Source organism: Streptomyces sp. NPDC048277, assembly GCF_040652235.1.
In the GTDB taxonomy this organism is placed as follows: domain Bacteria; phylum Actinomycetota; class Actinomycetes; order Streptomycetales; family Streptomycetaceae; genus Streptomyces.
Genome location: NZ_JBEZLQ010000006.1, coordinates 1 through 226113 on the forward strand (window position 1 = coordinate 1; position 226113 = coordinate 226113).

The following is a 226113-nucleotide window of genomic DNA, read 5'->3' on the forward strand; positions in this document are numbered from 1 at the left end:
GGCTCCCCACCTCCAGTCCTCCAGATATCCGGCTGTCAGCATGTTCTGTACCAGCCGCAGAAACCGCTGGTCACGGATCTTCTCGCCGAGAATCGCCAGAAGGACCTGGTGGTCCAGACTGCCGAAGCAATCGGCGATGTCACCCTCGATGAACCAGGCTGTCCCGGTCCAGGTGTGGGCCACCTCCCGCAAAGCGGTATGGCAGCCACGCCGGGGACGGAATCCGTGCGAGCGGTCGGAGAACGTCGGCTCGTAATACGCTTCCAGCAGGAGGCGCACGACTTCGCCAACGAGCTTGTCCGACCAGGTCGGCAGCCCCAGCGGACGCGTCTTCCCATTGCTTTTCGGGATATGGACGCGCCGGACCGGACGGAAGCGGTAACGCTCGTGACGCATCGCCTCAATTATCCGGGCTATCTTCCGCTGCGACATGCCGTCCACGGTTTCCGGTGTGACCCCGGGCGTCATCGCGCCATGGTTGGCGTAGATGCGTCCGTAGGCCAGCAGATACAACTGCGGATTGAACAGCTGTCGATACAGTTCCGTGCACGGCAGACGGCACCTGCCGCGTTCACGCAGGACACCCAGCACCGTTGCGGCGCTCTGCATTTCGCATACCTCCCGAGTCTCGGGTGCCCGAACCACCTGGCCCCCTTCGCCCTGCGGACGGCTTTCCCGTCCTCCCTGGCCGGGCGTTGCTCCGGCGACTACTACGAGGCCTCCGTCGCCATAGGACTCGCGTCCCGTAGGCGATCCCACGTTCGTCTCTGCTGTACGTCATAGCGCGACGTAGGCGTCCCACTCATCTCCTTGAATGCCCTCGCTGGGCATCGCCCCGCGTCCCGGAGGTGCACCGGCCAACTATAGAAACCTGGTGCAGAACGCGGCGCCGGTTACAGCTGTCTTTCCGGCGGATGGGAACTTGCATCTGCTGGAGATTGGGCTTCAAACAATTCAGTCTTCGCCATATCGCGCGGGCCACCCAGCACACCGCCCCCGACAACTGGGCCCGGTCACTGGTTTCCTGACATGCTTTTGTCCCCTCTGCCTTTCGGCATCAGGTAAGTCATTGGCCCAGGAACCTCCTTCCGAGTTCCTCCCGGCTCAGCCGGGGATACAAACAGAGCGCCTCGTGGCGCACCAGGACCGTTCCACCACCCAGCGGCGCGGCAGAACGACGAAACCCTTGGCGTCCTTGGACCTGTTCACGGTCTTGATCGTGAGTTTCAGCTCGGCCTTGGCCCATTCCGCGAAAGGGCCGCGGTAGGCGGAGTCGGCCCAGACGATGGCGAGTTCGGGGTGGAGCCGGCGGGCGCGGGTCAGCAGGTCCCTGGCCGGCTTGCTGTCGTGCAGACCGGCCGAGGTCACCATGACGTCCAGCGGGAGGCCGTGCGTCTCGGTCAGGAGGTGCCGTTTGCGTCCGTTGATCAGCTTCCCGCCGTCCCAGCCGCGCGTGTCCTTGCCGACGGTCTCGGACGCCTTGACCGACTGGGCGTCGAGCACGGTGGCCACCGCGTGCGGGGAGGTGCCCATCTGGCAGCGGACTTCGCGCCGGAGGTGGTCACGGACCGTGTTCCAGACCCCGGACCTGGTCCAGCGCCTGAAGAAGCCGTAGACCGTCTGGTGCGGAGGGAAGTCCGCGGGCAGAGCACGCCAGCGGCAGCCCTCGGAACACACATACCGGATGCCGTCCACGATCTCGCGGCGCGGGTGTTTCTCGGGCCTGCCGCCGCGCCGCGTTGTCCATGCGGGCGGCGGCAGGAGAGGCTCGATCAGCGACCATTCCGCGTCGGTGACGTCCGAGGGGTAGCGGCGCTGCCGCATGAGCAGCCCCTCCTCACGCGATCAGGTCGAGTGTGGACTCGACCGAGTTCAGCTGAGTGATCATGTGCCGGACCCGCTTGTCGTCCGGGGCCAGCCTGGCGTGCGGGCCGACCGTCGCGGTGATCAGCCGCCGCACCTCGGTCAGCTTCTCGTGGATCTTCGCGATCTCGTACTGTTCGAGTTCGTCGGGGTCGGCTGTGAACATGTAGCCGTCCTCCCTGCTGTGCACCAGGGGCGGCCATCCCATCTCGGTGACGATGTCCCGCAGCATCGCCAGCCCGGAACGGACCTGGGCGGGACTGAGCTCGCACGCGATCCGCAGCTGCGGGAAGTGCAGCCCGGCAGGGCGGGCCTCCATCAGGATGCGGCTGATGCAGCGGGCGTGCTCCCGTGCCGCATCGCCCTTACGGCGTGAGCGGGCCACCGCTACTCACCCCGCAGCAGCTTCGCCAGCTCCTCGTCCATGTCGGTCTCGCCGGTCGACACCGCGTGCTCCACCCAGTCACACGCGGCCCGCACCCGTGCGAGGTTGTGCCCGATGACCTCCCGGGCGTCCGGAGCCAGCGTCCGGTCCCGCATCAGCGGCACCAGCCTGCTGGTGGAGGCCACGAACTTGTGACAGGCCCCCACCAGGTCCAGGAACTCCAGCGTCCGGTCGATCGCCCTGACCGCCGGGGCCACCGGGCTCTCCTCCTGCCCGGTGAGCGGTTCCGCGGCGGCCACCTCCGCCTGCTGCCACCGGTCGGACTGCGCCTTGTTGAACAGGTGCCTGGCCGTCTTGTCGCCGGCAGCGCGGAAGGCGACCCCGGGACGGCGCAGGAAGTCGGTCGCCACCCGGGCGGCCACCTGCTCGTCCGCCGCCAGGTCGTGGATCGCCTCCACCTTCTCCTGGACCGACACCGGCGTGTCCACCTGCCAGCCCACCTGCCGCTTCGCAGCGTCCCCCGACCACTGCAGCTTCCCGTTGCGCGGGTGCTTCGGCGGGCTGGCGATCCGCTCGAAGCGGTCGTCCAGCTTCTCCAGGATGCGATGGATCTCGAACGGGACGCCCTCCGCCCGGTGTTCACGCGGCCACCGGCCGGCGGTGTACCGGTAGGTCCGCACCTGGTTGTAGGAGACGCCGATATCGTCAGCGAACATCTCCAGCGTCTCCCGCACCCCGAACAGATCCTCGTTCGCCGCGGGCTGCGAACCGCCCCAGTCGCGCAACGGGCAGATCTCCAAGGCGTCGTCCCCGATTTTGAACTGGATCTTCGTCTCGTCCAGTACGAGCTGCCGGTCCTCACACCCACGAGTTCGTCGTACCTCGCGCGCGAGACGCTCCCGACCTTCGTGCTCACGGGCATCAGGCTCACCCCCTGTGGCCCGGGACGTCGGCTTTCCCATCGCCGGCGACAGGTCCCGGCCCCACTGCACGAACTTCAACCCACAGTCAGATCCATAGCAACCAATGGCCAAGGCTTACCTGCGGAGGGCTTCCAAATCAGGTTCTCAGACGGTGAGGACGAGCTTGCCCTGGAGGTGACCGCCGTCGAGCAGCCGGTGCGCGTCGGCGACGCGCTCGAACGGGAACGTCTCCTGTACATGGACCCGGAGCCTGCCCCGTTCGACGAGGTCGACGAGACCTCGCAGCGCGACCGGATCGGGATCGACCCCGATACCGCTGAAGCGCATACCGGCCGCCTCGTACCGGGCGATGAGCGCCGTATCCTCCTCGGCCACCGCCGTCACCAGATGACCGCCCGGACGGAGCACGTCGAGCGACCGCTCGACGGTGTCACCGCCGATCGTGTCGAGCACCACGTCGATGTCCCGGACCGCCTCGGCGAAGTCGGCCGCCGTGTAGTCGATCACCTCGTCGGCCCCGAGCCCCTCGACGAACTTCCGCTTGCTCCCGCTCGCGGTCGCGATCACATACGCGCCGAGCGCCTTCGCGATCTGGATCGCGACATGGCCGACCCCGCCGCCACCGCCGTGGACCAGGACACGGTCGCCCTCCCGCACGCCGCCGAGGTCGACCAGGCCCTGCCACGCCGTCAGCCCGACGACCGGCAGCGCCGCCGCCTCGACGTGCGAGAGCGACGCCGGCTTGCGCACCAGGTGCAACGCCGGTGCCGACACGACCTCGGCGTACGCGCTCGCCGCCCGCGGGAACAGCGGCATCCCGAACACCTCGTCGCCCGGCCTGAACCGCCACGACCCCGACGCCTCCTCGACCACGCCGCTGATGTCCCAGCCGAGGACGAACGGCGGCCGGCCGAGCAGCGGGAACTCGCCGGCGCGCAGCCGCGCCTCCAGCGGGTTCAGCCCGATCGCCCTGACGCGGACGAGAACCTCGGTCGGAAGGGGCCGGGGCTCGGGCGCGTCCACGACGGTGAGCACCTCGGGACCGCCGAGCGTCTGCTGGGTGATGACTCGCATGACTCTCCTGGTTTCGGAAGGGAGGGAGATCACCGAGGCTAGGTTTCCGACAGGAACCGGCAGGTACCTCTGGCGCGGGTACCGTTGGCGCCATGAGCGGTTTCTGTCCCGGCGATCCCTTTCTCGCCGACTGTCCGGCGCGGCTGGCGGTCGAGCTCATCGCCGACAAGTGGACGGTGGTCGTGCTCTACGGCCTCAGCAGGGGCCCGGTGCGCCACGGCGAGCTGATCGAGCTGATCGGCGGCATCTCCCGCAAGATGCTCACCCAGACGCTCCGACGTCTCCAGGCGCACGGACTCGTCCGCCGCCACGCCTACGGCGAGGTGCCGCCCCGCGTCGAGTACGAGCTCACCCCGCTCGGGGCGACGCTGATCGATCCGATCCACATGCTGACCGAGTGGGCGAGGGCGAACGCCGACGCGGTGCTCGACGCGCTCGACGCCGATCCCGAGCCGGCCGCCCACGGCGACTGAGGCCCCCACCAGGGCACCGAGTACGGCACAGAGCAGCAGGACGCCGGCCAGAAGCCGTTGGCGAAGCATGCGGTACCTCGCTTCGTACTCCAGTCGCAACGCCTCCCCGCGCTCCGCCGTACGGCGCCACGACGTGCGCGCCAGTTCGAGGTACTCCGACTCCAACTGGCGCTCCAGTTCCTCCCGTTGGGTGTCGGTGAGCCAACCGAGCCGGTCCGCCGCCCGAGTCGCCGCGGCACGGCACTCCGCACGTGCCGCCGCCAGCAGCAGATGCCCCTCGATCTGGCTGACCAGCACCCGCTCCTCCTCCCTCGCCGTCATCGCGCGCTCAGCTCCCGCTCCGGCCCGGGCTCCCCGTGGTGCAGGTCGAACGCCGGCGACTCGCTCCGGATCCGGGGAAGAGAGACGAAGTTGTGGCGCGGCGGCGGACAGGACGTCGCCCACTCCAGTGAACGGCCGTACCCCCACGGGTCGTCCGCCTCGACCTTCTCGCCGTACTTCGCCGTCTTCCACACGTTGTAGAGGAACGGGAGCAGTGACGCCCCGAGCAGGAACGAGAAGATCGTGGAGACCGTGTTGAGTGTGGTGAGCCCCTCCACCGCCAGATAGTCGGGGATCCGGCGCTGCATGCCCTCCGCGCCGAGCCAGTGCTGGACCAGGAACGTGCCGTGGAAGCCGATGAAGAGCGTCCAGAAGGTGATCTTGCCGAGGCGCTCGTCCAGCATCTTCCCGGTGAACTTGGGCCACCAGAAGTGGAAGCCGGCGAACATCGCGAAGACGACCGTGCCGAAGACCACGTAGTGGAAGTGGGCGACGACGAAGTACGAGTCGGAGACATGGAAGTCGATCGGCGGGGACGCGAGCATCACACCGGTCAGGCCGCCGAAGACGAACGTCACCAGGAAGCCCGTCGACCAGAGCATGGGTGTCTCGAAGGACAGCGAGCCCTGCCACATCGTGCCGATCCAGTTGAAGAACTTCACTCCCGTCGGGACCGCGATCAGGAAGGTCATGAAGGAGAAGAACGGGAGCAGGACGCCTCCCGTGACGTACATGTGGTGGGCCCAGACGGTGACCGAGAGGCCGGCGATCGAGATGGTCGCGGCCACCAGGCCCAGGTATCCGAACATCGGCTTGCGCGAGAAGACCGGGATCACCTCGCTGATGATGCCGAAGAACGGCAGCGCGATGATGTAGACCTCGGGATGGCCGAAGAACCAGAAGAGGTGCTGCCAGAGCAGCGCTCCGCCGTTGGCCGCGTCGAACACGTGGGCGCCGAACTTCCGGTCCGCCTCCAGCGCGAACAGGGCCGCCGCCAGGACCGGGAAGGCGAGCAGTACCAGCAGCGCCGTCAGGAGCACGTTCCAGACGAAGACCGGCATCCGGAACATGGTCATCCCGGGGGCGCGCATACAGATGATCGTGGTGATGAAGTTGACCGCGCCCAGGATCGTGCCGAAGCCGGAGAGCGCCAGGCCCATGATCCACATGTCGGCTCCGACACCGGGCGTGCGGACCACGTCCGACAGGGGCGCATAGGCGAACCAGCCGAAGTCGGCCGCACCCTGCGGGGTGAGGAAGCCGCCGACGGCGATGGTCGAACCGAGCAGATAGAGCCAGTAGGCGAGCATGTTCAGACGGGGGAAGGCGACGTCCGGCGCGCCGATCTGCAACGGCATGATCCAGTTCGCGAAACCCGCGAAGAGCGGGGTCGCGAACATCAGCAGCATGATCGTGCCGTGCATCGTGAACGCCTGGTTGAACTGCTCGTTCGACATGATCTGCAGGCCGGGCCGGGCCAGTTCGGCACGCATGAACAGGGCCATCACGCCACCGACGCAGAAGAACGAGAACGCCGTGACCAGATAGAGCGTTCCGATCGTCTTGTGGTCCGTGGTCGTCAGCCACTTGAGGTTCCTCATGCCCCGCCTGTGTCCGGACGGCAGGGGCCGGTCACACTCGGACGGTGCGACGAGCGTCACGGAAACGGGTGTGACGATCGGGAAGGTGCCGGACACGAACGGGACATGAGCAACGACGAGATCTTCGCCGCTGCCTATCGCGAGCACTACTGGGCGGTCAGCCGTTATGTCGCGCGGCGACTGGACGGGCGGGCCGGCGAGGTGGAGGAAGTGGTGGCGGAGGTGTTCACGGTGGCCTGGCGCCGCCGAGCCGACCTGCCGGCCGTCCCGCTGCCCTGGCTGTACGGCGTGGCACGCAACTGCCTCGCCAACGCGGTACGCGGGTACGGGCGCAGGCGCCGGCTGATGGACCGGCTGGGCAACGACGAGACCGCGCACGGACGGCACATCGCGGCCGGCCCCGGCGGCGAGCGGCCCGGCGCCTGGGTGCACGAGGCGCTGGCCCGGCTGTCCCCGGCCGACCAGGAGGTGCTGCGGCTGACCGCCTGGGAGGAACTCGGTGTCGACGAGGTCGCGGTCGTCCTCGGCTGCGGCAGCCGGGCGGCGGCGATGCGGCTGCACCGCGCCCGCCGCCGGCTCAGAGCCGAGATCGACCGACTGCGCCCCCCTGCCGCCGAGGCCCATTCTGAGGCCCATTCTGAGGCCCTTTCCGAGGCCCTTTCCGAGGAACACCGCCATGGCTGACGAACTCGACCTGCTGCGCGCCGCCGACCCGGTGCCCGCCGACGGCCCCCACTACGGCGACGGCCCCCTGGACCACACCGCCGAACGGCACCTGAACCGGCTGCTGCACGCCCCGCGCCCCGGGCGCCGGACCTGGTCGCGGCCGCGCCCGGTGTGGGGGTTCACCGCGGCCGCCGTCGTGGCCGCCACCACGCTGGCCCTGCTGCTCGGCGGCTCCGGCGGCGCTCCCGCGGTCGCCGCACCCCGGCCGCTGACCGTCCGCGCCCACTCCACCCCCGTACCGCTCGACCAGGTCGCGAAACTGGCCGCCGTGGCGGCGGGCGACGGGTCCCCGGCGCTGCGCCAGGGCACCCATGTGCAGTCCTGGAGCCTGGGCATGAGCGACGACGAGCCGCCCCTCACCCTGCCCGAGGAACGCGTGGTGCGCTGGCGGGCGGACGGCAGCCACACCGAGGTGGTGGTGGCGACCGACCCGAGCCACGCGGGCCGGCCCGTCCTCACCGACGAGGGGCTGGTCGAGGACGGCCATGTGCTCAGCCGGCGGACCTTCCCGCCGATGTGGGGCGACGCCCCGCCGCTGTCGACACCCCCGCACGACCCGGCGAAGCTGCGCGCCTACCTGGCCGAGCTGATCCACGGCGACACCCGCAGCACCTCCGAACTCCTCGACGCCACCCAGGAGTTGCTGAACAACTGGACCCTCGGGGCACGGGAGTCCGCGGCCCTGGTTCAGCTCCTCGCCGACGCGAAGGGGTTGCGGCCGGTCGGTCAGGTCACCGACCGGCTGGGCCGCGGCGGGCAGGCGTACGTCTACGACCAGGGCACCGGCGCACGGCGGATGCTGATCCTGGACCCCGCCACCGGTGCCGTACTCGGCCTGGAGACCACGTTCACCCGGGACGAGCCCGAGTACGGGGTGCATGCCGGGGACGTCATGGACTACAGCGCCTGGATGCGCTGACCGTCACACCCCGAGCTGCCGGGCGGCCGCGTCGACGGTCTGCTCCAGCAGTACGGCGATGGTCATCGGGCCGACGCCGCCCGGCACCGGCGTGATCAGCGAGGCGCGCTCGACGGCGCTGTCGAAGTCGACGTCACCGACGTTCCCGTCGTTGTAGCCCGCGTCGAGCACGACCGCGCCCGGCTTGATGTCCTGCCCCCGGATCAGCCGGGGGCGGCCGACGGCGGCGACCACGATGTCCGCCTCGCGGACGGCCGCCGACAGGTCCCCGGTGCGGGAGTGGCAGTAGGTGACCGTGGCGTCGCGGGCGAGAAGGAGCATGCCGGCCGGCTTGCCCAGGATCGCGCTGCGGCCGACGACCACCGCCCGCTTCCCGGCCGGGTCGACGCCGTACGCGTCGAGCAGGCGCAGGATGCCCCCGGGAGTGCAGGAGACGAAGCCCGGCAGGCCGAAGCTCATCGTCGCGAACGACGCGAAGGTCACGCCGTCCACGTCCTTCTCCGGGGCGATCGCCTCGAACGCCGCCCGCTCGTCGACGTGTTCGCCCACCGGGTGCTGCAGCAGGATGCCGTGCACGGCGGGATCGGCCGACAACTCCCGCAGCGCGGCGACGAGTTCCTCGGTGGTCGTGGTGGCGGGCAGGGCCACGTGCCGCGAGGCGATGCCGGCCTTGCGGCTGCGGTTCTGCTTCATCCGGACGTAGGTGACGGAGGCGGGGTCCTCGCCGACCAGCACCGTCGCCAGACACGGCGTGACGCCCGTGCGTGCGGTGAGGCCGGCGGCCTTCTGCGCGGTCTCCTCGACGATCCGGCGGGCGACGGCGGTTCCGTCCATGAGGCGGGCCTGGGTCATGCGCACACTCCTGAGCTGATTGACCTTGATCGCCCAGGCGCACGGCATCGACAGTGCGGGCCGCTCCCCGGTGGTGCTCCACCTCAGCGCCAGTCACGGCCCGCCCCCAGGGTAGCCGAGGCCGTCAGCGCTTCCTGCGGCAGTGCGCGGCACGCAGGACCGTCTCCAGCAGCGCCACGGACGCGCGAGGCCGCGGCCGGCGGCGGTGCCCCAGGGCCGCCCGCGCCGAGAAGGTCCAGGTCAACCGGGAGCTGACCTGGACCCTCGCGGTCCTGCCGACTACTCGTCCCATGCCTGGATCATGAGCTGCTCGGCGATCTTGCCGTCGCGCAGCGTGATCATCGACTCGGCGAGTACCCGGACGCCGTCCCCGTACTCGCAGGACTCGCTGAAGGCGGCGCTGTCGCCCTGCACGACGCACCGGTCCAGCTTGTGCGTCATGTCCCGGCCGTAGACGTCGTCCAGCATCGCGGCGATGTCCTTGCGGCCGTGCAGGACCTTGGGGTGGCTGGGCTGGGTGTTGCGGTCGACGATGCGGATCTCCGCGTCGTCCGCGTAGAGCGCCAGAAGGCTGTTCCCGGTGTTTCCCTCTATGGCCCGGCGCAGTGTCTCGGTGTCGAAGGCGGAACCTGTCGCGGTGCCCATGGTGACCTCCTGCGGGTGCCCGCGACCCGATGCGGAGGGGTCGCGAGAACCCTCCCTTCGAGCGTGCTCCGCCGCGCCGGGCTCGGCAAGCGCAGGCCGGGCACTCCTCCTGACGGGTGAGGGGGAGCGGCTGCCCGTGTCCGGCCCGGTGCCGGGGACGTTGCTGAGGACATGATCTCAACACGACGTATCGTCGCCGCCGTCGGCCTCGCCGTCGGGGTCACCGGCCTCGCCGCGCCGCTGGCGAACGCGGCCGGCGCGAGCCCCCAGCACACCGGGAAGCTCACCGCGCTCGGCGTGCTCGACTCGGTCGCCCGCAGTGACGTCCCGGCGCAGTACAAGGACGAGATCCCGAAGATCTCGGAGCAGGTGCAGGGGCTGAACGGAGTCCAGAGGCTCGGCGAACTGCACCAGCTCACCGACCTGGCCGCGCCCGTCATGGGGCTGGTGCCGGCCGTCGAATCCTGACCCCGGCCGCACACCGAGGGCCGTCCCGCACAAGGGGGCGGCCCTCCGCCGTACCCGGGGCCCGAAGGCGACCTCAGTGCTCCGAGGCCAGGAACTGCGTCGCCGCCAGCTCCGCGTAGAGCGGATCCGCCGCCACCAGCTCGCGGTGCGTGCCCACCGCGCGGACCTGTCCCGCGTCCATCACGACGATCCGGTCCGCCATCGTCACCGTCGACAGCCGGTGCGCGACCACCAGCACCGTGGTCGACCGCGCCACATCGGCGACCGTGTCCCTGAGCGCCGCCTCGTTCACCGCGTCCAGCTGCGAGGTCGCCTCGTCCAGGAGCAGCAGCCGGGGCCGGCGCAGCAACGCCCTCGCGATCGCGACCCGTTGCCGCTCCCCGCCGGACAGCTTGGTGCCACGGTGGCCGACCAGGGTGTCCAGCCCCTGGGGCAGCCGCGCGACCAGGCCGTCCAGGCGGGTCGTCTTCACCACCCGGGTCACCGCGTCCTCGTCCGCGTCCGGGTTGCCGAGCAGCAGGTTGTCCCGCAGCGAGCCCGACAGCACGGGCGCGTCCTGCTCGACGTACCCGATCGCGGAACGCAGCAGGGGCAGGTCCCAGTCGGCCAGCGGGCGGCCGTCGAGGGTGATCGCGCCGGACTCGGGGTCGTAGAACCGCTCGATGAGCGAGAAGACGGTGGTCTTGCCGGCGCCGGACGGGCCGACGAACGCCGTCATGCCCCGCGCGGGTATCGCGAAGCTGACCCCGTGGTGGACGTACGGCAGGTCGTCGGCGTAGCGGAAGCGTACGTCGGTGAAGGCGAGAGAGGCCGGTTCGGCGCCGGCGGACGGCAACTCGGCGGGCTCGGCCGCGGGTTCGGCGGGCAGCAGCAGTGCCTCCTGGATCCGGGCCAGTGCGCCCGCGCCGGTCTGGTACTGGGTGATCGCGCCGACGACCTGCTGGATCGGCGACATCAGGTAGAAGACGTAGAGCAGGAACGCCACCAGCGTGCCCACGCCGATCGCGCCGGTCGCCACCCGCGCCCCGCCCACCGCCAGCACCGTGATGAACGCCAGCTGCATCGCGAGCCCCGCCGTGTTGCCCGCCGCGGCCGACCACTTGGCGGCGCGCACGCTCTGCCGCCAGGACTCCTCGGCGGCCGCGTGCAGGGCCTGCTCCTCCCGGTGCTCGGCGCCGGATGCCTTCACCGTCCGCAGCGCGCCCAGGACCCGCTCCAGCGAGGCACCCATCACACCCACCGCGTCCTGCGCCCGGCGGCTGGCCCGGTTGATGCGCGGCACGATCGTGCCCAGCACCGTGCCGGCCCCGGCGATCACCGCGAGCGTGACGCCGAGCAGCACCGGATCGACCACCCCCATCATCACCACCGTGGCGACCAGGGTGAGTCCGCCGGTGCCGAGCGCGACCAGCGAGTCCGTGGTCACCTCGCGCAGCAGGGTGGTGTCCGAGGTGATCCGCGCCATCAGGTCGCCGGGCTCGGTACGGTCCACGGCGGCGATCCGCAGCCGCAGCAGATACGACGACAGGGTGCGCCGCGCCCCGAGCACCACCGACTCGGCGGTGCGCCGCAGCACGTACGAACCCAGCGCGCCCAACGCGGCGTTGGTGACCACCAGACCCGCCATGGCGAGCAACTTCCCGGTGATGGAACGGTCGTGGGACAGGTCCTCGATCAACCCCCGTGCCACCAGCGGCAGCAGCAGCCCGGTCGCGCCCGTCACCAGCGAGAGCACCGCACCCGCCAGCAGGGCCCAGCGGTGCGGCCGTACATAGGAGAGGAGCAGCCGGAACACGGACGGACCGGTCCGCTCTCGCGTCTCTCTCGTGGGCACTGCGTCTGCGGTGGTCACGGTGCTCCTCGTCCGGGAGGTGGGGCGCCCCCCAGGCTACGACGGCCGCTCCCGGCTCCGGGCCCGCTCATCCACGGGCGGAACCGATCCTCGCCAGGGTCGCGTCGAGGTCGGCCGGGCGCGGCCGGTTGTGGGGCAGCTTCGACAGGACCGCGGCCATCCCGCAGGTGTCGGTGAGCGCCGAGAACACCAGGCCGCCCGCGATCCCCGCCGACAGCAGCAGCCAGGCCGGGTGCAGCAGCCCGAGGCCCAGGCCCGCGAGGACGACCGAGCCGGCGGTGAACCGCACCTGGCGCTCCATGGCCCAGGTCGCGCGCGACCCGCCCCGCGGCCGGTGCAGTTCGTGGCCGCGCTCGGCCCAGCCGCGGGTGCCGCCGGTGAGGGTGGCCGCCGGGATGCCGTGCTCGGCGAGGACCGCCCGGGCGTTCTCGGCCCGGGCGCCGGAGGCACACACCAGGAGGAGCTGGCCGTCCGCCGCGCGGAGCGTGGGCAGGGCCCGGCGCAGGGCGTCCAGGGGGATGTTGTGGGCGCCGGGCACATGGCCGGAGGCGTACTCGCCCGGTGTGCGGACGTCGACGACGGTCAGTTCCGGGAGGCGGGCGAGGGCCTGGTCGGGGGCGAGATCGGGGTTCGGGGGAGTGGTGGTCATGGCGGGTGCGATCCTTCCTTGCAGTGAGGGGTGACGGGTTTGCCCGAGGGGCGGGTAAAATACCCCTACGGGTATGTGAGGAGTGGTCGTGGAGCTTCAGTTCGAGGGCGATGAGCTCAAGTCGGTCCTGAACCGGCTGCGCCGGGCGCAGGGGCAGATCTCCGGAGTGATCAAGATGATCGAGGAGGGCCGTGACTGCGAGGACGTGGTCACCCAGCTCGCCGCCGCCTCGCGCGCCCTGGACCGGGCGGGCTTCGCGATCATCGCGACCGGGCTCCAGCAGTGCATCATCGACCCCGCCCGCAACGGGGCGGACGGTGAGACGACCGCGCAGATGAAGGCCCGGCTGGAGAAGCTGTTCCTTTCACTGGCCTGAGGCGCACGGGTCGGAACCCGTCGGCCTGGGACGCCCGGGTCAGAACACCGCGTCGGCCAGCATGAACCCGGCCACCGCGAGCAGCGCGTACGCGAAGAGCCGCTGGAGGGTGCCGGGGGACAGCCGGGCGGCGAGCCGCTTGCCGTCCCAGGCGCCGAGGATCGCCGTCGCGGCGAACGGGCCCACGGTCGTCCAGTCGACGTCCGCCGCCGATCCGGAGCGCGCCGCGAGGGCGGTGAGCGAGTTGATCGTGATGACCAGCAGGCTGGTGCCGATCGCCGCCCGCATCCGCAGGCCCACGACGTTCACCAGGGACGGTACGGCGAGGAAGCCGCCGCCCACGCCGAGCACCCCGGTCACCGCGCCGAGTCCGGCGCCGGCCCCGGCCACCCGGGAGGCCCGGACCGGTGCCGGCCCCGTGGCCCCGGTGGCCGGCGGCCTCAGCATCCGCAGCGCCGCCACGGCGGCGAGCACCGCGAACGCCCCGGTCAGCAGCGCGGCCGGCAGGTGCCGGGACACCAGCCCGCCGACCGCGGCCGGCACGATTCCCGCCGCCGCGAACACGGCACCGGCCCGCCAGCGCACGGTGCCCTCGCGGGCGTGCGCGACGAGCGCGGTGGCCGAGGTGACGGTGACGACGACCAGGCTCGCGGTGGTGGCCGCGGCCGGGGTGAAACCGAGCAGATAGATCAACGCGGGCACCGCCAGCACGCTGCCGCCACCGCCCAGGGCCCCGAGCGCCAGGCCGGTGAACGCCCCGGCGCCCAGGGCGAGCAGAAGAGCGCTCATGCGGGGGTGCCCTCGGCGCTCACCGCGAGTCCCGCCGCGCTCCAGGCGCCCATGCCCCCCACGACGTCCACCGCGTCCAGGCCACGGGCCGTGAGCAGCGCCGCCGCCTCGCGGGACCGCCTGCCGGAGCGGCAGATCACGACGATCGGCCGGTCCTCGGCGGCGGGCGGGAGCGGAGCGCCGGCCGCCAGCGCCGACAGCGGAGCGTGCAGGGCCTGGGGCGCGTGCCCGGACGCCCAGTCGGCGGCCTCGCGGACGTCCAGCAGGACGGCACCGGCGTCCGTGCGCTCCTGTGCCTCGGCCGGGGTGAGCCGGGCCATCGGCAGACCGGCCTCGCGGGCCGCGGCGAACCCGTCGTCGACGGCGACCACGTCCCGCCCGGCCGCGTCGAGGAGCGACGCGGCGACGGCGGCCCGCATCCCGCCCGCGCAGTGCACCCACACCGTGCCGCCGGGTATCTCGCCCAGCCGCTCCCGCACCTGGTGCAGGGGTATGTGGAGCGAGCCCCGGAGGTGACCGCCGGCCCGCTCGGAGTCCCGGCGTACGTCCAGGACGACGAGTCCGTCCGTCCCGTGTGCGGCCAGCTCCGCGAACGTGGCCCGCGGGAAGGAGCGCGGGGTGTCTCCCGGACGCAGCCAGGACTGCGGTGCGCCGGTGCCGGCCGCGGCCGGGCGGTCGATGCCGACGCGGGTCAGTTCCCGCTGGGCGGCGGCGAGTTGTGCCGCCGACTCGGCGAGGAGCGTCACCGGCCTGCCCCAGGGCAGCAGCCAGGCCAGATAGACGGCGAGCTGCCCGTCGGCCTCGAAGTTGAGCGTCCCGGAGACATGCCCCTCGGCGAACGCCACCCGGTTGCGCAGGTCCACGACCCACTCCCCGGCGGCCAGCCGGGCCGCGATCTCCTCGGCGTCCGCCGGGCGCGGCGGAGTCAGGTCGACGGGGGCCGGGCCCCCCGAGTTCACCGGGCCCATGTGCGCGTAGTACGCCGGCACGTCGTCCAGCCCGGCCAGCAGCTCGGCCACGAACGTGTCGACGTCCTTGACCAGCGCCGCGTTGACCGCGCGCTCCCGGCCGATGGTGGTCGCGGAACCGGACGCGTCCCCGGCCGAGCAGAAGCTGCCGAAACCGTGCGTCGGCAGCACCGCCGTCCCGTCCGGCAGCTCGGCGGCCAGCCGGTGCGCCGAGGCGTGCTGCGCCCGGGCCAGCCCGTCGGTCAGCCGGGGCTCCACCAGGTCGGGCCTGCCGACCGTACCGATCAGCAGTGAGCCGCCCGTGAACACGGCCGCCGCCCCGCCGTCCTCCTCCAGGACGTACGAGGTGTGGTGCGGGGTGTGCCCCGGCGTGGCCAGCGCCCGCAGCGCCAGCCCCTCCTCGATCTCCAGCACGTCCCCGTCGGCCACCGCCGTGTGCTCGTACGCCACCCGTGCCCCGGCCGGTACCGCATAGGCGGCCCCGGTGAGCCGGGCCAGCTCCAGTCCGCCCGAGACGTAGTCGTTGTGCAGATGCGTCTCGACGACATGCGTGAGCCGCACCCCGCGCCGGGCGACGGCCTCGATCACGCGGTCTATGTCCCTGGGCGGATCGACCACGACGGCACGGTGCGCACCGCCCGCCAGATAGCCGCGGTTGCCCAGCCCGGGCACCTCGATGGTGTCGACGAAGGACACGGCAGCACTCCTTTCCCGATCCCCGGCCCTGATTACCCCCGGGGGTATGTTCACCACCGTAGCAGAGGTACCCCCGGGGGTATCTGACCGGCATCGTCGAAGGGTGAGCGGTGGCCGACCGGAAAGATCCGGAACGATCGACGTGCTCCGTGCCGTTACCGATCAGTCACGCGTAGGGTCGTGAGCAGCACGTCAATAGATCGACGGAAGGGTCAGGAGCATGGCGCAGGAAGTACGCGGCGTGATCGCACCGGGGAAGAACGAGCCGGTGCGGGTCGAGACGATCGTGGTGCCGGACCCCGGGCCGGGCGAAGCCGTCGTACAGGTGCAGGCCTGCGGGGTCTGTCACACCGATCTGCACTACAAGCAGGGCGGTATCAATGACGAGTTCCCGTTCCTGCTCGGCCACGAGGCCGCCGGTGTCGTGGAGTCGGTCGGCGAGGGCGTCACGGACGTCGCGCCCGGCGACTTCGTGATCCTCAACTGGCGTGCCGTGTGCGGCAACTGCCGGGCCTGTCTGCGCGGCCGCCCCTGGTACTGCTTCAACACGCACAACGCGAAGCAGAGGATGACCCTCGCCTCGACCGGGCAGGAGCTCTCCCCGGCCCTCGGCATCGGCGCCTTCGCCGAGAAGACGCTGGTCGCCGCCGGGCAGTGCACCAAGGTCGACCCGGCGGTGTCGCCCGCCGTCGCGGGCCTGCTCGGCTGCGGGGTGATGGCCGGCATCGGCGCCGCGATCAACACGGGCAACGTCGGCCGGGGCGACTCGGTCGCCGTCATCGGCTGCGGCGGTGTCGGCGACGCGGCGATCGCCGGGTCGAACCTGGCCGGGGCCGCGAAGATCATCGCCGTCGACATCGACGACCGGAAGCTGGAGAAGGCCCGCACCCTGGGCGCCACGCACACGGTCAACTCCCGCGAGAACGACGCGGTCGAGGCGATCCGCGAGCTGACCGGCGGTTTCGGCGCCGACGTCGTCATCGAGGCGGTCGGCCGCCCGGAGACGTACCAGCAGGCGTTCTACGCCCGCGACCTCGCCGGCACGGTCGTCCTGGTCGGCGTGCCGACCCCCGAGATGAAGCTCGAACTCCCGCTCCTCGACGTCTTCGGCCGCGGCGGCGCGCTCAAGTCCAGCTGGTACGGCGACTGTCTGCCCTCCCGGGACTTCCCCATGCTGATCGACCTGCACCTGCAGGGCCGGCTGCCGCTGGACGCCTTCGTGACCGAGACCATCCAGCTCGACGAGGTGGAGAAGGCGTTCGAGCGGATGCACGGCGGCGACATCCTGCGCTCGGTGGTGGTGCTCTGATGACCACGCGCATCGAACGACTCGTCACCGCGGGGCAGTTCACGCTCGACGGCGGCACCTGGGACGTCGAGAACAACGTGTGGATCGTGGGCGACGAACGCGAGGTGATCGTCATCGACGCCGCCCACGACGCCCAGGCCATCGCCGAAGCGGTCGACGACCGCACCCTGAAGGCGATCGTGTGCACCCACGCCCACAACGACCACATCGACGCCGCGCCCGCCCTCGCGGACCTCACCGGCGCCAAGATCTGGCTGCACCCCGACGACCTGGCGCTGTGGAAGCAGACCCACCCCGACCGCGACCCCGACAACCACCTGGCCGACGGGATGGTCATCGAGACCGCGGGCACCGACCTGACCGTGCTGCACACCCCCGGCCACGCGCCCGGTGCCGTCTGCCTCTACGACCCCGGACTGGGCACCGTCTTCACCGGCGACACCCTCTTCCAGGGCGGCCCCGGCGCGACCGGCCGGTCGTACTCCCACTTCCCGACGATCATCCACTCCATCCGGGAGAAGCTGCTCACCCTCCCGCCGGAGACGAAGGTCCTGACCGGACACGGCGACCCGACCACGATCGGCGCCGAGGCGCCCCACCTGGAGGAGTGGATCGCCCGGGGCCACTGACCGGGACCCGTCGGCCGTCACATCATCAGCCGGGTCGGCCAGCGCGCCGGATGCCCCGGCGGCAGGGCGAGGTCCTTCCGCACCGCGGTGTAGTACCCCTCACGGCCGGCCCGCTGACGCTCCAGCAACTGCTGCCAGGCGTCCGGGTCGACCGTCCCCGACCGCATGAACCTCTCCATCTCCATCACAATGGTCACTCACTCCCGGGCCCGCTCCACCACCTCCGGACTGCCCAGCATGATCAGCGCCTCCCCGGCCGGGTCGCGCCCGTCCGTGGCCTCCGCCAGCAGCGGCTCGGCCTCGGCCGGGGACAACGGGTGCGGATGCGGGTCGTTGCCGAGGTGGGAGGCCACGCGGTACGACAGGTTCACCGACCTCTTCAACGCCCGCGCGTACTCGCTGTACACCCCCAGCCGCCGCTCGTCCCAGCGCGCCTCCTGCTCCCGCCGGAACCGTGCCCGGTCACCCCGCACCACCGCGAGATACGAACCGAGCGCGCCGATCACGACGCCTATGAGAGCCGGGAGTTGCTGCAAGAACGCGGACATGGGTGCACGGTATCCGTCCTGTTGATCGTCCGGCCCGTACGTCGTCGCCATGGCCTTGCGCCTGTCACAGAGTCGCTGACGCCGTCGTGAGCACGTCCAGTACCCGGCGGGTGTCGTCCTCGGTGGTCCGCCAGTTGCTGAATGCCGCTCGCAGCGCCGGCAGCCCGGCGTGGACGGTCGGGGTCAGGAACGCCTCCCCGGACGCGGCGACCGCCCGGGCCAGGGCGTCCACCCGCTCCTGCGTCGGCTTCTCGGCGAGTGTGAAACAGACCACGTTGAGCCGGACCGGGGCCAGCAGACGCAGACCGGGCAGCGCGTCGATGCCCGAGCCCAGGCGGCGGGCCAGCTCGACGTTGCGCTCGACGATCTCGCGGTGCCCGGCACGGCCGTACGCCATCAGGGAGAACCAGGCCGGCAGCGCCCGCATCCGGCGGGAGTTCTCCGGGGTGAGGTGCAGGAAGTCGGGATCGCCGGTCGGCAGGCCCAGGTAGGGGGACGCGTTGTGGAACACGGCCACCTGGAGGTCGCGGCGGCGGGTGAACTGGACGGCCGCGTCGTAGGGGACGTTGAGCCACTTGTGCAGGTCCACGCAGACCGAGTCCGCCGCGTCCAGGCCGGCCACGAGCGGGGCGTGGGCGGGGGAGAGGGCGGCGAACGCGCCGAACGCGGCGTCCACGTGCAGCCAGAAGTCGTGACGCTCCTTCAGGGCGGCGATAGCCCGCAGGTCGTCGAAGTCGACCGTGTTCACCGTGCCCGCGTTGGCGACGACGATCACCGGCCGCCCGTCCAGCGCGTCCAGCGCCGCGTCCAGCGCGGTCACGTCCACCGCCTCCCGCCCGCCGGGCAGCAGCGGCACCTGCCGCAGCCGGTCGCGCCCGATGCCGAGGACCGACAGCGCCTTGCCGACGCTGGAGTGCGGACTGCCGGAGAGCACGTCGACCGGGCCCAGCGCGGCGGCCCCCGCCCGGGAGACATCCACCCCGAGCCGCTCGCCCAGCCACTCGCGGGCGATCGCCAGACCGACCGTGTTCGACATCGTCGCCCCGGTCACGAACGCCCCGCTGTGCGCCTCGCCGAGCCCGAACAGCCCGGCCAGCCAGCCCACGGTCTCGTGCTCCAGGGCGGCGCCCCAGGAGCCGGTGGCCCCGGACAGGTTCTGGTCGTAGGCCGAGGTCAGCCAGTCGCCGGTGAGGGAGGCGGGCGTCACTCCACCGGTGACGAAACCGAGGTACCGTGGCCCGGCCGAGGCGGACAGACCCGGCGCCCACCGCTCGGTGAACCGGGCCAGCGCGCCGGCCCCGCCCTCCCCCCGCTCGGGCAGCGTCGCCCGGGTGGGCGCGGGCCCGAGCGCGACCACCGGCCGCTCGGCCGACCCGGCCACCTCATGGGCGGCCATGTCACGGGCGGACTGGAGCAGTTCGGGAAGCCGGGCGAGATCGTCGGCGAGTACGGGATCCATGATCCGCAGACTAGGACGGCCGTGACACGGTGGGCGCGGGCCACTTCAGGGAAAGTGGACCGATGCCGGCCGGGGAGACCGCGGCGCCGAAGTCAACCGTTTCGTCACAGACCGACCCGGACCACAACCAATGCCCGTAGCGGCCGGTCTAGGACGACGACATCGCAGGACACAGGAAAAGGAGACAGACATCACATGGGGGACATAAGCAGACGAAGTGCCGTCGTGTTCGGTGTCACCGGGCTCGTGGCGCCGCTCGCGCTCGCCTTCACCGCCGCTCCGGCGCAGGCCGCGAGCTGCACCACCCAGGCCGGGCCGTACCAGAAGCAGGTGGAGAAGTTCCTCGGGCGGCCGGTCGACGGCAAGCAGTCCGCCGCCGACTGCAAGGCGATCCAGGCCTTCCAGAACAAGCACGGCATCACGCCGGCCGTCGGGTACGCGGGTTCCGTCACCTGGGGCGTGATGGACCTCATGAACAAGCAGAAGGCCGTCGGGAACAACCCCAACAAGGACGGCAAGTGCCCCACGAACAAGGGGCGCATCGCCTGCGTCAACCTCACGCTCCAGCTGTCCTGGATCCAGGACGGGAACAAGCTCGTCTACGGCCCGGTTCCGGTCCGCACCGGCCGCAAGGGGTTCGCCACCCGTACCGGCCTGAAGAAGATCTACTGGCGGGACATCGACCATGTCTCGTCCGTCTACAACGTGCCGATGCCCTACAGCCAGTTCTTCGACGGCGGCCAGGCCTTCCACTCGGTGAACCTCAGCATGTGGAACCCGCCGGGCTCGCACGGCTGCGTCAACATGACCACCACCACCGCCAAGAAGTACTGGTCGCTGCTGAAGACCGGTGACGACGTCTTCGTGTACGGCCGCAAGCCGGGCACCTGACGGCACCCGGCCCCGGCCGGTCCCTTCGGCTCAGCTCTCCGGGGCGTCCCCGAAGTCCGGGATCTCCAGCCTGGCCCCACCCTGCCGCGCGGACTCGTGCGCGATGATGCCCGGCAGGGTGTAGCGGGCGGCCACCCACGCGTTGACCGACGGCAGGGTGCGCGAGTTCACAGCCGTCACGAAGTCGTCGACCAGGAAGTGGTGGCTGCCCTCGTGCCCGTTGTGCAGCGCGTCGAACTCCCGCGGCAGCCGCGCCCGGTCGTGCACCGGCGCCGAACCGGACGTGAAGGCCGCCCGCAGCTCCGGCGCGATGTGCTGGAGCGACGGGTCGTCGGGTGACATGGTGGGCTTGGGCTCGAGCAGCTCGCTGATGTCCTGGACGCCCTTCTTGTCCTGCCACAGCGCCACCGTCGCCAGCTGCTCCATGCTCGCCTCCGTGCCGAAGAACCGGAAGCGCGACTCACGGATGTGGGACGGGTAGCCCACCCGCCGGAACTCGTTCGTACGGAACGATCCGCCGCCCGCCACCTCGAACAGCGCGGTGGCGTTGGAGATGTCGTTGCCGAACTGGCTGACCTCCTTGTCGAAGACGCCGTCGCCCCGGTCGTCGGTCACACCGATCGCCGAGACGCTCACCGCGTGCGTCTGCCAGGCGCCGAGCACCCCGCCCACCGAGTGCGTCGGGTAGAGCAGCGGGGGGTAGCTCGCGGTGGCCTTCCAGTTCTCGCCGCCGCTGTAGCGGTACGCGTCGTAGAAGCCGAGGTCCATGTCGTGGACGTAGTCGCCCTCGGCGTAGAAGAGCCGTCCGAAGGCGCCCTCGGCGATCTGGTTGCGGGCGTGCACGGTCGCCGGGTTGTACTGGCTCGTCTCGCCCATCATGTACGTCAGACCGGTCGCCTTGACCGTGTCGATGATCGCCGCGATCTCCTCGGTGGCGATCGCCATGGGGACCGCCGAGTACACGTGCTTGCCGGCGTTCAGACCCTGCAGGACCAGCGGGCCGTGCGTCCAGCGCTGGGTGAAGATCGCGACCGCGTCGACGGCCGACGACTCGAGCATGGCGTCGTACGACGGGAAGGTGCCCGCCAGTCCCTGGGCGGCGGCGAGTTTCTCCGCACGCTCCGGCAGCAGGTCGGTGACGTACACGTCGCCGACGCCGGGATGGGCCTGGAACAGCGTGGCGAACTGGCCGGAGAACTGGCCGGCGCCGACGATGCCGAGCGAGAACGTCATTGGTGCGTGCCCTTCACTGGTCGGGTGCTCATTTTGGGCTCCCTTACTTTCGTCACGAAAGAATTCCCGCGTCAAGGGGCGCACGCAATCTCTTCCGGGGCGCACGGAGTAGTCGTAGGGTGAGCTGATTGTTTCCGGTGCAGAAGGAAACAGTCTGGAAGACCACCGCGAAGGCCACCGCGCACACCACCGAGAAGAGCGTCGAGAGACTGACCATGACCACCGCTGCCGCCGCCAACTGGCTGCCACTGAGCCCCGGCGAGCGCTCCGTGGCGATCGAGGTGCTCGTCCACGGCCCGCTGTCGCGCACCGAGCTGGCCCACCGGCTGAACCTCTCCCAGGGCAGCCTCACCCGCCTCACCAAGCCGCTGATCGAGTCCGGGCTGCTGGTCGAGACCCCCTGCTCGGGCGCCTCGGCGGAGGCGCGCCAGGGGCGCCCCTCGCAGCCGCTGGACGTGGTGGCCGAGTCCCGCTCCTTCCTCGGCTTCAAGATCACCGACGAGATGGTGTACGGCGTCGTCACCACCCTCAGGAGCGACATCGTGGCCCGCCTCGACCGGCCGCTCACCAGTCACGATCCCGGGCAGGTCGCCGACCTGCTGGCCGCCATGACCGCGGAGCTGGCCGAACGGCACCCCGCCCTCGCGGGCATAGGCATCGGCGTCGGCGGGTTCGTGCGCGAGCACGCGGTGGTCGGCGAGTCGCTGTTCCTGCGCTGGCGTGACGTCCCGCTGGCCGAACTGGTCCGGGAGCGCACCGGGCTGCCGGTCGTCGTCGAGAACGACGTGGCCGCCCTGGTCGAGGCCGAGACCTGGTTCGGCGCCGGCCGGGGCCTGGACCGCTTCGTCGTCCTCACCATCGGCGCCGGCATCGGCTACGGGCTGGTGCTCGGCGGTAAACGGGTCCCGTACGCCGAGGAGGACCGCGGCTTCGGCCGGCACTGGATCGTCGACCCGCAGGGCCCGCTCACCCCGCAGGGCGAGCGCGGCAGCGCGGTGTCGCTGCTCACCATCCCGAGCATCCGCTACCAGATCCGGGCCGCCACCGGCCGTGACACGTCGTACGAGGAGATCCTCGCCGACGCGGCCGCCGGCGAGCCGATGGCGGCGCGGGTGATCGGCGAGGCCGGCCGGGCGCTGGGCACGCTGGTCGCGCAGATCGCCAACTTCGCGATGCCGCAGAAGATCCTGCTCGCCGGGGAAGGGGTCGGCCTGATGGACGTGGCCGGGGACACGGTGCGGGACACCGTCGGCACCCACCGGCATCCGCTCGCCGCGCCGATCCACTTGGAGACCAAGGTGTCCGACTTCCACGACTGGGCGCGCGGCGCTGCCGTACTGGCGATCCAGGTGCTGGTGCTCGGCGGGGCGGGCGGCTGAACTCCCGCCTCTCTTTCTTACCTTGACATATTGACGTGACGAGTAACACGGTCCGGAATGTCCATATCGGTCGTACTTACTCACGGCGTCTTCACGCCGACCGGCATATGCTTCACACCATGTCCACCACTGTTGAAGCCGTCACCGAGCGATCGGCCGACGAGGTCAACGAGGAGATCCGGGCCCTGTGGCTCCGGTCGGGCGGGACACTGAGCACCGAGCAGCGCGAGGAGTACCAGCGGCTCGTCCTCGAATGGGCGTCCGCGGCCCCGCAGCAGCCGGACCAGGCGGCCTGACCGTCCGTCCCGGGCACCCGCTCCGCGCGGGTGCCCTTCTCGTCGGCCCTCGTCAGCCCCAAGTCGCCGAGTAGTAGCGCTGGTAGGCCTTGCGGTCCTGTTCCGCGCGGATGAAGCGGGTCGCGACCAGGGCGATCAGGCTGCCCCCGATCACCAGCAGGCCAGGACCGACGTTGCGGGGGTCCGTGATGCGGGCGGCCAGGCTGGTGTCGTCCGAGGAGCCGACCGGAGCCGTCGACCCCGGCGAGGCGGCGCTCGGCGCGATGGTGCTGTGGGTGGCCGACGCGGACGGCGCCGGCGAGGCGCCCTGCGCCCCGGAGGCGTCCTGCTTCGTCACGATCAACTGGACGTTCAGGGCCGCGAGGGCGCGCGTCACCGGCTGGAAGAACGTCACCCCGCCCGAGGTGCAGTCACCGCTGCCGCCCGAGGTCATGCCCAGCGCGATGCCCTCGGAGAACAACGGGCCGCCGCTGTCGCCCGGTTCGGCGCACACGTTCGTCTGGATGAGCCCGGTGACCGTGCCCTCCGGGTAGTTGACGGTCGCGTTGAGCGCGGTCACCGTGCCGTCGTGCAGACCGCTGGTGCTGCCGCTGCGGAACACCTTCTGCCCGACCGTCGGATCGGCGGCCCCGGTGATCCGCACCCCCTGGCCGTTGCCGATGGCGACCACGTCGGCGTTGTCACCGGCCTTCCCGCTCGCGTACTGGATCAGCGAGAAGTCGTTGCCCGGGAACTGCGTGTTGATCGTGGTGCCGAGCTGCTGGTTGTTGCCCTGGCCCTCGTCGAACCAGATGGTGTTGGCCGGACCGCAGTGCCCGGCGGTCAGGATGAAGTCGGTCGTCCCGTTGGTGACGTTGAACCCCGCCGAACAGCGGCCGCCCGTCGACAGGATGGGCTGCGCGCCGTTGAGCCGGGGGGTGAACGTGCCCTGGGTGCGCTGCATCTGCACGAAACCGCCGATGCCGGCGGCGACCTGCTTCAGGTCCGACCAGTCGGAGGCGGAGACCGTGCTGTCGGCCTCCACCATCACCTGGTTGGTCCGGTAGTCGACCGCCCACGCCGTGCCGGCCACGCGCGGCGCCGCACGCAGCGTGGCGGTGGCGGCCTTCAGCTCGTTCATGCTGTGCGAGACCATCTTGGGCTCGGCGCCCGCCCGCTTCACCATCGCGGCGGCCTGTTCGTCGGTCACCGCGACGACCGGCTTCCCGTCGGCGCCGATCCAGCTGCCCGCCGTGCGGGCGGTGCCGAGCTGGGCGACCAGAGCGGCTCCGGTGCCACCGGCCTCCGTGGCGGAGCTGAACGGGACGGCGGACGCGCCGGGAGTGTCGCTCGCCATGGCCGTGGTGACCATCGCGCCTCCCAGAAGGAGTCCGCCGACCGCCGCCAGCTGTGTCCCTCGCCGGACGACCCGTCGTCGTGCGTGCCTCATCCATGGCTCCCGAAACCCCGAACGCGCGGTGTCGACACCGCGGGGCCCTCCGGTCGTCGAGCGCCCTGCTCTTCATACGTGGATGGGGCGAAGGGCGTTCACAGCGTTGGTGATCTTTGCGATCCCATGGCAGTCCCGGTACGGGTGGCGGCGGCGCTCGCGTGCGGCGCGGCGGCTGCTGACATCATGGCCGGATGCGTGTGCTGATCCCGGTTCCCGACCACGACTTCGACGTGACCGAGGTGGCCGTGCCCTGGCGGTTGCTGACCCGGGCAGGCCACGAGGTCGTGTTCGCCACCGAGCGCGCCGGCACCCGGCCCGCCGCCGACCCCCGGCTGCTCACCGGCGTCCTGTTCGGACAGCTCGGCGCAGCGGACGAAGCCAAGCGGTTCCGATTCGAACCTTTGCTCAATGCATCAACTTAAGGGTGGGTTGCGGGATTTTCTCGCGGTATTGGCCTGGGCGGCCGCAGCGCCACTGCTAACGTCGTTTTGTCCGGCAACAGGGTTGGCGGACCTACCGCCGGGCGGGCGGGAAGTGACGCCTGTGGAGGCCCATGTAAGACCGATCTCCTCGGAGACCGCAAGGGCCCTTGAAGCAGGAACCCGTGGTGGTACCACGAATGGGTACGGACCGAAATCTCCCGCGCTCGCACGGGAGAGGACGCCAATACCGGACCTACCCCGCTTAAGTCGGGAAGGAAGTGGCGCCTTACTGGTCGGCCCAGTCGGCCAGTTCGAGCGCGGTCCCCGGGAGCTCACCCGGCGCGGTACCGGTACCGACGACACTCACGCCTTCGTCGTCGAGGACGGCACCTACCTCTCGGCCCGCTGGCCCGGCGACGCGTATCTCTTCGCCCGCCGCTACCTCGACCTGCTCGCACGGCCGGGCGCCGCCCAGGCTCCCCCCGCCTAGACTTCCGGCATGGACGACACCACCGGCACGGACCTCGACCGGCTCGGCGCCGGCAAGTATCTGTTGGTCACCAGCTACCGCAAGGACGGCACCCCCGTCCCCACCCCGGTGTGGGTGGTGCGGGACGGGGACGCGCTCGGCGTCTGGACGACCACGGACAGCTGGAAGGTCAAGCGGATCCGCCGCCGCGCCGATGTCCGGGTCGGCCCCTGCGACCTGCGCGGACGCCCGACCGGCGACCCGGTCCCGGCCACCGCGGAGATCACCGACGCGGCCACCACCGCCCGCTACCGCGGGCTCGTCGCCCGCAAGTACGGCATCACCGGCCGTCTCACCCTCCTCGGCAGCAGGCTGCGGCGCGGCCTGGACGGCACCGTCGGCATCCGGGTGACCCTGACGCCCTGAGGAGGCCGCGGCCTCCTCAGGGCGCGCGGAGTGCTACGAGCCGTCCAGCACCGTTCCGGTGAGCACCAGACCGCCCGGCACCGGCTTGCCGGCGTCGTCGGCCTGCTGGAAGCTCACCGACTCGGCGGGCTCCCCGACCCGGTCCCGCACGGTGGGCACCGTCACGTCGAGGCTCGTCTTCCCGGCGGGGACGTCCAGCCACAGGTACAGGCCGTCCACCTCGGACAGCGGCCGCTCCGGGTCGGGTTGCGCGCCGGAGACCCCGGCCAGCCAGCGCGGGTCGACGTCCTTCGTGGACAGCTCCGGGCCGCCGACCGGGACGGGGACGAACATCGCGGCGATGTCCGTGTCCGCGGCCTCGGACAGCGAGATCCGCCACTTCAGGGCCGAGCCCTCGGTCACCCGGTCCGCGAGCGGGGTCACGGTGACCGTGGGGGCGGGATCGTCGTTGCGCACGGTCAGCCCGCCCCGGTACGAGCCGACGACCGCCCCGTGGACGGCCTTGACCAGCACGTCGTACGGCACGTCGGTACCGAAGCGCGTGTTGCCCTGCACCTCGATCGGGACGTCGACGTCGTGGCCGCCGGGCCGCACGGTGACCAGGCGGTCCCTGGCCAGGCCGGTGGCCGGGTCGACGACGTACACCCGGACCTGCCCGCTGCCCTGCCCGGACACCTGGACCGGCACCCGGTAGGTGCGTACGCCCGAGTCGCCCTCGTCGACCGTGAGCCGGCCGACGTCGACGCGCGGCAGCGCGGCCGCCCGTACCGCCGGGGTGCCCGGCCGCCAGCCCCAGGCGTCCATCAGCCAGGCCTGTCCGGACGTCGAACGCGAGGTCAGGTCAAGGGACTTCACGGACCGCAGGTCCAGCCGGGCACCCCGGGCGGCGGTCAGCGGGACCCGTAGCTCGCGTGCCCAGTAGGAGGCGGTGCGGTCGCTGCCGGGCAGCCCGTCGACGCGGACCCGGCCCAGTGTCGCCCTCCGGCCGCGGGTGTCGGTGACGGACACATCGAGCTTCGTGCCCCGGGAGTTCGGCGGCACGAAGATCCGCAGGTCGAGCGCCCTGGCGTCGAGGAGCGACACCGGCCGTGCCACCCGGACACGGGTCGTCGACCCCGCGGACGTCCAGCGCAGCGCGATCGCGTGCCGGCCGGCCTCCCGTCCCGTCTCCCACTGCGCGAAGTGCGGTGAGACGCCCTCGGCGCCCCGGCCCAGGCAGGCCGCCGCCGGGTCCGGGTCGACCGCGGCGCACAGCCGGCCGCCGGTCACGGTCACCTTGCCGTCCGGGAGGAACCCCGCGCCACGGTTCGCGCCGACCGCGTGGCCGAGCACCCGCGCGGGGTCCGCCGACGGCGCCCGCCGCCCCGAACCGTCCAGCAGCGGACGCACCTTGTCGTCACCGGCGACGAACAGCCGGGCGGCCGCCGCGATGTACGTCGAGCCCGCCCGGTGCTGCTGGTCCGCGGTCAGCCGGGTCGCGGTCCCCCGGGAGCACACCGGGTCCCGGTGGTCCGGGTCGTCGTAGAAGTCGTCCTCCGCCGGGGCCTGCGCCTGCCCCGGCGTCCACTCGGTGTTGAAGAAGTTGTGGTCGGCGCCGACGACGTACACCGCGCTGTGCAGGGCCTTGCCGTCGCTGACCGCCCGGGTGCCGTCGACGTAGACCTCGCCCTGGAGGTCGGAGACATCGCCGTCGCAGCCCGGGAGGATGGTGAGCGACGGCACGTCCGGCACCGGGTTCTGGCCGAAGACGGTCGGACCGATCAGCACGGTCCCGCTGATGTGCCAGCGCACCGGGCCGTGGTAGCCGTCCTGGTCGGCGGGCGGCGGGTAGAGGCTGTCCAGGGCGGCCCGGTTCACGCCCTCGCCGCCCCGCGAGTGACCGATCAGCAGCACCCGGGACAGGTCGGCGCGGGGTGCCTCGCGCACGATCCCCGGCGCGCGCCGCGGATGTCGCGCCCAGTCGGCCCAGTGCGCCAGGTGCAGCCGGATCAGCGACGAACGGGCCTGCGCGCCGCCGTCCTCGGCCTGCCAGTCCTGGGCGTTGATCCCGTTCGCCGAGATCGACACGGTCACATAGCCCTGGGAGGCGAGCAGCCGTTGGTCGCGCAGATAACCCCGATGGCTCGGTATCGGACGCGTCCCGGCCGGACACGGCCAGGCACCGGCCGCCTCACCGGTGTCGCCGTGCGGGGCGTAGCAGGTGGCGTGGCGGCCGTGCAGGAACAGCGCGAGCGGGCGCGGCCCGGCGATCCCGGTGGGCGCGACCACGACGGCACGCATCTCCACCGGGACGGAGAACCCGGGCAGGCGGACGGACTTGAGCCGGTACGAGCCGGTGGTCGTGCGGTAGGGGCCGGGCCTGCCCGGGTCCACCGGGTTGGCGGGCAGCGGAGCCGGGGGCCGGGCGGCCGACGTCGGTGAACTGGTGGCGGGGGAGCGGATGTCCAGCCGTCGTCCGCCGGACCAGACCTGGAGGTCCTTCAGTTCGCCTGCGCGCGTCCCTTCGAGGCCGAGCCGGAAGGTGTGCCCGTCGCGCTCCGGCTTCGGCACCCCCAACAGCCGTCCGCCCGATCGGAATTCGACGCGTGCGTCCCCCATCGGCAGCTGTCTGCCGGACCGCCACACCAGCTGGGGTGCCGACCGCCCGTCGTCGATGCGCCAGCCCGGTGGCAGTGTTCCGCCTGACTCGGCGGCCGCCGGGGCCTGTTGAGCGTGTGCGGTGGTGCCGGACACCCCTCCCGCGAGCGCGAGCACCGCGGCCGCGGTGACCCATATGCGCCGGGTACGGACCAATGTTCCCCTCCTCGGAAGGCGAGCAGGGGCACCCCGGCCGTTCCGGGATGCCTCTCGCCCTCCGGAGGACGGAGGGGTGAGTCTGTGGGTTGCCTGTGAGGTTGGAGTGGCTGGTTATGCGGGGTCGACGCCGGGCGGTACGACCGTGCCCTGGTGGTAGTACATCCGCCAGCCGCTCTTCTCGTCGCGCCTGCGCCACAGGGAGCTGTGCCGGGAGCGGCGGTCGCCGAGCCTGGCCTCGAAGGTCACCTGCACCAGGCCCGGGGCGAGGAGGACCCCGGTCATTCCGGAGGGCTCGTAGTGCGGGCCGTCCTTGGACGCGCCCGGCCTGTCCGGCAGTTCGGCGAGCAACTGCTCGTAGCCGAACCGGCGGCCGGACGCGCCGACCTCCACGAACTCCGGGTCCAGCAGCTCGCGCGCCGGCTCCCGGGAGGCGCGCACCTCGGGGTCCATGAGCCGCAGCTCGCCCGCGATCGCCGCCTCCACCTGGGCCGATTCATCGTCCATGGACGTATCCTCGCCCGGGTGACCGGCTGCCGCGCAACCGGGTTTCCGGGTGTCAGCTCCAGGCCCGGTACGGCTCGTCGAGCAGTTGGAAGACCGGCTCGCCGCGCACCGGGTCCTTGGCCGTGGAGAGCTTGACCCGGTCGCCGCTGTGGATGCCGATCGGCGGGCCCATGACCCGGGCCCGCACGACGAACCCCTCGGCCATCTCGATCAGGGACACATTGCGCGCGGCGGGCGTGTTGCGGTGCACCACCGTCGAGTGGCGGACCGTGCCCGTGCCCTCGCTGCGCTCCGTGCGCAGTTCGCTGCCCTGGCACACCGGACACAGCAGGCGGTGGTACATGGCGGTGCCGCACCAGGTGCAGCGCTGGAAGACGATGGCGTCCTTGTGACGGTCCGCGGGCGTGGGGTCGAGAACGCTCGTCGCGAATCCGACCGCCGACGGTACGGCGCTCCCCGAGTAGTGGTACACGCTGGTCAACTCCCTGCGCTCGCCCGGAATCCCGAATCCGGCGTGCCCGGACCCGCCGGGCACGCGAGTGCGCGGTTCACCGTGCCACCGTGCACGCCGTCAGCGTATGGCACTGAGTGCCACTCGTAAAGGTACTGCGTACCCCAAATTTTCGCCGACCTTGCGGCGTGACGACGGTCAGGCGCGACCGAACGCGGTCTCGATCTCCTGCACCACCCGCCACAGCGGGGCGTCGCGCCGGGAGACGAGGACGACCACGTCGTCCGGGTGCTCCGTCGGGCCGCCGAACAGCGCGGCCGACGTTCCGTCGGTGTCGGTGCCGACACCGGTGTCGGGGGCCGGGGTGCTGAACGCCTCCTGCACATAGCGCAGGGCGTGGTCGACGGTGGCGCCCGCGTCGCCCTCGCCGTCCGAACGCAGCCAGGAGCGGAGCGCGTTGTTGTGCGCCGCCACCACGGCCGCCGCGATGACGTCCGCCCGCAGCGTCCCGTCCCGGCGGCCGGCGAAACGGCCGCGGAGGTAGTCGGCCAGTGCGCGCTCGTAGCGCCACACCACCGACAGCTCGTAGGCGCGCAGCCCCGGCACCTGCTTGGTGAGCCGGTAGCGCTGCACGGAGAACGTGGGGTTCTCCGCGTACATCCGCAGCACCAGCCGGGCCGCGTCGCACACCCGCCGCACCGGCTCGTGCCGCGGGTCGCTCACCGCCAGGAACGCGGTCATGTCGGCCAGACAGCCCTCGTGGTCGGGGAAGACCACGTCCTCCTTGGACGGGAAGTAGCGGAAGAAGGAGCGCCGCCCGACCCCCGCGAGGGAAACGATGTCGTCGACGGTCGTCTGCTCGTAGCCGCGCTCCAGGAAGAGCTGGAAGGCCGCCGCGACCAGGGCGTCCCGCATGGCCGGTTTCGCGGCTGGTGCCGTGCTGCTGGAGCTCATGGACGCGAACGTAGCATTCCGTCCGCCCTTCTGGCACTCAGTGCACACGCCTGGGGGAACTGAGTGCTTTCGGAGCGGTCATCGGCTCACCCGCCCGGCTGTGGCTGAACCGCCGCGCCGGTCCTCCCGTATCTGTTCTCGGGGATCGCGGACACCTGTGCGCACGGGACGTAGAAGGAGAGCAGTGTGTCGACACCGCCCGACCCTGAGCAGCCGCACCGCGGACCGGTCCTGGAACCGGTCCGGGTGCTGCGCCCCCGTCGACTCGACGCCCTCGCGGAGCTGATGCGCGAGATCCGCGAGGAGGCGGAGGCCGACGAGAAGGCACGGGAACAGCAGAACCGGCAGAAGGAGCAGCAGAAGGACCGGTCGGGTCCGGCGGACTTCGAGGCCTTCGAGCCGGCCGGGTGGTCCGGCTCCGGCACGGAGGACGAGACCCAGGAACTGCCGCCCGTCACCGACGGCCCGCATCTCGCGCCGGGCGGTCATGGCCGCGGTCACGGGCATGGCTCCGGCTCGTCCCGCTTCGGCTTCGGCCCGGGGCTTCGCAGAGCGGCGGCCGGTGTGGCCGTCGGAGCGGCCGCCCTGGTCGGCTTCGGCTGCGCCCTCCTGCTCCCCGGCCGCGAGGGCACCGCCGCGGCCGCCCAGCCGTCCCCGTCCGCCACCACGGCACCGGCCACCACCGCACCGACCGCGTCCGGCTCCACCGACCCCGACGGCGCGGGCACCCTGCGCCAGGGCGACAGCGGCCCCGAGGTCGTCGAACTGGAGCAACGCCTCCTGCGTATCCCGGACGTCTACCGGGACGGCTCCACCGGCGGAACGTACGACGCCGCCCTCACCGCGGCCGTGGAACGCTTCCAGATCTGGTACGGCATCAGCGGCGACGAACGCGGCGTCTACGGCGACGACACCCGCAAGTCCCTGGAGTCCCGCACCAGCCTCACCGGCGGCTGACCGGGGGCGCCTGCCCGGCGGCCCGGCCGAGCGCGCTCGAACGCGGGGCAACGGGCGGGAAAAGTACGGGGAAAGCGTGCTGAGGGGGCGTCACCATGGGGGCCACCCGGCGGTCCGTGCCGCCGCGTTCCCGCCGTACGACCCCGAAGGCCATCGATGACCGGCTCCCGCATCCCGGGCCTGCTGCTGCCCGCCGTGTTCCTGCTGGCCCTGGCGACGGGTCTGATCTGGTACTGGCGGCACCGCGACGACGACTGATGACGACTGGCGACGGCTGACGGCGACTGACAGGACTGACGGCTATGGGCCTATCAGCGGCCCGTGCTGTGCCCTACGAGCGCCTCGGTGACCGCGCGCACGCTGCGCGCGATGTGCTGGAGCTGCAGGACTTCCGCCGCGTACAGCTTGATCGTGTGTTCGATGACCGACTCCGGCAGGCCCAGCAGGGGCAGTTCGGCCCGCGCGGTCTGCAGCGCCGTGCGCGCCACCCGGATCTCGTGCTGGACCTGGATCTGCGCGTGCCGGGCGAGCAGCACGGGGTGGCGGAGCATCGCCGGGTAGCTGGCGTAGCGGGCCGGCACCAGTTCGCGCAGCCACTTGGTGGCGGAGCGTTCCCAGTCGTAGCTGCCCGGGGCCTTGACCTGGCAGGGCCAGTCGGGGCTGATGCGCGCGGTCGTCGTCAGAGTCATGATCATCGCTTCCGGGTGTGCGGCGTCGTGAGGGTGGTCGACGGGGGTGTCTGGGCGGCTCCGGCCTAGGGGATGACCGGAGCCGCCGCGGGCGAATCGCGCAGGCGATGCCCGTCCGAACACCCCGGGCGCCGACGCGGGTAGGAGACGGCGGCAAGGGGTGTCCGTGCAGGGGCCCCGGGCGTCGGTCGCCGGCACTGCGGGTGGTGCTGCGTGCGCATGGGCGGTCCGTCGGCTTTCTCGGGGCGGGTGCGGTGATGCGTCCTGGGGTGCGGAACGTGCCCGGAGTACGCCGGGGTGATCCGTGAGCAGTATTTATATATGCCGTCTGCTTTGCAAGGCGTATGAAAACATTCATGCGTGGAATGGGGTGAATGATCCCCTTACGCGCCCATGCGGGGGGAAGAAGAAGGGACGGCCGATACGGCGGACCCCGGGGTCAGTCCTTGAGGAAGAACTGGTGCTGCTCGGCGACCTGCTCGTACTCCTCCAGACGCGCCTGGGTGCGTCCGGGGTCGGCGTCGGTCATGGCCTGGAGCAGCGCGGCGGCCATCAGGCCGGGCGCCGCGTAGGTGTCGAAGACCAGGCGGGACCCGATGCCGGTGCTGAAGGTGACATCGGCCTCGTCGGCCAGCGCGCCGAGCGCGAGATCGGTCACCAGGGCGACCCGCAGCCCCGCGGTGCGCGCCACTCTGATCGCCGTGAGCGTCTCCTGCGCATGCCGTGGCATACCGAACGCCAGCACCCAGGTGCCGCCCGCCTCACGCGACTGCAGCAGCGCGTCGTAGGCCACGCTGCCGCCCCGGGTCACCAGCCGTACGTCGGGGTGGATACGGCGGGCGGCGTAGGCGAAGTACTCCGCCAGCGAGACGGAGATACGCAGGCCGAGGACCGTCAGCGGGGACGACTTCGACAGCTCGCGGCCGATCCAGATCACCCGGTCCGGGTCGGCGAAGTCCCGGCGCAGGTTCTCCAGGTTCTCGATCTCGGCGTCCACGGCCGCCTGGAGCTCGTTGCTGCGCTGCTCGGTGGCCGCCCCCGTACCGCCCGCCAGGGTGCGCAGCGCGATCGACTGGAGCCGTTCCCGCAGCGCGGGGTAGCCGCTGAAGCCGACCGCCGCCGCGAACCGGGTCACCGACGGCTGGCTGACCCCGACCCGGTCGGCGAGGTCGGTGATGGACAGGAAGGCAGCCTCGGTGATGTGGTCGATCAGGTACTGGGCGATGCGCCGCTGCCCGGGGGAGAGCCGGGGGCCGTCGAAGAGCTCGCGGAGCTGGGAGGTGGGCGCGGCCTCCGCCTCCGGCACGATTTTGCCCGAGGTGATCGCGGATGCCTGAGCGCGAGCCTGCTGCTCCGATGGCACCGAAGCGCCTCCTTTGTCTCCCACGAGGACTCAACATAGCTCACGGACCGTGGTGACCAGGGGCTGCGCGGTACGCCGGACCGCCCCGGCGGCCGGACACACGGAGCGCGCGACCAGCGCCGGAGTCCGGGTGGTCGTCACCGCCGGTAGATGGTGATCGAATGACCGACATCATCGACCGGACGACTGCTGTGGATCAATTCGGCCAGCCTGCCCCGCGCCTTGGCGACCCAGGAGTCCGAGACGACCAGCAGCCCGTGCACCTTGCCGGGCGGCACCTTGCGGGGGTCGGCGGCGTGGATGCCGTAGTACGCCGGAACGCCACTGCCCTTGTAGACCAGCCAGATCCGCTCGCCCGGATAGCGCTCCTTCAGCCGGTCGGCGAGGCGGCCCAGGTCCTGGCCCCAGTCCACGTTGGAGTCGTGCAGCCGCAGATGTGTCTTCGCCGGACCGCCGAACGCCTCGTTGGAGTACGGCAGATAGAGCGGGAACGTGCGCAGCGAACTCACCGCGACGAACAGCACCAGCGCCCCGGCCACCGGCCGCGACCACCGCCACCGCACCGCCAGCACCGAGGCCGCGCCCACCGCCAGGAACATCGGCATGAACAGCGCGTACCGCGTCCCGAAGTCCCGCGACCCGGTCATCGCCGAGGCCAGCAGCACGGCCGGCAGCAGCAGCACGTACGGCGCGGCCGGCCGCAGCCGCCGTACCGTCACCATCGCGGCCGTGCCGGCCGCCCACAGCGCGAGCATGCCGAGCGGGGTCTTCACCAGCAGGGCGGCCGGCAGGTAGTACCAGCGGGAGCCGGTGTAGAGATGCCCGAACAGATAGCCCTGCCAGGGCAGGTCCTCCAGCGCGAACTGCACCCGCATGCCGTCCCGGTAGGCCCTCGGGAAGGGCATCAGATCGACCAGGGCTCCCCGCAGCCCGTGCACGGCCGGCACGGGTTCGGCGGGCACGAAGCGCAGGCGCGGATCGACCGCCAGATAGGAGAGCCAGACCACGGCGACCGCCGTCACCAGCACCACCGCGGCGGCCGCGAGGGCACGCAGGGCCCGGCCCGGGCGGGCGCCCCACAGCGACAGCACCGCCAGCGCCATCAGCACCGGGATCGCCGGCAGCGCGCTCATCTTCGTCGCCACCGAGGCCCCCAACGCGGCGCCCGCCAGCGGCAGATACAGCCGGGGCCGGCGCCGGGCCCGCCACACCAGCCAGGCCGCGGTCAGCACGAACCCGGCCGACGGCGCGTCGAGCGTGGCCAGCGAGCCCTGTGCGATCAGGTCGGGGGAGAAGGCGTACAGCGCGAGCGCGAGCAGTCCGGCGGCCGTACCGAGGACCTCGCGGGCGAAGGCGAACACGACCAGACCGAACAGCAGCGTCAGGACGATCACCGGCAGCCGGGCCCAGAACATCACCCGCCAGGGGTCGTTGCCGGACGAGTACAGCAGATGCCGGCCCACCTGCCCCTGGTCGCCGTGGTACGACGGGTCGTAGTGCGGGTCGGCGACCGCGAGGCCGGCCATGATGACGAGCTTGCCCAGCGGCGGGTGTTCGGGGTTGTAGCGGACCCGGTGCTCGTGGAGGTAGTCGGTGGCCGTGGCGACGTAGACCGGCTCGTCGATGGTGGGTGTCTGCTGGACGGCGGTGGTCACCATCGCCGCCGCCATCTGGGCGAGCAGCAGCACCACGAGGACCGGCACCAGCCACCGGCGGCGGGCCCGCAGGGCGGCGTTCAGCCGGGCCGCGGGAGTGGGCCGGGGAACCGGCCCGGGGCCGACGGGGACACCTGGGACGTCGGGTTCGAGAACCGACTGCTGTTCGCTTGCCATCATCCGCCCCGCGGGGACATCGGACCCGCGGTGACGGGAGCGATCACTGGCCGTCATGGCCCTACTGTCGCACCGCTCCCGCCACCGGGCGCGTCACCGCTTCACGAGTCGTACCGACAGACCGTCTGCCGTGTAGACGGGTACGGCCCGCAGCGTGGTGGAGTTCAGCTCCACCTTGTCGAACTGACCACGCAGGCGCGGTACGTCGAGCACCGGGAGGATGCTGCCCGCGGCCGGCGGGCGCTCGGTGCCGAGATTCAGGCTCAGGGTGGTGCCCTTGCCCAGGACCGCGAGGTGCTTCACCGTGAGCGGCGCCTTGCAGCCCTTGCTCAGCGTGACCTCCAGGGTGCCCGCGTCCTGCGTGTACGCACCGCGCACGAACACCCGGTCCGTCACCCGCAGCGTGCCGGCCGTGACCCGGACGTCGCCGTGGCCCAGCGCGTCGTCCGCGGCGGCGACCAGGGTGCCCGCCGCCAGGACGGTGCCGCCCGTGTAGCGGTTGCGGCCGGCCAGGGTCAGCGTGCCGGTGCCGAGCTTGGTCAGACCGCCCCGGCCGTCGATGTCGTTGCGCCAGCTGTCGGCCGCCGCGAAGCCGCCCGCCGTCGCGTCCAGGGTGACCGTGACGTCCGCGTCGAAGGAGCCGTAACCGTCCGCCGCGGCGAACAGGTTGAGGCGGCCCCACTGCTCCGGTCCGTCGAGGAGCACGTACCCGGAGGGCAGGCCGGTGGTGCGCAGCACCTCGCGGCGCTGGTCGGCGGAGAGGTACGGCTGGCGGGTCTCCAGGAGCACCTCGGCGCCCTTGGGCACGGTGAGCGGCAGGTCGCGGCCCTGACGCTGCAGGACGTACGTCAGCCGGGGCGTGATCGCGCGCTCGTTGGCCTCGCGGTCGGTGTACGGGTCGGTGTCCGCACCGGCCGAGTGGGCGTAGGCGTACAGCGTGTCCGCGGTGGTGCCGGTCTGCGCCTCGAAGTAGGCCAGGGCCTGGGCGCGGGCGGCCGCCTTGAGGTCGGCGTTGGCGGGGTCGGCGAGGGTCGCGGCGGCCAGGGCGGTGGCCATGATGCGGCCGCCGATCACGTCGACCGTGTTGTGCATGCCCGCGACGATGCGGGTGTCGGCGAGCTCCAGGGCGCGGGTCACCAGCTCCTGGAAGCGCTCCGGCACCGCGTACGCGTAGGCCAGGCCCGCCAGGTGGAAGGCGTTGGTGTGGCCGGACGGGAAGCCGCCGTCGTCGGTCGGGGAGGTGCCGCGCTGGCGCAGCAGCTGCGGGGCGACGACCACGTCGGACTCGTAGACCGGGAAGCCGAAGGCGTCGGTCGTGCCGGTGTCGACGACCTCGCTGTCCTCGTTCATCCGCCACGGACGCGGGTACTGGTAGGCGTACTTGGACGGGTTGCCGGACGCGTAGTTGCCGCGCACGGTGTCGACCAGGGTGGCCACCTTGCCCAGCGCCGAGTCGTGCGAGCCCGCGCCGAGCGCGGAGCCCGCCGGGGCGCCGGCCGGGACGGCGTCGCTGATCGTGGTCGCGGGCGTGCCGTCGGGCGCGCTGGTGATCGAGGTGACCGCGAGCGAACCGGCCTTGTAGAGGTCGGCGAGCGGGCCGAGGCCGGCGATCATCGCGTAGCTCTGGTGCTGCCGGTCGTAGAGGAACGCCTTCTTCGCCTCGGCGTCGGTGCGCCTGGCGGTGATGCGGGCGCAGTACCGCATGTTGGCACGGAGGATGTCGGCCCGCAGGACGGTGCCGGTGTTCCAGGCGGTACCGGTCTTCCATATCTGCGCGAAGCCGCCGAGGATCCGGACCACCGCGTTGGTGTCGGCGGTCAGGTTGGTGCTGATGTTCGTCTTGTAGTCGTCGACGAACGCGAGGGCCGTCGCGGCCTTGGCGTCGGCGGCCGCGAGCCAGCTGACGAGGGTCGGGGCGGCCACCATGCCCGCCGACGCGCCGAGCGAGGTCTTCAGGAATCCCCGTCGGCCGACGGCGAGTCCACGGGCCGGAGAAGAGGTGTGGTGCCCGGCAGGTGACGGCATGGGTATGCCTCTCTTGAGTTCTACGGCGCTGCGGCCGGAAGGGAGTTCACACGAAACGCCGTTGCGCCCGATGTGCACGAGCGGGTGGGTTCGCGTGGGAAAAGTGTTGAACGAGCGAAGTTCTAAGGCGGGTCCGTGTCCCGTCGGTCATGGTCCGACGACCGTCACATGGCCCGGAGTTGAACGACAGGCAGGTGGTTCACAGGAAGAACGGGCCGGGACCTGCGCGTTCGTGTCGTCGAACGACCCGTGGTCCCTGGTCGAGGACGTGAACGGACACGGACAGCCTGCTCACAGGACCGAACGCGCGAGGGCCACCGCGCCCTCGACGGGCGGACGGCGCAACGGCTGCGGCCGGGCTCCCGGTACGGCCCCGGCGAGCGCGCCGGCGAAAGCGTCGTACAACCGCTGCTGGGAGAGGATCGTGCCGCCCGCGACCACCACGTCGTCCACGGGGAGGCCGCGGGCGGCGAGCCGGGCCACGAGGGCGGCGAGCGCGCGGCCGCCGTCGGTGATCACGTCCTCGGCGAGACGGGAGCCGGCCGCTGCCGCCGCGAAGAGCACCGGGGCGTGCCGGCCCCACTCCGCGGAGACGGCGGAGGCGCTCTCCAACGCGGCGCCGAGTGCGGGTACTTCGGCCACGTCGAAGGCGGCGATCAGTCCCGTCGCGAGCGCGTCGGGCGCCTCGCCGCGGTCGTGCGCGGCCCAGACGGCGCGGGCGGCCTCGCGGACGAGCCCGGCGGCGCCGCCCTCGTCGCCGAGGACCGCGCCCCAGCCGCCGACCTGCACGGGGCTGCCGTCGGCCTGCCGGCCCACGGCCACCGAACCGGTGCCGGCGACCAGACCGACGCCCTTGTCCAGGCCCGCGGCGGGGACGAGGAGTTCGGCGTCGCCCACGACCAGGACGGGCACGGCGAGGGAGTCCCGGAGTGCGGCGGCGATGCCGGCGCACTGGCGGGGGGTCTCACAGGCGTGCCCGCCGACGGCCAGCGCGGCTGGGCGGGTGTCGGCGGGCAGGGCCTCGTGGAGCAGTGCCGTCAGCCAGCGGGCCGCGGCGGCCGGATCGTGCGGCCGCCAGCCGCTGCTCGGACGGATGTGATCGGCGACCGTGTCCGTGCCGGCGAGGGCGCGGAGATGGGTCTTGGTGCCGCCCACGTCGATACCGACCACGAGCGGGCACGCAGAAGGGGAGTCCTGCACGGATCCTCTTTCGTCGTCTGGGCGAAGAGCGCCGAAGAGCATGGCACCCAGGGCCTGTCCGGCGGGTCCAGCCGCAGACGCGGGGAGGCGTCGCTGATTTCCTGCGACTTGATCCGCCGGACAGGCCCTAACAGCGACGGCGGGCGAACCGCGCCTGGCCGAACAGGAGTTGAGCGAGTCGGGAAGCCCCGGGACGGGCTTCTTGCGGAGCACGGTAGGCGAGTACCGTGTACTTCGTTAGGAAGTTAACTAACGAAGTACAGTGCGTCAAGTCCTCGCGCAGTCGATCGACGGGACACGGCGCCGCCGGGCGGGACCGCGCGGCACGAGGGCACCGCATCGCCGCACCCCGCAGCCGGGGAGCGCGGCCCTGACCCATGGGGGAACCGTGGAACACGCTGTGACTGAAACCCCCCGCCTCACCGAGAGCGCCGGGGCGGTGTTCGCCGTCCTGGCGCAGGCGGGCAGCGCCACCCGGCCGCAGCTGGCAAGCCTTGCGGGGCTGTCCAAACCGACGGTCTCCGCCGCCGTCGCGGAGCTGGAGAACGCCCGGCTGGCCACCTGCTCCGGCACCGCGTCCAGCGGCACCGGCCGCTCCGCCGCCGTCTACGGGCTCGGGCCCGCCTCCGGCTCGGTCCTCGCCGTGGACCTGGGCCCCGCCCGCACCCGGGTGCGGGCCTGCGCCCTGGACGGCACCCTGCTCGCGGAGGCGACCACGCCACGGGGCAGGGCCGCCGACGCGGTGCGCGAGGCGCTGGCCGCCCTGCCCGCCGACGCCCCGATGCGGGCCATCGTGGTGGCCGTCGGTGACGTCACCGAGCCCGACCGCGCGGGCACCGGCATGCGCCCGGCGACCGCCAAGGCCGGGCCCGTCTTCGACGCGGTGTCCGTCGCGCTGCCGCCGGGCGTCCCCGTCCACCTGGAGAACAACGTCAACTGCGCCGCCCTCGCCGAACTCCAGGAGGGTGCCGCGCGGGGCCGCGGCAGCTTCGGCTATCTGCGCATCGGCGTCGGTATCGGTCTCGGTATCGTCATCGGCGGCCAGGTGCTGCGCGGGGCGAACGGCGCCGCCGGTGAGCTGGCCCGGCTGCCCTATCCCTGGGACGACGACCGGGAGCCGCGCCAGGAGGCCCTGGAGGCGTATGTCGGCTCGCACGCGCTGCTGCGCCGGGCCGCCCAGGCCTGGCGGGAGAGCGACGGCCCCCGCCCGCGAACCGCCGAGCGGCTCTTCGCGCTGGCCGCCGCGGGCCGGGAGCCCGCCCGTGCCCTCGTCGCCCGGCACGCCGCCGACGTGGGCCGGCTGGCCGCCGCCGTGACCGCCGTACTGGATCCGGGGCTGATCGTGCTCGGCGGCAGCACCGGCGCGGACCCCCAGATCCTTCCGGGGGTGCGCGCCGAGCTGGCCCGGCTGAGCTGGCCGACCGAGGTGGTCAGCAGCCAGATCGGCGATCTCGGCACCGTCGTGGGGGCCGCCCGGCTCGCCGTGGCGAAGGGAGTCCAAACCGTGACCGGCGGCGCGCATACGGAGGATTGACGGCTTCCTCACCGGTCTGACATTCATGACGAATGCTTTCTTGGTCGGCCAGGACGCCGAGTTGGGGTGAGCGTCCCGGCCGTACGGCAAGGTACGGAAGCCCGGCGTGGGCGTGTCGCGGGCGACGGTCGTCGAGACCGCTGAGCCCACCCGGCAGGGCGGTACGGCCGGGCGAGGCCGTCAGCCGGAAAGCGGACTTCGAGCACATCGCACCCCGGCCGTTCTCCTCTTCGGCCGGGGTATTCGTTATGCACCTTCAGGGAGGACCCGGTGGGTCACCAGATCTCGCGCAGAACCCTCTTCCGCACCGCGGGAGGGATAGCCGTCGCCGGCGCTCTCGGCACCTCGCTCTCCGCCTGCGGCGGCGACACCGGTGCCGGCAGCAGCAGTGACCAGCTGACGATGACCTGGTGGGGCAGCGACGACCGCCACGCCGCGTACAAGAAGGCCCTGGCCTACTTCCAGAAGCAGAACCCCGGTATCAAGGTCCAGGAGACCCACTCCAGCTACGACGGGTACTTCGACACCTTCAACACCCAGGTCGCCAGCGGCAGCGCCCCCGACCTGCTGCAGATGGACACCGCGCTGGTCGCCCAGTACGCCCGCAAGGGAGTCCTCGCCCCGATCGACTCCTACGTCGGCAAGGACCTCGACCTCACCGGCTTCTCCAAGACACTGCTCGCCGCCGGCACCGTCGACGGCAAGCTCTACGGTGTCCCGTCCGGGATCGGCGTCAACCAGCTCACCGTCAACCGCAGCGCTCTGGAGAAGCTCGGCCTGACCTACCCGGACCCCGAGTGGACCTGGGCCGACCTGAAGAACATCTCCGCCGATGTCCACAGGAAGAGCGGTGGCAGGATCTACGGCACCGACGACGGCGGCGGCAGCACCCTCCAGGCCTTCGAGATATTCGCCCGCGAGAAGGGCAGCCAGCTCTTCTCCGCCAACGGCAAGAAGCTCGGCTTCACCTCGGACGTCCTCCAGGAGTGGTGGCAGTACTGGGATGACATGCGCAAGTCCAACGCGTGCCCGCCGCCCGCCGTCACCTCCGCCGCCCACAACAACCTCACCAAGAACGCGGTCGTCATCGGCAAGGCGCTGTTCACCTTCGACTCCGGTGTCTACGGCGCGGGCGGCGCCGTCACCGACGCCACCCTGGACTTCCTGCCCACCCCGCAGGGCGACTGGTCCGGCGCCCGCGAGGGCAACTTCGTCAACGGCGGCGTCCTGCTGAGCGCCACCAAGGCCAGCGAGCGGGTCGCCGACTCGGTGAAGATCATGTCGTTCTTCGCCCAGGACGCCACCGCGATCAAGGACATGCAGCTGCTGCGCGGCATCCCGCCGACCGACAAGGCCCGCAACCTGATCAAGGCGGGTCTCGCCGACGCCGACAAGCGCAACCTGGCGATGGGCGACTACATCTCCAAGCGCGTCGCGAAGTCGGGCGACGTGCTCGACGCCCCGCAGCCGCCGCCGGCGGGTGCCGACCAGATCTGGGACCTGCTGTTCCAGTCCAACCTCGCCATCGCCTTCGGCAAGGAGACGATCAAGTCGCAGCTGAGCGAGTTCTTCGACCAGGCGTCGAACATCCTGGCGCAGTAGGCGCCGGCGAAAGGAACCGTCGGGAGAGGCCCAGGGAGACATGAGCACGACCACCCCGAACACCGGCGAGGTCGTGCGCGCCGCAGACGCCGGCGCCCCCGTCCGGCCGGCGGGAGCGCGACCGCACGCGACACCGCCCCGCGAGAGGGCGCGGCGGCGGGCGGCGGCCCCACGTCTTCCTGGCCCCCCGGTTCATCGCCCTGCCCCGGCCGACGGTCTGCCCGATGCCCTGCCCGCCGTACCTGTCCTTCACCGGCGACCCGCTCGTCCGGGCCGCGGTCCGCGCTGACGGCCTCGTCGACGACTTCCTCGGCCGGTTCGGCGTCACCGTTCGGCACGCCGATGGCCATCTCTCCTGGCCGACCTCAGACAGCTTCCCGAGGACGTCTGCGAAGCGGCCGAGACCGACGGCGCCCGCCCCCTTCGTACGCCTCCGCGCGCCCGGTCGGCCGCCTCGCGGACGTCCGGCAGGACGGCACCCGTGTCCGTGCGCTCCTGTGCCTCGGCCGGGGTGAGCCGGGCCATCGGCAGATGGGCCTCGCGGGCCGCGCCGAACCCGTCGTCGACGGCGACCACGTCCCGCCCGGCCGCGTCGAGCAGCGACAGAGCGGTCCGCATCCCGCCCGCGCAGTGCACCGGCCCGGTCCACGCGCCGCTCATCGGTATCGCGATCGTCACGCTCTCCCCGCTGCTGTGGATGCTCAGCGGTTCCGTGCAGCCCGGCACCGAGATCCTCACCCACCCCGGTCTCGTCCCGATCAAGCCGCACCCCTGCACCCCGCGGAACTGTTCTCCGATCGTCACCTTCGGCGCGGTGACCGGGAACGTCATCCCGCGCTCGCCGGCCGCCTGCGCCTTCGCCCGCCTCGATGCGGCCCTGGCGGCCCCTGGCGGCTCGCACGCGCTGCTGAGCCCGGCCCGAGCCGTCCAGGCCTGGGGGAGAGCGACGGCCCCCGCCCGCCTCCGGTGGGGCGAGCCGGGCCCGTCCACCGAGGCGGTCAGCAGCCGGATCTGCGATCTCGGTACCGTTGTGGGGGCCGCCCGGCTCGCCGTGGCCAAGGGAGTCCAAAACGTGACCGAAGGAGCGCAGGTGAAGGATTGACGGCTTCCGACTCGGTCTGCCAATGTCCGGACAAGCGCTTTCTAAGTCGGCCGGGACGCCGACTTGGGGTGAGCCTCCCAGCCCGTACACGACGTACGGCAACCGCACGAGGGCGTGCCCGTGCGGTGACGGCCAGGACGGCCGGGGATCTCGCCCCGTGTGGACGATGCGGCCGGGCGAGGCCGCGCCCCCGGAAAGCGACCTTTCCTTCAAAATGCACCAGTGCCGCCTCAGCCGGCGCCGTGCTCCGTCCCTCCGACGAAATGGGATCGAAGATGACCACTGTGGGTGTGCGGCGCTCTCGCCGACTCGGCCGCGGCGGTATGCGCCGCCTGGTTCCCCTCGCTGCCGTCGCCTCGGCAGGTGCCCTGCTGCTCTCCGCCTGCGGCGGGGGTTCCGACTCGGGCGGCTCCTCCAAGTCGCTGACGTTCTGGATCTCCACGGTTCCGGGCCAGGACGCGGGCTGGAAGAAGCTGGTGGCGCAGTACAAGAAGGAAACCGGCGTCGCCGTCAAGCTGGTCAACATCCCCTACGACGGCTACCCGACGAAGCTGCACAACGCCGCGCAGGCGAACTCCCTGCCCGACGTCGCGGACGTGCCGGCTCTTGACCCGATCTGGTCGAGCAAGCTGATCGACCTCAGCTCGATCGCCAACAACAAGAGCTACAACATCAACGGCAACTTCCTCGCCAAGGACACGTCCGGGAAGGTGCTGTCCATCCCCTCGGACGTCACCGCGTCGGGTCTGTTCATCAACAAGACGCTGTTCAAGAAGGCCGGCGTCGCCGTCCCGGCCTCGCCCTCGAACACCTGGACCTGGACCGAGTTCATCGCGGCGGCCAACAAGGTCAGAGAGAAGACCGGCGCCAAGTACTCGCTGACCTTCGACCAGTCGCCGTCCCGGCTGCGCGCCATGGTGTACGAGATGGGCGGGAAGTACGTCCACGCGGATTCCTCCGGCAAGTTCTCGGTGGACGCCGCGACCAAGAAGGCCGTGAACACCTTCGTCGGATGGAACGACGACAAGACCATGCCGAAGTCGGTGTGGACCAGCGGCGCCGACCCGTCGGCCATGTTCCAGAGCGGTGACGTCGTCGCCTACTGGTCCGGCGTGTGGCAGGTCGCCTCCTTCGCGGACAGCATCAAGAAGTTCGACTGGGCGAGCGTCCCGACCCCCGCCCAGCCGGTGCAGGCCAGTGACGTCAACAGCGGCGGCATGATGGTCGGCTTCAACAACAACAGCGCCGCGGCCACCGCCGCCAAGAAGTTCATGTCCTGGGTGTACGACCCCAAGCAGTACACCGAGCTGGTCGAGACCTCCGGGTTCCTTCCGGTCGAGAGCGGTCTGAGCCCGAAGTACCCCTTCACCTCCGACGCGGCGCAGGCGGCCTTCAAGCTGTACAACGAGTCGATCCCGCTCTACGCCCCGATCTCGGGCTACTTCAACAACGCGCAGACGGCCTGGGTGCTGAAGGGCAAGAGCCTCACCACCGACCCGACCAAGACGGAGCTCGGCAAGGCCATCAACGGCCAGCAGTCGGCCGACAAGGCCCTCCAGAACATCGTGGACGGCTACAACCAGCAGGTCGGCGGCTGATCGTAGGTCACAGGGCCGGGCGGCGGGGTCGAGACACCGCCGCCCCGCCCTGGGCGACCACGTGACGTCGGGCTCACGGCGTGAGCCCACCGCAATCCATCCCCACAGCACGGAGTCAGGAAGATGACAAAACGCGCCTCGGACGTGTCCGGGAGCCCGCCCAGGCGACGCAGCACCTACACCTTCGCGCCGCTCGTCCTCATCGCGGCCAATGTCGTGCTCTTCGCACTGTTCTTCGTGTGGCCGGCAGTGATCGGGCTCGTCTACTCCTTCACGAACTACACCGGTGTGGGGGCGTTCCAGTTCATCGGACTGGACAATTACCACAACCTGTTCGGGGACTCCACGTTCTACGACGCGCTGACCCGGACGCTGCTGTACACCGTCCTCTTCGTCCCGCTGAACTTCGTGCTCTCGCTGCTCATCGCCAACGTGCTGGTGAGCAAGCACGCCAAGGGCGTGTCGGTCGCCCGCGTCATCTTCTTCATACCGTGGCTGCTGTCGCCCATCGTCGTGGGTGTCCTGTGGCGCTGGCTGTTCGGCGAGAACTTCGGACTGGTCAACTACATCATCGAGAAGCTCGGCGGATCCGCCGTTCCGTGGCAGTCGAACGCGGACCTGTCTCTGCTCGTGGTGGTGATGGCGGCGTCCTGGGCCTGGACGGGCTTCTCGATGCTGCTGTTCATCGCGGCGATCAAGAACGTACCGGTGTCGTACTACGAGGCGGCCTCGCTCGACGGCGCGGGTCCCTGGCGCCAGTTCATCAGCATCACGCTGCCGAGCATCGCGCCCACCTCGTTCATCGTCATCCTGCTCAACACGATCAACGCGATGAAGGAATACCCGCTGTTCGCCTCCCTCAACAACGGCGGACCCGGAACCTCGAACAACCTGCTTGTCCAGTACATCTACCAGACCGGATTCCAACGGGGCCAGATCGGCTACGCGAGCGCCGCGTCGTTCGTGCTCATGCTCATCCTGATGGCCGTCGCGATCATCCAGCTGATCGCCAACCGGCGGGTGGAGAACCGATGACAACCACAGACATGCCACGCCGGGTCGACCCCGAGCGCGGACCGGCCGTCGCCAAGAAGCCGCGCCGTGGCTCGGCCGGCGGGGGGATCCGCCAGGCGGTGTCCGCGACGACACTGCTGTGGGTCCTGGCGTGCCTCTACGGGCTGCCGGTGCTGTGGTTCATCCTCAGCTCCCTCAAGCCGGCCAGCGACCTGTTCTCCTATCCGCTGACGCTGGTTCCGCACAACCCCACCCTGTCGGGTTACCTGACGGCGTGGCGCAGTGCCAACTTCTCCCAGTACTTCATCAACACCGCCCTCGTGTGTGTGATCACGACGGTCCTCACGGTGGGCGTCAGCTGCTGCACCGGGTACGCGCTGGCCAAGTACGACAACAAATGGCTCAAGGCGTTCTTCATCTGCATCCTGGCCACCACGATGCTGCCGTCCGAGGTCATGCTCGCCCCGGAGTTCCTGGTGGTCCGCAACCTCGGCCTCTACAACTCGTTCGCGGGCATCATCCTCCCCGCCGTGCTCACCGCGACCGGGTGCTTCATGTTCCGCCAGTTCTTCCTGACGGTTCCCGACGAGCTCGTGGAAGCCGCACGCATCGACGGCGCCCGCGAACTGTCGATCTTCCTGCGGATCATGGTGCCGCTCTCCCGGCCCATCATGCTGACCCTCGCCATCCTGTCCTTCCAGTGGCGGTGGAACGACTACATCTGGCCGCTGCTGATGCTCAACGACCCGAACAAGTTCACCGTGCAGATCGGCATCCAGAGCATCGTCGGCGCGCAGAACATCAACTGGTCGGTCCTGCTCGGCGCATCGGTCATCTCCATGATCCCGCTGATCGCCATCTTCCTGGTCTTCCAGCGCTACGTCATGGGCGCCGACATCAACGCCGGACTGAAGGACTGACCGTGCCCGCCCCGCTCGACCACGAGTTCGTCCGCGCGGTGGCCGGCGCCGCCGACCGGTCGGCGGCCCCGCTGGCGGCCGGACCGGACGAGTACCCCGCCGGAGTCACCCACCGTGCTCTGGCCCGCCGGGTCAGGACTCTGGTCGCCGCGTACCGTTCCCCGGACTCGGCACTGCACGGCAGCGGCCGGGCCGTCGCCGCCGCGGTGACCCACCTCCGCGCCCTGCGGGCCGCGCAGACCGCCACCGGCCTCTTCGCCGGCGGCGACAACGTGCAGTCACCGCCGGACTCGGCCTTCACCGTCAACGACGTCTGCGACGCGCACCTCCTCGCTGCCGGCGCGGGACCGGAACTGGGCGACGTCACGGCCGCGCTCGCCGAGATCGCCGGCGCCGCCACCGACAGCCTCCTGACCGGAGGGGCGCACACCCCGAACCACCGCTGGGAGCTGTGCGCGGCGCTGGCCCGGCTGCACCGGTCGTTCCCGGACGGCCGGCTGCTCGACCGCGTCGACGCGTGGCTCGCCGAGGGCGTCGACATCGACGCGGAGGGCCTGTACTCGGAGCGGAGCGCCAACTACGCGGCCCATGTGTCCAACCCGTCGCTGCTGCTCCTGGCCGACGTCCTCGGCCGCGCCGACCTGAGGGACGCCGTCGAGCGCAACCTCACCGCGACCCTGGACCTCATCAGACCGGACGGCACGGTGGAGACCGTCCACTCGCGACGACAGGACCAGCACCACTCGTTCCCGCTGGCGCCCTACCTGCCGCACTACCGGCTGCTCGCGATCCGCACCGGCCGCGGCGACCTCGGCCGGGCGGCACGGTGGGCGGCGGCCGGCGGCATCGACGACCCCGACCTGCTCGCCGAGACCATCCTCACCCCCGACCTGTGCCACAAGCTGCCGGCACCGGCGCCGGAACCCCTTCCCCGCCACCGGTACATCAGCACGGCGCGCCTCGCCTCCCGTGCCTCCGCCACCGCGCACAGCGTCCTGTACGGCGGCTCGGACGTGCCCGAACACCGGCGCATCCGCTCGGGCCTCGCCTGCAATCCCACCTTCCTGCGCCTGTTCGCCGGCGAAGCCGTCCTTGACGCGGTCCGCCTCTCCCGGGGATTCTTCGACCTCGGCCCGTTCCGCGCCGCGGACATGCGACAGCTCGCCGAGCACCGGTACCGGCTCACCGAAACCCTCACGGCCGCCTACTACCAGCCGCTCCCGCCGGAGCTGCGACGGGACGACGGCGCCTACCGCGTGGCGGACGAGGGACGCTTCTCGGCCGCGATGGCCTTCCCGGACCGGCCCCGGGACGAGGTATCCCAGACCACCCGCGTCGAAGCGGACCTGCGCGAGGACGGCGCCGACCTGCGCATCGACATCAGCGGACCACGGGTGCCCTGGGCCCTCGAACTGACCTTCCGGCCGGGCGGCGTGCCGACGGGCGCCGTACCGATCGGCGACGGACGCTGGTGCCTGACGACCGGGCCGATGACCTACCGGGTCGGCGACGACGAGATCCGGGTCGAGGCCGACGTCGAGGCGGGCGAACCGCTCGCCGGGCCGGACCGGAGCGACGTACTGCGGTACGACCCGGGCCAGGACCACACCGTGGTGGGCGGCACCGACGCGACCACCGGCAACCGCGTCTACCTCGGCGGACAAGGCCCGCAGACACTGAACGTCACCCTGCGCGCCCGCCGCCCCGCGGCTGCGCCCTGACCCCGACGACCCACGCCACGGCCACCTCCGGAACGAAGGGCTGCCCCCCTCCCATGCACCTGCCGCGCCAGCTCGGCCCGCTGCACGACCTGCCCGACACCCCCGAGGCGTACGACGCGGTCCTCGCCGACGTCACCGAGCAGGCCCTGGCCCGCCTCACCCCCGAGGGCAACCTCGAACACCCCGACGCCGACGACGACATCGGCGACACCTCCCTCGGCGTCACCTCCCTGCTGGCTCTCGCCTGGCAGCGCGGCAAGGACCCGCGGCTGCCGGAGGCGGTGCGCCGCAGCCTCGCCTTCCATCTGCGCGAGCGGGTCTACACCGAGGACAATCCCGGCTACCCGAACCTGAAGGTCCGCGACTCCGGTCTGCCGTACGCCCGTTACGTCCTGGCGGCGGGCGCGCACCCGATCGGGGACTGGCCCAGCACGGTGTGGGCGCTGCTCCAGGCGGTGAACGTCCTCGACCTGGCGGAGGGCCTGGTGGACGACGAACAGCGCCTGGCGTTGGTCGAGTTGGGCCGAGGCTACTGGCGCTGGCTGACCGAGGCCACCTTCTTCAACCCGCAGGAGGCCGGCAACCAGGCGATCGGGTGCGTGGTCGGCGGTCTGATGCTGGCGCGCCATCTCCCGGCGGAGGAAGGGGAATCGGTCCGCGAGCGGGCCCTGGCCCGGTACGCCGACGAGATCCGCGCCCACCGCGTCCTCGACCGGGGCGCCCTGCTGCCGCCCGAGCACGGCGGCGCCTACGACAACAACTACGGCCCGATCTCACTGTCCTTCCTCGCCCAGGCCCACCGGATCAGCGGCGCGCAGATGTTCGCCGAGGACGGGGACGCGCTCGCCCGGTACATCGACGCCCGCCTGCCGGGCGGCGGCTTCGACAACGGCGGCCCCCGCTACAGCGAACAGCACTCCGGTTTCGAATCCGTCCTCGGACTGCGGTACTTCGGCGCCCGCGTCGGCTCCGACCTCGGCCGCTACCGGGGTGACACCCGCTGGGGCCGGCACGCGGTCAAGCCGGACGGCGGTGTCGACGGGCACTTCGCCTGGATGCTGGTCTGGCAGATCCAGGACACCACCCCCTGGCACCGCACCCCGTCGACGGCTCCGGCCCGCCACCAGCTCCGCGCGGGCACGGTCTCGGTGGCCTTCGACAGCCGTATGACCCCGGCGCTGATCGAGGCCGCCGGTACCTACTACCTCCCGGCGGCGGTGAACCGGCAGCACGGCTTCGGCCCGGTCCTGGACGGCTTCCTGTACTGCCGGCCGATGGGCGAGGTCCGGGTCCGGGACGTGAGCGCCGACGGTCTGACCGCCAAGCTGGTCAGCAAGCCGGTGGTGGGGCGCGACCATGTCCTGCGGCATGTGCGCTCCCTGTACGTCACGGACGGCACCAGCCTGTGGGTGACGGTGGCCGTGGAGCGCTTCGACGGGACGCCGTACCTGCTGGCCGGGCTGCCGTACGCGGCGGACGACGGGGACCGGGTGCGCCGGGTCGCCGAGGGCGAGATCGCGGCGGCGGGTGCGCTGCGTCTCACGCACCCCGCGGAACAGGGCGCCGACCACTTCGACGCGCGCGCCGAACTCACCCAGGAACAGGCCGCGTTCGCCCTCGCCGCCGACCCGCGCGGCTACGGCGACCCGGACGAGGGCTGGCGGCACCTGGTCACCTCCAGCGCCTACGAGGCCGAACCGGTGCCGGGCGCGCCCGAGGGGCTGCACGTGTTCGCCGTACGGTACGGACCCGGCGGGGACCTCACGGTGTCCTTCGAGGACGAACTGACGGTGCGCACCGAGGCGTTCACGGCCGCCATCGGTGCCGAGGACGCCCACGGGGTACCCGAACTCGCCCTCACCGCCGTCTAGGTCAACGGCTGCCCGCGTCGTACGGCGCGGGCAGCGCCGTCTCCGGTACCACCAGGTCCGCCCGGTCCCGGGTGCTCGCGACCAGGTCGGCGTTCAGCTGGTCGGTACCCGCCACCCAGGTCACGGCCTGTTCGTGCCCCTTGCCGAACTCCTCGTGCCGGGCGACCAGCCGCCGTATCCGCTCCGCCTCCTCGATCTCGCAGAACCACACCTCGTCCAGCGCCGGCCGCACCCGCGCCCACAAGCCGTCCGCCAGCAGCAGGTAGTTGCCCTCCGTCACCACCAGCCGGGCCGTCGGCGGCACCGGGAGCGCGCCCGCGATGGGCTGCTCCAGCACCCGCTCGAAGCCCGGCGCGTACACCACGTCGTCCCTGTCCTCGTGCAGCCGCCGCAGCAGCGCCGCGTAGCCGGCCGCGTCGAAGGTCGCGGGCGCGCCCTTGCGGTCTCTGAGGCCGAGACGTTCCAGTTCGGCGTCGGCCAGGTGGAAGCCGTCCATGGGCACGTGCGCCACCCACGGCTCGCCGCCGCCGTTCAGCTCCCGCACCAGATGTTCGGCGAGCGTCGTCTTGCCGGCACCGGGGCTGCCCGCGATGCCGAGGATCACCCGAGATCCTCGGCCGGCGAGGGCGCGGGCGCGGCCGAGAAGGTCGTCGAAAGTCAGGGACACCGGGCAAGTGTGCCACCGGACAGAAGGGTGGCCCGCCGGGTCCGCGAGGCGTTGGCGTTTCGTGCGGGCGCGGTCAGGCGTGCATGTGTTCCCCGGGCCAGGGTCGATCCGGTGTCCGTCAGTGACTCGCCGGCCCTCAGGTCAGCGCGTTCCACAGCAGCCTGATCAGGTCGCCCGTGGCGTCCGCCGCGAACAGGGCCGGGATCGCGCCCAGCACGAGGACGGCCGCCGCGGCGGACCACAGGTGCGGGGGAGGGGTGGTCTGGAGGGCCGCGATCCGGCGGGTGACCGCGCGGTCCGTGAAGCTCAGGGCGCAGGCCGGGCGGGCGCGGCCCGCGCAGAGCGCCGCCCGGGCCAGTGCGCGGGCGGTGGTCACCCGGTCCCCGACGGCGGCCGCGGCCTGCTCGTCCGCCCAGCGCTCCACCAGGAAGGACACGGCCGAACGGACCGGGCCGAGCAGCGGATTGGCGGCCGCCGCGAGCGTCGCCGCCGTCACCACACGGCCGTGCCGGTGTGTCAGGTGCGCTCGTTCATGGGCCAGCAGCACCCGCCGCTCCGCGGGCGCCAGCGCGCTCAGCATCGCCGAGGTGACCAGGATCCGGCCCGGCCGGCCGGGGATGGCGAACGCCTGCGGCACCTCGGAGGCGGCCACCACCAGCTCGGTGTCCCGGGGCTGCCCCTCGCACAGCCGCCGCAGCGCCCGCCGGGTGCGCCGCTCGGCGCGCACCGCCCGCTGCACCCGCCAGACCACCACGGCCAGCGCCACGCACGCGGCGACCCCGATCACCTCGGGCACCGGGTCGGCCAGCCGCCGGCCGTCCTCCCGGGCCTCCCGGACCACCGGCGGGGCATCGCCCACCAGGGCGGTCACCAGCAGGATCAGGGACCAGGTGGTCGCCGCGGCGGTGAGCACGGCGGCGGACGTCAGCACACGGGCGGCCAGCGCCGGGGCGACGCGCCGGCCGATCACCGGGCTGACCAGGGGCAGCAGCAGCGAGAGCAGCAGCGGTGTGTAGACGTCGAAGCTCATGCGCCGCCCCCTGCGAACAGGTTCCGCAGCGCCCGCTCCTCCTCCGGGCTCAGCCCGGAGACGAACTGCTGGAGCGCCGCGATCGGATCCGGTCCCCGGTCCAGGGCCTCGTGCATCGCCTCGGCGGTCAGCTGGGCCGCGTTCTTCGCCGGCCGGTACGCGCCGCGCCGCCCGTCCGCGTCCCGCAGCACCAGCCCCTTGTCGTACAGCCGCTTGAGGATCGTATGGACCGTGTTGTACGCGAGGCCGCCGTCGATGTCGGACTGGATCTCGGCCGGGGTCAACGGGCGTTCGGTCGCCCACAGGGCCGCCAGCACTTCGCTTTCCAGCTCTCCGGCGCTGCGCCGCTCCGCCCTGCCGCGGGACCCTGTGCCAGCCATGGCACAACCTTACAGCGCGTAGTGCCGCCGTCCGTGTGGGCGTACCCGGCGCTGCCTGAGCCCGCAACCCTGGTTAATTTGTCAGTGTTTGTCCCCTAAGTCCATGGACGGTCCTACGCGGGTGTAGGGGAACAGGGGTGGGTGCCTCGATGGTCCCGAACGTGAACGGCGCCCCCGCCACGGGCCGCCGGGGGGTCTACTGGCAGACCGGTGCCTGCCTCGCCGTGCTGGTCTGCGCGGGCTGGCTGCTCCGGCGGCACTGGCCGACCGTGGAACACGGGGCGCTCCGGCTCGCCGTCGCCGATCAGGGCTGGCTGTTCGTGGCGGCCGTGGCGGCGGTCGGGACCTGGGCGTGCTCGGCCCTCGCCCAGCAGGGTGCGGTCACCCCGCGGCTGCCCGGCCGGCGCCTGGTCGCCACGCAGTTCGCCGCCTCGGCCGCCAACCACGTGCTGCCCGCCGGGCTCGGCGCGGGTGCGGTGAACCTGCGCTTCCTGATGCGTTGCGGACTCCCGGCGGGCCGCGGTGCCTCGGCCCTCGCGGTGAAGGCCGCCGCCGGGGTGGTGGTCCGGCTGGCCCTCATCGCCGTCCTCGCCCCGGCCTGCCCGGGGCTGCTGCGCACCCCGCACGTGTCCACGGCCGCGCTCCTCGCCCTGGCCGCCGCGGCCGTCATGGCCCTCGTCCTGCTCCGGGTCCGGGTGTGGCCCCGCTGCCGGGGCGCCGTGGCCGCCGTGGTGACCGACCTGCGGGCCCTGCACACCCGGCCGGTCCGCGCGGCCGCGCTGTGGGGCGGCTCCCTCGCCTTCACCGGGCTGCACGCCCTGGTCCTCATCGCCGTGACCCGGGCGGTCGAACTGCCGCTGTCCCCGGCCCGGGTGGCGCTGCTCTACCTCGCCGCCAGCGGCGCCGCCGCGCTGCTCCCCACCCCGGGTGGCCTCGGCTCGCTCGACGCGGCCCTCGCCCTCGCCCTCACCGCCTCCGGAACCCCGGCCGCCACGGCCGCCTCCGCCGTGCTCGGCTACCGGCTGCTGACCGTGTGGCTGCCGCTGCTGCCGGGCCTGCTGGTGCTCGGGGTGCTGATCCGGCGCCGGGCGCTGTGACCCGCGAGGCGTTTCCGGGCGGCGCGCATCAGGTAGGAGTCCGTTGTCGTCGGCCGACACGGAGGCCCGCGCGGGAGGCCGACACGGGAGGCCGACACGGGAGACCGCGTGCGAAGCCCGCGTGGGAGGCCGGTACGGGACCTGTACGGAGGGGGAGTTGCATGGCAGCGAACGACAGCGACACCGGTGGCCGCCTGGGGGAGGAGTTCTTCACACCCGGCACCTCGTCCTTCGCCGGGTTCCTCGCCGCCCACCGGCCCGAACTGCTGCCCACCCGCAGCCCCCTGCCCGCCGGCACGGCCGCCGCACCCGGCGCCTTCCCGCACGGCACCACCGTCCTCGCCCTCGCCTACCGCGACGGCGTGCTGATCGCCGGCGACCGTCGCGCCACCATGGGCAACCTCATCGCCCAGCGCGACCTGGAGAAGGTGCACCCCGCCGACGACTACACGGCGGTCGCCTTCGCGGGCACCGTCGGGCTCGCCCTCGACATGGTGAAGCTCTACCAGGTCGAGCTGACCCACTTCGAGAAGATCGAGGGTGTCCCCATGACCCTCGACGGCAAGGCCCGCCGCCTCGCCGGGATGATCCGGGAGAACCTCGGCCAGGCCATGCAGGGCCTCGCCGTCGTCCCGCTGCTCGTCGGCTACGACCCCAAGGCGCCGGAGGGCGAACGCGGCCGGATCTTCAGCTTCGACGTCGCCGGCGGGCTCTACGAGAAGCGGGAGTTCCACGCCGAGGGCAGCGGCTCGCCCTACGCCGGGGGCGCGCTGAAGAAGCTGTACCGTACCGGCCTCACCCGCCGCGAGGCCGCCCTCGCCGCGCTCCAGGCGCTCTACGACGCGGCCGAGGACGACTCGGCGACCGGCGGCCCCGACATCAACCGCCGTATCTTCCCGCTGGTCTCGGTCATCACGGACGACGGCTTCGAACGGCTGCCGGAGTCCGAGACGGAGGAGCTCACCCGGGAGATGGTCGAACAGCGCCGGACCCGCCCGGACGGACCGGGCGCCACGCCCTGACTCAGGGCGCGGTCACCGGTCTCTCCGGTACGTCCTCCCGGGCCCGCGGGTCCGGGACCCATCGGGCACCCGCGCACACCCAGACCCCGAGCCAGCCCACCGCGAACAGCCAGCCGCCGAGCACATCGGTGCCCCAGTGCACGCCGAGAAACGCCCGGGTGGCCCCGACGACGAGCCCCCAGCAGCCGACGGCCACGCACAACGCCGTACGGCCGTGCGGGGCGCGTATCCACAGCGCGAGGATCAGCAGACCGGCGGTCAGCGCGGCCGTGGTGCTGTGGCCGGACGGGAACGACCAGCCGGAGGCCTGTGTCTGCCAGTCGGCCTGCGGCGGCCGGGCGCGGGCGATCAGCTCCATGACACCGCGCCGGGCCACCTGGCTCAGGGCGAGGCAGGTCAGGCCGAGGAGTGCGCCGATCAGCCGCTGTCGCCGGGTGCGGCCCACGAGCAGGCCGGCCAGTGCGACCAGGGCGTACGGGACGACCCCGGTGCCGGTCGCGGTCAGCCCCCGGGCCACGGCCACCGCCACGTCCGGGCGATGACCGAGGGACCAGGTGAGCACCGTGCGGTCCAGCCGGAGCGGGGCGCCGTGGCGGCCGGTGACGACCAGGGCCAGCGCCGTGAACGCCACCCAGGCGCCGAGCCCGACGCTCCCCGCGAACTCCGCGATCCTCTTGCGGTTCATCACGCCGGCGCCGGCCCTCTCGGTGACTACGAACTTGGTGACTACGAACATGTAGACGGTCTACTCGAATGTAGACGATCGTGGTCCCGCCCGTGGTTCCAGGGGTACGCGCCCCCGTTCGTTCACGGCTTTTACCGCACCATTGCCATTTCATGACTGTCTGACTACATGTGTGTAGTCATCATGGTCGGCGGAAGTAAGGCATGCCTTCACTAAGTTCGAGCCAAGGGGCGGGGACGGGCCTGCCGGGGAGGGCTGCGGCGGATGTGGGACGACGCGTTTCCGAGTTTCCTGATCGGACTGAGGGAAGGCCTTGAGGCCGGACTGATCGTTTCGATCCTGGTCGCCACCCTGGTACGGGCCGGGGCCAGAAACCGGCTGCCGCAGGTGTGGACCGGCGTACTGGCCGCGATCGCGCTGGCGATGAGTTTCGGCGCGGTCCTCACCTTCACCGCCGCCTCCCTCTCCGCGACCGCGCAGGAGGCCTTCGGCGGCACCCTCAGCGTGATCGCGGTCGCCTTCGTCACGGCGATGGTCTTCTGGATGCGCCGCTCGGCGCGCAGCCTCTCCGGCGAGATCAAGGAGAAGGTGACCGGAGCGCTGGCCATGGGCTCGGGCGTGCTGATCGTCACCTCGTTCCTCGCCGTCGGCCGCGAGGGCCTGGAGACCGCGCTGTTCCTGTGGACCACGGCCCGGGCGGCCGGCGAGTCCGGGGGTCCCCTGGCCGGCGCCGGGATCGGCCTGGTCCTGGCGGCCGGCCTGTGCTGGGGCCTGTACCGCCGCGTCCTGAAGATCAACCTGACGAAGTTCTTCACCTACACCGGTGCCGTTCTGATCGTGATCGCGGCCGGTGTCCTCGGCTACGGGCTGCGCGACCTCCAGGAAGGCGGGGTGTTCCCGGGCAACACGGCCTACGCCGTCGACCTCAGCGGCAGCGTCGACGCGGGCTCCTGGTACAGCACCCTCCTCCAGGGCGTCCTCAACATCACGCCCACGATGACCTGGCTCCAGGTGATCGTGTACGTCGGCTACCTCGTGATCGTCATGACGCTGTTCGTGCGCGGAGTGCGGGCGAGCGAGCCGAAGCCGGCTGTCGAGGCGTCCGCGGCGCAGGCGCAGGCGCAGCGGAAGCCCGCCGCCGACCAGCCCGAATCGCCGTCCGCGGCCGACGCACAGGCGCCGACGACCGACCGGCCCGAGCCGCACGCGCAGCCGACCGCGGATGTTGACGCATCCCGGCCGGAGCCGGAGCCGGAGCCCGAGCCGGAGCCTGCTGCTGCCCACCAGCCGGAACTGGAGCCGGAGCCGGAGCCGGAGCCGCAGTCCGAGCCCGCTGTCGCCCACCGGCCGGAGCCGGAATCGACGTCGGTGCAGGAGTCCGGCCCGAAGCCCGCGGCGGTGCCCCGCCGGCGCCCCGCCTGGGTGGTCCCGGTCGCCGTGGTTGCCGTCCCCGCCGTCGTCGCCGGGCTGGTCGTCGCCTTCGCCCGGCCCAAGCCCAGCGGCGGGCAGACGGTCGCCGTGTCGGCGACCGAGTGCGGCAAGGGCTTCACGGCGCCCAGGACGGGCCGCCAGACCTTCCGGATGCAGAACACCGGCAGCAAGACCTCCGAGGTGTATCTGATCGACCCGGGCACCAACGCGGTCTACGGCGAGATCGAGGGCCTCGCCCCCGGTACCACCCGCGACCTGGTCGCCACGGTCGCCGGCGGCACCTATGCCTGGCGCTGTGTGCCGTCCAGCGGCAAGGCCGTCACCTCCAAGGCGGTCACCGTCACCGGCGGCGGGAGCAGCGCCAAGGCGGTCGTACCGGTCTCCGAGAACGACCTCGCCGCCCCGCTGAAGGCCTACCGGGCGTACGTCGACCAGGGGCTGGCCACCCTCGTCGCCCAGACCCGCACGCTCGACGCCGACATCGAGGGCAACCACCTCGACCAGGCCCGCACCGACTGGCTGACCGCCCATCTCACCTACTCCTCCCTCGGCGCCGCCTACGGCACCTTCGAGGACTTCGACAAGAAGATCAACGGCCGGGCCGACGGCCTCGCGGGCGGGGTGGCCGACAGCGACTTCGCCGGGTTCCACCGGCTCGAGTACGGGCTGTGGCACGGGCAGTCCGCCGACGAGCTGAAGGCCCCGGCCCAGGCGCTCGTCGACGCGGCCGCCGGACTCCAGAAGGCGTTCCCGACCCAGGACTTCGACCCGGGCGACCTGCCGCTGCGCGCCCACGAGATCCTGGAGAACACCCTCCAGTTCGAGCTGACCGCCGACACCGACGAGGGCAGCGGCACCAACCTCGCCACCGCGAACGCCAACCTCGCCGGCACCCGCGAGCTGCTCACCGTGCTCGATCCGCTGCTCACCACCCGCGCGCCCAAGCTCCTGCCGGCCGTCGACGCCGACATCGCGCGCCTCCAGCAGCTCCTGGACGCCGAGCACCAGGGCGCCACCTGGACCCCGGTCGAGAAGCTCGACGCGGCCACCCGGCAGCAGCTGAACGGGGCCACCGGCCAGCTGCTGGAGGACCTCGCCCCGGTGCCGGACCTCCTGGAGATCAGGAAGTCCGCCTGATGACCGCCGCAGACCACACGCACCCGTACGACGAAGGGAACCCTCCGATGTCCGCTGCCGAGACCCCGTCCTGCCCGATGGGCGCGGGCCGCCGTTCCTTCGTGCGGACGGCGCTGGGCGCCGGGGCCGCGGGCGCGGTCCTGGCCGGCGGCGGCTTCGCGCTCAGCCAGGCCGGCGGCACCGCCGAGGCCCAGGCGGCCGACGCGAGCGGCACCACCAAGGTCCCCTTCCACGGCGCTCACCAGGCCGGCATCCTCACCCCGGCCCCGGCGGCCGCCACCTTCGTCTCCCTCGACGTCATCGCCGGCAACCGGCAGGAGCTCGCCGACCTGCTGAAGACGATCACCACCCGGGCGCGCTTCCTCACCTCCGGCGGCACCCCCGAGGACCTCGGCGTCGGCGCGCCGCCCTCCGACAACGGCATCCTCGGCCCCGACGTCCCCTCCGACGCGCTGACCGTCACCGTCGGCGTCGGCGCCTCCCTCTTCGACGACCGCTACGGCCTCGCGAAGGCGAAGCCGGCCCGGCTGACGCCGATGCGGACCTTCCCGAACGACAACCTGAACGCGGCCGAGTGCCACGGCGACCTGTCGCTGCAGATCTGCGCCAACAGCACGGACACCGTGCTGCACGCGCTGCGGGACATCGCCAAGCACACCCGTGGCGCCATGCAGATCAAGTGGCGCATCGACGGTTTCCAGAACGCCCCGCGGCCGACCGGCGCCCAGCGCAACCTGCTCGGCTTCAAGGACGGCATAGCCAACCCGGACGTGACCTCGGCCCGCGAGACCGACCGGCTGATCTGGGTCGGCGACGGGCAGGGCGAGCCGGCCTGGACCGCCGGAGGCAGCTACCAGGTGATCCGGATCATCCGGATGCTCGTCGAGTTCTGGGACCGCGTCTCGCTCAGCGAGCAGGAGCTGATGTTCGGCCGCCGCAAGGACACCGGCGCCCCGCTGGACGGCGCCAAGGAGACCGACATCCCGAACTACGCCAAGGACCCGAAGGGCAACGCCATCCCGCTGGACGCCCACATCCGGCTCGCCAACCCGCGCACGTCGAAGTCCGACAGCTCCCGGATCCTGCGCCGCGGCTACAACTACGACCGGGGCGTCGACAGCGTCGGCAACCTCGACATGGGCCTGGCGTTCTGCTGCTACAACCAGGACGTCAAGCGCCAGTTCGAGGCCACCCAGACCCGGCTGATCGACGAGCCCCTCGTCGACTACATCTCACCGACCGGCGGCGGTTACTTCTTCGCCCTGCCGGGGGTGAGGAACGCCAAGGACTGGCTGGGCAGCGGGCTGCTGTCGGCCTGAGCTCCTTACCTTCCCTTTACCTTCTCATGGGAAAGGCCTGCCACTGCCTTTAGTGCGAACCATTTGCAAGTACGGGAGGATGGCACAAGGCTGTCGATCGCAGCTGCTCCTGTACGACCGAAGGATGTCACCTCCCGATGACGGCCGCCCCTGGTTCCGCTCCGTCCCTCCCCGCCCAGGCCGAGACCAAGCGCTCGGCCTGGCGCCGTGTCCGGAGCTCCATGACCCGGCAGGAGTGGATCAGGGTCGGCGGGATGGCCGGCTTCGTGCTCGCCCTGCACGTCATCGGCTGGGGCACCCTGGTCGGGATCATCGCCCCGCAGCACTTCAGCGTCGGCAAGGAGTCCTTCGGGATCGGCATCGGCATCACCGCGTACACCCTCGGCATGCGGCACGCCTTCGACGCCGACCACATCGCGGCCATCGACAACACCACCCGGAAGCTGATGGGCGAGGGGCAGCGCCCGCTGTCGGTCGGCTTCTGGTTCTCCCTCGGTCACTCCAGCATCGTCTTCGGCCTCGCCCTGCTGCTCTCACTCGGCATGAAGAGCCTGGCCGGACCGGTCCAGAACGACAACTCGCACCTCCACGACGTCACCGGCCTGATCGGTACGACGGTCTCCGGCACCTTCCTCTACCTGATCGCCGGCATCAACCTGGTCATCCTGGCCGGCATCTGGAAGGTCTTCCGGCAGATGCGCTCCGGCGCCTACGACGAGGCCGCCCTGGAGACCCAGCTGAACAACCGCGGCTTCATGAACCGCTTCCTCGGCCGGGTCACCGGCTCGATCACCAAGCCCTGGCAGATGTACCCGCTCGGCCTGCTGTTCGGCCTCGGCTTCGACACCGCCACCGAGATCGCCCTGCTGGTCCTGGCCGGCTCCGGCGCCGCCTCCGGCCTGCCCTGGTACGCCATCCTCACGCTGCCGGTGCTCTTCGCGGCCGGCATGTCGCTGCTCGACACCATCGACGGCTCGTTCATGAACTTCGCCTACGAGTGGGCGTTCTCCAAGCCGGTCCGCAAGGTCTACTACAACCTCACCATCACCGGCCTGTCCGTCGCCGTCGCCCTCATCATCGGCACCGTCGAACTCCTCGGCCTCCTCGCCGAGAAGCTGGACCTGCACGGCTTCTTCTGGGACTGGGTCGCCGGCCTCGACCTCAACACCGTCGGCTTCGTCATCGTCGGCCTCTTCTTCGCCACCTGGGCGATCGCCCTGCTGATCTGGAAGGCGGGCCGCATCGAGGAGAAGTGGACGACGGGCCTCGCACCGGCCGAGCAGACCGAGGGCTGAGCGTCCCCCCGCCCCTTCAGGGCGCTCACCTCACCCCCGCACCTTCAGATCCGCCCGCCACTTGACGAGCTGCTTCTCCGGATCGCCGGTGTACGACCAGGGCGTGCGGGTCGCCCGGCGGCCCTGCAGGCGCAGCAGGGCCGCGGCGATGTCCTTGACGCCCGCCTGACAGGCCGCGTGCGTCAGGTAGTTGAGGTCGCGCAACTCGCCCGGGGCGACGGGATCCTCGCCGCGCTGGGCGATCCAGCGCTCCCAGGTGCGCCGTACGTCGCTGACCGCGCCGTCGTGCTTCCAGTGCTGGCTGAGCGCGACCGCGTTCTGCTGTCCCCGCTCCCCGTCCAGGGCGAACCGGAACTCCTCGACACGGGCGTACTGCACCAGGACCGGCAGCGCACAGCCGGGCGGGGCGACCCCGGCCGCGTCGCGGGCGAAGTCGTACATCAGGCCGTGCGTGCCGTGCCAGCGCGCGGAGTAGTAGTGGAGCACCTGGAGGTGGCCCTCCACGTTGTACGGGTCACGCCGGTGCAACTCGTCCCACCAGCGGGCGAGTTCCTGCCGGCGCACCCCGGTCGGATACAGCCGGGCCACCGAGATCAGGGAGACCCAGGGGGTCGGGTCCTGCGGGTACGCCTCCGCGGCCGCCAGACAGGCCAGCACGGCGGTGTCGATCCTGCCCCGGTCCATCGGGGCGCCCCGGCCCGCCGAGATGGCCAGGGTGAAGGCCCGGGCCGTCTCGGTCGCCGCCCGCAGCACCAGCGCGTCGGCGCTGTGCGGCTCGGCGGCCAGCCAGGACTCAGCCGTCGAACTGCCCGCGCAGGCCTGCGCCAGCAGCCGTACCCGGTGGCCCCGGGCGAGCCAGTCCGGGCCGGTGGCCCGGAGCAGTTCCCGCAGGCCCTGCCAGCGGCCGATGACGATGTCCTGGCGGGCCGTGGTCAGGGACTCGTCCCCGCAGTCCGGGTCGAAGTCGGGGGCGAAGCGGTCTCGCGCCATCGGACTCGTACCTCAGAAATCGGTGGGGAGGCCTTCGTAAGCCCGGGCGTGTGCGGTGACGTGGTCGTCGGGGACGTAGTCGGCCTCGACCGTGCGGGTGGCGTCCAGCTTGGCCGGCCGGTAGTAGTCGCTGCCCTGCTTCCAGTACCAGAGCATCGGGAGCAGGCCGACGGCGAGACCGCCGACGCCGATCGCGATCGCCGCGCCGCTCAGCTGGCTCAGCGACTCGACGAAGATCCAGAACATGAACACCGCGCCGAACAGCGGCCACAGCCCGCCGAGCAGGAAGTTGCCCGCCGACTTGAACAGCATCTTGCGGTAGGCCACGACCACCGCGAGGCCGGCCAGGCCGTAGTAGACGGCGATCTGCAGACCGATCGCCGAGATCGCGTCGTAGAGGATCTCGCCCACCGAGCCCAGTGCGTTGGAGGCGATGAACATCACCAGCGCCACCCCGCCGACCACGCCGATCGCCACGTGCGGGGTGTTCCAGGTGCGGTGCACCTTGCCCAGCGCGGTCGGCATCGTACGGTCGCGGCCCATCGCGAACAGCGAGCGGGTGACCTGGATGAGGGTCGTCTCCAGGGTGGCGATGGTGGACAGCATCACGGCGACGATCAGCACCTTGCCGCCCCAGCCCGGCGCGATCACGTCGCCCAGCGCGCCCAGCACGTTGGCGTCGTTGGCGGCGATCTGGTCGGAGGACATGATGACGTTCACCGCGATGGTGAACACCTCGAACAGCGCGAACACGATGCCGACGCCGATCAGGCCCGCGAGTCCGGTCGTACGGCGGGAGTTGCGGGTCTCCTCGCTGAGGTTGCTGGTGACGTCCCAGCCCCAGTAGTAGAAGGCCGCGATAAGCGCGCCCGAGGCGAAGCCGGAGACGCCGTCGAAGTGCGAGAAGCCCAGCCATGACCAGTCGAAGGTACGGGCGCTGCCGGTGTGGAAGAGGGCCAGCACCGCGAACAGCAGCAGGATCGCCAGCTCGATGCCGGACATCAGCAGCTGGGCGCGCACGGTGAGGCGGGCGCCGCCGAGCACCACCGCGAGCATGACCAGGAACCAGGCGGCGCCGACCACCGTCGACAGCGCGGTGTTGTCGGCGAGGCCCGAGTCGAACAGGGACAGCGTCATCGAACCGGCGGGCAGTGACCCGGCCACCATGAAGATGGTCGCGGACACCACCAGCGCCCAGCCGCTGACGAAACCGAGGAAGGGGTGCAGGGTGCGGCCCACCCAGGAGTAGCTCGCGCCCGCGTTCACATCGATACGGCCCAGGTAGCTGAAGGCGAGCGCGATGCCCAGCATCGGTATCGCGCACCACAGCAGCGCGGCCGGACTGGCCAGCCCCACCGCCCCCACCAGGACCGCGGTGGTCGCGGCCAGCGAGTACGCCGGTGCGCTGCCCGCGACGGCCATGACCACGGTGTCGAACGTGCCGAGGGCGTTGGCCTGCAGCCCTCTGCCCCTGTTGTTGCTCATGGTTGTGCTGCTTTCGGTCGTGCACGGCGCACAGGAGTGCGGGCCCGCGGCGGTACGGGTGGGGGGTGCGCGACCGTCCTCGAACCCTGAGAGGGATGGCCTCGGGTCAGGGGCCGGCCAGGAGAAAGCAAAAAAAGGTGGTGAGGGCCGCATGCCGAGAGTCGGCGGACGGTCACACCGCGTGTGTGGGTGTGACTATAGCGGCCCTCTTTGACCTTTCAAGCTGACCGACCGGTAATCACATATGCCACTTGGGGTGGCCAACCGTCACTCCGGAAGCAGCGGTTCCGTGAGCGCCTCAGTCCTCCAGCCGGTCGAGCTGGCGCAGCTTGTTGGTGGCGTCCAGGGCCGCGACCTTGTACGACTCCGCGAGCGTCGGGTAGTTGAACACTGCATCCACCAGATAGTCGACCGTGCCGCCGCAGCCCATCACCGACTGACCGATATGGATCAGTTCTGTCGCTCCGGTGCCGAAGCAGTGCACACCGAGCAGCCGGCGGTCCTCGGGGGACACCAGCAGCTTGAGCATGCCGTGCGAGTCACCGATGATCTGGCCCCGGGCCAGCTCCCGGTAACGGGCCACCCCGACCTCGAACGGCACGCAGTCCTCGGTGAGTTGGTCCTCGGTCCGGCCGACGAAACTGATCTCCGGGATGGTGTAGATGCCGATCGGCTGGAGGTTGTCCATGTCCCCGACGGGTTCCCCGAAGGCGTGGTACGCGGCGACCCGGCCCTGTTCCATCGAGGTCGCGGCGAGCGCAGGGAAACCGATGACGTCGCCGACGGCGTAGATGTGCGGCACCTCGGTGCGGAAGTGCTCGTCCACCTTGATCCGGCCCCGCGGGTCCGCCGCGAGGCCGGCCTTGTCCAGGTCGAGTTCGTCGGTCAGGCCCTGCCGGCCCGCCGAGTACATCACCGTGTCCGCCGGTATCTTCTTGCCGCTCTCCAGCACGGTCAGCGTGCCCCGGGGGTGCCGCTCGACGGCGGCGACGGTCTCCCCGAACCGGAAGGTGACGGCCAGGTCCCTGAGGTGGTACTTGAGCGACTCGACGACCTCGACGTCGCACATGTCGAGCATGGCCGCACGCTTCTCGACCACGGTCACCTTGCTGCCCAGCGCGGCGAACATCGAGGCGTACTCCATGCCGATCACGCCCGCGCCGACGATGACCATGGAGCGCGGGACCCGCTCCAGCGACAGCACGTTGTCCGAATCCATGATGGTGCGGCCGTCGAACTCGACGCTGTCCGGGCGGGCCGGCCGGGTGCCGGTGGCGATGACGATGTGGTCCGCGCTCAACAGCCTTTCGTCGCCGCCCGGTTCGCGCAGGGCGACGGTGTGCGCGTCGACGAACCGGCCGGTTCCGGAGCAGAGGGTGACATGGTTGCGGGAGAGCTGGTTGCGGATGACGTCCACCTCGCGGCCGACCACGTGCTGGGTGCGCGCGGTCAGGTCGGCGACGGTGATCTCCTCCTTCAGCCGGTAGCTCTGGCCGTAGAGATCGCGCTGGGTGAGGCCGGTCAGATAGAGGACCGCCTCGCGCAGGGTCTTGGAGGGGATGGTGCCGGTGTGGATGGACACACCGCCGACCATCTCGGGGCTGTCGACGACGGCGACCCGGCGGCCCAGCTTGGCCGCGGCGATGGCGGCCTTCTGGCCGCCGGGTCCGGATCCGATGACGAGCATGTCGAAGTCTGGCACCTTGCGGAGTCTGTCAGCAGGCACCACCGCACCGGAAGGGTGAACTGGCAACCTTCGTGTGAAATCCGGTACGGACCAGGGCCGTTGCCCGTCCCGCGGTCCACGCTCGGCTCACCGCGACCCGCCCGCGCGCCGCTCGCGGAGCGTCCGGGCCCGCCGGAACAGCGCGTCCGTCGTCCCGGCCATCACCCCGCCGAGCAGCCGAGGGGCGTAGAACGAACGTGCCGCGTCGGCCACCTCGCGCGCCGGGATGGTGATCTGGACCAGTCCGGTGCGCCGGAGTCCTTCCAGCGAGGTTCCCCAGATGATTCGGCCCACCCCCGCCCAGGCGCAGGCGCCCATGCACATCGCGCACGGCTCCGCGGTCGAGTACAGCGTGGCCGTGGCCCAGCCGTGGTTGCCGACCCGGCGCACGTAGTCGGCCATGGCGACCATCTCCCCGTGGTACGTCGGGTTCTCGACCGAGGCGTTGACACCCCGCCCCAGGACCCGGCCCGAGGCCACGAACACCGCCCCGAAGGGGTACAGCTCGTTGCCGTACGCCGCCTCGATCGCGTATCTCATGAACCGGGCGTGCGGCTCGTCGTCGCCCGCGGCCCCGGCGGCGGGGGTGGATCCCGGCGGGCGTACGGCCGGTGCGGACGACACCGCGCCCGCCGCGCCGACCAGTCCGAGGAGGCGGCGCCTGTTCAACGTCATCGGCACTCCGGGCAGGGCAGCGCCGCCGAGGGCCGTGCCCGGCCCCCAGCGGTCCTTCGGCGGATTCAGGGCAGGAGCCGCTCGATGCAGTTCGGCCCCTCGCGCTCCATCTTCTTCCTGGCCCATTCCAGCGTGGCCGGGGTGACGTCCCGGCCCGACGCCATCACCAGGTCTTCGGGCGCCACCCCGGTGCCGGGGGCGCTGTGCAGCAGGGAGTCCGGGGTGGCGCGGTCGTCGGACGGCCGGGACGCTTCGGGTTCTGAGGTCGACATGGTCCCTCCTTCGCGGAGCGGGTGCACACTCTCACGATTGCCCGCCCGGGCGTACCCCGCATCCCGAACGGACCCGTACCCCCGTGTGCGGGGCCGGCAGCCGGTGCGGAAAGGAAAGCGGCGCTCCTAAGCTGGAAGGTGCCCGTACGCCCATCCGGGGAGGCCGCCACCATGGCCGAACAGCCGTTCTACCAGAATGCGCCCGGTAGCCCCCGCTACCTGCCGATCGCCGAACACGGGCTGATCGGCGATCTGCGCACCGTGGCCCTGGTCGGCAGCAACGGAACGATCGACTGGTACTGCTGCCCGTCCTTCGACGCCCCCAGCGTCTTCGCGGCCGTTCTCGACGCCGAGCGCGGCGGTTTCTTCGCACTGGCCCCGGCCGTACCGGCCAGGACCAAACAGTTCTACTTCCCCGACACCAACGTGCTGATCACCCGGTTCTTCACCGACGACGGCGTCGGCGAGGTCCAGGACTTCATGCCGGTCACCGGCGAGACCGACGAGTGCGAGCGGCACCGGCTGATCCGCCGGGTGCTGTGCGTCCGCGGGACCGTCCCCTTCCGGGTCCGGGTGGCGCCCCGCTTCGACTACGGCGCCGACCCGCACACCCTGCGCATGCTCGGTGACGCCGCCGTGTTCGAGTCCCGGTCCGCGTCCCTGGCGCTCACCTCCACGGTGGTCATGGAGAGCGACGGCCCGGACGCCCGCGCCGACTTCAAGCTCGCCGAGGGCGAGTCCGCCGTCTTCGCCCTCGACCAGGCCGGCGACCACATCGCCCCGCGCGGCTGCGCCCGCACCGAGGCCGAGGTCCAGTTCGAGGCCACCGTCTGCTACTGGCGGCGCTGGCTGCACCGGTCCCGCTACCGGGGCCGCTGGCGGGAGATGGTGCACCGCTCCGCGCTCACCCTGAAGCTGCTCACCTACGCGCCCACCGGCGCCATCGTCGCCGCGCCCACCACCAGCCTCCCCGAGCAGTTCGGCGGCGAACGCAACTGGGACTACCGCTACGTCTGGATCCGCGACGCCGCGTTCGCCGTCTACGCCCTGCTGCGGCTCGGCTTCAGCGGCGAGGCCGAGGCCTTCATGAAGTTCGTGACCACCTACATCAGCCCCGGCGACGGCTTCGCCTCGGGCCCGCTGCAGATCATGTACGGCATCGACGGCCGCAGCGAGCTGCCCGAACGCGAGCTCCCGCACCTGGAGGGCCACTGCGGATCCGCCCCGGTACGCGTCGGCAACGGCGCCGCCGGCCAGCTCCAGCTGGACATCTACGGCGCCCTCATCGACTCGATCTACCTCTACGACAAGTGGGCCCAGCCCATCTCCAGCGCCCAGTGGGACGACGTCACCCGCCTCGTGGGCTGGGTCTGCGACCACTGGGACCAGCCCGACGAGGGCGTGTGGGAGACCCGCGGCGGCCGGAAGAACTTCCTCTACTCGCGGCTGATGTGCTGGGTCGCCATCGAGCGCGCGATCCGCCTCGCCAACCGGCGCGGCCTGCCGGCCGACCTGCCCCGCTGGCGGCAGTGCCGCGACACCATCTACCGGCGGATCATGGACCGCGGCTGGTCGGAGCGGCGCGGTGCCTTCGTCCAGTACGAGGGCGGGGACGTGCTGGACGCCTCGCTCCTGATGATGCCGCTGGCCAAGTTCATCGCCCCGACCGACCCCAAGTGGCTCTCCACCCTGGACGCCCTCACCGAGGACCTGGTCTCCGACTCCCTCGTCTACCGCTACGACCCGCAGGCCAGCCCCGACGGACTCCGCGGCGACGAGGGCACCTTCTCCATCTGCTCCTTCTGGTACGTCGAGGCCCTGGTCCGCGCCGGACGCGTGGACGACGCCCGGCTCGCCTTCGAGAAGATGCTCACCTACGCCAACCATCTCGGCCTGTACGCCGAGGAAATCGGCCGCACCGGCGAGCAGCAGGGCAACTTCCCGCAGGCGTTCACCCACCTCGGCCTGATCAGCGCCGCGTTCAACCTGGACCGGGCGCTGGGCTGAGCGCCGGGAGCGGCCACGTCAGGACAGCTGCTGTTCCGCCCAGATGACCTTGCCGGCGGGCGTGTACCGGGTGCCCCAGCGCTCTGCCATCTGCGCGACCAGGAACAGGCCCCGGCCGCCCTCGTCGGTGCTCGCCGCGTACCGCAGGTGCGGGGAGGTCGTGCTGCCGTCGGAGACCTCGCAGATCAGCGTCCGGTCGCAGAGCAGCCGTACCCCGATCGGCTCCCGGCCGTAGCGGATGGCGTTGGTGACCAGCTCGCTGAGGATCAGCTCGGTGGTGAACGACAGCTCGTCCAGGTCCCAGTCCGCCAGCTGCCGGGTCACCCTGGAACGCACCTCGGAGACGGCCGCGGGGTCGGCCGGCACCCGCCACTCGGCGACCCGGTCCGCGCCGAGCGCCCGGGTGCGGGCGACGATCAGCGCGACATCGTCGTCGGGGCGGGCCGGCAGCCGCTCCAGGACGGCCGCGCAGGTCTCGTCGGGGGTGGCGTCGGCCGCCGACTCCAGCGCGCCGGCGAGCAGGTCGAGCCCCTCGTCGATGTCCCGCCGCCGGTCCTCCACCAGCCCGTCGGTGTACAGGACCAGACTGCTGCCCTCGGGCAGCTCCCACTCGGCCGTCTCGAAGGGCAGTCCGCCCAGACCGAGGGGCGGTGCCGCCGGGACGTCCAGGAACTCCACGCTGCCGTCCGGCCTGCGCAGCGCGGGCGGGGGATGACCGGCCCGGGCCACCGTGCAGCGCCGGGAGACGGGGTCGTAGATCGCGTACAGACAGGTCGCGCCGGTGATCGTGGCCGTGTCCGCGGGGGTCTCGTCCTGGTCGATACGGCCCACCAACTCGTCCAGCAGGCCCAGCAGTTCGTCGGGCGGCAGGTCCAGCGCCGCGAAGTTGTGCACGGCCGTGCGCAGCCGGCCCATGGTCGCCGCCGCGTGCAGCCCGTGCCCCACGACGTCCCCGACCACCAGCGCCACCCGGGCCCCGGACAGCGGCAGCACGTCGAACCAGTCGCCGCCCACGCCCGCCTGCGCCGGCAGATAGCGGTAGGCGATCTCCAGGGCGCTCTGCTCGGGCAGGCGGCGCGGCAGCAGACTGCGCTGGAGGGTCACCGCCATGCTGTGCTCGCGCGTGTAGCGGCGGGCGTTGTCGATGGAGACGGCGGCGCGGGCCACCAGCTCCTCCGCGAGGGCCAGCTCCTCCGTGTCGAACGGCGTGAGCTTCTCCGCGCGGCAGAAGTTGGCGAGGCCCAGCACCAGGTTTCCGGCCCGCAGCGGCACCGTGATCAGCGAGTGGATGCCGAACTCCAGGATCCTCCCGGTGAGGTCCACGTCCTGGGCCCGCCAGCCGGGCGCGTCCCGCAGCCGCGGCTCGACCACGGACTCGCCGGTCTCCAGACTGCGGCCCTGCGGCGAGGACGGCACGAACTGGAACCGCTCGCCGACCGGGTACAGCGGGGCGTCCTTGCGGATACCGCTGACCGCCACCCGGCGCAGCGCGTCCCCGCGCTTCGGCTCCTCGCCCTTGAGGACCGCCTCGTACAGGTCGATGGTGGCGTAGTCCGCGAACCGGGGCACGGCCAGCTCCGCCAGTTCCTCGGCGGTCCGGGTGACGTCCAGGCTGGTGCCGATGCCCACCCCGGCGTCGTACAGCATGTTCAGGCGCTCGCGGGCCACCTCGGCGCGCCCGGACAGGGCGCGCAGCTCGGTGGAGTCGCGCAGCGTGGTGACGCTGCCGGGCGGGCCGCCGCGCACCTCGATGGGCCGCTGGTTGACCGCCAGCAGCCGGTCCTTGACCAGGTGCACCTCGTCGGTGGCCACCCGGCCCGAGGCGATCAGCTCCGCCGTGCCGCCGTCCAGGCCGAGGTCCAGGACACGGCGGCGCTCGGCGTCCGCGGGCAGGTCCAGCAGACGCTGTGCCTCGTCGTTGGCGAGCATCAGCCGGCCGTCGCCGCCGACGATCAGCACACCCTCCCGTACGGAGTGCAGCACCGCGTCGTGGTGCTCGTACATGCGGGTCATCTCACCCGGTCCGAGACCGTGCGTCTGGCGCAGCAGCCGCCGGCTGACCAGCGCCGTCCCCGCCGTCGCCAGGGCCAGACCGGCCGCGGCCGCGGTCAGCAGCAGCGGCAGCTGCTGGTTGGCCTCCCCGCCCACGTGCGCGGTGGTGATGCCGGCCGACACCAGGCCCACCACCTTGCCGTCGGCGTCCTTGACCGGGACCACGGCTTGCACCAGCTGGCCGATGGTGCCCTGCACCTCCTCGGTGACGGTACCGCCGGCCAGCGCGGGCCCGATGTTCCCGACGAACTTCTTGCCGATGCGGCCCGGCTTGGGGTGCGTGTAGCGGATCCCGTCGGTGTTCATGACCACGATGAAGTCCACGCCCGTCGCCTTGCGGGCCGCCTCCGCCTTCGGCTGGAGCACGGTCGTCGGGTTCGGCAGCTGCAGCGCCGCCGCCGTGCCGGGCGCGTTGGCGAAGGTCTGGGCGACGGCCACGGACCGGTTGCGGGCCTCCGTGGTGCTGTCGCGCCGCACCTGGAGCACCTGCGCCACCACGGCCGACACGACCAGCAACAGGACGATCACCACCTGCAGCATGAACACCTGTCCGGCCACGCTGCGGCCGCTCACCGTGGACCGCAGCCGCCCGGACCGGATGCGCCCCGACCGGGTCGCCGTCCGCTCGCGCTCGGCGAGCGGGACGCGCGGGCTCCCGGAACCACGGGGCGGCCGAATGTCGGACCGGCCGGGCTGACGGACCATGAGCCCATGTCTACACTGCCCGGCCCCGCGAGGCGAGGGCGTCTTCGGAGGTGACCGGTGTGATGCCCCGATGTGTCATGTCATGGCGGGGCCGGGGCGGCGGGTGGCGAGCAGCAGTGCCACGTCGTCCGGGCGGGCGGCGGAGTGCCTGGCCATGGCGGTGAGCCGGTCGGCCACCGCGGGGAGCGAGCGGCCGCCGCGCCGCCCGGGTGCCGGTCCGGCCTGCGCCAGGGCCACCCGCAGCGCGGTGATGCCGTCGTCGATGTCGGCGCCGGGCCGCTCGACCAGCCCGTCCGTGTACAGGGCGAGGATCGCGTCCGGCGCCAGTTCCAGCTCGGTCACCGGGTACCGGGCCCGCGGGTCCACGCCCAGGACGACTCCGCCGGGGATCTCCAGGACCCGGGTGCGACCGTCCGGGGCGCGCAGCAGGGGCGGCGGATGACCGGCCCGGGCGACCCTGGCGTGCCCGGTGGCGGGGTCCAGGCGCACGTAGCAGCAACTGGCGAACTGGCCCGGGTCGAGGTCGATCAGCAGATGGTTGGTGCCGCTCAGCACCTCGTCGGGCGGCCGGTCACCGAGCGCGAACGCCCTTACCGCACTGCGTAGTTGGCCCATCGTGGCGGCCGCCTGCACCCCGTGCCCCTGCACGTCCCCGATGACCAGGGCCAGACCGTCGCCCGCCTCGACGACGTCGTACCAGTCGCCGCCCACGTCCATCCCCTGGGTGCCCGGCAGATACCGGCCGACGGTCTCCACCAGGGGGTGCGCCGACAGCCGGCGCGGCAGCAGCGCCTGCTGGAGGCCGCGGGCGAGGGCGGCCTCGCTGTCGTACCGCTGGGCCTTCTCCATCGCGTGCGCGATCAGGCCCGCGAGCGCCGTGAGGACCGTGCGCTCCTCGGTGCTGAAGCCGCGCTCGGTGTCGAAGCCGAGGATGCAGGAGCCGACCGGGCGGCCGGAGGCGATCAGCGGCAGGAAGGCGCGGGCGCCCTCGGAGGCGTCCAGGGGGATGCCCGGGTAGGTGTCCGCCAGCTTCTGCATCGACTCGAAGAACAACGGCCTACCGGTGGTGAGCGTCTCGACGCCGGGCAGATGGGCGTCCAGGCCGACGCCGTCGAAGGGCGAGAGGAAGCCCGGCGGGAAGCCGTTCTCCCAGGCCAGGTAGAAGTGCCGGTCCTGGAGCAGGTAGATGGCCAGCCGGCGGCCGCCGAACGCCGGGAGCAGCTCCTGTGTCACCACCGCCGACACCTGCCGGGCGGTCACCGCGTCCGTCAGCGCGATGGCCAGGGCGATCGGCCGGTACAGCGGGGCCATCGAGGGCCGGTCGGCGGTGTCGGACGGGCCCGCCGCATCCGGGTCGGGCGGCCGGGGCAGGTGCACGGCCGGGTCGATCCGGTCGGCGGGGACGACCGTGCAGGTGACGAGCTCCGGGCCCGGGTGCAGGGACAGGGAGAGCCACTCGCCCTCGCCGGTGTCCTCGTGGCGGACCTGGAAGTGCACCGGGCCGGGGGAGAGCAGCGCGCCGCGCCAGTGGTCGTCGTAGGGCGGCCCGCTCAGCCACGGCATGGCCTCCCACACGGGGCGGCCCTGCAGCTCGGCGCGCGGCCGGCCCGCCAGACGGGCCGCGGCCGGGTTGACGTAGAGGACGAGCCCGGTGCGGTCCAGGCAGAAGACGCCGTGGGGGAGCAGGTCGGCCGCCCCGTCGGCGGAGGCGGCCGGACCCGGGTCGACGACGATCCCGGAGACCAGGGACGCCTCGGTGGCGCCGGGCGGCGGCCACAGCTCCAGCAGTCGCGCGGCGCCGTCCCCGGCCCGCACCCGCAGCGGGGACCCCGGGGGCTTGCCGGCCGCGGTCTCGCGCAGCGCGGTCAGCACCTGGTGGGCGTCGGCGGGCGCCACGGCCGCCGCCAGCTCGGCGCCGGTACCGGGGAACTCCGCCGGCGCCACGCCGAGCAGGGCGTGCAGACGATCGTCGCCGTGCACCGCCGAGGTCGCCGGGTCCCAGGTGAAACGGCCGACCCGGGCCGGCCCGGGACGTGCCGCGGGCGGCCGTAGGCAGACCGGCTCGCCCTCCCAGGCGACCGCCGCGTCGCCCTCCTTGGCCACCAGCTCGCGCAGCCCGGCCCCCAGGTCCTCGGCCAGCCGGCCCAGCCGGTCCAGGTCGGGCAGCTCGTCCTCCGTGTCCGGGGTCGCCGGACGCAGCACGGTGAGCACCCCGAAGGCCGACGCCGCCCCGGGCACGGGTGTGTACACCGACCCGAACTGGAAGGGCAGACCGGCCGCGAACTGGGGGTAGCGGCGCACCATCTCGGTGGCGTTCGGCAGCACCACCCGCACCCCGAGCCGGTAGGCGTCCGCGACCGGGAACGGCCGGTCCACCTGCAGCCGCCACCAGGGCCGGAACATCGGGCCGGGCAGCCCCACCAGGGTGGCGAGCCGCAGCAGCCCGGGCGTGCCCGAGCGCAGGTACACCCCGGCGACGTGGCCGCCCGCCGCGCCCAGGGCGCCGATCGAGGCGTCGACCAGCAACGCGGTCAGCCGTTCACGCGCCCGGCCCACGTGCTCCCCGCTCGCAGTCATCCGGTCCTACCTAGTCCGGTCCCGTGTCGTCCGTGCACCGCCGGGTGGGTGACACAGCAAGAATGCGTCAAGACGGCCTGGAATCGCACCTCCGCGGCATGGATTCCGTACGCGATCCGGGGGTTCTTTGCGGATCGGCGCCTCACCCAACCGGACGGAATCCGGCCGGGCCACCCGAAACCGGGCGCAGCACCAAGTGGCCGTCCTCCCGGGCGGCCGCCATGGCGAAGGGGAAGGTGTCCGCCTCCAGACAGAGCGGTACGTCCTCGGGGTCCACGCCCTCCCAGCCGAGCCGTACGCCCTTGGCGAGCCGCGCCGCCGCGCCGGAGTTCCGGGCCCGCTCCACGAACGGTCCCGGGGCGACACCGTCGTCGGCCACGCGCCCGGCGATGTACTGGGCGCAGGCCAGGTCCTCGTCGGCCTGCCCGCCGTCGCCGGTGACGACGAAGGTGACCGCGTCCGGCCGCTCCCGCCGCAGTACGGCGGCGGTGGCCCCGGCGACCACGAAACTCGCGCAGAGCAGCAGCCGGGCGCCGGCGACGGCCAGGGGGTGTCCGGCGGATCAGGCCGGCTGCGAGAAACGGTGCTTCTTGGCCGACCCGAGCGGGTTGTGGTGCGTGCAGCTGCAAGGCGGAGGAGGGAGTCGACGCGGAGCGTCGGCGAGTGACGACAACGCGGCAGATGTGCGTGCCAGACCCCGCGACGCCGGCATGATCCGCCGGACACCCCCTAGCGCCCCGGTGGTCCCGGCGGTGGTCTTCTGGACGACCTTGCGGCCCGCGACGTCCAGTGAACGCAGCCTCGCCGGGGAGTTGGCCAGGTCGAAGCCCGGCACCACCGGGCCGTCCTGGAAGGCCAGCCAGCCGGGGTGACGGGCCTTCAACTCCAGCGCCTCGTCGAGGGTTTCGGCGAAGACGATCCGCTCGGCGCCGAGCCGGAAGGCCCAGGCGGCCACCGTGAAGGCGCGCATCACGTCGATGACGACGGCGACTTCGGGCGTCGAGGACAGACCGGGGACACCGGTGTACGTGGCTCGCATCGCCCCATCATGCCCTGGACACCTCAGAGTTCGGGATCCTCCGTGGGCAGCACCCGGGCCGCGCGCATCGAGCGCAGGGCCAGCAGCAGGACGCCTATGTCGTCCAGGTAGATCGGGTCGGGCAGCAGGTCGGTCGGCAGCACCAGATACAGGACGGCGCCCCAGAAGATCCAGCGCGGGCCGGTCGGCAGCCCGGCCCGGCGCAGTGTGCGCCGGGTGCGCACCAGGCGTACGAGCACGGCGATCGCCCCGGCGAGCAGGGCCGCGGCGACGATCGCGCAGATCAGGAGCACGGTCGTGGTGGTGTCCATGGCTGTCCTGTCGTCCGGCCCCGATCCGGTCCGGGGTCTCTCACTGGTCCGTCTTCCCGGTTTCGTCCCCCGGCATGGCGTCCTTGTCCCGCACGGGACGCAGCCCCTTGAAGGCGCGGGTCAACTGCTGGAAGGGCGAGGCGGGTTGAGCCGCCGGAGCGACGGCGGGCGCGGGCGTGTCACGCAGGGCCGCGAGCGCCTCGTGGGCCAGCTCGGCGGACTCCCGGTACAGGTCCCGCGACCGGGTCATGGCCTCCAGGGCCTCGGCGTACTGCGCGACGAGCCCCCGCTCGCGGGCGAGCTGCTCCTCCAGCGTCATCAGGGTCCAGTTGTCGCGCAGATCGGCCAGCGCCTCCTCGGCGCCCTGCGGCGCGGGCTTGGGCAGGGCGGCGAACCGGCTCACGGCCGCGATCAGCTCGGTGGGCTCCGAGCCGTCCAGGAAGACGCTGCGCACCGCGTACTCCTGCGCCTCGTACCCGGTCGGCGCCGGGTCCGGGGGGAGCAGGACGGCACCGCCGCGGGGCACCTCGACACCGAGGTCGCGCAGCGCCCAGTTGACGGCACGGAACTGCTGGGGCGTGGCCCGGTGCTCCACGACACGGTGGACGAGGCCGGGCGGCAGCCGCCGGACCAGCGGCAGCCGGCCGAGCGTGTCGGGCGTCATCGCCTCGTGCACGACGAGGTTGACGCACCAGGCGTCCTTGGCGGCGTCGCGCAGGACCCGGCGCATGTCCTTGTCGTCGGCGGGCAGCGGGTTCACCGTGCGCAGCCGCAGGCCCGCGACGGCCGGATGGTAGTCCCAGGCGGCCTCGCCGCCGTCACCGGCCTCGTCCCCGTCGGGCCAGAACATCGTCGCCGGGGAGGGCCAGGCCTCGTCCCAGGGCCGCTCGGCCTCGGCGACGAGCTGCCACTCCCGGCCGGCCTGCTGCGCCACGAGGGTGAGCCGGGCGCGCACCGTCACGGTGCCGTCGTCGACGCGCCAGCGGGCCTCGAAGACCCGCCGGGCGGGGTCCTCGGGCACAGGGGGTTCGACGAAGTCGTCCAGGACGCCGGCGTCCTTGCGGCTGCGCAGGATCCGGCGGATCACCTCCTCGGAGTCCGGGCCCGTGTGGCGGCCGCGAGCGGGCCAGACGGTCGGCGGAAGGGCGGCACGGTCGGTGGCGGAGTTCGACATGGGCCAATCTGCTGGTGGGAGAGGGGTGCGTCCTCCAGTATCACCGCTCGGCGGTCTGTTCCACAGGGCGGGGGCCGCCCGCGCACGGCGCGTGCGCCCCGCACCCGGGGTGCGAACCGAGTGCGCCATACGACGCCGGTTCACCCGTGCCCTTGATCCGGCGCACCCCGCACAATGGTGCGGCGAACGGGGCCCGCCCACCCATCCGCTCAGGGGCGGGCCCTGTTCACCGTTGTCCGGCGGGCGGCACGGGCGGCGACGGCGAGCGCGGGGGCGGCCGCGCGCCGGTCGTCCGCCTCCGCCGAGGAATGCAGGAGGGGGGCCGACGGCAATCCGTCGGCCCCCTCCCGGCGTCTCAGCGCGTCACGCGCCGCTCTCCCGGAGCATGTCCTCGCGCTCGACGAGCTTCACGCGCTCGCGGCCCTGCGGCTCGCCCAGCGCCTTCTCGGCGGCGTCCAGCCGGTACCAGCCCTCCCAGGTGGTGAAGCGGACGTCGCGCTCGGCGAGGAAGGCGTCCACGGCCTCCGGTGCGGGCGCCTCGGGGGTGTGCAGCCGGCCGCCGGCGTAGTCGGCCAGCAGGTTGGACACCGTCTCGTTGGCGTCGCCCTTGGTGTGGCCGATCAGGCCGACCGGGCCGCGCCGGATCCAGCCGGTGACGTACGTCGACTGCAGGTGGCTGCCGGACTCCTCGATGACCCGGCCGCCCTCGTCCGGGACGGTGCCCGACTCGATGTCCCAGGGCAGCTTCGGCAGCTTGTCGGAGAGGTAGCCGACCGCGCGGTAGACCGCGGTGACGTCCCAGTCCTTGAACTCGCCGGTGCCCTTCACGTTGCCGGTGCCGTCCAGGGCGGTGCGCTCGGTGCGCAGGCCGGTGACCCTGCCGTCCTCGCCGAGGATCTCGTCCGGCGACTCGAAGAAGTGCAGGAAGAGCTTGTGCGGGCGGTTGCCGACATCGCGGATCGCCCAGTTCTCCAGGGTCTTGGCGACCATGTCGGCCTGCTTGTTGCCGCGCCGGGTCTCGATCGAGCCCTCGTCGTAGTCGATGTCCTCGGGGTCGACGATGACCTCGATGTTGGGGGAGTGGTCCAGCTCCCGCAGCTCCATCGGGGAGAACTTCGCCTGCGCCGGGCCGCGGCGGCCGAAGACGTGGACCTCCAGCGCCTTGTTGGCCTTCAGACCGTCGTAGACGTTCGGCGGGATCTCCGTCGGCAGCAGCTCGTCGGCGGTCTTGGCGAGGATGCGGGCCACGTCCAGGGCCACGTTGCCGACGCCGAGGACCGCGACCTTCTCGGCCTCCAGCGGCCAGGTGCGCGGGACGTCCGGGTGGCCGTCGTACCAGGAGACGAAGTCGGCCGCGCCGTAGGAGCCGTCCAGCTCGATGCCGGGTATGCGCAGCTCGCGGTCGGCGGTCGCGCCGGTCGAGAAGATCACCGCGTCGTAGAAGGAGCGCAGGTCGTCGAGGCTGATGTCGGACGGGTAGTCCACGTTGCCGAAGAGACGGATCTGCGGCTTGTCGAGCACCTGGTGCAGGGCCGTGATGATGCCCTTGATGCGCGGGTGGTCGGGGGCGACGCCGTACCGGATCAGGCCGAACGGGGCGGGCATCCGCTCGAAGAGGTCGATGGACACGCCGGGCTCGGCGGCCACCGCGGACTTGAGCAGGGCGTCGGCGGCGTAGATCCCGGCGGGGCCGGCTCCGACGATGGCTACCCGCAGGGGGCGCGGCATGATCAGGTTCCCTTCGAGTGAGGACAATCGATCTCGAACGGGAAGCCTAAGCTAAGGCAGTCCTAAGTCGGTACGCGGGTCCGGCCTATGACCCCATAAGCCGATCTTATGGCTTGTGTCGGGTCCGGCTTATGTCCCGAGGACCCTACCGGTGCCCTCCCGGTGCTTGGCGGCCGCCCCGGACATGCACCAACCTGTCCTCTGCGGCGCACCGAGGAGCGGTGGCCGGAGGGCGAGGGGTGAGAGCGTGGACGCACGCGGGGAGACGGCCGTCGCGGTGACCGGCGGCAGCGGATTCGTCGGCAGCCATCTGGTACGGCGGCTGCTGGAGCGGGGGTACCGGGTCCACGCCACCGTCCGCAGAGCCGCCGACGCGGCCAAGGTCCGGCCCCTGTGGGAGCTCCAGGAGGCATTCCCCGGGCAACTCACCCTGTTCGAGGCCGACCTGCTCAAGGAGGGCTCCTTCGACGAGGCGTTCCGCGGCTGCGCGACCGTCTTCCACGTGGCCTCGCCGTTCCTGATGCCCGAGCGGATCGAGGACGGCCAACGGGACATGGTGGACCCGGCGTTGCTCGGCACCCGCAACGTGCTCGGCAGCGTGGGGCGCACCCCCGAGATCGAGACCCTGGTCTTCACCTCCACCGTGGGCGCGATCTTCGGCGACTACGCCGACGTCCGCGAGATGGCCGGCCAACTGCTCACGGAGAAGTACTTCAACACCAGCAGCACGGTGGCGAACAACCCCTACCACTACGCCAAGACGGTCGCCGAACGCGCCGCCTGGGACGCCGAGGCCGCCCAGGACCGCTGGCGCATGGTCTCGATCAACCCCGGCCTGATCCTCGGCCCCTCCCTCACGCCCGCCTCCGAGTCCGGCAGCCTGTTCCTGCTGGACGAGCTGTTCAAGGGCTACTTCTGCTACGGCGCCCCGGACTTCAGCTTCACCACCGCGGACGTCCGCGACGTGGCCGACGCGCACATCGCGGCGGCGGAGAACCCGGCGGCCGGGGGCCGGTACATCGTGGCCAACGAGACGATGACGTCCTTCCACGACATGTCCCGCATCATCCGCACCCGGCACCCCCGTGACCTGCGCCTGCCGCGCACCGCGCTCCCGCACTGGCCGGTACGGATCCTGGGCCCCCACTTCGGCCTGACCCAGGACTACATACAGAAGCACCTCGGCATCCGCTTCCGCGTCGACAACAGCCGCAGCGTCAACGAACTGGGCCTCGCCTACCGGCCGATCGAGGAGACCCTCCTGGACCACCACGAGAGCTGGCGCACGCGGCGGCGGAGGGCCTGAGGCGGGGCTGACCTCGACGGCCGGAGGGCCGGACGGCCCGGACGGGCTACGCGGGGCGGACCACCCGGTGGATCGCCGACTCCCCGGCGTTGTAGATCGACTCCTCGCGGATGAGCGCCCCCGGGTTCGACGCGTGGACCATCTGGCCGCCGCCCGCGTAGATCCCGACGTGGCTGTCGTTGTCGAAGAAGAAGATCAGGTCACCCGGCTCGATGGCGGCCAGCGTCATCGGGGTGCCGGCGAAGGTCTGCTCCGCCGCGGTGCGCGGCAGCCAGACACCTGCGGCGCGCCAGGCGGCCTGGGTCAGGCTGGAGCAGTCGTACGACTCCGGCCCGGTCGCCCCCCAGACACACGGCCGCCCGATCTGCGCCCGCGCGAACGCCAGCGCCTTCATGGCCTTCCCAGGCTCGGGCGCGGCGCCCGGCTGGAGGAGGGCGCCGGGGTCGGTGAAGGTGCCGGGGGCGAAGGAGCCGGTGGCGTAGCCGGGAACGGCCATGGGGGGAAGCGGAGCCGCGGTGACCGGGGGCGCGGTGGGGAGCGGCGTGGTGGCGGCCGGGGGTGCGGCGACGGGCATCGGAGCCGGGGCGGCGGGGGGTGCGGCGACGGGCATCGCGGCGGGAGCGGGGGCCATGGTGGCGGCGGCCATGGCTGCGGGGGCGAAAGCCGCGGGGGCAAAGGCCATGTCGTCCACGGGCATCGCCGCGGGGGCGGGGGCCATGGTGCCCGCGGCCATGGCCGCGGGGGTGGGGGCGGGGGCCATGGGCATGGCGGCCATCGTCATGGGGCTCATGGGTTCCGCAGCCATGGGGGCGGCGTACGCGGTGGTGGTGGGCTGCGGCCCGGCGGGATAGGCGTTCGGGGCGGCGGCGGGAGGCGCTGCGGGGAAGCCGCCGCCGGTGGCCTGCGCCATGGGGGCCATCGGGGCCATGGGAGCCATGGGCGTGGCAGCGGGGGCTGCCATGGCGTACGTGCCGGTGGCGTAGACAGGCTCGGCGGGGGCGGGCGCAGGGGCCGGGGCCGGAGCTGCGGCGGCATAGGTGGCGGCCGGGGGCGCTGCGGTGTAGGCGGCGGACGCGCCCGGAGTCATGACCCGGAAGGAGCCGGTGTCCATCGGGTTCTGCGCGGGGAGAACGGCGGTGGCGGCGGCAGCGTCGGCCGCGAAGGTACCGGAGCCCGGGTCCGGTATGGGGGTGTAGGCGGTGGACGCACCGGGGGTCATCACCCGGAACGAGCCGGTGTCCGCCGGGTTCGGGGTGGGGGCGCCGCGCGTCTCCATGGGGGGCACGGTCGGGAAGCTGCCCGTGCTGCCCGGGCTCATCACTCGGTAGGTACCGGTGTCCGCCGGGGACGCGGCCTGAGGGGCGGCGGCCGCGCCCGGGCTCATCACCCGGAACGTGCCCGTGTCGGCCGGGGACGCGGCCTGAGGGGCGGCGGAGGCGCCGGGGGTCATCACCCGGAACCCGCCGGTGTCCGCCGGGGACGGGGCAGGAGCGGCGCCCGCGCTGCCCGGGGTCATCACCCGGAACCCACCGGTATCTGCCGGGTTCGGGGTGGGGGCGGTGTTCGTGTCCATGGGGGGCACGGTCGGGAAGCTGCCCGTGCTGCCGGGGGTCATCACGCGGAAGGAACCCGTGTCCGCGGCGGTCACCGTCGGGAACGCGGCCGTGCCGGTGGGGGCGTTGCCCCGGAAGGAGCCGCTGTCGGTGCGCTGGGCCGGGATGCCGACGGCGGGCGCCTGCCACTGCTGCGCCGGAGCCGGAGCCGGAGCCGGAGCCTGGGCCTCGGGCGTGGGCCAGGGGCTCTGCGCCGCGGGGGCGGGCTGTGCGGCCGGAGCGGGCTGCGCGGCGGGGGCCGTTTCGAGCGCCGCGATCGCCCGCTGCCCGGTGCGCTGGGACAGCACCTCACGCGCCTTGGCGATCTTGAGCTGGCTCTTGGTCTTGGACGTGCCCGGTGCGTGCCGCTGCGGCACGGAGGCGGGCGGGGCCTTGGGCTCCGTCGCCGGGGCCGTGGGCAGCGCCGTGCTGGGACCCGCCGTCAGTTCCAGCTTCGGGCGCTCCGCCGGCAGCTCGCGGACGACCTCGATGTCGCTCTGCGCGGACGACCCCGCGGGCAGCGCCAGACGGGACGGGCCGGAGTCCTCCAACTGGCTGAGCAGGTCGGCGGCCATGGCGCTGACGGGCCGACGCGGGGCCGAACGATCGGGCATCCGGTCGGACGGCAGCGCGGCCGGAACGCTCGGCCCCAGCTTCGTACGCGCCCCCTCGAACCACTCCCGGGCGATGTTGTCGAGGCCCGGGTCGTCACGACGCTGCCGCTTGAACAGCGGAACACCGCGGGAGCGCGAACCCCCGCTCATCGCACGTGTCGCGTTGTAGTTCCCGGTGGCGTTCTCGGCCTGGTCGTAGAGGTTGTTGATCCGCTGCCGAACCTCGTCACGGCTCTCGGACGCCATGGGGGTCGTGCTCCTTCCGTACTCCGCCTACCGGGTTAGCTGTCGGGTTCGGGCGTCGAATCCGGAAGGTATGCCCTACGGCCTTGCCTCGGGGGGCAGTTGGCCGATTCACCCCAGTGCGTCGGTTGGGTCCCCGGCTCCGGATCGCCCTCCAGGGCCCGGACTCGGCGGAGGCCGCGCGGCCCGGCGGGATTCGCCGGGGGGAGCCGAGCGGCTTGGACGTCAACTTAGCCAACTTGTGTCACTCGTGTGAAGGTTGAAGTGCGTAATGTCCGATACGTATTTGTGATGTTCGTCGTACTGTTCGGAACTCGACCGTGAGGGACGGCATTTCGCGCGATGATCGATCGCCCCCGTGCAATCGCCGCTCCAGCAGCGCTTCTCCCGGTGTCCGGGTCGGAACTCCTCGCCAACTCCCCGTCTCCTTGTCGGCGCCCGTGTCGATCGGTGTGACGCGCCTTCCGATGTGAGCACTCCGTTGTCAGTCGATTACTTGATGGAGTCGCTTCCTGTGAGGTCGCCGTGAATTCGTGGGTCTGTTGAACACGGCGGTGTCGCGGGCCGTATGGGGCGGGGGATTTCCATGCCCGGCCGCCCACGACCACGCAGGGGTACGACCGTGAGTAGGACCTTGAGACGCAACAGGCGCAGACGTCCGACCGGTGCACGGCGCGCGACCTTCGCGGCGGTGGCACTCATGCTCGGAGGGGGAGGACTGGTCGCGGTGAACGTCTACGCCTCGGCCACCGAAGGGGGATCGGACCAGCAGCCCTGGCCGAGTGCCCAGGTGCTCTCCGCGCCCACGGTCTACTGCCCCGACGTCGGCAGCAAGTTGACGGCCGTGCCCGACGCGGCCCGGCCCGACGTCGACCGTGAACTCGCCCAGCTGGACCAGCAGATCGCGGCCGCCTACCAGCAACTCAAGGAATCTGCCCAGTCCGTCCAGCAGGACCCCGGGTTCGCCGACCAGGCGATCATGAACCCGCTGAAGGAGAAGCGGTCCGCGACGCTCCAGCGCATCGCCGACGCCATCGGCCGCGAGGGCGACCGCCCCCAGGGCCTCGACGACCTCGCGGCCTGCACCCTGCACTCCTCGAACCAGGGCGGCGAGCAGTCGGCGGCACCCCAGGGCGGCGCCACGCCGAGTCAGGGCAGTGCCGCGCCGAGCCAGGGCACCGGCGCCGGCGGCCAGGGCGGCAACGGACCCGTCGCCGCCGACTACGCCGACATCACCTCCGTCCAGCCGAATGTCGCGACCCCGGCCGAGCAGTCCGGCGGCTCCACCGGCAGCTTCAGCTCCAGCTGTGGTGTGAACGCGAACGGCCTGTTCAACTCGGACAACGTGATCGTCGCGCCCGGTGTCTCCAACGGGGCCCACCACTTCCACGACTATGTCGGCAACCAGTCCAACAACGCCTTCGCCAGTGACCAGGACCTCGCGAACGCCGACACGAGCTGCACGGACCGGGGCGACAAGTCGTCGTACTTCTGGCCCGTGCTGCGGCTGCAGAACGGCAAGCAGGAGCGGGACGCCGGCAAGCCGGGCGGCGGTACCGAGGGCAACGCCGGCCAGATCGTCACGGCCAAGCAGGTCACGCTGACCTTCGAGGGCAACCCGCGCTCCCAGGTGACCGAGATGCCGCGGCTGCTGCGCATCATCACCGGCGACGCCAAGGCCTTCGTCAACGGCCCGGCCAACGCCAACGCCTCCTGGAGCTGCACCGGTTTCGAGGACCGGCAGCTGAAGGACAAATACCCGCTGTGTCCCGCGGGCAGTGACGTCGTGCGGACCTTCAGGTTCCAGAGCTGCTGGGACGGACGGAACATCGACAGCGCCAACCACCGTACGCATGTGGCCTTCGCCGCCCCCGACGGCAGCTGCCCGGCCGGCTTCCGGGCGATCCCGCAGCTGGTGCAGCGCCTCGTCTACGCCGTGGACGCGCCGAGTCTGCAGGACGGCGGTCGTACGGTCCCGCTGTTCGCGGTGGACTCGTTCCCCGAGCAACTGCACAAGCCGGTCACCGACCACGGCGACTTCATCAACGTCTTCGACGAGAGCCTGATGCGGGAGATGGTCGACTGCATCAACTCCGGCCGGACCTGCGGGGCCGGGGCCGCCGAGCAGCCGCCGTCGCAGAGCGCCGAGCCGGACCCGACGGAGACGGCGAGCCCGGTCACCCCGCCGAGCGACACGGCGAGCCCGCCCGACGACACCGCGACCCCGCCGGGCGAGGGCACGGACACCCCGCCGGCCGACGACACGGCGAGCCCGGTCGCCCCGCCTGCGGAGACCGGGAGCGCCCAGCCGTCCGAGCCCCCGGCCGAGACACCGCCGTCGGAGGCGGCCCCCGGCGCCACGGTCACCGGGCTGCCGGAGCTCTACGTGAGTTCGTCGCCCAAGAAGTCGTCGGCCGCCACGTCATCGGCCGCCACGTCGTCGGACGGTGACGTCGGCCGGCCCACCCGGCGCCCCGAGACCCGGACGCCGACCAGTACCGCCGTGGCCGCCCCGGTCGGCCAGGAGACAACCCCGTCCACGGCACCCCAGACGGAACCCCAGACCCAGCCCCAGGCCCAGGGCGGTCTCGCCGCAACCGGTGCCCACCTCTGGCCGGGCGTCATCGGCGCGCTGCTGCTGGCGTCCGGGTTCGTGCTCCTGTGGCGCACCCGGCGGGCCTCGGCCTGACCCCTCTCACGCCGCGCGCAGCGTGTCCTGGGCGAGCTCGAACGCGGGGAGCATCTCGTCGTGCTCCTCGCTGTCGAGCCCGCCCAGGTGCAGGACGACGGGGCCGTGAGGGGTGACCACGGCCAGGGCGGACTCCTTCTTGGTCTCGCCGAGGAGCTCGACGGTGTGGACGTAGTCGACCCGCACCCCGGAGAGCCCGCCCGACCTGAAGGTCCGGTACTCCGCCCGACCGGTGCCGTCCTCGGCGGCCACGAACGCCCGGAGCACCGCGCGGGCGTCACCGCTGCCCGGCTTTCCGGTCGACACCCGCAGGAACCCGACGGCCCCGGCGGGCTTGGCGTCGAGCTCGCAGACGAGCGTCACCGGGCCCTGGCGCAGCAGGCCGTCCGCGGTGTCGCCGTCCGTGCCGCCCGACGCGACGGCGCCGAGGCCGTCGACGGCCGCCGCCTCCCAGCCCTTGGCGATACCGAACGTGACCGGCAGCGCACACGCCGAACCGGCGGCGCCGACCGTGCCCGCTCTCTCGGCCGCCCCGCTCGACCCGTGCCCCGACACCGTGACGTCGGTCGAGCGCGGCGACACATTGCATCCGGTCAGCAGTCCCGCCAGCAGCGCGAGCCACGCCGCTCTCCTCGGTACGGTCACTGTCCTGTGCCTCCCCCTGGTTGACTGACCAGCACATTACTGAACCGTAACCTGACGACTGCTACCGCTGGTAACGCATGACTCGTTACCGTCGAGTAAACGGAACACGCGCCGCACATGTGCCGCACACGCCCCGCCGGCCGCTCCGGGGACGTCCCCGCTCCACCTCCCACGTCCAGCACGTCCAGGAGGTTCCCCATGCCCGTACGCATCCGTCTGCTGGCCACCGCCGTCGCCGCCGTCGCCTGCCTCAGCGTCCAGACGCTGCAGGCCACGGTCTCCCGGGCGGAGGTCTCCCGGGGCGTCACCATCCCCACCTTCTACGACCCGCCGGCCACCCTGCCCACGGCCGACGGCACCCTCATCCGCACCGAACCCCTCCCGCTGGCCCTGAGCCTGCCGACCCTGCCGGGACCGCTGCCCGGCAGCGCGACCCGGCTGATGTACAAGTCCACCGACTCGGCGGGCGAACCGGTCGCGGTCACCGGCGCCTACATCGAGCCGACCGCCCCCTGGCTCGGCCCCGGTGCCCGCCCGCTGGTCGCCCTCGCCCCCGGGACCATGGGCCAGGGCGACCAGTGCGCCGCCTCCATGGGCCTGGAGTACCCGCTGCTCCTCAACGGCGAGACGGTGTCGGTCGGTTACGAGGACCTGTCGGTCTACCGGCTGCTCGCCGAGGGCGTCGCGGTCGTCGTCACCGACTACGTCGGCCTCGGCGCGACCGACCGACTGCACACCTACGTCAACCGGCTCGACGGCGCCCACGCCGTCCTGGACGCCGTGCGCGCGGCCCGGAGCCTGCCCGGCGCCTCGGTCACCACCGCCTCGCGCGTGGGCCTGTTCGGCTACAGCCAGGGCGGCGGCGCCACCGCCGCGGCCGCCGAGCTCCAGCCCGCCTACGCCCCGGACGTCACCCTCTCCGGCAGTTACGCCGGGGCACCGCCCGCCGACCTCACCGCCGTCACCGCGGCCATCGACGGCAGTGACCTCGCCGGCGCCCTCGGCTGGGCGGTGAACGGCTTCGTCCAGGCCGACCCGGCGCTCCGGCCGATCCTCGACGCCCACCTCGGCGCGGCGGGCCGGGCCGCCCTCGCCGACCTGTCGACGATGTGCGTCGCCGACGCGATCCTCGCCTACGGCTCCACCCACAGCACCGCCTGGACCAGCGACGGCAGCTCCCTCTCCGACGTCGTCGGCGAGGAGCCGGCCCTCCAGGCCTTCCTGGACGACCAGCGCATCGGTACGACGGCACCCGCGAGCCCGGTCCGGCTGGCGACCGGCGTCAGCGACGACCTCGTCCCGCACGCCCAGGCCCGGCAGCTCGCCGTCGACTGGTGCGGCAAGGGCGCGAACGTCACCTACGTGCCGGTCGTCCTGCCGGACGCGGGCCGCGCCCTGCTGAACCATCTCGATCCCCTGCTCGCCGACCAGGGTGACGCCGTCGCCTGGCTCACCGCCCGGCTGTCCGGCGTACCGGCCGTCTCCAACTGCTGGACCATGCCCGCACAGCCCTGACCACCGGCCCGCCGGCGGTTGCCGTCGGCGGGCACCGCACGGCAGGGTGCCGGTGTGCCTACCTTGCTGATCGTGCATCACACCCCCTCGCCGAACTGCCAGGCCATGTTCGAGGCCGTCGTCTCCGGGGCGACCACCCCGGAGATCGAGGGGGTGCGGGTGGTGCGCCGGGCGGCCCTGTCCGCCACCGCCTCCGACGTGCTCGCGGCCGACGGATACCTCCTCGGCACCCCGGCCAACCTCGGCTATCTCTCCGGCGCCCTCAAGCATTTCTTCGACCAGATCTACTATCCCTGCCTGGACGAGACACGCGGCCGCCCCTTCGGCGCCTTCGTCCACGGCGGCAACGACGTCACCGGCGCCCTGCGCGCGCTGGACGCCATCACCACCGGCCTCGGCTGGCGCCGCGCGGCCGAGCCGGTCACGGTGACCGGCGAGCCGGCGAAGCCGGACCTGGAGGCGTGCTGGGAACTGGGGGCGACCGTCGCCGCCGGACTCACCGACGGCGACTGAGCGGCCGCCGGCGGCCGACTGATCCTGGCGGAGAGGTGCCGTACCGGTGGACGCGTGTCACCCGAATGGACGAAGGTGCGGGCGGCGGATGCAGGGCAGACGATGGGACGAGGCCATGTCGTCGATCCGAGGGAGCGTCGGATGGCAGCGCACCGCCGTGCCTCCGGGCCGCCCACGACGGAACTGCTGCGCGAGTGCGCCCACGATGTGGTGGACGTCGCCGAGGGCATCCGCGAGGTCTCCGCACGGACCAGCTCCGTCCTGTTCGCCCCGGCGCTGACGGGTTCCGCACACCGCCGCCCGCGCACCGGGTTCGCCGCCCGCTGGGCGCTGCTGCGGGCGCTGACCAACAGGCAGGGGCTCGGCGGTGCGGCGATCGTGGCGCCGGACGGGGTGGGCCGTCTGCTCGGCGCGGCCGGGGAGGCGCTGGGCCGGGAGAGCCTGGCCGCGCTGGTGGCGGTCACCTCGCTGCGGCTGAGGATCGCCGCCGTACTCCTCGACCATCCGGAGTTCCGGCACGACCCGGGCATGCGGCGGCTCGTGGACGCCGTCACCGCCGACCGCGACCTGGAGGCCGTCCGCGCGCTGCGGGCCCTCTTCAAGGACGCGGCCGCTCAGCGCGCCCTCGCCGGACTCGCCCCGATCCTCGCCGAACTCCTTGCCATCCGGGGCCTGTTGGACGAGGACCCGCTGGACGACGAGACCGCCTGGGCGCTCGCCTTCGGCCGCGAGCCGGCCGCCGACCCGGTGACGGGCATCGGCGCCTCCCGCCTCTTCACCGTGCACCGGGGCGAGGGCGCCGCCCAGGCCGTCGAACTGTCCGCGCGGGAGCGCCGGGGCATCGCCGCCGAGGGCTCCTTCCTCGGCTTCCTGCGCAACATCGACCTGCTCTCCGCCGACGGCCGTGTCCTCGTCCAGGAGGTGCGGGGCCCCGACGGTGTGCTCCGGTACGTCGTCCAGGCGCCCGGCATGGCCCCCGGCCACCCCCGCGACGACTCCCCGCAGGACTTCGCCGAGGCCTGGCGCAACCTGTTCCTGACCGACTCGCCGTACGCCCGCTCGATCCTGCTGGCGATCCGGGACCACGGCATCCCGCGCGGCTCGGACCTCGCGCTGGTCGGCCACGGGGAGGGCGGGACCGCACTGATGAACCTCGCTCAGGACGACGAGTTCTGCCGCGCCTACCGGGTCACCCATGTCGTCGCCGTCGGCTCGCCGATCGGCGACAGGAGGCCCGCCGACCCGCGCACCTGGGTCGCCGGCATCACCGACCGGCACGACATCGTCCCGGTCCTCGACGGCCGGGTCGCGGGCCCCGCCTTCGCCCCGCACGCCAACCGGTACGAGGCCGCCTACACCGGTCCCGTCCGCGAGTTCCCGCGCTGCCACCTGCTGCGCGTCTACATCGAGCACCTGGAGACGGTGGTCCCGCAGACCACCGAGGACGTCGACCGGGCCCTCACCCGCTACCGGGGCCAGGTCGAACGCACCCGCGTCTACCGGCTGGAGGACCGCGCCCGCCCGCCCGAGGGCTATCCCTTCCTGACCGTCCCCACCACGAGTGTGTCCACCTCGGCCGGCCCGGTCGACGTCCCGGTCCGCTACTACGACTCCTCCGCCGCCCACCTGTGCTACCCGGTCGACTCCGACGTCGCGCGCAGCCTGCTGCCGGACGTCACCTGGATGGCCCCCACCCGGCTCGGCCGCCGCGCCCTCGCCGTGCTCTCGCTCTACGAGCACCGCTGCACCACCATCGGCCCCTACACCGAACTCGGCCTGTCGGTCCTGGTCGACGACCTGTGGCGGCCGCACGCGTACGACATCGCCGTGGACCTGCTGCGCCGCGCCGACCTGCGCCGCACCGGACGGTACGTCGTCTCGCTCGCCGTCGGCACCGAGGAGGCGCGGGCGGTGGCGGCGGAGGTGTGGGCCCAGCCGGCCGTGCGCGGAACCGCCGCGGTCGACCTCCAGGGGCGCGAACTCCGCGTCGAGGCACCGGAACTGGGGCTCAGCGTCGAGGGCGGCCCGGGCCCCGGGGTGCGCTGCCCGGAGGCGGACTGGGTGCTCTACGGGCGCCGGGGCGACAGCACCGTACGCACCCTCGTCCGCGCCCACGGGAGGCTGCAGGTCCACGCCCGCCCCCGGGTGCGGCTGCGGCTCGACGGCGCCCACGGGCCGCTCGCCCGCCATCTGCAGATCCTCGAACTCGACGCCGTCCGGCCCGGGTTCGTCCTGTCCAGCCCGCGGTTCATGGCCCGCAGAAGCGCCGGCGCGGTGCTGCCCCGCTGAACTCCCGCCCACGTCCTCCGAGCACAGGTGAGCCCCCATGGCGACCGAATCCCGTCCCGCCACCGCGTCCCCGGAACTCCTCGCGTACGTCGACGACCTGAGGGTCGACGCCGACCGGATGGAAGGCTATGCGCAGCGGCTGCGCGGAGTCGCCGCGACCCTGGACGGCCGCGCCGGGACGCCGGAGTGGAGCGGGGCCACGCTGGAGCAGCAGGCGGTGGCCTGCACGACGGCGGCGGCCCAACTCCGCTACGCGGCGACCGCCCTGCTGGCCCACGCGACGGAGCACCGCGCCCGGTGAGAGAACCCCGGAAGACCCACGGGCTCCCGGCGCCGAGCGCGGGGCGCGACAGCGCAAGCCCCCGAACACGCGCATCGAAACAGCCCGGGCCACCCTCGCCCCGGCCCCGGCCCCGGCACCACCACCGGCACCCCGATCGTCCCGACCGGCCACACGAGCGCCCGCCGGGTCTCTGCGGCAGCCGCGCCGTGCTGCTCCCCTGCGTCTCCTGCGGCAGCCGTGCCGAGCCGCCCCCCCCGCATCTCCTCCGGCAACCACGCCGAGCCGCTCGTGGCCTGGGCCGTCGTTGCGGTGCGCGGAGCCGTGTCCTGGTCGGCAGCTGGCGGATGGGGCCCGGGCACCGGGCGGTCCAGTCGCGCCGAGCCGCTCGTGGGCCGGGCCACCGTCCCGATGCGACGGTCCGGGTCCGTACCGGCACCTCGTGGCCCCCGCGCGGGCACCGGTCCACCCGCCGGCGGCCGTGCCGGCCGAGGCCCCGGCGTGCGCCGGGCGCGTGGGTCGGATGGCGCTCGACGGACCGGGCGGCGCCCGGGACTTCGGCGGTGATGTTCGCACTTCCGGGTGGAAGCGGCCCGCCGCCTGGGCCGAACGAGGTGTGGCGGACCGGAACCGCCGTCCGCGCCCCGCATAATCACCGCCCATGCAGCTCGTGAACACAGGTGACGCACGGCGCGCCTCGGTGGCCGTCACCGGCCTCGGACTGGTGACACCGGCCGGTATCGGCAGGGAGGCGGCCTGGGCGGGACTGTGCGCGGGTAACTCCACGGCGCGGCCCGATCCGGAGCTGGAAGGGTTGCCGGTGGCCTTCTCCTGCCGGGTGCCCGACCTGGACACGACGGCCCTGCTCGGGCGCCGGCTCGGCCGCCGCCTCGACCGGTTCACCGTCTTCGCGCTGCTGGCCGCGCGGGAGGCGGTCGCCGACGCCCGGCTCGACCCGGGCACCTGGGACGGGGCGCGGATCGGCGTCGTGATGGGCGTGGGCACCGGATCCATGCAGGGCTGGCAGTCCGAGTTCGACCGGCTGGCGAACCGCACCCCCGAACGCGTCTCCCCGCTGGCCCTGCCGCGCAGCGTGCCCAACATGGCCGCCGCCGAGATCGCGCTGGACCTCGGTGCCACCGGCCCCAACATGGTGGTCAGCACCGCCTGCGCCTCCGGCACCAGCGCGATCGGGCTCGCCCGGGACTGGCTGCTCGCCGGCCGCTGCGACCTCGTGCTCGCCGGGGGCAGCGAGTCGGCCCGGCTGCCGATGACGGCCGCCTGTTTCGCCCAGATGCGGGCGCTGTCCCGCCGCAGCGGCGAACCGCACAGCGCCTCACGGCCGTTCGACCGGGACCGGGACGGCTTCGTCCTCGGCGAGGGGGCGGGCGTACTCGTCCTGGAGCGGGTCGCGGACGCCCGCGCCCGGGGCGTACGGCCCGAGGCGTACCTGGCCGGGTTCGGCGCCTCGTGCGACGCCCACCACGTCACCGCCCCGCACCCGGGCGGCGACGGCGCCGCCCGGGCCCTGCGCGCCGCCCTCGCCGACGCCGGGCTCGCCCCCGAGGACATCGACCACGTCAACGCCCACGGCACCGCCACCCCGCAGGGGGACGCGGCCGAGCACAACGCGCTGCACCAGGTCTTCCGCCGGCCGCCTCCGGTCACCGCAGTCAAGGGCACCATCGGGCACGCCATCGGCGGCGCCGGCGCCATCGAGGCCGCCTGCACCGTGCTGAGCCTGCGCCACCAACTCGTCCCGCCGACCGCCAACCTCGACGTGCTGGACCCGGCGCTGTACCTCGACGTCGTCACCAAGGTGCCCCGGGCCCACCGGATGCGCACGGCCGTCAGCAACTCCTTCGGGTTCGGCGGGCAGAACGCCGTACTCGCCTTCACCGCCGTCGACTAGCGACGCCCCCCGTCCCCGGCCGAAAGACAGGCATGTCCCAGGAACTCAGCTCCGCCCCGGCCCGCGGGCGCGCCCTACCGACCGCCGAACAGTTCATGATCGGCGTCTTCGTCGCCGTACCGTTCCTGGCGCTGCTCGCCGCCGTGCCGCTGGCCTGGCGGCACGGGCTGAGCCCGGTCGACCTGGTCCTCGCCGTCGTCTTCTACCTCGTCAGCGGGCTCGGCATCACCGTCGGCTTCCACCGGCACTTCACGCACGGCTCGTTCAAGGCGCGGCGCCCGCTGAGGATCGCGCTCGCGCTGGCCGGCAGCCTCGCCGTGCAGGGCCCGCTGGTCACCTGGGTCGCCGACCACCGCAAGCACCACCGGTTCTCCGACCAGGACGGCGACCCGCACTCGCCCTGGCGGTACGGCCGGTCACCCGGCGCCCTCGCCAAGGGCATGCTCCACGCCCACCTCGGCTGGTTGTTCGAGACCGAGCACGCCTCGCCCCGGCAGTACGCGCCCGACCTGGTCAAGGACCGGACGCTGATGCTGCTCTCCCGCCGCTTCGGACTGCTGGTCCTCGCCTCGCTCACCCTTCCCGCGCTGCTCGGCGCGGTCCTGACCCGGTCCTGGCAGGGGGCGCTCACCGCGCTCTTCTGGGCCGGGCTGGTGCGGATCTGCCTGGTCCACCATGTCACCTGGTCGATCAACTCCATCTGCCACGCGGCCGGTTCGCGGCCCTTCCGTAGCCGGGACAGGTCCGGGAACGTGTGGTGGCTCGCCCCGCTGTCCTTCGGCGAGTCCTGGCACAACCTGCACCACGCCGACCCCACCAGCGCCCGCCACGGAGTCCTCAGGGGCCAACTGGACGCAAGCGCCCGGCTGATCCGCTGGTTCGAGCGACTGGGCTGGGCCTCCGAGGTGCGCTGGCCGGACCGGCGCAGGGTGGACGCCAAGCGCACCGGCGCGCGTTGAGCGTCGGCCGCGCGGCGCGCGGCCGGCTCCAGGACCTCCGTGCCGCTGTCCAGGCCGCCGAAGCGAACCGTGCCGTGCCGGTGCGAAGGGGCCCGCGTCGGGGAGCGGCCCTCGGGCAGGGGCGGGTCCCCGACGCGGGCGGGAGGGCCGGAGTGGAGTCAGCCGGCCGCTGTGGTGTGCGGTTGTTCCGGGCCCGGCTTGGGGCGGGTGCGGGTCCAGGAGGGGTCGGCGGCGGGGTCAGGAGTGTGGGGACGGTCCATGGGTCGACGGGTCTCCTGAGGTGTGGGGGGTGGTGACAGCTGCGTCCGGTGCCGTCGACAGCTCGGCCCAGACGACGCGTACGGAGGGTCTCTCCGGTGCGACCGTGACGCCCCAGTCGAGGCTGAGCGCGTCGACCAGGAACAGCCCGCGCCCGTTCTGCTCGTCGGGTCTGGCCTGCCGGGGCGCCGGGAGCGTGAAGCCCCCGTCCTGGTCCTCGACCTCGATACGGATCCGGTCGGCGCCGGCGTGCACCCGGCAGACGATCCGCCGGCCGGCCGAGTGGACGATCGCGTTGGTGACCAGTTCCGAGGTCACAAGGACCGCGTTGTCGCGGGCCTCCTCGGGCACGTCCCACGAGGCCAGCAGGTCGCCCACGCTCCGGCGCGCGTTGCCCACCGCCCGCGGTGTCGGAGCGAGGTCGAACACCCGGCTGTGCAGAGGGGGCCGGTCCCCGGAGGCGAACCGGTCGAGGCCTTGCGGCCCAGGGAGTCGACCGAGGCGCTCGCCTCCGGGTGGTCTGGGGATGCCGTCCGTCGTCCCGGACGGGTGGTGCGGACCCTCGGCACCGGCCATCACGGCCGGCCGGGGCAGGCCGGGTATCCGGTCTTCGGGCAGTCGGTCGAGCGGCTGGGGGAGAGAGGGCGGTGCCATCGCCGTGCGCCTTTCGTCCGGCTTCGCAGCGTGGGGAGCTGAGCGGTCGCGTCTGCCCCGGGCCGCTCTGGTGCGCAGACGACGACCCGTGCCTGGACGGCGCGGGATCGCAGTTCGGTTTCCCCCAACGGAACTGCTTCGCCTGCTCCTTGGTCGGCCGGAGCAGTAAGCCCACTCTGACATCTGCCAACATCGGCTCGCAACCAGCAAGTTGAAAATTGCAAGAAGCGAAGTGCATGCTGCTCCCGACAAGAAGTGATCGAATGAGTCCGTGTACCGGTCACGCGCGCGTGAGACGGTGACCCTGAAACCTGGTGTGAGGGGGTAGGGCGTGACCTCGGAGACCGACTGGGGCGGTGCCCCTTCCGTCCTGCGCATGATCCTGGGTCGGCAGCTGGAGGAGATGCGGACCCGCGCCGGTCTGACCTATGAGCAGGCCGGGGCCGCGATCGGCGTCAGCCACTCCACCATCCGCCGGATGGAGGCCGCCAAGGTGGCCCGGCTCCGGCTGGCGGACGCCGAGAAACTGCTGCAGACCTACGGGGTGACGGACCGTCAGGAGGTCGACACCTTCCTGCAGTCCGTGCGCGAGGCCAACAAGCGCGGCTGGTGGCACACCTACCGCGATGTGATGCCGGACTGGTTCGCCGCGTATCTGAGCCTGGAACAGGCGGCGTTGCAGATCCGCGCCTACGAGAACGAGTTCGTGCACGGCCTGTTGCAGACCCGCGCCTACGCCGCCGCCCTGCTCGGCGCCGGCAACCCGCACGCGTCCGCCGAGGCCACCGAGCGCCGGGTGGCGCTGCGCATGCGCCGCCAGGAGCTGCTCACCCGGGAGGCGCAGCCGCGGCTGTGGGTCGTGATGGACGAGACGGTGCTGCGCTGGCCGGTCGGCGGCGCCGAGGTGATGCGGTCCCAGATCGACCACCTCATCGAGATCAACCGGCTGCCCCACGTCACCTTGCAGATCATGCCGTTCGCCAACGGCCCGCACCCCGCGATGCGCGCGGGGGCGTACCACCTCTTCCGGTTCAAGGCCCCGGAACTGCCCGACATCGTCTACCTCAACGGCCTGGTGGGCGCGGTCTACCTGGACAAGGGCGACGACGTCGTGGTCTATCGCGAGGCCCTGGACCGGCTGGGCGCCCAGGCGGCGCCCGCCAGAAAGACCGAGGCCTTCCTCGGTGCGATTCGCAAGGAGCTCTGACGTGCACCACCCGATACACAACGGCATCCCGTCCCGGCAACTCGGCGCGCGCGGCTGGTCCAAGCCGTGGAGCGACGACGCCGGCGGCGCCTGCGTGGAAGTGAAGAAGCTCGCCGACGGCCGGGTCGCGGTACGCCAGTCGACCGACCCCGACGGTCCGGCGCTGGTCTTCACGCCCCGTGAGATGACGAGTTTCCTGTCCGGAGTGAAGGCGGGTGACGCCGACTTCCTGATGTGACCCCTGTTCCCGGAACTTCCTTGCTATAGCTGATCGTTCAACCAACCCCCCACACCCGCAGTCCCGTGAGTGCCTGAACACCCCCGCATCCCTCACCCGAATGGGAGACACGGCGTTGCCCGACAACGGATGGCCGGCCGACCGCATCGACACCGAGAACGCGCACTCCGCGCGGATCTACGACTACATCCTGGGCGGCAAGGACTACTACCCCGCCGACCAGGAGGCGGGTGACGCCATGGCCCATGAGTGGCCCGCGCTCCCGATCCACATGCGCGCCAACCGCGACTGGATGAACCGCGCTGTGCGCTGGCTCGCCGAGGAGGCGGGCATGCGCCAGTTCCTGGACGTCGGGACCGGCATCCCCACCTCCCCGAACCTCCACGAGATAGCCCAGGCGGTGTCCCCGGACTCCCGGGTCGTCTACGTGGACAACGACCCCATCGTCCTCACCCTGTCCCAGGGTCTGCTCTCCAGCACGCCAGAGGGCAGGACGGCGTACATCGAGGCCGACTTCCGTGACCTGACGGACCTCTTCGACGCCCCCGAACTGCGCGAGACCCTCGACCTGGACAAGCCGGTCGCCCTCACGGTGATCGCCATCGTCCACTTCATGCTCGACGCGGACGACGCGGTCGGCGTCGTCCGCCGCCTCCTGGAGCCGCTGCCCTCGGGCAGCTACCTGGCGATGTCCATCGGCACCGCCGAGTTCGCGCCCGAGGAGGTGGGCCGGGTCGCCCGCGAGTACGCGGCCCGCAACATGCCGATGCGGCTGCGCACCATCGACGAGGCCCACGCGTTCTTCGAGGGCCTGGAGCTGGTCGAGCCGGGCATCGTCCAGGTGCACAAGTGGCACCCGGACGGCACCGGCGAGCAGGGCATCCGCGACGAGGACATCGCGATGTACGGAGCGGTCGCCCGCAAGCCGTGACCGGGGGCTCCGTGCCGGGGCCGGGCTCACCTTCCGGGCCCCGGCACGGTCGCTCCGCGCGGCCCCGCCCGACTCAGGCGTTCGGGTCGAACGAGATCCCGGACGGCATGGAGTACGCCAGGTTGGACTCGAACGAACCGTCCTTGATCTTGATGGTGGCGGCGCCGAAGTCCGCGTTCATCAGCTTGTCCCGGTAGCCCGCCGGATAGCCGTCCCAGCCCACCAGGCGCGGGAAGAACCAGCCACCGGTCACGTTCTCCGGCGGGTCGTCGTTGGAGTTGGCGAAGCGGAAGTCGTGGGTGGACAGGCCGTCCTTGTGGTAGACGATCTTCGGGTGGGTGCCGTCGAACCGGATCGCCGAGGCGGCCGCCACCTGGTAACTGCTGTGCTGGGACACCGAGACGTACTGCACCTGGTTGTTCTGGATCCACACGACGACGTGTTCCCAGTCGTGCCGGTGCCCGATGGCCAGCGGCCCGTACGTCGCCTGGTCCTTCTCGAAGTAGCTCGCGTACATCACCGCGCACCAGCCGTTGTCGCACTTCTCGCGCGAGTAGGTGTTGGCGTTGGCGAGCTGCGCGTAGTCGTGGCAGTGGCCGTTGACGTCACCGCCGAGCTTCAGACCCGGGTTGAGGGTGCCGTCGGCGCCGATCGCGGCGGTGGCGTAGCAGCCGTCGCCGTCGTAGTCGTACGCGGGGGAGAAGGTCTGCTCCAGTCCGTCGGCGTTCTGCGGGAGCAGCGTGAGGACGTCGGCGTGTGCGGTGGCGGGCACGGCGACGACCAGTGCGAGGGCGCCCAGGGCGGCGGCGAGGGCCTTGCGGAGCGGCCGTCCGCGGGTGGGGGGTTGCAGGTCGGGCATGTCGACTCCCTGTCTGTGAAAGGCGAAGCGGAGTCTGGCAGGGAGCAAGTGGTCGAGACCACCTGTAGGACTGAACTTCTGCCGGAAGCCGGTTGAACAGCCGCCCCAACTCGGCTGCTGTGCGCGCCTGTTGAGTTGCTGTCAGTCATCCGGATGCGCTTGCCGCGCGGTCCGGCCCGACGCCACGCTTCTCGTCTGCTCGTCCCCCCACCACCCGAAAGGGAGCCCTGTGAGCGACACAGACATGCGTTCCGCCGCGCTGAACCGGCGCGGCTTCCTCGGGGCCGCCGCCGCGGCCGGGCTGCTCGGCACGCTGGCCACCCCGGCCGAGGCGGCGCGGAGCGCGGCCGCCGACCCGGTCACCACGGAGTCCGGACAGGTCACCGGAGTCCAGGGCGGCCTGCGCGGCGTCACCGTCTACAAGGGCATCCCGTACGCCGCCTCCACCGCCGGAACGGACCGCTGGCGCCCGCCCCGGCCGGCCCCGTCCTGGGACGGCGTCCGCGCCGCCGACTCCTTCGGCCCCGCCTGCCCGCAACCGGTCACGGGCATCCCGAGCGACCAGGTGCCCGAGCTGAGCGAGGACTGCCTGAACCTCAACATCTGGACGGCGTCGACCGGTTCGAGCGACGCCCGCCCCGTGCTCGTCTGGCTCTACGGCGGCGACCAGGCCCTGTGGTCGGGCCAGGAGATCTACGACGGGTCCCTCCTCGCGGCCAAGGGCCTCGTCGTCGTCACCCCGAACTACCGCGTCGGGGTGCTCGGCGGTCTCGCCCACCCCGAGCTGACCGCCGAGTCCTCCTACGGCGGCTCCGGCAACTGGGGGATCCTGGACACGGTCGCCGCACTGGAGTGGGTCCAGCGCAACATCGGCGCGTTCGGCGGCGACCCGGACCGGGTGACCCTGGCCGGCTGGTCACAGGGCGCGTCCTTCGTCAACATCCTGCTGGCGTCCCGGCGCGCCAGGGGCCTCTACCACCGCGCCCTGCTCTCCTCCGGCGTCCGGTACACGAAGGACCCGGCGCTCGCCCGGGGAACCGCCCGCTACCGGAGCCTCGCCGACGCCGAGGCGAACGGCACCGATCTCGCCGCCCGGCTGGGCGCCGACGGCCTCGCCGCACTGCGCGCGCTGGACGCCGACGACCTCGTCACCCGGGCCGCCGCCGACACCGCCGCCGACTTCGGCAACGTCCTCGACGGATACGTCCTCCCGGACACCTACACCGCCGTACTGGAGGCCCGCGCCGAGACCGACGTGCCCGTCCTCACCGGCGTCTGCAAGGACGCGAACGGCGCCTCGCCCGACCTGAAGACGACCCTGGACGCGTTCCAGGCGTACGCCCGGTCCGAGTTCGGTCCGCTGGGGCTCGCGGACACCTTCCTGGAGCTGTACCCGGCGGACACCGACACCTCGGCCGCCCAGCAGTACAGCGCCTACGCCCGCGACGAGGAACGTGTCTCCGCCTTTCTGTGGGCCGCAGAGTTCAAGGACACGGCCGGAAACTCCGGCCCCGTGCACACCTACTTCTGGACCCGCGTCCCGCCCGGGTACGACGACACCAACCCGGTCGTCACCACCTCCGCCACCGGCGCCTTCCAGGGCTCTGACGTCTACTACCTGCTCGGCTTCCTCTACGGCACCGACCGCCCCTGGACCTCCAAGGACTACGACACCGCCGACACCACCGCCTCCTACGTCGCGCACTTCGCCGCCACCGGAGACCCGAACGGCACCTCCCTGGCCAACTGGCCCGCCCTCAGCACCGACACCCCGCAGACGATGGAACTCGGCGCGAGTTCGGGCACGCGGGCGGTGGCCGACAGCGACGCCAAGCTCACCTTCCTGAAGACGTATCTGGAGTCACAGACCCAGGAGTTCTGACGTCGGCAGGGACCGGTCGGGACCCGTCAGGACCGGGAGGCGCCATGGCCGAGGACGCCGTGGTGGTGCCGGTGGGGCACGGTCGGGGTGCGGTGCAGGGCGATCAGGGCCGCGTCGTCGCCGAGGTGGCCGCCGGCGTGGGCCAGCAGATCGCGCCGGATGTGATGCATCAGCGCCTCGGGAGCGGAGTCGGTCCACTGCGCCACCCGCTCCACGAGCGGGTAGAAGCGGCCCTGCGCGTCCCGTGCCTCGACGACTCCGTCGGTGTACAGCAGCAGGGTGTCGCCCGGCTCGAAGGAGAAGACGTCCAGCGTGTGTTCGGCGCCGCCTGTGCTGTGCACACCCAGCGGCGGCGAGGGATGCAGGCTCGGGACGGTCACCGCGTGTCCCGGGCTCAGCAGGAGGGGCGGCGGATGGCCGGAGCTGGTCATCCGGGTGACCGGGTCCTCGTCGGGGATCTCGACCAGCAGGGCGGTGACGAACCGCTCGGGCGCCTCCTCCCGGGGCTCCAGATCCGCCGTGTAGCGCTGCACGCTCTGCTCCAGGGCGGCCGCCAGCTCCGGCAGGGTGACATGCCGGTGGGCGGACTCCCGGAAGGCGCTGAGCAGCAGCGCCGCCTCGCCGATCGCGGACAGCCCCTTGCCGCGGACGTCACCGATCAGGACCCGGATCTCGCCGTCGCAGCGGGTGGCGGCGTACAGATCACCGCCGATCTGCGCCTCGTCCTCGGCGGCCAGATACAGCGAGGCGATCCGCAGCGGGCCGATCTGTTCGGGCAGCGGCCACATCAGCACGTGCTGCGCGGCCTCGGCGACGGTGCGCACCTGGGCCAGCTGGGCGCGCCGCCGCTCCCGGACCGCGCTGTAGATCACCACCATCACCGAGAGCACCGTCAGGGTGACGATCTGCACGATGTGGTTCGCGGTGGCCAGCCCGCCGTGAAAGATGGCGATCACCACCTGGGCGGCCACCGCCAGTGCCCCGACCAGCGCGGTCGGCCGGGGGCCGGCGAAGGACGGGGTGAGGGCGGGGGCGATGACCAGGGCGGGGCCCAGATGGATGTCCTCGGGCGTGCGGAGGTCCGCGACCGTGATCACCACGATGAGCGCGATCGGGAGCAGCAGCAGCGCGTGGGACGAGTGCCACGACTGCCGCAGGACCGCCCCACCGATCCGCCGCGTCCCCATGCCACCAGCGTGCGCCACCCCCGCCGGAGCGGCCACCGCGCGGACCCCCGGGGCCTGTCGGGCGGATCAGGCCGGAGGAAGGCAGCGGCGCCTCATCGGCGCACCGGGCCCCGCGTCTGCGGCATGATCCGCCGGACCGGCCTAGAGGTTGACGGAGCGCATCCCGGACTCGTCGTAGCGTGCGCCCGCCGCCCTGGGCACCTCGGCCTCGATGCGGGCCAGGTCCTCCTTGGTCAGCTCGACGTCGACAGCGCCGGCGTTCTGCTCCAGGTAGGTACGGCGCTTGGTGCCCGGGATCGGGACGATGCCGTCGCCCTGCGCCAGCACCCAGGCCAGGGCCAGCTGCGCCGGCGTCACGTCCTTCTCGGCGGCGATCTCCTTCACCTTGGCGGCGAGCCGAAGGTTCGCCTCCAGGTTGTCGCCGGTGAAGCGGGGGCCGGTGCGCCGCCAGTCATTGGCGTCGAGGTCCTCGGGGGAGGAGAACCGGCCGGCCAGGAAGCCACGGCCCAGCGGCGAGTACGGCACGAACCCGATGCCCAGCTCCCGGCAGGTGGGCAGCACCTCGTCCTCCGGGTCCCGGGTCCACAGCGAGTACTCGGTCTGTACGGCCGCGATCGGGTGCACGGCGTGGGCCCGCCGGATCGTCTCGGCGCTCGCCTCGCTCAGCCCGATGTGCCGCACCTTGCCCTCGGCGACCAGTTCGGCCATGGCGCCGACGGTCTCCTCGATCGGCACGTTCGGGTCGACGCGGTGCTGGTAGTACAGGTCGATGTAGTCGGTGCCGAGGCGCCGCAGCGAGCCGTGGACCGAGCTGCGCACATGCTCGGCGGAGCCGTCCTGGCGGCCGATGGTGCTCATGTCGCCGGGGACGGCGTCGTCCATCCGGTAGTTGAACTTCGTCGCGATCACGTACTCGTCCCGGTGGCCCCGGATCGCCTCGCCGATCAGCGACTCGTTGGTCAGCGGCCCGTAGAGCTGCGCGGTGTCGAGGAAGGTGATCCCGAGCTCCAGCGCCCGCCGGATGGTCTCCGTGCCCTCGTCCTGGTCGGTCGTGCCGTAGAAGGCGGACATCCCCATGCAGCCGAGGCCGATGGTGGAGACCTCCAGGTCCCGCAGACTGCGCTGTCGCATGCGACTCCCGCCTTTCTTTCCTTGCCGAGTGGTCGTTTTGACGCTACGACTTCGAGCGCACTCGATGTCAAACGGGCGGCCCCGGTCCGGTAGACCTGGAGCCCACCGCCGATCCCCCATCCGTCGTCGCGGAGGCCGCATGCTGTTGCGCCAGCTCGAATACCTGGTCGCGCTCGCCCGGGAGCGGCACTTCGCCCGGGCGGCCGCCGCCTGTCATGTGTCCCAGCCCTCGCTCTCCGCCGCGATACGCCGGCTCGAACACGAGCTCGACGTGCCGATCGTGCGCCGGGGCCGCCGCTACGAGGGCCTGACCCCCGAGGGCGAGGTCGTGCTGGCCTGGGCGCACCGCATCCTCGCGGAGGGGGACGCGCTGCGCCAGGAGCTGTCGGTGCTGCGGGGCGGTCTGACGGGCACCCTGCGCCTCGGGATCGTCCCCACCGCCGTCCCCGTCGCCTCGCTCCTCACCGGCCCCTTCTGCGACCGGCACCCGCACGCCCGGGTCGCCATGGAGTCCCTGTCCTCCGCCGACATCCGGCGCGGCCTCGCCGAGTTCGAACTGGACGCGGCCATGACCTACCTGGACGACGACGAACTGCGGCAGGTACGCCGTTTCCCGCTGTACGAGGAGCGGTACGTCCTGCTCACCCCGGTCGGCGGCCCCCTCGGCGACGTCGTCACCGCGACCTGGTCGCAGGCCGCCGCCCTCCCGCTCTGCCTGCTCGGACCCCGGATGCGCAACCGGCGGATCATCGACGACTGCTTCGCCGCCGAGGGCGCCGCCCCCGTCCCCGGCATCGAGTCCGACAGCGTGGCCGGGCTCTACGCCCACCTCTCCGGCGGCCGCTGGTCCAGTGTGATCTCGCACGCCTGGCTGCACATGTTCGGCGTACCGGAGGGCATGCGCGTGGTCCCTCTGGAGGGCCCGGCCCACGGCCCCCGCGTCGGACTCGTCATCGCCCGCAGCGAGCCGCAGTCCGTGCTCGCCCAGGCCCTGGTGAAGGTCGCCCGGGAGGCAGGCCTCAGGGACGCCCTCAACAGCCGCCTGGACGCCGTCCTGGAGGCTCGTGGCTGATGGAAACGGGCTGTCACGGCACAGCAACGTTCGCTCTGGCCTGCGCAGTTGCCCCAGAGGATCGTGAAAGCCGCCTTTCCGCAACGGAGTTGAGGAGCCGGCACCCGGGAGATCCCGGAGTGCCGGCACGGGAGCCGGGTCGTGCTCCGTGAACGCCCGTCAGGGGGTGAGCTTCACCGGCAGCTCGAAGAGGTCGTTCTGGGTGACCACCGGCTTGTTGCGCAGCTCCGACGCCGGTACCGCCAGGTCCAGGCCGGGGAAGCGGCCGTAGAGCGCGGGCAGCGCGACGCCCGCCTCCAGACGGGAGAGCGCCGCACCGGGGCAGACGTGCGGACCGTGCCCGAAGGAGATGTGCCGGTTCTTCGACTCCCGGGTGACGTCGAACTCCCCGGCACCCGGCCCGTGCGCGTTCTCGTCACGGCCTATCGCGGCGTACGACACGATGAGCGCGTCCCCTGCGGGCAGCACCTTGTCGCCGACCGGCACGTCCTCGGTGGCGAACCGGATCAGCACGTGCGAGGTCGGGGTGGACCAGCGCAGGGTCTCCTCGACCACCGCCGACCAGTCCACCTCGCCGGAGAGCACCTTGGCGCGCTGGTCGGGGTGGGCGGAGAGGTTGACCACCGCGTTGACGATCAGGGAGATCGTCGTCTCGTGACCGGCCGCCACCATCAGCTGGAGGGTGGAGACGATCTCCTCGTCGGTGAGGTGGTCGCCGTCCTCGGAGGCCAGGATCAGCGCGCTGGTGAGATCGTCGCCGGGCTCGGCCCGCTTGGCGGCGACCGTCGCCGCCATGATCCCGGCCAGCTCGGTGAGGGTGGCGATGACCTCGGCGGGCGGGGTCTGGGTGGAGAAGAACTTCTCGAACAGCACCTTCAGCCGGGGCAGTTCGGCCTCGTCGATGCCCATCAGGTCGGCGACCACGTACATGGGCAGCGGGTAGGCGAAGGCCGCCTTCAGATCGACGCTCTCCGTGTCCTCGGGCAGCGCGTCCAGCAGGTCCTGGGTGAGCTTCTCGATGCGCTCCCGCATCTCCTCCACCCGGCGCGGGGTGAGCGCCTGCGCGACCAGGGTACGCATCCTGCGGTGGTCGGCGCCGTCCACGGTGAGCATCGAACGGCCGGGGTTGGCCAGGCCGATCAGCGGCCAGTCCGGGGCGATCTCCCCGCGCTGCCAGGCACCCCACACATTGATGTCCTTGACCAGACGCGGGTCGGTGAGCAGCGCCTTCGCCTCGGCGTGGTGGGTGACCGCCCACACGGGCACCCCGCCGGGCAGTTCCACCGCGGCCAGCGGACCGGCGGCGCGCAGCCGTGCGCTCTCGCCCTCCAGGTCGGTGACGAAGGGGTCGAGGGCGATCCGGGCTTGTTCGGTACCGGTCGTCATCGTGACGTGCCTCCCAGGGCAGGGTCGGGTAACTGCGCCATGCGGTGCTGCGCCTGTCTCTTGATGCGGATCAGCGGATCAGAGGGCGGGTACGGGGGTGAACCTGACGGGCAGCGCGCTCAGGCCCCGCAGCCACGGAGACGGCCGGCGGGTGAGCGACTCGGCGGGCACCGCGAGGTCGATGTCCGGGAGTCGGTCGAGGACGACCTCGATGCCGGTCCGGGCGACCACCTCGGCGACCTCCTGGGCGGGGAACGGGCAGCGGTGCTCGCCGTGTCCGAAGGAGAAGTGCGCGTTGTTGCCGCCGGTCAGCGCGGAGGCGTCGGTACGCACCTGCGGGTCGGAGTTGGCGCCCTGCAGACCGAGGATCAGCAGGTCACCGGCGCGGATCCGGCGCCCGCCCAGCTGGGTGTCGCGGGACGCCCAGCGGCCGGCGATGTTCTGGCTGGGGGTGTCCTCCCACAGCACCTCGTTCATCGCCTCGGCGACACTGTTGCGCCCGCCGAACAGGGAGGCGGCGAACCGGTTGTCGGTGAGCATCAGACGCAGCGAGTTGCCGATCCAGTCGGCGGTCGGCTGGTGCCCGGCCGCCATCATGACCATCAGGTCCTGCATGACCTCTTCGTCGGTGAACCCGCTCTTGTCCTGGAGCATCCGCGACACCACGTCGTCGGCCGGGTTCGCCTTCCGGTCGGCCAGCAACTGGGCCATGGAACCCGCCAGATGCAGCTGCCCGGGGATCGCCCGCTCGCGCCCGTCGATCATGTCGTTGAGCGCGGTGACCAGCCCGGGGCCCTCCTCGTCGGGGAAGCCGTACAGCCGCGCCAGCACCCGCACGGGCAGCAGCATCGCGTACTGGCCGATCAGGTCGGCCTCGCCGCTGGTGCACAGACCGTCGATGAGCTCGTCCGCGAACCGCTCGGCGTGGCCGCGCAGTTCGAAGGGGTCGACGGCCTCCAGCGCGTCGCTGATCATCCCGGCGCGCTCGCGGTGCCGCTCGCCCACCGTGTAGAGGATCGACGGCTGCTTACGGCCGATCATGGGCAGCAGCGGCCAGTCGTCCGGGATCATGTCCCACTGGTTCCACAGGTCCGAGTCCCGGCTGAACAGCACCGGGTCCCCGGTCACCTGGTGCAGCTCGCGGTAGCCGAGCACCAGCCAGGCAGGGACGTCCCCGTCCAGGACGACAGGGGTGACGGCGCCGTGGTCGCGCCGCATCTCGCGGTACAGACGCGCCGGTTCGGTCTGGAAGCGGGGGCCGCCGAGCGGAACGGCTTCGGGGGTCACACGAACTCCTGTCGGGGCAGGTCCGCCGGTGCGGACGGGCCGGCGTGCCGGTTCTTGACGTGCTCGACCAGCGTGATCAGCACCTGCTTGCCGGACTCCCGGGAGCGGGCGTCGCAGTTCACCAGCGGGACCTGCGGGTCCAGGTCGAGCGCGTGGCGGACGTCCTCGGGCGTGTGCACCGGGCCGCCGAAGTCGTTGCAGGCCACGATGAACGGGGTGCCGTGCTTCTCCAGCCGGTCGATGGCGTACCAGGAGTCGTCGATCCGCCGGGTGTCGACGAGCACGACCGCGCCGAGCGTGCCGGAGAACAGCCGGTCCCACAGGAACCAGAACCGCTCCTGCCCCGGCGCCCCGAACAGGTACAGCACATTGCGGGCGTCCAGCGTGATCCGGCCGAAGTCGAAGGCGACGGTGGTCGCGGACTTGCCGCGCACCTCGCGGATGTCGTCGACCTCCTCGCCGGCCTGCGTCATCGTCTCCTCGGTGTTGAGGGGACGTATCTCGCTGACGGAACGGACCAGAGTGGTCTTGCCGACGCCGAAACCGCCCACGACCACGATCTTGAAACCGTTGTCGGCGGTGGCACCCAACGGGGTGCGCGCGTCAGAGGTTGCGGAGTCCAACGAGCACCTGCTCCAGGATGTCGGGGTCGGTGATGGCCGGGCGGTGCGGGTGGCGGGCGCTGACCCGGCCGGCCACCAGCAGGTCGCCCAGCAGGATCTTGGTGATGCTCACCGGCATCCCGAGCTCCGCGGCGACCTCCACCACGGAGACCGGGAACTCGGCCAGGCGCAGGATCGCCGCGTGCTCCGACTGCATGCCGGGGGCCGGCTCCGACTCGGCGACGACCAGCGTGACCAGGTCGAAGGGGTTGTCGGGACCGGCGCCGCTACGGCCGCCGGTGATGGTGTACAGACGGTCGGGCGCGTCGTCCCTGCCGGGCCGGCTCATGACGTACGGGGCTGCGCGGTCAGGTGTTCGCCGAGCTGCTCGACCAGTTCGCTCATGTTGTGCCCGACGAGCCCGGGGTCCGCGTCCTCGCTGGTCACCACGGCCAGATGGGCGCCCTCACCGGCCTCCACGATGAACAGCACACCCCCGTAGAACTCGGTCATCGCCGACCGCACGCCGCCGCTGCCGTCGCCGAACTCGACGGACGCCCCGTGCGACAGCGACTGGATGCCGGCGGCGATCGCCGCGAGCTGGTCGGCCTGGTCGACGGAGAGCTCCGGCGTACGGCAGAGCTTGAGGCCGTCGCGCGAGAGCACAAGGGCGTGCCGGGCGCCCGGGGTGCGCTCCAGAAGGCCTTCGATGAGCCAGGTGAGCTTGTCGTCGGCGGTGGTCCTGCCGGTCATGAAGTGGTGTCGCCTTCCGGGTACGCGTGCGGATGGGAGGTGTGCTCGGGGTCGGGCTCCGGGTGGGGCGCGGGGACCGGGTCGGGCACGGGGGTGGGGGCGTACGGGGCTGTCGGTCCGTCGGCCGCGCCGAAGCTCTCGGCGCGGCCGGGGTCCGAGTCGGCGCCGGAGTCGGGTGCGGCCGGGCGGACGGCCTGCCGGAAGCTGTTGAAGCGGGCGGCGCGGACCCGGACGTCCTCGGCGGCCGGCGCGGGGCGGTGTTCCGCCGGCTGGGGCGCGGCCCTGCGCTCGGCCTCGGCGAGGGTCCGGCCGCGGCGCCGCCTGGGCAGCCCGGCGGAGCCCTCTGCGTCCTCGGCGGACTCTGCTGACTCTGCGGACTCGCCGGACCCGGTGGGCTCGCCGGACTCGTCCGGCTCGGCGGACTCGTGCACGGGCAGCGGGTCGAGCGAGCCCGTCACCGGCTCGGGCGACGCCGGCTCGGTCTCCTTCAGGAGGGCGGGCTCGTCGGCGACCGGGCGGGTCAGCAGGTCCTGCGGGACCAGCATCAGCACCCCGGTGCCGCCGCGGGCCGACGGCCGGAACGACACCTTCAGGCCGTGCTTGCCGACCAGCCGGCCGACCACCGCGAGCCCGAGCCGGGTGCCGGTGAGACCGCCCAGTTCGGAGGTGTCGCCCGAGACCGCCCGCTCGGCGCGGCGCAGCTGCACATCGCCCATCACCAGACCGCTGTCCTCCACGGACACGATCAGCCCGGCCGGTACCTCCTCCACGTACACATGGACCTCGGCCGTCGGCGGCGAGAAGTTGGCCGCGTTGTCGAGGAGTTCGGCGAGCGCGTGCATGACACCCTCGGCCGCGTGTCCGGCGACGGCCGCCTCGCTCACCGAGTGCACCCGCACCCGGCGGTAGCCGCTGATGCGTCCCATCGCACCGCGCAGGATGGACTCCATGCTGATCGGACGCGCCCAGCGGCGGCCGGAACGCGCCCCGGTCAGTACGGCGATGGAGTCGGCGAGCCGGCCCGCCTGGGCCGTGCGGTGGTCGAGGTGCAGCAGGTCCGCGAGCACGTCCTCGTCGGTGTGCCGCTCCTCCATGGCCCGCAGGTCGGCGAGGGTGGCGGTGGCCAGCGCCTGCATCCGGCCGGCCGCGTTGCCGGCGGAGGCGATCGCGGCGGCGCGCTCCCTGGACGCCCGGTCCAACTCGGCGCCGAGCCGGGCGTTCTCCCCCCGGTACCAGTCCAGCTCCTGGCTGCTGTCCTCGTGGATCCGCGCCCGCTCCTGCTCGAAGGAGTCGGCGAACTCGCTGCGCTGCTGGGCCAGTTCGTCGATGAGCCGCTGCTGCTCCTGGCGGGCCTCCTCGGTCGTCCGGGCCTGCTGCTGGAGCAGCCGCCCGATGTCCTGGCTCACCGCCTCCAGCCGACGCCGGGCGCCGCGGGCGGTCCGCCCCGCGTGGACGGCCCAGGTCACCGACGCGCACAACAGGAGCGCGGCCGCGCTCGCACCCAGTGCGAGGGGCGTACGGACCGAGTCGGGCGCGGCGGTCACCGCGGCGACGACCACGAGGGCCGACACGACAGCGGTCAGCGCGATGGTCGGAGCGAGCATACGAAGGGCAGGTCGATCGCCGGGATGCGTGGGCGCGGTCATCGGTCCGGTCTGGTCCTCGGAGCAGGTAGGGATGTGGATCCGGTGAAGGAGTTGTGACGCTCGGTGCTGAACTGGGCGTCACTATACGAGAGTCCGTGATCGAAACAGAACGGTTCCAGCCTCATTGCATAAAACCGCCGTACGGGAAGGCGATTGACTGTGTGCCGACTGTGAACGATCTTATGCGGCGCGCTGTGTGAACATGTCCGCCACGATCGCGGCGGCCCTTCTCACCAGTGGGGAGTCGGCCTGGGCCGCGGCGTCGGTGTGGGTGGAGAGGACGGCGACGACGACGGGGGCGCGGCCCGGGGGCCGGGCGATCGCGACGTCGTTGGCGGTGCCGTAACCGCCCGTTCCGGTTTTGTCACCCACCGTCCAGTCCGCGGGGAGCCCCGCGCGGATCCGTTCCCCTCCGGTGGTGTTGGCGAGCAGCCAGCCAGTGAGCCGCCGTCGGTCCCCGCCGTCCAGGGCGCGGCCGACGGCCAGTTGCGCGTAGCTCGTGCCGATCGCCAGGGGAGTGGTGGTGTCCGTGACCCGCCCGGGTTCCGCCGAGTTCAGCTCCGGCTCCCACCGGTCCAGACGCGTCACTTCGTCCCCGAGGGAGCGGCACAGCCGCGTCACCGCCACCGGCCCGCCCAGTTGCTCCAGCAACAGGTTCGCCGCGGTGTTGTCGCTGTACGAGATCGCCGCCGCGCACAGGTCCGCCACGGTCATTCCCGCCGCGAGATTCTCGGGCCTGCCGGTGACGGGTGCGCCGCCCGACCGCTCGATGTCGCCCTCGTCGTAGTGGACGACCTCGGTGAGCACGCCCGGGGCGAGGTCGCGCAGCACGGCGGCCACCGCGAGCGTCTTGAACACCGAGCACATCGGGAAGAGTTCGCCCGCGCGGTACCGGACCCGGGCTCCCGAGCCGGTGTCCCAGGCGAACACCCCCAGCCGGGCCCGGTGTTCGCGCTCCAGGGCGCGGAATCGGCCTGCCGGGCCCGGAGTCGCACCGGAGGGCAGCGCGGTTCCCAGGGTCGCGGTCAGCACAACGCGGCGCGACGGATTCTGCATGACCGCTCCTTTACCGAGGCAACGAGGAGGGGGACGCGATGACGTCCGGAAGGGTTGACCGATGGACGGGTGATAAACCCGACGGCGAAATTCGACCAGTAGTAGCTCCCGCATCGTCGCAAATGATCCAAACGTCTCTACGATGACGTGGAACGGCCGGGACGCGGCGGACCTCTTCAGGGGCGCAGGCCGGCGGTGGGGGCGGTATCAAGGGGGCGATGCCCTGTATGAAGGGCAACGGAAGCTGGGGGACGGCGGCCGCGCGAGCGGTCCGGTTCGTGCGGCGCACGCTGCGCGACGAATGGCACGGCATCGTGGTGGAGCCGATACGGCAGCTCGTACGCCGTGGTCTCTCCGGGATCGTGCTCGCGTTCGTCGCCGCGTTCGGCGTCATCTTCTTCCACGGCATCGCGCAGCACCCCTTCGGCAGAAGGATGGTGTGGCACCTCGGCGGTGTCACCGCCGACCTGCCCCTGTGGCTCTCCCTGCTGCGCACCCCGGTGTCGCTGTACGTCCCGGCGCTCGACCTGCCGGTCTGGGCGGGCATCACCCAGCTCTTCCTCGCCTTCGCCCTCGCCGAACTCTCCCTGGGCCGCGCCCGCACCCTCGCCGTCGCCTACACCACCACGCTGGCCGGCACCATGACCGCGCGGGTGATGGTCGCGCTGGGCCCCGGCTGGTGGGGTTTCGGTCTGCCCCCGGAGGTCGGGAGGATCCTCGACACGGGGCCGTCCGCCGCCGTGGTGGGCCTGTTCACCTACTTGGCGGTGGTCCGCCGCGCGCCCGTCGTCTTCGCCCTGACCGGCGGCTCGATGGTGTGGGAGTCCATCGCCGTACCGAACCTCGCTGGCCGGGAGCACCTGATCGCGGTGGTCGCGGCGATCGTTCTCGGCCTGATGCACGGCCACCGGCTGCCGGTCCCCGCCCGGCTCGTCGAGCGCCTCGGGACCCAGCCGACACCGCCCTGGTCCGACCCGCCCGTGCACCGGCCGGGACCGCCCCGCCACCCCGTACCGTCCTTCCGGCTGCCCTGAGACCCCCCAACTCGTCCGTCTTCCCCGCAACCCCATATGTCACGCGGCCGACCCGCCGAACTGCTCAACGACGTCAATGTGATGGTTTTCGCACTTCAGCCGGTTCGAGCAACCCCTAATGTTGCGGCGAGCTACGGACGGGCGCGGCTGACACCATGGTGTTCGTCGCCGGCAGGCTGAAGGGATCCAGGGATGTTCCGCAAGGTGCTGGTCGCCAACCGTGGAGAGATCGCCATCCGCGCGTTCCGCGCGGGCTATGAGCTGGGTGCACGCACGGTCGCCGTGTTCCCCCACGAGGACCGAAACTCACTGCACCGGCTGAAGGCCGACGAGGCTTACGAGATCGGGCAACCCGGGCACCCGGTGCGCGCCTACCTCTCCGTCGAGGAGATCGTGGCCGCCGCCCGCCGGGCCGGGGCCGACGCCGTCTACCCGGGCTACGGCTTCCTCTCCGAGAACCCCGAACTCGCCCGCGCCTGCGAGGAGGCGGGCATCACCTTCGTCGGGCCCGACGCCCACACGCTGGAGCTGACCGGCAACAAGGCCCGCGCGGTGGCCGCCGCCCGCGCCGCCGGCGTACCGGTCCTCGGCTCCTCGGCGCCCTCCAACGACATCGACGAACTGGTGCGCGCCGCCGAGGCGATCGGCTTCCCGGTGTTCGTGAAGGCCGTCGCGGGCGGCGGTGGCCGCGGTATGCGCCGGGTCGAGGACCCCGCCGCGCTGCGCGAGTCCATCGAGCAGGCCTCCCGGGAGGCGGCCTCCGCGTTCGGCGACCCGACCGTCTTCCTGGAGAAGGCCGTCGTCGACCCCCGCCACATCGAGGTGCAGATCCTCGCCGACGGCGAGGGCAACGTCATCCACCTCTTCGAGCGGGACTGCTCACTGCAGCGCCGCCACCAGAAGGTCATCGAGCTGGCCCCCGCGCCCAACCTCGATCCCGAGCTCCGGGACCGCATCTGCGCCGACGCCGTCCGCTTCGCCCGCGAGATCGGCTACCGCAACGCGGGCACCGTCGAGTTCCTCCTCGACCCCGCGGGCAACCACGTCTTCATCGAGATGAACCCCCGCATCCAGGTCGAGCACACGGTCACCGAAGAGGTCACCGACGTCGACCTGGTCCAGGCCCAGCTGCGCATCGCCTCCGGCGAGACCCTCGCAGACCTCGGTCTCTCCCAGGAGACCGTGAAGCTGCACGGCGCGGCCCTCCAGTGCCGTATCACCACCGAGGACCCGGCCAACGGCTTCCGCCCCGACACCGGCCGCATCAGCGCCTACCGCTCCCCGGGCGGCTCCGGCATCCGCCTGGACGGCGGAACCACCCACGCGGGTACGGAGATCAGCGCGCACTTCGACTCGATGCTGGTCAAGCTCACCTGCCGGGGCCGGGACTTCAAGGCCGCCATCGGCCGTGCCCGGCGTGCCGTCGCCGAGTTCCGCATCCGCGGGGTGGCCACCAACATCCCGTTCCTCCAGGCCGTCCTGGACGACCCGGACTTCCAGGCGGGGCGGGTCACCACGTCCTTCATCGAGCAGCGCCCGCACCTGCTCACCGCCCGCACCTCCGCCGACCGCGGCACCAAGCTGCTCACCTTCCTGGCGGACGTCACCGTCAACAAGCCGCACGGCGACCGTCCCCACCTGATCGAGTCGACCACCAAGCTGCCCCCGCTGCCCCTCGGGGAGCCGGCGGCGGGCTCGCGTCAGCGCCTGGTCGAACTCGGCCCGGAGGGCTTCGCCCGCCACCTGCGCGAGTCGCCCACCATCGGCATCACCGACACCACCTTCCGCGACGCCCACCAGTCCCTGCTCGCCACCCGCGTGCGCACCAAGGACCTGCTGGCCGTCGCCCCGGTGGTCGCCCGCACCCTGCCCGAGCTGCTCTCCCTGGAGTGCTGGGGCGGCGCCACCTACGACGTCGCCCTGCGCTTCCTCGCCGAGGACCCCTGGGAGCGGCTGGCCGCCCTGCGCGAGGCCGTCCCCAACATCTGCCTCCAGATGCTGCTGCGCGGCCGCAACACCGTGGGCTACACCCCGTACCCGACCGAGGTGACCGACACCTTCGTCCAGGAGGCCGCCGCCACCGGCATCGACATCTTCCGCATCTTCGACGCCCTCAACGACGTCAACCAGATGCGCCCCGCCATCGAGGCCGTTCGCGAGACGGGCACCGCGGTCGCCGAGGTCGCCCTCTGCTACACCGCCGACCTGTCCGACCCGAACGAGCAGCTCTACACCCTCGACTACTACCTGCGGCTCGCCGAGCAGATCGTCCAGGCCGGCGCGCACGTCCTGGCCGTCAAGGACATGGCGGGCCTGCTGCGCGCCCCCGCCGCCGCGAAGCTCGTCTCCGCCCTGCGCCGCGAGTTCGACCTCCCCGTCCACCTCCACACCCATGACACCGCGGGCGGCCAGCTGGCCACCTACCTCGCCGCGATCCAGGCGGGCGCGGACGCGGTGGACGGCGCGGTGGCCTCCATGGCCGGTACGACCTCCCAGCCGTCCCTCTCGGCGATCGTCGCCGCGACCGACTACTCGGACCGTCCCACCGGGCTCGACCTGCGGGCGATCGAGGACCTGGAGCCGTACTGGGAGAGCGTCCGCAAGGTCTACGCCCCCTTCGAGGCGGGCCTCGCCTCCCCGACCGGCCGCGTCTACCACCACGAGATCCCCGGCGGCCAGCTCTCCAACCTGCGCACCCAGGCCGTCGCGCTCGGCCTCGGCGACCGCTTCGAGGACATCGAGGCCATGTACGAGGCCGCCGACCGGATCCTCGGCCGCCTGGTCAAGGTCACCCCGTCCTCCAAGGTGGTCGGCGACCTCGCCCTGCACCTGGTGGGCGCCGGGGTGAGCCCGGAGGACTTCGAGGCGACCCCCGACCGGTTCGACATCCCCGACTCGGTGATCGGCTTCCTCCGTGGCGAGCTGGGCACCCCGCCCGGCGGCTGGCCGGAGCCGTTCCGCACCAAGGCCCTCCAGGGCCGCGCCGCCGCCAAGCCGACGCCGGAGCTGTCCGCCGAGGACCGCGAGGGTCTCGCCAAGGAACCCCGCGCGACCCTCAACCGGCTGCTGTTCCCGGCCCCGACCCGCGAGTTCGAGACCCACCGCCAGACCTACGGCGACACCAGCGTCCTGGACAGCAAGGACTTCTTCTACGGCCTGCGCCCGGGCAAGGAGTACTCGGTCGACCTGGAGCCCGGCGTCCGGCTGCTGATCGAGCTCCAGGCCGTCGGCGAGGCCGACGAGCGCGGTATGCGCACGGTGATGTCCTCGCTCAACGGCCAGCTGCGCCCGATCCAGATCCGGGACCGGGCGGCCGCCTCCGACATCCCGGCCACCGAGAAGGCCGACCGCGCCAACCCCGGGCATGTCCCGGCCCCGTTCGCGGGCGTCGTCACCCTCGCGGTGACCGAGGGCACGGAGGTCGAGGCGGGCGCCACGGTCGCCACGATCGAGGCCATGAAGATGGAGGCCACCATCACCGCCCCGAAGGCCGGCCGGATCTCCCGGCTCGCCATCAACCGCATCCAGCAGGTGGAGGGCGGCGACCTCCTCGTCGAGATCGCCTGAGTCCGGCTCCGGCACGGGAGGGCCGGCGGCCGCCGGCCCTCCCACCGCTACGAGCGGGCGAAGTGGGCGCGCAGCCGCGCCTTCAGCAGGTTCGGATCCCGCTGGGTGAGGTAGGCGGCGTCGGCCACGTGCACATCGCGGCCGCTCACGGCCAGCGAGGTGGGGTTGGACAGGCCGTCCTGCACGCCGAGCACACGGCTGTGGGTACCGTCCGTGCCGACCAGGACGATCTCGTTGGACGTGCCGAGCGCGGCGAGCACGACGTCCGAGTGCCCGGGGAAGACGAAGTCGTCGACGCCGGTGAGCCCGGTGGCTCTCGTCCCGACGGCCCCCGCCGAACCGTCCTTGCGGACCGGGATGCGCAGCAGCGTGGCCCGGTCGGTGTTGGTCACCCACACCGCGTCCTGGTGGACCTTGATCCCGTTGGCGCCGAAGCCGCTCGCCGGCGCGGGGAGCCCGGAGAGCGCGGTGCCCTTGGCCCAGGCCGTCGGTGTGCCGCCCGACACCGGGATCCGCCACACCGTACCCAGCGCCGAGTCGGCGGCGTAGAGCACGCCGTGCCGCTCGTCGAGGGCCAGGCCGTTGGGGAGGCCGTCCGACGGCAGCTGGGCGATCTGCTCGGGTGTGCCGCCGCCCGCCGGGATGCGCCAGACGCCGGTCTTGCCGGTGCCGGTGGCGTAGTTGACGTACAGCGTGCCGTCGTGCGCGCGGGCCAGGCCCTGCGCGACGGCGCTGTTCATCAGGGGCGTGCGGGGGTGGTCCTCGACGGGCAGGTTCGCCAGGACACGGACCCGCCGCTCCCGGGTGACCCTGGCGACCTGCGCGGCGAACGCGAAGGACACGTCGACCGAGCCGCCCCGCTCGGCGACGATGTTCTCGGGTGTCTGCCCGCGGGCCAGGTCGAAGTGGGCGATGACACGGGGATTCGAGACGACCGGCTCGTCGCTCGCGGCCGGAGCCGCCGCGAGCAGGCCGACCGCGACCGCGGCCGGGGCGACGGCGGCCAGGCGGGGGAATCGGGGCATGTGACCTCTTTCGACGGGAGCGCACGGCTCCGGCGTACCGGTCACACCAACATGACGGCCCGTCGGTCCCGGTGGATGTCAGCCCCGGCCGGGACGTCGCCCGCCCGGCGCACGGCGCCGCCCCGCATGCCGCCCACCCGGGTGACCGACCCGTTCAGTTCCACAGCGGGATGGTCATGACCTGCGTGAATCCCTCCGGCCTGGCATCGCGGTAGGTCAGGCTCATGCGCGTGAACTGCTCCACGTTCGCGTGCTTCTTCCAGGCCGTCGGGCGGTCGAGCCGAATGGTCACGGGGTAGCCGTGGAAGGTGCCGGCCGCGCAGTACGGCTTGCAGTCGTTCACCCAGTTCACGCCCTGGGCGACCGCCGCGTTGTCGTCCCACCGGGTCCAGTGCATGGACTTGAGCACACTGTTGCCGTCGCCGCAGGCCACGATGAAGTCGGTCGGCCGGTATCGCTGGTGCCAGAGGCAGTCGACCAGAACCGGGTGCTGGACCGCCCGCGCCGCGGCCGCTGTCGGCGGGGTCGCGGAGGCCGTCGTCATGGCCGCCGTGAGCAGCAGACATGTCCCGAGTCCGATCGCTGTTCCCACCACTGGCTTGCGCATGGTCTCTCCCGCCCGTACCGCCGTACATGTTTCCCTACGACGCTACGACCGTCCTACCGGATGTACCACTTGCACCGGGTTCGCGAGTCCTCTGTAGTCGTGTTCGTCGGCGCTCGGGGCGGTACGGGCGACGATCTGGACGGCCAGGCCGAGCACCAGGAAGGCCCAGATCAGCACCTTCGCGGTGGTGTCCAGGAGCAGTGGCCGGGTGGCGGAGCGGGCCTCCGGCGGCGCCGCCCCGGCCGCCGGCTCGGCTTTGGTGCCCTGCTGGTCGCCCAGGAGCCCCTTGGGGTAGACGGGCGTCAGCATGCTGGCGTAGGCACCGAAGCGCATCCGGTAGCGGGCGACCGCCGCCGACGCCCCGAAGACCGGTTCGGGCTGCCGGCCCAGCACGATCCCGATGATCCAGAAGATCCAGCAGAGTGCGAACCAGCCGCTCGCCACGAGGTTGGCGATGATCGCTGCCGGGATCATCAGGATCAGCCGGAACAGCACCGCCAGGCGGTTCAGCGTGGTGGGCCGCAGTTCGATCTGCACCGGATAGTCGGGCGCGGTGAGCGCGAAGGGCGGATAGCGGTCCACCAGGAGCATGGAGCTGGCGACGATCCGTGTCTCGTACGCCAGGTACTTGCCGAGGAACGAGGCGATCGGGTCGGGCAGCCGGCCCGTGAAGAGCGCGGCGAACCAGCCGGCCACCGTGACGAAGAACGCGGCGATGCCCAGCAGGGTCAGCACGATGTACTGCGGGATCAGCAGCAGCCAGCGCAGCAGCACCGTCCAGCGGCGCTGCGGCCCGGGTGCGGGGATGTCGAGCGCGGGCCGCCATTCGGCGCCGTCCGCCGTGTCGGGAGGGCGCGGCCCCCAGCTCTGCGTCATGAGTCGTCCTCCCGTCGCCCGGCCGCGGCACGGATCGTCCTTCCATCGTGCGGCGGAACGACGGCCCCTGCCAGGCCGGACCGGGCGAACTCAGCCGGGTGCGACAGCCGGCCCGTGGCAGGTGCCCCGGGCTCCGTCGGCGCAATGGCGTAGTGGGTGGTGGTGCCGCTGACGGTCAGCAGGCGCCCTCGTCCTGCCAGGGGCCCCACTCGGAGGCGCCGGGCACCTCGTTCTGGGTCCACCACTTGGCCTTCCAGTCGTGGCTGTTGTACGAGACCTCGTCGCCGGCCGTGTAGACCGCCGTCGCACTCCACGCGGTCTTGCAGGAGGTCGGGGTGGGCGTGGGGGTGGGTGTGGGGGTGGTGGTCGGCGGGGTGACCCCGGCGAACTCCACCGAGTACTTGGCGAAGTCCCAGTCGCCCTGCGCCACGCTGGAGCAGGTCCCGGACGTGGTGCCGTTGTTGTCGACCGGGGTGCACTGGCGGTCGCGGTTCAGGGACCAGAAGGTGAAGCGGTCCATGGCGTGGCTCGTGGCGTAGTCGAGCACGGTCTGGAAGTCGGCCTGGGTGAAGTACTCGCCGGTGTCGCTGCGGCCGTTCATCCCGGAGAAGCCCTCGTGGGCGTACGCGGTCGCCTGGTCCCAGCCGAACGTGGACTGCAGGATCGCGTTGAAGGCGGTGAGCGCGCTGGTCTGCGAGGCCGCCCCGCCGAAGCCGCCGTCGAACGGCATGATGGAGAAGTTGTTCGGCGTGAACCCCTGTGACTTCGCCTCCAGCAGCATCTGCTTGCCGAACCAGCCGGTCCCGTCCGCCGTACCGGCCGTGGTGACCGACACGTACAGGCCGGGATTGTTCTGCTGGAGGATCTTCGCGGCGCCGATCTCGTTCGCGATCGCCGCGGTGTTCTCGTACTCCGGCTCCTCCAGGTCGAAGTCGATCGCGTGCAGCCCGTACTTGGTGATGACCTGCTGGTAGGCCGCTGCCGTCGAGGCCGCGTCCGCGCAGGTCTGGCCCAGCTTGGTGCCGCCGTAGCCGCCGATCGACACGGAGACGTCGCCGCCCTTGGCGCGGATCGTGTCGATCGTCGACTGGACCGCGGTGTCGGAGGAGACGGCCGCCGTGCCGCCCCAGGTCGGCGAGCAGCCCCCGCCGTCGGGTGCCAGGACGAACGCCAGCTGGAAGGCCTTGAGGCCGGTGGCGTCCATGATGGCGGCCGGGTCCGGCGGGTTGTTGTCCAGCGGCATCAGATAGGGGGCGGCCGCGTACCAGCGGTTGCTGAGCGCGGTGGTCGCGCCCGAGGCGTCACCCGCGACGAGCGCGGTCGTGCCGGCGGCGGCCAGCGTGACGGCGGCCGCGGCGCCCAGACATGCGCGGAGTGGTCTCACCGGTGTCTCCAGGGGTGGGGAGGTGGGGTTCCCCAGCATCCGGAGGTGTCGCGGCCACGTCAACGGATTGGACTGGACCAAAGCGCACTTTGGACTAGACCATGCGATTTCTTTACCGGTGGTGCCCGAGTAGCGTCGGCACCCCGAACCGTACTTTCACGCCGGGGGAGTACAGCACGCTGACCGGCGGCCCCTGCGGTGCCGACAGGCCCGCCGCCGCGACCAACTCGTCGTCCAGATCCAGGAGTTCGGCCCGGCGCAACGGCCAGGGCGCGTGCTCGTTCGGGAGGTGCGCGGTGCGGCCGTGCCAGGTGACGTGCAGTCCCCAGCGTGCGGTCAGGAAGTGTTCCAGGGGTGAGGGCTCGGCGATCGGCGGCCCGATCCGTACGACCGCCCGGCTCGCGGCGGCCGGGCGCCGCCGCCGGCAGGTGTAGGTGATCAGATCGCCCTCGTGGCGCAGCCGCATCGCGGACCAGAGGTACGGCAGCCGGACCCCCAGCCGGCCCGCCAGCACGGAGAGCAGCCGGGTCGCGTCCAGGGATCTGAACACCACCCCGCGCCGGCCCTGCTCGTCCACCGAGTACAGCCGTACGTTCGTCTCGCAGAAGGTGCCCAGATAGGGCAGCCCGGGCCCCGGCCCCAGGCCGGTGCGCCGCAGCAGGAACGGAACGAGGCCGACGTAGGTGACCCCGTCCAGGGTGTCCGGCCGGGTACCGGCGGGCAGCAGCCCCGCCACCCGCTCCGGCGCCACCGGCCAGTGCAGAAAGGTGAGTTGATGCCACCCCTGGACCAGGGTCGGCCACCGTACGGGCCGTGGGGTGGACGGGGTGACCGGCTCGGTCGGCACGGGTTCCATGCACAGGGTAATAGCACACCAGTGCGAGGCGGTGGGAGTGTGCGCGGCGAGGCGCTCGGCCGGGCCCCGTGGCGACCTGACCGAAAAGGACCTGGAAAGTCCGAGTCACCCCACCCCCATCTCGCCCTGACAGTGGCACCCTTGACAGCGTGCGTACTGTTTCGCGACGTTTGAGCGACACCTCCGGTCCGGCGACCCGGTCGCCGGCCGTGGAACGACGGTGTGCGGCGGGGAACAGGAGCTGTTCGTAGCAACGGCAGAACGCGGTATACGCGTTATGGGGGGGGAGCGGTCGCCCATGCGATCCAGAAACCAGTGCAGAGGTCCGTCCGGGAGCCGGGCAGGGAGTCATGCGCCACACACCTCGTCGGCCGAAGGGCGGTTGATCTGAGGTGGACATAACGATCCACAGACCCGGCGAGCTGACCCAGGCGCTCTGCCGGGACTGGCACCGTGCGATGGACGAGTCACCGGAGTACGCCAACCCTTTTCTGGCCCCGGAGTTCGCGATCGGCGTGGGCAGACACCGCGCCGGCGTCCGGGTGGCGGTCCTGCGTGAGGACGGCGAACCCGTCGGCTTCCTCCCGTACGAGCGCAACGCCCTCGGCGTCGGCCGGGCCGTGGGTCTCGGTCTCTCCGACTGCCAGGCGCTGGTGCACCGGCCCGGAGTCGCCTGGGACGCCCAGGAGTTGCTGAGCGCCTGCGGGATGTCCATCTTCGAGTTCGACCATCTGGTCGCCGAGCAGAGACCTTTCGCCTCCCATGTCACCGGCTCCTTCGCCTCACCGGTGATCGACGTGAAGCCCGGCGACGGCGGCTACCCCGAGTGGCTGCGCGCCACCTACCCGGGCCAGGCGAAGACCACGCTCAAGAAGGAACGGCGCCTCGGCCGCGACATCGGCGACCTCCGCTTCGAGTTCGACGAGCGCGACCCGGCGGCGCTGCGCACCCTGATGCGCTGGAAGTCGGCCCAGTACCGGCGGACCGGGCGCATGGACCGCTTCGCCCGGCCCTGGATCGTCGACCTCGTGGACCACCTCTTCCATGTCCGCGAGGAACACTTCACCGGCGTGCTGTCCGTGCTCTACGCCGGCGACCGCCCGGTGGCCGCGCACTTCGGCCCGCGGTCCAGCACCGTGCTCGCCGCCTGGTTCACCGCCTACGACCCCGAACTGCACTACTACTCACCCGGGTTGATGATGCATCTGCGCACCGCGGAGGCCGCGGCGCGCGGGGGCGTCACCCTCGTGGACCTCGGGCGCGGCGACAAGGAGTACAAGGACTGGCTCAAGACCCGCGAACTGCGGGTGGGCGAGGGCTTCGTCACCCGCCCCCACCCGGTGGCCGCGGCGCACCGGCTGTGGCGCCGCCCGGTCCGAGGGCTGCGCAACACCGTCCTCGCCCATCCCCGGCTGCGTGAGCCGGCGGACCGGCTGCTCAAGACGGTCGGCACCCTGCGTGCGTCCCGCCGCGCCGAAGGCCTGCACAAGGGGTGAACACACCGTCCTGACCGCGAGCCCGCCCGGGCCGCCGGACCGGCCCGTGGTCAGGACGGCGACGGCCGACCACCGGCCCTCCATTCGAACTATGATCCTGTAAAGGTAAAAAATAGGGGTTTGCCCTGGGAGGGCAGCCGCCTCGGCCGGAGAGATCCATGCCCCGCAAGCGCTCGATGGACGACGACGAGCTGCTGGTCAGACTCAGGTCGCTCACCGCCCAGGCGCGCGAGCGGGCCGAGTACCAGCGCTCGCAGGTCGAGCTGGCCATCGCCCTCCAGCGCGGCATGCTGCCCCGGGACCTGCCCGACACCCCCCGCGTCCATCTGGCCGTCCGGTACGCGCCCGCCTGCTACGGGCTCAACGTGGGCGGCGACTGGTACGACGCGTTCACCCTGCCCGACGGCCGCATCGGCCTGTCCATAGGCGACGTCCAGGGCCACAACATCGAGGCCGCCGCCTTCATGGGCCAGGTCAGGGCGGCCCTGCGGGCGCTCGCCTCGGTGACCAGCGAGCCGGGCGAACTGCTCGCCCGGACGAACGACCTGCTGGTGTCCCTCGGCACCGACCTCTTCGCCACCTGCACCTTCATGCGGCTCGACCCGGCCACCGGGGTCCTGGAGAGCGCCCGGGCCGGCCACATCCCGTTCGTCTGGGCCACCGCCGACGGAAAGTCCGGGATCGGCGAGGACGAGGGCGGACCGCCGCTGGGCATCGAACCGGGCGTCGAGTACCCGGTCGCCCGCTTCCGGCTCACCACCGGAGGCATGTTCGTGCTGCTCACGGACGGGGTGGTGGAGGGGCCGTCGCTGACCGTGGAGGAGGGGCTCGACCAGGTGGTACGACTCGCCGGTATCGCCGCCGTCGCCGGTCTCGAGGCACAGGCCCTGGCCGCCGCCGTGATCAAGGGCGCGGAACAGGTGGGCCACGAGGACGACGCGGCGGTCCTGGTCGTGGGTCACGAAGGCCTCGACACCGGGCCGTAGGACAACCGGACCGTAGGACACCGGGCCCACCCCGTGTCGGCCCGCCGTTCCGCCCCTGCGCGTCCCGCCTGGCCGAGCCGGGCGCCGCGGTGTCTGATGGCTGCTGTGGTGGGTATCCAGGAACTGCGCCGACCGGCTGTCCTCGCCCTCCGGACGCTGGCCGTGGCCACCTGCTACTACGCGGCGGGGCAGCTCGGCCTGCTGCGCCGGCTCACCGTCGAGGGCGCCGTCTTCACCCCCATCTTTCCGTCGACCGGCGTGGCGGTGGCCTGTCTGCTGGTCTTCGGGCTGGGCTGCTGGCCGGGCATCACGCTCGGCGCCTTCTTCCTCGTCCTGTCGCTCGGCCCGCCCGAGCTCGACACCGTGGGCATTCTCATCGGCCAGACGGCCGGGCCCGTCTGCGCGTATCTGATGCTGCGCCGCGTCGGCTTCCGCACCGATCTGAGCCGGCTGCGGGACGGCCTCGCCCTGGTGTTCCTCGGGGCGCTCACCGGCATGGTGGTCAGCTCCACCATCGGTGTGGCCACGCTGGTCCTCGCCGGCAAACTGCCCGCGCACAGCTTCTGGCCGACCTGGCTGGCCTGGTGGACCGGCGACGCGATGGGCGTCCTGATCGTCGCCCCGTTCCTGCTGGTGCTGCTCGGCGCCCGCTGGCCCCCGCCGACGGCCCGCTGGAAGGAGGCCCTGGCCCTCGCGGTCGTCGCGGCCGTCCTGGTCCCGGCGGCCACGTACAGCTCCATGAGCGCGCTCTTCCTCGTCTACCCGCTGCTGACCTGGGCCGCCCTGCGGTTCCGGCTGGCGGGGAGCATGCCGTGCGCCCTGTTCACGTCGATCATGGCCACGGTCGCCGCGACGGACCGGGTCGGCGCGTTCTCCGGACTGTCCCGCGTCGAGGTGATGCTGAAGCTGCAGCTGTTCAACGGCTCCATGGCCCTGACCGCGCTGCTGCTCTCGGCCCTGATCACCGAACAGCGCAACACCAGGCTCTCCGTCGAGGAGGCCTGCCAGGAACTGGCCGAGGCGCTGGAACACCTCACCGCGCACGACACCCCGGCCGCACGTGCCCCGGCGGACACGAAGGAGATGCGGCCCGAACGCGGCGAACGGTGACCGGGCACCACCCGGTCACCGTCCGTCCCGTATACGGGCCCGCCGTCAGACGGTGCCGCTCGCCGTGATCTTGACCTGGGCCTTGGGGGCACCGCTGCGGGTGCCGTAGCCCTCGATCTTGTCGACGATGTCCGAGCCCTCGACGACCTCGCCGAAGACCACGTGCTTGCCGTCCAGCCACGGCGTCAGCACCGTGGTGACGAAGAACTGCGAGCCGTTGGTGTGCGGGCCCGCGTTGGCCATGCTCAGCAGGTACTTGCGGTCGTGCTTGAGCTGGAAGTTCTCGTCCTTGAACTTCTCGCCGTAGATGCTCTTGCCGCCGGTGCCGTCACCGCGCGTGAAGTCACCGCCCTGGAGCATGAACTCGGGGATGATCCGGTGGAACGACGAACCGGCGTAGCCGAAGCCGTGCTGCCCGGTGGCCAGCTCACGGAAGTTGCGGGCCGTGTCGGGCACCACGTCGTCGAACAGGTTGAACACGATCCGGCCGGCCGGCTCGTTGTTGATCGAGATGTCGAAGTAAACGTTGTCGCTCATGCAGGTCAACCTATCGCGAACCGCTCCCCGGTCCCTCCCGTGGGGCGGGAGAGCCCGGGGTTTCGGGGCGCCCGGTGCTAGTACCGCCGGTCCAGCCGCTCCAGCACGGCCTGGGCCATGGCCGCCTCGCCCTTGGCGTTGGGGTGGACGGGGGCGGCCGGTGAGGTCGGCTGCAGGGGCTCGATCCAGCGGTCGGCGGGGGCCTTGCACGCGTCGTGGCCGACGGTCGGGCCGTAGGTGTCCACGTACCGGGCGCCGTTCCAGGCGGCGACCAGGCGCAGCATGAGGTTCAGCCGCTTCCCGGTGTCCCGGAGGTAGGGGAAGTCCTTGGCGGCGAAGGGCAGGGTCGGGTAGCAGCCGCTGCCGTCGTCGGGGAGCAGGTCGGGGTAGCCGACGAGCAGGATCCGGGCGTGCGGGGCCCGGGCGCGGACGGCCCGCAGCACCTTGTCGACCTTGGGCGCGGTCTGCGCGATGTCGAGCGTCAGCTGGTCGGTGCCGGACGCGTTGTAGTACTGCTGGCAGGGGTTGCCCGTCAGGTCCTTGGAGCTGAGGGCCGCGCAGGTGCCGATGACGGAGCTGAACCCCACGTCGTTGCCGCCGATCTGGACCGTCACCAGGTCGGTGTCCCGCCGCACGGCGTCGAGCTGCGGGCCGTTGGTGCCCTGCGCCTTCCACATCTCCGCCGTCGTCGCGCCGGAACAGCTCACGTCCTTGAACGCGCTCACCCGCAGGGCCGCCGCCACCAGCGAGGGGTAGTTGTGGTCGGAGCGGGCGCAGTTCGCGTCGACCTGCGTCGGGATGAGCGGGCCCGAGGTGTAGGAGTCGCCGAGCGCGACATAGCTCGTGCCGCGGTCGTGGCCGGGGCCGCCGCCGTGTGCCGCGGCCGGTGTCGTGGACGCGGCCACGAGGGCGCAGCCGCCCAGCGCCGCCGCCACGGTGGCCTTCCGCCGGTGCCGTCTCGCCGAACCGCCCGACGGGGTGCCGTACGCCATGGAGATCCCCCCTGCAACCAGGACGCGCACGGAACCGGTCCCGGCGGGCGGCCCGTACGCGTGTGTCGGGGGTCTGTATACCGCCCGGTAGGAGTCCGGAGCCAGAGGTCGGACGCAATGAACTTGACCGAGCAACTCACCCTGCCCGTAAGGCGATCCGGGCGCGCGGAGAGCCGGGTGCCGCCCGCCGGGATTGAAGCGGGAAACCGATCGGTTTACGATGGGCCGCAGCCGTTGGAAACCGATCGGTTTCCAGTCTTCGTCCGCAAGTGGAGTGTGAATGTCATGACCGCGATCAAGGACTCCGTCGTCCTCGTCACCGGTGGTAGCCGGGGCGTCGGAAAGGCGCTGGTGGAGGAGGCGTACGCGCGCGGCGCGGGAAAGGTCTACGCCACCGCCCGTGACCCGCGGACCGTCACCCACCCCGACGCCGTACCGCTGGCCCTGGAGGTGACCGACCCCGCCTCAGTGGCCGCCGTCGCCGAGCAGGCGCAGGACGTCACCGTGCTGATCAACAACGCCGGGGTCGCCACCGGCACCCGCTTCCTGACCTCCTCGCTCGACGACATCCGCCACGAGTTCGAGATCAACTTCTACGGCCCGCTGCTGGTCACCCGTGCCTTCGTCCCGGTCGTCGAGCGCAACGGCGGCGGCCACATCCTGAACGTCCACTCGGTCCTGTCCTGGTTCGCCGAGGGCGGCGCCTACAGCGCCTCCAAGTCGGCGCTCTGGTCGCAGACCAACAGCCTGCGCCTGGCCCTGCAGCCGCGGGGCATCGACGTCACCGGTCTGCACATGGGCTACGTGGACACCGACATGACGTCCGGCGTCGACGGACCCAAGGCGAAGGCCGAGGACATCGCGAGGGCCGCCCTCGACGGCGTCGAGTCGGGCGCGTACGAGGTCCTCGCCGACGACATCACCCGCCGGACCAAGAGCGCCCTGTCGGGCGACCTCGCCGCCCTGTACCAGCAGCTCGCCCGGTGACAAGTGCCTAGGCACTCCTCTTCCGCGCCGGACAGCGCAGCAGCAGGCGTCGTGCCGGGCGCTCCACGCCCTCGTACAGGAGCCAGGACAGGCCCAGCGACACGGTGAAGGCGGCGGCGGCCGCGGCCGCGCCCGTGAGCAGGTCGAAGCGCGGGCGGGTGCCGAGCAGATGGGTGCCCGTCCGCAGCACCAGCAGATGGACCATGTAGAACGCGAACGACAGTTCGCCCAGGCGCACCAGCCACCGGCGGCGCCACAGCGAGGGCAGTCCACGCAGGTCGGCCTGGGCCGCCGCCGGGATGAGCAGGGCGAAGCCGGTGATGGTGCAGGCGGTGGCCGCGTAGCCGTCGGTGTCGACCTGCGGGACCAGGAAGTAGCCGATGACGGCCAGCGCGAGCGAGGCCTCCAGTCCGGGCCCGCGCCACCGGCCGAGCAGGACCAGCCGCGCGGTGGCGGCGCCCAGCACGAACTCGGGCAGCCGGGCGGCCGGGAAGGAGCTGATCGGCTGGTCCCACCAGTGGTGGCTGTCCGTCCAGGCCAGCGCCAGCACGGCCAGCAGGGACAGCGCGGCCAGCAGCGCGGCGCCCCGCCCGCCCAGGCGGCGCAGTAGCAGCGCGAGCAGCGGGAACGCGGCGTAGAAGAAGGCCTCGCAGGCCAGCGACCAGCTCACCGGGTCGAGCGTCTGCCACCACGGACGCCACCAGGAGTGCACCAGGAAGACATCGGCCAGGGCCTGCGGAAGCGTCGGCCTCGGCTGGCGGGGCAGCGTGCACAGCATGACCAGCGCGATGACGACGGTGACCAGGTGCACCGGGTAGATCCGGGCCACCCGCCGCCACCAGAAACGCGGCGCACGGTCCCCGGGCCGCGCCGACCACATCAGCACGAACCCGGAGAGCACGAAGAAGAACGACACTCCCGAGGCGCCGGCCTCGAAGCCCCAGTCCATGAGACGGCCGCCGGTGCCGCCGAAATAGCGGAAGTTGTGCACGTGCAGGCCGAAGACCAGCAGCGCGGCCATCCATCTCAGCCCGGTGAGGGACGGCAGCGAGCCGGCGGGTGCGGACGGCTGGGTACGGGACGGTGGCGCGGCGGCCGGAGCGGTCGGAGGGGCCTTGGTCGCCGTCGTCATCGAGTCACCTGCCGGAGGGTTCGCGCGTGGAGCATGAAAGGGAGCGTTGCCCGTTCCGCATCTTTCATTCCGGCCCCGTACGAAACATCACACCAACGCCGAGGAGCGGCCTCGGCCATACGGGCCGCGGTGGCCGGATGGGCGGGTGCGACCCTACCCGGACGGCCGACACCGCCCATGGCCTCCGCCGCGCCCCTCACCCCCGGGCGTGACGCCCTGGCCCGCACCGTTGAAGGGTGGGCGGGGTGCCGAAACGCGGTGGCACGAACGGATGACTCGTCCGGCGCGGAGTTGACGCCGTCATGAGCCGGGCCGGGTGGCGACGGCGCTCGGCAGGCCCTCGGACGGCGTGACCCGGACCGACGAGGGGTCCGCCGACGGTCCACGGGCCGGGGCCTGCGTGGTGCCGCTCCTCGTGGGCGCGACGCTCGGGCTCGGACTGGGGGTGGCGCGGGCCGGAGACGTCGAGGGGCGCTCCGGAGTCGTGGGGCGCGCGGTCGGCGGTGCGAGGGGGACGCTCGGAGTGGTCGGCGCCGACGGTGCCGTCAGGTGCAGCGGCAGGGCGACGAGGAGGGCGACGGCACAGGTCACCCCGGCTCCGGCGGCGGCACGGACCAGTCGGCGGCGGCCCGCGGCACGGCGGATCTCCTGGTAGCGGCCCGGCGGCGGGCCCAGATGGGCGGTGGGCGGTCGCAGGATGACCGCGAGGGGATCGTCCGGGCCGTCGAACTCCGGCTCGTCGTCAAAGCGTGTGGTCAAGGCTTCTCCTCAGATGGACGCGGAGCAGTTCCCGGGCCGCGTGCAGATCGGCCTTGACGGTTCCTTCCTTCCGTCCGGTCAGCTCGGACACCTCCCGGATCGGCATGTCAGCGTAGTAGTGCAGCAGGATCGGGACCCGCAGCCGTTCCGGCAGGGACTGCACCAGCAGCCGTACCGAGGGATCCGCCGGCTCGGCGTGCGGGCGGATCGCCGCCTCCGAGCCGACCCGGCGCACCGCCCGGCGCTCGCGCTCCAGCTTGCGCCAGTGGTCCCGGACGAGGTTGGCCGCGGTGACGTAGAGGAAGCCGCGCGGCTCCTCCACCTTCGTCCACCGGGCCCACAGCCGGGTGAACGCCTCGGAGGCGATCTCGTGCGCCGTCTCGTCGTCGTCGACCAGGCGGCGGCACCAGCCGGCCAGGCGCGGGTACAGGGCGGCGAAGAGCTCGGAGGCCGCCTTGTCACGGGACCGTTTCAACGTTCTCCAGGGTCGTGGGGGGCCACAGCGGGCACGCGGTCGGCACATGGCGGGCGCACAGTGGGTCGCTTGTCGGGGAGGACGCGGGACCGGTGGCGTACGTTCCACCGGTCCCGCGGCCCTTCGGGCGGGTCAGGGTGCGGTGCCGGTCAGCGTGGCGAAGACGATCACGTTGTCGAGGTAGCCGTGGCCGCTGCGCGGACCGCCGCAGGTGATCAGCCGCAGCTCCGGACGGCCCACGTCCCCGTACACGTCCTTCGTCGGGAACGCGGCCTTGGCGACCGTACGCACCTCACCGACGGTGAACACCGCCGATCTGCCGTTCTCCAGACGCGTCACGACCTCGTCGCCCCGGCGCAGCTCCGCCAGGCGCCGGAAGACGCCGTCCCCGTAGGCGCCGACCGTGACATGGCCGAGGATCACCGACGGGCCGACCTCCCCCGGGGTGGGGGAGTAGCGGTACCACCCCGCCTGGTCGTGCGCGGTGATCGGCGGCACCTGCACCGTGCCGTCGGCCGCGAGGCCCAGCCGGAGCAGCGGGGTGTCGACCCCGATCGCCGGGACACGCAGCCGGACCGGCGTGGAACGGCCGAGCGGGGCGGACGCGGCGGGCGCGGTCGTGGTGGCGGACGGCGCGGGCGCCTGACTCCGGTGAGCGGTCGTGGTCACCTGGTGGGGCGCCGCTCCCGCACAGCCCGCCAGCAGCGAGCCCGTCGCGGCGGTGACGAAGGCGCGCCTGGAGAGCGAGGTCATTCCCCGGTGGCCCGGCGGCGACGGACGGTGAACAGCACCGCGCCCGCGGCGAGCACCGCCGCAGCGCCCCCGCCGACCAGCACACCCTCGGAGCCGGAGCCCGAGGAGGAGTCCGTCACCCCGGTGTCGGGCGCGCCCGCGGGCACGGTCGCGACCTGGCCCTTGTCGCGCGACGGGACAGGCGTCGCCACCTGGGCGGGTGCGACGGACGCCACGGGGGAGGGGGCCTCGGACGGGACGGCGGACGGCGCCGCGGACGCGACGACGGTGGGGACGGCGCTCGGAGTCGTGCCGTCGGCGAACGCGGGCACGGTGCCGCCCAGCACGGCGGTGCAGGCGAGTGCCGTGGCGCTCAGGACAATTCGGCGCATGGAGACGCTCTCTTTCGTCGGCCCGCCATGGTCGGGGCGGGCTGAGTTACGAATCGAGCAGAGAGACGACCCGGCCCCACGGCAGGTTGTAAAGAGATGGCAAAGTCGGGCGGGAGGGGGCGGTGGGGCGGGGGGTGTTCGCATCCGGGCCAAACTTGAACTGCTTGTTTTCTTGAATCACTCGTGTTTTTGAGGATAGGTTGGCGTCATGACCGCATCCCAGCCCCCGACGACCGCCGAAGAGCTGCGCGGTGCCGGCCTGCGGGTGACGGCCGCCCGCGTCGCGCTGCTCGAGACCGTCCGCCACGGCGACCACCTCGACGTCGAGACGATCGCCACGGGTGTCCGCGAGCGGGTGGGCCACATATCGCTCCAAGCCGTGTACGACGCGTTGCACGCGCTCACCACGGCAGGACTCATACGCCGTATCGAGCCGGCCGGCAGCCCGGCCCGGTTCGAGGGACGCGTCGGCGACAACCACCACCACGTCCTGTGCCGCTCGTGCGGTGCCGTCGCCGATGTCGACTGTGCGGTCGGCGAGGTTCCTTGCCTGACCGCGTCGGAGGACCACGGCTTCGTGATCGACGAGGCCGAGGTCATCTACTGGGGCCTGTGCCCCGCATGTTCCACCGTCAGCAGTTCCTGAATACGTAGTTCCCGAGCAGTTCCTCAGTACGTAGTTCCTGAGTACGTTGATCCGCCCATTCCGGAAGGATTTCCCCCATGTCCGAGACCCAGGACAACGCCGCGGGCAAGTGCCCGGTCGCGCATGACCGCGCCGCGCACCCCACCCAGGGCGGCGGCAACCGCCAGTGGTGGCCCGAGGGGCTCAACCTGAAGATCCTTGCCAAGAACCCCGCCGTCGCGAACCCGCTCGACGAGGGCTTCGACTACGCCGAGGCGTTCCAGGCCCTTGACCTCGCGGCCGTGAAACGGGACATCGCCGAGGTGCTCACCGACTCCCAGGACTGGTGGCCGGCCGACTTCGGCAACTACGGCCCGCTGATGATCCGGATGGCCTGGCACAGCGCCGGCACCTACCGCATCTCCGACGGCCGTGGCGGCGCCGGCGCGGGCCAGCAGCGCTTCGCCCCCCTCAACAGCTGGCCGGACAACGGCAACCTGGACAAGGCCCGCCGTCTGCTGTGGCCGGTCAAGAAGAAGTACGGCCAGTCCATCTCCTGGGCCGACCTGATGATCCTCACCGGCAACGTCGCCCTGGAGACGATGGGCTTCAAGACCTTCGGCTTCGCCGGCGGCCGCGAGGACGTCTGGGAGCCGGAGGACGACGTCTACTGGGGTCCCGAGAAGGTCTGGCTGGACGACCAGCGCTACACGGGCGACCGTGACCTGGAGAACCCGCTCGGCGCCGTCCAGATGGGCCTGATCTACGTCAACCCCGAGGGCCCCAACGGCAACCCGGACCCGATCGCCGCGGCCCGTGACATCCGCGAGACCTTCCGCCGGATGGCGATGAACGACGAGGAGACCGTCGCGCTCATCGCCGGCGGCCACACCTTCGGCAAGACCCACGGCGCCGGCCCCGCGGAGAACGTGGGCGCCGAGCCCGAGGGCGCGCCGATCGAGCAGCAGGGCCTGGGCTGGAAGAGCACCTACGGCAGCGGCAAGGCCGGCGACGCGATCACCAGTGGTCTTGAGGTCACCTGGACCACCAAGCCCACCCAGTGGAGCAACGACTTCTTCGACATCCTCTTCGGCTACGAGTGGGAGCTGACCGAGTCCCCGGCCGGCGCCAAGCAGTGGGTGGCCAAGGACGCCGAGGCGGTCGTCCCGGACGCGCACGACGCGTCGAAGAAGAAGCTCCCGACGATGCTCACGACCGACCTGTCGCTGCGCTTCGACCCGATCTACGAGCCGATCTCCCGCCGGTTCCACGAGAACCCGGAGGTCTTCGCGGACGCGTTCGCCCGCGCCTGGTACAAGCTGACCCACCGTGACCTGGGCCCGAAGTCCCTGTACCTCGGCCCGGAGGTCCCGGAGGAGACCCTGCTGTGGCAGGACCCGCTGCCGCAGGCCGAGGGCGAGGCCATCGACGCCGCCGACGTCACGGCCCTCAAGGCCAAGCTCCTCGACTCGGGTCTCACGGTCTCCCAGCTGGTCTCCACCGCCTGGGCGTCGGCCTCGACGTTCCGTGGCAGCGACAAGCGGGGCGGTGCCAACGGCGCCCGCATCCGCCTGGAGCCGCAGCGCGGCTGGGAGGCCAACGACCCCGACCAGCTCGCCCAGGTCCTGCGCGTCCTGGAGGGCATCCAGCAGGAGTTCAACTCCGGCGCCAAGAAGGTCTCCCTGGCCGACCTGATCGTCCTCGGCGGTGCCGCCGCCGTGGAGAAGGCCGCCAAGGACGGCGGTGTCGACATCGCGGTGCCCTTCACCCCGGGCCGTGTCGACGCGGCCGAGGAGCACACGGACGCCGAGTCCTTCGCGGCCCTGGAGCCGACCTCGGACGGCTTCCGCAACTACCTCGGCAAGGGCAACCGCCTGCCTGCCGAGTACCTGCTCCTGGACCGTGCCAACCTGCTCGGCCTGAGCGCTCCCGAGCTGACCGTCCTGGTCGGCGGTCTGCGTGTCCTCGGCGCCAACCAGGGCCAGTCGAAGCACGGTGTCCTCACCGAGACCCCGGGCGTGCTCACCAACGACTTCTACGTCAACCTGCTCGACATGGGCACGACCTGGAAGTCGACCTCCGAGGACCAGACCACCTTCGAGGGCCGTGACGCGAGCGGCGCCGTCAAGTGGACCGGCACCCGTGCCGACCTGGTCTTCGGCTCCAACTCCGAGCTGCGCGCCGTCGCGGAGGTCTACGCGAGCGACGACGCCAAGGAGAAGTTCGTGAAGGACTTCGTCGCCGCCTGGACGAAGGTCGCGAACGCGGACCGGTTCGACCTGGTCTGATCCCAAGGTAGAGCCCGGCACACGACGCCCGGGCCGGCCCCCGTCGGCCGGCCCGGGCGTCCCGCATGGGCGCGGCTTTACCCTGACCGTGCGGCTTTGCGGTTCGACTCCCGTGCAATGTGCTGCACATCAGCGGTTCTTTACCCCACCATGACGTCGACTCCCGTTGTTCATGCGACCTTCGCAGACTCTGCACGTCCTGAGTCACCCCCCGTACCGGCCGCCCACGGGAGTTGCGCGCATGAGCCACGGTCACAGCCACGACCACGGTCACCACCACCATCACCACCACACGGACGCCGACGCCTCGTCGCTGCCGCCCGCCCTCGATCTGTCGGTCCCCGACGAGGAGCTGACGCCCGGTCAGCTCTCCCGCCGCTCGATGTTGCGCCGCACCGGTCTGCTCGGCGCGGGCCTCGCCGCCGGCAGCGTCCTCGCCGGTGCGGGCCAGGCCGCCGCCTCGGTCTCCTCCTCCCACTCCCAGGGCGGCCGCTCCGGCGGCTACCTGTGGCTGGCCGGCGACCACCACATCCACACCCAGCACAGCAACGACGCCAAGTACCGGGTCATCGACCATGTCCGGCAGGCCAACGCGCACGGCCTGGACTGGATGGTCATCACCGACCACGGCAGCGAGACGCACGCCAAGATCGGTGTCGAGATCGTCAACCCGGACATCGTCGCGGCCCGTGACCAGATCGAGGACACGCTGGTCTTCCAGGGCCTGGAGTGGAACATCCCGGCCGCGGAGCACGGCACGGTCTTCGTCCACCCCGGCAAGAACGAGGTGGCCGTCCTCAAGGAGTTCGAGACGTCCTTCGACGGCTCGGTGAAGGGCGCCTCCTCCAACACCCCCGCGAACGAGGCGCTGGCCATCTCCGGCCTCAACTTCCTCGCCGAGCAGGTCCAGCGCCGCAAGGTCAAGGACGCCCTGTTCCTCGCCAACCACCCGGCGCGCAAGGGCATCGACTCCCCGCACGAGATCCGCGCCTGGCGCGACGCGCAGCCGTCGATCGCCGTCGGCATGGAGGGTGCCCCCGGCCACCAGGCCGCCGGCATCAAGGCGCCGCAGGGCCCCGGTTCGGGCCGCGGCTACTACGACAACAGCCCGAGCGCCGACTCCTTCGCCGCCTACCCCCTGGAGAGCTACCGCACCTGGGGCGGCTTCGACTGGATGACCGCCACCGTCGGCGGCCTGTGGGACAGCCTGCTCGCCGAGGGCAAGCCCTGGTGGATCACCGCCAACTCCGACTCCCACAACGTGTACGCCGACTCCGCCGTACGCGGCCCGAACAGCGACTTCAACGCCAACGGCCGGTACAACGACCCGGTCTACGGCGGCGGACTCAACCTCACGGACGGCGACTTCTGGCCCGGCCAGTACTCCCGCACCCATGTCGGTTCCGCCTCCTTCTCCTACCAGGCGGTCATGGACGGCATCCGGGCCGGCCGCGTCTGGGTCGACCACGGCGGCCTGATCAGCGGCCTCAACGCGCAGCTGCGCTCCGGCTCGCGCGCGGTCACCCTCGGTGACGTGCTGCACGTCAAGAAGGGCAGCCAGGTCGACCTGGTCATGGAGATCAGCCTCGCCAACGGCCCCAACTGGGCGCAGTTCGTGCCCAGCCTGGCCCGCGTCGACGTCATCCAGGGCGACGTCACCGGCGCGGTCTCCGACAAGGACACCTTCGCCACGCCCACCACCAAGGTCGTGAAGTCCTTCGAGGTCGACAAGTCCACCGGCACGGTCCGGCTGGCCTACTCCCTCGGCCGCCTCGACAAGCCCGTCTACGTCCGGCTGCGCGGCACCGACGGCAACCGCTCGGCGGTCGGCATCAACGGTGCCGCCGTGGACCCGGCGGGCCCGGCCGTCGACGTCCTCGGCGACGCGGACCCGTGGAAGGACCTGTGGTTCTACTCCAACCCGATGTGGGTCCTGCCCGCATGAGCACACCGCACGACCCGTCCGGCGTCCACTCCGTCATCGGGGTGGACGCCGGTACGGCGACCCTGCGCGAGGCCGACCACCTCATCCACGAGCTGCTGGGGCAACCGGCGCTCGCGGAGGGCGTGTTCGCCTGCACGCACCTGTTCCGCACCGACGAACGCCGGGGTGCGACGATCTCCCTGGCCGTCCCGGACGCGGACGTAGACGCGGTGTGGCGGACGCTGCTGGCGAAGCTGCCGGAGGGCGCCGGCCTGGTCCTGGCCGACCGCACCCATGGTCCGGACGACGCGGTGGACACCGCCCGCCTCGCGGCCGCCGCACCGCGCACCTCCGGCCGCGCCGTCGTCTACCCGGGCGTGGCACACCTGACCGGCACGGTCACCGTGGCGGACGTGCTCGACCGCACCGCCATCGAACGCCTGGTGGTGATGGGCGCGCCCGGTGCCGAACTCCCGCCCACCGCCGAGGTGATGACCCAGAACCACGTGCGCCCGGAGTGGCGCGACGGCACCCTCACCCTCACGCTGGTCCCGGCGGTGGGCGGTCTGCTGGCCCCCTTCGAGGTGCCCAACCCCACCCCCTGCTGCGCGGACCACGCCTGACACGAGGGGAACCCCTTAGTGACATGGCCTGGTCAAATCTGTCAGGCTTCCGACTCGCACCACTTCGTCATGCGTGAGGCCGCCACCGGCGCACCCCAGCCGGACCGGCGGCCACCGAGCAGGCCGGGATCCCGGCCTCCGCAAAGGAGTTCTGTGTGAGATCGACCCCCCACAAGGCCTTCGCCACCAGCGCGTTGGCCATCGCGGCACTCGCCGCCGCCCTGCTGCCCGGCACCTCGGCGTCCGCGGCCGAACCGGCCGCCGAGGCGGCGTGCACCTCGACCCAGCTGATCACCAACGGCGGTTTCGAGGGCGGGAGTTCGCCCTGGACGCAGTCGTCGACCAGTGTGATCACCAACCGCTTCGGCCAGTCCGCGCACGGCGGCACCAGCTTCGCCTGGCTGGACGGCACCGGCTCCACCCACACCGACACGCTCTCGCAGAGCGTGACCGTCCCCTCCGGATGCGCCGCCACCCTCACCTTCTGGATGCACATCGACACCGCCGAGACGACGACCTCGACGGCGTACGACAAGCTCACCGCGAAGATCGGCAGTACGACGCTGGCGAGCTGGTCCAACCTCGACAAGAACACCGGCTACGTCCAGAAGTCGTTCGACGTGTCGTCCTTCGCGGGCCAGACCGTCACCGTCTCCTTCACCGGCACCGAGGACTCCAGTCTCCAGACCAGCTTCGTCCTCGACGACATCGCCCTGGACACCTCGGCCGCCACCACCCCGGGCGACACCACCCGCACCCCGGCCGCGCCGTCGTACACCGTCAGCCTGACCAGCAACTCCACCGGCACCGGCTGGACCGGTCACGAGAGCGTGAGCTTCACCAACGCCTCCGCGACCGCGCTCAGCGAGGTCTACCTCAGGCTGTGGGACAACTACCACGGCACCTGCTCGGCCCCGCCGATCACCGTCAGCAATGTCACCGGCGGCACGGCCGGCGCGCTGTCCGTCGCCTGCACCGCCCTGAAGGTCGACCTGCCGACACCGCTGGCCCAGGGCCAGAGCACCACGATCGGCTTCGACCTCGGGATCACCGTCCCCAGCGGCGCCGACCGCTTCGGCTACGACGGCGCCTTCAGCATGATCGGCAACGCCCTGCCCGTCCTCGCGGTCCGGGACGGCTCCGGCTGGCACCTGGACCCGTACACCAACAACGGCGAGTCCTTCTACTCCCTGGCCGCCGACTTCAAGGTGACCCTGGACCACCCCAGCACCCTGCTGGTCCCGGCGACGGGCACCTCCACCGACACCCCCGGCACCAGCGGCCGTACCGTCACCACCGCCACGGCCGCCAAGGTCCGTGACTTCGCCTGGGCGGCCGGGCCCTTCACCAAGATCTCCGGCACCTCCACCGGCGGAGTCCCGATCAACATCTACTCCGTCTCGGGCATCAGCTCCTCCAACGCCCAGTCCATGCTCAGCACGGCCAAGACGGCCGTCGACGCCCACGCCGGTCGCTTCGGGGCCTACCCCTACGGGGAGTTGGACGCGGTCATCGACAACAACTTCTGGTTCGGCGGCATGGAGTACCCGGGCTTCGTCCTCGACCTCGTCAGCACCACCGCCCTCACCCATGAGATCGGGCACCAGTGGTGGTACGGCATCGTCGGTGACGACGAGTACAACAGCCCCTGGCTGGACGAGGCGTTCACCGACTACGCCACCGATCTGGCTCTCGGCAAGACCGGCACCGGCTGCTGGAGCAGCGTCTCCTGGGCCTCGGCGGACGAGAAGATCACCAACTCGATGGCGTACTGGGACGCCCACTCCTCCCGCTACTCCACCGTCGTCTACGGCTACGGCAAGTGCGCCCTGCACGACCTGCGCCGCCTCATCGGCGACACCGCGATGTCCAACCTCCTGAAGAGCTACGCCACTTCGCACTGGTACGGCGTCTCGACCACCGCCGAGTTCAAGGCGGCGGCCCAGGCGGCCACCAGCACGGACCTGACGTCGTTCTGGAGCACCCACCGCATCGACGGCTGACGGAGGTCAGCTGGGGGTCTCGTCGCGCAGTCTGCCGATGTGGTTGTAGACGGACGCGCGGGAGATCCCCAGCCTCCCGGCCAGCATCGGAACCGCCCGCCGGAGCTGGAAGACCCCCCGCTCGTCGAGGGCCCTGAACACCGACAGCCACTCCGCGGTGGCGAGTTGGGTGAGCGGCTTGCCCAACTGCCCCTCGACCTCGGCGAGCACCGACTCGATGACGGTCTCCGCGTCACTGCCGAAGGTGACCGGCTGCGGCTCCGAGGCGGTTGCCTCGGAGCCGTCGCCGATGACCTCGCTCAGCAGCATCGACGACATACGCAGCTGCGTCACGTCGAGGTTGATGCAGAGCGCCCCCGTCACCGTGCCGTCGGCGAGGCGCAGCAGCATCGTCGTCGACTTCATGACCCGGCCGTCCGGCAGCCGGGTCACGTAGTTGAGCTTGTCCTCGGCCGCATCGCCCTGCCGCAGCAGCGACAGCCCGATCGCGCTCATGGGGGAGCCCGCCCTGCGGTGCGTCACGTCGCCGGCGATCGCGACCACCGAGTGGTCACCACGCCGGAAGTCGTGCAGCACGACCTCGCAGATCCGGCCGAACGTCGCCTGGATCCCGGCCACCAGCGGACGCGCCGTGGCCAGCACCCGGTCGGCCTCCGCGTCGTTCTCGGCGGACCAGGAGCCGGGGCCGGTTGCGCTGTCCATCGTGTTCCTCCGCCTTGACGACGCCGTCGCCCCAACGATAACCGCCGCCCCCGAGCACGCCCCCTCGCGGAGCGTCAGCCGGTACGACCCTCGCCGTGGTCGAACCTCATCGCCTCCTCGGGCATGACGACGAAGGGCCGCATCATGCCCATGTCCTCGTGTCCGAGGAGGTGGCAGTGGTACATGAACCGGCCGTACGCGCCGTCGAACCTCCCCCTGACCCGCAGGACCTGACCGCCCGGCACCCGGAAGACGTCCTCGCGGCCCGGTTCGGTGCTCGCCTGCGGGCGGCCGTCCGTGCGCAGCGGCACCTGCACCGAAGTGACCGGACACTCAATGCCCTTGGGGAACCTGTTGGTCCAGGCGATCCGGACGCGCTGCCCGCGCCGCACCTCGGCGGTCGGGCCCGGCACCTGAGCACGGGCGGGACGGGCGCACCTCGGCACGGTCCGGGGAGGAGGACCGTGCCGAGGTGTCGGGGCCGGGTGTGGGTCAGGCCGTGGTGCGCTGCTTGCGGCGCAGGGTCAGGTACGTGCCCGTGGCGCCGGCGGCCAGCAGGGCCCCCACGCCGAGGCTGACCGGGAGCGTCGGGAACTGGCCGGAGTCGGTCGTCGCGGCCGTGTTCTCCATCGCCGGGCCCGGCGTGATGTGCGTGCTGACCGGGGCCACGTGCTGGATCGGCTTGACGGACTTGACCGAGCCGTCCGAGTTCAGCAGCACCTGCTTGTTGTTCGGGTGCCGGAAGTCGAACATGCCCGTCAGCGAGCCCGCCGTGGCGTCGAAGGAGTGGTCGCCGACGCGGCCGGTGCGCCAGTTGTTCTCGATGAACCGGGTGATCGACGCCTGGTTGGTCAGGGTGTGGTCGACCTTGTTCACCTTGCTGTACGGCGAGATGACCAGCAGCGGCTGCCGGGTACCGGGGCCGCAGCGGTCGGCGTAGCCGCCGGTCGCGGCCGGGCCCGCCTGGCAGGCCGCGCTGTCCAGCGCCTTGCCGTTGGAGCCGAGCGTGCTGTCCTTGGACCCGTTGCGGGGCGTGACGTAGGCGTGGTCGTACCAGCCGTCGGAGTCGTCGTAGGCGACGACGATCGCGGTGGACTTCCACTGCGGCGAGCTCTGGATCGCGTTGATCTCGTTGACCAGGAAGTGCTGCTCGTCCGTCGGGTCGGAGTAGCCGGCGTGGCCGTCCTGGTACTCACCGGCCTTGACGAAGCTGACTGCCGGGAGCTTGCCCGCCTTGGCGGCCGCGGTGAAGTCGGTCAGGTCGTAGTTGTGGTTCGCCTGGCCGTTGTGACCGATCTCGTTCACGTTCTTCGGCGCCACGTGGTGCGGGTTGGCCGTCGACTTGTAGTACGAGAACGGGTTGTGGTGCGGGCTGTAGTCCACCACGGACGCGCCGCCGGTGTTGGTGTGCGTGGTGTCGCACTTGGCGTAGGAGCCGGACGTGCCGTTCCACGCGGTCGACGCACGGAAGCCGCCCTGGAACCAACCCCAGGTCACCTTCTTGGAGTTGAGCAGGTCACCGATGTTCTTGCCCTGCAGCGACGCCAGCGCGCTGGTGCTGGTGTGGTCCTTGTCGGAGCAGTCGTCGTAGGCCGGGTCGGGGTCGTTGATGACCGTGCCGACACCCTTGGCGTTCGGGGAGGCGATGGCGTACGAGTCGGGGGTCGACGTCTGCTTGCCCGTGACCGAGTCCACGGAGATCGCGCCGTGCGTCTGACCCGAGATCAGGTTGAGCGCACCCGGCGTGGAGGGGCCGTAGACCGAGCTGTACGACTTGTCGTTGAGGGCGTAGTGCTGGGCGTAGTTCCACAGCCCCGTCACCGTGTTGCCGTCGTAGTAGTCCATCACCAGGCCGGGCTCGCCGAACAGGCCGCCGCTGCACTTGTCGACCTCGGTGTTCTGCACGAACTGGTCGGCCTTGCCGCCGTCGTAGGCCAGCTGCTCGGGCCCGTAGGAGTGGTTCTGGTCGCAGGTCATCGCCTGCGCCGAGGTGAGCCGCTTGGGCAGGTACTGGTTCGGGTTCTTCGTCAGCAGCCCGGCGTGCGCGAGGGTGTCGATGTCCTTCGGGGTGTTCTTCGCGGCCGTGAACTTCGTGCCGTCGGTGTTGGCGGCCTTCGGGTAGGTCGCGAAGTAGTGGTCGAAGGAGATGTTCTCGTCGAACAGCACGACCACGTGCTTGATCGGCGTCGTGGTCGACGAGCCGCCGGAGTGCCCGGCGGGTACGGCGGCCCAGCTGGGCGCGGTGCCGCCGAGGACCGTGAGTGCGGCGGCCCCCGCGAGAGCGCCGAGGCTCCTGATCGCCGTTCGTCTTCCTGTGCTGGCCATGCTGGTTCCCCTCCGGGCATGAACGTCACTGCGTCGTACAGGCAGGGATGCTTCGCCCGCTTGCGGGCGGGGCGGCGGAGCCATGATGGCGCGCGAATGAACACCGGGTCAGGGATGCTGGGGCAAACCTTGACTGTGTATTGACCGATCGGGCCAGGGACTTGCCATGGAGTTGTTCGAACAAGCTCAGGTGAGGAGAGCGCGTCCGTACCAGTCGTTCCCGTCGACCACACCGGGCAGGGCGTAGAAGTAGCCGCCGCCGAAAGGGGAGACGTAGTCGACCAGCGGTTCGCCGGCCAGCCGCTTCTGCACGGTCTCGAACTGCCGGGCCAGGTCCTGCTGGTAGCAGCTGAACAGCAGGCCCATGTCGAGGTTGCCGTTGCTGTCCATGCCCCGGTCGTAGTTGTAGGCGCGGCGCAGTATCCGCTGTTCGGCCGTGGCCGTGGTGCGCGGGTTGGCGAGCCGGATGTGCGCGTCCAGCGGGATGACGTCGCCCTTGGGATCGTCGGCGTAGTCGGGCGTGTCGTGCTCGGCGTCGCCGTCCAGCGGGGCCCCGGACTCGCGGGAGCGGCCGAACATCCGCTCCTGCTCGCTGAGGGAGACCCGGTCCCAGAACTCCACCAGCATCCTGATGAGCCGCACCACCTGATAGCTGCCGCCGACCGCCCACTCCGGCTCGCCGGAGTCCTTGCCGACCCATATCAGCCGGTCCATCTCGCGGGCGCTGCCGGTCTCCGGGTTGGCGGTGCCGTCCTTGAAGCCGAAGTGGTTGCGCGGGGTGCCGGACGGGCGGGGCGGGCTGGTGAAGCCGTCCAGGCGCCAGCGGACCTGCATACCGCCCCGGGTGTGCCGGGCGATGTCGCGCAGGGCGTGCAGCACGGTGTCGGTGTCGTCGGCGTGGAGTTGCAGACTCAGGTCGCCGTGGCACCACTCGGGCCTGAGGTCGTCGTCGGGGAAGGCCGGCATCGTCGTCAGCCGACGGGGCGTCAGCTTCCCGAGCCCGTACCGGTCGTCGAAGAGCGAGGCGCCGACACCGACGGTCACCGCCAGCGCGCCGGACGGCAGTTGCCCGCCGAGGACGCCCGAGTCGGCCGGCGGGGCGGTGATGCCGACCGGGTCGGGGGCGCCGCCCGAGGTCAGGAAGCGGGCGCGCTCGGTGAGCGTGTGCAGCAGCTCGGCCAGCTCGGCCCGGTCGCCGGCGGTGACGTCGAGGGAGGCGAACACGGTCGTGCGCCGCGGCGCCGCGATCGCGGACTGCTGACGGGGGCCGTGGAAGGGCGCGACCGCGGGCGTGCCGGTGGCGGTGTCCGCGCTTCCGGTGGTGTCCGCGTCGCCTGGGGCGGCCGCGCCTCCGGTGGCCAGCCCCGCACCGGCGAGGGCCGCGCCCCGCAGGAATCCGCGACGGCCCACCCCGCCGGTCTGCTGCTTCTCGCTCACACCGTCCTCCGTGGATCGCACAGGGTCGCCACCGAGGCCAGCCGTTCCACCAGGTCGTCGAGGACGGAGTCGACGTCCTCGCGCTGCCGGTGGCCGATCCGGTCCAGCGGGGTCCAGCTGCCGTTGTGCTCGAAACCGTCCAACGTCTTCCCGGCCCGGCCGAGTTCGCCCTCCAGCTCGGCCAGACCGGCGTACCGGGTGGCGAGCAGCGAGTGCAGCCGGGACATGACCTCGACGGTGCCGTCCAGGTTGGCGCGGGCGGTGGCGAGGCTGCTGCCGCTGCCGTAGTCGGTACGGCCGGTCAGCTCGAACTGCACCGTGTTCTCCAGGATCTCGTGTGCCCGCAGCCCCAGCTGGGCGGGGTCCATCCGGGTCTGCGCCCAGTCGTCGCGCAGTCCGGTGACCGCCTTCAGCAGAGCGGCCGCCGGTGCGCGCAGTCCGGCGGCGGACTCGCCGTGCCACAGGCCGTACTCGACTCGGTGGAACCCGGTGAAGTCCTTGTCGTGCACCCCGCCGGCCAGCCCCGCGTCGGTCCCGTTGATCGCCCCGTCCGCGTCACCGAAGGCGTCGTACGCCGCGCCCATCCGCTCGTACTGCAGATGCGCGGGGAGCCAGGCGGTGCGGGCGGCGCCGAGGTCGCCGCGGTCGATCGCGTCCCGCAGGGCCGTCGTCAGCCGTACGACCTCGGACAGGCCGCTGCCGACCCACTTCTGGTAGGCGAGCGCCGGCGGGATCAGGTCGTGCTCGGTGACCGGGGCGGCGGCCGGACCGCTGCGCCCCTCGGTGATACGGACCGTGGGCCCGGTGACCGCGTCGGCGTCGTCCGGCACGCACTTGAACGCGAAGGCGCCCTTGCCGAGACGGACCGTCAGCTCCCGGGTGGTACCGGGGCCGATGTCCTCCACCTCGCCGTAGACGGCCTGGCTCTTCGGGTCTTCGAGCAGCGCCTCGGCGGCGCCGTCCGTCGGGTTGTGCAGGTCGAAGACCTGGACACCGGGCGTCGGCGCGCTCCAGCCCCGGCCGCAGCGGCTGGGGGACACCTCCACCGTGGTGTGCGGCAGTCCGGCCGACTCGGCGTGTGCGGGGTGCGAGTCGCGCGTGAGCGCCAGGACTCCGGCCACCAGGCATACGACGGCGACACCGACGACCGCCCAGGGACGCAACGACCTCCAGCTGAGGCCGGACAACACCATCCCGAGCTCCAGGGTTCGTACCGTTCGTGATCGCCTCATGTTAGGCAGCCCTTCGTACTCGAACGGCCGTCCAGGGAAACCCATGACCAAGAGTTCCCTGCCGGTTCACCGGACGTCCGCCACCGTACGCACGCGGCAGAGGTGAGGCCGTCGGGGTCACCAGGGCTTGACCGAAGGCCGACCCGCCACGGTCACCGGGGAACTGATCGCGACCCGCCGCGCCCACTACTCCCGGCCCGGCCCGGCCACGCCGCCTCCGCCCTGGTGATCTTGAGCTCCGACGACCCCTCGGGCCCCGCGGCGGCCGGGACGGACACGGCCGGGAAGATCCCGGGCAGGCGGTTCGCCCTGGTGGAGAGCGCCGGGCACCGGCCGCAGTGGGAGCAGGCCGCGCGCTTCGACGGCCTGGTGCCCGCCTTCCTGGCCGAGGGGCGACGACCGGGCGGCCCTGAGCCGTACACGCGACCGGCGTACCGTCGTGTGTGTGGCGCCCGGCAGTCTCCTGTCCCGTGCGGCCCGTGAGCTCGGCTCGCGCGCCGATGAGCTGATCGCCGACGTGGACCGCCGCCTGCGGCGCGAACTGCCCGAGCTGTGGGCGGACCCGGGCGTGGGCCGGATGGCGTCGGAGAGCATCGCCGAGCATGTCTCCGCCGCGCTGTACGGCCTGGAGATCGCCATCGAGCCGAGCCTCATCCAGCAACCGCCCGCCGACGCGGACCGCGCCCGGCGGATGGCCCGGCAGGGCACGCCGCTCAGCAGCATGCTGCGCGCGTTCCGGCTGGGCGAGGAGATCGTCCTCGACTGGCTGCTGGCCGAGCTGCCCCGGCTCAGCGACGATCCCCGGGAGATCAACGAGGCGGCCCGTGAGCTGATGGCGGTGTCCACCGTCTACGTGGACCGCTCGTCGGAGCAGGGCGTGGCGGCCTTCCAGGAGGAGCGGGACCGTCGGCTGCGCTGGCGGATGGCGGTGGTCAACGAGGCGGGCCTGCGCATCGGGACCACCCTCGACATCGTCCGCACCGCACAGGAGCTGGCGGACCTGGCCACCGAGCACTTCGCCGACTGCGTCACCGTCGACCTCGTCGACACCCTGCTGCACGGCCAGGACGCCGTCGGCGAGGGCCCGTTGGTGCTGCGCCGGGTCGCCCTGGCGGAGGCCGACGGGACCGCTCCCGGGGCGCCGCGGGACCGGCACCGCGGGGCCGACACCGGGGCGTCGTGGGAACCGCGCACCGGGGCCGGTCACGGAACGCCGCGGGAACCGCACACCGGGGCCGGCCATGGGATGCCGCAGGAACTGCACACCTGCCCGGACGGATCGCCCCCGGCGCTGGCCCTGGTCTCCGGGCGGCCCACCCGGCACCACAGCGACGGTTCTCCGGACGCCGGGGGAGTGCACTCCACCCTCACCGTGCCGTTGCGTGCCCGGGGGACCACACTCGGCGTCGCCGAGTTCGCGCGGTACCGCAACCCCGACCGTTTCGACGACGAGGATCTGTTCCTGGCCCAGGAGATCGCCGTCAGGGCGGCGGTCGCCGTGGACAACGCCCGCCGCTACACGCACGCCCGCGCCACCGCCCTCACCCTGCAGCGCAGCCTGCTCCCGCGGCACGCGCCCCGGCAGTCGGCGGTGGAGGTCGCCTACCGGTATCTGCCGGCCGGCCCCGAGGCCGGCGTGGGCGGCGACTGGTACGACGTGATCCCGCTGTCCGGGGCCCGGGTGGCGCTCGTGGTCGGCGATGTCGTCGGCCACGGCATCCACGCCGCCGCCACCATGGGCCGGCTGCGGACCGCCGTACGCACCCTGGCCGACATCGACCTGCCGCCCGACGAACTCCTCACCCACCTGGACGACGTCGTCCTGCGGCTGTCCGCCGAGGCGGCCACCGATCCGGACACCGAGCCCGACGCGGACGACCACATCGGCGCCACCTGTCTGTACGCGGTCTACGACCCCGTCTCCCGGTGCTGCACCATGGCCCGCGCGGGCCATGTGCCGCCCGCCGTGGTGATCCGCGACGGAGCGGCGGACCTCCTGGAGCTGCCGCCCGGCCCGCCCCTCGGCCTCGGCGGCCTGCCCTTCGAGACGGTGGAGGTCGGCCTGCCCGAGGGCAGCCTCGTCGCCCTCTACACGGACGGCCTGATCGAGGCCCGCGACCATGACGTCGACGTGGGTCTCACCACCCTGCGGGAGCTGCTCGCGCGGCCCGCGCCCTCCCTGGACGCGGTCTGCGACACCGTGCTCGACGCGCTGCTGACCGGCCGCCATCCCGACGACGACATCGCCCTGCTCCTGGCCCGCACCCACGTCATGGGGGCCGACCGGGTCGCCACCTGGGAGCTGGAGGCGGACCCCGCCGTCGTGGCCCGGGCCCGCGCGGACGTCTCCCGGCAGCTGCGCGACTGGGGGCTGGCGGAGCTGGACTTCACCGCCGAGCTGGTGATCAGCGAACTGGTCACCAACGCCATCCGCTACGGCACGGCCCCGATCACCCTGTGTCTCATCCACGACCGCACGCTGCTGTGCGAGGTGTCCGACGCCAGCAGCACCACCCCGCACATGCGCCGGGCCCGGGTCTTCGACGAGGGCGGACGCGGTCTGCTGCTGGTCGCGCAGCTCGCCGACCGCTGGGGCACCCGGCACGCCCGGCACGGCAAGACGGTCTGGGCCGAGATCGGCGAGTCCACCGGGGTTCCGGCGGCGGCCTTCGGATGAGCGGGCCGGGCGAGGTCCGCTGCGGTTGGGCGGCGCCCTGAGGGGGCGCGGGGCTGTGTTGACGTGCGGGTGCCGCCGCGTGGGCTTGATGTGCGGCTACCGCCACGTTCGCGCGGCCGGTCACGACGGTGCCGCGCATCGGCACAGGACGGTGCCGTGCTTCGGCACAGCCTGCGGAGCGCCCAGCCGGGGGCGCTGCCCTCAGTCGGTTCCGGGTTGCACGAGCTTGAAGAGGAGGCGGGCGCCGGCGCGCTGCGCGCCCCGGCGCAGGCGTACCGGGAGCGGCCGGGCCGGCACCGGCACGGGGGCGCTCCGGGCCAGGCGGGGGAAGAGGCCTTCGGCGTTGTCGCGGTCGACCCCCGGGACGGCGGCGGTGTCGAGTCCGTTGGCGAAGTACAGGCCCGCGGCGGTGGGCGCGAACGGCCAGTCGCTGCCGAACAGGACGTGTCCGGGGCGGGCGAACGCGAGCAGCGTGGGCAGGGCGGCGGGGCTGGAGGAGAGCGCGGTGTCGAAGTAGAAGCCGCGGAGGTCGTCGAGGATGTCGAGGGGGCTGCGTCCGGTGTCGGCGGCGATGGCGACGGCCATGCGGTGGGAGGCGTACGGGACGAAGCCGCCGGCGTGGCTGAGGATGAACCGGATGTTCGGGTACCGGCGTACGACTCCGTTGCGGACGAGCAGGTAGGCGGCCCGGGTGGTGTCGAGGAGGAAGTCGGCGGCGAAGGGCGGGATGCCGTCGACGGCGGGAGAGGGCAGCTCGGCCGGGTGGACCAGGACGACGGCGTGGTGCTCGTCCAGGACCCGCCACAGGGCGTCCTGGCCGTCGGCGCCGAGGTAGTCGCCGTCGTTGTTGGCGAGCAGGGTGACGCCGTCGGCGCCCAGCTCGGTCAGGGCCCGCTCGGCCTCGCCCGCCGAGGCGGTGGCGTCGGGCATGGGCAGGGTGGCGAACCAGCCGAAGCGGCCCGGGTGCCGGGCGGGGAGCGCGGCGGAGAACTCGTTGAGGCGCCGGGCCAGGCCGGCGGCCTCGCCGGGGTCGGTGAGGAACGCGGTGCCGGGCGTGGAGACGGACAGGATCGCGGTCTCGGTGCCCAGCAGGTCCATGGCCTCCAGGGCCGCCTCGGGGCTCCAGTCGGGCAGGGTACGGCCGCCCGCCTCGGTGATGCCGGCTGCGGCGAGCGCGTCGCGGTAGAGGGCGGGCACGAGGTGCTGGTGGACGTCGATCCGGCGGGGCGGGGTGGTCATGGGGGCTGCCTTTCCCGTGGTGACGGCACTTGACCGTCCCTTGCGGCGTGCTTACCGTAGCAACTATTCCAATTGGAGTGAACGCTACAGCAAAGAGCCGCGACAGGAACGACAGTGAGGTGACCGGTGACAGGGACCAGCGCCGAGAACAGAGCCGACGACGTAGCCGACGGCAGCGCCTACGACGTGGCGGTGATCGGATACGGCCCCACAGGGGTGACCGCGGCGAACCTGCTGGGCGCGACGGGCCTCAGGGTCGTCGTGCTGGAGCGGGACGGCGAGGTCTACTCGCGGGCCCGGGCGATCTCCACGGACGAGGAGGTCATCCGGATCTGGCAGCGCATCGGCCTGGCCGACCGGCTGAAGCAGGACATGCTCGGCGAGCGGCCGCTGGACTTCGTCGACGCCCGCGGCCGCACCTTCCTCAGCGCCCGCCCCGCCCCCCGCGGCCACGGCCATCCAGCGCAGATGTTCCTCTACCAGCCCGCCCTGGAGAAGGCCCTGCGCGAGGGCGTCGACCGCTACCCGAACGTCGAAGTCCTGCTGCGCCACGAGTGCCTGAGGGTGCGTCAGGACGCGGACGGCGTGGAGCTGACGGTGGCCGGGACCGCCGACGACTCCGTACGACGGCTGCGCGCGAGGTACGTCATCGCGGCAGACGGCGGCTCCAGCCTCACCCGCGCGCAGCTCAACGTGGGCTACGAGGGGCGGACGTACGAGGACCGCTGGGTGGTCGTCGACACGAAGATGCTGGAGCCGTGGCCGGACCACGACCGGCTGCGGTTCCGCTGTGACCCGGCCCGCCCGGCCGTGGACTGCCCGACCCCGCTGGGGCACCACCGCTGGGAGTTCCCGATCCTGCCCGGCGACGACGAGCAGCGCCTGACCACCGACGACGCGATCCACGCCATGGTGTCCCGGTACGGCATCGGCCCGGACCGGTTCAGGATCCTGCGCGCCACCGTCTACAGCCACCACGTCCGCTTCGCCGCCCGCTTCCGGGTGGGCCGGGTCTTCCTCGCCGGGGACGCCGCGCACGCGATGCCGCCGTGGATCGGCCAGGGCATGGCGGCCGGTGTGCGGGACGCGGCCAACCTGTGCTGGAAGCTCGCCGCCGTGCTGCGCGGCGAACTGCCCGAGTCGGTCCTCGACTCCTACGAGGCCGAACGCAAGCCGCACGTCAGGGAGGTCACCCGGCGGGCCGTGTTCGTCGGCCGGATCATCACCGAACGCCGGCTCCCGGTGGCCCGTGTCCGGGACACGGCGCTGCGTGCGATCCGCCCGCTGTCGGGCCTCACCTCCCGTCTCGCGGACTCCCACTGGATACCGGCCGCGTCCTATGCCAAGGGCTTCCAGGCCCGCCCGCGTACCAAGGCCTCGGGGCACCAGATCCCGCAGCCCTGGGTCACCGCGTCCGACGGCACCCGGGTCCGCCTGGACGACGTCCTCGCCGGCCGCTGGCTGCTGCTGCACGCCCGCACCGCCGACCCCCGCCCCGGGTGGGACGTCCCCTCGCTCACCGTCCTGCCGGCCGGCTCGCGCCCCGCCGGGGGAGCGGTGGTCGACAGCGACGACGTCCTGCTGCCCTGGATGACCGCGTACCGCGCCACCACCCTCGCCCTGCGCCCGGACGCCTACGTCTACGCGGCCGCGCCCGCCGGCGACCGATTCCCGCCACCCCCGGCCGGGTTCGCACCCGCGCCGACCACCACCACCGCCGCCGCACACCAGGGAACGCCATGACCACGCACACCGCGCCCCCGCCGATGCAGGAGTACCTGATCGAGGCCCGGGGCAGGACGATCTTCGTCGCGGAGACCGGTGACGGCCCGCCGGTCCTGCTCCTGCACGGCGGCGGCCCCGGCGCCTCGGGCGTCTCCAACTACAGCCGGAACATCGCCGAGCTGGCCAGGGAGTACCGGGTCATCGTCCCCGACCTGCCCGGCTACGGCCGCAGCAGCAAGGGCGTGGACGGCACCGACCCCTTCGGCCACCTCGCCGACGGCATCCGCGGCCTGCTCGACGGACTCGGCCTGGACAGGGCCCACCTGGTCGGCAACTCCTACGGCGGCGCCTGCGCCCTGCGGCTCGCCCTGGACACCCCCGACCGGGTCGACCGGATGGTCCTGATGGGCCCCGGCGGCATCGGCACCACCCGCGCCCTGCCCACGCCCGGCCTCAACAGCCTCCTCGACTACTACTCCGGGGACGGGCCGTCGCGCCTGAAGCTGGAGAAGTTCATCCGCACCTGGCTGGTCTTCAACGCCGCCGACGTTCCCGACTCGGTGATCGACGCGCGTTACGAGGCCAGCATCGACCCGGAGGTGGTGGCGGCCCCGCCGCTGCGCCGCCCGTCCGGCCCGAACGCGCTGCGCACCCTGTGGAAGACGGACTTCACCCGGGACCGGCGGCTGTCCCGGCTGCCCGTGCCGACCCTGGTGCTGTGGGGCGCCGCCGACAAGGTCAACCGGCCGTCCGGCGGCCGGATGCTGGCCGGCCGGATGCCCAACTGCGATCTGTACGAGGTCGCCAACACCGGGCACTGGGTCCAGTTCGAACGCGCCGGGCTGTTCAACCGGATCTGCGCCGACTTCCTGGCAGGCCGACGATGAACTCCACCCCGGACGCCTCCGTCTTCGGCTCCGTCCACCTCGGCTACCTCGTCATCGAGACGAACAGGTTCGCAGACTGGCGCCGTTTCGGCACCGACGCCATCGGCATGCACCACGACGACCTCGGCACCGGCCTGATGCGGTTCCGGCTGGACGACCAGGAGTGCCGGTTCCTGCTGCGGCGCGGCCCCGCCGAGGACGTCGTCGCCACCGGCTGGCACGTCGACGACCATGTGAGCTTCGAGCGGATCGAGGCCCGCGTCCGCGCCCACGGCGTCCCCGTCGCCGAGGGCACCGCCGAGGAGGCGAGGCAGCGCGGCGTCGAACGGCTGCTGCGCTTCCCCGGCCCCAAGGGCATCACCCAGGAGATCTACACCACCCCGGTCACCTCCGCGGAGCCCCTGAAGATGCTCGCCTCCGGCTGGGTCACCGGCGACGCGGGCATGGGCCATGTCGCCATCACCTCGGCCGAACCCGCCCTGGTGCGCGGCTACTTCGACACCGTCTTCGACGCCCGCCTCACCGACCGCATCGACGAGACCATCAGCGGCGTCAAGCTCAGGATCCGCTTCCTGCGCGTCAACGAACGCCACCACTCGATCGCGATCGCCGCCGTACGGGGCCTGCCGATCGACCCCGTCCGCACCCGCGTCCAGCACCTGAACATCCAGGCCGCCTCCCTGGACGACCTGGCCCGCAGCTACCAGCGGGTGCACGAACTCGGCTTCGACATGGCCCTGTCCGTCGGTCAGCACACCAACGACAAGGAGCTCTCCTACTACGCCCGCACCCCCTCGGGCTTCGAGTGGGAGGTCGGCTGGAACCCCGTCGTCATCGACGAGTCCACCTGGGAACCCGGCACCCACCAGGGCATCAGCGTCTGGGGCCACACCCCGGTCGGCCGGACCATCATCGACAGACTCGACCAGTTCTGGCTCGGCGCCCGCTCCCTGGCCCGCCGCGAGCGGACCGTCCCCGCGCTCGGCGGACCCGGCATCCCCGACGACTGACGACCTCTCGACCGGTCTGCACGCCGCACCGGCGCCCTGTCACAGGGTCGCCGGCGCGTCCCCGTACCGCTGCCGCAGTGCCGCCAGCGCCTCCCGCAGCCCCGGCACCGCGCCCTCCGCCTCGGCCCGCCAGGCGATCCCGACCCGCAGGGACAGTCCGGGTTCGTCGAGCGGTACGAGGCGGAACGCCGGGGTCTCGAAGACACGGGACGCGGGGAGGTCGTCGCCGAGGACGGTGAGCGTCAGGGCGCCGGTGCGCAGGACATGGGCGGCGATCTGCACGGTGTCGTTGTGCGGGAGGGGTACCAGGCGGGTGACCCCGGCCGCCAGCAGCGCCGACCTGTGCTCGGCCATCACGGACGGATGCACCTTGGCCGAGGTCACCAGCACCTGGCGGTGCCGTAGATCCCGCAGTGTCAGCGTCGTGCGGTCGGCCAGCTCGTCGTCCGCCGGCATCGCCACGCCCAGCGGGCCCCGGGCGATGACCAGGCTCTCCAGGTCGGTCCTGCCGAGCGGGAGATGGACGAGGGCGAGGTCGACGCGGTCGGCGGCGAGCCGGTCCAGGAGTTCGGCCGAGGAGGCGAGGGCGACGGGCAGCTCGACCTGAGGGGCCGCCTCCCGGTAGACGGCGAGGACCGCGTCCAGCACCTTCGGCGGGGTCAGGGGAGCCGCCCCGACCCGGCAGCGCGGTGCGTCGGGATGCTCGCGGCCGAGGTCGCGCAGGCCGTCGAAGTCCCGCACCACGTCCCGCGCCGGGCCCCGGAAGACCTCCCCGAAGGAGGTCAGTTCCACATGGTGGTGTTCGCGGACGAACAGATCGCGGCCCAGCTCGTGCTCCAGCTCCCGGATCCGCCGGCTCAGCGGCGAGGCCGTCACATGCAGGCGCTCCGCGGCCCGGCCGAAGTGCAGTTCGTCGGCGACGGCCAGGAAGTAGCGCAGCTGCTGGATGTCCACGAGGCCAGTAGATCACCGTCCCCGCGCCGCCTCCAGAAGCGGTGACGTTGCCGCTGCGGACACGTGCACATCAGCGAAACGGACGTGTACAGCGGCCCTTGCCCGGCGTGAGGCTGAGGGCACGGAAACGCGGAGTTCACATGGCCGACACCCGGCCGCCGCAGCTCTCCGACGCGCGCTGGTACGGGCGTTCCCGCCCCGCACCCCAGGCGTGACCCCCTTGTCCTTCGTGGGTCCGCCCTGCCCTGCGTCGGTGCGGCGCGGCGGCGGCCGGCCAGGCCCGGAGGTGAGTGATGACCGAAGCAACGCCCCTGCACGGAGTCCGAGAAGCGGCACCCCTGCACGGAATCCGAGTGGTCGACACCACCGACGGACGCGGCGAGGGAGCCGGCCGCTTCCTGGCCGCCCTCGGCGCCGACGTGATCCTGGTGGAACCACCGGCCGGCGCCCGCGCCCGCCGCAGGGCCCCGCTCCACCGGGGCACCAGTCTCTACTTCGCCGTCCGCAACGCCGGCAAACGCGGTGTCACCCTCGACCCGGCCACCGAGGACGGCCGCCGCGACCTGCTCGCCCTGCTGGACACGGCCGACATCTGGATCGAGTCGCGGCGGCCCGACAGCCCCGGCCTCGACTACGACACCGTGGCGGCCCGCAACCCCCGGCTCGTGCTGGTCACCGTCACCGACTTCGGACTGACCGGCCCGTACGCCGGATACGCGGCCACCGACGCCGTACACGCGGCCCTCAGCGGTCTGCTGTCCCGCTCCGGCCTGCCCGGCCGCCCGCCGCTGCCGCCGCCCGGGTCGCTCGTGACCGAGTCCGCCAACTTCCAGGCGGCCTGGGTGGCCCTGCTGGCCCACTACAACAGCCTCCGCACCGGCCACGGCGACCACATCGACTTCTCCGTGCACGAGGCGGTCGCCCAGATCATCGACCCCGGCTTCGGCATGGGCGGCTCCGCCACCGGCGGCAGGCGGGCCGCCGACTGGCCCCCCGGCCGGCCCTCCGCCGGACACCTGTACCCGATCTTCCGGTGCGCCGACGGGCTCGTCCGCATCTGCGTGCTCGGCGCCCGGCAGTGGCGCGGGCTGCGGGCCTGGCTGGGCGAGCCCGAGGAGTTCGCAGACCCGCGCTACGAGAGCCTCGCCGTCCGCTTCCAGGAGGCCGACCGTATCCAGGCCCGGATCGCCGCCCACTTCAAGGGCCGCACCCGCGACGACCTCGTACGCCAGGGCCAGGAACACGGCGTGCCCATCGCGGCCGTACTGACCCCCGGCGAGGCCCTGCACGCCGGGCACTACCTGGAGCGCGGCGCCCTGGCGGACCTGGAACTCGCGCCCGGGCTCACCGCCCGGGTGCCCACCGGCTTCCTGGAGGCCGACGGCGGCCGCCTCGCCCCGTCCCGCAGGGCTCCGCTGCCCGGCGAGCACAACGCCGAGGTGTTCGGCGAGACCCGTACGGTCCGTGCCCCGGCCCCGACGGCTCCCGGACGCACCCACCCGCTCACCGGCCTCCGTGTCCTCGACCTCGGGGTCATCGTCGCCGGGGCCGAACTGGGCCGGCTGCTCGCCGACCACGGCGCCGACGTCGTCAAGGTGGAGAACCGCGCCTTCCCCGACGGCGGACGCCAGTCCATGACCGGCGAGGTCGTCACCGCGTCGGCCGCCTGGGGCCACCGCAACAAGCGCAGCCTCGGCCTGAACCTGCGCGATCCGAAGGGCGCCGCCCTCTTCAAGCGGCTCGCCGCCGAGGCGGACGTCGTCCTGTCCAACTTCAAGCCCGGCACCCTCGAAGCCCTCGGCCTCGGCCCGGACGTCCTGCTCGGCCTCAACCCCCGCCTGGTCGTCGCCGACAGCAGCGCCTTCGGCGCGAGCGGACCGTGGAGCCGCCGGATGGGCTACGGCCCCCTGGTCCGCGCGTCGACCGGCCTGAGCGACCTGTGGAGGTACCCCGGCGACCCGGACGGCCACAGCGACTCGATCACCATCTACCCCGACCACGTGGTGGGCCGGGTCGGCGCCGCCGCCGTCGTCGCCCAGCTGATCCGGCTGCGCGGCACCGGACGGGGCGGCACGGTCGGCATCGCGCAGGCGGAGATCATCCTGGACGCGCTGGCCGAGCACCTGGTGGGGGAGTGGCTGGACCCGGGCTCCCCGCAGGCGGCTTCGGACGGGGTGTACCCCTGCGCGGGCGACGACCAGTGGTGCGTGATCGGCGTACGGGACGACACGGACCGCGAGCGCCTGCGTGCCGTCGTCGGGGACGAGGACGTCTCCTCCTGGACCGCCGCCCGCACACCCCACGAGGTCACCGAACTCCTCCAGGCGTCCGGGGTCCCGGCCGCCCCGATGCTCCGCGTCCCGGAACTGCTGACCGATCCGCAGCTGAAGGCCCGCGGCTTCTTCACCGAGCTGCGCCAGCCGACCCTCCCCGAACCGTTGCCCAGCGAGGCCCGTCCGGCCCGCTCGCGCCACCTCGCCGACCCGCCGCAGCGCCCCGCGCCGCTGCCCGCCGAGCACACCCGGGAGATCGCCCGCGACCCGCTCGCCCTGGCCGACGAGGACATCGACAAGCTCATCGCCCGAGGGGTGCTCGAGATCCAGGAGGCGACATCCGCCGTGAGTATCCCCGCCGTCCTCGTGGAACGCCACGACCACGTCATGGTGATCACCCTCAACCGGCCCGAGGCCCGCAACGCCGTCAACGCGGCCGTCGCCCTGGGCGTCGGCGAGGCGCTGGAGGAGGCCGACCGGGACCCGGAGATCCGCGCCGTCGTCATCACCGGCGCCGGCGAGAAGGCCTTCTGCGCGGGCGCCGATCTCAAGGCGGTGGCCCGGGGCGAGAACATCATGCCGCCGGAGACGAAGGACTGGGGCTTCGCCGGGTACGTCAGCCATCACATCGGCAAGCCCACCATCGCCGCCGTGCGTGGCTTCGCCCTCGGCGGCGGCACCGAGATCGCGCTGGCCAGCGACCTCGTCGTGGCGGCCGAGGACGCCTCCTTCGGGCTGCCCGAGGTCAGGCGGGGCATCATCGCGGGCGCCGGCGGCGCCTTCCGCCTCGCCGCGCAGCTGCCGCCCAAGGTCGCCATGGAACTGCTGCTGACCGGCGACACCCTGGACGCGCCCACCGCCCGCGCCCTCGGCCTGGTGAACCGGGTCGTGCCCGCCGACCGGGTCCTGACCGAGGCCCTCGCCCTGGCCGACCGTATCGCCGCCAACGCGCCCCTCGCCGTCCAGGCCAGCAAGCGCATCGCCCGGGGCATCACCACCGGACGCGTCGAGTCCGAGCGCACCGCCTGGGAGCTCACACACCAGGAGGGCCGGGCCGTCATGACCTCCAAGGACGCCCAGGACGGCACCCGCGCCTTCGCCGAGAAGCGTGCCCCGGTCTGGCAGGCCCGCTGAAACGCCGTACAAGGAAAGGCAGTTGACCATCGTGAGCACTGCGGAAAGCCCCGCCCGCGGCCCCGTCATCGCCGGCCTGGGCATCACCGACATGGGCAAGGTGTACGGCCGTGGCGCCGCCGACTTCGCGGCCGACGCCGTGCGCCGGGCCGCCGCCGACGCGGGCCTCGCCCCGACCGACCTCGACGGACTGCTCACCAGCAGCGGGGTCACCGGCGGCGTCGGCCTCGCCCTGCAGAGGCAACTCGGCCTGCGGGACCTCAGGCTGCTGTCCGAGATGCAGGCCTACGGCTCCACCGCCGGCGGCATGGTGCAGTACGCGGCGATGGCGGTCCGCGCCGGCATGGCCGAGGCCGTCGCCTGCGTCTTCGCCGACGCGCCGCTGAGGGAGAAGTCCTCGGCGGGCGCCGCCTACGCCGGAGCCCGCGGCCTCGCCGGCTGGGACGGCCTCATGACCGCGGCCGGCCTCGCGGGCGCCAACCCGATGTACGCGATGGCCGCCCGCCGCCACATGGACACCTACGGCACCACCAGCGAGCAACTCGCCCATGTCGCGGTCGCCCAGCGGGCCTGGGCGGCGATGAACCCCCGCGCCCAGTTCCGCGACCCGATCACGGTCGAGGACCACCAGGCGTCCAGGATGATCGCCGAGCCGTTCCATCTGCTCGACTGCTGCCTGGTCAGCAACGGCGGGGTGGCGGTCGTCGTCACGACGGCGGAACGAGCGGCCCACCTGCGCAGGCCGCCGGTCCATGTGCTCGGCTGGGCCCAGTCCCACCCGGGCCTGCCGATGCACCGCGACAGCGACTTCGGCCTAGTCAGCGGTGCCGCCCAGTCCGGCCCGGCGGCGATGAAGATGGCCGGTGTCGCCGTCGACGACGTGGACGTCGCCGAACTCTACGACTGCTACACCTTCACCGCGCTGCTCACCCTGGAGGACTACGGCTTCTGCGCCAAGGGCGAGGGCGGGGCGTTCGCGGCGAGCGGTGCGCTCGCCCCCGGCGGCTCGCTGCCGGTCAACACGGGCGGCGGCCAGCTCTCCTCCTACTACATGTGGGGCATGACCCCGCTCTCCGAGGCGGTCCTCCAGGCCCGCGGCGAAGCGGGCGAACGCCAGGTGCCCCGCCACGACATCGTCCTGGTCAGCGGCAACGGCGGCATCCTCGACCACCACTCGACGCTGGTCCTCAGCCCCCACCCGCACGCCTGAGCCCCGGAGCCACCATGACCGTCCCCGTCGTACACCGCGATCCCGCCACAACCCCCTTCTTCGACGCCACCGCCCGCGGTCACCTGCTCGTCCGCCGCTGCACCGCCTGCGGCGCACACGCCGCCCCGCAGTGCGACGCCTGCCCCCTGTGCCGGCATGCCACGGCGACCTGGGAACCGGCCGCCGGCACCGGAACCGTCGTCTCCTGGACCGTCGTCCACGGCCGGGCACCCGGCGCGGAGCGGACCGCGGCGCTGATCGAACTCACCGAAGGCCCCTGGCTGTACGCGGCCCTGCACGGCCTGCGGCCCGGCGAGCGCCCCTGGTCCGGCATGCCCGTCACCGTCGCCTTCGAACGCCCCGAGGGCGGCGAGGCGGTCCCCGTCTTCCACCCCGCCGCCTGAAGGGAATTCCTCATGACCACCCTCACCGCACCCCTGCCGGTGGACCCCTCCGCCGTCCGTCAGCGCGCACTTCTGGACGCCCAGCGCGCCGCCTTTCTGGCCGAGGGCCCGCCCGCCCTCGACGTACGGCTCGACCGCATCGACCGCTTCCTCGCCTGCGTCCTGGAGCACACCGAGGAACTGTGCGTAGCCCTGGACGCCGACTTCGGCTCCCGCCCGCTCCTGGCGAACCTGGCCAGTGACATCGTCGGGGTCATCCCCGATGTGCAGCTGATCCGGCGGCACCTGGCGGAGTGGATGGCGGACGAGGAGATCCCGGGCTCCGCCGAGGCCGGCACGCCCGCGTTCGTCCAGACCCGCCCCAAGGGGGTCGTCGGCGTGATCGGCCCCTGGAACTTCCCGGTCACGCTTGTCGTCCAGCCCGCGATCGAGGCGCTGGGGGCCGGCAACCGTGTGATGATCAAGTTCTCGGAGGTGGCCGAGCGTACGGCCGAGGTCTTCGCCCGGGCCGTCGCCACCCGGATGGACCCCGAGGAGGTCGTGGTCGTACGCGGCGGGGTCGTCACCGCGTCGGCGTTCTCGGCGCTCCCCTTCGACCACCTCATCTTCACCGGCTCGCCCGGCGTCGGCGCCAAGGTGGCCGAGGCGGCCGGGGCGAACCTGGTCCCGGTGACGCTGGAGCTCGGCGGCAAGAACCCGGTGGTCCTCGGCTCGGACGCGGACCTCGGCCTGGCCGCCGAACGCGTGGCCGCCATGCGGCTGATGAACGGCGGCCAGATCTGCCTCTGCCCGGACTACGTCTTCGTACCCCGCGCCCGTGTCGACGACTTCGTGACGCGCTACGAGCGTTCGGTACGGTCGTACTTCCCGACCTGGCTGGACAACCCGAACGTGGTCTCGATCGTCGACGACCGCAACTTCGACCGGGTCACGGGCCTGATCGCCGACGCCGAGGCGAAGGGCGCCCGGGTCCGGACCGTCGCCCCGCCGGAGGAGGCCGGTGCCCTGCCCCGGCGCGCGGGCCGCCGTATCGCCCCCACCGTGCTGCTGGACGTGACCGAGGACATGGCGATCGCCTCGGAGGAGATCTTCGGCCCGGTCCTGGTGGTGTACCCGTACGACGAGCTCGACGAGGTCATCACCTACGTGGCCGCCCGTCCCAGCCCCCTGGCCGCCTACTTCTTCGGCTCCGACGGACCGGAGTTCCGCCGGTTCGTCGAACGGACCACCTCCGGCGGTGTCACCCGCAACGACCTCGCCGCGCACTGGGGTGTGGAGGGCGCGCCGTCGGGCGGCATCGGACGCAGCGGTATGGGCGCTTACCACGGGAGGACCGGGTTCCGGACCTTCAGCCACCGCCGGACGATCGCGGCCAGTACCACCGGAACGGGGCTGGCCCAGCGGCTGCTGCCCCCGGCGGGCGAGGCGGAGGCGGAGGCGCTGCGCGGCTTCGTCGCCCAAACACTGACCGACCTCCGCGCCCGTATCAACGGCGCCTGAACCGGAGTTGGTGGAACCATGCGCACTCAGGCAGCCGTGTCGTACGGCCCCGACACCGGATTCACCATCGAGGACGTCGAGATCGCGGACCCGCGCCCCGACGAGATCCTCGTCCGCGTCACCGCGGCGGGCATCTGCCACACCGACCTGGTCACGAAGGCCATGATGCCGGCGGGTGTGCCCGCGGTGTACGGCCACGAGGGCGCCGGAATCGTGGAGGCGACGGGCGCCGAGGTCACGGACGTGCGGCCCGGGGACCGGGTCGTCCTCAGCTACAACAGCTGTGGCACGTGCGGCAGTTGCGCCGCAGGCAGCCGGGCGTACTGCGCCCGGTTCGCCGCCCTGAACAACGCGGGCCGCCGCCCGGACGGCAGCGCGGCCCTCAGCCTGGACGGCAGCGACGTGTGGTCCTCGTTCTTCGGCCAGTCGAGCTTCGCCCGGCACGCGATGGCCACCCGCGAGAACGTCGTGGTGGTCGCGGCGGACACCGACCTGGTGACGGCGGCGCCCATGGGCTGCGGCTTCCAGACCGGCGCGGGATCGGTGGTGAACGTCCTGCGCCCCGAACCGGACTCCAGCCTGGTCGTGTTCGGCTGTGGCGGGGTCGGTCTCGCGGCGGTCATGGCGGCCAACGCCCTGGGTACCGGCACGGTGATCGCCGTGGACCTCGCGAAGCAACGGCGTGACCTGGCGGCACAGTTGGGCGCCACCCACACCCTGGACGGCGCCGACGCGGACCTCGTCGAACGGATCAGGGAGCTCACCGGGGGAGGCGCGACCCACGCCTTCGACACCACCGGAGTCCCGGCGGTCGTCCGCAACGCCGCCCTCGCCCTGGGACGGCTGGGATCCCTGGTCGTCGTCGGCCTCGGCGCGGGAGACCTGAACCTCGACACGATGGACCTCATCGGCGGCGGCAAGACGGTCCGGGGCAGCATCGAGGGCGACGCGAACCCGAAGGAACTCGTCCCGCTGCTGCTCTCATGGCAGGCCGAGGGCCGCTTCCCGGCGGAACGGCTCATCACGGCCCTCCCGTTCGAGAGGATCGACGAAGCGGTCGCACGCATGAGAACGGACGTCGTGAAACCGGTCCTCACCTTCGCCACGTCCTGAGAAGCGCGGCCGCGCGGCGGCTGCCGGCCAGATCGGCCGCGCGGGCGGCTTCCGTAGATTGGGCCCATGATCGAGAAGACGACAACCGAACGCTCGGCACCGTCGCACGCGAAGCCCAAGGCCGGGGGCGGGCTGGTGCGTTCGTCCGCGCTGGTCACGGCCGCCACCGCCGCCGGTGGCGCGGGCTGGTTCATCGACCGTGTCTGCGAACGGAGTTCGGCGTCGGGCTACCTCTCGCTGGTCGCGGGCGGGCTGACGATGGTGCTGCTGTTCCTGGTCTTCGGGCGCCTCCTGCGGACGGCGGAGCTGCGCGGTCTGCCAGGGCTGGGATGACGGGGCGGCGGACCCCGACCGACGTCCACGCCGGCCCCTTCGGCCCGGTACCCCGCCAGGCGCGCCACTCAGGCGAAGGTCACCTCGGCCGTGGCGTGCCGGGGTTCGCGGTGTGAGGCGATGTGGAGCCGGGCCCGGTCGTCGGCGGGTGTGCCGGCGGCCAGGAGGTGTTCGCCCGCGAACGCCGGACTGTGCAGGCGGTAGGAGAGCGAGCGCACGGGGCGCTCGGGGGCGTTGCGGCGGGCCAGATCGAGCATGAGCAGCGCCAGCAGCGGGCCGTGCGTGACGAGACCGGGGTACCCCTCCACGTCACGGCAGTACGGGGTGTCGTAGTGGATGCGGTGGGCGTTGGCGGTGAGTGCGCTGAACCGGAACAGCAGCGTCTCGTCCGGCCGCAGACGCAGCTGCCAGGGCTCCTCCGACCGCGGTACGGCGGAGCGGTCGAGCGTGGCCGGCCAGTGCGGGGCGGACCCCTCGCCCGACCGGTAGACGATGTCCTGCTCCTCGACCAGGCAGACGCTGCCGTGCTGCCGGAACTCCTGGCGTTCGGTGACGAACAGCAACTCGCCGCTGCGGCCCCGCTTGGGGGTGACGGCGGCCAGACTGCTGACCCGCTCCGCCGGTTCGCCCAGGCGCAGGGGCGCGACGACCTCGCAGCGGCCGCCGGCGAACATGCGACGGCGTTCGGGGACGGGCGGGAGGAAGCGGGCGTCCCGGAGGTGGCCGTCCGGGCCGAGGGCCCGCCGGGGTGCCCAGTCCAGGAAGTACAGCCACTGCCACAGCGGGGGCAGCCGGTCGCCGGACGCGGCGGCGGGCCCGGGGAGATCCAGTACCGCGGAGAGGGCCGCCGCCGGACCGGGCGGCAACGCGTCCTCGTCCGTCACCGGTCCGGGATGCCATGACTCCACGTGGGAGGCGAGCGAGGCGGGCATGGGCTCCGTCCTTACGGGGAGGTCGAGTCCGTGGATCACCACTGGGACCATGACACCATGAGCACTCTCGACATCCTGTCCGAGGACGAGCAGTTCGTGGTGCGCACGGTGCGTGACTTCGTCGACAAGGCCGTCAGACCGGTGGTCCGGGAGCTGGAGCACGCCGACACCTACCCCGAGGACCTGATCGAGCGGATGAAACGGCTCGGCATCTTCGGCCTCGCGATCCCCGAGGAGTACGGCGGCACCCCCGTCTCCACGCCCTGCTACGTCCTGGTCACCGAGGAACTCGCGCGCGGCTGGATGAGCCTGGCCGGTGCGATGGGCGGCCACACGGTCGTGGCCAAACTGCTGCTGCACTTCGGTACGCAGGAGCAGAAGCGGCGCTACCTGCCGAGGATGGCGACCGGAGCGATCCGGGCGACCATGGCCCTCACCGAACCGGGCGGCGGCTCGGACCTCCAGGCCCTGCGCACCATCGCCCGCCCGGTCGCCGACGGCTACGCGGTGAACGGTACGAAGACCTGGATCACGAACTCCAGGCGATCGGGCCTGATCGCCCTGCTGTGCAAGACGGATCCCGACGCCGACCCCGCGCACCGGGGCATCTCCGTCCTCCTCGTCGAGCACGGGCCGGGCCTGACCGTCTCCCGCGACCTGCCCAAGCTGGGCTACAAGGGCGTGGAGAGCTGCGAGCTGGTCTTCGAGGACTACCGGGCGCCCGCCGACGCCGTCCTCGGCGGTGCCGAGGGCAAGGGCTTCGCACAGATGATGAAGGGCCTGGAGACCGGCCGACTCCAGGTCGCCGCCCGCGCCCTCGGCGTCGGCCGCGCCGCCCTGGAGGACTCCCTCGCCTACGCGCAGCAGCGTGAGTCGTTCGGCAAGCCCATCTGGCAGCACCAGTCCATCGGCAACTACCTCGCCGACATGGCGACTTCGCTCACCGCCGCCCGCCAGCTCACCCTCCACGCCGCCCGCGAGGCCGACGCGGGGCGCCGGGTGGACATGGAGGCCGGCATGGCCAAGCTCTTCGCCTCCGAGACCGCCATGCAGATCGCGCTCAACGCCGTCCGCATCCACGGCGGTTACGGCTACTCCACCGAGTTCGACGTGGAGCGCTACTTCCGCGACGCCCCGCTGATGATCGTCGGCGAGGGCACGAACGAAATCCAACGCAACGTGATCGCCGCGCAGTTGATGAAGCGCGGCGGACTGGAGGCCTGAGGCGGGGGATCAGACGGCGGCCCGCCGGGACGCCCTCCGGCGGGCCGTCGCGCTGCGGGCGGACCGGCCGCGAGAAGATCGTCCGTGACCGATGTGCCCATCAGACCCTGGAAGGAACCGACGAGATCATGCGTGTCACCGTGGCCCGCGACCTGACGGAGGCGTCCCGATGAGCGACGTCCTGCTGCACACGACCGGCCGGGCCGCACACCTCACCCTCAACCGGCCGAAGGCCATCAACGCGCTCTCGCACGCGATGGTGCTGTGCATCGCCGACGCCCTGACGGCCTGGGAGCACGATCCGGCCGTCGAGACCGTGGTCATCACCGGTGCGGGGGAGCGCGGCCTGTGCGCGGGCGGCGACATCCGCGCCGTCCACGACGACGCCCGCGACGGGGACGGCACCGCCTCGGCCGCCTTCTGGTACGACGAGTACCACCTCAACGCCAGGATCGCCCGCTACCCCAAGCCGTACGTCGCGATCATGGACGGCATCGTGATGGGCGGCGGTGTCGGCGTCTCCGCGCACGGCAGCGTCCGCATCACCACCGAGCGGTCACGGATCGCCATGCCGGAGACGGGCATCGGCTTCGTCCCCGACGTCGGCGGCACCCGTCTGCTCGCCCTGGCCCCCGGCGAACTGGGCACCCATCTCGCCCTGACCGGCGCGGGGATCGGCGCCGCCGACGCGCTGCTGTGCGGACTCGCCGACCACTTCATGCCGTCCGCCTCGATCCCGGCGTTCCTCGACGACCTCGCCGAACTGCCCGTACCGGAAGCGCTCGCGCGCCATGCGCGGTCGGCGCCCGACGGGGAGCTGGCCGGCCACCGGGCGTGGATCGACGCCTGCTACCCGGCCGACACGGTCGAGGAGATCGTCCGGCGGCTGTCGGCGCACGGCGACCCGGCCGCGAAGCAGGCGGCGGAGACCCTCCTCACCAGGTCACCGACCTCCCTCAAGGTCACCCTGGAGGCACTGCGCCGCGCCCGGCGACTCGGTTCGCTGGAGCGGGTCCTGGACCAGGAGTACCGCGTCTCCTGCGCGACCCTCGCCACCCCTGACCTGGTGGAGGGCATCCGCGCCCAGGTCGTCGACAAGGACCGCGACCCGCGCTGGTCCCCGGCCACCCTCGCCGAGGTCACCGACGCCGATGTCGACCGCTTCTTCGCCCCGCTCGGCGAGCGCGAACTGGGTCTCGCCCCGCCCGGATGAGGCGGGCCGTCGACCGCCCAGCAGGCAGGAGATGAAGATCACGCCCGGTGACGCGGTCTTGGCCGTGCCCCTGACACGCGGTACGGTCTGTCCGATATCGACGACGGCGAGACGGAAGCCGGTGGGAATCCGGAACGGTCGCGCCACTGTATGCAAGAGCCCCCGGGCGCTTGTGAGTCAGACCCGTGGCCGTCGTCATGTGCACCACCGAGATGGGACGCGAACTCCCAGAGGAGGTCCTGCCATGGCGCAGACCGTCGCTCCGCCGACAGCCAACACCCCCGCCGTTCCCGCCAAGCTGCCGCTGTCCGCGATAGCTCCCTGGGCGGTCTTCTTCGGCATCCTGATGCTCGTCCTGCTCTACTTCGTCGGCGCCGAGCAGGGCGCCACCTCCGTGTTCAACGGCACGGACGTCCACGAATGGGTGCACGACGCCCGCCACCTGCTCGGCTTCCCCTGCCACTGACGCGAGGGACGCCGAACACCTCATGAACTCCGCAACGGTACGGAACCTCCTGGTACGGGGCATGCTCGCCGGCCTGGCCGCCGGCGCGCTCGCCCTGATCGTCGCCTACCTGCTCGGTGAACCGAACGTCGACAAGGCGATCAGTTTCGAGGACGCCCACTCGCACGAGCACGAGATGGCGGTCGTCTCCCGCTCCCTGCAGTCCACCGCGGGCCTGGCCACCGGCGTGCTGGTCTACGGGGTCGCCTTCGGCGGTATCGCCGCCCTCGCCTTCAGCTTCGCCCTCGGCCGTGTCGGGCGCTTCTCGCCGCGGGCGACGGCGCTGCTGCTGTCGGGCTGCGCGCTGCTCGCCGTGTACGTGGTGCCGTTCCTCAAGTACCCGGCCAACCCGCCGTCGGTGGGCGACCCGGACACCATCGGCAAGCGCACCACCCTGTACTTCCTGATGATGCTGCTCAGCGTGCTGCTGGCGGTGGCCGCGACCATCCTCGGCAAGCGGCTCCGGCCGAGACTGGGCACCTGGTGGGCGACCGTGCTCGCGGTGGTCGCGTTCGCCGTCGTGATCGGGCTGGCGTACCAGTTCCTGCCCGCCGTCAACGAGGTGCCGAAGGACTTCCCGGCCACCCTGCTGTGGCGGTTCCGGCTCTCGGCACTGGCCATCCAGCTGACGCTCTGGGGCGGATTCGGGCTGCTCTTCGGCGAGTTGGCCGAGCGCGTGCTCCACCCGAGGCCGGCGAAGGCTCCGGCCGCCGCGCGGACGGTGTCCGCGGCACACTGAACGACACGCGAGGGCCCTTCGGAACCGTCCGGGGGCCTTCTCGCGTGCGCCCGCACGGTCAGCGCTCGGGGGCGTCCGCCTCCGGCCGGGTGGTCGCGAGGTAGGCCCGCACCAGGGCCTGGCCCGTCCGGCAGCGCACGGGACGGCAGTCGGGGCAGTGCCTCACATGGTCCAGGTAGGTGTCGTAGCGGTCCTGGGCGGCGGGCGCGAGGGAGTTCTCCACGGTGCGTCCTCTCGTGAGGGCCCGGGGGCGCGGGAGTTGACTGATGTTCAGTATGTCCCGTCGGCGGCCTTCCGGAACGTCCGCGGCACCCGTTCGTGAGCGGTTCGCACGACCGTCCACCGCGCGCCGCGTGCTCCGCGTATCCTCGGCGGCCCGCTGTGAACCAGCCGTGAACCCGCCGTGTCTTCGGCGTGCGGCCGGTGCCGCACTCGCGTCCGGTGGCGCAGGCAAGGAAAGATGGGCGTCGAGTGATCGATCAACGACTGCGGAGGAAGTGGACTCATGCCGCATGAGCGAGCGGGCCGGCCGGCGGCTCCGGAGGACCTCGTCGACGTGGCCCGGCTGGTCACGGCCTACTACGCGCTGCACCCCGACCCGGCCGACCCGAACCAGCGGGTCGCGTTCGGCACCTCGGGACACCGCGGATCGTCGCTGACGACCGCGTTCAACGAGGACCACATCGCAGCCACCAGCCAGGCCATCTGCGAGTACCGGAGCGGCCAGGGTACCGACGGCCCCCTCTTCCTGGGCGCCGACACCCACGCCCTGTCCGAGCCCGCCAAGGTCACGGCGCTGGAGGTCTTCGCCGCCAACGGCGTGACCGTCCTCGTCGACAGCGCCGACGGCTACACCCCCACCCCCGCCGTCTCGCACGCCATCCTCACCCACAACCGCGGCCGTACGACCGGCCTCGCGGACGGCGTCGTCGTCACGCCCTCGCACAACCCGCCCGCCGACGGCGGCTTCAAGTACAACCCGCCCAGCGGCGGCCCCGCCGCCTCCGACGCCACCTCCTGGATCCAGGACCGCGCCAACCAGATCATCGCGGGCGGGCTGAAGGACGTACAGCGCATCCCGTACGAGCGTGCGCTGGCCGCGCCCACCACCGGCCGGTACGACTTCATGGGCGTCTACGTCGACGACCTGCCCAGCGTCCTCGACCTCGACGCGATCCGCGCGTCCGGGCTGCGCATCGGCGCCGACCCGCTCGGCGGGGCCTCCGTCGCGTACTGGGGCCGCATCGCCGAACGCCATGGGCTCGACCTCACCGTAGTGAACCCCTACACCGACCCCACTTGGCGGTTCATGACGCTGGACTGGGACGGCAAGATCCGCATGGACTGCTCCTCGCCGTACGCGATGGCCTCGCTGATCGAGAAGCGGGACGAGTTCCGGGTCGCCACCGGCAACGACGCCGACGCCGACCGGCACGGCATCGTCACCCGCGACGCCGGCCTGATGAACCCCAACCACTACCTCGCCGTCGCCATCTCCTACCTCTACCGCCACCGCGAGCAGTGGGCGGCGAGTGCCGGCATCGGCAAGACCCTCGTCTCCTCCTCGATGATCGACCGGGTCGCCGCCGACCTCGGCCGCCAACTCGTCGAGGTGCCGGTCGGGTTCAAGTGGTTCGTGGACGGACTGGTCAGCGGTGCCATCGGGTTCGGCGGCGAGGAGTCGGCCGGCGCGTCCTTCCTGCGCCGGGACGGTTCCGTCTGGACGACCGACAAGGACGGCATCCTCCTCGCCCTGCTCGCCTCCGAGATCACGGCCGTGACGGACAAGACCCCGTCCGAGCACTACGCCGACCTGACCGCCCGCTTCGGCGCACCGGCCTACGCCCGTATCGACGCCCCGGCGACCCGCGAGGAGAAGGCCCTCCTCGCCAAGCTCTCCCCGGCCCAGGTCACCGCCGAGACCCTGGCGGGCGAGCCGGTCACCGCCGTCCTCACGGAGGCGCCGGGCAACGGCGCGGCGATCGGCGGCATCAAGGTGACGACGGAGAACGCCTGGTTCGCGGCCCGCCCGTCCGGCACGGAGGACGTGTACAAGATCTACGCCGAGTCCTTCCAGGGCCCCGACCACCTGGCCCGGGTCCAGCAGGAGGCCAAGGCAGTGGTCGACACCGCCCTCGGCGCCTGACCCCCCCCCGCGTCCCGCCCGGCCACACGACCGGGCGCGACGCACTCGCCGCGGCTCGGCCGGACCACCACGTCCGGCGTCCGCCGGGTTGGGTCCGTGCATCCGCCGGGGCGGCTCTGCGTATCCGCCGGGCCGTCTCGTTCGGCATGCGCCGGGTCGGGTCCGTGCGCCCGCCGGGTTGGGCCCGGGGATCCGCCGGGCGTCTCTCTGGCGTCCGCCGGGTTGGGTCCGCGCGTCCGCCAGGTCGGGCTCACGTATCCGCCGGGCCGTCTCGTTCGGCGTCCGCCGGGTCGGGTCCGTGCGCCCGCCGGGTTGGGCCCGGGGATTCGCCCGGTGTCTCTCCGGCCTTCGCCGGGTCGGGTCCTCCGTGCGCCCGCCGGGTTGGGCCCGGGGATTCGCCCGGTGTCTCTCCGGCCTTCGCCGGGTCGGGTCCGCGCCTCCACCAGGTCGGGCTCACGTATCCGCCGGGGTGTCTTCTCTGGCGTCCGCCGGGTTGGGTCCGCGCGTCCGCCAGGGCGGCTGCGCGTATCCGCCGGGCCGTCTCGTTCGGCGTCCGGCAGGTCGAGTCCGTGCGCCCGCCGGGTTGGGCCCGGGGATTCGCCGGGCGTCTCTCCGGCCTCCGCGGGTTCGGGGCCGCGCGTCGCCGGGGCGGGGCCCGTGTCCGTCCGGTCAGGTTGCGAAGGTGCGTTTGCGGGCTTGGGTGTTCGACAGGTCGGCCGCGGCCCGGCGGGCGTTCGTGGCGAGGTGGGGCGAACCCCAGGCGTGCGCGGTGCGTTCGGCCAGGGCGTAGCCCTCGGCCGCCTCCCGGTCCTCGCCCAGGAGCCGGTGCAGGTCGGCCAGGGCGTGTGCGAGGGGGCGGCTCGCATAGGCCGCGCCCGCCGCGCCGGCCAGCTGGTCCTGCAGTGGCAGCAGGTGCCGGACGAGGGCGACCGCGGCCTCGTGATCCCGGTGGAGGACGGCCAGCTGGGCGCGGAAGTCGAGTTCGAGGCCGTAGAGATGGTCCCGGAGCGGTTCCGGCGAGACGGGTACCGCCAGGGCCTCGTCGAGTCTGCCGAGGCGGGCCAGGACGAGGGCCTGGGCCACCGCCACCGGGCCGCCCGCCGACTCGTACACGGCGTGGACCATCGGCTCGATCTCGGCCGCGCGGTCCTGGGCGAGCCGCATGCTGATGAGCCCGAGCGTGCGCAGCCCGGTCGCGTGGTGGGCGCCGACCCGCTGGAGCAGGGTGTCGGCCTCGGCGTAACCGGCCTCCGCCACCTCGAAACGTCCGGTCACCACGGCCAGCATCGCGGACGTCGCGGCGCTGAGCCCCTGCGCCCACACCAGGCGGTAGCGGCGCGCGAGGACCAGGCCCTGCGCGGTGTGCCGGTGCACGGCGGCGGGGTCGTTGCGGGCGGCGGCGGTCATCGCGTCGAGGTGCTCGCAGACCCAGCGGTAGGCGGGCAGGTCGTGGGCGTGGGCGAGTTCGCGCAACTCGGCGGTGAGCGGCGCTCGCGCGGCCGCCCGGGTCTCGTGCGGCAGCAGCCGCGCCGACGTCATCAACGCGGCCGCCATCAGCCGGGGTTCGCTGTCCGTCCGCGCCAGCGCGAGCTGGGCGTCGGCCGCCTCCAGCGCCCGGGGCGCGTCCTCGGCGGCGACCGCGTCGACGAGGACCTGCAGGACACGCGCTCGGGTCGGGCCGTCCAACCCGGGATCGGACGTGAGCCGTTCGAGGCGGTCCAGCGTGGGCCGGTCGTACGGCCCTTCGAGCCGGCTGCGCCAGGGCGCGGGCTCGGTCCACGCCCCGTAGACGGCCGCGACCAGGTCGCCGCGGTCCGCCTGTTCGGCGAGTTCGACCGCCCGCTGCCGGGTACGCCGGGCCGCGTCCGTGGCACCGGTGCGCACCTGCGCGCCCAGCAGCCGTACCAACAGCTCGATCAGCCGGTCCGGTCGGGCGGCTGCGCCCATGGTCGCCGTGTGCGTGTCGATCGTCTGCTGGAGGAGGGTGACGGCGACGTCGTGGGCGTACCGCCGTTCGGCCGCCTCGGCGGCGCGCAGCGCGTAGTCGACGGCGAGCGGGGCGTCGGCGGCGTTCCCGGAGAGGGCGAAGTGGTGGGCCAGGGCGGCGAGTTCGCCGGGGCGGTGCCGGCGAAGCAGGCGGGCGACCCGGGCGTGCAGCCGGGAGCGCCGGACACCGGACAGGTCGGCGTAGACGGTGTCGCGGACCAGGGCGTGCACGAACCGGACGCGGCCGGGCCCGGGTTCGGCGAGCAGGTCGGCGGCGAGTGCGGCGTCGAGTCCCTCCAGCACCTGCTCCTCGTCCGTCTCCGCGGCGTCGACGAGGAGGGAGACCTCGGCCTCCAGGCCCAGCACGGCGGTGAGCTGGACGGCGGACCGTGCGGCGGCGGGCAGCAGGGCGAGGCGCCGCCGCAGCACGTCGCGCACCCCCTGGGGGACCTCGGAGACCGCGACCAGCGCGCCCTCGTCGGCGAGGAGACGGGCGCTCTCCAGGACGTAGAACGGGTTGCCTCCGGTGCGCTCGGCCAGTGCCGTCACGGTCGCGGGATCCACGGGCGTCCCGCAGACGGCCGCGACCAGGGTGGCGGTGTCGTGCGGGGGCAGGCCGCCGAGCGCGATCCGGTGCGGGGCGGCCGGGGCGAGTTGGGCCAGGGTCTTCAGGAGGTGTCCGCCGACCTCGGCGGGGCGGTAACCGGCGACGGTGAGCAGGGGCGCCCCGGTGACGGCGGCCGCCGCCTCGACCAGGGCGAGGGTCTCGGCGTCCGCGCGGTGGAGGTCGTCCAGCAGGACGGCGAGGGGTGTTCCGCAGGCCGCGGTGCGCAGCCAGGCGGCGAAGGCGCGGTGCATCCGGAAGCGGCCGAGCGGCGCTTCGATCCCGTCAACAGACGATAAGCGCACGGCACGACCAGGTGGAAGCTGGGCCGGTCCCGGTGCACGGCCTGCGCGCCCTGGTGGACGGTGCGCGGGTCGCCGGTCGCGTTGACGAGCAGGGCCGGCAGGTCGTCCCGGATCGTCGTCGGCCGCTCGCGCGGCGGGTCCCAGAAGGCGCACGGCCCGATGCCGTTGGTCACCGGCCCGAACAACGGGTCCTGCGCACGGGCCCGTTGGACGTCACGCCAGTACGTCTGCGGATCGCGGGGTGCGGCGACATCACCGCACAGGAAGGACATCTGAACGCTGCCATACTGCGACTTGTCTCCGGTAAGGAAGAAGCGGAGCAGGCTCTGGCGGGGACGACCGAATGCTGGCCACCGGTGCGGCCGCCAGCACGATCGCCGCCACCGATAACGCCAGGGCGGGCTTCGCGGAAATCGTTGCCATGGACCGTCACGCTAGGCAGGGCCCGCACGGCCCGCCCCGCGATCACTCCAGTGGGCTGCCGCATTCGGAGTGGGGGCAACCCTTGTACCACCTACTCGGACCGGCACTCGGCGAGCCGCCTCTCCAGGAACCTTCGCTCGGCCGCGTTCTCCACCAGTTCCAGTGCGCGCGCGTACGCCTCGGCCGCCTCCCGGTCGCGTCCCATCCGGCGCAGCAGGTCGGCGCGGGTGGCGGGCAGCAGGTGGTAGCCGGTCAGGTCGTCCTCCGCCTCCAGCTCCGCCACCAGGGCGAGCCCCGCCTCTCCGCCCTCGGCCATGCCCACGGCGACCGCGCGGTTCAGGCGGACCACGGGCGAGGGGACGTACCGCTGGAGTTCGCCGTAGAGGCCCGCGATGTCCGCCCAGTCGGTGTCGGCCGCTGTCGGCGCGGTGGTGTGGCAGGCCGCGATGGCGGCCTGGATCTGGTACGGGCCCGGGTGGCCGCGGCGCAGGGCACTGTCCAGCAGGGCCGCGCCCTCGTCGATCTCGGCGCGGTCCCAAGCCGTACGGTCCTGGTCCTCCAGGGTCACCAGGTCGCCCGCCGCGTCCACCCGGGTGTCCCGGCGTGCGTCGTGCAGCAGGAGGAGCGCGAGCAGGCCGACGACCTCGGGCTCGTCGGGCATCAGCCGGGCCAGCAAGCGGGCCAGCCGGATCGCCTCGGCGCACAGGCCGGTCCGCATCAGGTCGGCGCCGGCCGTGGCGGCGTACCCCTCGTTGAACAGCAGGTAGAGCACGCCGAGGACGCCCGTGGTGCGTTCGGGCAGCAGATGCGCGGGCGGCACCCGGTACGGGATGCCGGCGTTGCGGATCTTGCGCTTGGCGCGCACCAGCCGCTGCGCCATCGTCGCCTCGGGGACGAGGAACGCGCGGGCGATCTCGGGCGTGGTCAGCCCGGCGAGGGTGCGCAGCGTCAGCGCGACCCGGGCCTCGATCGGCAGCGCCGGGTGACAGCAGGTGAAGACCAGCCGCAGCCGGTCGTCCCGCACACCGCTGTCGTCGCCCTCGTGGTCCGGGTCGTACGGGTCGTACGGCCTCTCGTCCCGCGCCTGCACCGCCGCCTCCCGCAGCTTCGCCGCCCCCACCGCCTCCCGGCGCAGCACGTCCAGGGCGCGGTTGCGGGCGGTCGTGGTCAGCCAGGCGCCGGGGCGGCGCGGCACTCCGTCGCGCCGCCACCGTTCGAGCGCCTGGGCGAAGGCGTCCTGCGCGCACTCCTCGGCGAGGTCCCAGTCACCGGTCACCCGGATCAGGGTGGCGACGACCTGGGCCCACTCCTCGCGGAAGGCGGCGGCGACGGCCTTCTCGACGTCGTTCAAGGTCGTCACCGGCACTCACTCCCAGACCGGCCGCACCTCCACCGAGCCGCCGGCGAGTGCCGCGGGGTGCCGGGAGGCGAGAGCGATGGCCTCGTCGAGGTCGGCGACCTCGATGATGTCGAGCCCCGCGACGTACTCCTTGGTCTCGGCGAACGGCCCGTCGCTCAGCAGCACTTCGTCGCCCTGGACGCGCACGGTGGTCGCGTCGGCGGCGGGCCGCAGCCGGGCGCCGCCCTTGACGACGTCCCGGGTACGGACCTCGTGGATGTACGAGGTGAAGCGCGGGTCCTGGGCGATCTCGGCGGGGCTGAGCTCCTCGCCGCCGACCGGGGTGCAGATGAACAGGACGTACTTCATGACCGCTCCTTCCCGATTGTCGTCTCCTGGGGCACCGAGACGTGCTCGTGGGCGATCAGCCAGCTGAACCCGGTGTCCCGGTATCCGGTGGTCACGCGCACCACCCGGTCCAGCGGCTCCCCGGTCACCCGGGTGCCGCGCAGCCGGACCAGGGCGTGGCTGAACGTGCTGCCCTCCCCGGGGCGCACACGCAGTTCGAGCACCTCGCGGTGCACGGGTCCGCTCAGCGTCGCGAACCAGGCCTCGACCGCCTTGCGGAGTTCGGCGATCCCCGACTGCGCCTCGACGCCGGCGGGCCCGAAGACCTCCACGTCCGGCGCGTAGCAGGCCGTCGTCCGGTCGACGTCCCGCTCCCGGGCGGCCTCGGTCAGCTCGGCGTCTATACGGCGGACGGCCGTCTCGGCGTCCTCCATGAGCCCCTCGTCCCAGAACGGGCGCACCTCCATGGCCCCGATGGTGGCCACCGGGTGCTGGGCGGCGATCCGTACGGCGTCCTCCAGGCTGTCGCAGTCGAGGACGTCGAACCCGGCGACGTACTCCTTCGTCTCCGCGAACGGCCCGTCGGTCCGCAGTACCTCACCGTCGCGCACCCGCACGGTGACGGCCGTGTCCGGCAGCCGCAGCCGGTGCCCGTAGAGCCGGTCCCCGCGGCGGACACCGTGCTCCTCCACCCAGGGTTCGACCGGCGCCATCCCGGACGCGTCGGCGGAGTCGTCGCCGCAGACCAGCAGCATGTACTTCATGGTTCCTCCCGGTCCTCAAGAGCTTCCTACACCCCACCGACGAACGGCGCCGGGCGGAATCGACACCCCGGCGGAACACGGTGCCGCGCGCCACCGCCCTACGACGGTGTCCACAGGCCGTGCCCCCGGCCCAGCACGCCGTGCGGGTCGTGCACGCTCTTGGCCTCGGCCAGCGTTCCCCACTGGCTGCCGTAGTGCTCGCGCCAGTCGGCGGGGGACATCGGCAGCGCGTTCGCCGGGTAGGCGACGGCGCCCTTGGCCCGCGCGTACTCGTACGCCCGGCGGTTGGCGGCCACCATCGGGTCGGCCTCGCCCGGGGCGGCCGTGCGCAGCAGGGCGAGCAGATGGACGACCTCGCCGCGCGGGCGCCGGAACAGCGGGGCCCACAGGGTGCGGGTGAGGAGGGGGTAGAGCAGAGCCAGGCCGTTCTCGCGCAGGTCCGCGAAGGCGGGGTCGGCGAGGATGTCGGTCACGACGGACGCCGCGGTGTCCTCGGGGAGCAGCAGGTTCAGCCAGGGATGCGGGTGCAGCCACTCTCCGCTCGCGCGCAGGGTCTCCTCGTCGGCCGCGACCCGGTTCGCGAACTCGGCGTAGTCGAGGTCCTCGGTCTCGGCCGTGCCGAACGAGAGGTCGCCGAGGAGCTTTCCGTCGTCGGGCGGGGTCGGGCCCTGGTGGGCGGCCAGGGCCTCGACCATGTAGTGCCAGCCGTCGGCGGTGTCCTCGACGGGGCGGGCCTGGCCTTCGAGGTAGCGGAAGCGCCGGTCCGTCGCCAGCAGGCGCTGGTCGGACAGGTAGGCGTCGAGGTCGGGGTAGTACAGGCAGTAGCGGCGCACCAGGGCGGGCGCGGGGGTGAGGCGCAGGGTGGCCCGGACGATGACGGCGACCTGCCCCAGGCCGGCCAGGACCGTGTGGAAGAGGGCGCCATGGTGGTCCGGCGAGCAGACCAGGTGCTCGCCGGCCCCGGTCACCACCTCCAGTTCCAGTACCGAGTCCGCGACCAGGCCGTGCCGGTGACTGGCGCCGCCCAGCCCGCCCACGCTCAGCACACCGCCGACGCCGGCACCGAGGTAGTCGGTGAGGACGGGCGGCGCGAGCCCGTACGGCAGGGTCGCCGCGAGCACGTCCCGCCACAGCGCCCCGGCCCGCACCTCCACCCGGTCGCCGGCCACCGGCCCGACCGCGCTCAGCTCACCCAGGTCGAGGACGATCCCGCCCCGCGCCTGCCCCTGGCCGTACAGGGAGTGGCCGCCGGCCCGCGCCGCCACCGGGATCCCACGCGGTCCCGCGTACACCAGCGCGTCCCTGACCTCGGCCGCGGAGCGGGGCCGCAGCACGCCGAGCGGCGGTGAGTGCACGAGGTGGCCGAAATCCTGCGCGGCTTCCCGGAGGGTCTCCGGGCGGGTGTCCAGCAGTTCCTCGAATCGTGCGGAGGCCCGGTCCGACGACGTCACGTTGGCACGCTCCCTGGAGATCCCGGTCAACACGGACGGCACCATCTTCGTGGCGCGGCGCGGCGGACGTGCGCGGTTTCCCGCGATGGCACCCGAACAGAAGGGTGGGTTTACTCCGCGGGAATCCGGAGAGCAGCGTGACCGGAGCAGGCCTCCGCATGCCCCGTCCCCCTGTGCCCCGTCGCTCCCCGGAGCGCACGTTCGTATGAGAGGTGTTCTGGTCTGTTCGGCTCCCGCGAGACAGCAACCACAGTCGACGCGTCGCCCGCGCAGCTCGCGGACCGGACACCGGTCCCGCCGCCACGCCCGGGCGCGGCCGACCGGAGCGGCCCGCCCGCCGCGCGGCGCGACGCCCACCGCGACGCCTACTTCGACAACGCGAAGTACCTGGCGATCGTGCTCGTGGCCGTCGGCCACGCCTGGGAGCCGTTGCGCCCGGACAGCCGTACCGTCACCGCGCTCTACACGTTCGTCTACGCCTTCCACATGCCGGCGTTCATCGTCGTCTCCGGCTACTTCTCCCGCACCTTCGACGCGAGCCCGGCCCGGATCAGGCGGCTCGTCACCGGCGTCGCCGTCCCCTATGTCGTCTTCGAGGTCGCCTACACGCTGTTCACCAGGTGGAGCGACCACGCCCCGGACCGCGAGATCAGCCTGCTGGACCCGCTGTATCTGACCTGGTTCCTGGCGGCCCTGTTCATCTGGCGGCTGACGACCCCGATCTGGCGGCTGGTGCGGTGGCCGCTGCCCGTCGCGCTCGCCGTCGCCATGCTCGCGAGCCTCGCGTCGTCCATCGGCAGCGACCTGGATCTGCAGCGCGTCCTGCAGTTCCTGCCGTACTTCGTCCTCGGCCTGTGTCTGCGCCCGGAACACTTCAGCCTGCTGCGCCGCCGGAGCGTGCGCCTGTGCGCCGTGCCCGCCTTCGCGGCAGCCCTCGCCGTCGCGTACTGGTCGGTGCCGTTCCTCGGCTACCGCTGGTTCTTCCACAAGGAGAGCGCCGAGCAGCTGGGCGCGCCCGCCTGGTACGGGCCCGTCATGACCCTCGCCACCTTCGGCTGCTCGCTGGTCCTGGTCGCCTGCTTCCTCGCCTGGGTCCCGGGCCGCCGCACCTGGTTCACCGGTCTCGGCGCGGGCACGCTCTACGGCTATCTGCTGCACGGCTTCCTCGCCCAGGGCGCCAAGCCCGCCCACTGGTACGACCCGGCCTGGATGCACGGCCCGCTCGGCGCGGTGACGGTCACCCTCGTCGCCGCCGTGGCGGTCACGCTGCTGTGCACACCGCCGGTGCGCCGGGTCTTCCGGTTCGTGACGGAGCCCAGGATGGAGTGGGCGTTCCGGGCGCGGGAGGGCCGGGCGGTCCAGGACGGTCGGCGAAACGCCGCAGGGGTCCTTCCCGGAAGCCCCTGAAGCGGCGAATATGCCGCACCATGGACATTCTGCTCGTCGCAAGTGCGTTCAACAGCCTGTCGCAGCGGGTGTACGCCGAACTGTCCGACCTCGGCCACCGGGTGGACGTCGTCCTCGCCGGGCACGGCCCGGACGCCGTCCGTTCCGCCGTACGGGACCGGCGGCCGGAGCTGGTCATCGCCCCCATGCTGAAGACGGCACTCCCCGAGGACGTCTGGCGGGAGCACACCTGCCTGATCGTGCACCCGGGACCGCTCGGCGACCGCGGCCCCTCCTCCCTCGACTGGGCCATCGCCGAACAGGCACCCCACTGGGGGGTGACCGTGCTCCAGGCCGAGGCGGCCATGGACGCGGGCCCCGTCTGGGCGAGCGAGCCGTTCCCGGTGGAACCGGTCGGCAAGAGCGACCTCTACCGCAACGAGGCCGCCGACGCCGCCCTCACCGCCGTCCACAAGGCCGTACGACGGTACGCGGAGGGCTCGTACAAGCCGCGGCCGCAGAGCGATCCCGAGATCCGCGGCAGGGTCGTCTGGCGTGACGTCTTCCGCCGGCAGCGGCGGCGGATCGACTGGGCGGCCGACGACACCGGGACGGTGCTGCGCAAGCTGCGCGGCGCCGACTCGCAGCCGGGCGTGCTGGACGAACTCCTCGGCCGGGAGGTGTTCCTGCACGGAGGCCATCCCGAGGACCGGCTGACCGGCGAGCCCGGCGAGCTGCTCGCGACCCGGGCGGGCGCGGTCTGCCGGGCCACCCGGGACGGCGCCGTGTGGATCCCCGAGCTGCGCCCCCGCAGGAACTCCGGCGACCCCGCCCCGTTCCGCCGCCCCGCGGCCGACATCCTCGCCACCCCGGACCTCGCCGAGAGCCCCGCCCCGCTCGAACTGCCCCCGGACCGTCGCACCTGGACCGACATCCGCTACCGACGGCAGGGTGACGTCGGTTTCGTGAGCTTCTCCTTCCCCGGCGGGGCGATGAGCACCGGCCACTGCCGGCGCCTTCTCGCCGCGTACGAGTACGCCCTCGCCCGCCCCACCCGCGTCCTCGTGCTCGGCGGCCGGCGCGACTTCTTCTCCAACGGCATCCACCTGAACGTCATCGAGGCCGCCCAGGACCCCGCCGAGGAGTCCTGGGACAACCTCAACGCGATGGACGACCTGGTCGAGGCCGTGCTGCGGACCACCGACCGGCTGGTCGTGGCCGCGCTCGGCGGCAACGCGGCGGCCGGCGGCGCCATGCTCGCCCTCGCCGCCGACGAGGTCTGGTGCCGCGCCGGCGCCGTCCTCAACCCGCACTACCGGCGGATGGGCCTGTACGGCTCGGAGTTCTGGACGTACACGCTGCCCCGCCGCGCCGGAGCCGGGACCGCGCGGCGGCTGACCGAGGAGGCACAGCCGGTGAGCGCCGCATCGGCCGCCCGGATCGGGCTCGTCGACCGGCTGGTACCGGTCCCCGCACAGCGTTTCACCGCCGAGGTCGAACAGCTCGCGGTCGCGCTGGCCGGCGCCCCGGACCTCGACCGCCGGATCGCCGCCAAGGCCGCGGCGCGCCGGGCCGACGAGGCGGAACGGCCGCTCGCCGAGTACCGCGGGGACGAACTCGCCCGGATGCACGCCCTGTTCTTCGACCCCGGCGCCGCCTACCACGCGCTGCGCTCGGACTTCGTCCGCAAGGTCCCGGGGGGTGCCCGGTGACGCGGCTGCTGGAGACACGGCTGCTGGTGGCGGGCGTCGGCAACATCTTCCTCGGCGACGACGCCTTCGGCCCCGAGGTGATCCGCGCCCTGGAGCAGCGCCCGCTGCCGCCCGGGGTACGGGTGCGGGACTTCGGCATCCGGGGCATGGACCTCGCCTACGAACTGCTCGACGGCTGGACGGTCGCCGTACTCGTGGACGCGGCCGCCCGGGGCGAACGCCCCGGCACCCTGTCCCTGATCGAGCCCGAACGCCCCGAAGGCCGCCCGGCGGCCCCGCCCGAGGCCCACGGCATGGACCCGGCGAAGGTGCTGGCCCTGGCCGGCCACCTCGGCGACGAACCGCTGCCCCGCGTCCTCGTGCTCGGCTGCGAGCCGGGGGAGCTGCCGCGCGGCGACGAGGACATCGCCCCCGGCCTGAGCGGACCCGTCCGGGACGCGGTCGGGCGGGCCGTCGCGGCCCTGCACGCCCTGGTCCCGGCGCTGCTGGCGGATCCCCTGGTCACGCCTTCGTTGGCCCGCCCGGAGGAATCCGCGGGCCCCGCCGCGGCCGTGCTCCCGCACACCGCCGCCACCGGCGCGGAGGATCGCTAGCGGACCAGGACCGGGATCCGCCCGCTCCGAAGGTCCTTCCCGGTACGGCGATCGAGGAGCACCCATGTGTCAGTCGGAGGAGGTCACCCGGGCCGTCCTGGCCAGGAACGACGGCTTGGCCGCGAGCCTGCGCGACGACCTGGCCGCGCGCGGGGTGAGCGTGGTGAACCTGCTCTCCAGTCCCGGCAGCGGCAAGACCGAACTGCTCGGCCGGGTGCTGGCCCGGGCCCGGGAACGGGACGTGCCCGTCGCCGCCTTCACCGCCGACCTCGCGACCGAGAACGACGCCCGGCGCCTGGCCCGTTCCGGAGCGCCGGTGAAACAGCTGCTGACCGACGGGCTGTGCCACCTGGAGGCCCGGCAGGTCCGCGGCCATCTGGAGGGCTGGCTCCCGGCGGACACCGCGCTGCTGTTCGTCGAGAACGTCGGCAACCTGGTCTGCCCGGCCTCCTACGACCTCGGCGAACACCTGCGGATCGTGCTGATGGCGGTGACGGAGGGCGAGGACAAGCCCTCGAAGTACCCGACGGCCTTCGGCTCCGCACACCTGGTGGTGCTCACCAAGACCGACCTCGCCGGACCGGCCGGCTTCGACGAGACCGACTTCGCCGACCACGTACGGCGGGTCAACCCCGGGGTGGAGATCGTGCGTTCCTGCGCCCGCACCGGCGACGGCGTCGACACGATCCTCGACCGGGTGCTCGCCGCACGGGACGGCGCCCCCGTGCACCGGCCGCCCCTCGCCCCGCATCCGCACGGTCACGTCCACGCCCCGACCGCCTCGTGACCGCCGCTCCCACCACGGCGTCAGCCGTCCGCCGCCGTATCACCGTGCGCGGGACCGTACAGGGCGTGGGCTTCCGCCCGTACGTCCACCGGCTGGCCGCCGATCTCGCGCTGGCCGGATTCGTCGGCAACACCGCGAACGGAGTGGTCATCGAGGTGGAGGGCGCGGCGGCCGAGGTCGAGCGGTTCCGCGAGCGGCTCGCCGACGAGCCGCCGCCGCTGGCCGCCGTGACCGCCGTGGCCGTCGAGGAGGTGCCCGTCACCGGGCTGGACTCCGGTTTCACGATCCGCGCCTCCGAGCAGGCGGCCCCGGGCCGCACGTTCCTCCCGCCCGACACCGCGACCTGCGCCGACTGCCTGCGCGAGCTGGCCGATCCGGCCGACCGCCGGCATCGGCACCCCTTCATCACCTGCACCCACTGCGGGCCCCGCTTCACCATCGCCACCGGGATGCCGTACGACCGCGCGGTCACCACCATGGCCGGCTTCCCCCTGTGTCCCACCTGCGCCCGGGAGTACGGCGCTCCGGCCGACCGCCGCTTCCACGCCCAGCCCGTCGCCTGCCCCGACTGCGGGCCCCGGCTGCGGCTGGTGCCCGCCGCCGGCAGCGGAGTGAGGGCCGCTCGCGATGGTGACGCCCTCTCACGGGCGCGAGAACTGCTCGCCGCCGGGCGGATCGTCGCCGTGAAGGGCGTCGGCGGCTACCACCTGGCCTGCGACGCCGCCAACGCCCGAGCCGTCGACACCCTGCGCACCCGAAAGGCGCGCGGCGACAAGCCCCTTGCGGTGATGTGCGCGGACCTCGACGAGGCGGAGCGGATCGCCGTCGTGGGGACGGCCGAGCGGGCCGCGCTCAGCAGCCCCCGGCGTCCGATCGTCCTCCTCCGCCCCCGTCACGGGGTCCGGCTGGCACCCGGCGTCTGCCCGGGCAGCCCGCACCTGGGCGTGATGCTGCCCTACACCCCCGTCCACGCTCTGCTCTTCGGCCTCCCCGGTGATCCGCCCGGGCCCCGCGTCCTGGTCATGACCAGCGGCAACCGCTCCGGCGAACCGATCGTCACGGACGACGACGAGGCGCTGACCCGGCTGTTCGGACTGGCCGACGCCTGGCTCGCCCACGACCGGCCCATCGCCTCGCCCTGCGACGACTCCCTGCTGCGGGTGCGCGCCGACGGCACCGAGCAGGTGCTCCGCCGCTCCCGAGGCTATGTCCCGCGCCCGCTGCGGCTGCCGGTACCGGTACGGCCCTCACTCGCGGTCGGCGGCGACCTCAAGAACGCGCTGTGCGTCGGCGAGGGCGACCTGGCCTGGTTCGGGCCGCACATCGGCGACATGGGAGACCTGGCCACCCTGGAGGCCGCCACCCGGGCCGAACACCATCTGCACCGGCTGACCGGTGTCCGGCCCGAACTCATCGCGGCCGACCGCCACCCGGGCTACCACTCGGCCGCCCGGGCCCGCCGCCGCGCCGCCCAACTCCGCCTGCAGAGGACCGTGTTCGTCCAGCACCACCACGCCCACATCGCCTCCGCCATGGCGGAGGCCGGCCTCGACGGCACCACGCCCGTCATCGGCGTCGCCTTCGACGGCACCGGCTACGGCGACGACGGCACCGTCTGGGGCGGCGAGGTGCTCGTCGCCGACTACACCGGCTACCGGCGCCTCGCCCATCTCGCCCCGGCCCCCCTCCCCGGCGCGGACGCGGGCGTCGCCAACCCGTGCCGGACGGCGCTGGCCCGGCTCTGGGCGGCCGGACTGCCGTGGGACGCGGACCTGCCCAGCGTCGCCGCCTCCACCCGTGAGGAACTCAGGCTGCTGGCACGGCAGTTGCCCAGCCAGGTCGGCTGTGTGGCCACCTCCAGCATGGGCCGTCTCTTCGACGCCGTGTCGTCCCTCGCCGGGGTCTGCCACCGCGCCGGGTACGAGGCCCAGGCGGCCCTGGAGCTGGAGGCACAGGCCTGCCTGGCCTGGGACCAGGACACGGCCGCCTACCCCTTCGGCGACCGCTTCGACCCGGCCCCCGCCCTGCACGCGATCGTCACCGACCTGCGGCGCGGCACCCCGGCCCCGCTCATCGCGGCCCGCTTCCACCGCGGTGTCGCCCAAGCCGTCCGGCACCTCTGCCGAGAGGCACGCCGGGCCACCGGCCTGACCACCGTCGCCCTCACCGGGGGCGTCTTCGCCAACGCCCTGCTGGAGAGCACGAGCGCCGACCTGCTGCACGGCGACGGATTCAGGGTCCTCACGCACGGCGAAGTCCCCCCGAACGACGGCGGGTTGGCCCTCGGGCAGCTGATGGTCGCGGCCCACGAACCGGCCGTGGCCCGCACACGACCCGACGACGGACGGAAAACAGTCAGCGACGAGACGGAGTGACCCATGTGTCTGGCAGTACCCGGCAGAGTCGTGAGCATCGACGACACCGCCGACCCGCTCACCGGTCTGATCGACTTCGGCGGTGTGCAGAAGCAGGCGTGTCTGGAGTACGTCTCCGATGTGCGGGTGGGCGAGTACGTCATCGTCCATGTGGGCTTCGCCCTGCAGCGGCTTGACGAGGAGTCGGCCCTGGCGTCCCTCAAGCTCTTCGAGGAACTCGGGCTTATGGAGGAGGAGTTCGGCGACGCCTGGCAGCAGGCGGCACGGCAGGCCGAGGGGAGCGAGACCCGGTGAAGTACCTCGACGAGTTCAACGACCCGCAGCTGGCCCGCCGCCTGCTGGACGAGATCCGGGCCACCGTCACCCGGCCCTGGGCCCTGATGGAGGTGTGCGGCGGCCAGACCCACTCCATCATCCGGCACGGCATCGACCAACTCCTCCCGGAAGAGGTCGAGTTGATCCACGGCCCGGGCTGCCCGGTCTGTGTGACGCCCCTGGAGTGCATCGACAAGGCACTGGAGATCGCCGCCCGCCCGGACGTGATCTTCTGCTCGTTCGGCGACATGCTGCGGGTGCCCGGCACCGACCGGGACCTGTTCCGGGTCAAGGGCGAGGGCGGTGACGTGCGGGTGGTGTACTCACCGCTCGACGCGCTCAGGCTCGCCCAGCGCCACCCCGACCGCCAGGTGGTGTTCTTCGCCATCGGCTTCGAGACCACCGCCCCCGCCAACGCCATGGCCGTCCACCAGGCCAAACGCCTGGGCCTGGCCAACTTCACCCTCCTGGTCTCCCATGTCCGGGTCCCCCCGGCCATCGAGGCCATCATGACCGCACCCGCCTGCCGGGTGCAGGGCTTCCTGGCCGCCGGGCACGTGTGCAGCGTGATGGGCATGTCCGAGTACCCCGAGCTGGCCGAACGCCACAAGGTCCCCGTCGTCGTCACCGGCTTCGAACCGCTCGACATCCTGGAGGGCATCCGCCGCACCGTCCGCCAGCTGGAGCGCGGCGAGCACCGGGTGGAGAACGCCTACGCCCGTGCCGTGCGCGAGGACGGCAACCCGGCCGCGATCCGCATGATCGAGGAGGTCTTCGAGGTCACCGACCGCTCCTGGCGCGGCATCGGCCGCATCCCCGCCAGCGGCTGGCGGCTGAGCGAGGCCTACCGCGCGTACGACGCCGAACACCGCTTCGACGTCACCGGCATCCGCACCGAGGAACCGGCCGAATGCCGCGCCGGCGAGGTGCTCCAGGGACTCATCAAGCCCACGGACTGCGCGGCCTTCGGCACCACCTGCACCCCGCGCACCCCGCTCGGCGCCACCATGGTCTCCAGCGAGGGCGCCTGCGCCGCCTACTACCTCTACCGCCGCATGTCCGAACCGGCGCTCCCGCGCGAGGAGATGAACCCCGTTGGCTGAACAGACAGTCGTCGACCCCGCGAACTGGAGCTGCCCGGCGCCGGTCCGCGACCAGCCGGTCGTGGTGATGGGCCACGGCGGCGGCGGCGCCCTCTCCGCCGAACTCATCGAGCAGATCTTCGCCCCCGCCTACGGCAACGCCCTCCTCGCGGGGATGACCGACTCCGCGGTCCTCCACCTCGGCGGGGCCCGGCTGGCCCTCTCCACCGACTCCTACGTCGTACGGCCGCTCTTCTTCCCGGGCGGCTGCCTGGGCGACCTCGCCGTCAACGGCACGGTCAACGACCTGGCGATGAGCGGCGCCCGGCCCGCCTACCTCTCCGCGGCCTTCGTCCTGGAGGAGGGCGTGGAGCTGACCGTCGTGGAGCGCATCGCCCGGGCCATGGGAGCGGCGGCCGAGACGGCCGGAGTCACCATCGCCACCGGCGACACCAAGGTGGTCGAGGCCGGACACGGGGACGGGGTGTACGTCACCACCGCCGGTGTCGGCCTCGTCCCCGAACGGGTCGACATCCGGCCGCAGCGGGCCCGGCCCGGGGACGCCGTCATCGTCAGCGGGCCGATCGGCCTGCACGGTGTCGCCGTACTGAGCGTGCGCGAGGGACTGGAGTTCGGCGTCGAGATCGCCAGCGACACCGCGTCCCTCGCCGACCTGGTGGCGACCATGCTGGACGTCACCCCCGACATCCACGTCCTGCGCGACCCGACCCGGGGCGGTCTGGCCGCCTCGCTGAACGAGATCGCCCGCGCCTCGGGAACCGGGGTCCGGCTGAACGAACGGGCCGTCCCGGTGCCGGACGCGGTCGCGAACGCCTGCGGTTTTCTCGGGCTCGACCCGCTCTACGTCGCCAACGAGGGCCGCCTGGTGGCCTTCGTACCGCCGACGGAGGCCGATGCCGTACTGGAGGCGATGCGCGCCCATCCACAGGGGGCGGGCGCGACCCGGATCGGCGAGTGCGTGACCGAGCACCCCGGGATGGTGGTCGTGGCGACCGGCCTGGGCGGCACCCGGGTCGTGGACCTGCCGCTGGGGGAGCAGCTGCCCCGTATCTGCTGACGACAGGGCGATGACCCCGCCCGTGCCCCGGGCCGAGCCGGGCACCGGCGGGGTCATTCCACTGCGGTGATCTCCAGTTCCCGGCCGCTGCGCAGCTCGGTGGAGGGCCGGTCGCAGCGCGGGCACCAGAAGAACGGCGGCATGCCCACCGCGAACTCCTCGGCGCACGGGCCGCACCAGGCCTGGGCGGACACCTGCTCGACCACGAGCCGCGCGTCCGCCAGGGCCGTGCCGTCGCGGGCCATCTCGAAGGCGAAGCTCAGGGCGTCGGGGACGACCCCGGACAGCTCGCCGACCCGGACGGACACCGTCGACACGGTGTCCGCCCCGTCCGCCCGGGCCCAGTCGTCCGCCTGCTCCACGATCGCGGTCGCGATCGACAGTTCGTGCACGCCCGGCTCACGGATACCGGTTGCCCGGGCGCAGGCCACCGGCGATGCGCCAGATCTTCAGCTCACGCACGAGGCTGGGCATCTGGCTGACGACCAGCGCCAGGACCAGTGCGCCCACCACGGCGATCTCGGCCGTCACCACGCGCTGGGCCGTCGTGCCTTTTCTTGTCCGTCGGACCGTCATCATCTGCGGAACTCCCTGTTCTGTGTCATCCGGGCGGGATGTTCGGCATGACGTCCAGCAGGGTGTCGTGCCGCTTCCAGTCGATACCGGTCGAGCGCCGCGCGTCGGCGGTGCCGTCCCGGTGGTGTCCCTTCTGGGTGGTGTACGGGCCCTCGTTGCCCTCGTGTATGCCGGGCACGTGGGACGGCGTGTCGGGCTTCGCCTGGGGTCGGCCGACTCTGATGCTGCCCATGGGGTTTCTCCTTCCTGTGTTGCCGTTCTCCGAGGCCGACCGGTCTCAGGACCGCTCGGTGAGCTCCTCGAAGAAACGCTCCACGGCCGGCCACATCCGGCCGCCGCCGGACAGACCGCGCCATTCCCGGCGGATCACGGCGAGCATGCGGAAGCAGTCGTCGACCGGCGCGATCCAGTGGTGGTCCTGGCCGTGGACGGTGTTGACCAGCAACGCCTCCACATCGGGGGTCATCGTGGCCAGGGGCGGACAGCCGGCGACCGCCCGCTGCCAGGCCGCCGCCTCCACCTCCCAGCGCATGGCACCCGCCGGGCTCGGCCCCTCCGCGGTGACCGAGCCGTCGGCGCGCGGTACGAAGAAGACCAGGCCGACCGGGACCCCGAGGGCCGCCGTGTCGACCTTCGGCAGGCGGACCCGGCGGGTGGGGACCAGCCGGAGCCGGCCCTCACCCTGCTGGGTCTCGGCGAACAGCACCGAGCAGGGACGACAGGCGCAGCGGACCTCGGCCTGCCCGGTGTCGTACAGATGCGAATGCCCCTCGGGCACCGGAGCGGCACACAGGTCGCACACCTCCGTCTCCGCCGCCGGCCGGTGGTCGGCAGCGGACCGGATGAGGCGGGCCAGGGCTCCGTCCGCAGTCACCGGGCCTCCTGTGGCCGGCGCAGGGAGTCCAGGGGGACGAAGGCGGGCGCCGGGGGCTGGGGCACCGGCTGCACGTCGGCCAGCTCGGGAGCCGCGGCGAGCACCGCCTCCCGGACCGCGTCGGTCACCTCCGTGGTACCTCCGCCGCACCCGGAGCCGCAACCGCTGCCCGTCGCCAGCCGCACCCGGCCCACCTCGCCCTCCACCCCGGCCCACTCGACGTCACCGCCACGCTCCCGCACGGCGGGGCGCAGCCGCTCGACCGCGCGGGCCGCCCGGCACTCGGGGGAGTCGGGATGGATGTCGTGCAGGACCATGAGGTGGTCGAGGAGCTCGTCGTCGGCGAGCCGCTCGGCCAGGGGCGGGTCGGCGCGGTCGAGGACACGGGCGAGCGCCTCGCCGTAGACCTCGGTCAGCAGCCGGATCGCCTCGACGGCCGAGCGGCCGGCCGGGCCCTGGGCGGTCTCCAGGCCCTCAAGGAGCGTGTCGAGGCGGGCCAGCCGGGCCTCGACCGCCGGGCCGTCGAGCCGCCCGGGGTCAGCCATGACTCGCTCCGTACGTCGGCGAGTGCGTGACGGACACCGTCTTGCCCTTGCCCGTGTACATGTGGACACCGCACGGCAGACAGGGGTCGAAGCTGCGGACCGTGCGCATGATGTCGACGCCCTTGAAGTCGTCCGGGCCGTTCTCCTCGAAGATCGGCTGGCCCATGACCGCGTCCTCGTACGGGCCCGGGGTGCCGAACTTGTCGCGGGGGCTGGCGTTCCACGGGGTCGGCGGGTACGGGTGGTAGTTGGCGATCTTCTTGTCCTTGATCACCAGGTGGTGGGAGAGGACCCCGCGCACGGCCTCGTGGAAGCCGCAGCCGATCGCCTCGTCCGGCACCTCGAAGTCCTGGAACACCTTGGTGTCGCCGGCCCGGACCAGGCCCATCGCCTCGTCCAGGAACTGCAGGGCCATGGCGGCCGCGTAGGCGACGAAGTACGGCCGGGCGCGGTCCCGTTCGAGGGTGTTGGACCACTTCGGGATCTTCCACTCCAGCGTGGTCTCCGGCAGGGACTCGCCCTTGGGCAGGGAGATCCGGACGCTGTGGCCGGTGGCCTTGATGTACGGCGTGTCGACGATGCCGCTCAGCGCGGTCGACCAGAGCCGGGCCAGCGGGCCGCCGCCGGTGTCGAGGGCGAGATGGTCGCCGGTGCGCTGGTCGAACCAGCGCGGGCTCATCACCCAGCTGTAGTTGCCCTCGAAGTCCCGCTTCTGCGGCACCGGGAGGGTGGTCTGGTTCCACGGGTGCCGCATGTCGACGGGGTTGCCGAGCGGGTCGTGGGTGACGAACGGGTCCTCGTTGACCCAGTCCTCGTAGAACGAGCTGCCCAGCATGATCCGCAGGCCGAGGTTGATGTCGACCAGGCTGTTGGTGACCAGCTGGCCGTCGACCACGATGCCCGGGGTGACGTACATCGCCTTGCCCCAGCGCTCCATGTTCTCGTACCGGTAGTCGACGACGTCCGGGTTCTGCCAGGCGCCCCAGCAGCCGAGCAGGATACGGCGCTTGCCGACCTCCTCGTAGCCGGGCAGCGCCTCGTAGAAGAAGTCGAAGACGTCGTCGTTCATGGCGACGGCCTTCTTCACGAAGTCGATGACGTGCATCAGCCGGCTGAGGTAGTCGGTGAACGCGGTCGGCGACGGCATGGTGCCGACACCGCCCGGATAGAGCGTGGAGGGGTGCACATGGCGGCCCTCCATCAGGCAGAACATCTCGCGGGTGGTCCGGGAGACCTTCAGGGCCTCCTTGTAGACCTCGCCCTCGAAGGGGTTGAAGGCCTTCATGATGTCCGCGATCGTCCGGTAGCCGTGGATGTCACCGCGGGGCGCGGTGGTCTTCTGCGCACGGGCCAGGACGCTCGGGTTGGTGGCCTTGACCATCTGCTCGCAGAAGTCCACGAAGACCAGGTTGTCCTGGAAGATCGTGTGGTCGAACATGTACTCGGCCGCCTCGCCGAGGTTCACGATGTGCTCGGCCAGCGGCGGCGGCTTCACGCCGTACGCCATCTGCTGGGCGTAGTCGGAGCAGGTGGTGTGGTTGTCGCCGCAGATGCCGCAGATCCGCGAGGTGATGAAGCCCGCGTCGCGCGGGTCCTTCCCCTTCATGAAGACGGAGTAGCCGCGGAAGAGGGAGGAGGTGCTGTGGCACTCCACCACCTCCCGGTTGGCGAAGTCGATCTTCGTGTAGATGCCCAGGTTTCCGATGATCCGGGTGATCGGATCCCAGGACATGTCCACGATCTGCTCGGGCTTGCGCCCTTTCTGCCGGGCCTCTGTTGTCATCCGCTCGCTGACCTTTGCTGTGGGGGGAGTCGGTCGGTGGGGGTGGGGTCCGCCGTGGCGCGTCAGGGGCGCCAGCGCGGGGCGTAACCGCTGGTGAGCTTGCGCTTGTTGTGGCGCCACCGGGGCTCGTGGTTCACCAGCTCGTTGGTGAAGCCGCGCAGCCGGCGGATGACCGCCCCGTACGGCTTGATGGCCAGCGAGGAGAGGGTGCCGCCGGGCGGCTCGTCCATGAACGGCATGAACGCGTCCGGGAAGCCGGGCATGGTGCAGCCGATGCAGATGCCGCCGACGTTCGGACAGCCGCCGACGCCCGCCATCCAGCCCCGCTTGGGCACGTTGCAGTTCACCACCGGACCCCAGCAGCCGGTCTTCACCAGGCACTTGGGCGAGTTGTAGTCCGTCGCGAAGGTCGCCTGCTCGTAGTAGGCGGCGCGGTCGCAGCCCTCGTGCACCGTGCGGCCGAACAGCCACTGCGGGCGCAGCATGTGGTCCAGCGGGGGCGGCGGAGCGGTGCCGGCGGCGTGGTAGAGCACCCAGACCAGGGTCTCCATGAAGTTCTCCGGCTGGACCGGGCAGCCCGGGATGTTCACCACGGGCAGTCCGCCCTGGGACTTGAACTCCCAGCCCAGATAGTCCGCGAGGCCCATGGAGCCGGTCGGGTTGCCGGCCATCGCGTGGATGCCGCCGAAGGTGGCGCAGGTGCCGACGGCCACCACCGCCCAGGCCTTGGGCGCCAGTTGGTCGATCCAGTCGTTGATGGTCTGCGGCTGGCCGGTCTCCGGGTCGTTGCCGAAGGAGGTCCAGTAGCCGTCGCCCTCGATGATGTTCTGGTTCGGGATCGAGCCCTCGATGACGAGGATGAACGGCTCCAGCTCGCCCCGCGCCGCCTTCCGGTAGGGGGCGAGGAAGTCCTCGCCGCCCAGGCTCGGCGAGAGCACCTTGTTGACCAGGTTGACCTTCGGGACGCCCGGGATCAGGCCGAGCACCAGGTCCTCGATGGACGGCTGGTCGGCGGCCGTCACGGAGACGGTGTCGCCGTCGCAGCTCATGCCCTCCGAGATCCACAGGATGGTGATCTCGTCGAACCCCTGGTGCTCGCCGGCTGCGCCGGGTTCCCCGCCGGCGGCGGTGGTGGTGCCGTTCTTGGTCCTCATGCGCTAGGCCTCCGATGGAGAGGGCCCCGGGGACGGCGTGGTCGCCGCCGCAGGATCCGGGACGTCGGTGCCCCCGAGCGGCTCGACTTCGTCGGGCCGGAAGTAGTGGAAACGGCCGTACCAGCCGTGCAGTTCGGCCGCCGGGTCGTCGTCGACGGTGACGGCGAGACGGGTGCTGCCGTCCACGTCGTGGAAGACGGCGGCCACGGTCGCGGTGCGGCCGACGAGGAACATGTCCTGGGCATCGGCACCCCGGCCGCGCGGGCACAGCCGCACCCGGGCGCCGCCGCCGACCCGCACCCCGTCGACCAGGACGGTGTCGGTGGCCGGGCACAGCCCGTCGTCGCCGCCCTCCTGCCACCAGGCGGGGCGGTCGCCGACAGGCGGCGGGTCGGTGGCGGGGTGCAGCGAGCGGATCGCGCCGTGGAGGCGCTCGAAGACCTCCGGCGGCATGGTGTCCACCCGGTCGAGGATCTCGGCGGCCCGCGGATCGGTGGCCCGGGCCTCCCGCTTCTCCTCGTCCGTCAGCAGCATCGTGCGCAGGGTGAGGATCTCGTCGATCTCACCGGCGTCGTGCAGATCCCCCGGGCTCTCCGGCGCCACCTGCGGATGGTCGGGGAGGATGATCGGCGAGGAGAGCAGCAGGGCGGACGCCGAGCCGTCCTCGGGGGCGGTGGCGGGCGGTGCGCCGCCGAGCACCGGGAAGGTGAAGTCGTTGCGGCAGCCCCGGGCGGCCTCCTGGAGACCGGTGCCCGGGTCGATCAGCGAGACGAACTCCCCGCCCTCGACGCCGAGGAGGGTGTGGGTGGCGATGAGGGCGTGGCGCAGGGCCCGGTCGCGGGGGGCGTGCGGATCCGCCGAATGCCCGTCGTTGGCGGTGCGCACCCGGAGCCGGAGGAGATCCTCGCCGAGCCGCTCGGCCACGAGGGTGGTGCGCGCCCGCAGCTCTTCCCGGCGCCGTACCACCCGCCCGGCGCCGGCGGGCAGTACCTCCGTGTCGACCCCGGCCGGGGAGCCCACGGCGAAGGTGTGCTCACCCCCGTCCAGGGGGACCGTGAGGTCGGCCGTCCGCGGCACCGCCTCCTCGAAGGTCAGCTGGACCGTGCCGTCGTCGCAGGTGAGCGACTCGACCGCCCGCTGCCGGCCGTCCTCGACCTGCTTGTGCTGCATCTGCAGGTACCGCACCCGCAGCCGCAGGACCGCCGTGTCCGGCCGCCGTACCCGCACCAGGCACTCCGTCTGCTGGTACCAGGAGTCCGCCGAACCCGACACGCCCGGGCGCACCGGACCGTCGGCCTCCACCCAGTCCCGGGGAAGGAGGACCCCGAACTGCCAGCGGGCGCGGTTCTTCGGCGAGGACCGCCGATAGGGGTAGAGGAGGTAGCCCTCGTAGAGGACGGCGTCGGCGACGGCGATCTGCTCGAAGGTCGGTACGGGGCGGTCGGAGCCGTCCGCCAGGGCAGTGCGGGGCGCTCTGCCGTAGACCAGTCCCTCGGCCATGCAGCCTCCTCGGATCCGTGGGCGCGCCCATACCTTCCACCACGGTCACATCGGTCACGCCGGCGCGCCTCTTCTGGCTGAGCGGCATTGGGCCGTACGGGGGGAGGAGGGGAGGAGGCGACCGGCGGATCGTGCCGGCGTCGCGGGGGCCGGCACGCACTGCCCGGAGGGGGCGCCCCTGAGCGAGGTCAGGGGGCGACGAACAGGGCGGGGAAGCGGGGCCCGAGCCAGGGCTTGCGGCCGTAGGCGAGCACCTGGCCCCGGGCCATGGCCGACCACGGGTTGCGGCGGCCCAGGGCGATGAGCAGGAAGGCGACGGGATCGATGAGGATCGTGCAGTCGGGGCGCTCCCGCGGCTCCGGCGCCACGTGCACGGCGCCGTCGGCGATCGTGACTTCGAACGCGCTGCCGCCACCGCGCAACCGGATCGCGTAGCGGGCGGTCAGCCCGGCGGTGGCCGAACCGTCCGCCACGGCCGGCATGACCGAGAGCAGGAACGGCATGCACCACGCGACCCGCTCGGCATCGACCATGTGCGGCCGACGCAGCGCACGGGCGAGGTCGTAGCCGTGGCCCAGCATGTGCGTGAGCAGGTAGGAGGCGAGGACGGACCGGTCCATCGGGCCGAGCGGGGTGACCGGCGCCGGACCGTCGGCCGTGGCGGCCAGGGCGTCCACACAGCGCCCGGCCTGTTCGCCGATCATCGCCGCGAGCGGCTCGGCCCGGCGCTCGCCGAACACGGCCAGCGACTCGGCGTTGGCCGCCGCCAGGCTCTGCGGGGTGCCGTCCCCGTAGGGGCGTTCCCGGCCCTCCGCGAGCTCGGCCATCAGCTCGTTGGCCAGCGCCAGATGCGCCGCCGCCTCGCCGACCGTCCACGTCGACCCCGGTACGGCGGCACTTGTGTCGGTCGCACGGGCCAGGACCGCGGCGATGTCGTCGGCGGTCTGCCGTATCGCCTGCCCGAGCTCTTCGTGCAGCGCCCCCCGGACGTTCTGCCGTGCCCTCTGATCCATGCCGTACGCCCCCGTTCTGTCGCGCGGTACCCAATCAGACGTACGGACGTACGACAAGCCCCGCGGCCGTCACCGTGAGCCGAGCCCACGGAGAAAGGTGTCGACGACCGTGTCGGCGGCCTGTGCGGCGCTGAGTTCGGGCAGCTCCTGCGACGCCAGGTGCATGAGCTGCGGCAGCAGCGAACTCGCCCAGGAGAGGGGGAGATCCGCGCGCAGGAGCCCCTCGTCGACGGCGCGCCGCAGGAAGTCGTCGACCTCCCGGATCAGGGCGTCCCGGCGCGCCTGGATCGCGTCGTCCGCGCGCAGCCGGGTGAGCTCCACCGGCCACGTGCGGTTGACGTCGATGACGTCCTCCACATACCGGTGCAGCGCCACGGCGACGGGAGCCTCGCGCAGCCTGGCGTGCTCCACGGCCCGCTCGACCGCGTCGTAGCGCGCCTCGTAGATCGCCGCCAGCAACTCCTCGCGGGACGCGAACCGCCGGTAGACGGTGCGCCGGTCGACGCCGGCCTCGGCGGCGATCGCGGCGATGCTCGCGGCCGGGTCGACGGCGAGCATACGGGCCCCGGTCGTCAGGACGGCTTCCAGATTGCGCGCTGCGTCTGCTCTCACCGGGTGAGCATAGCCCGGGGTGTGGAACCTGTCTCACCTTCCACCACATGACTGAGGTAGTAGAAAATCTAAGTGCTACATTGATGTGACAGATGGCGAAGTCGATTCGCCTGATTCGCTCGAATCCTCCGGAGAGGGCACATGATCACCTACGACCGTCTCTTCATCGCGGGCACATGGACCGCCCCCAGCAGCCCGGACCTGCTCGACATCCGGTCGCCGCACGACCGGGCGGTCATCGGACGTGCCGCCCAGGCGCGGCCCGCCGACATCGACCGCGCCGTCGCCGCCGCCCGCGCCGCCTTCGACGAGGGCCCCTGGCCACGCACCGCACCGGCGGAGCGCATCGCCGTCATACGGCGGCTGAACGCGCTGCGCGAGGCCGCCGCCGAGCAGATCGCCGGGCTGATCTCCGCCGAGAACGGCTCGGCCGCCTGGTTCACCAGGGCCGGACAGCCGGGGCTCACCCGGCAGGCGGACGCCTATCTCCGGGCGGCGGAGGGGTTCGGCTGGGAGGAGACGCTGGAGTCCGCCGCGGCCAGGAGCGTCGTGCGCCGTGAGCCCATCGGAGTCGTGGCCGCCGTCATTCCCTGGAACTCGCCGTTCTCGTCGGCCATGGCGAAGATCATCCCGGCCTTGCTGGCCGGCAACACGGTCGTCCTCAAGGTCTCCCCGGAGAACTCGCTGAGCATGGGGTTCCTCGCCGGACTGGTGGAGCGGGCCGGTCTGCCGGAAGGGGTGATCAGCGTGCTCCCCGCCGACCGGGAGACCAGTGAGTACCTCGTGTCGCACCGCGACATCGACAAGATCGCGTTCACCGGCTCCACCCGGGCCGGCCGCAGGATCGCCGCCATCGCGGGCGAGCGGCTGAAGCGGGTCAGCCTGGAACTGGGCGGCAAGTCGGCCGCGATCGTCCTGCCCGACGCCGATGTCGACCAGGCGGTGCGGGGGCTGAAGTTCGCCTCGCTGCTCAACAACGGCGAGTCGTGCATCGCGCAGACCCGCGTCCTCGCGCCGCGCACCCGGTACGAGGAGGTCGTCACCGCCGTCAAGGACCTCGTGGAGTCGCTGAAGGTCGGCGACCCCCGCGACCCCGACACCTTCATCGGCCCGATGGTCCGCCGCGACCAGCAGCAGCGCGTGCGCGACTACATCGAACTCGGCATCAAGGAGGGCGCCCGACTCGTCACCGGCGGCCCCGAGGTCCCGCAGGGGCTGGAGCACGGCAACTACGTCACCCCGACCGTGTTCGCCGACGTCGACAACTCCATGCGGATCGCCCAGGAGGAGATCTTCGGCCCGGTCCTGGTGGTCATCCCCTACGACGACGAGGACGACGCCGTCCGGATCGCCAACGACTCCGAGTACGGCCTCTCGGGCGGCGTGTGGTCCGCCGACGAGGCCCATGCCCTCGAAGTCGCCCGCCGCCTCCGCACCGGCACGGTCACCGTCAACGGCGCGCCCATCGCCTTCGACGGCCCGTTCGGCGGCTACAAGGCGAGCGGGGTCGGCCGGGAGTACGGCGCGGTCGGACTCGCCCAGTACGTCGAGTACAAGACGGTCACGCTGGCGGCATCCTCGGTCTGAGCCGGGGCGCCGCCGGCCCTGGTGACCTTTCTGCCTGCCGACAGCCCCAACTGCCGCTGCGGTCAGGAGTCTTGACGGGTATTCACCCCGGCAGAATACTGCCGTCCGCAGGACGCACGACTGTGCGACTGACGAACAGACTGCGGCCGCCGGGAGACGAAGATGTCGCCAGGATCGATGCTCAGAACCGCTTTCACGACGAAGCTCTACGTCACCGTGCTGGTGGCCATCGTGCTCGGGGCGGCCGTGGGACTGGCCTTCCCCGGTGCCGGCGCTTCCCTCCAGCCGATCGGCACCAGCTTCATCGCGCTGATCCAGATGCTCATCGGCCCCGTGGTGTTCTGCACCATCGTCACGGGCGTCGCGTCGGCGGGGGAGCTGGCGAGCGTGGGCCGCATCGGCGTGAAGGCGCTCGTCTACTTCGAGGTCCTCACCACGATCGCCCTGGCCATCGGTCTGGTCGTGATGGACGTGGCGGCGCCCGGCAGGGGAGTGCACGCCGACCCTCATGCCATCACCATCAGTGACGCGGCCAAGGTGTACGTCAGCACCGGAGAGTCACAGCACTGGTACGACTTCCTCGTCAACATCATCCCCGGCAGCGTCGTCAGCGCCTTCACCGAGGGCAACGTGCTGCAGATCCTGTTGGTGTCCGTCCTGTTCGCCATCGCCGTCAAGGCCCTGGGAGAACGCGGGGAACCACTGGTCAGGGGGATCGGGCGGATCGGCGACGCGGTCTTCGTGATCGTACGGATGATCATGTATCTGGCGCCCGTCGGGGCGTTCGGCGCGATGGCCTACACCGTCGGGGCGTTCGGTACGCACACCTTGGTGAGCCTCGCCGGTGTCGTGCTGCTGTTCTGGGGTACCGGCGTCTTCTTCGCCGTGGTCGTGCTCGGCCTGGTGGCCCGGCTGTGCGGGCTGCGCGTGCTGCGGCTGTACCGGCACTTCAAGGCGGAGCTCCTCATCACGCTGGGGACCGCCAACTACGAGGCGGTCATGCCCCGGTTGATGACGAAGCTGGTGAACCTGGGCTGTCCCCGGCGCATCGTGGGACTGACCGTCCCCTCCGGATACGCGTTCAACGGCGACGGCGTCTGCCTCTATCTCGGGTTCGCCGCCCTCTACATCGCGCAGGCCTTCGACATCCACCTGTCGCTGTGGCAGCAGATCGGCATGCTCGCCGTCTTCATGATCACGTCCAAGGGGAGCGCCGGGGTGGCCGGGGCCGGTTTCGTCATCCTCGCGGCCACGCTGTCCACGACGGCGACGGTTCCGGTGGCGGGCATCATGCTGCTGCTGGGCGTGGACCGCTTCCTGTCGACGATGCGCGGACTGGTCAGCCTCTGCGGTCAGATCCTCGGCAGCATCGTCGTCAGCCGCTGGGAGGGGGAGCTGGACCTGGACCGGGCACGTGCCGTGCTCGCGGGGGAGCAGGTGCCGGACAGCCCGGCCGGCGGCGATCTCCCGCCGGCCGAGTCCGCACTCGCCCCGTCGAGCTGAGCCGCGGCCCGGACAGAGTTCACCGGGCACACACACCACCTAGGCACCAGGGGAAACACATGGCCAGGCTCGAATACGTCCGTCATCGCGGTGAGGTCGCCGACCGCATCAGGCTGCGCAGGGGCGGACGCCTGACTCCGCTGGACGGCATGCTGCTGCACAGCCCGCCCGTGGCCGACGGATGGAACAGCCTGCTCGGAGCCATCCGCACGCGGTGCACGCTGCCCGACGACATCCGCGAACTGGCGATCCTGCGGGTGGCCGAACTGAACGGGGCCGTCTACGAATGGCGGGCGCACGAGCCCGTCGCCCGGGCCGCCGGTCTGACCGACGACCGGCTGACCGCGCTGAGAGCCGAAGGCGACCGGACCTCACTGACGCCGGCCCAGGCCGCCGCCCTGCGGTACACGGACGCCATGACGAAGAACGTGACAGTGCCCGCGGAGGTCTTCGAGGAGGTACGCGGCCACTTCGACGACCGCCAACTGGTCGAGCTGACGGCCACGATCGGTACCTACAACCTCGTCTCCCGGTTCCTGGTCGCCCTGGAGGTCGGCTCGGAGCAGGGCGAACCGGGGCGGGGGGAGTCCCTGTCGCCGGGTGAGTCCCTGTCGCCGGGCGACGGGGAGTTGAGCGCATGACGGGCCGGCCGGCCGGGAGGACGGCGACGGACGCGGGCATCGGCGACGGCAGCACGGCCCAGGGGCCGGGGCCGGGGAACGGCCTGAGCACGGTCGGCCGGACCGCGGTGCCGCACCTCACACGCGTGCGCGCGGGGCAGTACCTGCCCGGCGCGGCCTACGACCGACATCGCCAGGGAGCGCACATGCGATGGACCTGCGCATGACCGCGCACCGGGCGGCCACGCCCCCACCGCCCGAGCCGACCTGTCCGGGGCCCGTCGAGACGCCCCGGCGCCCGGTACTGGAGTTGCCCCGGGGCTCCGTCGACGCGCACTGCCATGTCTTCGGGCCCGTCGACGCCTTCCCGTACGCCGAGGGCCGCGCCTTCACCCCGCCCGAGGCGCCCTTCGGCCGGCTCCTCGCACTGCACGCGCTGCTCGGGCTCGATCGGGGCGTCATCGTGCAGTCCGCCTGCCACGGCACCGACCACTCCGCGTTGCTGGACGCCCTGGCCCGGGGCGCCGGACGTTACCGTGGCGTCGCCCTGATCACTCCGGACACCCCGCCGGCGGCCGTACAGGAGCTGCACGAGGCCGGAGTGCGCGGCGCGCGGCTGCACTTCACACCGCATCTCGGTCCTGCCCCCACCACGGACCACATCCGCGCGGTCGTCGACCGGATCCGCCCCTACGACTGGCACATCGCCCTGCACGTCGCCGGTGACGGTGTCGCCGCGTACGAGGGGATGATCCGCGCACTGCCGCTCACCGTCGTCGTCGACCACATGGCCCGGGTCGATCTCGCCCAGGGCCTGGACTCACCCGCGGTGCACGCCCTGCGCCGGCTCCTCGACGGCGGCCGGGTCTGGGTCAAGCTCAGCGCCGCCGACCGCCTGGCCCTGCGGCCCCCGGCGATGGACGACGCGGCCGGGCTCGCGGCCGTGCTCGCCGCGCACGCACCGGACCGGGTGCTGTGGGGAACCGACTTCCCCCACCCCAACACCCACGGTTTCATGCCCGACGAAGGCGACCTGGTCGATCTGCTGGCGGTGATCGCGCCCGGTCCCGCGGACCGGCACCGCCTCCTGGTGGAGAACCCGGTCAGGTGCTTCGACTTCGAGCCTGCCGGGTGAGCGCCGGATCCGGCGCCGGGCCCGAGGGGACATCCGACGGGGCGTCAGTGCAGGCCCGTCCAGCCGAGTTCGAGGGTGAGGGCGTCGGCGGTCTGGACGATGCGCGGGACGAACTCCGTCCTCAGTTCCTCCAGCGACACCCGCCCGGCGTTGGCGGAGACGTTCAGCGCCGCCAGCACCCGACCGCCGCGACCGCGTACCGGTGCGGCCGCCGACCGCACCCCCTCCTCGCGCTCCCCGTCCACGACGGCGTAGCCCTGCTCCCTGACCCGCTCCAGTTCGGCCAGCAGCACCGCCCGGTCCGTCACCGTACGAGCGGTGAGCGGCAGCAACTCCACACCCTCCAGGGCACCTTCCAACTCGTCGGGGGTGAGGGACGCCAGCAGCACCCGGCCCATCGACGTGGCGTAGGCGGGCAGCCGCGACCCCGTGCTCAAGGTGATGGACATGCTGCGCGCGGCCGGTACACGCGCCACGTAGACGATCTCGGAGCGGTCCAGTACCGCCATGGAGCAGGATTCGCGCAACTCGTCGGCGAGGGCCCGCATATGGGGCTGGGCCGTCTCCCAGTAGGGCAGGGCCGAGAGATAGCCGAACCCCAGGCGCAGCACTCGCGGGGTCAGACCGAAGGAGCGGCCGTCGCTCTCGGCGAAGCCGAGCCGTTCGAAGGTCAGCAGCAGCCGGCGGGCGGTGGCCCGGCTCAGCCCGGCCGCCTGGGCGGCCTCGCTGACCGTCATCCGCGACTGCTGCGCGGAGAAGCACTGCATCAACCGGAATGCCTTCTCCACCGAGTCGATGACATCGGGATCGTGCCTCGACACCCCGTGACTCCCGCCCTTGCTCCGCTCCGGCCCGCCGTCCGCGGTCGTGGACGCCGTACGCGAACCGCCGCCGCACCGCCCGGCCGGACCTGCGTACCGCCCGGCCGGCACCTGTGAACCGGTCAAACGCTACACCGGCCCTGCCGGAGAAGGGGACTTGCCCGATGACGGACGGACTGCTGTACGTGCTCACCGATCCCGGCCGGGTGCCGACAGCCGAGTTCCACCGGTGGTACGACACGGATCACGCCCCCAGACGGCTCGCTGTGCCCGGCATCCGCAGCGGGGCGCGGTACCGGGCCGTGGACGGGGCGAGCCCGCAGTGGATGGCGTGCTACGACGTGGACCTGGCGGCGCTGGACTCCCCGGCGTACCTGCGGCTGCGGAGCCGATCCGGCTACGAGCAGGAGCTGGTCGACCGGTTCGAGGTCCTGGACCGCAGGGTGTACGAACTCCTGGAGGAGCACGGCGGCCCTCCCCGGCCGCCGGGTCCGGCCATGCTGGTCAGCGTCGCGCTGAGCAGCAGCGACGAGGACGCACTGCAACGGTGGTACACGGAGGAACACATCCCCCTGCTCCATGCCGTCCCCGGCTGGCGACGCAGCCGCCGCTACCGCCTCAGGTCCGGAGCGGGCCCGCACCTGCTGACACTCCACGACATCGACGGGCCCGACGTCTTCGACAGCCCCGGCTATCTGCGCGCCACCACCACGGCACGAGGCGCCCGGGTGAGGGCCGACGTGACGGCCCGGGAACGACGTGTGTACACGCTCCACAACACGGTGAACGCTCCGGGGGCGGCCATCTCCTGAGCGTGGCGCGGCCGTTCGACCTCCTCCCGCCTCGACGCCGGGGGCTCGACGAACTCCCGGGCAACCGCAGTGTGCCCGTCCGACTGAACCGATGTCGTATTCCGGCCGTGTCGACGGCGGGGCCCGCATCGGGCGGCCCCGGTGATGACGATGCCCGTGTCCCACACGCATCGAGGTACGCCCCGTCCGAGCGGGCAGAGACCGGCAGCGCCGCCGGAGGCGCTGCCCGTCGCACCATGCGCCTGTGAGGAGTCGACATGGCACAACCCCCGCTGCGGACCGAGTCGCCGTTCGGCCCGGTCGACGTCACGAGACCGGCCGTCGTGCGGGACGTCCGGACCCCCGCCGCCCCCGCCGCGCGGCGCACCGCGCTGCCTCACGGCACACCACCCGGCGGCATCGGCCGGCGCGGCGAGGCGGCCGTCATGGTGGGCGTGGCCGACCACGAGGTGCTGGTACGCGGCGGCATCCGGGCGGCGCTCGAACGGGCCCACGGCATCGACGTCGTCGCGGACACGGGCGACGAGGGCGCCGTGATCGAGATGACACTGCGCCACCGACTCGGCGTGCTGCTGATCGGCAGCGGCATGGCGGGCACGCAGGGGGCCGGGGTCATACGCGCGGTGCGCCGTCTGTCCCCCTCGACGGCCGTGGTGGTGCTCGCGTCCTCGCCGGGCGACGGCCACCTCGACCGTGTCCTGCGGGCCGGTGTCGCCGGCTGTCTGCTCAAGAGCGGCAACCCGCAGGACCTGGTCGCGGCGGTACGGGTGGTGGCCGCGGGCGGAGCGGTCCTGTGCCCGGAGGTCACCCGGCACGTCCTCGACAGCGTCGCCCGGATCGACACCGAACGCGTCGAGCGGGCGCGTGAACTCATCGGCGGCCTCACCCCGCGCGAGCGCGAGGTCCTGGCGCTGGTCGCCCAGGGCATGGCGAACAGCGAGATCGGACGCGCGCTGCACCTGAGCGAGGGCGGCGTGAAGGCCCACATCAGCCGACTGCTGACCAAGCTCGGCTGCGGGAACCGCGTACGCGCCGCCCTCATCGCACGTGACGCCGGGCTCACCGACCGGCCGTGAACGGCAGGACCGCCGCGCTCACGCGGCCCTGCCGGCCGGCCAGTCCAGCCAGTCCAGGGCCGCGTCGCCCATGATCCACCGGAGGTCGTCGGCGCTCAGGAACGACAAGGCATCGGTGAACAGCTCGACGTTCTCGCGGTAGGGGCACGGCAGTCGGGTCCAGTCGCTGCCCCAGAGCATCCGGCGCGGCCCGAAGGCGTCGAACACGCGCTCCAAGGGCTCGTGGAGGTCCGGGAACGGAAACGGCAGCCGCGAGTGGCAGGGCAGTGCGGTGGCCTTGACCGCGACCCGCGGCTGCCGCGCCAGCGCGATCAGGTCGCCGAGGTGTGCGAACGCCTCGGGGGACTTGGCGTCCACCGGCACGGCCAGGTGGTCGACGATGAGACGGAGGCCGGGGAAGCGCCGGGCGACCTCGCCCAGCGCCGCGCTCATGCCGGGTGCGTAGACCATGACCGGCAGCCCGGCCGCGTCCGCCGCGGCCCAGAACCAGTCCAGGCCGCCGGCCCGGAACAGGGACCGCCACGGGTCGCGGTGCAGTGTCAGCCGGACGCCCAGGCTGCCCGGGCGGTCCCGCCAGCGGGCCAGCCGCTCCGCCTTCGCGGGGCCGGTCAACGGGACCCGGCCCATCACCGCCAGCCGGTCGGGATGCCGCGCCGCGGCCGCCCACGCGAGGTCGTTGCGGTCGCCCTCCCAGGACGGCGGCACGAGGACCGCGCGCTGCACCCCCGCGGCGTCCAGCACCGCGAGGGTCTCGTCCACCGTGACCGGCCTCGCGCGGTGGGCGGTCGCCGCACCACCGGCCGGCCACGGCCGGGCCGGTGTGTCGGCGCCCCAGACATGGACCTGCGCGTCGACCAGCCTCATACCCGCACGGGCACGCAGCGCTGCGGCGACAGATCGCTGATGTACTTCGCCTCGATGCCCGACTTGGCCAGGTACTCCAAGCACAGCGCGACACGCTGGACACGCTGGCGGATGGTGTTCTCGTTGACCGGGTCGTGCGGGTGGGACTGGGCGCTCGCCCCGATCTTCAGCATCATCGGCGAGCAGATCTGCACCAGTTCGGGCACCTCGTAGAAGCGTATGAAGCCGCCCTTGCTGCCGTAGACGTCCGTCGGCAGGTCGATGGTCAGCTGCGGGGAGCCCTTGCGGATCTCCTGGAGCACCGAGAGCCCGAGGTCGTGGGTGGTGGTGACGCTGTCCGCGCCGTTCTCCGCGTAGATCCGCGAGGTCATCGGGTTCGACACGATGCAGTGCGAGGACGCCTTGAGCATGAGGTCGGCGGGCAGTTCGCCGGCGGCGCGCATGTCCGACAGCAGCCGGATGACGCCGAGGTCGTACGAGATCAGGCCGCGGCAGCCCAGTTCGGTCAGCCGGTACGCCTCCTCGACGCTCTGCGCGATGGCGTCGTTGTTGTTGATCCGCCGGCCCTGGGAGGCGCCGAACCCACCGCGGTAGAAGGCCGCCTTGCGGTCGTACTCCGGGCGCGGGCCGAGCGCGAACACCATTCCGGCGCCGTTCTCCCGGCACAGGTCGAGCATGTCCCTGACCTCGGAGTCGGACAACAGCATCGCGCCGAGCGTCTCGTTGAAGCGGGTGACCGGCAATTCCTCGGCCTGCAGCAGGCGGAGCGTCGCGTCGAGCACCTTGAAGCTGTTGACGACCGGGATTTCGACGCCGTAATGCCCGCCGTCCGCGAACTCCACTCCGGAGGGCTTGAGTTCGATCTCGTCGCTGTACGGCAGGCCGTTGTCGATCAGGTACCGGCGGGCCCGTGACGCGCCGCGGGTGACGGCGGTTCCGAAGTCGCTCGACATGTTTTCCCTTTCTGAACCCGATTTCTGAACCCGAAGTGATTCCAGTAGCGCGGTCCGAGGCTAGCGGCGGCGTTCCGCCCGGTGCGGAATCCCGGGAATCTGTAGCCGAAATTCCCGTCCGCGCAAGCCTCCGGGTATCCGAAGGATTCAATTTCTCGACATCCGTATTCCCGCCATGTACTCGTAGCTGGAACGGACTTCGGGCCACGAGGAGGGCACGGATGAGCCATGCCAACACCGCGACGGTCGGCCTGCTGCACCCCGGCCGGATGGGCGGCGGGTTCGGCGGCGCGCTGGCCGACGCGGGTCACCGGGTGCTGTGGTGCCCAGCGGGTCGAAGCGCCGCCACGGCGCGGCGGGCCGCGGAGTTCGGCCTGGAAGCGGTGGACGACCTCGCGCAACTCGCCGCGCACAGTGACGTGATCGTCTCGATCTGCCCGCCGCACAAGGCGCCGCAGGTCGCCGCGGCGGTCGCCGAGACCGGATTCCGGGGACTGTTCCTGGATGCCAACGGCACGACCCGCACGGTTCTGCTCGATCTGGCCGGAAAGCTCTCGGCGGCGGACATCCGCGTCGTCGACGGCTCCGTCATCGGCCCTTGTCCCCAAGACGCTCCGGGCGTCCGGCTGCACCTCGCCGGCGACAAGGACGAGGTCGCGCGGATCACCGCGCTGTTCGAGGGGACCGGAATTCGGGTGCGGGACACCGGCGGACCGCTCGGTGCCGCCTCGGCCCTCAAGACGGCCTACGCCACGTATCAGAAAGTCGCCTATGTGGTGGCCGGAATCGCATACGCATACGCAGACGCCCACGGCGTCGTCGAACCGCTCATCGGGGAGGCATCGTTGATAACCCGTTCGCCTTTGACCGAAGTACTCGAAGACGAAATGCTGCCCAGTGTCGCGTCACGCGCATGGCGATGGGGGCCCGAACTCACGCAATGCGCCGCTGCCTTGCGCGAGGAAGGTCTCCCGGGCGACACGGCCGACGCGGCGGTGCGGGTCCTTGAACGCTGGTTCCCGGCCCGCGACGCGTTCGACGGGGACACCCGCCGCGCCCTCGACCTGCTGGGCGGCCGGCTGTGAGCGCGCCGCAGGAACCCGCGCGCGTGGAGCCCGTGCGCGCGGAAGCCGTGGTCGTCGGGGCCGGGCTGATCGGCATGTTCACCGCCCTGTCGCTGGCCCAGCGCGGCATCGACGTCGTACTGATCGACGACATCGTCCACCAGAAGCGCAGCTTCAAGGTCGGCGAGTCGTTCCTGGTGTCCACGGCCCTGCCGCGCACCATCGGCCGGCTCGACACGTTCCTCGACGAGGAGTGCTTCGTCAAACTCGGGGTCTGGTTCACCGAGGGCATGGAGGGCGCCGAGAGCTTCGCCCCGCGCAGCGAATGGAGCATCGCGCCCCTCAGCGAGCACACCCTCGCCCGGTCGTCCGAAGACCACCGGGACCACTACCTGTTCAAGAGCGCCGAGGACAAACTGTGGTTCCGCTGCCTGGCGGTGGACCAGCAGATCGTGCGCCCGGAGGCCGAGGACGAGATCCGCACCACGGTGCGCGCACACCCGCGCATCCGCTTCCTCGACAGCGCACGTGTCGTGGACGTGCACGTCGAGGCCGACGCCCCGAACACCGTGCGCTGGGACGACCGCAACGCCGCCACGAGCGGAGAAGCGGTCGCCGACTGGATCGTGGACTGCTCGGGGCGCAACCGGATGCTCACACGGAAGTTCGGCCACGCGATCGAGAAGGAGATCATCGCGCGGGATGGATTCCAGACCACCTCGATCTGGGGCCAGTTCACCGGCATCACCGACGAACAGTTCGCACCGGTCTGGGAGTACCGGGATCCGAACGGCGGCTCGACCCCGCGCGACAAGTACACCGTCCACCTGTGGGGCGAGGGCTACTGGATCTGGGTCATCCGCCTGTCCAAGGATCGCATCAGCGTCGGCGTGATCTTCGACCAGCGCACCCCGCTGCCCGGCGACACGCCCCGCGAACAGTTCTTCGGCCTCATCGACCGCTATCCGGTGCTGCGCGACGTGCTGACCGAGCCGCGGCTGCTGGAGTTCCGGATGTACCGCAACACCCAGTACATGACCGACACGTTCGTGCATCCGGACGGCTACGGCATGGTCGGCGACTCCTCCTCGATCATCGACGCCTACTACAGCCAGGGCATCGGCCTCTCCTGCCAGCAGCTGTGGCACCTCACCAACGTCATCGAGGCACACGTGCACGGCGGCACGCTGGAGCGCGCGTACATCGACCGGATCAACCGCAACGCGCGGCAGGACTGGCTGATGATCCGCAACATGCTGCGCGAGAAGTTCACGCCCGCCATCCACGACCCGCGCTACTTCCTGCTCACGCACCTGGCGGACCTGGTCGTGCTCTGGTCGACCGGAACCGCGCGCTCGGACTTCGCCACCTGGCTGGTGCGCACCGACGGCGAGACCAAGCGCGAGGGCCCTCGTGAACGGCGGTTGCGCCGCCGGCTGAGCAAACGCCTGTTCTACAGCAGGTCCCAGCCGTGGGCCTGGCTGCCGCCGGAGACGGTGCAGCGCGTCCAGTCGCACCTGCAGCGGAAGATCGCCGAACGGGCGCGCTGGCGGCTGGACCACGACAGCGAGGTACCCGGCTTCCACTGCCAGATCTCGATCGCGCGACCGCTGCCGCGGCTGTGGCGTGTGTTCACGGCCCGCGCGACCGACGTCGTGGACGTCTCGCCGCTCGACCGGATCGCGCCCGCGGCGCTGCGGCGGCCCTCGGCCCGCCGGCCCTTGACGCACCGGATCCCGATGAGCGTCAACACGCGCCTGACCTGGGTTCTCAACCTGCGCACGCACGGGGTCATCGGCATCTTCGTGTACGGCTATCTGCTGGACGCGGCGGACACGGCGGTACGCAAGGCCCGCCACCGCCTCGCAGGCCGCCGAGCAGTCACCGTCCCGGCCCCGACGGCCGCCGCCGGCACCTCTGGAGCAGAGGTGCCCGCCGAGCGACTCCCGCCCACCGCCACGACACCCTCGTGACGGCCTGACCCGAGCGGGTCCGGCGGCCGACCACCAGCCGATCACCGGTCGATCACCACAGGAGGCAGGTCCACGATGCTCAACGACTCGACGACCGCCGCGGTCCTCGCCGCGCTCGCCGTGGCCGCGTTCACCTGCGCGCTGTTCGGCGCCGGGGCACGTGTCCTGCGGCAGCCCCCGGTGATCGGACAGATCCTCGCCGGGATCGCGCTCGGCCCGAGCCTGCTCGGCCGGCTGCCCGGCGATCCGACCGCACGGCTGTTCCCGGCACACGTGCTGCCGTACCTGGGCATGCTCGGGCAGGTCGCGGTGACGGTCTTCATGTTCTCCGTCGGACACGAACTGACCGCCCACCGCCGTCAGGCGGCCGGCCGCGCCGTGGTCACGGTCGCGGTCGGCGCCCTCGTGGTGCCGATGGGACTCGGTGCCGCCATGGCCGTGCTGGGCCGCGCCGCGTTCGGCGCCGCCGGAGAACCGCGGGCCGGCAGCGGCACGTTCGTCCCCTTCATCGCGGTGGCCGTCGCCATCACCGCGCTGCCGGTCCTCGCCGCGATCGTCCGGGACCGCGCTCTCGACGGCACCCGCGCGGGTACGGTGGCACTGGCCGCGTCGGGCCTGATGGACGCGGTGGCCTGGCTCACCCTCGCGGCGATCACGCTCGGTGCCGGAACCGCGGGCGGGCGGCGCGCCGGGGTGCAGCAGGTGGGCCTGCGGCTCCTCCTGCTGCTCGGGCTCGCCGCGGTGCTGCTGGGTGCCGTCAGGCCCCTGTTGAGCCGGTGGATGCGCAGCTCCGCCACGGTGCCGTACCACCTGCCCGTCGCGTTCGCCCTCGCCGCGGGTGCGGCGGCGGCGACCACCGCCCTCGGACTGCACGCGGTCTTCGGCGGTCTGCTCGCGGGCGCCGCGATGCCCCACCGGCACGAGAGCCCCGATCCAAGCCCCGGTCCGAACGCGGACCCGACTCCCGGTCCGCACTCTGATCCAAAGCCTGATCGCGTCCCCATCCCCTTCCTGACCGCCTCCATCCATGCGGTCGAATCCCTCCTCCTGCCTCTCTTCTTCGTCACCACCGGCCTCGCCCTCGACGTCGGATCGCTGCGGCTCGGCGACTTCGTCCTCCTCGCGGTGGTCTGTGTCGTCGCCTGCGCGGGCAAGCTCGGCGGCGGATACCTCGGTGCCCGCCTCGGCGGTCTGCCCCGGCAGTCGAGCGCGACCGTCGCGGCCCTGCTCAACACGCGTGGCCTGACCGAACTCATCGCCCTCAACCTCGGCCTGGCCTCGGGCGTCATCCACAAGCGCCTGTTCACCGTCCTGGTGCTGATGGCCGTCATCACGACGCTGATGACGAGCCCGCTCCTGACCGCCCTCGGCCATGGCGCGAACCCTCGCGGAAAGCGCGGGTCCCGCCCCGTCGAGCCCACCCCGGCGTCGACCTATGTGTGAATGGGTGATCCCGAAAGCGGTTGACTTTCGGTTGGATGAGCCACAGGATTCCCGGGGTGATCCGAGATGCGCACGGCCCCGGCGCCCTGTCCGAGAGCCTGGACGAGGCCGCACACCGCTGCCTGGTCGCGGGATTCGACGGTACGACGGCCGTCCCCGACACCCTGAAACGGCTCGTCGACCGCGGCCTGGGCGGTGTCATCCTCTTCACCCGCAACATCCGCGACGCCGACCAGGTCCGTGAACTCACCGGCACACTGCGGGAGTTGCGCCCCGATCTGCTGGTGGCCATCGACAACGAGGGCGGCGGCATCGGCCACCTGGTCGGCGCGGGCGCCCCCGAGGTCCCCGGCAACCAGGCCCTCGGTGCCGCCGACGATCCCGCACTCACGGCGGCCTGCGCCGACGCCCTCGCCGGTCACCTGGCCACGCTCGGCATCACGGTCTCCTACGCGCCGGTCGCCGACCTCCAGCACCGCCCCGAGAACCCGATCGTCCGCACCCGCTCCTTCGGTGCCGACCCCGACCTGGTCTCCCGTCATCTGCGCGCCTGGATCGCCGCCACCGAGGCGCGGGGCATCGCCTCCTGCGCCAAGCACTTCCCCGGCCACGGCGGCACCGTCACCGACAGCCACCACGAGACGGCCGTCGACCCGAGGCCGTACGGCGAACTCGATCTCGCCCCCTTCCGCGCGGCCGTCGACGCGGGCGTGCCGATGCTGATGAGCGCCCATGTCGTCTTCCCCGCCCTCGACCCCGACCACCCCGCCACGCTCAGCCCCCGCATCCTCGGCGACCTGCTGCGCGGCCGGCTCGGCTTCGACGGCGTCCTGGTGAGCGACGCGCTGGAGATGAAGGCCATCGCCGACCGCTACGGCGAGGCGGCCGGCGCCCGGATCGCCCTCGCCGCCGGAGCGGACCAGGTCATCGTCGCCGTACCGCACCTGGAGACCACCCTCGCCTGCCGCGACGCCGTCCTCGACGCGCTGGGGTCGGGGGAGTTGGCACGGGAGCGGATCGAGGAGGCGGCGGCTCGGGTACGACGGCTCGCGCAGCGGTACGCCACCCCGCCCGCCGTGGTGGCCCCGTGGGACGCGGACGCCGGGCCGGAGGCGGCGCGCCGGGCGGTGCGGAGCCGGGGCGGGCTGCCCTCGCCGGTGCCCGGCGCGTACGTCGTCGACCTGTTCCCGCCGCCGCACCCCGCGCTGAACTGGGGCGGGGAGGACCTGCTCACCGAAGTGCGGACCCTGGACCCGGCGGCCACGGGGACGGCCCTCACGAGCGAGCCCGGCGAGGCCGTCGTGGCGGAGGTGCTGCGGGCGGCGGCGGGGCGGCCGCTCGTGGTCGCCGTCTGCGATTCCGGGCTTTATGCCTGGCAGGGGCGGGTGCGGGACGCGCTGCTGGCCGCCCGGCCGGACGCGGTGCTCGTGTCGACCGGGCTGCCGGAGGCGGCGGCGCTGTGCTCCTACGGACGGGGGCGGGCCAACCTCCGTGCGGTGGCCGAGGTGTTGGCGGGGAGCCCGCCTACGGCCGGATCAGCACTTTGAGGCCCCGGGCCGCGAGATGGTGCTCGTCCTCGGCCCGCTCCGCCAGGACGACGGCCGGCCGGGCACCTTCCGTGCGCAGTCCCATCCACGCCTCGAAGAAGGCGCCGCCCGGACCCGAGACCGACCGGGTGGCCGGGGTGCAGTTCAGGACCAGCGCGGTGTCCCGGGCCCGCACCGAGCGCTTCCCGCGCAGCTCCGCAACGGTCTCCGCGAGCGCGGCGGCGATCGGTTTCGGGCGGCCCTGCGCGTCGAACAGGCCCAGCGTGTACTCCAGTTCGGGGAAATCGGCCAGGGCCCGGTCCACGTCGTGGGAGCACCACCAGGTCACCCCCCACAGATCCGTGCAGTCCGCCGCGTTCAGCAGGGTCGCGCGGGCGAAGTCCGGGGCGTCGGCGGCCGGGATGTGCGGCTCGGGCGCGCCGGTCTCCTGGACCCAGACCGGGCGGCCGGGTGCGGTCGCATAGGCCTTGGCGAGCTCGGTGCCGTACTCGGCGAGGTGCCGCACCTGAGGGGAGCGGGGGCCGTAGCGGCGGGCGCAGTCGGCGGAGAACACCCACGGGTGGACGGTGGTCAGGTCGCCCTTGCGGGCCGAGGCCTGCGGGGTGAAGGGGTGGCCGTCGCCGTACCAGGCCGCGTCGTAGGCGGAGTGGGTGACCAGTCCGACTCCGTCGCCCAGCCCCTCCCGGGCCGCCGCCAGCAGCGTGTCCAGGTAGTGGTCCACCTCGGCGAGCGTCACCGGGTTGTGCTCGACCAGGTTGTTGAGTTCGTTGCCGAGCTGGAGGCCGATGAGGTTCGGACGGCTGGCCAGGGCGCGGCCGAGGGTGCGCAGAAGGGTGGCCTGGGCCGCGATGGCGTCGGGGTCGGTGAAGACGTTGCGGTGGTGCCAACTGCGGGTCCACTCCGGGTAGAAGTCGAAACTCGACAGATGACCCTGGACGCCGTCCACGAGGACATCGAGACCGGACTCGGCCGCCAGGTCGACCAGTTGGACGAGCTGGTCCACCGCGGCGGTCCGGACGAGGGCGCGGTTGGGCTGCAGGAGGGGCCAGAGGTGGAAGACACGGATGTGGTCGAGGCCCAGCCCGGCGATCTGTGCCAGGTCCTCGCGGGTGTGGTCGGCGTGGAAGTCCTGCCATGCGTGGAACCAGCCGCGACGCGGGGTGTAGTTGACGCCGAAGCGGAGTTCGGGGGCGGGCGGGGGCGTGCTGATGGCGTCCTCCTCGGGGCCTCGGACACGTCTGCTCGGACCTTGTCTGGGGGGAATGTATCAACCACCATGGGTGTCAATGAATAGTGATTTGAACCAGCGGTCGGGGTGGGTCGTCGGGATCGATACCGGTGGCACCCGCACCCGTGCCGTGCTCGCGGACGGGCATGACGGACGGACTCTCGGGGAGGGCACGGCCGGGCCGGGTAATCCGCTGGCCGTCCCGGGGCCGGAACTCGCCGACCACCTGGCGGAGGCGGTCGCGTCGGCCGTGCCGGCGGCCGGGCGCGGACGCGTGGTCGCGGTGGTCGGCGGTTTCGCGGGGGCTGCCCGGGCCCCCGAGGAAGAGCCGGGCCGGATGCGGGCGCGGGCCGCCCTCACCGAGGCGCTGACCCGGCTGGGGATCGCCGCCGGGGCCGTCGAGGTGTACAGCGACATCGAGGCGGCCTTCGCCGGGGCGCCCGGGCATCCGGCCGACGGGCTCGCCCTGGTGGCCGGCACCGGCGCGGTCGCCGCCCGGATCGAGGGGCGTGTCCTGAGGGCGACCTCCGGCGGCGACGGCTGGCTGCTCGGGGACGACGGCGGCGGGTTCTGGATCGGACGCGAGGCGGCGCGGGCGGCCCTGCGGGCGGCGGACGGACGGGGCGAACCGACCGCGCTGGCGGAGGCGGTCGGCCGGGCCCTGGGGATTCCGGAGACCGTGCTGCCCCCGGTCGGCGGCGGGCGCTGGACACCGGACCGGCGGGCTGCCTACCGGGCCCGGCTCCTGCCCGCCGTGATGGACCGCCCGCCCGTACGGCTGGCCGACCTCGCCCCGCTGGTGGTGCGTGCGGCACAGGAGAAGGACGCGACGGCCGGGACCATCCTCGAAGAGGCGGGCGCTCATCTCGCCGCAACGGTCGCCGCGTTGGGACCGCGTCCGGGCGAGGCCCTGGTCGTCACGGGCGGGCTGGTCGCCCCGGAGGGCCCGTTGCTGACACCGCTGGCCGGACGACTTGCCCGCCTCGACCTCACGATCACCCCCGTGACAGACGGCTGCGCGGGGGCCGTGGCCCTGGCACGCCTCATCGCCACAGGCCCCTGACCCGCTCGCGGAGGCACCCCCGTGACCACCCCCACCTACCGCAACCCCACCGCCCCCCTCGACGCCCGCGTCAGCGACCTCCTCTCCCGGATGACCCTCCGTGAGAAGGCCGGCCAGCTCAACCAGCGCATGTACGGCTGGGACGCCTACCGCCGGACCCCCGACGGCGGCTACGAGCTCACCGACGCCCTGTATGCCGAGACCGACCGCTTCGAGGGACTCGGCGCCCTCTACGGGCTGATGCGAGCCGACGCCTGGTCCGGTGTCGGCCACGGCGGCGGACCGGGCGCCCAGGACAGCGCGGCGCTCGCCGAGGCGGTGCAACGGCATGTCGTGGAGCGCAGTCGCCTAGGCATCCCCGCCCTCTTCGTCGAAGAGGTCCCGCACGGCCACCTGGCCCTGGACGGCACGGTCCTCCCGGTCAACCTCGCCGTCGGCGCCGGCTGGGACCCCGCACTGTACGAACGCGCCGCCGCGCACGCCGCCGCCGAACTACGGGCCCGCGGCGGCCACGTGGCCCTCGTCTCCGCCCTCGACATCACCCGCGACCCCCGCTGGGGGCGTACCGAGGAGTGCTTCGGCGAGGACTCGTACCTGGCGGCGAGGCTCACCGAAGCACTCGTCCGCGGCATGCAGGGACCCCCCGCCGACCGTTTCTCCGCCGACAAGGCCCCCGTCGTCCTCAAGCACTTCGCCGGACAGGGCGCCACCGTCGGCGGCCGCAACTCCGCCGAGTCCGAACTCGGCCCGCGCGAACTGCACGACATCCACCTCCCCGCCGCCCAGGCAGGAATCCGCGCCGGCGCCGCCGCCGTCATGGCCGCCTACAACGAGGTCGACGGCCTGCCGTGCGCGGGCAACCACGCCCTGCTCACCGGACTCCTCAGGGGCAGGTGGGGGTTCGAGGGTCTGGTGATGGCCGACGGACTCGCGGTCGACCGGTTGGCCCGGATCACCGGTGACAAGGTCTCCGCAGGCGCCCTCGCCCTCAACTCCGGCGTGGACCTCAGCCTCTGGGACGACGGTTTCACCCATCTTGAGGAGGCCGTCGGGAGGGGGCTCGTCGAGGAGTCCGTCCTCGACTCCGCCGTCGCCCGCGTGCTGAGGCTCAAGTTCCGCCTCGGACTCTTCGAGCCGCCAGAAAGGCCAGAAGGGCCGGAACGGCACCAACAGCCGGGCAGCCGCGCCCAGTTGCCATCCCCCGCACAGGGCCGCGCGCTGAGCACCGACCTGGCCCGCGCCTCGATCACCCTCCTCCGCAACCGCGCGGGCCTCCTCCCCGTCCCCCCGGCCACCTCCCGCATCGCCGTCCTCGGCCCCCAGTCCGCCACGGTGGCCCACCAGTCGGGCGACTACACGGCCCCACAGCGCCCCGGCACCGGTACCAGCGTTCTCGACGGGCTACGACGGCTCGCCCCGCCCGGCGTCGACATCCGGCACGCCCGCGGCTGCGCCCTGACCGGCGACGACCTCTCCGGCATCCCCGAGGCGGTCGCCGCGGCCGCCGGCTCCGACCTCGCCGTGCTGGTGCTGGGCGGCAGCAGCGCCCGTACGACCGGGACGGACTTCGCCGCCAACGGGGCCGCGGCCACCGCCGCTTCGCACCTGACCTGCGGCGAGGGCGTCGACCTCGCCGGACTGGGGCTCGGCGGGGCGCAGTACGCGCTGCTGGACGCCGTCGTGGCGACCGGCACGCCCACGGCCGTGGTCCTGGTGCAAGGGCGCCCGCATGTCGTGCCCGACACCGCGGGCGCCCTGCTCACCGCCTGGTACCCGGGCCCCTGGGGCGGCGAGGCGATCGCCGAGGTGCTGTTCGGGCTGGCCGAACCGCGCGGCCGGCTCTCCGTGTCCGTGCCGCGCTCGGTCGCCCAACTCCCGGTGTACTACAACCACAAGGACACCGAGTACGGCGGCTACGTCGACGAGAGCGCCGAGCCGCTCTTCGCCTTCGGCCACGGGCTGTCGTACACGAGCTTCGCGTACGGCCCCCCGCGCACGGACGGCCGTACCGTCACCGTCGACGTCACCAACACCGGTGCGCGGCAGGGCCGTACGGTCGTGCAGGTCTATCTCCGACGGCTGATCACCACCACCTGGCCGCGCACCCTCGAACTGTGCGCGTTCGAGGGCGTCGACCTGGTCCCGGGCGAGCGCCGCACGGTCACCCTGCGGCTCGGCGCCGATCTCACCGGCACCGCCGCCGCGGAGATCCGGGTCGCCGAATCCGCGCGGGACGCGCTCACCGCCGTACCCGTTGTCCTGCCCGTCACCGCCCGTCAGAGCTTTACGGCTCCGGAGGACACACCCTTGTAGAACCACCGCTGGGTGATCACGAAGAGCAGCAGCACCGGGACGATCGAGATGACGGAGCCGGCCATGACCACCCGCTGGTCGTAGCCGAAGGACGAGCTCTGCAGCCGGGACAGGCCCAGCGTCAGTGTCATGTGGTTCTCCGAGCGGAGCACGATCAGCGGCCAGAGGAAGTCGTCCCAGGCGCTGATGAACGTGTTGATGACCACCACCGTGATCGCGCCCCAGGCGGAGGGAAGGTAGAGGTGGCGGAAGCGCTGCCACTCGCCCGCGCCGTCCAGCATCGCCGAGTCCTCGATCTCACGCGGGACCGCCAGGAACGCGCCGCGCATCAGCAGGACGTTGATCGCTCCGACGAACCCGGGCAGCCACACGCCGACCAGGTTGTCGACCAGGCCCAGGTCGCGGATGCTCAGGAACAGCGACACCATGATCGACTCGAAGGGGAACATCATCGAGGCGACCAGCACCACCCAGACCGCCCTGCGGCCCTTCCAGCCGGGCTTGGAGAGCATGTACCCCGCGGTGGTGGAGAACACCAGCTGGCTGGCGATGGACAGGGCGACCACGATCAGGCTGTTCCTGATGTACGTGGCCACCGGGACCTGTTCGAAGACCTCGCGGTAGGCGCGCAGGGTGGGATGGCGCGGGAGCAGGGTGGCGTTCGCGCCGAAGACGTCCTCGCCCGTGCTTTTCAGCGACGCGAGCAGCTGCCAGAGCAGCGGGCCCACGGTGAGGCCCAGAATGAGCAGCAACAGCAGGTAGCGGACGACGAGTTCGCGGGGGCGGCCGTAGTCCCGCCAGCGGGGCACGAGGCGCCGGGGCCTCCGGACTGCGGTCGTCATGCCTCGTCCTCCTTCGTCAGGCGCTGGGCGAGCAGGGTCAGGCCGAGGGTCAGCACGAACAGGGCGACGCTGACCGCCGAGCCGTAACCGGCGTTGCCGGTGAGCGGGTCCAGGCCGACGTCCCGGATGTAGAAGGGCAGGGTGCGGTCGGCGCCGCCGGGGCCGCCGGTGGAACTGCCCAGCATGTAGATCTCGGTGAAGACCCGGAGCGAGCCGATGCCGGTGAGCGTGCCGACCAGCATCATGGCGTGCCGGACACCCGGCATGGTGATGTGCCAGAAGCGGCGGACCGCGCCGGCGCCGTCCATGGCGGCGGCCTCGTGCAGCTCCTTCGGCACGTTCCCGAGCGCGGCCAGGTAGAAGACCATGTACCAGCCGAGGCCCTTCCACAGGGTCAGCCCCATCGCCGACAACAGGATCAGCCAGGAGTCGGACAGGAACGGGATGGCGGACCTGATCAAGTGGGCCTTCTGCAACCAGGTGTTGACCAGGCCGTCGTCGGCCAGCAGCCACTGCCAGCTCAGGCCCACCACCACGCTGGAGGCGAGCACCGGCGTGTAGAAGGCGGAGCGGAAGAAGCCGATGCCGGGGAGGTTCTTCTCCACGAGCACGGCCAGCATCAGCGGCAGCAGCACCATCAGCGGGACGACGACCACCGCGTAGAGGATGCTGTTGCGGGTGGCCAGCCAGAAGTCGGAATCGCCGAGCATCCGGGTGTAGTTGTCGAGACCCACGAAGCCCGCGGCACCGCCGAGCGGCTTGGCGTCGGTGAACGACAGCAGGAGGGTGTTGAAGAAGGGGAACACGCCGAAGACCACGGCGCAGACGATCGCGGGCGCGGTCCACAGCCACGGCAGCCACCAACGGCGGTACAGAGCGGCCCCGTTGGCGCCCGGGGCGGGGCCGGGCAGCAGCCTTCGCAGGCGGGAAGGGGCCGTGCCCGGTGCGGCGGCGGTCCGCTCCGCCCCGGGCACGGACACCGGACGAGCGGTCTCGGTCGCCACCCTCAGCCCGCCTGCTTCAGCAGCTCATCGGCCTTGTCCTGCGCGTCCTTGACGGCCTGCTCGGGGCTCTTCTTGCCCTGCATGGCCAGCTGTACCTGGGCCACGATCGCGTTCTGCACCGCCGGGGAGAGGTTGGTCTGGTAGGCGGTCGCGGTCTTCAGCTGCTCGGCGACCAGCTTGCGGGCCTGTGCGAACGGGTCGTTCCCGGAGACCTTCTGGAAGAACGGGTCGTCCAGTGACGCCGTGGTCGTCGGGAAGATCACGACGTTCGGATCCTTGCACCAGGCCGTCTGGTTCTCGGCGTTGGTCAGGAACTCGGCGAACGCGAGCGCCACGGGCGCGTGCTTGCTGGTCGCGGCGACGGATATGTACTGCGGGGCACCGGTGGTGTGGCCGAGCGCGTCGAACGGCTGCTGACCCACGCCCGTCTTCGCGTAGACCGACGGGCTGTTCTGCTTCACGAAGCGCACGAAACTCGGGTTCGTGGAGCCGTAGGCCACCTTGCCCTGGCTGTACAGCGTGGACGGGTCGTTGCTGGAGGACAGCGAGTCCTTGGGCATCGCGCCCTCCTTGTACAGCTTCGCCATCCAGGCGACCCACTGCACAGTCCTCGGATCTTTCGCGAAGACGGCGGACTTGCCGTCGTCGGAGAGGGTCTTGATGTTCATCTGGTCGAAGTCGGCCGGGATCCGCCAGACCGGGTTCGCCATCGTCGCGTAGAACGTGCCGCCGGCCGCCTTGGCGATCTTCTCGTAGTCGGCGAACAGGCCGAACACCGTCGTCGGCGGCTTCGCCGGGTCCACCCCGGCCTTCGTCAGCAGATCGGTGTTGTACGTCAGCACGATGCCGCCCGTGTACCAGGGGAGAACCGTGTGGACGGTCGCGCCCGAGGAGTCCGTCATCGTGCTCGACTTCCAGAACGCGGGGACGAACGGCTTGGCGGCGTCCGGGTCCTTGACGCCCAGGTCGAGGAGGTAACCCGCCTTGGTGAGGGCCGTGGCGGTCTCCGAGTTGAGGTTGACGACGTCCGGCAGGGTGCAGGCCTGGGCGTCGGCGACCGTGCGGGTGGTGAATGTGTTGTCACCGGGGTCGTCGATCCACTTCACCTTCGCTCCGGCGTGCGCCTTCTCGAAGTCCTTGATGACCCCGTCGAAGAACGCACCGAAGTCTTTCTTCAAGTTGGTGGTCTGGAAGGTGATCTGGCCCTTGACGTCCCCGGTGAGCTTCCCGGAGCCGACGTTCCCCTTGTCGACCTTGCAGCCGCCGGCCGTCGCGTCCCCGTCCCCGGAGCCGCCCGACAGTCCGCAGCCCGCGGCCGTCAGGGCGAGGACGAGAACGCCCGCCACGGATCCGGTCAGTCTCTTCGCACGCATGGTTGCCCTCCTGCGGCCGTTCAGATGCCGATGTGGCTGGTTCGCGCCACCCGTTGCTGGTTCAAATCACCAACTTGGACTTCGGTTGATGAAAAGGTGGACCAGAATTCATCGGAGGTCAATGGCTTGCGTGTTGCGTTTCGGTTCCGGGCGCCGTGAGGAGGGCTCAGTGCCGGTGTTCGTGGTCCGGATGCGCGGGGTCGCCGGGGTGCTCGTGCCCGGCCGTGTACTCGACGCCGGCCCGCGCTCCGTCCAGCCAGTCGAAGAAGGCCAGCCGTCCCCGCGCCCGCCGCAACTCCCGCATCACGTCGTCCCGTACCCGCTCGTACGGCTGGAAGTCCCCGGCATCCGCCGTCGAGAAGGGGTCGACCCCGCGCCGTAGCGCGTCCTTGGTGAGGAAGCGGTCCCGGTTGCGGACGTAGTAGTCCCGAACGGTCTCCTCCGGCACCCGCTGTTCGGCCTCCAGAGCGGCCAACAGGGCACGGGCGGCGGGGGAGTGGGCGAGGGCGACCGCCACGATGCTGCCCAGGTCGGCGACATCGGTTCCGGACACGGCCGGCACCCGCTCCGGGGACACCTCGGCAGGCGGTGCGAGACCGCGCTCCACGCAGGCCCGGCGCGCGAGTTCGTCGGTGACGACGACCTGGGTCGCCCATCGCCGACGCTGCCGTTCGGCCCGCGCGAAAGCCTCCGTGCGGGTCTCCACGTCCCGTGCGGGTACGGCCGCCAGCAGCGCCTCCACTCGCTCCACCGGAACCGTCTCCCCGCCCACCACGGCCGCGTGCTCGCTCACGGCGTCACCTCCAGAACGATCGCCTCGGTGTAGGCGACACACCCGTGCCAGCCGACCTTCGCCATCAGCCAGTACGACCCCGGCGGCACCGCCGAGGCGTCCACCTCGATCCCGCACTCCAGCGACTCCCCGGCGCCCACCGTGAACCCCTGGCAGCCCGGGGCGACTCCGGCCCAGGTGCCCCACGGCGACACCGCCCAGAGCGTGCCGTCGACCGGCCCCCGGGTCGTGTTCCGCAGCAGGACCGGGACCGTCGCCCGCTCACCCCGTCGCACGCCGACCCGCCCGACTCCCGGACGGGACACGAGAGTCCGTCCGTCCGGCTCGCCCTCCGGTACGCTCCCCGGCACGTCGAGGGCGACCACGTCCTCGTACGCCTGCCCGTCGCGGGTGAGCCGCGCGGCCAGCCAGTGACGGCCGGGTGGCGCGTCGGGCGGCGGGGTGACCGTGACCTCGGTGAAGGTGAAGCCGCCCGGACCCAACTCGTAGGGCAGCAGGGCGGGTTCGGCCGCCCAGCCGGGCGGGGGGCGGAAGCGGACGGTGCCCGAGGCCGGTGCGTCGGTGAGCTCCGAGGAGATCCGGACCGTCGCGGTGACGGGCCCCGAGGCGGTGAGCGCGGCCGGCGCGAGACAGACGGTGACGGGCAGATTGCCGCGTGGTGCGGGCCCGGAGTTGTGCAGCCAGTACCGGGTGAAGACCGGCTGCGCGGGCTCGTGCGCGGCGACACCGGGACCGCCTTCGGAGTGCCGCCCGTCCTCGGGAGTCGCCAGCAGGGTGGCCACCTCGAAGCCGGTGAGCTCGAACTCCAGCCCCTCGCCGACGGGCGCCAGCCGCTGCCCCGGCGTTTCCAGTACGTCGGCCCGCGCGGCCTCCGCCCACGGCCGAGGTCCGGCCACCCGGGCCCGCACCGGCCGCCCGTCCACCTCGTGCAGCCGTACGACGACCCCGGCCGCCGGATCCGCGGCCGCCACGCTCCCGCGTGCCAGGGGCGAACCGATCGGCTTCAACGCGTCGAGCAGCACCCGGCCCTCGGGCTCCAGGGAGAGCAGGGTCGCGGTGCGCGGCAGAGACCCGGGATGCTCGGCGGGCCGCCTGATCCGTGCGGTGAGCGGGCGGTTGTAGGCGTGCCCAGCCCGCGGCAGCCCCAACTCCCGCCAGTCGCCCGCGCCCGCGACGACCGCGTACTCGAACGTGTGCGACCAGCGCTGGAGTTGGAAGCCGGATCCGTCGGGTGCGGTACGGCGGGGCGGGTCGACCCAGATGCCGGAGGGCCAGCCGGTGCAGGACCGCATCAGGGACATGTGGAGATCGCCGGAAGAGGTGACCACACAGCCGGGCGTCCCCCGGTTCAGGACGGCGAAGCTGCGGCCGTCCCAGGCGTCGTCGGGCGGGAGCGCCTCGTCGCTTCCGGGGGCCGTGGCCCGTACGACCGCGTCGTCCAGGTCGGCGATCAGCGCGTCGACCGCCTTCGCGTCGTCCGCGGCCCGGGCGCCGGCCACCACGAGCAGCGGCAGCCGCTCCGGGCCGCGCAGGTCGGCGCCGGGCACCCACTCCTCGCGCAGGGAGGCACGCGGCGCCACCCACACGGACGCCAGCCCGCCCCCGGCCAGCTGACGGTTCAGCTCCCGCGCCGCCGCGGGGTCCCGGCCCAGTGCCTCGGCGACCATCGGGTTGCGGTCCGGGCCGCCGACGGCGATGCGGATGTCGGGGAGGTTGGAGTCCACCTCCAGGTCGCCGTAGCGCGGGCCGCCCGCGATCGTCGAGGTCGCCGTGACACCCGCGCGGACCAGGGCCGCCGCCAGTGGGGTGCCCAGCTCACCGGCGATGTCCCAGTCGGGGTGGACGAGTTCGGCGACCCCGATCGCCCGGTGGCCGAGCAGCCGCCCGGTGCCGTCGTGCACGGCGACGCGGGCCGTGGATCCCAGGCCGAACCAGGTGTTGGCCGGATTGTCGAGCGTCCACGGGAACCGCTCGCTGTCCACCTCCACGAACCCGAACCCGCGCCCGATCACCGCGTCCGCGACCTCGTGCACGGGCAGCCCGCCCCGCACGTCCGAGGGCCAGCGCACCCGGATCAGCCGGTCGGCGCCGTCGTACCCGTCGACGGTGGTCGTGACATCGAGCCGGTCGACGCCCGTCCAGAGCGTCAACCGCTGTGTGTACCGGAGGAGCCCGAGGTCGCCGCGGACGGTGATCCGCGACCCGGCGGGGGAGTGCTCGACATCGATGTCGGCGGTGACGTCCCGACTCCGCGCGACGGTCGTTCCGGTGGGGGTGAGATGCCAGGGCCCTTCGCCGAAGCGCGGATGCCGTGGGTACTCCTCCTGTACGACCAGTTCGTTGCCGATGTCCCCGGGGCGCAGCACCTCCCGTCCGCCCTCGGTGAGTCTGCGCAGTTCCGAGACACCGCCTCCGCGTGCGGGATCGACGGCGACCTCGTAGAACTCGTTGCGGATGGTGAGTCCTTCGCCCGGGGTCCAGCGGGGCGCCGAACCCTTCGCCAACGAGAGGGCCTTGAGCCCCATGCCGGGTACGTCCGGGACGACGACCCGGAGGCGATCCTCCTCGCGTACGGCGGGCAGGGGGAGGCCGGTGTCGTCCAGCGGGACCAGGCCCTCCGGGGCGTCTACCGTGAGCACGTCCCGCCGTTGCCAGGTCGCGGAGTTGAAGACGACCAGGTCCGGGGCGCCGCCGGGCGCTCCGGCGACCTCGCGGGCCAGCGCGTCGGTGGCATCGGTGTGGACGGTCCCGGCAAGGTCGTACAACTCCCGCCAGCCGGTGAGGAGATCGATGTACACCTGGTCCGACTCCGAGCCGGTGATGGCGTCGTGGTGGGCGCCGTAGACCAGCTGCCGCCAGGCCTTGTCGAGGGCCGCGTCGGGATACGGGTGCCCGGTGACGAGCGAGGCCAGGGTCGCCCAGGCCTCCGCGTCGGCGAGCAGCGTCTCGCCGTACCGCTGGGCCTGCTTGGTGTCGATGTAGGAGACGTCCTTGCCGGTGTAGACCGGGTTCATGTCGCGCGTCTGCGGCGAGGCCTTGTGCCCCTCGGCCGCCAACTCGGCGCGCACGGCGGCGAAGAAGTCCCGGGGGACGGCGCTGACGAAGCGCGGCCAGACGTACCGCTCGTTCCAGTCGCGGTGGATGCCCATCACCCAGCGGCACGGCGGCGCGTAGTCCCCGCCGACCGGCAGCAGCACGTTCCTGGTGAGCGCGACCTTCTTGAGCCCCCGGAATAGCTTGAACGCGGCCGCCTCCGCCTCGGGCAGGGTGGGTGCGTTGTCGATCGCCCAGCCGGCGCCGTAGTGGTTGACCATGTAGGCGGTCAGCAGTCCGCGACCCGAGGGCGCGATCCAGCTGAACTCGGCCGGGAACTGCATGCGTCGGGGATCGCGTGGCTCTTCGCCGAAGACGGAGAGGGTCGGCCCCCACTGGTGGAACGGTCCGCGCGCCCAGGAGCTGGACGTGATCCCGGCGTCCGCCATCAGCCCCGGGAACTGCGGATCGTGCCCGAACGCGTCCAGCTGCCAGGCGGTCTCGGGTGCCGCGCCCATGATCCGGCGCTGGAAGCCGTCACCGTACAGGGCGTTGCGTACGGTGGCCTCGGTGCCGGTGAGGTTGGTGTTGGGCTCGTTGTAGGTGCCGCCCATGATCTCGACGCGGCCGGAGCGGATCAACTGCCGCAGAAAGGACCGCTCCTCGGGGAAGGCGTCCCAGTAGGGCTTGAGGTAGTCGACCTCGGCGAGCACGAAGGTGTAGGCCGGGTCGCGCCGGGCCAGGTCGCAGTGGGCGCGCACCAGGCTCATCCCGGACTGGCCGCGCGAGTCGAAGGTGCGGGCGGGCAGACCGGTGACGGCGGGGTCGTCGGCGACGTCCCAGGTCTCGGTGTAGGCGGCCTGGGTGTTCCACCAGACGGGGTCGTAGTGGAAGTGGCTGACCATGAACATGGTCCAGCCCGGTTCGGCGGCCGTGAACTCGGCGGAGTGGCGCAGGAGTTGACCGGTGCCGGTGTCCTCCACGGTGACCGTGACGGCGCGCCGGTCGCCGGGCGCGAGCGACTCGGCGGCCACGGGGACCTCCGCGCGTACCGTTCCCTCCGGGCCGATCGTGGCACGGTTCTCGCCGACGCTGCGGACCTCCGGCCCCTCGACGGTCAGCAGTACCGGGCGGCCCGGAGCGTGCTCCACCTCGACGACGACTACTTGGTGCGGCTGCTGGGCGGTGCCGGTGAAGAGCTCGGTCGACTCGACAGAGATGACGCGCATGAGACTCCCACGAGTGCTCGGCGGAGCCCCATCCTGGCATCGAGGGGTGGTTCAATCAACCATGAACATTGTTCATTGATGGTTCATCCATGCGGCCGCAGGCCACGATCAGCGCGACCGCCGGGACTTCACCGCGTGCTCTCCGGCGATGTGGTCGGTCAACGCCAGTGAGGCACTGGCCCGTTGGTAGGAGAGCTGGGCCACCCGGACGTACAGGCAGTCGATGAGCACCAGCACCGAGTGGCGGGCGCCGATGATGCCGGTGGGGAAGCTGGTCTCCGAGGTGGAGGAGACGAGCCGGATGTCCGCGGCCCGGGCGAGCGGTGAACGCGGGTCGGCGGTCAGGGCGATGGTGGTCGCACCGCGCTCCTTGGCCGTCTCGAACGGCTCGATCGTCTCGCGGGTCGCCCCGGAGTGGGAGATGCCGATCGCGACGTCGGCCGGGGTGAGCAGCGCGGCGGAGGTGGCCGCCGCGTGCACCTCGGTCCAGCCGCGCACCGAGCAGCCGATCCGGAACAGCCGGGTCTCGGTCTCCTGCGCCACCGCGCCGCTGCCGCCCACGCCGTAGACGTCGATCCTGCGCGCCCTGGCCATGGCCTGCGCGGCCCGCTCGACCGCGTCCAGGTCGATACGGTCGATCGTCTGCTGGACGGCCCGCAGGTCCGCGGTGCCGACGACCTTCACCACCCGCTCCAGGCTGTCGTCCGGGGAGATGTCCGGACCGATCTCCGCCGTGCCCCAGTCGGAGACCTCGCCGCGGCCCCGTTCCTGCGCCAGCGCGATGAGCAGATGCTGGTAGGAGTCGAGGCCGACGGCCCGGCAGAAGCGGGTCACGGTCGCCTGGGAGGTGCCGGTGCGGCGGCCCAGCTCCGCGGCCGAGCAGTGGGTGACGGCGGCCGGATCCTCCAGGATCAGCTCGCCGACCTTCCGCAGGGAGCCGGCCAGGCGCGGCAGCTCGGTGCGGATCAGTGTGGTGACGTCGGTCGAGGGCATGAGGAGAAGGTATCAGCCACCGTTTGAGTCATCCGGTGAATACCAGGACCAGAGCGACGCGCCATTGCACCGCGCCTGGAGTGCGTGATTTATTGATTCATCGATAGGTGCGTATGTGGGGTGGTTCAATCCACCGTTGTCCGTCAGTGGGGAGTGAGTGCGTGTCCGTCCAGTCCGCCAGCGGGTCCGTCAACGCCGAGCGCTTCGCGCGCGAGGGCCTGACCGTCCTCCACCGCCTCACCGAGTCCGCCCGCGCCGACGTGACCCGGGCCGCCGGACTGATCGCCGACTGCGTCCGTGCCGACGGGGTGATCCAGGCCTTCGGCACCGGCCACTCCCAGGCCATGGTCCTCGAAGTCGCCGGCCGCGCGGGCGGGCTGGTGCCCACCAACCGGATCAGCATCGCCGACCTCGTCCTCTACGGCGGCGCACCCCCGAGCGTCCTCGACGACCCGCTGCTCGAACGCGAGCCGGGCGTCGCCGCCCGCCTCTACGACCTCGCCGCCCCGCAGCCCCAGGACCTCTTCGTCGTCATCTCCAACTCCGGGGTGAACAACGTGATCGTGGAGATGGCCCTGCACGCCAGGGAACACGGCCACCGGGTCCTCGCCCTCACCTCCCTCGCCCACACCCGGGCGGTCCCGGCCGGCCACCCCAGCGGCAGGAAGCTCGCCGACCTGGCCGACGTGGTCCTCGACAACGCGGCCCCGCCCGGCGACGCCCTCCTCGAACTCCCGGGCGGCGGCGCGGTCTGCGCCCTGTCCACGCTGACCGGGGTCATGCTCGTCCAGATGGCGGTGGCCGAGGCGGCCGGCCTCCTGCTCGCCTCCGGCGACCGGCCCCCGGTCTATGTCTCGGCCAACGTGCCCGGCGGCTTCGAGGGCAACCTGGAACTGGAGAAGCGGTACGCGGGACGGATCAGGCGGACGGCGAGCTGATCAACTCCCCTTCCGTGAACGGCAGTCACGGTAGATTCGGTCAGGTGAACGATCCCGGTGTCATCATCCGCGCCGCCACCCGCGCCGACTCTTCCGACGTCTACCGCCTCCTGACCGGGTTCGTGACGAGTCACCGCCCCGACCGCGCGGTCTTCGACGGGACCACGTTCCCGCGGATCATCGAGGCCGCCGAGGCGGGCGGTGCCGAGTTCCTGGTCGCCTCGCAGGGCGCACGGGTGGCCGGATACGTCCTCGCCGTACGCATGCCCACCCTGTTCGCGGGCGGCACGGTCCTGGAACTGCTGGAGCTCACCGTGGACGCCCCGTTGCGCGGCCGTGGCACGGGCTCCGCACTGATCCGGGCGGTGCAGGCGCGGGCGAAGGAGGCGGACGACGTGGAGGTGACCGTTCCCACACGCCGGGCCGCCGTGTTCTACCGCGCCCTGGGATTCCACGAGACCGCCGCCTACCTCAAGTGGCCCACGGCCTGAGGGATACGACCTCAGCGCACCGGGAAGCCGAAGGAATACCCCTGTTCCTTCAGCCAGGGCAGCACCTCGCGCAGTGCGGCCACGGTCTCGGAGCGGTCGCCGCCGGCGTCGTGGAAGAGGATCGTCGGGCCGTTGGGCAGCTCGTTCTTGACAGTGGTGACGATGGTGGCCGTACCGGGGCGCTCGAAGTCCTTCGAGTCGACGTTCCAGCCGAGCGGCCGCATACCGTGCGAGGCGGCGAGCTTCCTGCTGTACGGGGTGAAGGCGCCGCCCGGGGCACGGTAGTAGAGCGGCCGTACGCCCCCGGACGCCTCGGTGATCATGCGCTCGGCGTCGAGGATCTCCTTCGACTGGTAGGCCTCGGACTTGTGGTCCATGGTCGTGTCGTGCGACACCGTGTGGTCGCACAGCCGGTGCCCGGCCGCCACCACCGCCTTGACCAGGTCGGGGTGTGCCTGAGCTTCCGGCCCGATCATGCAGAACGTGGCCTTGACGCCGTACTCCTTCAGTACCTGAAGCACCTGGGGCGTCCACACGGGATCCGGTCCGTCGTCGATGGTGATGTTCACGCCCCGGGCACCCCGGTCCGAGGCGTGCGCGATCAGCTCCGACACAGGGGCCACCTTCGCAACGGAGTGGCGCGCCGAAGTCCCCGCTTGTGTATGCCCGTTGACGGGGCCGGCCTGTGCGGTCCACAGCGAGGCGGCCACGGCCAGTCCCGCGACCCCGACCGCGGCCGCGATCACCTGGCCGTACCAACCCCGTCCGCCGTGCCGCGCCATGTCCGCCCCGATCCTTGTCGTTCCGTCGATCCCGTGCACTCGTGAGGACGGATGACGGCGGGCGTCGGATCCATCCGTTACCGATCACGGACAATTCCGCGAGAGTTCTGCGACAGGCTCTCTGCGTTTCCTTTAACGCCCGGCGGGGCGAACGGTGTTGGACGTGCCGGAACAACCCGGAACAACATGGACGGGAACAACGCGGAGGGGAGCGGCCGGTTGTCCGGCCGGTCGACTCCCGGGTACGGCGGCCTCGACGGCGTCGCGGGCTCAGGCGGCCCCGTCGACCTCCCGGACCAGCTCGATCGCCCTCGCCAGTGTGGTCAGCCGGTCCTCCAGGGTCTCCCCGGCCGGATAGAGGCGGACGGTGTCGACACCGGCGTCGCGCCAGACCCCGAGCCGCTCGCGCACCATGGCCTCCGTGCCGATCAGCGTCGTACCGAGCACCATCTCGTCGGTCACCAGGGCGGCCGCGCCGTCCCGGTCGCCGCCCTGCCAGCGTTCGCGCACCTCGGCGGCGACCTCGGCCCAGCCCTGGCGGCTGTAGGCGTTGTTGTAGAAGTTGGTGGACGACGACCCCATCCCGCCGAGGCTGAAGGCGAGTTCCTTCCTGCGTCCGGCGACCATCGCGCCGAGCGCCTCCTCGTCGGGCGCGAAGGCGACCTCGGCGCCCTGGCAGACGTCCAGGTCCGCGCGGGTACGGCCGGCGCGGGCCAGGCCCTCGTCGAGATGGGCGAAGTAGGCGTCGCCCGCGCCCTCGGGCACGAAGCTGGTCCCCAGCCAGCCGTCGGCGACCTCGCCGGTCAGCCGCAGCATCGCGGGGGACAGCGCGGCCAGGTAGACGGGGATGCGGTGCTCGGCACGCATCGACAGCCGCATCGGCACGGCCTCGCCGCCGGGCAGCGGGAGGGTGAACTCGGCGCCGGAGTAGGCGAGTCGGCCGCCGTCGACCACCCGTCGAACGATCTCCACCGTCTCGCGCATCCGCCGCAGCGGCCGGGCGAACGGCACGCCGTGCAACCCCTCGATCACCTGCGGTCCGGAAGCCCCGAGGCCGAGGAGAAAACGGCCGCCGGACAGGTTGGAGAGCGTGATGGCCGTCTGTGCCACGGCGGTCGGGGTCCGGGTGCCCAGTTGCATGACACCGGAGCCGAGCAGCATCCGGTCGGTGAGTGCCGCGTAGTAGCCGAGCGCGGAGGGGGCGTCGGAGCCCCAGGCCTCGGCGACCCAGCAGACGTCCAGCCCCAGCTTCTCCGCCTCGACGACGAAGTCGGCCTGCCGGGACCAGTGTTCGCCGCCCGAGGCCTCGATCGTGGTGGCCGTCCGCATCACGCCTCCGCCCGCTGCTTGATCTGCGCGAGGGTGGCGGTGATGGCACGCTCGAACTCCCGCAGCCGTACGAACACGATCTTCTGTTCCTTGTCCGGCATCCGGTCGATCGCCACCGACAGCCCGGAACGCCCCGGCCCCAGCTGCATCCACTGCGACAGCTCGGTCCCGCCGCCCTCGGGACGGAGCCGGAACCGCCAGACCGCGGAGGGGGCCGCGGGGTCCTGCACGGCCCAGGCCAGGACCGACTCCGGCTCGTACTCGATCACGTGGGAGGTGGTCTCCCAGGTGCCGAACGCCTTGTGCTCGCTGCGGCCGACGAACCTGGCCCCCACCGCCGGGCCGGCGGCGCCGTCGAGCCAGGCGACGGACCGGAGTTCCTCGCTCATGCCCGGCATCAGTTCGATGTCGCTGACCAGGGCCCACACCTTCTCCGGCGGGGCGTCGATCCAGGTCCGCGCCTCGACCGTGGGTGTGTCCGCGTACCGCGCGCCCGTCCAGTCCAAGATCGTCCGCCTCCTCGCCGTCAAGGGGTCCGACCTTCAGAGTTGCGATATGAGACTCTGCCTGTCAAGAGGGAGCGCAGGTGCTCAGTCGGTGCCGAACCGCCGTCGGACGTCCGGGCGCCGCCCGAGCCGCTCGGGGTATCCGGGACCCATCCGCATCGAGGTCTCCTCGGACCGCAGCGGCGTCCGGCACTGCGAGCAGACGACCTCGGGTGTGGTGTCGTGGCCGCACGCCTCGTGATGGAACACCACCGGGACACCCTGCTCCCCGGCCAGCCACCGGTCGCCCCACGCGGACATCGCGGCGAGCACCGCGAACAGGTCCCGCCCCTTCTCCGTGAGGACGTAGTCGTAACGCGGCGGCTCGCTCTCGTACAGCCGCTTCTCCAGGATCCGCTCGTCCACCAGCAGGCGCAGCCGGTCGGTCAGGGTGTTGCGGGCGATGCCCAGTTCCCGCTGGAAACCGTCGAAGCGGCGGATCCCGTAGAACGCCTCCCGCACCACCAGCGGCGTCCAGTGGTCACCCAGCAGATCGACGGTCCGTGCGATGGAGCACGGCCACTCGGCGAACGACGTCCGTTTCATGTCCTTACGATAGGCCTACGAGAGCGAGTCTCACCGTGAAACCCAGCAGGCGGCGGGGTTTCACGGCGGTGGCGGGATGCGCGCGGCACGGGCACGGAAAACCATGAACTCCTGGACCGTGGCAAACCGTGAGACGAGGTGTCCGACGATGAGGATCGAGGGATCTGTCGCGCTGGTGACCGGAGCCAACCGGGGGATCGGACTGGCGTTCTCGCGCGCCCTGCTGGCCCGGGGCGCCGCCAAGGTGTACGCGGGCGTCCGCCGGCCGGAGGACTTCGAGGAACCCGGACCGGAACCGCTGCGCCTCGACGTCACCGACCTCGAACAGGTCGCGGCCGTCGCCCGGACGGCGTCCGACGCGAGCATCGTCATCAACAACGCCGGCATCCAGGCCGGGCCGGGCCTGCTGGAGGAGGGGTCCCTGGACGGCGCGCGCCGCGAGATGGAGGTGAACTACCTGGGCACCTGGGCCGTCTCCCGGGCCTTCGCGCCGGTGCTCGCCGCCCATGGCGGCGGTGCCCTGGTGAACATGCTGTCCGTGGCCTCGTGGCGCTCCACCGAGCGGTTCCCCAGCTACGCCGCGTCGAAGGCGGCCCAGTGGTCGCTGACGAACGCCCTGCGGGTCGCCCTGCGGGAGCAGGGGACGCTGGTCGTCGGCGTGCACGTCGGCTGGGTGGGCACCGACCTCACCGTGGGGATCGACGAGCCGAAGTCGGATCCTGCCGAGGTGGCCGCACAGACCATGGACGCGATCGAGCGCGACGAGCCCGAGGTGCTCGTCGACGACACGTCCCGTCGGGTGCGTGCCGCGCTGTCCGGGCCCCTGGACCTCCTCTACCCGAGCGCCTGACCGTGCGACGGTGGACCCTGGAGAACGACTCGACACAACGGTGAGGTGGAGCGATGCAGACCGACTTCGACGTCGTCGTCCTGGGAGCCGGGCCGGGCGGCTATGTGGCCGCGATCCGCGCCGCTCAGCTGGGTCTGCGCACCGCCATTGTGGAGGCCCGTTTCTGGGGTGGCGTCTGCCTGAACATCGGCTGCATCCCGGCGAAGGCGCTGCTGCGCAACGCCGAGGTCGCCCAGCTGATCCAGCACGACGCGGAGAAGTTCGGCGTGAAGATCAGCGGTGCGGTGAGCCTGGACTACCGCGCCGCCTACGAGCGCAGCCGGGTGGTCGCCGACGGACGGGTCAAGGGCGTCGGCTACCTCATGCGCAAGAACAAGATCGAGCAGTTCGACGGGCAGGGCACCTTCCTCGACCCGCACACCCTGCAGGTGCGGATGCGGGACGGCGAGACGACGCTCTCCTTCCGCTCCTGCATCATCGCGACCGGCTCGACCGTGAAACTGCTGCCCGGTACGACCCTGGGCCGGCGCGTCGTCACCTACGAGGAGCAGATCCTCTCCGACAGCCTCCCGTCGAGCCTGGTCATCGCGGGTGCCGGGGCCATCGGCGTCGAGTTCGCCTATCTGCTGCGGTCGTACGGCGTCGAGGTCACCCTGGTGGAGTTCCTCGACCGGATCGCACCGCTGGAGGACGAGGAGGTCTCGGCCGAGCTCACCCGGCGTTTCAAACGGCAGGGCATCAACATCCTGACCTCGACGGCCGTGCGGTCCATCGAGGAGACCGAGCACGGCGTCCGGGTGACCGTCCGCAAGGGCGACACGGAGCAGGTCCTCGAAGCGGAGAAGGTCCTGCAGGCCACCGGCTTCCAGCCGCGCACGGCCGGCTACGGCCTGAGCGGCGCCGGGGTACGGCTCACCGAGCGCGGGGCCATCGACATTGACGGGCACTGCCGCACCAGCCAACCGCACATCTACGCCATCGGTGACGTCACCGCGAAACTGATGCTGGCGCACACCGCCGAGGCGATGGGCATCGTCGCGGCGGAGAGCATCGCCGGCGCGGAGACCATGGAGCTGGACTACCGCATGATCCCGCGCGCGACGTTCTGCCAACCCCAGATCGCCAGCTTCGGCTGGACCGAGGCCGAGGCGCGCGCCGAGGGCTTCGACGTGCGCGTGGCGAAGTTCCCCTTCACGGCCAACGCCAAGGCGCACGGCTTCGGTGACACCGTCGGCTTCGTGAAACTGGTCGGCGACACCCGGTACGGGGAACTGCTCGGCGCCCACTTGATCGGACCGGACGTGACCGAGCTGCTCCCCGAACTGACGCTGGCCCAGAAATGGGACCTCACCGTCGACGAACTCGCCAGGAACGTCCACGCCCATCCGACCCTGAGCGAGGCGGTCCAGGACGCCCTGCACGGGCTCGCCGGACACATGATCAACCTCTGACGGCGCCCTCCGGGGCACCGCCGGAGCCGGTTACGGCCGGATGTACGGCCGCGTCATGATCTCCATGTTGTGGCCGTCCGGGTCCTCGAAGTAGGCGCCCCGACCCCCGAACAGGCCGTTGATCCGGCCGGGTTCGGTGTGGTGCGGGTCGGCGTAGTACGTGACCCCGTCCGCTTCCAGCCGGGCGATCATGCCGTCGAACCGCTCCTCGGGCACGAGGAAGGCGTAGTGCTGCGACTGGATCGGCTCGTCACGCTTCTCGTAGTAGTCGAGCGTCACGCCGTTGCCGAGGTCGACGGGCAGGAACGGCCCCAGCGGGGTGCCGACCTCCAGGCCCAGGACCGCCGCGAGGAACCCGGCGGACCGGTGCCGGTCGCGGGCGTAGACGGCGGTGTGGTTGAGCTGGACGGCGGTTGCCGATATGTCGGAGTCGTGCGGGTGCTGCTGCTCAAGTGGCATGGGTGTCTCCGGTCTTGGGATCCGCTTGGATGAGGCGCCGCAGACGGGCGCCGGGGGAAGACGCGGAGAAGGCGGGCGGGCCCCTGGCCCGCCTCGTGCTCACGCCGAGGCCGGGAACCTCTCTCGTGCATGGCCCAAGGCCGACCCGGCAGTCACCCGGCCGATCCTAGCGGCCCCGGTCGTGGTTTCGACGGCGGTCGTACGATGACGTGACCGTTCCGAAGCCGCCCCGAGGAGTGACCGTGGCCCGCCCCCGTAGCAGCCCACGCACTGTGGAGCACCCCGACCTGGCGGAGGTCTCGCTCCAGCAGGTGCTGGAGGCGCTGGGGGATCCGGTGCGGCGGACGGTGGTCGCGCAGCTGTCCCGCGCGGACGAGGACCTGAGCTGCGGGACGTTCGACGCGCCGGTGTCCCTCTCCACGCTGACACACCACTTCAACGTGCTGCGCGAGGCCGGCGTCATCCGCCAGTACTACGTCGGAACGGCGAAGCTGAACACGCTGCGCACCGAAGAGATGGAGCAGCGGTTTCCCGGTCTCCTCTCCGCCGTGCTGTCCGCCTCGGCCCTGGAGGGCGAGCGGGGCGCGGTCAGGGCGCCGACCCCGCCGCCATCCGGGTCGCGGCGTCGTAGATGAGCCGGGCGTGCAGCTCGAACAGGGAGACCAGGTCGACGGAGTCGCCGTTGACCTCCCGGTGCACGAACAGGCCGTCGGCGCCGGCCACGGCGTAGGTGGTCAGGGTGTCCACGGCCGCCTCGTCCAGGGCCGGGAAGAGGACGCCGATCACCTCGGCGATCCGCCGCCGGGAGACGGCGCGGACCTGGAGGAAGACAGTACGGCCGCGCGGCTCGGCGGGGCGGCGTTCCAGCGCGAGCATGAGGCCGAGGCGCAGGAAGTCCGGTGCGGCGACCAGGGACCTGGCCACGTTCGCGGCCATGAGGGTGACCCGCTCCAGCGGGGTGCCCGCGTCGTCGCCCGGGAGTTCGACGGCCGTGAGCCAGGTCTCGAAGCTGCGCTCGATGACGGCGGCGATCAGGTCGTCCTTGTCCTTGAAGTGCCAGTAGATCGAGCTGGCAGGCAGCCCGCACTTGGCGCTGACGGCCGCGATGGAGGTGCCGTCGTAACCGCGCTCGCCCGCGATCTCGACCGTGGCGTCGAGAATGCGCCGGCGCGACTCCACCCCGTTCGCGCGCTTCCTGCGTGCCGTCTGCGGCCCGGTCATCTCTGCGCCTTTCGGAGATCATGGCGGCCGCCGGGGCGGACCGCCGCTGAAGCCTCCACTCTAATTGGAACGGCCCCTACAGCAGGACCGGTGGGGGGCGCTCGTCCGATGATCGCGCCGGGCCGGGTCTCAGCCGTGGCCGCCGCGTGACTCCATGGCCTCGACCAGGCGGTGCAGCGCCTCCGTCACCCGTGCGCGGTCCGCTCCCAGGCCCGCCAGCAGGCCGACCTCGATGGAGAGTTGCCGGGGAAAGAGGTCGTCGACCGCCCTGGTGCCGGCCTCGGTGATGGTGACCAGGGCGGCGCGCCGGTCGGCGGGGTTGGGGGTGCGGGTGATGAAGCCGCGTTTCTCCAGCTTGCCGAGGGTCTTGCTGACACCCGCCCGGGACAGGCCCAGCCGCTCGGCGAGGCTCCGGGCGATGAACGGCTCGGTCGCGTGCCGGAGCGGGATCAGCATGTCGACCTCGGGCGCGGTGAGGGCGGCCCCCGCGTAGAGGGGTTCCACGGCGCGGTTGAGCAGCCCGGTCGCGTGCTTGAGCAGTCCGACCAGCTCCATGGGGGAGGTGTCCAGGCCGGGGTCGTGGGCGG

198 protein-coding genes, 6 pseudogenes and 3 riboswitches (1 of these 207 only partly in view) are annotated in these 226113 nt (G+C 72.2%); of the genes and pseudogenes, 93 read left to right on the forward strand and 111 right to left on the reverse strand.

Translation table 11 applies throughout. From position 1 onward, the window contains the following. The 5 genes and pseudogenes from AB0D85_RS15255 to AB0D85_RS15275 form a co-directional block, all read right to left on the reverse strand. Nucleotides 1-609: reverse transcriptase domain-containing protein (locus AB0D85_RS15255; protein ID WP_362319323.1), on the reverse strand; the 609-nt coding region annotated here is incomplete at its 3' end. Between the two features lie 534 nt (nt 610-1143). Next, nucleotides 1144-1824, reverse strand: a pseudogene (locus tag AB0D85_RS15260) (IS5 family transposase); the annotation flags it as partial. A gap of 13 nt (nt 1825-1837) precedes the next feature. Beyond that, nucleotides 1838-2182, reverse strand: coding sequence for a RacP protein (locus AB0D85_RS15265; protein WP_362320330.1), 345 nt, complete (start codon nt 2180-2182; stop codon nt 1838-1840). A 68-nt stretch (nt 2183-2250) separates the two neighbouring features. Continuing rightward, nucleotides 2251-3240, reverse strand: a complete 990-nt coding sequence (locus AB0D85_RS15270; protein WP_362320333.1) for a DUF6192 family protein — start codon at nt 3238-3240, stop codon at nt 2251-2253. Nucleotides 3241-3315: 75 nt separating this feature from the next. Further along, on the reverse strand, nt 3316-4245 hold the full coding sequence (locus AB0D85_RS15275) for an NADP-dependent oxidoreductase (RefSeq protein ID WP_362319326.1): 930 nt from the start codon (nt 4243-4245) through the stop codon (nt 3316-3318). A 92-nt stretch (nt 4246-4337) separates the two neighbouring features. Between AB0D85_RS15275 and AB0D85_RS15280 the strand changes: the two genes are divergently transcribed. After that, nucleotides 4338-4718, forward strand: a complete 381-nt coding sequence (locus AB0D85_RS15280; protein ID WP_362319329.1) for a helix-turn-helix domain-containing protein — start codon at nt 4338-4340, stop codon at nt 4716-4718. Between the two features lie 317 nt (nt 4719-5035). Here the strand turns inward: AB0D85_RS15280 and ctaD are convergent, their stop codons facing one another. Continuing rightward, complete coding sequence (gene ctaD / locus AB0D85_RS15285) at nt 5036-6640, reverse strand: cytochrome c oxidase subunit I (RefSeq protein ID WP_362319332.1); 1605 nt, start codon at nt 6638-6640, stop codon at nt 5036-5038. Nucleotides 6641-6745: 105 nt separating this feature from the next. Here ctaD and AB0D85_RS15290 point away from each other — a divergent pair, with 105 nt between their 5' ends. Beyond that, nucleotides 6746-7324 (forward strand): sigma-70 family RNA polymerase sigma factor, encoded by a 579-nt coding sequence (locus tag AB0D85_RS15290; RefSeq protein WP_362319334.1) that lies wholly within the window; start codon nt 6746-6748, stop codon nt 7322-7324. Beyond that, on the forward strand, nt 7317-8285 hold the full coding sequence (locus AB0D85_RS15295; RefSeq protein WP_362319337.1) for a CU044_5270 family protein: 969 nt from the start codon (nt 7317-7319) through the stop codon (nt 8283-8285). The genes AB0D85_RS15290 and AB0D85_RS15295 overlap by 8 nt, the downstream gene beginning before the upstream one ends. 3 nt (nt 8286-8288) lie before the next feature. On the opposite strand, the gene AB0D85_RS15300 is transcribed toward AB0D85_RS15295, so the two are convergent. The 3 genes from AB0D85_RS15300 to AB0D85_RS15310 form a co-directional block, all read right to left on the reverse strand. Then, nucleotides 8289-9137: a bifunctional 5,10-methylenetetrahydrofolate dehydrogenase/5,10-methenyltetrahydrofolate cyclohydrolase gene (locus AB0D85_RS15300; RefSeq protein ID WP_362319340.1), complete on the reverse strand. Its 849-nt coding sequence runs from the start codon at nt 9135-9137 to the stop codon at nt 8289-8291. 24 nt (nt 9138-9161) lie between these two features. Continuing rightward, nucleotides 9162-9244, reverse strand: a riboswitch (ZMP/ZTP riboswitch). A 17-nt stretch (nt 9245-9261) separates the two neighbouring features. Next, the gene (locus AB0D85_RS15305) at nt 9262-9429 is read right to left on the reverse strand and encodes a hypothetical protein (protein WP_362319342.1); all 168 of its coding nucleotides are present in this window, start codon (nt 9427-9429) and stop codon (nt 9262-9264) included. After that, nucleotides 9417-9782: a nuclear transport factor 2 family protein gene (locus tag AB0D85_RS15310; RefSeq protein WP_362319344.1), complete on the reverse strand. Its 366-nt coding sequence runs from the start codon at nt 9780-9782 to the stop codon at nt 9417-9419. Before AB0D85_RS15310 ends, AB0D85_RS15305 begins: the two co-directional genes overlap by 13 nt. A 171-nt stretch (nt 9783-9953) precedes the next feature. On the opposite strand from AB0D85_RS15310, the gene AB0D85_RS15315 reads away from it, so the two are divergent. Beyond that, complete coding sequence (locus AB0D85_RS15315) at nt 9954-10250, forward strand: hypothetical protein (protein ID WP_362319347.1); 297 nt, start codon at nt 9954-9956, stop codon at nt 10248-10250. Between the two features lie 73 nt (nt 10251-10323). Here AB0D85_RS15315 and AB0D85_RS15320 read toward each other — a convergent pair whose 3' ends face one another. Next, nucleotides 10324-12102, reverse strand: a complete 1779-nt coding sequence (locus AB0D85_RS15320) for an ABC transporter ATP-binding protein (RefSeq protein ID WP_362319350.1) — start codon at nt 12100-12102, stop codon at nt 10324-10326. Nucleotides 12103-12169: 67 nt separating this feature from the next. Beyond that, on the reverse strand, nt 12170-12751 hold the full coding sequence (locus AB0D85_RS15325) for a rhodanese-like domain-containing protein (protein ID WP_362319352.1): 582 nt from the start codon (nt 12749-12751) through the stop codon (nt 12170-12172). 88 nt (nt 12752-12839) lie between these two features. Here AB0D85_RS15325 and AB0D85_RS15330 point away from each other — a divergent pair, with 88 nt between their 5' ends. Beyond that, nucleotides 12840-13127, forward strand: coding sequence for a metal-sensitive transcriptional regulator (locus tag AB0D85_RS15330; RefSeq protein ID WP_362319355.1), 288 nt, complete (start codon nt 12840-12842; stop codon nt 13125-13127). Nucleotides 13128-13166: 39 nt separating this feature from the next. Here AB0D85_RS15330 and AB0D85_RS15335 read toward each other — a convergent pair whose 3' ends face one another. Together AB0D85_RS15335 and AB0D85_RS15340 are read right to left on the reverse strand one after the other, a co-directional pair. Further along, complete coding sequence (locus AB0D85_RS15335) at nt 13167-13916, reverse strand: sulfite exporter TauE/SafE family protein (RefSeq protein ID WP_362319358.1); 750 nt, start codon at nt 13914-13916, stop codon at nt 13167-13169. Further along, entirely contained in the window at nt 13913-15580 is a 1668-nt protein-coding gene (locus AB0D85_RS15340; protein ID WP_362319361.1) for an MBL fold metallo-hydrolase, read from the reverse strand. The genes AB0D85_RS15335 and AB0D85_RS15340 overlap by 4 nt, the downstream gene beginning before the upstream one ends. A gap of 220 nt (nt 15581-15800) precedes the next feature. On the opposite strand from AB0D85_RS15340, the gene AB0D85_RS15345 reads away from it, so the two are divergent. Together AB0D85_RS15345 and AB0D85_RS15350 are read left to right on the forward strand one after the other, a co-directional pair. Beyond that, nucleotides 15801-16889 (forward strand): S-(hydroxymethyl)mycothiol dehydrogenase, encoded by a 1089-nt coding sequence (locus tag AB0D85_RS15345; protein ID WP_362319364.1) that lies wholly within the window; start codon nt 15801-15803, stop codon nt 16887-16889. Further along, nucleotides 16889-17518, forward strand: coding sequence for an MBL fold metallo-hydrolase (locus tag AB0D85_RS15350; protein WP_362319367.1), 630 nt, complete (start codon nt 16889-16891; stop codon nt 17516-17518). The genes AB0D85_RS15345 and AB0D85_RS15350 overlap by 1 nt, the downstream gene beginning before the upstream one ends. Nucleotides 17519-17535: 17 nt before the next feature. Here AB0D85_RS15350 and AB0D85_RS15355 read toward each other — a convergent pair. Together AB0D85_RS15355 and AB0D85_RS15360 are read right to left on the reverse strand one after the other, a co-directional pair. Beyond that, nucleotides 17536-18066 (reverse strand): annotated as a pseudogene (locus tag AB0D85_RS15355) (hypothetical protein). A gap of 64 nt (nt 18067-18130) precedes the next feature. After that, on the reverse strand, nt 18131-19525 hold the full coding sequence (locus AB0D85_RS15360; RefSeq protein WP_362319369.1) for a pyridoxal-dependent decarboxylase: 1395 nt from the start codon (nt 19523-19525) through the stop codon (nt 18131-18133). A 195-nt stretch (nt 19526-19720) separates the two neighbouring features. Between AB0D85_RS15360 and AB0D85_RS15365 the strand changes: the two genes are divergently transcribed. Beyond that, entirely contained in the window at nt 19721-20416 is a 696-nt protein-coding gene (locus AB0D85_RS15365) for a L,D-transpeptidase (RefSeq protein ID WP_362319372.1), read from the forward strand. Nucleotides 20417-20446: 30 nt separating this feature from the next. On the opposite strand, the gene AB0D85_RS15370 is transcribed toward AB0D85_RS15365, so the two are convergent. Beyond that, a complete protein-coding gene (locus tag AB0D85_RS15370) occupies nt 20447-21649 on the reverse strand; it encodes a Gfo/Idh/MocA family oxidoreductase (RefSeq protein WP_362319375.1) in 1203 nt (400 codons plus the stop codon). 215 nt (nt 21650-21864) lie between these two features. On the opposite strand from AB0D85_RS15370, the gene AB0D85_RS15375 reads away from it, so the two are divergent. Then, entirely contained in the window at nt 21865-23028 is a 1164-nt protein-coding gene (locus AB0D85_RS15375) for an ROK family transcriptional regulator (RefSeq protein WP_362320336.1), read from the forward strand. Between the two features lie 107 nt (nt 23029-23135). Continuing rightward, nucleotides 23136-23324 carry a hypothetical protein gene (locus AB0D85_RS15380; protein WP_362319377.1) on the forward strand — a complete coding sequence of 63 codons (189 nt, stop codon included), beginning with the start codon at nt 23136-23138 and terminating at the stop codon, nt 23322-23324. Between the two features lie 52 nt (nt 23325-23376). On the opposite strand, the gene AB0D85_RS15385 is transcribed toward AB0D85_RS15380, so the two are convergent. Continuing rightward, on the reverse strand, nt 23377-24753 hold the full coding sequence (locus AB0D85_RS15385) for a S1 family peptidase (protein ID WP_362319380.1): 1377 nt from the start codon (nt 24751-24753) through the stop codon (nt 23377-23379). Between the two features lie 194 nt (nt 24754-24947). Between AB0D85_RS15385 and AB0D85_RS15390 the strand changes: the two genes are divergently transcribed. Both AB0D85_RS15390 and AB0D85_RS15395 read left to right on the forward strand, forming a co-directional pair. Beyond that, entirely contained in the window at nt 24948-25178 is a 231-nt protein-coding gene (locus AB0D85_RS15390) for a type 1 glutamine amidotransferase domain-containing protein (RefSeq protein WP_362319383.1), read from the forward strand. Nucleotides 25179-25677: 499 nt separating this feature from the next. Beyond that, nucleotides 25678-26073: a PPOX class F420-dependent oxidoreductase gene (locus AB0D85_RS15395; protein WP_362319386.1), complete on the forward strand. Its 396-nt coding sequence runs from the start codon at nt 25678-25680 to the stop codon at nt 26071-26073. Between the two features lie 33 nt (nt 26074-26106). On the opposite strand, the gene AB0D85_RS15400 is transcribed toward AB0D85_RS15395, so the two are convergent. From AB0D85_RS15400 to AB0D85_RS15415, 4 genes are all read right to left on the reverse strand, one after another. Next, nucleotides 26107-28866, reverse strand: a complete 2760-nt coding sequence (locus tag AB0D85_RS15400) for a hypothetical protein (protein WP_362319389.1) — start codon at nt 28864-28866, stop codon at nt 26107-26109. Between the two features lie 114 nt (nt 28867-28980). Next, nucleotides 28981-29373 (reverse strand): nuclear transport factor 2 family protein, encoded by a 393-nt coding sequence (locus AB0D85_RS15405; RefSeq protein ID WP_362319392.1) that lies wholly within the window; start codon nt 29371-29373, stop codon nt 28981-28983. A 52-nt stretch (nt 29374-29425) separates the two neighbouring features. Beyond that, entirely contained in the window at nt 29426-29845 is a 420-nt protein-coding gene (locus AB0D85_RS15410) for a zinc ribbon domain-containing protein (RefSeq protein ID WP_362320339.1), read from the reverse strand. Between the two features lie 177 nt (nt 29846-30022). Next, nucleotides 30023-30778 carry a TetR family transcriptional regulator gene (locus tag AB0D85_RS15415; protein WP_362319395.1) on the reverse strand — a complete coding sequence of 252 codons (756 nt, stop codon included), beginning with the start codon at nt 30776-30778 and terminating at the stop codon, nt 30023-30025. A gap of 186 nt (nt 30779-30964) precedes the next feature. Here AB0D85_RS15415 and AB0D85_RS15420 point away from each other — a divergent pair, with 186 nt between their 5' ends. After that, entirely contained in the window at nt 30965-31735 is a 771-nt protein-coding gene (locus tag AB0D85_RS15420) for a peptidoglycan-binding protein (RefSeq protein WP_362319398.1), read from the forward strand. 311 nt (nt 31736-32046) lie between these two features. Here the strand turns inward: AB0D85_RS15420 and AB0D85_RS15425 are convergent, their stop codons facing one another. The 5 genes from AB0D85_RS15425 to AB0D85_RS15445 form a co-directional block, all read right to left on the reverse strand. Next, nucleotides 32047-32430: a hypothetical protein gene (locus AB0D85_RS15425; protein WP_362319401.1), complete on the reverse strand. Its 384-nt coding sequence runs from the start codon at nt 32428-32430 to the stop codon at nt 32047-32049. A gap of 433 nt (nt 32431-32863) precedes the next feature. Then, nucleotides 32864-33787, reverse strand: coding sequence for a MurR/RpiR family transcriptional regulator (locus AB0D85_RS15430; protein ID WP_362319404.1), 924 nt, complete (start codon nt 33785-33787; stop codon nt 32864-32866). 137 nt (nt 33788-33924) lie between these two features. Continuing rightward, nucleotides 33925-35622, reverse strand: a complete 1698-nt coding sequence (locus tag AB0D85_RS15435; RefSeq protein ID WP_362320341.1) for a phospholipid carrier-dependent glycosyltransferase — start codon at nt 35620-35622, stop codon at nt 33925-33927. A 90-nt stretch (nt 35623-35712) separates the two neighbouring features. Next, nucleotides 35713-37644: a phosphatase PAP2 family protein gene (locus AB0D85_RS15440; RefSeq protein ID WP_362319407.1), complete on the reverse strand. Its 1932-nt coding sequence runs from the start codon at nt 37642-37644 to the stop codon at nt 35713-35715. A 291-nt stretch (nt 37645-37935) separates the two neighbouring features. Beyond that, nucleotides 37936-38844 (reverse strand): BadF/BadG/BcrA/BcrD ATPase family protein, encoded by a 909-nt coding sequence (locus tag AB0D85_RS15445; protein ID WP_362319410.1) that lies wholly within the window; start codon nt 38842-38844, stop codon nt 37936-37938. Between the two features lie 388 nt (nt 38845-39232). Here AB0D85_RS15445 and AB0D85_RS15450 point away from each other — a divergent pair, with 388 nt between their 5' ends. Both AB0D85_RS15450 and AB0D85_RS15455 read left to right on the forward strand, forming a co-directional pair. Continuing rightward, a complete protein-coding gene (locus AB0D85_RS15450; protein ID WP_362319414.1) occupies nt 39233-40378 on the forward strand; it encodes an ROK family transcriptional regulator in 1146 nt (381 codons plus the stop codon). Between the two features lie 270 nt (nt 40379-40648). Further along, nucleotides 40649-41980, forward strand: coding sequence for an extracellular solute-binding protein (locus AB0D85_RS15455; RefSeq protein ID WP_362319417.1), 1332 nt, complete (start codon nt 40649-40651; stop codon nt 41978-41980). A 324-nt stretch (nt 41981-42304) separates the two neighbouring features. Here the strand turns inward: AB0D85_RS15455 and AB0D85_RS15460 are convergent. Further along, nucleotides 42305-42616 (reverse strand): annotated as a pseudogene (locus AB0D85_RS15460) (MBL fold metallo-hydrolase); the annotation flags it as partial. Nucleotides 42617-42677: 61 nt separating this feature from the next. Between AB0D85_RS15460 and AB0D85_RS15465 the strand changes: the two are divergent. The 6 genes from AB0D85_RS15465 (at nt 42678) to AB0D85_RS15490 (ending at nt 50206) form a co-directional block, all read left to right on the forward strand. Continuing rightward, complete coding sequence (locus tag AB0D85_RS15465; protein WP_362320389.1) at nt 42678-43082, forward strand: hypothetical protein; 405 nt, start codon at nt 42678-42680, stop codon at nt 43080-43082. Nucleotides 43083-43357: 275 nt separating this feature from the next. Then, entirely contained in the window at nt 43358-44680 is a 1323-nt protein-coding gene (locus tag AB0D85_RS15470; protein WP_362319420.1) for an extracellular solute-binding protein, read from the forward strand. A 123-nt stretch (nt 44681-44803) separates the two neighbouring features. After that, nucleotides 44804-45715, forward strand: a complete 912-nt coding sequence (locus tag AB0D85_RS15475) for a sugar ABC transporter permease (RefSeq protein ID WP_362319423.1) — start codon at nt 44804-44806, stop codon at nt 45713-45715. Then, nucleotides 45712-46614 (forward strand): carbohydrate ABC transporter permease, encoded by a 903-nt coding sequence (locus tag AB0D85_RS15480; protein ID WP_362319426.1) that lies wholly within the window; start codon nt 45712-45714, stop codon nt 46612-46614. The genes AB0D85_RS15475 and AB0D85_RS15480 overlap by 4 nt, the downstream gene beginning before the upstream one ends. A 2-nt stretch (nt 46615-46616) precedes the next feature. Beyond that, on the forward strand, nt 46617-48335 hold the full coding sequence (locus AB0D85_RS15485) for a hypothetical protein (RefSeq protein WP_362319429.1): 1719 nt from the start codon (nt 46617-46619) through the stop codon (nt 48333-48335). A gap of 53 nt (nt 48336-48388) precedes the next feature. Then, nucleotides 48389-50206, forward strand: coding sequence for a hypothetical protein (locus AB0D85_RS15490; RefSeq protein WP_362319432.1), 1818 nt, complete (start codon nt 48389-48391; stop codon nt 50204-50206). A 1-nt stretch (nt 50207) separates the two neighbouring features. Here AB0D85_RS15490 and AB0D85_RS15495 read toward each other — a convergent pair whose 3' ends face one another. From AB0D85_RS15495 to AB0D85_RS15505, 3 genes are all read right to left on the reverse strand, one after another. Next, nucleotides 50208-50873, reverse strand: a complete 666-nt coding sequence (locus tag AB0D85_RS15495) for a nucleoside/nucleotide kinase family protein (RefSeq protein WP_362319435.1) — start codon at nt 50871-50873, stop codon at nt 50208-50210. A 136-nt stretch (nt 50874-51009) separates the two neighbouring features. Continuing rightward, nucleotides 51010-51903 carry a M56 family metallopeptidase gene (locus tag AB0D85_RS15500; protein ID WP_362319438.1) on the reverse strand — a complete coding sequence of 298 codons (894 nt, stop codon included), beginning with the start codon at nt 51901-51903 and terminating at the stop codon, nt 51010-51012. Next, entirely contained in the window at nt 51900-52283 is a 384-nt protein-coding gene (locus AB0D85_RS15505; RefSeq protein ID WP_362319440.1) for a BlaI/MecI/CopY family transcriptional regulator, read from the reverse strand. The genes AB0D85_RS15500 and AB0D85_RS15505 overlap by 4 nt, the downstream gene beginning before the upstream one ends. 149 nt (nt 52284-52432) lie before the next feature. Between AB0D85_RS15505 and AB0D85_RS15510 the strand changes: the two genes are divergently transcribed. Together AB0D85_RS15510 and prcB are read left to right on the forward strand one after the other, a co-directional pair. Next, nucleotides 52433-53380, forward strand: coding sequence for a lysylphosphatidylglycerol synthase domain-containing protein (locus AB0D85_RS15510; protein WP_362319443.1), 948 nt, complete (start codon nt 52433-52435; stop codon nt 53378-53380). A gap of 161 nt (nt 53381-53541) precedes the next feature. Further along, nucleotides 53542-54402 carry a proteasome subunit beta gene (gene prcB / locus AB0D85_RS15515; RefSeq protein ID WP_362319446.1) on the forward strand — a complete coding sequence of 287 codons (861 nt, stop codon included), beginning with the start codon at nt 53542-53544 and terminating at the stop codon, nt 54400-54402. 1 nt (nt 54403) lies between these two features. Here the strand turns inward: prcB and AB0D85_RS15520 are convergent, their stop codons facing one another. Beyond that, complete coding sequence (locus AB0D85_RS15520) at nt 54404-55087, reverse strand: phosphatase PAP2 family protein (RefSeq protein ID WP_362320344.1); 684 nt, start codon at nt 55085-55087, stop codon at nt 54404-54406. Between the two features lie 264 nt (nt 55088-55351). Between AB0D85_RS15520 and efeU the strand changes: the two genes are divergently transcribed. From efeU to AB0D85_RS15535, 3 genes are all read left to right on the forward strand, one after another. After that, nucleotides 55352-57655, forward strand: a complete 2304-nt coding sequence (gene efeU, locus AB0D85_RS15525) for an iron uptake transporter permease EfeU (RefSeq protein WP_362319449.1) — start codon at nt 55352-55354, stop codon at nt 57653-57655. A 47-nt stretch (nt 57656-57702) separates the two neighbouring features. After that, nucleotides 57703-58974, forward strand: a complete 1272-nt coding sequence (efeB, locus tag AB0D85_RS15530) for an iron uptake transporter deferrochelatase/peroxidase subunit (RefSeq protein ID WP_362319452.1) — start codon at nt 57703-57705, stop codon at nt 58972-58974. A 137-nt stretch (nt 58975-59111) separates the two neighbouring features. Beyond that, nucleotides 59112-60269, forward strand: a complete 1158-nt coding sequence (locus AB0D85_RS15535) for a HoxN/HupN/NixA family nickel/cobalt transporter (RefSeq protein ID WP_362319455.1) — start codon at nt 59112-59114, stop codon at nt 60267-60269. A 30-nt stretch (nt 60270-60299) separates the two neighbouring features. On the opposite strand, the gene AB0D85_RS15540 is transcribed toward AB0D85_RS15535, so the two are convergent. The 5 genes from AB0D85_RS15540 to AB0D85_RS15560 form a co-directional block, all read right to left on the reverse strand. Then, nucleotides 60300-61259, reverse strand: coding sequence for a hypothetical protein (locus AB0D85_RS15540; RefSeq protein WP_362319458.1), 960 nt, complete (start codon nt 61257-61259; stop codon nt 60300-60302). 12 nt (nt 61260-61271) lie between these two features. Beyond that, entirely contained in the window at nt 61272-62744 is a 1473-nt protein-coding gene (locus AB0D85_RS15545; RefSeq protein WP_362319461.1) for an APC family permease, read from the reverse strand. Between the two features lie 298 nt (nt 62745-63042). After that, nucleotides 63043-64446, reverse strand: a complete 1404-nt coding sequence (gene sthA, locus AB0D85_RS15550; protein ID WP_362319464.1) for a Si-specific NAD(P)(+) transhydrogenase — start codon at nt 64444-64446, stop codon at nt 63043-63045. Between the two features lie 111 nt (nt 64447-64557). After that, complete coding sequence (locus tag AB0D85_RS15555) at nt 64558-65145, reverse strand: deaminase (protein ID WP_362319467.1); 588 nt, start codon at nt 65143-65145, stop codon at nt 64558-64560. Between the two features lie 65 nt (nt 65146-65210). Continuing rightward, a complete protein-coding gene (locus tag AB0D85_RS15560; RefSeq protein WP_123979411.1) occupies nt 65211-65417 on the reverse strand; it encodes a hypothetical protein in 207 nt (68 codons plus the stop codon). A 171-nt stretch (nt 65418-65588) separates the two neighbouring features. On the opposite strand from AB0D85_RS15560, the gene AB0D85_RS15565 reads away from it, so the two are divergent. Further along, the gene (locus AB0D85_RS15565) at nt 65589-67424 is read left to right on the forward strand and encodes a glycoside hydrolase family 15 protein (RefSeq protein ID WP_362319470.1); all 1836 of its coding nucleotides are present in this window, start codon (nt 65589-65591) and stop codon (nt 67422-67424) included. 18 nt (nt 67425-67442) lie between these two features. Here AB0D85_RS15565 and AB0D85_RS15570 read toward each other — a convergent pair whose 3' ends face one another. The 7 genes and pseudogenes from AB0D85_RS15570 to AB0D85_RS15600 all read right to left on the reverse strand — a co-directional run bounded on the left by AB0D85_RS15570 (nt 67443) and on the right by AB0D85_RS15600 (nt 77010). Beyond that, entirely contained in the window at nt 67443-70016 is a 2574-nt protein-coding gene (locus AB0D85_RS15570) for a SpoIIE family protein phosphatase (protein WP_362320347.1), read from the reverse strand. Nucleotides 70017-70256: 240 nt separating this feature from the next. Continuing rightward, nucleotides 70257-72758, reverse strand: coding sequence for a SpoIIE family protein phosphatase (locus AB0D85_RS15575; RefSeq protein ID WP_362319473.1), 2502 nt, complete (start codon nt 72756-72758; stop codon nt 70257-70259). Nucleotides 72759-72900: 142 nt separating this feature from the next. Then, nucleotides 72901-73305 (reverse strand): annotated as a pseudogene (locus tag AB0D85_RS15580) (2-phosphosulfolactate phosphatase); the annotation flags it as partial. A gap of 183 nt (nt 73306-73488) precedes the next feature. Next, a pseudogene (locus tag AB0D85_RS15585) lies at nt 73489-73797 on the reverse strand (2-phosphosulfolactate phosphatase); the annotation flags it as partial. A 23-nt stretch (nt 73798-73820) separates the two neighbouring features. Then, entirely contained in the window at nt 73821-74108 is a 288-nt protein-coding gene (locus tag AB0D85_RS15590; protein WP_362319477.1) for a DUF1232 domain-containing protein, read from the reverse strand. 40 nt (nt 74109-74148) lie between these two features. Beyond that, entirely contained in the window at nt 74149-75282 is a 1134-nt protein-coding gene (locus AB0D85_RS15595; RefSeq protein WP_362319480.1) for a hypothetical protein, read from the reverse strand. Between the two features lie 363 nt (nt 75283-75645). After that, nucleotides 75646-77010 carry an FAD-dependent oxidoreductase gene (locus AB0D85_RS15600; protein ID WP_362319483.1) on the reverse strand — a complete coding sequence of 455 codons (1365 nt, stop codon included), beginning with the start codon at nt 77008-77010 and terminating at the stop codon, nt 75646-75648. A gap of 247 nt (nt 77011-77257) precedes the next feature. On the opposite strand from AB0D85_RS15600, the gene AB0D85_RS15605 reads away from it, so the two are divergent. Further along, nucleotides 77258-78316: an NAD-dependent epimerase/dehydratase family protein gene (locus tag AB0D85_RS15605; protein WP_362319485.1), complete on the forward strand. Its 1059-nt coding sequence runs from the start codon at nt 77258-77260 to the stop codon at nt 78314-78316. 46 nt (nt 78317-78362) lie between these two features. Here AB0D85_RS15605 and AB0D85_RS15610 read toward each other — a convergent pair whose 3' ends face one another. Next, nucleotides 78363-80768 carry a C40 family peptidase gene (locus tag AB0D85_RS15610; protein WP_362319488.1) on the reverse strand — a complete coding sequence of 802 codons (2406 nt, stop codon included), beginning with the start codon at nt 80766-80768 and terminating at the stop codon, nt 78363-78365. Nucleotides 80769-80776: 8 nt separating this feature from the next. After that, nucleotides 80777-80948, reverse strand: a riboswitch (cyclic di-AMP (ydaO/yuaA leader). Between the two features lie 517 nt (nt 80949-81465). Between AB0D85_RS15610 and AB0D85_RS15615 the strand changes: the two genes are divergently transcribed. Continuing rightward, the gene (locus AB0D85_RS15615) at nt 81466-83454 is read left to right on the forward strand and encodes a DUF1996 domain-containing protein (RefSeq protein ID WP_362320350.1); all 1989 of its coding nucleotides are present in this window, start codon (nt 81466-81468) and stop codon (nt 83452-83454) included. Nucleotides 83455-83460: 6 nt separating this feature from the next. Here AB0D85_RS15615 and AB0D85_RS15620 read toward each other — a convergent pair whose 3' ends face one another. Beyond that, entirely contained in the window at nt 83461-84099 is a 639-nt protein-coding gene (locus AB0D85_RS15620; protein ID WP_362319491.1) for a lipoprotein, read from the reverse strand. Nucleotides 84100-84297: 198 nt separating this feature from the next. Between AB0D85_RS15620 and AB0D85_RS15625 the strand changes: the two genes are divergently transcribed. The 6 genes from AB0D85_RS15625 to AB0D85_RS15650 all read left to right on the forward strand — a co-directional run bounded on the left by AB0D85_RS15625 (nt 84298) and on the right by AB0D85_RS15650 (nt 91567). Further along, nucleotides 84298-85614, forward strand: coding sequence for a lipase family protein (locus AB0D85_RS15625; protein WP_362319493.1), 1317 nt, complete (start codon nt 84298-84300; stop codon nt 85612-85614). Between the two features lie 54 nt (nt 85615-85668). Then, the gene (locus tag AB0D85_RS15630; protein ID WP_362319496.1) at nt 85669-86127 is read left to right on the forward strand and encodes an NAD(P)H-dependent oxidoreductase; all 459 of its coding nucleotides are present in this window, start codon (nt 85669-85671) and stop codon (nt 86125-86127) included. A 141-nt stretch (nt 86128-86268) separates the two neighbouring features. Continuing rightward, complete coding sequence (locus tag AB0D85_RS15635; RefSeq protein WP_362319498.1) at nt 86269-88416, forward strand: hypothetical protein; 2148 nt, start codon at nt 86269-86271, stop codon at nt 88414-88416. A gap of 37 nt (nt 88417-88453) precedes the next feature. Beyond that, nucleotides 88454-88717: a hypothetical protein gene (locus tag AB0D85_RS15640; RefSeq protein ID WP_362319501.1), complete on the forward strand. Its 264-nt coding sequence runs from the start codon at nt 88454-88456 to the stop codon at nt 88715-88717. Nucleotides 88718-89357: 640 nt separating this feature from the next. Then, entirely contained in the window at nt 89358-90608 is a 1251-nt protein-coding gene (locus AB0D85_RS15645; protein ID WP_362319504.1) for a beta-ketoacyl-[acyl-carrier-protein] synthase family protein, read from the forward strand. Nucleotides 90609-90640: 32 nt separating this feature from the next. Then, the gene (locus AB0D85_RS15650) at nt 90641-91567 is read left to right on the forward strand and encodes an acyl-CoA desaturase (RefSeq protein ID WP_362319507.1); all 927 of its coding nucleotides are present in this window, start codon (nt 90641-90643) and stop codon (nt 91565-91567) included. Between the two features lie 237 nt (nt 91568-91804). On the opposite strand, the gene AB0D85_RS15655 is transcribed toward AB0D85_RS15650, so the two are convergent. Continuing rightward, the gene (locus AB0D85_RS15655) at nt 91805-92479 is read right to left on the reverse strand and encodes an ATP-binding protein (protein ID WP_362319510.1); all 675 of its coding nucleotides are present in this window, start codon (nt 92477-92479) and stop codon (nt 91805-91807) included. Nucleotides 92480-92810: 331 nt separating this feature from the next. Between AB0D85_RS15655 and AB0D85_RS15660 the strand changes: the two genes are divergently transcribed. The 3 genes from AB0D85_RS15660 (at nt 92811) to AB0D85_RS15670 (ending at nt 94855) form a co-directional block, all read left to right on the forward strand. Next, nucleotides 92811-93686, forward strand: a complete 876-nt coding sequence (locus tag AB0D85_RS15660; protein ID WP_362319512.1) for a helix-turn-helix transcriptional regulator — start codon at nt 92811-92813, stop codon at nt 93684-93686. A gap of 1 nt (nt 93687) precedes the next feature. Then, a complete protein-coding gene (locus AB0D85_RS15665; RefSeq protein WP_174856016.1) occupies nt 93688-93924 on the forward strand; it encodes a DUF397 domain-containing protein in 237 nt (78 codons plus the stop codon). Nucleotides 93925-94039: 115 nt separating this feature from the next. Continuing rightward, on the forward strand, nt 94040-94855 hold the full coding sequence (locus tag AB0D85_RS15670) for an SAM-dependent methyltransferase (protein WP_362319516.1): 816 nt from the start codon (nt 94040-94042) through the stop codon (nt 94853-94855). Between the two features lie 73 nt (nt 94856-94928). Here the strand turns inward: AB0D85_RS15670 and AB0D85_RS15675 are convergent, their stop codons facing one another. Continuing rightward, a complete protein-coding gene (locus tag AB0D85_RS15675) occupies nt 94929-95714 on the reverse strand; it encodes an NPP1 family protein (protein WP_362319520.1) in 786 nt (261 codons plus the stop codon). 229 nt (nt 95715-95943) lie between these two features. Here AB0D85_RS15675 and AB0D85_RS15680 point away from each other — a divergent pair, with 229 nt between their 5' ends. After that, the gene (locus AB0D85_RS15680) at nt 95944-97596 is read left to right on the forward strand and encodes a carboxylesterase family protein (protein ID WP_362319523.1); all 1653 of its coding nucleotides are present in this window, start codon (nt 95944-95946) and stop codon (nt 97594-97596) included. A gap of 26 nt (nt 97597-97622) precedes the next feature. Here AB0D85_RS15680 and AB0D85_RS15685 read toward each other — a convergent pair whose 3' ends face one another. Both AB0D85_RS15685 and AB0D85_RS15690 read right to left on the reverse strand, forming a co-directional pair. Continuing rightward, entirely contained in the window at nt 97623-98783 is a 1161-nt protein-coding gene (locus AB0D85_RS15685; protein ID WP_362319526.1) for a PP2C family protein-serine/threonine phosphatase, read from the reverse strand. Nucleotides 98784-98924: 141 nt separating this feature from the next. Then, on the reverse strand, nt 98925-99914 hold the full coding sequence (locus AB0D85_RS15690; protein ID WP_362319529.1) for an aldo/keto reductase: 990 nt from the start codon (nt 99912-99914) through the stop codon (nt 98925-98927). 139 nt (nt 99915-100053) lie between these two features. On the opposite strand from AB0D85_RS15690, the gene AB0D85_RS15695 reads away from it, so the two are divergent. After that, nucleotides 100054-100986, forward strand: coding sequence for a LysR family transcriptional regulator (locus AB0D85_RS15695; protein WP_362319532.1), 933 nt, complete (start codon nt 100054-100056; stop codon nt 100984-100986). Nucleotides 100987-101145: 159 nt separating this feature from the next. Here the strand turns inward: AB0D85_RS15695 and AB0D85_RS15700 are convergent, their stop codons facing one another. From AB0D85_RS15700 to bla, 7 genes are all read right to left on the reverse strand, one after another. Next, nucleotides 101146-102372, reverse strand: coding sequence for a cytochrome P450 (locus AB0D85_RS15700; protein WP_362319534.1), 1227 nt, complete (start codon nt 102370-102372; stop codon nt 101146-101148). Nucleotides 102373-102450: 78 nt separating this feature from the next. Next, the gene (locus tag AB0D85_RS15705; protein ID WP_362319537.1) at nt 102451-103659 is read right to left on the reverse strand and encodes a cytochrome P450; all 1209 of its coding nucleotides are present in this window, start codon (nt 103657-103659) and stop codon (nt 102451-102453) included. Beyond that, nucleotides 103656-104282, reverse strand: coding sequence for an ATP/GTP-binding protein (locus AB0D85_RS15710; RefSeq protein ID WP_362319540.1), 627 nt, complete (start codon nt 104280-104282; stop codon nt 103656-103658). The genes AB0D85_RS15705 and AB0D85_RS15710 overlap by 4 nt, the downstream gene beginning before the upstream one ends. After that, nucleotides 104263-104610, reverse strand: coding sequence for a DUF742 domain-containing protein (locus AB0D85_RS15715; RefSeq protein ID WP_362319542.1), 348 nt, complete (start codon nt 104608-104610; stop codon nt 104263-104265). Before AB0D85_RS15715 ends, AB0D85_RS15710 begins: the two co-directional genes overlap by 20 nt. Further along, nucleotides 104607-105014 (reverse strand): roadblock/LC7 domain-containing protein, encoded by a 408-nt coding sequence (locus AB0D85_RS15720; protein ID WP_123979438.1) that lies wholly within the window; start codon nt 105012-105014, stop codon nt 104607-104609. Before AB0D85_RS15720 ends, AB0D85_RS15715 begins: the two co-directional genes overlap by 4 nt. Then, nucleotides 105011-106660: an ATP-binding protein gene (locus AB0D85_RS15725; protein WP_362319545.1), complete on the reverse strand. Its 1650-nt coding sequence runs from the start codon at nt 106658-106660 to the stop codon at nt 105011-105013. Before AB0D85_RS15725 ends, AB0D85_RS15720 begins: the two co-directional genes overlap by 4 nt. A 180-nt stretch (nt 106661-106840) precedes the next feature. After that, nucleotides 106841-107716 (reverse strand): class A beta-lactamase, encoded by an 876-nt coding sequence (gene bla, locus AB0D85_RS15730; RefSeq protein ID WP_362319548.1) that lies wholly within the window; start codon nt 107714-107716, stop codon nt 106841-106843. Nucleotides 107717-107943: 227 nt separating this feature from the next. Between bla and AB0D85_RS15735 the strand changes: the two genes are divergently transcribed. Together AB0D85_RS15735 and AB0D85_RS15740 are read left to right on the forward strand one after the other, a co-directional pair. Then, nucleotides 107944-108750: a hypothetical protein gene (locus AB0D85_RS15735; RefSeq protein ID WP_362320354.1), complete on the forward strand. Its 807-nt coding sequence runs from the start codon at nt 107944-107946 to the stop codon at nt 108748-108750. Between the two features lie 192 nt (nt 108751-108942). Then, nucleotides 108943-112317 (forward strand): pyruvate carboxylase, encoded by a 3375-nt coding sequence (locus AB0D85_RS15740; RefSeq protein ID WP_362319551.1) that lies wholly within the window; start codon nt 108943-108945, stop codon nt 112315-112317. Nucleotides 112318-112364: 47 nt separating this feature from the next. Here the strand turns inward: AB0D85_RS15740 and AB0D85_RS15745 are convergent, their stop codons facing one another. From AB0D85_RS15745 to AB0D85_RS15770, 6 genes are all read right to left on the reverse strand, one after another. After that, nucleotides 112365-113342, reverse strand: a complete 978-nt coding sequence (locus tag AB0D85_RS15745) for a hypothetical protein (RefSeq protein ID WP_362319554.1) — start codon at nt 113340-113342, stop codon at nt 112365-112367. 41 nt (nt 113343-113383) lie between these two features. Then, the gene (locus tag AB0D85_RS15750; RefSeq protein WP_362319556.1) at nt 113384-113506 is read right to left on the reverse strand and encodes a hypothetical protein; all 123 of its coding nucleotides are present in this window, start codon (nt 113504-113506) and stop codon (nt 113384-113386) included. Further along, nucleotides 113497-113949: a hypothetical protein gene (locus AB0D85_RS15755; protein WP_362319558.1), complete on the reverse strand. Its 453-nt coding sequence runs from the start codon at nt 113947-113949 to the stop codon at nt 113497-113499. The genes AB0D85_RS15750 and AB0D85_RS15755 overlap by 10 nt, the downstream gene beginning before the upstream one ends. Nucleotides 113950-113991: 42 nt before the next feature. Continuing rightward, the gene (locus AB0D85_RS15760; protein ID WP_362319561.1) at nt 113992-114825 is read right to left on the reverse strand and encodes a DUF4389 domain-containing protein; all 834 of its coding nucleotides are present in this window, start codon (nt 114823-114825) and stop codon (nt 113992-113994) included. A gap of 175 nt (nt 114826-115000) precedes the next feature. Continuing rightward, nucleotides 115001-116209, reverse strand: a complete 1209-nt coding sequence (locus tag AB0D85_RS15765) for a carbohydrate-binding protein (RefSeq protein WP_362319564.1) — start codon at nt 116207-116209, stop codon at nt 115001-115003. A gap of 112 nt (nt 116210-116321) precedes the next feature. Further along, a complete protein-coding gene (locus AB0D85_RS15770; RefSeq protein WP_362319567.1) occupies nt 116322-117065 on the reverse strand; it encodes a DUF2071 domain-containing protein in 744 nt (247 codons plus the stop codon). 392 nt (nt 117066-117457) lie between these two features. Here AB0D85_RS15770 and AB0D85_RS15775 point away from each other — a divergent pair, with 392 nt between their 5' ends. From AB0D85_RS15775 to AB0D85_RS15785, 3 genes are all read left to right on the forward strand, one after another. Continuing rightward, complete coding sequence (locus AB0D85_RS15775; RefSeq protein ID WP_362319569.1) at nt 117458-118561, forward strand: GNAT family N-acetyltransferase; 1104 nt, start codon at nt 117458-117460, stop codon at nt 118559-118561. Nucleotides 118562-118719: 158 nt separating this feature from the next. Beyond that, nucleotides 118720-119547 (forward strand): PP2C family protein-serine/threonine phosphatase, encoded by an 828-nt coding sequence (locus tag AB0D85_RS15780; protein ID WP_362319572.1) that lies wholly within the window; start codon nt 118720-118722, stop codon nt 119545-119547. Between the two features lie 105 nt (nt 119548-119652). After that, the gene (locus AB0D85_RS15785; RefSeq protein ID WP_362320357.1) at nt 119653-120657 is read left to right on the forward strand and encodes an MASE1 domain-containing protein; all 1005 of its coding nucleotides are present in this window, start codon (nt 119653-119655) and stop codon (nt 120655-120657) included. 45 nt (nt 120658-120702) lie between these two features. On the opposite strand, the gene AB0D85_RS15790 is transcribed toward AB0D85_RS15785, so the two are convergent. Both AB0D85_RS15790 and AB0D85_RS15795 read right to left on the reverse strand, forming a co-directional pair. Continuing rightward, nucleotides 120703-121194, reverse strand: coding sequence for a peptidylprolyl isomerase (locus AB0D85_RS15790; protein WP_362319575.1), 492 nt, complete (start codon nt 121192-121194; stop codon nt 120703-120705). A gap of 77 nt (nt 121195-121271) precedes the next feature. Continuing rightward, on the reverse strand, nt 121272-122186 hold the full coding sequence (locus AB0D85_RS15795) for an SGNH/GDSL hydrolase family protein (RefSeq protein WP_362319578.1): 915 nt from the start codon (nt 122184-122186) through the stop codon (nt 121272-121274). A gap of 285 nt (nt 122187-122471) precedes the next feature. On the opposite strand from AB0D85_RS15795, the gene AB0D85_RS15800 reads away from it, so the two are divergent. After that, nucleotides 122472-123173, forward strand: a complete 702-nt coding sequence (locus AB0D85_RS15800; RefSeq protein ID WP_362319581.1) for an SDR family oxidoreductase — start codon at nt 122472-122474, stop codon at nt 123171-123173. A gap of 7 nt (nt 123174-123180) precedes the next feature. On the opposite strand, the gene AB0D85_RS15805 is transcribed toward AB0D85_RS15800, so the two are convergent. From AB0D85_RS15805 to AB0D85_RS15825, 5 genes are all read right to left on the reverse strand, one after another. Continuing rightward, a complete protein-coding gene (locus AB0D85_RS15805; protein WP_362319584.1) occupies nt 123181-124305 on the reverse strand; it encodes an acyltransferase in 1125 nt (374 codons plus the stop codon). 300 nt (nt 124306-124605) lie between these two features. Beyond that, nucleotides 124606-125064 carry a hypothetical protein gene (locus AB0D85_RS15810; protein WP_362319587.1) on the reverse strand — a complete coding sequence of 153 codons (459 nt, stop codon included), beginning with the start codon at nt 125062-125064 and terminating at the stop codon, nt 124606-124608. After that, the gene (locus AB0D85_RS15815; RefSeq protein ID WP_362319590.1) at nt 125048-125539 is read right to left on the reverse strand and encodes an RNA polymerase sigma factor; all 492 of its coding nucleotides are present in this window, start codon (nt 125537-125539) and stop codon (nt 125048-125050) included. The genes AB0D85_RS15810 and AB0D85_RS15815 overlap by 17 nt, the downstream gene beginning before the upstream one ends. Nucleotides 125540-125671: 132 nt before the next feature. Continuing rightward, nucleotides 125672-126292: a class F sortase gene (locus tag AB0D85_RS15820; protein ID WP_362319593.1), complete on the reverse strand. Its 621-nt coding sequence runs from the start codon at nt 126290-126292 to the stop codon at nt 125672-125674. After that, the gene (locus AB0D85_RS15825) at nt 126289-126663 is read right to left on the reverse strand and encodes a sortase-dependent protein (RefSeq protein ID WP_362319596.1); all 375 of its coding nucleotides are present in this window, start codon (nt 126661-126663) and stop codon (nt 126289-126291) included. Before AB0D85_RS15825 ends, AB0D85_RS15820 begins: the two co-directional genes overlap by 4 nt. Nucleotides 126664-126871: 208 nt before the next feature. On the opposite strand from AB0D85_RS15825, the gene AB0D85_RS15830 reads away from it, so the two are divergent. From AB0D85_RS15830 to AB0D85_RS15850, 5 genes are all read left to right on the forward strand, one after another. Beyond that, nucleotides 126872-127309 (forward strand): Fur family transcriptional regulator, encoded by a 438-nt coding sequence (locus AB0D85_RS15830; protein WP_362319599.1) that lies wholly within the window; start codon nt 126872-126874, stop codon nt 127307-127309. Between the two features lie 77 nt (nt 127310-127386). After that, nucleotides 127387-129576 carry a catalase/peroxidase HPI gene (katG, locus tag AB0D85_RS15835; RefSeq protein ID WP_362319602.1) on the forward strand — a complete coding sequence of 730 codons (2190 nt, stop codon included), beginning with the start codon at nt 127387-127389 and terminating at the stop codon, nt 129574-129576. A gap of 241 nt (nt 129577-129817) precedes the next feature. Continuing rightward, complete coding sequence (locus tag AB0D85_RS15840) at nt 129818-131521, forward strand: histidinol-phosphatase (protein ID WP_362319605.1); 1704 nt, start codon at nt 129818-129820, stop codon at nt 131519-131521. After that, complete coding sequence (locus AB0D85_RS15845) at nt 131518-132123, forward strand: hypothetical protein (RefSeq protein ID WP_362319607.1); 606 nt, start codon at nt 131518-131520, stop codon at nt 132121-132123. The genes AB0D85_RS15840 and AB0D85_RS15845 overlap by 4 nt, the downstream gene beginning before the upstream one ends. A 155-nt stretch (nt 132124-132278) precedes the next feature. Next, nucleotides 132279-134126 (forward strand): M1 family aminopeptidase, encoded by a 1848-nt coding sequence (locus AB0D85_RS15850; RefSeq protein ID WP_362319610.1) that lies wholly within the window; start codon nt 132279-132281, stop codon nt 134124-134126. A gap of 6 nt (nt 134127-134132) precedes the next feature. On the opposite strand, the gene AB0D85_RS15855 is transcribed toward AB0D85_RS15850, so the two are convergent. The 5 genes from AB0D85_RS15855 to AB0D85_RS15875 form a co-directional block, all read right to left on the reverse strand. Beyond that, nucleotides 134133-134828: a PAS domain-containing protein gene (locus AB0D85_RS15855; protein ID WP_362319613.1), complete on the reverse strand. Its 696-nt coding sequence runs from the start codon at nt 134826-134828 to the stop codon at nt 134133-134135. 74 nt (nt 134829-134902) lie between these two features. After that, nucleotides 134903-135274, reverse strand: a complete 372-nt coding sequence (locus tag AB0D85_RS15860) for a multicopper oxidase domain-containing protein (protein WP_362319616.1) — start codon at nt 135272-135274, stop codon at nt 134903-134905. Nucleotides 135275-135320: 46 nt separating this feature from the next. Beyond that, complete coding sequence (locus AB0D85_RS15865; protein ID WP_362319618.1) at nt 135321-137153, reverse strand: alkaline phosphatase family protein; 1833 nt, start codon at nt 137151-137153, stop codon at nt 135321-135323. Nucleotides 137154-137339: 186 nt separating this feature from the next. Then, nucleotides 137340-138590, reverse strand: coding sequence for an iron uptake transporter deferrochelatase/peroxidase subunit (efeB, locus tag AB0D85_RS15870; RefSeq protein WP_362319621.1), 1251 nt, complete (start codon nt 138588-138590; stop codon nt 137340-137342). Next, entirely contained in the window at nt 138587-139783 is a 1197-nt protein-coding gene (locus AB0D85_RS15875; RefSeq protein ID WP_362319624.1) for an EfeM/EfeO family lipoprotein, read from the reverse strand. The genes efeB (AB0D85_RS15870) and AB0D85_RS15875 overlap by 4 nt, the downstream gene beginning before the upstream one ends. A gap of 270 nt (nt 139784-140053) precedes the next feature. Here AB0D85_RS15875 and AB0D85_RS15880 point away from each other — a divergent pair, with 270 nt between their 5' ends. Further along, nucleotides 140054-140305, forward strand: coding sequence for a hypothetical protein (locus tag AB0D85_RS15880; RefSeq protein WP_362319627.1), 252 nt, complete (start codon nt 140054-140056; stop codon nt 140303-140305). Beyond that, on the forward strand, nt 140268-142499 hold the full coding sequence (locus AB0D85_RS15885) for a SpoIIE family protein phosphatase (protein ID WP_362319630.1): 2232 nt from the start codon (nt 140268-140270) through the stop codon (nt 142497-142499). The genes AB0D85_RS15880 and AB0D85_RS15885 overlap by 38 nt, the downstream gene beginning before the upstream one ends. Before the next feature lie 201 nt (nt 142500-142700). Here AB0D85_RS15885 and AB0D85_RS15890 read toward each other — a convergent pair whose 3' ends face one another. Continuing rightward, nucleotides 142701-143738, reverse strand: coding sequence for an amidohydrolase family protein (locus AB0D85_RS15890; RefSeq protein ID WP_362319633.1), 1038 nt, complete (start codon nt 143736-143738; stop codon nt 142701-142703). 126 nt (nt 143739-143864) lie between these two features. On the opposite strand from AB0D85_RS15890, the gene AB0D85_RS15895 reads away from it, so the two are divergent. From AB0D85_RS15895 to AB0D85_RS15905, 3 genes are read left to right on the forward strand one after another with little or no spacing between them, the layout of a single operon-like run. Beyond that, nucleotides 143865-145481, forward strand: a complete 1617-nt coding sequence (locus tag AB0D85_RS15895) for a bifunctional 3-(3-hydroxy-phenyl)propionate/3-hydroxycinnamic acid hydroxylase (RefSeq protein WP_362319636.1) — start codon at nt 143865-143867, stop codon at nt 145479-145481. Next, a complete protein-coding gene (locus AB0D85_RS15900) occupies nt 145478-146350 on the forward strand; it encodes an alpha/beta fold hydrolase (RefSeq protein ID WP_362319639.1) in 873 nt (290 codons plus the stop codon). Before AB0D85_RS15895 ends, AB0D85_RS15900 begins: the two co-directional genes overlap by 4 nt. Further along, complete coding sequence (locus AB0D85_RS15905) at nt 146347-147360, forward strand: VOC family protein (RefSeq protein WP_362319642.1); 1014 nt, start codon at nt 146347-146349, stop codon at nt 147358-147360. Before AB0D85_RS15900 ends, AB0D85_RS15905 begins: the two co-directional genes overlap by 4 nt. A gap of 39 nt (nt 147361-147399) precedes the next feature. Here the strand turns inward: AB0D85_RS15905 and AB0D85_RS15910 are convergent, their stop codons facing one another. After that, the gene (locus tag AB0D85_RS15910; protein WP_362319645.1) at nt 147400-148314 is read right to left on the reverse strand and encodes a LysR family transcriptional regulator; all 915 of its coding nucleotides are present in this window, start codon (nt 148312-148314) and stop codon (nt 147400-147402) included. Between the two features lie 293 nt (nt 148315-148607). Here AB0D85_RS15910 and AB0D85_RS15915 point away from each other — a divergent pair, with 293 nt between their 5' ends. The 6 genes from AB0D85_RS15915 to AB0D85_RS15940 all read left to right on the forward strand — a co-directional run bounded on the left by AB0D85_RS15915 (nt 148608) and on the right by AB0D85_RS15940 (nt 156281). Next, entirely contained in the window at nt 148608-151721 is a 3114-nt protein-coding gene (locus AB0D85_RS15915) for a crotonase/enoyl-CoA hydratase family protein (RefSeq protein ID WP_362319648.1), read from the forward strand. Between the two features lie 31 nt (nt 151722-151752). After that, nucleotides 151753-152931, forward strand: coding sequence for a thiolase family protein (locus AB0D85_RS15920; protein ID WP_362319651.1), 1179 nt, complete (start codon nt 151753-151755; stop codon nt 152929-152931). Between the two features lie 14 nt (nt 152932-152945). Continuing rightward, nucleotides 152946-153335, forward strand: a complete 390-nt coding sequence (locus tag AB0D85_RS15925) for an OB-fold domain-containing protein (RefSeq protein ID WP_362319654.1) — start codon at nt 152946-152948, stop codon at nt 153333-153335. A gap of 12 nt (nt 153336-153347) precedes the next feature. After that, nucleotides 153348-154835: an aldehyde dehydrogenase family protein gene (locus AB0D85_RS15930; protein WP_362319659.1), complete on the forward strand. Its 1488-nt coding sequence runs from the start codon at nt 153348-153350 to the stop codon at nt 154833-154835. Nucleotides 154836-154853: 18 nt separating this feature from the next. After that, a complete protein-coding gene (locus AB0D85_RS15935; RefSeq protein WP_362319662.1) occupies nt 154854-155948 on the forward strand; it encodes an NAD(P)-dependent alcohol dehydrogenase in 1095 nt (364 codons plus the stop codon). Nucleotides 155949-156014: 66 nt separating this feature from the next. Then, nucleotides 156015-156281 carry a hypothetical protein gene (locus tag AB0D85_RS15940; RefSeq protein WP_362319665.1) on the forward strand — a complete coding sequence of 89 codons (267 nt, stop codon included), beginning with the start codon at nt 156015-156017 and terminating at the stop codon, nt 156279-156281. Nucleotides 156282-156349: 68 nt separating this feature from the next. On the opposite strand, the gene AB0D85_RS15945 is transcribed toward AB0D85_RS15940, so the two are convergent. Further along, on the reverse strand, nt 156350-157213 hold the full coding sequence (locus AB0D85_RS15945; protein WP_362319668.1) for a hypothetical protein: 864 nt from the start codon (nt 157211-157213) through the stop codon (nt 156350-156352). Between the two features lie 57 nt (nt 157214-157270). On the opposite strand from AB0D85_RS15945, the gene AB0D85_RS15950 reads away from it, so the two are divergent. From AB0D85_RS15950 to AB0D85_RS15965, 4 genes are all read left to right on the forward strand, one after another. Then, nucleotides 157271-158437: an acyl-CoA dehydrogenase family protein gene (locus AB0D85_RS15950; protein WP_362319671.1), complete on the forward strand. Its 1167-nt coding sequence runs from the start codon at nt 157271-157273 to the stop codon at nt 158435-158437. 169 nt (nt 158438-158606) lie between these two features. Then, nucleotides 158607-159650, forward strand: coding sequence for an enoyl-CoA hydratase/isomerase family protein (locus AB0D85_RS15955; protein WP_362319674.1), 1044 nt, complete (start codon nt 158607-158609; stop codon nt 159648-159650). A 67-nt stretch (nt 159651-159717) separates the two neighbouring features. After that, a riboswitch (cobalamin riboswitch) is annotated at nt 159718-159858 on the forward strand. 36 nt (nt 159859-159894) lie between these two features. Continuing rightward, nucleotides 159895-160116 (forward strand): CbtB-domain containing protein, encoded by a 222-nt coding sequence (locus AB0D85_RS15960; RefSeq protein ID WP_123979506.1) that lies wholly within the window; start codon nt 159895-159897, stop codon nt 160114-160116. Between the two features lie 22 nt (nt 160117-160138). After that, complete coding sequence (locus tag AB0D85_RS15965; protein ID WP_362319679.1) at nt 160139-160894, forward strand: CbtA family protein; 756 nt, start codon at nt 160139-160141, stop codon at nt 160892-160894. A 58-nt stretch (nt 160895-160952) separates the two neighbouring features. Here the strand turns inward: AB0D85_RS15965 and AB0D85_RS15970 are convergent, their stop codons facing one another. Beyond that, nucleotides 160953-161117, reverse strand: a complete 165-nt coding sequence (locus tag AB0D85_RS15970) for a hypothetical protein (protein WP_362319682.1) — start codon at nt 161115-161117, stop codon at nt 160953-160955. Nucleotides 161118-161399: 282 nt separating this feature from the next. On the opposite strand from AB0D85_RS15970, the gene pgm reads away from it, so the two are divergent. Then, nucleotides 161400-163040 (forward strand): phosphoglucomutase (alpha-D-glucose-1,6-bisphosphate-dependent), encoded by a 1641-nt coding sequence (pgm, locus tag AB0D85_RS15975; protein WP_362319685.1) that lies wholly within the window; start codon nt 161400-161402, stop codon nt 163038-163040. A 669-nt stretch (nt 163041-163709) separates the two neighbouring features. Here the strand turns inward: pgm and AB0D85_RS15980 are convergent. The 6 genes and pseudogenes from AB0D85_RS15980 to AB0D85_RS16005 all read right to left on the reverse strand — a co-directional run bounded on the left by AB0D85_RS15980 (nt 163710) and on the right by AB0D85_RS16005 (nt 170260). After that, the gene (locus AB0D85_RS15980; RefSeq protein ID WP_362319688.1) at nt 163710-165935 is read right to left on the reverse strand and encodes a hypothetical protein; all 2226 of its coding nucleotides are present in this window, start codon (nt 165933-165935) and stop codon (nt 163710-163712) included. A gap of 29 nt (nt 165936-165964) precedes the next feature. After that, a pseudogene (locus AB0D85_RS15985) lies at nt 165965-166255 on the reverse strand (alpha/beta hydrolase); the annotation flags it as partial. Between the two features lie 194 nt (nt 166256-166449). Continuing rightward, entirely contained in the window at nt 166450-167718 is a 1269-nt protein-coding gene (locus AB0D85_RS15990; RefSeq protein WP_362319691.1) for an RNA polymerase sigma factor, read from the reverse strand. Between the two features lie 6 nt (nt 167719-167724). Then, nucleotides 167725-168066, reverse strand: coding sequence for a YciI family protein (locus AB0D85_RS15995; protein WP_362319694.1), 342 nt, complete (start codon nt 168064-168066; stop codon nt 167725-167727). Next, on the reverse strand, nt 168063-168809 hold the full coding sequence (locus tag AB0D85_RS16000) for a nuclear transport factor 2 family protein (protein WP_362319697.1): 747 nt from the start codon (nt 168807-168809) through the stop codon (nt 168063-168065). Before AB0D85_RS16000 ends, AB0D85_RS15995 begins: the two co-directional genes overlap by 4 nt. A gap of 98 nt (nt 168810-168907) precedes the next feature. Then, on the reverse strand, nt 168908-170260 hold the full coding sequence (locus AB0D85_RS16005) for an FAD-binding protein (protein ID WP_362319700.1): 1353 nt from the start codon (nt 170258-170260) through the stop codon (nt 168908-168910). A gap of 222 nt (nt 170261-170482) precedes the next feature. On the opposite strand from AB0D85_RS16005, the gene AB0D85_RS16010 reads away from it, so the two are divergent. The 8 genes from AB0D85_RS16010 (at nt 170483) to hypE (ending at nt 179588) form a co-directional block, all read left to right on the forward strand. Beyond that, a complete protein-coding gene (locus tag AB0D85_RS16010; protein ID WP_362320360.1) occupies nt 170483-171667 on the forward strand; it encodes an acyltransferase family protein in 1185 nt (394 codons plus the stop codon). 20 nt (nt 171668-171687) lie between these two features. Further along, nucleotides 171688-173358 (forward strand): hydrogenase maturation protein, encoded by a 1671-nt coding sequence (locus AB0D85_RS16015; protein WP_362319703.1) that lies wholly within the window; start codon nt 171688-171690, stop codon nt 173356-173358. Beyond that, complete coding sequence (locus AB0D85_RS16020; RefSeq protein WP_362319705.1) at nt 173355-173951, forward strand: hydrogenase maturation protease; 597 nt, start codon at nt 173355-173357, stop codon at nt 173949-173951. The genes AB0D85_RS16015 and AB0D85_RS16020 overlap by 4 nt, the downstream gene beginning before the upstream one ends. Nucleotides 173952-174015: 64 nt before the next feature. Then, nucleotides 174016-174738, forward strand: a complete 723-nt coding sequence (gene hypB, locus AB0D85_RS16025; RefSeq protein WP_362319708.1) for a hydrogenase nickel incorporation protein HypB — start codon at nt 174016-174018, stop codon at nt 174736-174738. Further along, on the forward strand, nt 174735-177113 hold the full coding sequence (gene hypF / locus AB0D85_RS16030; RefSeq protein ID WP_362319713.1) for a carbamoyltransferase HypF: 2379 nt from the start codon (nt 174735-174737) through the stop codon (nt 177111-177113). Before hypB ends, hypF begins: the two co-directional genes overlap by 4 nt. A 3-nt stretch (nt 177114-177116) precedes the next feature. Beyond that, nucleotides 177117-177407, forward strand: coding sequence for a HypC/HybG/HupF family hydrogenase formation chaperone (locus AB0D85_RS16035; RefSeq protein WP_362319716.1), 291 nt, complete (start codon nt 177117-177119; stop codon nt 177405-177407). Beyond that, entirely contained in the window at nt 177404-178531 is a 1128-nt protein-coding gene (gene hypD / locus AB0D85_RS16040; protein WP_362319719.1) for a hydrogenase formation protein HypD, read from the forward strand. Before AB0D85_RS16035 ends, hypD begins: the two co-directional genes overlap by 4 nt. A 67-nt stretch (nt 178532-178598) precedes the next feature. Continuing rightward, nucleotides 178599-179588: a hydrogenase expression/formation protein HypE gene (hypE, locus tag AB0D85_RS16045; protein ID WP_362320363.1), complete on the forward strand. Its 990-nt coding sequence runs from the start codon at nt 178599-178601 to the stop codon at nt 179586-179588. 53 nt (nt 179589-179641) lie between these two features. On the opposite strand, the gene hypA is transcribed toward hypE, so the two are convergent. The 10 genes from hypA to AB0D85_RS16095 all read right to left on the reverse strand — a co-directional run bounded on the left by hypA (nt 179642) and on the right by AB0D85_RS16095 (nt 187591). Further along, on the reverse strand, nt 179642-179980 hold the full coding sequence (hypA, locus tag AB0D85_RS16050) for a hydrogenase maturation nickel metallochaperone HypA (protein WP_362319722.1): 339 nt from the start codon (nt 179978-179980) through the stop codon (nt 179642-179644). Nucleotides 179981-179987: 7 nt separating this feature from the next. Next, nucleotides 179988-180167: a hypothetical protein gene (locus AB0D85_RS16055; RefSeq protein ID WP_362319725.1), complete on the reverse strand. Its 180-nt coding sequence runs from the start codon at nt 180165-180167 to the stop codon at nt 179988-179990. Nucleotides 180168-180189: 22 nt separating this feature from the next. After that, entirely contained in the window at nt 180190-180396 is a 207-nt protein-coding gene (locus AB0D85_RS16060; RefSeq protein ID WP_362319728.1) for a hypothetical protein, read from the reverse strand. 45 nt (nt 180397-180441) lie between these two features. Beyond that, nucleotides 180442-181038 (reverse strand): DUF5947 family protein, encoded by a 597-nt coding sequence (locus tag AB0D85_RS16065; RefSeq protein ID WP_362319731.1) that lies wholly within the window; start codon nt 181036-181038, stop codon nt 180442-180444. Further along, nucleotides 181035-181583: a NifU family protein gene (locus tag AB0D85_RS16070; RefSeq protein WP_362319733.1), complete on the reverse strand. Its 549-nt coding sequence runs from the start codon at nt 181581-181583 to the stop codon at nt 181035-181037. Before AB0D85_RS16070 ends, AB0D85_RS16065 begins: the two co-directional genes overlap by 4 nt. Continuing rightward, a complete protein-coding gene (locus AB0D85_RS16075) occupies nt 181576-183366 on the reverse strand; it encodes a nickel-dependent hydrogenase large subunit (protein ID WP_362319736.1) in 1791 nt (596 codons plus the stop codon). The genes AB0D85_RS16070 and AB0D85_RS16075 overlap by 8 nt, the downstream gene beginning before the upstream one ends. A gap of 62 nt (nt 183367-183428) precedes the next feature. Continuing rightward, complete coding sequence (locus tag AB0D85_RS16080) at nt 183429-184520, reverse strand: hydrogenase expression protein HypE (RefSeq protein WP_362319739.1); 1092 nt, start codon at nt 184518-184520, stop codon at nt 183429-183431. Nucleotides 184521-184523: 3 nt separating this feature from the next. Then, nucleotides 184524-186020 carry a hypothetical protein gene (locus tag AB0D85_RS16085; RefSeq protein WP_362319742.1) on the reverse strand — a complete coding sequence of 499 codons (1497 nt, stop codon included), beginning with the start codon at nt 186018-186020 and terminating at the stop codon, nt 184524-184526. A gap of 188 nt (nt 186021-186208) precedes the next feature. Continuing rightward, nucleotides 186209-187033 (reverse strand): maleylpyruvate isomerase family mycothiol-dependent enzyme, encoded by an 825-nt coding sequence (locus AB0D85_RS16090; RefSeq protein WP_362319745.1) that lies wholly within the window; start codon nt 187031-187033, stop codon nt 186209-186211. Nucleotides 187034-187102: 69 nt separating this feature from the next. After that, nucleotides 187103-187591: a TetR family transcriptional regulator gene (locus AB0D85_RS16095; protein WP_362320366.1), complete on the reverse strand. Its 489-nt coding sequence runs from the start codon at nt 187589-187591 to the stop codon at nt 187103-187105. Between the two features lie 195 nt (nt 187592-187786). Between AB0D85_RS16095 and AB0D85_RS16100 the strand changes: the two genes are divergently transcribed. The 5 genes from AB0D85_RS16100 (at nt 187787) to AB0D85_RS16120 (ending at nt 192490) form a co-directional block, all read left to right on the forward strand. Beyond that, the gene (locus AB0D85_RS16100) at nt 187787-189232 is read left to right on the forward strand and encodes an aldehyde dehydrogenase (RefSeq protein WP_362319748.1); all 1446 of its coding nucleotides are present in this window, start codon (nt 187787-187789) and stop codon (nt 189230-189232) included. 177 nt (nt 189233-189409) lie between these two features. Further along, the gene (locus tag AB0D85_RS16105) at nt 189410-190735 is read left to right on the forward strand and encodes a cation:dicarboxylase symporter family transporter (protein ID WP_362319750.1); all 1326 of its coding nucleotides are present in this window, start codon (nt 189410-189412) and stop codon (nt 190733-190735) included. 59 nt (nt 190736-190794) lie between these two features. Continuing rightward, a complete protein-coding gene (locus AB0D85_RS16110) occupies nt 190795-191376 on the forward strand; it encodes a carboxymuconolactone decarboxylase family protein (RefSeq protein ID WP_362319752.1) in 582 nt (193 codons plus the stop codon). Next, the gene (locus AB0D85_RS16115) at nt 191373-191582 is read left to right on the forward strand and encodes a hypothetical protein (protein WP_362319754.1); all 210 of its coding nucleotides are present in this window, start codon (nt 191373-191375) and stop codon (nt 191580-191582) included. Before AB0D85_RS16110 ends, AB0D85_RS16115 begins: the two co-directional genes overlap by 4 nt. Beyond that, complete coding sequence (locus AB0D85_RS16120) at nt 191567-192490, forward strand: amidohydrolase family protein (protein ID WP_362319757.1); 924 nt, start codon at nt 191567-191569, stop codon at nt 192488-192490. Before AB0D85_RS16115 ends, AB0D85_RS16120 begins: the two co-directional genes overlap by 16 nt. A gap of 44 nt (nt 192491-192534) precedes the next feature. Here AB0D85_RS16120 and AB0D85_RS16125 read toward each other — a convergent pair whose 3' ends face one another. Continuing rightward, a complete protein-coding gene (locus AB0D85_RS16125) occupies nt 192535-193311 on the reverse strand; it encodes an IclR family transcriptional regulator C-terminal domain-containing protein (protein ID WP_362319760.1) in 777 nt (258 codons plus the stop codon). 164 nt (nt 193312-193475) lie between these two features. Here AB0D85_RS16125 and AB0D85_RS16130 point away from each other — a divergent pair, with 164 nt between their 5' ends. After that, the gene (locus tag AB0D85_RS16130; protein WP_362319763.1) at nt 193476-194123 is read left to right on the forward strand and encodes a hypothetical protein; all 648 of its coding nucleotides are present in this window, start codon (nt 193476-193478) and stop codon (nt 194121-194123) included. Nucleotides 194124-194380: 257 nt separating this feature from the next. Then, nucleotides 194381-195199 (forward strand): response regulator transcription factor, encoded by an 819-nt coding sequence (locus AB0D85_RS16135; RefSeq protein ID WP_362319766.1) that lies wholly within the window; start codon nt 194381-194383, stop codon nt 195197-195199. 18 nt (nt 195200-195217) lie between these two features. Here the strand turns inward: AB0D85_RS16135 and AB0D85_RS16140 are convergent, their stop codons facing one another. Together AB0D85_RS16140 and AB0D85_RS16145 are read right to left on the reverse strand one after the other, a co-directional pair. Further along, nucleotides 195218-196063 carry an amidohydrolase family protein gene (locus tag AB0D85_RS16140; RefSeq protein ID WP_362319770.1) on the reverse strand — a complete coding sequence of 282 codons (846 nt, stop codon included), beginning with the start codon at nt 196061-196063 and terminating at the stop codon, nt 195218-195220. Continuing rightward, entirely contained in the window at nt 196060-197016 is a 957-nt protein-coding gene (locus AB0D85_RS16145) for a hypothetical protein (RefSeq protein ID WP_362319773.1), read from the reverse strand. Before AB0D85_RS16145 ends, AB0D85_RS16140 begins: the two co-directional genes overlap by 4 nt. A gap of 221 nt (nt 197017-197237) precedes the next feature. Here AB0D85_RS16145 and AB0D85_RS16150 point away from each other — a divergent pair, with 221 nt between their 5' ends. From AB0D85_RS16150 to AB0D85_RS16165, 4 genes are all read left to right on the forward strand, one after another. Continuing rightward, a complete protein-coding gene (locus AB0D85_RS16150) occupies nt 197238-198101 on the forward strand; it encodes a DUF1932 domain-containing protein (RefSeq protein WP_362319776.1) in 864 nt (287 codons plus the stop codon). A gap of 23 nt (nt 198102-198124) precedes the next feature. Then, on the forward strand, nt 198125-200053 hold the full coding sequence (locus tag AB0D85_RS16155; protein ID WP_362319778.1) for a tryptophan 7-halogenase: 1929 nt from the start codon (nt 198125-198127) through the stop codon (nt 200051-200053). A gap of 75 nt (nt 200054-200128) precedes the next feature. Continuing rightward, nucleotides 200129-201496 (forward strand): cation:proton antiporter, encoded by a 1368-nt coding sequence (locus tag AB0D85_RS16160; protein WP_362319781.1) that lies wholly within the window; start codon nt 200129-200131, stop codon nt 201494-201496. 56 nt (nt 201497-201552) lie between these two features. Further along, the gene (locus tag AB0D85_RS16165) at nt 201553-203043 is read left to right on the forward strand and encodes a glycoside hydrolase family 3 N-terminal domain-containing protein (protein WP_362319784.1); all 1491 of its coding nucleotides are present in this window, start codon (nt 201553-201555) and stop codon (nt 203041-203043) included. On the opposite strand, the gene AB0D85_RS16170 is transcribed toward AB0D85_RS16165, so the two are convergent. Then, nucleotides 203021-204253: a glycosyl hydrolase gene (locus AB0D85_RS16170; RefSeq protein WP_362320369.1), complete on the reverse strand. Its 1233-nt coding sequence runs from the start codon at nt 204251-204253 to the stop codon at nt 203021-203023. The genes AB0D85_RS16165 and AB0D85_RS16170 overlap by 23 nt on opposite strands. A gap of 76 nt (nt 204254-204329) precedes the next feature. Between AB0D85_RS16170 and AB0D85_RS16175 the strand changes: the two genes are divergently transcribed. Together AB0D85_RS16175 and AB0D85_RS16180 are read left to right on the forward strand one after the other, a co-directional pair. After that, nucleotides 204330-205334: a BadF/BadG/BcrA/BcrD ATPase family protein gene (locus AB0D85_RS16175; protein ID WP_362319787.1), complete on the forward strand. Its 1005-nt coding sequence runs from the start codon at nt 204330-204332 to the stop codon at nt 205332-205334. A 90-nt stretch (nt 205335-205424) separates the two neighbouring features. Then, nucleotides 205425-207647 carry a glycoside hydrolase family 3 N-terminal domain-containing protein gene (locus AB0D85_RS16180; RefSeq protein WP_362320372.1) on the forward strand — a complete coding sequence of 741 codons (2223 nt, stop codon included), beginning with the start codon at nt 205425-205427 and terminating at the stop codon, nt 207645-207647. Here the strand turns inward: AB0D85_RS16180 and AB0D85_RS16185 are convergent. The 6 genes from AB0D85_RS16185 to AB0D85_RS16210 all read right to left on the reverse strand — a co-directional run bounded on the left by AB0D85_RS16185 (nt 207611) and on the right by AB0D85_RS16210 (nt 216914). Beyond that, nucleotides 207611-208489 (reverse strand): carbohydrate ABC transporter permease, encoded by an 879-nt coding sequence (locus AB0D85_RS16185; RefSeq protein ID WP_362319790.1) that lies wholly within the window; start codon nt 208487-208489, stop codon nt 207611-207613. The genes AB0D85_RS16180 and AB0D85_RS16185 overlap by 37 nt on opposite strands. Beyond that, entirely contained in the window at nt 208486-209469 is a 984-nt protein-coding gene (locus tag AB0D85_RS16190) for a sugar ABC transporter permease (protein ID WP_362320375.1), read from the reverse strand. The genes AB0D85_RS16185 and AB0D85_RS16190 overlap by 4 nt, the downstream gene beginning before the upstream one ends. 26 nt (nt 209470-209495) lie before the next feature. Next, nucleotides 209496-210866 (reverse strand): extracellular solute-binding protein, encoded by a 1371-nt coding sequence (locus AB0D85_RS16195; RefSeq protein ID WP_362319792.1) that lies wholly within the window; start codon nt 210864-210866, stop codon nt 209496-209498. Between the two features lie 166 nt (nt 210867-211032). Then, the gene (locus AB0D85_RS16200; protein ID WP_362319795.1) at nt 211033-211659 is read right to left on the reverse strand and encodes a peptidyl-prolyl cis-trans isomerase; all 627 of its coding nucleotides are present in this window, start codon (nt 211657-211659) and stop codon (nt 211033-211035) included. Continuing rightward, nucleotides 211656-215921, reverse strand: coding sequence for an NEW3 domain-containing protein (locus AB0D85_RS16205; RefSeq protein WP_362319798.1), 4266 nt, complete (start codon nt 215919-215921; stop codon nt 211656-211658). Before AB0D85_RS16205 ends, AB0D85_RS16200 begins: the two co-directional genes overlap by 4 nt. A gap of 108 nt (nt 215922-216029) precedes the next feature. Continuing rightward, nucleotides 216030-216914: a MurR/RpiR family transcriptional regulator gene (locus AB0D85_RS16210; RefSeq protein WP_362319801.1), complete on the reverse strand. Its 885-nt coding sequence runs from the start codon at nt 216912-216914 to the stop codon at nt 216030-216032. A gap of 161 nt (nt 216915-217075) precedes the next feature. On the opposite strand from AB0D85_RS16210, the gene AB0D85_RS16215 reads away from it, so the two are divergent. Both AB0D85_RS16215 and AB0D85_RS16220 read left to right on the forward strand, forming a co-directional pair. Then, nucleotides 217076-217852 (forward strand): SIS domain-containing protein, encoded by a 777-nt coding sequence (locus tag AB0D85_RS16215; RefSeq protein ID WP_362319804.1) that lies wholly within the window; start codon nt 217076-217078, stop codon nt 217850-217852. A 44-nt stretch (nt 217853-217896) separates the two neighbouring features. Beyond that, on the forward strand, nt 217897-218343 hold the full coding sequence (locus AB0D85_RS16220; RefSeq protein ID WP_362319807.1) for a GNAT family N-acetyltransferase: 447 nt from the start codon (nt 217897-217899) through the stop codon (nt 218341-218343). Nucleotides 218344-218354: 11 nt separating this feature from the next. Here the strand turns inward: AB0D85_RS16220 and AB0D85_RS16225 are convergent, their stop codons facing one another. The 4 genes from AB0D85_RS16225 to AB0D85_RS16240 all read right to left on the reverse strand — a co-directional run bounded on the left by AB0D85_RS16225 (nt 218355) and on the right by AB0D85_RS16240 (nt 221545). Next, nucleotides 218355-219125, reverse strand: coding sequence for a polysaccharide deacetylase family protein (locus AB0D85_RS16225; protein ID WP_362319810.1), 771 nt, complete (start codon nt 219123-219125; stop codon nt 218355-218357). Between the two features lie 270 nt (nt 219126-219395). Beyond that, nucleotides 219396-220454 carry an LLM class flavin-dependent oxidoreductase gene (locus AB0D85_RS16230; RefSeq protein ID WP_362319813.1) on the reverse strand — a complete coding sequence of 353 codons (1059 nt, stop codon included), beginning with the start codon at nt 220452-220454 and terminating at the stop codon, nt 219396-219398. After that, complete coding sequence (locus AB0D85_RS16235) at nt 220454-220960, reverse strand: SRPBCC family protein (RefSeq protein WP_362319816.1); 507 nt, start codon at nt 220958-220960, stop codon at nt 220454-220456. Before AB0D85_RS16235 ends, AB0D85_RS16230 begins: the two co-directional genes overlap by 1 nt. A gap of 84 nt (nt 220961-221044) precedes the next feature. Further along, nucleotides 221045-221545: a helix-turn-helix domain-containing protein gene (locus AB0D85_RS16240; RefSeq protein WP_362319819.1), complete on the reverse strand. Its 501-nt coding sequence runs from the start codon at nt 221543-221545 to the stop codon at nt 221045-221047. A 148-nt stretch (nt 221546-221693) separates the two neighbouring features. On the opposite strand from AB0D85_RS16240, the gene AB0D85_RS16245 reads away from it, so the two are divergent. Next, nucleotides 221694-222395, forward strand: a complete 702-nt coding sequence (locus AB0D85_RS16245) for an SDR family oxidoreductase (protein ID WP_362319821.1) — start codon at nt 221694-221696, stop codon at nt 222393-222395. 53 nt (nt 222396-222448) lie between these two features. Further along, nucleotides 222449-223846 (forward strand): dihydrolipoyl dehydrogenase, encoded by a 1398-nt coding sequence (gene lpdA / locus AB0D85_RS16250; RefSeq protein ID WP_362319824.1) that lies wholly within the window; start codon nt 222449-222451, stop codon nt 223844-223846. Between the two features lie 30 nt (nt 223847-223876). Here the strand turns inward: lpdA and AB0D85_RS16255 are convergent, their stop codons facing one another. Beyond that, a complete protein-coding gene (locus AB0D85_RS16255) occupies nt 223877-224305 on the reverse strand; it encodes a VOC family protein (protein WP_362319827.1) in 429 nt (142 codons plus the stop codon). Between the two features lie 242 nt (nt 224306-224547). Between AB0D85_RS16255 and AB0D85_RS16260 the strand changes: the two genes are divergently transcribed. Further along, nucleotides 224548-224940: an ArsR family transcriptional regulator gene (locus tag AB0D85_RS16260; RefSeq protein WP_362319830.1), complete on the forward strand. Its 393-nt coding sequence runs from the start codon at nt 224548-224550 to the stop codon at nt 224938-224940. Here AB0D85_RS16260 and AB0D85_RS16265 read toward each other — a convergent pair. After that, nucleotides 224894-225526, reverse strand: a complete 633-nt coding sequence (locus tag AB0D85_RS16265; protein ID WP_362319833.1) for a TetR/AcrR family transcriptional regulator — start codon at nt 225524-225526, stop codon at nt 224894-224896. The genes AB0D85_RS16260 and AB0D85_RS16265 overlap by 47 nt on opposite strands. 129 nt (nt 225527-225655) lie before the next feature. Further along, nucleotides 225656-226113, reverse strand: the 3' portion of a protein-coding gene (locus tag AB0D85_RS16270) for a MarR family transcriptional regulator (protein ID WP_362319836.1). Its footprint extends 70 nt past the window's final position; only the last 458 of its 528 coding nucleotides appear in the window; its start codon lies beyond the right edge, outside the window; the stop codon is at nt 225656-225658.

What these genes read in the sequence shown, in the direction of transcription:
- AB0D85_RS15265 (WP_362320330.1), bottom strand. Translation starts at nt 2,182, where the DNA reads ATGGAGGCCCGCCCTGCCGGGCTGCACTTCCCGCAGCTGCGGATCGCG.
- AB0D85_RS15275 (WP_362319326.1), bottom strand. Translation starts at nt 4,245, where the DNA reads ATGCGAGTCATCACCCAGCAGACGCTCGGCGGTCCCGAGGTGCTCACC.
- AB0D85_RS15280 (WP_362319329.1), top strand. Translation starts at nt 4,338, where the DNA reads ATGAGCGGTTTCTGTCCCGGCGATCCCTTTCTCGCCGACTGTCCGGCG.
- ctaD (WP_362319332.1), bottom strand. Translation starts at nt 6,640, where the DNA reads ATGAGGAACCTCAAGTGGCTGACGACCACGGACCACAAGACGATCGGA.
- AB0D85_RS15290 (WP_362319334.1), top strand. Translation starts at nt 6,746, where the DNA reads ATGAGCAACGACGAGATCTTCGCCGCTGCCTATCGCGAGCACTACTGG.
- AB0D85_RS15295 (WP_362319337.1), top strand. Translation starts at nt 7,317, where the DNA reads ATGGCTGACGAACTCGACCTGCTGCGCGCCGCCGACCCGGTGCCCGCC.
- AB0D85_RS15300 (WP_362319340.1), bottom strand. Translation starts at nt 9,137, where the DNA reads ATGACCCAGGCCCGCCTCATGGACGGAACCGCCGTCGCCCGCCGGATC.
- AB0D85_RS15305 (WP_362319342.1), bottom strand. Translation starts at nt 9,429, where the DNA reads ATGGGACGAGTAGTCGGCAGGACCGCGAGGGTCCAGGTCAGCTCCCGG.
- AB0D85_RS15310 (WP_362319344.1), bottom strand. Translation starts at nt 9,782, where the DNA reads ATGGGCACCGCGACAGGTTCCGCCTTCGACACCGAGACACTGCGCCGG.
- AB0D85_RS15315 (WP_362319347.1), top strand. Translation starts at nt 9,954, where the DNA reads ATGATCTCAACACGACGTATCGTCGCCGCCGTCGGCCTCGCCGTCGGG.
- AB0D85_RS15325 (WP_362319352.1), bottom strand. Translation starts at nt 12,751, where the DNA reads ATGACCACCACTCCCCCGAACCCCGATCTCGCCCCCGACCAGGCCCTC.
- AB0D85_RS15335 (WP_362319358.1), bottom strand. Translation starts at nt 13,916, where the DNA reads ATGAGCGCTCTTCTGCTCGCCCTGGGCGCCGGGGCGTTCACCGGCCTG.
- AB0D85_RS15345 (WP_362319364.1), top strand. Translation starts at nt 15,801, where the DNA reads ATGGCGCAGGAAGTACGCGGCGTGATCGCACCGGGGAAGAACGAGCCG.
- AB0D85_RS15350 (WP_362319367.1), top strand. Translation starts at nt 16,889, where the DNA reads ATGACCACGCGCATCGAACGACTCGTCACCGCGGGGCAGTTCACGCTC.
- AB0D85_RS15360 (WP_362319369.1), bottom strand. Translation starts at nt 19,525, where the DNA reads ATGGATCCCGTACTCGCCGACGATCTCGCCCGGCTTCCCGAACTGCTC.
- AB0D85_RS15365 (WP_362319372.1), top strand. Translation starts at nt 19,721, where the DNA reads ATGGGGGACATAAGCAGACGAAGTGCCGTCGTGTTCGGTGTCACCGGG.
- AB0D85_RS15370 (WP_362319375.1), bottom strand. Translation starts at nt 21,649, where the DNA reads ATGACGTTCTCGCTCGGCATCGTCGGCGCCGGCCAGTTCTCCGGCCAG.
- AB0D85_RS15375 (WP_362320336.1), top strand. Translation starts at nt 21,865, where the DNA reads ATGACCACCGCTGCCGCCGCCAACTGGCTGCCACTGAGCCCCGGCGAG.
- AB0D85_RS15380 (WP_362319377.1), top strand. Translation starts at nt 23,136, where the DNA reads ATGCTTCACACCATGTCCACCACTGTTGAAGCCGTCACCGAGCGATCG.
- AB0D85_RS15385 (WP_362319380.1), bottom strand. Translation starts at nt 24,753, where the DNA reads ATGAGGCACGCACGACGACGGGTCGTCCGGCGAGGGACACAGCTGGCG.
- AB0D85_RS15390 (WP_362319383.1), top strand. Translation starts at nt 24,948, where the DNA reads ATGCGTGTGCTGATCCCGGTTCCCGACCACGACTTCGACGTGACCGAG.
- AB0D85_RS15395 (WP_362319386.1), top strand. Translation starts at nt 25,678, where the DNA reads ATGGACGACACCACCGGCACGGACCTCGACCGGCTCGGCGCCGGCAAG.
- AB0D85_RS15405 (WP_362319392.1), bottom strand. Translation starts at nt 29,373, where the DNA reads ATGGACGATGAATCGGCCCAGGTGGAGGCGGCGATCGCGGGCGAGCTG.
- AB0D85_RS15415 (WP_362319395.1), bottom strand. Translation starts at nt 30,778, where the DNA reads ATGAGCTCCAGCAGCACGGCACCAGCCGCGAAACCGGCCATGCGGGAC.
- AB0D85_RS15425 (WP_362319401.1), bottom strand. Translation starts at nt 32,430, where the DNA reads ATGATCATGACTCTGACGACGACCGCGCGCATCAGCCCCGACTGGCCC.
- AB0D85_RS15435 (WP_362320341.1), bottom strand. Translation starts at nt 35,622, where the DNA reads ATGATGGCAAGCGAACAGCAGTCGGTTCTCGAACCCGACGTCCCAGGT.
- AB0D85_RS15440 (WP_362319407.1), bottom strand. Translation starts at nt 37,644, where the DNA reads ATGCCGTCACCTGCCGGGCACCACACCTCTTCTCCGGCCCGTGGACTC.
- AB0D85_RS15465 (WP_362320389.1), top strand. Translation starts at nt 42,678, where the DNA reads ATGCTCAGCGGTTCCGTGCAGCCCGGCACCGAGATCCTCACCCACCCC.
- AB0D85_RS15470 (WP_362319420.1), top strand. Translation starts at nt 43,358, where the DNA reads ATGACCACTGTGGGTGTGCGGCGCTCTCGCCGACTCGGCCGCGGCGGT.
- AB0D85_RS15475 (WP_362319423.1), top strand. Translation starts at nt 44,804, where the DNA reads ATGACAAAACGCGCCTCGGACGTGTCCGGGAGCCCGCCCAGGCGACGC.
- AB0D85_RS15480 (WP_362319426.1), top strand. Translation starts at nt 45,712, where the DNA reads ATGACAACCACAGACATGCCACGCCGGGTCGACCCCGAGCGCGGACCG.
- AB0D85_RS15490 (WP_362319432.1), top strand. Translation starts at nt 48,389, where the DNA reads ATGCACCTGCCGCGCCAGCTCGGCCCGCTGCACGACCTGCCCGACACC.
- AB0D85_RS15500 (WP_362319438.1), bottom strand. Translation starts at nt 51,903, where the DNA reads ATGAGCTTCGACGTCTACACACCGCTGCTGCTCTCGCTGCTGCTGCCC.
- AB0D85_RS15505 (WP_362319440.1), bottom strand. Translation starts at nt 52,283, where the DNA reads ATGGCTGGCACAGGGTCCCGCGGCAGGGCGGAGCGGCGCAGCGCCGGA.
- AB0D85_RS15510 (WP_362319443.1), top strand. Translation starts at nt 52,433, where the DNA reads ATGGTCCCGAACGTGAACGGCGCCCCCGCCACGGGCCGCCGGGGGGTC.
- prcB (WP_362319446.1), top strand. Translation starts at nt 53,542, where the DNA reads ATGGCAGCGAACGACAGCGACACCGGTGGCCGCCTGGGGGAGGAGTTC.
- AB0D85_RS15520 (WP_362320344.1), bottom strand. Translation starts at nt 55,087, where the DNA reads ATGAACCGCAAGAGGATCGCGGAGTTCGCGGGGAGCGTCGGGCTCGGC.
- efeU (WP_362319449.1), top strand. Translation starts at nt 55,352, where the DNA reads ATGTGGGACGACGCGTTTCCGAGTTTCCTGATCGGACTGAGGGAAGGC.
- efeB (WP_362319452.1), top strand. Translation starts at nt 57,703, where the DNA reads ATGTCCGCTGCCGAGACCCCGTCCTGCCCGATGGGCGCGGGCCGCCGT.
- AB0D85_RS15535 (WP_362319455.1), top strand. Translation starts at nt 59,112, where the DNA reads ATGACGGCCGCCCCTGGTTCCGCTCCGTCCCTCCCCGCCCAGGCCGAG.
- AB0D85_RS15540 (WP_362319458.1), bottom strand. Translation starts at nt 61,259, where the DNA reads ATGGCGCGAGACCGCTTCGCCCCCGACTTCGACCCGGACTGCGGGGAC.
- AB0D85_RS15545 (WP_362319461.1), bottom strand. Translation starts at nt 62,744, where the DNA reads ATGAGCAACAACAGGGGCAGAGGGCTGCAGGCCAACGCCCTCGGCACG.
- AB0D85_RS15555 (WP_362319467.1), bottom strand. Translation starts at nt 65,145, where the DNA reads ATGACGTTGAACAGGCGCCGCCTCCTCGGACTGGTCGGCGCGGCGGGC.
- AB0D85_RS15560 (WP_123979411.1), bottom strand. Translation starts at nt 65,417, where the DNA reads ATGTCGACCTCAGAACCCGAAGCGTCCCGGCCGTCCGACGACCGCGCC.
- AB0D85_RS15565 (WP_362319470.1), top strand. Translation starts at nt 65,589, where the DNA reads ATGGCCGAACAGCCGTTCTACCAGAATGCGCCCGGTAGCCCCCGCTAC.
- AB0D85_RS15570 (WP_362320347.1), bottom strand. Translation starts at nt 70,016, where the DNA reads ATGCTGCAGGTGGTGATCGTCCTGTTGCTGGTCGTGTCGGCCGTGGTG.
- AB0D85_RS15575 (WP_362319473.1), bottom strand. Translation starts at nt 72,758, where the DNA reads ATGACTGCGAGCGGGGAGCACGTGGGCCGGGCGCGTGAACGGCTGACC.
- AB0D85_RS15590 (WP_362319477.1), bottom strand. Translation starts at nt 74,108, where the DNA reads ATGGACACCACCACGACCGTGCTCCTGATCTGCGCGATCGTCGCCGCG.
- AB0D85_RS15595 (WP_362319480.1), bottom strand. Translation starts at nt 75,282, where the DNA reads ATGTCGAACTCCGCCACCGACCGTGCCGCCCTTCCGCCGACCGTCTGG.
- AB0D85_RS15600 (WP_362319483.1), bottom strand. Translation starts at nt 77,010, where the DNA reads ATGCCGCGCCCCCTGCGGGTAGCCATCGTCGGAGCCGGCCCCGCCGGG.
- AB0D85_RS15610 (WP_362319488.1), bottom strand. Translation starts at nt 80,768, where the DNA reads ATGGCGTCCGAGAGCCGTGACGAGGTTCGGCAGCGGATCAACAACCTC.
- AB0D85_RS15615 (WP_362320350.1), top strand. Translation starts at nt 81,466, where the DNA reads ATGCTCGGAGGGGGAGGACTGGTCGCGGTGAACGTCTACGCCTCGGCC.
- AB0D85_RS15625 (WP_362319493.1), top strand. Translation starts at nt 84,298, where the DNA reads ATGCCCGTACGCATCCGTCTGCTGGCCACCGCCGTCGCCGCCGTCGCC.
- AB0D85_RS15635 (WP_362319498.1), top strand. Translation starts at nt 86,269, where the DNA reads ATGGCAGCGCACCGCCGTGCCTCCGGGCCGCCCACGACGGAACTGCTG.
- AB0D85_RS15640 (WP_362319501.1), top strand. Translation starts at nt 88,454, where the DNA reads ATGGCGACCGAATCCCGTCCCGCCACCGCGTCCCCGGAACTCCTCGCG.
- AB0D85_RS15645 (WP_362319504.1), top strand. Translation starts at nt 89,358, where the DNA reads ATGCAGCTCGTGAACACAGGTGACGCACGGCGCGCCTCGGTGGCCGTC.
- AB0D85_RS15650 (WP_362319507.1), top strand. Translation starts at nt 90,641, where the DNA reads ATGTCCCAGGAACTCAGCTCCGCCCCGGCCCGCGGGCGCGCCCTACCG.
- AB0D85_RS15655 (WP_362319510.1), bottom strand. Translation starts at nt 92,479, where the DNA reads ATGGCACCGCCCTCTCTCCCCCAGCCGCTCGACCGACTGCCCGAAGAC.
- AB0D85_RS15675 (WP_362319520.1), bottom strand. Translation starts at nt 95,714, where the DNA reads ATGCCCGACCTGCAACCCCCCACCCGCGGACGGCCGCTCCGCAAGGCC.
- AB0D85_RS15685 (WP_362319526.1), bottom strand. Translation starts at nt 98,783, where the DNA reads ATGGGGACGCGGCGGATCGGTGGGGCGGTCCTGCGGCAGTCGTGGCAC.
- AB0D85_RS15690 (WP_362319529.1), bottom strand. Translation starts at nt 99,914, where the DNA reads ATGCGACAGCGCAGTCTGCGGGACCTGGAGGTCTCCACCATCGGCCTC.
- AB0D85_RS15695 (WP_362319532.1), top strand. Translation starts at nt 100,054, where the DNA reads ATGCTGTTGCGCCAGCTCGAATACCTGGTCGCGCTCGCCCGGGAGCGG.
- AB0D85_RS15700 (WP_362319534.1), bottom strand. Translation starts at nt 102,372, where the DNA reads ATGACGACCGGTACCGAACAAGCCCGGATCGCCCTCGACCCCTTCGTC.
- AB0D85_RS15715 (WP_362319542.1), bottom strand. Translation starts at nt 104,610, where the DNA reads ATGAGCCGGCCCGGCAGGGACGACGCGCCCGACCGTCTGTACACCATC.
- AB0D85_RS15720 (WP_123979438.1), bottom strand. Translation starts at nt 105,014, where the DNA reads ATGACCGGCAGGACCACCGCCGACGACAAGCTCACCTGGCTCATCGAA.
- AB0D85_RS15725 (WP_362319545.1), bottom strand. Translation starts at nt 106,660, where the DNA reads ATGACCGCGCCCACGCATCCCGGCGATCGACCTGCCCTTCGTATGCTC.
- bla (WP_362319548.1), bottom strand. Translation starts at nt 107,716, where the DNA reads ATGCAGAATCCGTCGCGCCGCGTTGTGCTGACCGCGACCCTGGGAACC.
- AB0D85_RS15735 (WP_362320354.1), top strand. Translation starts at nt 107,944, where the DNA reads ATGAAGGGCAACGGAAGCTGGGGGACGGCGGCCGCGCGAGCGGTCCGG.
- AB0D85_RS15740 (WP_362319551.1), top strand. Translation starts at nt 108,943, where the DNA reads ATGTTCCGCAAGGTGCTGGTCGCCAACCGTGGAGAGATCGCCATCCGC.
- AB0D85_RS15745 (WP_362319554.1), bottom strand. Translation starts at nt 113,342, where the DNA reads ATGCCCCGATTCCCCCGCCTGGCCGCCGTCGCCCCGGCCGCGGTCGCG.
- AB0D85_RS15755 (WP_362319558.1), bottom strand. Translation starts at nt 113,949, where the DNA reads ATGCGCAAGCCAGTGGTGGGAACAGCGATCGGACTCGGGACATGTCTG.
- AB0D85_RS15760 (WP_362319561.1), bottom strand. Translation starts at nt 114,825, where the DNA reads ATGACGCAGAGCTGGGGGCCGCGCCCTCCCGACACGGCGGACGGCGCC.
- AB0D85_RS15770 (WP_362319567.1), bottom strand. Translation starts at nt 117,065, where the DNA reads ATGGAACCCGTGCCGACCGAGCCGGTCACCCCGTCCACCCCACGGCCC.
- AB0D85_RS15780 (WP_362319572.1), top strand. Translation starts at nt 118,720, where the DNA reads ATGCCCCGCAAGCGCTCGATGGACGACGACGAGCTGCTGGTCAGACTC.
- AB0D85_RS15790 (WP_362319575.1), bottom strand. Translation starts at nt 121,194, where the DNA reads ATGAGCGACAACGTTTACTTCGACATCTCGATCAACAACGAGCCGGCC.
- AB0D85_RS15795 (WP_362319578.1), bottom strand. Translation starts at nt 122,186, where the DNA reads ATGGCGTACGGCACCCCGTCGGGCGGTTCGGCGAGACGGCACCGGCGG.
- AB0D85_RS15800 (WP_362319581.1), top strand. Translation starts at nt 122,472, where the DNA reads ATGACCGCGATCAAGGACTCCGTCGTCCTCGTCACCGGTGGTAGCCGG.
- AB0D85_RS15805 (WP_362319584.1), bottom strand. Translation starts at nt 124,305, where the DNA reads ATGACGACGGCGACCAAGGCCCCTCCGACCGCTCCGGCCGCCGCGCCA.
- AB0D85_RS15820 (WP_362319593.1), bottom strand. Translation starts at nt 126,292, where the DNA reads ATGACCTCGCTCTCCAGGCGCGCCTTCGTCACCGCCGCGACGGGCTCG.
- AB0D85_RS15825 (WP_362319596.1), bottom strand. Translation starts at nt 126,663, where the DNA reads ATGCGCCGAATTGTCCTGAGCGCCACGGCACTCGCCTGCACCGCCGTG.
- AB0D85_RS15830 (WP_362319599.1), top strand. Translation starts at nt 126,872, where the DNA reads ATGACCGCATCCCAGCCCCCGACGACCGCCGAAGAGCTGCGCGGTGCC.
- katG (WP_362319602.1), top strand. Translation starts at nt 127,387, where the DNA reads ATGTCCGAGACCCAGGACAACGCCGCGGGCAAGTGCCCGGTCGCGCAT.
- AB0D85_RS15840 (WP_362319605.1), top strand. Translation starts at nt 129,818, where the DNA reads ATGAGCCACGGTCACAGCCACGACCACGGTCACCACCACCATCACCAC.
- AB0D85_RS15845 (WP_362319607.1), top strand. Translation starts at nt 131,518, where the DNA reads ATGAGCACACCGCACGACCCGTCCGGCGTCCACTCCGTCATCGGGGTG.
- AB0D85_RS15855 (WP_362319613.1), bottom strand. Translation starts at nt 134,828, where the DNA reads ATGGACAGCGCAACCGGCCCCGGCTCCTGGTCCGCCGAGAACGACGCG.
- AB0D85_RS15865 (WP_362319618.1), bottom strand. Translation starts at nt 137,153, where the DNA reads ATGGCCAGCACAGGAAGACGAACGGCGATCAGGAGCCTCGGCGCTCTC.
- AB0D85_RS15875 (WP_362319624.1), bottom strand. Translation starts at nt 139,783, where the DNA reads ATGGTGTTGTCCGGCCTCAGCTGGAGGTCGTTGCGTCCCTGGGCGGTC.
- AB0D85_RS15890 (WP_362319633.1), bottom strand. Translation starts at nt 143,738, where the DNA reads ATGACCACCCCGCCCCGCCGGATCGACGTCCACCAGCACCTCGTGCCC.
- AB0D85_RS15900 (WP_362319639.1), top strand. Translation starts at nt 145,478, where the DNA reads ATGACCACGCACACCGCGCCCCCGCCGATGCAGGAGTACCTGATCGAG.
- AB0D85_RS15905 (WP_362319642.1), top strand. Translation starts at nt 146,347, where the DNA reads ATGAACTCCACCCCGGACGCCTCCGTCTTCGGCTCCGTCCACCTCGGC.
- AB0D85_RS15915 (WP_362319648.1), top strand. Translation starts at nt 148,608, where the DNA reads ATGACCGAAGCAACGCCCCTGCACGGAGTCCGAGAAGCGGCACCCCTG.
- AB0D85_RS15925 (WP_362319654.1), top strand. Translation starts at nt 152,946, where the DNA reads ATGACCGTCCCCGTCGTACACCGCGATCCCGCCACAACCCCCTTCTTC.
- AB0D85_RS15930 (WP_362319659.1), top strand. Translation starts at nt 153,348, where the DNA reads ATGACCACCCTCACCGCACCCCTGCCGGTGGACCCCTCCGCCGTCCGT.
- AB0D85_RS15935 (WP_362319662.1), top strand. Translation starts at nt 154,854, where the DNA reads ATGCGCACTCAGGCAGCCGTGTCGTACGGCCCCGACACCGGATTCACC.
- AB0D85_RS15940 (WP_362319665.1), top strand. Translation starts at nt 156,015, where the DNA reads ATGATCGAGAAGACGACAACCGAACGCTCGGCACCGTCGCACGCGAAG.
- AB0D85_RS15945 (WP_362319668.1), bottom strand. Translation starts at nt 157,213, where the DNA reads ATGCCCGCCTCGCTCGCCTCCCACGTGGAGTCATGGCATCCCGGACCG.
- AB0D85_RS15950 (WP_362319671.1), top strand. Translation starts at nt 157,271, where the DNA reads ATGAGCACTCTCGACATCCTGTCCGAGGACGAGCAGTTCGTGGTGCGC.
- AB0D85_RS15955 (WP_362319674.1), top strand. Translation starts at nt 158,607, where the DNA reads ATGAGCGACGTCCTGCTGCACACGACCGGCCGGGCCGCACACCTCACC.
- AB0D85_RS15960 (WP_123979506.1), top strand. Translation starts at nt 159,895, where the DNA reads ATGGCGCAGACCGTCGCTCCGCCGACAGCCAACACCCCCGCCGTTCCC.
- AB0D85_RS15965 (WP_362319679.1), top strand. Translation starts at nt 160,139, where the DNA reads ATGAACTCCGCAACGGTACGGAACCTCCTGGTACGGGGCATGCTCGCC.
- pgm (WP_362319685.1), top strand. Translation starts at nt 161,400, where the DNA reads ATGCCGCATGAGCGAGCGGGCCGGCCGGCGGCTCCGGAGGACCTCGTC.
- AB0D85_RS15995 (WP_362319694.1), bottom strand. Translation starts at nt 168,066, where the DNA reads ATGAAGTACGTCCTGTTCATCTGCACCCCGGTCGGCGGCGAGGAGCTC.
- AB0D85_RS16000 (WP_362319697.1), bottom strand. Translation starts at nt 168,809, where the DNA reads ATGAAGTACATGCTGCTGGTCTGCGGCGACGACTCCGCCGACGCGTCC.
- AB0D85_RS16015 (WP_362319703.1), top strand. Translation starts at nt 171,688, where the DNA reads ATGGACATTCTGCTCGTCGCAAGTGCGTTCAACAGCCTGTCGCAGCGG.
- hypB (WP_362319708.1), top strand. Translation starts at nt 174,016, where the DNA reads ATGTGTCAGTCGGAGGAGGTCACCCGGGCCGTCCTGGCCAGGAACGAC.
- AB0D85_RS16035 (WP_362319716.1), top strand. Translation starts at nt 177,117, where the DNA reads ATGTGTCTGGCAGTACCCGGCAGAGTCGTGAGCATCGACGACACCGCC.
- hypE (WP_362320363.1), top strand. Translation starts at nt 178,599, where the DNA reads ATGGGCCACGGCGGCGGCGGCGCCCTCTCCGCCGAACTCATCGAGCAG.
- AB0D85_RS16055 (WP_362319725.1), bottom strand. Translation starts at nt 180,167, where the DNA reads ATGATGACGGTCCGACGGACAAGAAAAGGCACGACGGCCCAGCGCGTG.
- AB0D85_RS16060 (WP_362319728.1), bottom strand. Translation starts at nt 180,396, where the DNA reads ATGGGCAGCATCAGAGTCGGCCGACCCCAGGCGAAGCCCGACACGCCG.
- AB0D85_RS16070 (WP_362319733.1), bottom strand. Translation starts at nt 181,583, where the DNA reads ATGGCTGACCCCGGGCGGCTCGACGGCCCGGCGGTCGAGGCCCGGCTG.
- AB0D85_RS16075 (WP_362319736.1), bottom strand. Translation starts at nt 183,366, where the DNA reads ATGACAACAGAGGCCCGGCAGAAAGGGCGCAAGCCCGAGCAGATCGTG.
- AB0D85_RS16080 (WP_362319739.1), bottom strand. Translation starts at nt 184,520, where the DNA reads ATGAGGACCAAGAACGGCACCACCACCGCCGCCGGCGGGGAACCCGGC.
- AB0D85_RS16085 (WP_362319742.1), bottom strand. Translation starts at nt 186,020, where the DNA reads ATGGCCGAGGGACTGGTCTACGGCAGAGCGCCCCGCACTGCCCTGGCG.
- AB0D85_RS16090 (WP_362319745.1), bottom strand. Translation starts at nt 187,033, where the DNA reads ATGGATCAGAGGGCACGGCAGAACGTCCGGGGGGCGCTGCACGAAGAG.
- AB0D85_RS16095 (WP_362320366.1), bottom strand. Translation starts at nt 187,591, where the DNA reads ATGCTCGCCGTCGACCCGGCCGCGAGCATCGCCGCGATCGCCGCCGAG.
- AB0D85_RS16100 (WP_362319748.1), top strand. Translation starts at nt 187,787, where the DNA reads ATGATCACCTACGACCGTCTCTTCATCGCGGGCACATGGACCGCCCCC.
- AB0D85_RS16105 (WP_362319750.1), top strand. Translation starts at nt 189,410, where the DNA reads ATGCTCAGAACCGCTTTCACGACGAAGCTCTACGTCACCGTGCTGGTG.
- AB0D85_RS16110 (WP_362319752.1), top strand. Translation starts at nt 190,795, where the DNA reads ATGGCCAGGCTCGAATACGTCCGTCATCGCGGTGAGGTCGCCGACCGC.
- AB0D85_RS16115 (WP_362319754.1), top strand. Translation starts at nt 191,373, where the DNA reads ATGACGGGCCGGCCGGCCGGGAGGACGGCGACGGACGCGGGCATCGGC.
- AB0D85_RS16120 (WP_362319757.1), top strand. Translation starts at nt 191,567, where the DNA reads ATGGACCTGCGCATGACCGCGCACCGGGCGGCCACGCCCCCACCGCCC.
- AB0D85_RS16130 (WP_362319763.1), top strand. Translation starts at nt 193,476, where the DNA reads ATGACGGACGGACTGCTGTACGTGCTCACCGATCCCGGCCGGGTGCCG.
- AB0D85_RS16135 (WP_362319766.1), top strand. Translation starts at nt 194,381, where the DNA reads ATGGCACAACCCCCGCTGCGGACCGAGTCGCCGTTCGGCCCGGTCGAC.
- AB0D85_RS16140 (WP_362319770.1), bottom strand. Translation starts at nt 196,063, where the DNA reads ATGAGGCTGGTCGACGCGCAGGTCCATGTCTGGGGCGCCGACACACCG.
- AB0D85_RS16145 (WP_362319773.1), bottom strand. Translation starts at nt 197,016, where the DNA reads ATGTCGAGCGACTTCGGAACCGCCGTCACCCGCGGCGCGTCACGGGCC.
- AB0D85_RS16150 (WP_362319776.1), top strand. Translation starts at nt 197,238, where the DNA reads ATGAGCCATGCCAACACCGCGACGGTCGGCCTGCTGCACCCCGGCCGG.
- AB0D85_RS16160 (WP_362319781.1), top strand. Translation starts at nt 200,129, where the DNA reads ATGCTCAACGACTCGACGACCGCCGCGGTCCTCGCCGCGCTCGCCGTG.
- AB0D85_RS16175 (WP_362319787.1), top strand. Translation starts at nt 204,330, where the DNA reads ATGAATAGTGATTTGAACCAGCGGTCGGGGTGGGTCGTCGGGATCGAT.
- AB0D85_RS16180 (WP_362320372.1), top strand. Translation starts at nt 205,425, where the DNA reads ATGACCCTCCGTGAGAAGGCCGGCCAGCTCAACCAGCGCATGTACGGC.
- AB0D85_RS16185 (WP_362319790.1), bottom strand. Translation starts at nt 208,489, where the DNA reads ATGACGACCGCAGTCCGGAGGCCCCGGCGCCTCGTGCCCCGCTGGCGG.
- AB0D85_RS16195 (WP_362319792.1), bottom strand. Translation starts at nt 210,866, where the DNA reads ATGCGTGCGAAGAGACTGACCGGATCCGTGGCGGGCGTTCTCGTCCTC.
- AB0D85_RS16205 (WP_362319798.1), bottom strand. Translation starts at nt 215,921, where the DNA reads ATGCGCGTCATCTCTGTCGAGTCGACCGAGCTCTTCACCGGCACCGCC.
- AB0D85_RS16210 (WP_362319801.1), bottom strand. Translation starts at nt 216,914, where the DNA reads ATGCCCTCGACCGACGTCACCACACTGATCCGCACCGAGCTGCCGCGC.
- AB0D85_RS16225 (WP_362319810.1), bottom strand. Translation starts at nt 219,125, where the DNA reads ATGGCGCGGCACGGCGGACGGGGTTGGTACGGCCAGGTGATCGCGGCC.
- AB0D85_RS16230 (WP_362319813.1), bottom strand. Translation starts at nt 220,454, where the DNA reads ATGCGGACGGCCACCACGATCGAGGCCTCGGGCGGCGAACACTGGTCC.
- AB0D85_RS16240 (WP_362319819.1), bottom strand. Translation starts at nt 221,545, where the DNA reads ATGAAACGGACGTCGTTCGCCGAGTGGCCGTGCTCCATCGCACGGACC.
- AB0D85_RS16245 (WP_362319821.1), top strand. Translation starts at nt 221,694, where the DNA reads ATGAGGATCGAGGGATCTGTCGCGCTGGTGACCGGAGCCAACCGGGGG.
- lpdA (WP_362319824.1), top strand. Translation starts at nt 222,449, where the DNA reads ATGCAGACCGACTTCGACGTCGTCGTCCTGGGAGCCGGGCCGGGCGGC.
- AB0D85_RS16255 (WP_362319827.1), bottom strand. Translation starts at nt 224,305, where the DNA reads ATGCCACTTGAGCAGCAGCACCCGCACGACTCCGACATATCGGCAACC.
- AB0D85_RS16265 (WP_362319833.1), bottom strand. Translation starts at nt 225,526, where the DNA reads ATGACCGGGCCGCAGACGGCACGCAGGAAGCGCGCGAACGGGGTGGAG.